The following is a 230686-nucleotide window of genomic DNA, read 5'->3' as shown; positions in this document are numbered from 1 at the left end:
TCTCTGGCTACATCAAAAATGAAAAAGCTGGATCATCAGACTTCCAAGATGTTAAGGACCACTGGGCAAAGGATGCAATTGACAAACTTTACGGCAACAAAAATGTTACTGGTTACCCAGATGGATCTTTCAAACCAAATGCTAAGATCACAAGAGCAGAAGCTGTTACAATCCTAAACTCTGTATTTAACAGAAACACAAACAAGAACTCACTTAACAATGTGAACACTTCATCACTTAACAAGTTCTCTGATGTTAATGAAAGCTTCTGGGCTTACTACAACATTCTTGACGCAGCAAACACTCACGATAGAGAAAGACTAAACTCAACTTCAGAAGTTGACATGTGGAAATAAAAATAAAAAATTTACGGGCTCCCTTAGGGGAGCCTTTTTTTATTGCCTTCAAAAGTTTCTTGGTAGGTAAGAATTATTGACTTGATAAAAAACTATAAAGTTCTAAAAAACTTTTAATTAATAAAATTTTAATAATTAAAGAATTTTTATGAAGTGCGAAAAAAATGTAAACTCATAAAAATTTATGAACTTACAAAAATCTGTAACTTAATAAAAAAATGTTACTTCAAAAAGATTTGTGACCTTATAAATTTTTATGATTTTACAAAAGATCTAAGGATTACAAGATTTTAAAAGTCACGAAAAATTAAAAAGAGATAAATTTTAAAGAAATTTGATGAAAAATTATAGAAATATTTACAAATTAATAAAACATGTCTAAAGATTCATTTATCAATCTTAGCTAGATTTTTCTTGTAATAAAAAAGCAAGACTTCATAATAATTTTTCAAGAAAATTAAAATTGTCCTTGACTTTTAAAAATCCCCCCTATATAATTGATGAAACAATTAAATAAATTGTATTGAAAAATACGATAGAGGCGCGGGACCTATCAGTAATCTCTCAGAGCAAGACCATGCGATGAAGGGAGATGAAAGGAGATTTCGCCGAAGTGTATTATTGGTAACAGATAATATGCTGGGCATGCAAACAACATTTGCATGACTGTCACGATTTAGTGGGGAGCTATCTAAGGTTAAATACTTTGTCTTACATAATTAGACATTTTAACAGTTTGGATTTCCCAAACTGTTTTTTTTATTACTTTTTGATAGTTACCGAAGATTTTTACGGAGGTATATCATGAATTTAAGAAGAAACGCAAGAAGATTACTACTAGTTGGAGCTATAGCAGGAACAATGCTTTTAACAGCTTGTAACCCAAAGGGTGATGGGGGATCAGCTGCTGCACCAGCTGACTCAGACACATTAAGAGTTGGAATGGAATGTGACTACGCTCCATTTAACTGGACACAAACTGGTGAAGAACACGGCTATGCAATTGCAGCAGGTGGATATGCTGGTGGATACGACGTTGAAATCGCAAAGAAAATTGCTGAGTCCATGGACAAAAATCTTGAAATTGTAAAAACTGAATGGAATGGTCTTACTCCAGCTATTACATCTGGAAAAATCGACCTTATTATAGCAGGCATGAGTCCAACTGAAGAAAGAAAGGAAACTCTTGACTTCTCTGACACTTACTACACATCAGACCTTGTAGTTGTTGTTAAAAAAGACTCTCCTCTTGTTAATGCAAAAAACATAAATGATTTTGCAGGAGCAAATATAACTGGTCAACTTAACACTTTCCACTACGATGTTATTGATCAAATGGAAGGCGTAAACAAATCAACTGCTCTTGAAACTTTCCCAGCAATGATAGTTGCTCTTAGAAGTGGAAAGATTGACGGTTACATTTCTGAAAGACCTGGAGCCCTATCAGCTGTAGCAGCAAATGACGACTTAACTTTTGTTGAATTTGATGAAGCTAATGGATTCCAAACTTCTGTTGAAGACACATCAATTGCAGTAGGAGTTAAAAAAGGAAACACAGAACTTCTTGACCAAGTAAACGAAGCTCTTTCAAAAATTTCTGAAGATGAAAGACAAAGCATAATGGAAGAAGCGGTTGTTAACCAACCCCTAGGTGAATAAGTATAGGAGATAAATATGCCAAGTAGTTTTTTTGGATGGATTGGATTTTTATTAAAAGAATATGGCCCCCTCTTTATTGAGGGGACTATTAATACAATTATAATTGCCGTTGTGGGTACTTTAATTGGTTTTTTAATAGGTCTTTTAATCGCAATAGTAAGAACGACAAAAGTAAATAAAAAGTCATCTGCATTTAAGAGGGTGGGCCTAAAGGTTTTAAATGTCATCATTAGTATTTATATCCAAGTAATCAGGGGAACTCCAATGATGGTTCAAGCCATGATGTTTTATTACGGATCCCTTCAATATTTTAATTTAAATATGGCAGCTATGCCTTCAGCCCTAATTATAGTTTCTGTAAACACAGGAGCTTACATGGCAGAGATAATAAGAGGTGGAATTATTTCTGTAGACAAGGGACAAACTGAAGGAGCCCTTTCCATTGGAATGACTCATTGGCAAACAATGACGGAAGTTGTCCTTCCTCAAGCTGTGAGAAATATTATCCCTTCAGTTGGAAATGAATTTATTGTAAACATCAAGGATTCCTCAGTTCTTAATGTAATTTCTGTTTCAGAACTATTCTTCATTTCAAAGTCAGCTGCAGGAACTTATCTTAGATACTTCGAAGTCTTCTTCATAACAGCCTTAATTTATTTAGTCTTAACAGTAAGTGTGAGTCAAATTATGAAGCTTGTTGAGAAGAAGTTAGACGGAGATGGATCTTATAAGATTTACGGATCACAATCAACAGCAGAAGTTATAGAAGTAAAGGAAGAGGTGTGAGATGGCCAATATTTTTGAAATAGAAAACTTGGAAAAAAGTTTTGGAGCAAATGAAGTTTTAAAGGGAATAAATTTTAAGGTCCAAAAGGGCGAAGTTGTTTCAATAATTGGTTCATCTGGATCAGGTAAATCGACTCTCTTAAGATGCATCAACCTCTTGGAAGAACCAGACTCTGGAAGGATTTTATACCACGGAGAAAACATCCTAGAAGAAAATTCTTCTATTAATAATTACAGGACAAAAGTTGGAATGGTTTTTCAATCCTTTAACCTCTTTAACAACATGTCTGTACTTGAAAATTGTGTAATAGGACAAGTCAAGGTCCTAAAGAGGTCTCGCGATGAGGCAGTTAAGATTGCAGACCAATTCCTTGAAAAAGTTGGCATGTATCCCTTTAGAGACGCAAGACCAACATCCCTATCTGGTGGACAAAAGCAAAGGGTGGCAATAGCAAGGTCCCTTTCCATGAATCCTGAAGTTCTACTTTTTGACGAGCCAACATCGGCTCTTGACCCAGAGATGGTAAAAGAAGTCCTAAATGTTATGAGGGACTTGGCAGAAGAGGGACTCACAATGCTTGTTGTGACTCATGAGATGGGTTTCGCAAGAGACGTGTCCAACAGGGTCCTCTTTATGGACAAGGGAGTCATAGCAGAAGACGAAGACTCAAAAGAATTTTTCACAAATCCAAAGACACAAAGGGCAAAGGAATTTTTGTCCATGGTTTTATAAAGAAAAGGCTCGAGAGGGCCTTTATTTTTTTGCTATTTTTATAAGACTATTTTAATCTTTATAAGCTTTAATTTATATAGAAAGAATTCCACAAAAAAAGCAGCCTCTTAAGGCTGCAAAATAAATTATAAAAATCTTACCAAATGTGTAATAAGTGTTGCATAAACAAGCTGACACAAATAATTCCTATCCAGCAAAGAGCACCTTCTATGATTGCCTTACCACCTTGAGAAATTAATTTTTTAAGGTCTGTGTTAAGACCAATAGCTGACATTGCCATAATTATAAAGAACTTTGACAAGAACTTCATAGCTGACAAGAAGGAGTCAGGTAATGGAAGGACAGTTGTGATAATTGATGCAAGAAGGAAGAAGAGGATAAAAGTTGGGAAAGTTTTAAGAACGCTAACTTTTTCTGTACTTTCCTTTGACTTTATAATGCCAAGACCAAGAGTGATTGGGATAATGGCAAGAGTCCTTGTTAATTTTACAATTGTCGCATAGTTAAGAGCTGTGTCGTCATTAAACATAGTTGACCAAGTTCCACTTGCTGCCACAACAGAAGATGTGTCGTTAATAGCAGTTCCTGCCCACATGCCAAAGCCTGTGTGAGTCATGCCAAGCTTAACCCCAAGAGTTGGGAAGATTAGAGCGGCGATGATGTTAAACAAAAATATTACAGAAATAGAAGTTGCAACATCCTCATCCTTTGCATTGATAACAGGTGCAGTTGCAGCAATGGCAGATCCACCACAAATTGATGAGCCAACACCAACAAGAGTTGCGATGTTGGAATCAATATTTAGAATTTTTGCAACGACAAAGGAAATAATTAAGGCAGTGGAAATTGTTGAGAGAATTATAAGAAGTGATGACTTACCAACAACAATAATTTCTCCAAGATTAAGTCCAAAACCCAAAAGGATTACGGCGTATTGCAAAACTTTTTTGGATGTAAACTTAATTCCAGCTTCAAAGGACTCTGGTCTTTTAAAATTATTTAAAATAATTCCAAGTAAGATACCAAAGACAGGTCCACCAACAAGTGGAAAGCTCTTGCCTAAGAAGTAGGCAACAAGACCAATAAGGCCAGAAAAAATTAGGCCCTTAAGTAAATTTTTATTCATAATAACCTCCTGATTAAAATTTATTTATAAAAATAATTTATGAAACAAGTATCTATTATACAACAAGATAAAAAATTTGGCATATAAAATTATTTTATGGACTAAGTAGAAGTTGATAAATTAGACCTTGAAATTGATTTTATAGTCTTATTCAGTTATAATTATTCTAATATATGTAGAAATTTATCGGAATATTGACAGTTTATGCCAAGACCTTATCCCAGTGGATTGGGTTTTTTTATGGAGGTTTTATGAGTAATAAAAAATTTTATGTCACAACGCCAATTTACTATCCAAGTGACAATCTTCACATTGGTCACACTTATTGTACTGTGGCAGTTGATTGCGTAAAGAGATTTAAGACAATGCAAGGTTACGATGTTTTCTTTACTACTGGTACTGATGAACACGGCCAAAAAATAGAAGATAAGGCTAAGGAATTTGGCATGGAGCCAAAGGCTTATGTTGATGGAATTGTTAAAAATATCAAAAAGCTTTGGGAAATTATGGATATTGACTACGATTACTTTGTTAGGTCAACTGATGAGAACCACCAAAGGGATGTCCAAGAGATCTTCCAAAAGCTCTATGACAAGGGAGACATCTACAAGGGCGAATACGAGGGATATTATTGTAAACCTTGTGAATCCTTCTGGACTGAAGCTCAACTAGGTGAAGGTCACACTTGTCCAGATTGTGGCAGACCAACTGAACTTACTAATGAAGAGTCCTACTTCTTTAGACTTTCTAAATACAAGGACAGACTTTTAAAATATTACGAAGACCACCCAGAGTTTATTGAGCCAGCTTTTAGAAAAAATGAAATGGTTAGAAACTTTTTTGAAGGAGAAAGTGGACTTGAAGACCTTTCTGTTTCAAGGTCAACTTTTGACTGGGGAGTTAAAGTTCCCTTTGATCCAAAACACGTTGTCTATGTTTGGATTGATGCCCTAACTTGCTACTTGACTGCAATTGGTTACGGAACTGACAAGGAAAAATTCAATGACTATTGGCCAGCTGGTGTCCACTTTGTTGGAAAGGAAATCATCAGATTCCACGTAATTATTTGGCCAGCAATTTTAATGGCTCTAGATTTACCTCTACCAGACAAGGTATTTGGTCACGGTTGGATTTTATTTGACAACGACAAGATGAGTAAGTCCAAGGGAAATGTTATTTACCCTGAACCAATTATCAAGCTTTACGGAGTTGACGCTCTTAAGTACTTCCTACTTCGTGAATTCTCCTTTGGTTCTGATGGATCCTTTAATATAGAAAAATTCATGCAAAGACTTAACTCTGACTTGGCCAATGACCTTGGTAACCTACTTTCAAGGACTGTCTCCATGGTTGGCAAGTACAACAACGGAGTAATCGAGGACATGGGTGTAAGGGAAGATGTTGATGACGATTTAGAGAATCTTGCAGTTTCCGTTGTAGATAATGTTGAAAAAGCAATGGAACACTATGAATTCTCTGTTGCCCTAGAATCAATTTGGAAGTTAATAAGAAGGACTAACAAGTATGTTGACGAAACAGAACCTTGGAAGCTTGCAAAGGATGAAGACAAGAAAGACAGGCTAAACACTGTTTTATATAACTTGGCCGAAAGTTTGAGAATTGTTTCTGTTCTAATTTATCCATTTATCAAGGAAACTTCACTTAAGATTAGGGAGCAACTTGGCCTTGATGAAAAAATTAACTGGGAAGATTCGAGAGTATTTGGTCTACTTCCTGATGGAACTAAGGTTAAGAAGGGAGAAGTTATCTTCCCAAGACTTGATATAGAAGCTGAAATTGAAAGATTTAATGAAGAAAACATAGCCCTATTAGAGTCAAGAATTATGAAAGAAAATAAGGAAGAAAAAGAAGATATAAAAGAAGAAGTTACTATAGATGATTTTGACAAACTTGATATAAGAGTGGCTGAAGTTGTTGATGTGGAAGACCATCCAAATGCTGACAAACTTTTTGTTTTAAAATTAAAAGTTGGTGACATGGATAGACAAGTTGTATCTGGCATCAAGGACTACTACAAAAAAGAAGATTTAATTGGCAAGAAGGTCCTAATGATTGTAAACTTAAAGCCAATTAAGTTAAGAGGAGTTGAATCCAAGGGAATGATTCTTGCAGCAGAAGATGATGAAAAGAACCTAAGCCTTGCATCAACTTTAGCTGACCTTAAATCAGGAGCAAAAATTAGTTAGGAGAAAAGATGATAGATTCACATGTCCACCTAGATGATCAGGCCTTTGATGAAGATAGAGATAGCCTAATCAAGAGCCTAGGCGATAATGGAATAGAACTTGTAATAAATAATTCTTCTGACCTCCCATCATCTGAGAGGTCGGTGGAACTTGCAAATAAGTATGAAAATATTTATGCAGCCATTGGAGTCCACCCTCATGAGGCAAAGACTTATGATGATGGGGTTGAAGAAAGGTTAATTGAACTTTCAAAAAATGAAAAAGTCATGGCAATTGGAGAAATTGGTTTAGATTATTACTACGACAACTCTCCAAGAGATGTGCAAAAGGAAGTCTTTAAAAGACAAATTGAACTTGCGGCAAGACTTGGCAAAAATATTGTCATCCACTCTCGTGATGCAGTTAAGGATACCTTTGACATCTTAAAAGAGGCTCACGAAAAATATGAATTTACAGCCTTAATCCACTGCTTCTCCCAATCAGTTGAGATGATGGAAGAGTATGTGAAGATGGGAGACTACATTGCCCTAGGTGGTGCTGTTACCTTTAAGAACGCCAAGACTCCAAAGGAAGTTGCAAAGAAGGTCCCACTTGATAGGCTCCTACTTGAGACAGACTGTCCTTACATGACACCTGTTCCACACAGGGGCAAGAGAAATGAGCCTAAGCTTGTTAAGTTTGTCTGCCAATACATTGCAGACCTAAGGAAAATTGACCCAGAAGAAGTGGAAAAGATAACGGCAGAAAATACAAAGAGGTTTTTTGGAATATGAAGATGACAATTAAAGAAGTAATTGTCGCAGAGGGTCGTGATGATGAAATTGCCATTAAAAAGGCAGTTGATGCAGAAATTATAACCACTCACGGCTTTGCTTTCGGAAGAAAATTAATAAATCTCTTAAAGGAAATGGACAATAAGAAGGGAATAATAATTTTCACAGACTCTGACTATGTTGGATCACAAATTAGGAAGAGAATCGCTGATGAAATTCCCACTGCCAAGCATGCCTACCTTTCCCAAAGGGTCTCTACAAAGCATGGGGACATTGGAGTTGAAAATGCATCTCCAGAAGAAATCCTAAAGGCCCTAAAGGCTGCAAGGGCAACAAAAGCAGAAAAATCAACAGAATTTACCATGGCTGACTTAATAAAGAACGACCTAATAAACTCTGATGATGCAAGCAGTAGACGTGAAATGCTTTCTGAAATCCTAAAAATAGGATATGGAAATGGAAAAAAGACTCTTAGCAAATTAAATTCCTTTGGCATAACAAGGGAAGAATTTGAAGAGGCTATGAAGGAAGTGAACTCCCATAGATAGATTATATAAACCCAGCAAACTTTCAGAAATTCTTTCCAAGTATGGCTTTAGATTTACAAAGTCTCTGGGACAAAACTTTTTAATAGATGGAAATATTGTAAGAAAAATTGCTGATGCAGCAGAAATCACTGAAGATGACAACATCCTAGAAATTGGTCCAGGAGTTGGAACAATGACAGAGGAGTTGGCCCTAAGGGCAAAAAAAGTCTTGGCAGTTGAGATTGACGAAAAGTTAAGAGAACTTCACAAGGAAACCTTAGACATAGACAATGTAAAGGTAATTTACGGAGACTTTTTAGACCTTGACCTCAAAAAAATAGCTGAAGAAGAATTTGGTGACGAGGGTTTTAAGGTCGTTGCCAACCTTCCCTATTATGTGACCACACCAATTATAGAAAAGTTGATTTTATCAAAGGTTAATTTAATTTCTATAACAGTAATGGTTCAAAAGGAAGTTGCAAAGAGGTTAGCAGCACAACCTGGTAACAAGGACTATGGATCACTTTCAGTTTTTATAAATTATTACACAGACTGCAAGTACAAGTTCCAAGTGCCTAGCTCAGTTTTTATGCCAAAGCCCAATGTTGACTCCGCAGTTGTCAACTTAAAGATGAAGGAAAGAGAAGACCTTGATACAGACTTCTTATTTAAAATAGTTAGGGCAGCTTTTACCACTAGGAGAAAGACTTTGATAAACTCTTTTTCCAATTCAGGACTTTCTTATAGCAAGGATGAAATAAAAAGAGCCCTTGAGCTCAGTGGAATTGATGGAGGAAGAAGGGCAGAGACCCTCAGCCTAGAAGAATTTATCGTATTAAGTGTTAACTTTAAAAGTGTGGGGTAAGAGAACTATGAAGGACAATTTTATAGATGATATTCCTGAAGAAGTTCAGACGGATATATCTAGTTTCAATGAGAAAGAAAAGTTAATAAGTAACTTATCCCAAATCTTTAAGGCCCTGTCAGACCCAACAAGGATAAAAATTATTTATGCCTTGATGAAGGGTCCCCTATGCGTATCCGATATTTCTGAACTACTTGGCATGAGCCAGTCATCAATATCCCATCAACTTGCCCTACTTAGGTCCCAAAACCTAATCAAGGTAAAGAGACGCGGGAGAAGGGCCTACTATTCCCTAGATGATGATCACGTCCTCTGCATTTTTAAGGATGGACTAGAACATGCTGAGCATAAGTTGTAGCTTTTAGATAAAAATTTATAAAACCTTATAAAAGTTATTTATTATAGAAGAAAGTCAAAAGGTTTGATTTTATAAAGGACCTTGGAGTATAATGAAATTGTAATGAGGAGGAATAAAAATGAGTAAAGTAACAGTATATACAAGTAACACTTGTCCTTATTGCACAATGGCAAAAGACTATCTTAAGGATAAGGAAGTTGCCTTTGAAGAAAAAAATGTGCAAACAGACAAGGAAGCAAGACAAGAATTAATGGCAATGGGATATACAGGAGTTCCTGTAATCTGCGTTGACGACGAACAAATCGTTGGATTCGACAAGGCTAGATTAGACGAATTGCTAAAATAATTTTAAAATAAGATAAAAATAGATGCTTTGCGGCATCTATTTTTTTGTGACAAGTGATGATTGGTGGGTGTAGATGAATTTTATTTCAGTATTATTAATAGGAGTGGGCCTTTCCATGGATGCCTTTGCAGCAGCCATTTGTAAGGGGCTTGCAATTAAGAAAAACTTTCTTGAGAAGTCCCTTGTGATAGCCCTCTTCTTTGGAGTCTTCCAAGGACTTATGCCTCTTATTGGATATCAACTAGGGTCTATCTTTGCAGAGAAACTTCAGGCAATGGATCACTGGATTGCCTTTGTCCTTCTTGGGCTAATTGGACTTAACATGATAAGAGAGGCGAGAGACAAGACTTGTCCTGTGGAAGAAGATAGGCTTGACATAAAAAATCTTTTTATGCTTGCTATTGCAACTTCCATTGACGCCTTGGCAGTTGGAGTCTCCTTTGCCTTTTTAAAAATAAGAATTTCTCTTGCAGTCCTAGTGATTGGGCTTACAACTTTTATAATTTCCTTTGCTGGGGTTCAAATAGGAAAGTTCTTTGGCATAGCCTTAAAGGACAAGGCCCAAGTTGCAGGTGGAGTAATCTTGATTTTATTGGGGACAAAAATTTTAGTGGAACACCTAGGCTTACTTACCTTATAAAAAGTATACATTAATAGAAAAATTTAAAATAATATTATGATGAGAACTTCCAAGATAATCTTGGGAGTTTTTTTTGTTGAGAATTTTTATTTTAAATCTTGCAGATTTTTGTAAGTTCAAAATTTTTTATAAAGTCATAAAGTTTTATAACTTTACAAATTTTTATGAAGTTACAAATTATTGAAACTTTATAGTTTACTGGTGACACATCAAAAAATTTGCCACTAGCAATCTTATTAAAATTCAAAATCATTTTGTGAAAAAAGTTTTATGAGAATTAAAGGCATAAAACAAACTCACGAGGAGTAAGTAAATTAAAATTAAAAAAAATTTATCAAAAATTCAAAGCTTAATCAATAAAAAGCAAAAATAATCTATAAATAATAGAAAGAAAAAAGAAAAAGATCAGAAGACAATTAAAATTTACAAAAAGATAAGATTTTCAGATTTCAATATGATAAAGGATAAAATAAATTTTTTGAATTTTCACTTAGTCAAAGATTTTGCCTATAAAATAAAAATTTAAGAGAAAATAAATTATAATTAAATCTTTTTTTAACAAATGTAATCAATAATTAAAAATATTTAAAATTTGTTCAACTTATGAATTTTCCTAAAAAGGCTTTCCTTTATTTTGATTAATATTTAATGTATAATTAATTTGCAAAAGATTTTGATTAATCGATGATACATAGAGTTTTTTAATTGAATTAATTAAAGGTCTTTGTTATAATATTCCTAAAAGCTGGAATGGATTCCGTAATATGAAACCACTTGGGGAGGTGTGATAATGTTAGGAGATGTTAGTCTTACCCTTGGGGAAGCCTTTGGAGTAGCGTTGACAGGTTTATGCGTAGTTTTCTTGGCTCTTATATCTTTATTAATAGCAATTGTTGTTATTACTAAGGTAGTGGGAGCTATACAAGGTAAGGAAGACGATAAAAAATCAAGTCAAGGAGCTAAAAAGGCTCAACCAAAAGCAGCAGCACCAGTTGATAACTCAATGGACCCTGCACTTTTAGCAGCAATAGTTGGAGCAATCAGCATGGAAGAAAGATCGAAAGTTGAAAGTTTTAGAATCGTATCTATAAACGAAAAGAAATAAATTATTTTAAATTATTCTATTATTTATGAAAAGGAGAAATTAATGAAATATCAAGTTAAAGTAGATGGAAAAGTTTTTGAAGTAGAAGTTGAAAAAGTTGGTGGAGGATATGCATCACTTACACCAGCATCACTAACAGCAGCACCTGCAGCTCCAGCAGCACCAGCTCCTCAAGCAGCAGCACCTGCACCAGCTCCAGCAGCACCAGCGGCTCCTGCAGCACCGGCACCAGCACCTGCAGCTCCAGCAGCAGCACCAGCAGGCGGAGCAGGAGATGTTGTAGCACCAATGCCAGGAACTGTTCTTAAAGTTAATGTTAACAATGGAGATACAGTGGCAGAAGGAGATGTAATTCTTATTCTTGAAGCTATGAAGATGGAAAACGAAATCGTAGCTCCATGTGCAGGTAAAGTAACACTTAATGTTAAAGCTGGAGAAACAGTAGATACTGACGCAGTACTAGCAAGTGTACAATAATAGGGAGGTCAAAAACTTATGTTAATTGAAACATTACAGGGAATACTGGCCGAATCAGGGTTCGCAGCCTTGCAATGGCAAAATGTCGTAATGTTTATCGTATCCTTCATATTAATTTATTTAGCAGTTAAAAAAGAATACGAACCACTATTACTTCTTCCTATTGCCTTTGGTATGCTTTTAAGAAACTTACCACTAGCAGGCCTAATGGATGTGGCAGACCCTTGGCAATCTTCAGGTGTTCTAGCTATTATGTATAACGGTGTTAAGTCCAACCTATTCCCATGTCTAATTTTTATGGGTGTTGGTACAATGACTGACTTCGGTCCACTTATTGCAAATCCTATTTCACTTATTCTAGGATCAGCAGCACAATTTGGTATTTATGTTGCCTTTATTATTGCTGTTAAACTTGGATTTACAGGTCCAGAAGCAGCATCAATTGCTATTATAGGTGGAGCAGACGGCCCAACAGCTATCTTTACTACATCACAACTAGCACCACACCTACTTGCACCAATAGCAGTAGCAGCTTATTCATACATGGCGCTTATCCCTATGATTCAACCGCCAATTATGAAGGCACTTACTACTGAAAAAGAAAGAAAAACAGTTATGACATCACTAAGAAAAGTAACTAAACTAGAAAAGGTAATTTTCCCAGTTGTAGTTGTACTTTTCACATCACTACTTCTTCCAGACGTAGCACCACTTCTTGGTATGCTAATGCTTGGAAACCTATTTAAGGAATCTGGAGTAGTTAATAGATTATCAGACACTGCACAAAATGCTCTTATGAACATTGTTACTATCATGCTTGGTGTAACAGTAGGAGCTACAGCAGACGGAACAACTTTCCTACAACCAGCAACAATTAAAATTATTGCTCTTGGACTTTTAGCGTTCTGTTTTGCAACAGCAGGCGGTGTTATATTTGGTAAAATTTTATATGTAGCAACAGGTGGAAAAATTAATCCACTAATTGGATCAGCTGGTGTATCAGCAGTACCAATGGCAGCGCGTGTTTCACAAGTTGAAGGTAGAAAATACAATCCTACTAACTTCTTACTAATGCACGCAATGGGACCTAACGTTGCGGGAGTTATTGGCTCAGCCGTAGCAGCAGGTACATTCTTAATTCTATTTAGTCATTAATTCATTCAGCTCCATCGTGAGCTGAATATTTATGCAATCAAGTTATATATGGAACAATAAGGAGGTTTTAACTTGAGTAAAGTAATGAATCTTAAAGACGCCATAGCAAAATATGTTGAAGATGGCGACGTAATCTCTTTTGGGGGATTCACAACAAACAGAAAGCCTTACGCAGCAGTAAACGAAATCCTACGTCAAGGACAAAAGGACTTTATCGTTGAAGCAGGACCTGCAGGAGGGGACTGGGACACACTAATTGGAGCTGGCAGAGTGAAAGCATACATAAATTGCTACACTGCTAACTCAGGATATACAAACGTATCAAGAAGATTTAGAGCAGCAGTTGAAAAGGGAGAACTTCTAATGGAAGACTACTCTCAAGACGTTGAAATGCAAAGAATTCACGCAGCTGCACTTGGACTTCCATACCTACCAGTTAGACTTATGATGGGTTCAAGTTTAGTAGACGAATGGGGTATTTCTAAAGAAGAAAGACAAAAAATCGACAAACTTCCAGATGACAAATTCATCTATGTTGAAAACCCATTCAAAAAAGGTGAAAAATTAGTTGCAGCACCAGTTCCAGAAATTGATACTGCAGTAATTCACGTACAAATGGCTTCTCCAGATGGAACTACAAGAATTCTTGGAAACACATTCCACGACGTTGACATTGCAATCGCAGCAAGAAAAGTTATTGTAACTTGCGAAGAACTTGTAAGTGACGAATACATTAAGAAATTCAATGCTGACGAAAACAAGATTCCAGGATTCTGTGTTGACGCAGTAGTTCACGCACCATTTGGAGCTCACCCTTCACAATGTTACAAATACTACGACTATGATGCTGATTTCTACAAGATGTACAATGTTAAATCAAAGACAGAAGAAGATTTCAATGCATTCTTAGACGAATGGGTGTACGGAGTTGAAGATCACGATGCATACCTTAACAAACTAGGCGCAACTAGAGTAATTGGACTTAAGGATGTTCCAGGATTTGGATACGCAACTGACGTACTAAAGAAGGGAGAAGAAAAATAATGGCTAGATACGACAACTATACTAATAAAGAAATGCAAGCAGTTACAATTGCAAGACAAATTAAAGATGGTCAAATCGCAATTGTAGGTACAGGACTACCACTAATTGGTGCTTCTCTTGCAAAGACAGTTTATGCTCCTAACTGCTACCTAATCGTAGAATCAGGACTAATGGACTGTGATCCAATCGAAGTTCCAAGATCAGTTGGTGACAACAGATTTATGGCACACTGTGGTGTTCACTGGACAAACGCAACATACGTTGGATTCCAAGCTAACGAATGGAAACACGACAAGAAGAGAATGATCGCATTTATCGGTGGAGCTCAAATCGACCCATACGGAAATGTTAACTCTACAGTAATCGGTGACTACCACCACCCTAAGACAAGATTCACAGGATCTGGTGGAGCTAACGGTATTGCAACTTATGTAAACACAATTATCATGATGCAACACGAAAAGAGAAGATTCATGGATAAAATCGACTACATCACTTCTCCAGGTTGGATCGACGGCCCTGGTGGAAGAACTAGAGTAGGTATTCCTGAAAATGTTGGACCACAAATGGTTGTAACTGATAAGGGTATCTTAAAATTCGATGAAGAAACTAAGAGAATGTATCTTGCAGGATATTATCCATCTTCATCTCCAGAAGATGTAATCGAAAACACTGGATTTGACATTGACGTATCTCGTGCAGTTGAACTTGAAGCACCAGACGAAGATGTAATTAAATTAATCAGAGAAGAAATAGACCCAGGCGAAGCTTTCATAAAGAAGCCTGTTGAAGAATAATATAGGAGGACAAATGGCACAATATTCACTTGCTTCATATTTCCAAAATATGAAGACAATTGGAAATCCTTTAAAAGCAGTAGATGAAGAAAACTTCAATCAACTAAGAGAAATTGAAGAAGAAATTAGAGAATACGCTGAAAAGGCTCTTTCCGCTGGTAAACCAGATGAAAAAGTAAATGAACGTGGCGAAATGACAGCACTTCAAAGAATTGCTGAACTTATTGACGAAGGTACATGGTGCCCACTAAACACAATTTACAATCCTGGTGAAAATGATCACGGTACTACTGGTATCGTAAAGGGACTTGCTAAAGTTGACGACAGATGGGTTTACATTGTTGCCAGCGATAACAAGAAACTTGCAGGTGCTTGGATTGCAGGACAAGCTGATGACCTTCTAAGAGCATCAGACACTGCTGAAAGACTTAGAATTCCACTAGTTTATATCCTAAACTGTTCTGGTGTTAAACTTGACGAACAAGAAAAAGTTTATCCAAACAGACGTGGTGGCGGTACTCCTTTCTACAGAAACTCAAGACTTAACCAATGTGGAGTTCCTGTAATTGTTGGTATCTATGGTACTAACCCAGCAGGTGGTGGATACCACTCAATTTCACCTACAATTATTGTTGCACACAAGGATGCAAACATGGCTGTTGGTGGAGCTGGAATCCTTGGCGGTATGAATCCTAAGGGATATATCGACGAAGAAGGAGCTAACCAAATTGCAGATCAAACTGCAAATGCTAAGAAAACAACTCCTCCAGGATCAGTTGGCGTTCACTTCGCACAAACTGGTTTCATGAGAGAATGTTACGTTGAAGAAGAAGGAGTACTTGAAGGTATTAGAAAATATCTTTCAATGCTTCCTAAATATGAAAGAGAATTCTTCAGAGTAGACGATCCAAAGAATCCACTATATGACCCTAACGATATGTACTCAATAATTCCACAAAATGGTAAAAAGGCATATGATGTTTATGACGTAATTTCAAGACTATTTGATGGTTCTGAATTTATGGAATACAAAAAGGGATACGGTAGAGAAATGGTAACTGGACTTGCAAAAGTTAACGGACTTTTAGTTGGTGTTGTAGCTAACGTTCAAGGTCTATTAATGGGCTATCCAGAATACTACAATGATCCAAAACACATCTCTATTGGTGGAAAGCTTTATAGACAAGGTCTAATAAAGATGAACGAATTCGTGACACTATGTGCTAGAGACAGACTTCCTATTATCTGGCTACAAGATACTACTGGTATCGACGTAGGTGATGATGCAGAAAAGGCTGAATTATTAGGACTTGGTCAATCACTTATTTATTCAATCCAAAACTCTAACCTTCCACAAATGGAAATTACAATGAGAAAGGGTACTGCGGCAGCTCACTATGTACTTGGTGGACCTCAAGGAAACGACACTAACGCATTCTCACTTGGTTCTGCAGCAACTGAAATCAACGTAATGAATGGAGAAACAGCAGCTACAGCAATGTACTCTAGAAGACTTGCTAAGGATAAAAAGGCTGGTAAAGACCTACAACCTACAATTGACAAGATGAACGATTTAATTCAAGACTACGCTGAAAAATCAAAACCATTCTCTTGTGCTAAGTACGGTCTAGTAGACGAAATAGTAAACATGAATCTATGGAGAAACTACATCATCGCTTTCACTGAAAGTGTGTACCAAGATCCAGAATCTATTTGTCCAGTTCACCAAATGCTTACTCCAAGAATAATTAGAGATTACGACAGACTAAATAATATTAAATAATATAAAAATATGACAATTTTATTGGATAATCTCAAAAGGATTATCCAATATTTTTGTACATGACAATTTACCTTACTATAAGTAAAGAATAGTATTCTAAAGATATAAATAGTAAAGTCTCAAGTCCATAGAAGCCCAGAAAACTCAACTTCTTGGCCCTGTGCCTTTTTGACAAAGATACATAAGTATAGTAGAATTAAGAAGAGTAAGATATTAGTTTTAATTAAAGAGGAGATTGTATGGCAGAAGCTATTTATACAATGGGAGTCGATATTGGTTCGACTGCTTCAAAGAGTATTATTTTAAAAGATGGTAAAGAAATTATTTCAAGCTCTTGTATAGATGTAGGAGCTGGAACAAGTGGACCGTCAAGAACAATAAAAGAAACTCTTGAGAGTGCTAACTTGACAAGAGAGGACATATCTTATGTTATGGCTACTGGATACGGCAGAACTTCATTAGAAGAGGCTGATTTTCAAATGTCTGAACTTTCCTGTCACGCTAAGGGAGCGTACTTCTTATTCCCAAATGTGCGTACAATCATTGATATCGGTGGACAAGATGCCAAGGCTCTAAAAATTGGAGACAATGGTATGCTTGAAAACTTTGTTATGAATGATAAGTGTGCAGCTGGAACTGGAAGATTCTTAGATGTTATCGCAAAGGTTCTTGAAGTGGATGTTTCCAAACTAGAAGAATTAGACGAACTGTCTACTAAAGACGTTAGTATTTCTTCTACTTGCACAGTTTTCGCTGAATCAGAAGTTATTTCACAACTTGCAAGTGGAACGAAGATTGAAGATATAGTTAAGGGGATTCACCAATCAATAGCAGCAAGAGTTGGTTCTATTGCAAAGAGGGTTGGTTTAAATGATGACATAGTATTTACAGGTGGTGTTGCTTTAAATAAGGGCATGCAAAGAGCTCTTGAAGAAAACACAGGACATAAGATCCACACTTCACCATTATGTCAACTAAATGGTGCTCTTGGAGCAGCACTATTTGGATATCAAAAGTGTAAATTGGAAAAATTAAAAGAAGAAAAGGCTAATGCATAATTTATTTTAGGAGGTAAACTATGGCTGAAAAAATTCAAAAAATACCTGGTAAAAAACCAAGACCAATCGAAGGAAACATTCCTGCAGCTCAAGCACTAAGAAATGTAGTAGATAGAGTTTACGGAGCAGCATGGGATGCTAAAAAAAGAGGAGAACTAGTTGGATGGTCATCATCTAAATTCCCTATTGAGCTTGCAAAGGCATTCGGACTACACGCTGTATATCCAGAAAACCACGCAGCTACAACTGCAGCTAAAAAAGACGGTTTAAGACTTTGTCAAACAGCTGAAGATATGGGATATGACAACGACATTTGTGGTTACGCAAGAATTTCACTTGCTTACGCAGCTGGAGAACCAACTGACTCAAGAAAAATGCCACAACCAGACTTCGTACTTTGCTGTAACAACATCTGTAACATGATGACTAAATGGTATGAAAACATTGCAAGAATGCACGACATTCCAATGATCATGATTGACATTCCATTCCAAAACACAGTTGATGTACCTGAAGAAAAAGTTGATTACTTAATGGGCCAATTCGAATATGCTATTCACCAACTTGAAAAACTTACTGGTAAGAAGTTTGATGAAAAGAAATTCGAAGAAGCTTGTCAAATTGCAAACAGAACTGCTGCTGCATGGTTAAAGGCTTGTTCATACATGGCTTACGAACCATCTCCACTTTCTGGATTTGACCTATTTAACCACATGGCAGACATTGTTGCTGCAAGATGTGAAATTGACGCAGCAGAAGGTTTTGAACTTCTAGCTGAAGAATATGAACAATCAGTTAAGGAAGGAACTTCTACTTGGGAATACCCAGAAGAACACAGAATCCTATTTGAAGGTATACCTTGCTGGCCAGGACTAAGAAACCTATTTGAACCATTAAAACAAAATGGAGTTAACGTAACTGCAGTAGTATATGCACCTGCTTTCGGTTTCCAATACACAACTGTTAGAGAAATGGCTGCAGCTTACTGTAAGGCACCTTGTTCAGTATGTATCGAAGACGGTGTTGAATGGAGAGAAACAATGGCTAAAGAAAACGGAGTTTCTGGAGCACTTGTTAACTACAATAGATCTTGTAAACCATGGTCAGGAGCAATGCCTGAAATCGAAAGAAGATGGAGAGAAGACCTTGACATTCCAGTAGTTCACTTTGACGGTGACCAAGCTGACGAAAGAAACTTCTCTCAAGAACAATACAAGACAAGAGTTCAAGGTTTAGTTGAAATCATGAACGAAAGAAAGGCAGATAGAATCGCTAAGGGCGAAGACATCTACACTAACTTCGAAAACACTAAAGAAACTGATTGGTCTAAGACTACAATTTAATAGGGGTGCAAAATGACTGATATAAAAGAATTATTAAAAGAATTTAAAAATATAGCAGAAAATGGAAGAGAACAAATCGACAAGTACCTTGATCAAGGTAAAAAAGTAGTTGGTGTATTCCCTTACTACGCACCTGAAGAAATTATCTATGCAGGTGGACTTGTTCCATTTGGAGTTTGGGGAGGACAAGGCCCAATTGATAAGGCAAAAGAATACTTCCCAACATTCTACTACTCACTAGCACTTAGATGTCTAGAAATGGGTCTTGACGGATCACTTGACGGACTTAGCGCATCAATGATTACAACTCTTGATGATACACTAAGACCATTCTCTCAAAACTACAAAGTTTCTGTTGGTAGAGAAATCCCTATGGTATTCTTAAACCACGCACAACACAGAAAAGAAGAATTTGGTAAGACATACAATGCTAAAATCTTCAAACAAGCTGCTGAAAGACTTGAAGAAATCTGTGACGTTAAGATAACTGACGAAAACCTTAAGAAGGCTTTCGAGGTTTACAACGAAAACAGAGCTCTTAAGAGAGAATTTGTTAAACTTTGTGGAGACTATTCACAAACTATTAAAGCATCTGACAGAAGTCACGTTCTTAAGGCATCACACCACATGCTAAAAGACGAGCACAACAAGATGTTAAAAGAACTTATTGAAGCTCTTAAGGCTATGCCAAAAGAAGAATGTAAGGGACCAAGAGTAGTAACTTCTGGTGTTATCACTGATAACCCTGCACTTCTAGAAGTTCTTGATAACTTTAACGTTTGTGTAGTTGCAGACGACGTTGCAGCTGAATCAAGAGGATTCAAGGTTGACGTTGATACTTCAATCGAAGATCCATACATGGCACTTGCTGACCAATTCGCAAGAATGGACGAAGATCCAATTCTTTACGACCCAGACATTTGGAAGAGACCAAAATATGTTGTTGACCTAGCAGTTGATAACGACGCTGATGGTTGTCTGTTATTCATGATGACATTCAACGATACAGAAGAAATGGAATATCCATCACTAAAACAAGCTTACGAAAAAGCTGGTATTCCACTAATCAAACTTGGTTATGACCAACAAATGACTGACTTTGGTCAAGCTAAGACTCAACTTGAAACATTTAACGAAATGGTTCAACTTAATAGAATGTAATAAAATAATATAAATTTTTAAGACGCTGAGTGATCGGCGTCTTTTTTTATTTAATTTTGAAATTAACTTACTAAAGCTTTTATAAAATTAGGGTAAATTACGAGATTACAGAAAATTATAAGATTGTAAATAATTGCGAGATTGCAAAAAATTATGACTTTGATAATAATTATAAGATTGTAAATAATTACGAGATTGCAGATAATTATTAGCTTATAAATAAGTATGAGGATATAAATAATTGATAAGAAGCAAGAATTTATTAGAGAAGAATTTATTTTTATTTATTATTTTAAAATTACCTATTACTAAACTTTAAAGAATAAAAAATTTATAAATTACTAATGTATGTTACTTGACAGATTAAGACAAAAACAAATTGAAATAAATAGACATAATTGTAAAAGATGGCCTATGTGATAAAATTAAAATTACTAGAAGAATTAGCCTATAGTATTAAAAGTTTTAGGATATAAATTTTATAAAATTTGATAAAAAATATAAAGAAAGAAGGTAACTATGGAAATTTTAATTTTAAGAGAAGAAGATATTTTAGAAGCAGTTGACATTAAAGATATAATTGAAGCAGACAAGGAAGCTCTAAAAAACTACAGTAATGGTGGATCAGATATACCACTAAGAACTGTAATTGACGTAGATAAAGACTCATCAAGTACTGCAATTTTTATGCCGGGATTTATCAAGGACAAGAATGCTCTTGGAATGAAAATAATCGACATCTATCCAGAAAATATTGACAAGGGTCTAGTTAGCGCTCCATCCACAATGATTTTAATTGACAAGGAAAATGGATTTGTTAAGGCAATTCTTGATGGAACGATCCTTACAAGATTAAGAACTGGTGCAGTTTCAGGTGCAGCCACAGAAGTCCTAGCCAATGAGGGTGCAAAAACCTTCCTATTAATAGGAACTGGTGGCCAAGCATCAACTCAGCTTGAGGCAGTCCTAGCAGTAAGAGACATAGAAAAAGCCTATGTATGTGATGTGAACTATGAAAGAGCAGAGAAGTTTGCAGAAGAAATGAATGAAAGATTAAAAAAATATGGAGCAGAAATTATCCCTATTGCAAATTCTGATGAAGTTATAGGAGAAGTAGACATAATAACCACTGTGACAACTGCTAAGAAGCCTGTCTTTGACGGCAACAAGGTGAAGAAGGGTGTACATGTCAATAGTGTTGGCTCTTATACACCAGACATGCAAGAGACTCCCCTAGAACTATTGGTAAGGGCTGACAAGATTTTCACTGACACCAATGAAGGTGTAATTGAAGAAGCAGGCGACGTCATAATCCCAATTAGTGAAGGGAAGATTTCTAAAGAAAAAGTTGAACATGAACTTGGTAATCTCCTTCTTGGAAAAGAAGTGGGAAGGGAGTCAAAGAATGAAATTACATGGTTTAAGACCGTTGGTTTTGCAGGTCTTGATCTTGTAGCAGGAGAAAAAATATATCAACTGGCAAAAGAAAAGGGAATAGGTACAAAAATAGAAATGTAAATAAATTTATAGACTGTTGCTTACAAGCAGCAGTTTTTTTTATGTAAGTATAAAATTAAAATGAGAAAAATTATTTTAAGAGTCTTAAAGCTTTATAAGATATGATTTATAAAAATGTGGTTGATAAAGGATTAGAAAAAGTCTTTATCCTCAATATTGTTTTTAATATTTTAAATAAAATAGATTTAAGATCTTACTATCTTTCATAAATTGTAAAAAAATGAGTTTGGTATTTTAAAGAAATATTAATTTGATTTAAGACAAGTGTGAAATACTAAACTGTATAAGTTAAATTAGAATACTTAAGTTAGGATAAGTTGGAATTTATTTTAAAGTAGGATAATAAGAAGGACTCCTTATAAAAAAGATTTCTAATAAGTATGACAAGTGCTTGGATAATAAAAAATGACAATAAAAAAACTGTTGCCCGAAAGCAACAGTTTATAATTAATTATTAGTCTTCTTTAACAACAGTGTTTTCTTCGAAAGCTCTGTGGTCAAGTTTTTCGATACCAGCTGGAATATGAACTTCATGGATGTTATTCTTTCTGAAAGCATACATGTCGATTTCCTTAATGTTCTTAGGTAATTCAATTTCTGTAAGGTTGTTCTTGTAGAAAGCACTTACGCCAATGAATTCAACTGTATCAGGAATTGCAATTTCACCGATTTCATTTAGTGAGAAAGCATTATCGCCGATAAATTCAACTTCTTCTGGTAACTTAACGTCAGTTAATTTGTTTCTGTAGAAAGCATAAGCGTCAATCTTCTTAACTGCATCAGGAATTTCTACTTCAGTAAGGTTGTTAACACCAAAAGCTTCGTATTGAATTTCTTCTACTGTTTCAGGAATTACAACAGAGTTAAGTTTTCTTCTGAAGAAGCATTGTTCTCCAATAACTCTGATCTTAGTTCCGTCTGGTCCTTCAGTAGGCACTACCATATCAAATAATTCTTCATTTTTGATTTTGTCTTTGCCCTTTCTTGTCATGCCCTTTAGAACATCACCGTCAAAAATAAAATCATCAAACTCCCAAGGTTTTTCCATAATATGTACGTCCTCCCCCTAATTAAAATTTTTTCTTATCTACATTATAACATAAGGACCAAAAATTATAAAGGAAGCTTGTTAATTAGGCGAAGTATGAACACTTTTTATGATAAAAAACTTCTTTTTTACTAAAAGTTTGAATTAGATAAAATTTGTTACGAAATATAAAATAATATTTTAAAGTGGGTAAGAATATAATGAAAAGAGATTTTAAGATAAGTAAATAATATGTAAAATTTAAAAAAATGCTTAGGAAAATGTAATCACAGCTTGACTATATCATGTTATTAATGTATCATGTTAAATTAAATATTGTAGAAGTGTAATGTTTATTCAAAAGGAGGGCAAAATGTATAATAAAAAATTTTTTGAAGATATGATGGAGATGCAAAAAAATATTTTTGAAAACCAAAAGGAAGCCTATGGCAAGTTTATGGATTCTTTTAACCTTGGAACTTTTAATCCCCTTTACTCAAATATGTATATGAATAATTTTAAAAATCCAATGGACTTTTTAAAGGATTATAATAAGTTTAACCAAAATTTTGAAAATAATTTTAAGGAATTCTTCTTAAGAGTGCCAGGATATGAGGATGCTATTGATGCTTACAAGAAGAATATGGAATTTTTGAACAAGCTTTACCTTGCTTATGGTGATTTTTACAAGGACCTTGATCTTGTGGCTGCACAAAACAAATTAATTGAATTATTCGAACTTTACAGTGACGAATTAGTAGAGATGTCTAAAAAATATTTCTACAAATTAATACCTGATTCTTATTACACTGTGCTAGAAAACTTTAATTTAGAAAAGTTTATAAGACCAGCTATTGAAAATTCAAAGAGATCAATTGATTTTTATGAAGATGCCATAAATAATAGGCCAGAAATTTTAGTTGAGGATGTAAAGAATTTCTACCAAGGAATTATTGACAAGATGTATGAAATGCCAACTATTGGCATAAGCGAAGAAGAAAAAGCAAAGTCTAAAGAGGATTTAGAAAATTATCTAGAACTACAAGTAAAATTATTAGACTTTAACCTCTTCCTTGAAAAGAAAAATCAAGAAACTGCCCTTAAGGCTCAAAGAGCTTATATTGAAGGACTTGAAACAGAAGGATCATTAGAGGACTTTGCAGATTTCTACAAATTCTATATTAATAACTTTGAAAAGGCCTACAAGGAACTTATAAATTCTAGTGATTACAAGGAAAAGGTTCAAGAAGTATTAGATCTTGTGGAAAAAAATAAAGATTTCTACAAGGACAGACTTTCAGAAAAATTAGCAGAATTTCCTATTGCAACAGCAAAGGATTTAGAAGAATTTATGCGTGATATTCAAGATCTTTCTAAGGATTTTTACGATGTAAAGAAATCTAAATCAAGCCTAGAGAGAAAGGTAACTAAGATAAAAAATGATTCTGAAAAAGAAATTAAGGCCCTAAAGGAAGAAGTTGCAAAATTAAAGGAAGAAAATCAAAAGGCAAAAGTTGAAGCCGATGAGGCACTTAAAAAAGAGCTTGAAGAATTAAAGAAGGAATTAACTGTCTTAAAAAATGAAATGAAGAAAAATAAATAAGTTTTATAATTTTTATTATTAAAAGTCTGTGGTTTTTGCCACAGATTTTTTTTGGGAATTTTTAATATCTTATTTTGTTAGTATTATTCGGCAATTATTTATCGATAAACAATAAATAATTATTGACATTCATAAAATGGATTTATATAATCTAGGAAAAGGAGGAAGTTATGAAATCTTTTAGAGTTAAATTTATTGGAGGACTTTTGATACTTGCTATTTTAATCTTAAGTGCTGGCCTCTATGGAGTTTATAAATTTTCTGGGATAGTGGCAGGAATCTACCCTATGTTTATGAATATGAAGTATCCCATGATGGTCTTGTGCCAAGCCATGATCTTGGGTCTTATCCTTGCCCTAGTCTTTGGACTCTTGGCCTTAAAAAATTATGGAGAGGACAGGGTTTTTGAAAGGATAAGAGAAGATGAGAGAGCTAAAGCCAATCTTAATTGACAAGTATATACTTGCTGCCCTAAGGGAAGACATGACTAGTGGTGACATAACAACAGATTCAATTTTAAAAGATGAGAAGGCTGAAGTAAATTTAATTGCAAAGGACAAGGGAATTCTTGCAGGCCTTGATGTATTTAAGAGGGTATTTGAACTTTTAGACGAAGATGTGACCTTGTTAAAGAGGGGATTGTCCTAAAAGAAGAAAATGATCTTACGATTTGAGGTGTTCTATGGGAAAAATAATTGTTGACTTAGATGTTGAACTTGCAAAAAATAAGATGACCTTGACAGAATTATCTGAAGAAGTTGGAATTAGTCTTTCTAATCTTTCTATTTTAAAGACAAATAAGGCAAGAGCCATAAGATTTTCCACACTTTCAGAAATTTGTAGGGTTTTAAATTGTCAGGTTGGAGATATTTTACGCTACGAGGGTGATGAAGATGAAGGATAAAAAATTTAAAAGAGTTTTAATTACAATGTTTATAATTTTTCTTGCTGCCATACCCCTCTTGTTTCTCTTGTCTGATCCAAGAGACCAGGCAGTAAAAGAAGTGGAAAATGAATTTGGCATAAAGTTTCCTAAGTCTGTGAAGAGGGAGAAAGAACTTTATAAGGAGCCAAGCTTTCATGGAGATGGAGAGGCTGCAATTTTATTTTCCTTTGATAAGAATGATAGTGAAGAGATAAAAAAGTCTTTAAAAGATTATTATGTTGCAAAGGATGATAACAAACTATCCCAAATAGAAACCTGTTACTTACAAGTTGAAAAGAGAGGATTTAATCCTTCTCTTGATTTAAACAATGAAATTTATTTCAAAGCAACTTCAGAATATGTCTTTGAAGGTATGTATGGAAATTTCGTAGCCCTAATACTTGATGAAGACAAGGGAGAAATTTTATATTTAGAATGGGACACTTAAAGTAAACTTGATAAGGGAAATCAATTAGAAAGTTATAAAAAGAGACTCATTAGAGTCTTTTTTTAGTGAATGAAACTTAATAATTTTCTCTAAGTAAAAAATTAAAAATCTACTTCAAGAAGTTTTAAATTAATTATGAGGGGTAATTCTTATATGAAAGCTTTATATGTTACATTAAAGTAAAATAAGGAGTGTAATATGACAAAACCAAACATTAATTTAGATAAAAAGTATGGCCTATTTATTGGCGGAGAATTTGTTGAAAGTGAAAATGGAGATAGCTTAGATGTATTTTGTCCAGCTGATGGCGAAAAACTAGCATCAATTGCTCAAGCATCTGAAGCTGATGTAGATAAGGCTGTTAAGGCAGCTTGGGAAGGCTACAATGAATACAAAAAGACAAATAGATACGAAAGAGCAAAAATATTAAACAAGATTGCTGATATAATTGATGAAAATGCCGACCATCTTGCTATGGTTGAAACCCTAGATAATGGTAAACCAATTAGGGAAACAAGAAATATTGATATTCCACTAGCATCTGAACACTTTAGATACTTTGCAGGAGCAATCCTAGCTGAAGAAGGAAGTGCCAATGCTATTGATGGCAACACTTTATCAATTGTTCTTCGTGAACCACTTGGAGTTGTTGGACAAATTATTCCATGGAACTTCCCATTCCTAATGGCAGCATGGAAATTATCTCCAGCCCTAGCAGCAGGTGATGCAGTTGTAATTAAACCATCTTCAACAACTTCACTTTCACTACTAGAACTTATGAAGTTGATAAAAGATGTAGTGCCAAAGGGAGTTATCAACGTTGTAACAGGATCTGGATCTAAGTCTGGTGAATACCTACAACACCATGAAGGACTTTCAAAACTTGCCTTCACAGGTTCAACTGAAGTTGGGTACAAGATTGCAGAAGCTGCAGCAGAAAAATTAATTCCAGCTACTCTAGAACTTGGTGGTAAATCAGCTAACATCTTCTTTGATGACTGTGACATGGACCTTGCAATAGACGGACTTGCTATGGGTATCCTATTTAACCAAGGTCAAGTATGCTGTGCAGGTTCAAGAGTTTTCGTTCACGAAGATATCTATGATGAATTTGTTGAAAAGGCAATCGAAAAATTCAAGAATATAAAAGTTGGACTACCTTGGGAAGAAGACACACAAGTTGGAGCTCAAGTAAATAAATCACAAACTGAAAAAGTTCTTGGCTATGTAGAAGTTGCTAGAAAAGAAGGAGCAACTATTGCAGTTGGTGGAGAAAAGGCTACAAAGAATGGCACAGAAAATGGGTACTTCACTATGCCAACTCTTATAACAAATGCTGACAACGACATGAAGGTTGCAAGAGAAGAAATCTTTGGACCAGTTGCAGTTGTAATCAAGTTCAAAGACGAAGATGAAGTTATTAAGATGGCAAATGACTCAGACTACGGTCTAGCAGGAGCTGTTTGGACAAGAGATATCAACAAGGCAATAAGAGTTGCAAGAGGAATCGAAACTGGTAGAGTTTGGGTTAACACTTATAACCAACTTCCAGCAGGAGCACCTTTTGGCGGCTACAAAAAATCTGGTATTGGTAGAGAAAACCACAAGATGATGCTTGACGCTTACTCTCAAGTTAAGAATATCTTTATTGATACTTCTGAAAAAACTTCAGGACTTTACTAAAAATTGTTTATAAATAAATAGAATAATAAAATAAGAAAAGGGCTAATAGTTTTTACTATAGCCCTTTTACATTTTCAAAAATAAATTTCAAATATTATTTAAGAATTATTAAATTTTAAATTACATACCCATGCCCATTTTTGTAGCAATGTCCAAGAATTTTGTAATAATTAGTGCATTTGTAAAGTTTGAAATAAATCCACCAATTACTGGAACAACGAAGAAGGCAAGTTTAGAAAATCTATATTTGTCACAAACTGTCTTCATTGTAGTCATAGAAACTGGAACAGCTCCTGTTGAGAAGCCAAGGTGACCTACTGCCATAACAGCTGCATCGTAATTCTTGCCAAGTAGTCTAAATGACAAGAAGTATGTGAACGCTAGAACAAGAACAATTTGTGCAAGAAGAAGTACAATTAGTTGAGGTCCTAGGTCTGCAAGTTGCCACAACTTCATACTTACAATTGACATAGATACGAATAGTGCAAGAGAGAAATCTCCTACAGTATCAATTGCTTCTAGAAGTGAATCTTCGGATCTTCCAGTCTTGTCAAGAAAGACTCTTACAAGGATACCACCAAGCATAGAGCAAACGTGAATTGGAATATTAGCTCCAGTCTTTTGTAGACCTAAGAAAAATAATTGACCAAGACCACAAGCAAAGACCAACATATTGACAGAAGAAACCATTGTCTTCTTGTTCATCATAACAGTCTTAGCAGTATCAACAATAGTTGTATCTTGATTGTCTAGTTCTGGATCTTCAAATCCAAATCTTTTAACTATGAAGTTACCATAAGGTCCCCCAATAAGTGAACCTGCAATTAGTCCAAAAGTTGCAGATGCAATAGCAACTTCCATAGCAGCAGATTGACCAGCTTTAACAGCTATTGGTGCGAAACTTGCTGCGTTACCGTGTCCACCAGTCATTGGGATTGAACCAGTCATCATTGAGATTAGTGGATGAACTCCCATAGCATTACCAACTCTAAGTGCAACTGCGTTTTGACAAGCAGCAAGTATGGCAGCTAAGGCTGCAAAGATAACTACTAGCTTTCCACCTTGTTTTAAAAGTGAGAGGCTGGCTGCAGCTCCACTAGCCGCAAAGAATAGACAATAGAATAAAGTGTTAACTGTCTTAAAGTCAAAGTTAGGTTCCATAATGCCTGCGTAGTATAAAATCATAGTTATAATAGATACAATAGTGCCACCAACTACGGCTGAAGGCAGACAGTACTTAACTAGGACAGGAAATTTCTTTCTCATGAAATCTCCCAGATAAATGGCTAATACGCCAAGTAGTAGAGTTTCGAACATGCCGAACTCGATTACCATTCTTTCCATCTTTTTCCTCCAAAAAAATATTTTTTAAATTAATACTATTAATTAGCATAGATTAATAATATTAATTCCATATAATTATAATTGATTGAAAATCTTAAATCAAGAAAACTTTCCTATATTATCATACAAAAGTACAAAAAGACTGATAAATGTGATAAAATAAAAATAATTAATAAGAAGAAATACTAAATTAATAAACAGGAGTGATATTATGACAATTGTAAAACCATCAACCCTTCCAGGTTTTATGGAACTACTACCAAAGGATCAAATTCTCTTTAATGAGATGAAAGACATTATAAGAAAAAATTTTGAAAAGCACGGCTTTTTGCCAATAGATACTCCAGTTATAGAAAAATCTGAAGTCCTACTTGCAAAGGGCGGTGGAGAAACTGAAAAACAAATCTATAGGTTCTCAAAGGGCGACACAGACATGAGCCTTAGGTTTGACTTAACAGTTCCCCTAGCAAGATACACTGTAGAACACATGAACGATCTATCCTTCCCTTTTAAGAGATATCAAATAGGAAAGGTCTACAGGGGAGAAAAGGCTCAAAAAGGAAGATTTAGAGAGTTTTACCAATGTGATATTGACACAATTGGCATGGGAGAACTTTCCCTTGTAAATGATGCAGAATTCCCAGTAGTAATCTTCCACACCTTTAAGGACCTGGGCTTTACAGATTTTACAATCCACCTAAACAATAGAAAAATCTTAAAGGGCTTCTTCTCATCACTTGGCATTGAAGACTCAATGAATGTCTTGAGGACAGTTGATAAGCTAGACAAGATTGGGGAAGAAAAAGTTCTTGAAGAATTGGGAGAAAATGGAATAGGAAGAGATTCTGGAGAAAAAATCCTAGAATTTATAAAGATTAAGGGTTCAGTTGATGAAATTCTTGAACAATTAAGAGACCTAAAAATTGAAGACGAAATCTTCCAAGAAGGCCTTGATGAACTTACACAAGTTATTGGCTACATGAGAGACTTTGGCATAGACGAAGACTGCTTCAACATAGACCTTAAGATTGCAAGAGGACTTGACTACTACACAGGCACAGTTTATGAAACTACTCTTGATAATTATCCAAAGATTGGATCAGTTTGCTCTGGTGGAAGGTATGAAGACCTTGCAAGTTATTACACAGACAAGACTCTTCCAGGAGTTGGAATTTCTATTGGACTTTCAAGACTTTTCTATCAATTAAATGAAGCAAAGATAATTTCTAGTGAAGAAAAGTCCTTAGTTGATTTATTAATCATCCCAATGGATGACTGCGTTCACGATGGAATAAAACTTCTAAGTGAACTTAGGGAAAAGGGAGTAAGAGTTTCTGTCTACACAGAATTTGCAAAATTAAAGAAGAAATTTAAGTATGCAGACCAAACAAAGGTTGACTATGTAATAGTTCTTGGCGAAGAAGAAATAAAATCAAGGAAGTATAGTTTGAAGGATATGAAGACAGGAGACCAAGAAGAAGTTACTTTTGATGAGTTGGTTGAAAGATTTAAAAAATAGGTGCGAGTCACAAGTCTGATACTCATTATAGAGTCGTATTAGGCTTGTTCCCTGCATAAGGTTCTTCATCAGCTCAGCCATCTCAATGTTCGGATAAATTGTGAAGATAATTAAAATTTTAGACAAAATGACTTATAAACTTTGAAATTATCGGTTTTTAAGTCATTTTTTGTTGCACTTTTTTTTATTTAAGCTTAAAATAGGATAGAAACATGAAGAAATGAGATGAGATTTTTTGAAAAGACAAGATATAAGAAATATAGCTATTATTGCCCACGTTGACCACGGTAAGACTACCCTCGTTGATGCCCTTTTAAGACAATCAGGTATCTTTAGGGAAAACCAAAAGGTTAATGACAGGGTCATGGACTCCAACGACATTGAAAAGGAAAGAGGAATCACTATCCTTTCCAAGAACACTGCAGTGAACCATAATGGAACAAAGATTAATATTATTGACACTCCAGGACACGCTGACTTCGGTGGCGAAGTTGAACGTGTTTTAAAAATGGTAAACGGCGTTGTCCTACTAGTAGATGCCTTTGAAGGTCCAATGCCACAAACTAAGTTTGTATTAAAAAAGTCCTTTGAACTTAACCTTCCAGTTATTGTCTGCATCAACAAGGTAGACAGACCAGAAGCAAGACCACTTGAAGTAGTGGACGAAGTTCTTGATTTATTCATCGAACTTGGTGCTGATGAATCAGTTCTTGAATGTCCTTTTGTATTTGCATCAGCAAAACAAGGGATTGCTGCACTTGATGTAGATGACAAGATGGAAAATATGGATCCACTTTTTGAAACTATTATCAAGTACATTCCAGGACCAGAACAAAGAGACGACGAACCTTTCAAACTTTTGATTTCAACAATTGACTACAACGAATATATTGGAAGAATTGGTATTGGAAAAATTGAACAAGGTATTATTAATGAAAATGACAAGCTTGTTAGGGTTAATAAACTAGATCCAGACTTTAAAGAAAACATAAAGATTGCACAAATTTATGAATTTGAAGGCCTAGATAGGGTTGAAGTTGACTCATCAAGGTCAGGTTCCATTGTTGCAGTAACTGGTATCGAAGACATCAACATTGGAGATACAATTGCTTCAACAGAAGACACAGAAGCTCTTGAGTTTGTAAAAATTTCTGAGCCAACAATTTCCATGAACTTCTCTGTAAATGACTCACCTTTCGCAGGAAGGGTAGGTAAGTTCTTGACTTCAAGACAAATCAAGGCAAGACTTGACAGAGAATTACAAACTGACGTAGGACTAAGAGTTGAAGAAACTGACACTACTGACTCCTTTAAGGTTTCTGGTAGGGGAGAACTCCACCTTTCTGTTTTAATTGAAAACATGAGACGTGAAGGCTATGAATTTCAAGTTTCTAAGCCACAAGTTCTTTATAAATCAGATGAAAATGGTAAAAAGTTAGAGCCAACTGAAAGAGTAACAATAGATGTTGACAATGTCTACGCAGGTTCTGTCATAGAAAAGCTTGGCAGGAGAAAGGGAGAACTTGTTAATATTGTTGAACCTAATGGCGGTTACCAAAGACTTGAATTTATTATTCCATCAAGGGGACTTATTGGTTACAGGACAGAATTTTTGACTGACACAAAGGGTTCTGGAATCCTAAATTCTATCTTTGAATCTTATGTACCATTTAAGGGAGATATCCCAAGAAGGGTCAATGCTTCTATAGTTTCCTTTGATACAGGTACTGCTTCAGCTTATGGACTTAACAATGCCCAAGAACGTGGTACCCTATTTGTTGAGCCAGGTGAAGATGTTTACGAAGGCCAAGTTGTTGGTGAATCACCAAAGGGTGTTGAAATCGAAGTTTCTGTTACTAAGTCAAAGAAGCAAACTAACGTAAGGGCATCAGGTTCTGACGAAGCCCTAAGACTTTCTCCAGTAAAAAAGATGAGTCTTGAAGAAGCCCTAGAATTTATTGAAGATGACGAACTAATAGAAATTACACCTAACGAGTTTAGGCTTAGAAAGAAAATTTTAAATTCACAAACTAGATATAAATCAAAGAAAAATAAATAATTTTATGAAAGGAGCAGAAGATGTTTAGTGCATATTTTGGGATGTTGAAAAACTTTGCCCAAGTTTATTCAATACTATTTATTATAAATTTATTAGTATCTACTTTTATAATTGTATTTGACAAAAAGAAGCCAACATCCACACTTTTATGGGTAATGGCTATTAACTTCTTGCCAGTTGTTGGATTTATCTTCTATCTTTTTATAGGACAAGATATATCAAAGTCCAAGATATTTAGCGGCAAAAGTAAGAAAGATGAAATCCTAAGCAAAGAGTCCCAGGCCCAATTAAGAGACATAAAGAATAAAAACTTTAGGTTTTCAAAAAAAAGAACGGCACAATATCTCGACATGATTGAGATGTTTAACAAGGCCGAGAACGAAATGCTCTACACTGACAACAAGGTGGAAATTTTTAACGACGGTGTAGAAAAATTTGATGCCCTCTTTGAAGACTTGAGAAAAGCTAAACATACAATTTACGTTCAATACTATATTTTTAAATCAGATGAACTTTCTACTGAATTTATGGATATACTAAAGTCAAAGGCCAAGGAAGGCCTTGACGTTTACTTATTAGTTGACGGCATGGGTGTCAGGAAGATGAAACTAAGGGACAGGAAGTCTCTTGAAGAGAGGGCGTTAAGTTTGCCATCTTCTTCCCAGGAATTATAGATAAGATCAACACCCACATCAACTACAGAAACCACAGGAAGATTGCTGTAATCGACAAGAGAATAGGTTATGTTGGCGGCTTCAACGTTGGAGACGAATATGTGTCCAAGGGTCCCATGGGCTATTGGAGAGATACCCACCTAAGGATTGAAGGACCGGCAGTCAATGGACTTGCTTGGAGATTTTTCCTAGACTTTAAGTTTGCATCAGATGCTCCAACAAAGGGCTTCACAACAGAAATTTTTCCAGAATTAGAAGATGGAGTAGACATAAATGTTGTCACAAGTGGACCTGACACCAAGGCTGACTCCATAAGAAATGGCTATGAGAAACTTATAACTTCTGCAAGGAAGGAACTTTACATCCAAACTCCTTACTTTGTTCCCGACGAAGGACTTCTAAAGGCAATAAAGGTTGCTGCCCTAAGTGGGGTTGATGTTCACTTAATGTTCCCAGCTAAGCGTGACCACCTCTTTGTTCACTGGGCATCACTATCTTTCTTGGGAGAACTTTTAAAGTGGGGAGCCCATGTCTACCAATACGAGGGTGGCTTTCTTCATACAAAGATAGTCATTGCAGATGATTATCTATCTACAGTTGGGACAGCTAACTTTGACATAAGATCTTTTGAACTAAACTTCGAAGTCAATGCCTTTCTTTATGATGAAAGATTAAATAAAAAGTTAAAGGAAGACTTTATGAAAGACCTCGAATCTTGCACAGAAATAACTAAAGAAATTTATGCCAAGAGATCTAGATTTACTAAAGTCCGTGAATCCTTCTCAAGACTTTTATCTCCGCTATTATAAGTTATAATGGATATAGAAATAAATAGAAAGAAGATGAAAAGTCTTAGGCTGAGAGTTGAAGATGGGATTATAAAGGTTTCGGCTCCAAGGAAGATGACGGATAAGTCTATAGAAAACTTTATCGAAAATAATAAAGAAGCAATTGAAAGACTAAAGAGGGAAGATGAGAGAAGAGGACGTTATAAAAACCACTTGTTTGGCGAAAAGGTAAACTTCACTTCAGAAGAAGAGCTTGAAAAAATTTATAGGCGAGAGCTAAAGAAAGTCTTGGATGAAATATTTCCAAGATACGAAGCCTTGACTGGACTCACAGCTAAGTCCTATGAAATAAGGAAGATGAAGGTGAGATGGGGAACCTGCTATCCTAAGCGTGGCGACATAAAAATAAATCTCTACCTGGCAGCAAGACCCATAGAACACATTGAGGCAGTTGTACTCCACGAGCTTGTCCACTTAAAATTCTTTAACCACGACAAGAATTTTATAAATGAGTGCAAGAAGTACATGCCAAACTATGAAGAAATTGAAAGAGAATTAAAGACCTAGGTGATAAAATGAAAAAAGCTTTGAAAATTTTGGGAATAATAGCAGGGATACTTATCCTAATGAAACTTTTTAACATTTCCATCTTTATTGGAAACCAAAGGGTTGATAAACACTTTATTATTAGTGGGATTAGAAACTTTAACCTAGGAGATCTCTTTGACAGGGTCTCAAGATTTTTGGATGAATTAGCTGGTGGAATAAAAAGAGCCTTTAACAGCTTATAATTTTTAAGAAATTTAAAATAAAATTTTATATTAATAATGAAGCACGGACATCGTGCTTTATTTTTTGCAATTTTTTCAAATATTAATTGTGATATAATGAATAAGTAAAATTTAGAATTAAGGTGATTAAATGAATTTAACTTTTATTATCCTGGGATGTGTAGTGCCAGGACTTATGACAGGGGTTGGTGCAATCCCTATATTTTTTGCAAAGGATGTGAGCCAGAAGGGTCTCGACATCCTCCTTGCAGCAGCAGCGGGAGTTATGCTTGCGGCAACTTGCTTCTCCCTTGTTATACCAAGTCTTGAAATTGCCAATGGAACAATGGGCGTTGTATCAACAGGACTTGGAATTTTTTGTGGGGCTCTAATGCTTGATTTAATCGACAAGTTTGCACCTCACGAACACTTAATTGACAAGAGACAAGAGGGGGCAAATGTAAAGAATCTTTCCAAGATGTGGCTTTTTGTAATTGCAATTGCCATCCACAACTTCCCAGAAGGACTTGCAACTGGTGTAAGCTTTGGTGGAGAAAATGTGGCCAATGGTCTTTCAGTTGCCCTTGGTATTTCCCTACAAAATATGCCAGAGGGACTGGCAGTTGCCCTTGCCCTTGTTCGCGAAGGCTATTCTCGCAAGAAGGCCTTCGCCATTGCAAGTTTGACAGGACTTGTTGAACCTATTGGAGCTTTCCTAGGAGTTGGACTTGTTTCAATTTTCTCTGCAACTCTTGGATTTATCCTTGCCCTTGCAGGAGGAGCAATGCTCTTTGTAATAAGTGATGAAATTATTCCAGAGACTCACTCCAATGGTTACGAGAGAGAGGCAACTTATGGAGTCATTCTTGGCTTCATCCTAATGATGTTTTTAGATACACTAATTTAAAAAAAACAGAGTCTATGAAAGGATTTAAATTCCAACTAAGAATTTTTCTTCATAAACTCTGGTTATTTTTTTATTTAAAATTAATTAAAAGACGACAACTTGATAGCCTTCTGATACATATTTTTCCATTCCAGCGTGACCCTTCATGTCATCTAAAAACCTAAGGCCAAGTCTTTCATTGTCCTCATAGACACCTAGGACTTTGGAGCAAGCCTTGCATACGCCCACAATAACTCCTGATTCCAAGAGTTTTTTATAAAGAGGATTTTTCTCGTCTTCTAAAACTTTTGGAAGTTTGACAGACTTGCCTTCAAGAATTATTTTTACTTCTTTGCCTGAATCTAAGAGGGCTTCTGCATTTAACATTGCATGGTTAAAGCACATCTTCTCGCCTTCCATTACATAAAAAAGTATTTTTTCCATTCATATTCTCCTTATAATTTTTCTAATGAATCGTAAAGAAGTTCTGCATCATTATTGTAATAAATTTCTATTGATCCATCTTGCCACTCACTTGTATCCTCAAAGCCTGTGACTATTCCAGAAAATCTCATGTAACCATAGCCAAAGGACTCATTAATCACTTCAAAATCAAGTTTTAAAAATTCTTCAAGAGAAATTCTCCTATAAGTCCCATCCTTATAAAGCTTTATCTCAAGACCACTATTCAAGTCGTCATCAAGATCATCAAGACTGTCCCCAAAATCAAAATCTGGATCAAAGGCCTTAATTATTCCTCCAATAATTTCTCCCATCTCTTCCTTTGAAAAAGAGGTGTCAGTCTTATGAAGAACAAGTCTTGGATTTTCTATCATATAGTCAACTGGACCTTCAGATGTATTTTCAAAATAAATACCCTTGTCAAAATATAAAAGAATCTTATCAGAAAGATTTTCTATATTCACGAGCCTAAAGTCGTGAAAGGAAAATACTTGATTTAATAAATTTAATTTCATAAAAAATCTCACTTGTGATAAGGGTGGTTGTTAATTATCCTAAAGGCCCTGTAGATTTGTTCCATCAAGATCACTCGCATAAGCTTGTGGGGGAAGGTCATCTTGGAGAAGCTGAGCTTGTAGTCAGCTCTTTTTAAAACTTCATCAGATAGTCCAAGACTTCCACCAATTACAAAAGTTATGTTGGAGTGGCCGTCAATCATGAGGTCGTTAATCTTATCTGCAAAGGCCACTGAATCCAAACTCTTCCCACCAATCTCAAGAGCAATTACATAGGCTCCGTCCTTTATCTTTGATAAAATCTTTTCGCCTTCAACTTTTTTCACCCTTTCCATGTCCTTTTCTGACAAGTTTTCGGGGCAGGGTTCGTCCATAATTTCAAAAATGCTTAAATCTGCGTAAGACTTAAGCATTTTTTTGTACTCATTTATGGCATCCTTAAAATAATTTTCCTTGATCTTGCCAAGTACAATTAAATTAATGTTAATCATTTTAATTTTTTAACTTCTTCAAGAGCCTTGTCAAAGTTAACATCATTAGTTACTTCAGGAACATATTCAACGTAAGCAACTTTGCCGTCTCTATCAACAATAACAACTCCACGAGCAAGTAGTTGTAATTCTTCCATCATGAAGCCAAATTTTTGACCGAATTCTTTGTATCTGTAGTCAGAAACAATGTCTGCATTGTCGATTCCCTTAACAGAACAGAATCTTTCTTGTGCGAAAGGTAAATCAACAGTTACAGTTACAATCTTTACGTCGTCAGATAATTTTGTAGCTTCTTCGTTAAAAGTTGTAGTTTGAAGAGCACAAACTGGTGTGTCAATTGATGGTGCAACTGAATAAACTACGATCTTGCCCTTAAGGTCTTCTGAGTTAAAGTCAGATAAATCTTTATTTACTGCCTTAAAAGAAGGGGCTACATCTCCAACTTTAATTTCTTTACCTTCAAGAGTTACTTTATCTCCGCCAAATGTTATATCCATTTTAATTCCTCCTAAAATTATTTTTGTTTTAATTTACACTATATTTATATCCAATTATATATAATCTTAACAAGTGATTGCAATAAAATGCCATCTTAATTAAAATATAAGTAAGAAAACTTTTGTTAATTAAAGGAATAAAAGAAGGAGGGAAATATGAAAAAGTATTTAAAAGCCTTGTTATTAATTTTTATGGCAGGAATAATTTTTACAGCCTGCACAGGTAAGGACCAAGGTCTTCCAGACAAGAATATTAGCGAAATCAATTGGACTCTAGATAGAATGATAAATACAGAAGATGGAAAGGACCTTAGTAATGACATTGCAATCAAATTTGATGATAAAAATTTTGTCATGACTGATAGAAATAACGCCATAGACTTTACTGGAACTTATAAATTAGAAAAGGCGGGAACTGGTTACCAAGTTATAATGGACTTTGATGACTTTGAAGAAACTGTGCTTGCTGGTTATGGTATGAAAACTGAGAAGAACAAGGAGCCTGTGCCAAACTTAGTTTTTGATTTTATGGGAAGGAATTATTCTTTTATAGGGGAAGAGAAAAAATAAGCAAAGAAAAACTGTTGGAAAAATAAATCCAACAGTTTTTTCATGTCTATTAATTTTTGTATTATACTATAATTAGATAAAAAATTAAGGTGTAATAAAATATCGAACTTATAGTAGGAAGGAGCTATTTTTTGAAAAAATATATAAATTTTATAATATCATTATTTTGTTTTCCAATTTTAAACCTAGCCTGCACGAAAGTTTTTGGATACATCAATGGGAGAATTCAAGCGACCTTTGACATAAAATATATGATAATCTTGGATATTGTAAAAATTTTAATGATTGTATTCTTAGGTTTTATGCTCGCCTATTATTTTAATTTTTCAAGTAAACAAGAAAAAAAGACCCTTGGAATATTTTTATTAATTGAAATTTTTATATTTGCAATTTATATAGTCATAAAAAAATATTATTTGCAAGAAAATTTTTTCTACCTTTATGATTTTAATGCCTTGTATTTTTTCTTGCTTATAGGAGGAAATATTTTTTTGCTTTTAAAAAGAAAGTCATAAGTTACATTTAAAATTTATAAAAATAAAAGGCTCTTCTCACAATGAAAAGAGCCTTAATTTTGTATTAAAATTTTAATTATTTTCATAAAATCTTTTTTACATTAACTTTGAAACATTTCTTGCGTAGGCAATTGGGTCTTCTATTTCTAGACCTGCAACAAGTCTTGCTCCGTCGTATAAGAGCTTTGTGTAAGTCTTGAAGTCTTCTGAAGCTTGGTCCATTTCCGTTAGTTTCTTAAGGGCAGGGTGGTTTGGATTTACTTCTAGGACCTTGTCTGCCTTGAAGCCTTGATTGTTTGGCATGTGGCTAAGTGTTTTTTCCATTTCAATGGAGATTTCACCCTTGCTTGATAGGTAGGCTGCGTCATCCTTTAGATTTGGATTTTCTCTAATTGATGAAACTTCTCCTTCTAAGATTTCCTTCATCTTCTTTACATAGTCTTGTAAAGATTTTTCATCTTCTTCCTTCACATCATCTGTTTCAGAAATTGACTTAAACTTCTTGTCATCATATTCCTCTAGCATCTTAATGACAAACTCGTCAATTGGGTCTGTTAGGGCAAGAACTTCTATGTCCTTGTCGATAAAGTGCTTGATTTGTGGTAGGTCCTTAATAGCTTCGATTGAAGAACCATTTGCATAGTAGATGAAGTCTTGGTCTGGCTTCATGTTTTTCCTGTACTCGTTAAATGTCACATGATCTCTCTTAGTAGTTGTGTAGATAAAAAGGTCCTTTAGCTTGTCTTTGTCTGCACCATAATTTTCATAGGCACCTGACTTTAGACTAACTCCAAAGTTTTCAAAGAATTCAGCGTATTTTTCCCTGTCATTCTTAAGGATTTTTGCAAGTTCATCAAGGATCTTCTTTTCTATATTTTTCTTAATTAATTGCAACTCACGAGTTTTTTGTAGCATTTCACGTGAGATGTTAAGAGAAATGTCCTCTGAGTCAACTACACCCTTTACGAAGCTCAAGTAATCTGGAAGAAGGTCTTCACATTTTTCCATAATTAAAACTCCGTTGGAGTAAAGTTCAAGTCCGCCCTTCTTGTCTGGGTTTAGGAAGTCAAAGGGTTTTCTTGATGGGATGTATAAAATTGACTTAAAGGAAATCATCCCTTCCACAGATATGTGGATGTGGGCAAGTGGGTCTTCAAAACCAAAGTGTCTTTGTCTAAAGAAGTTGTTGTAGTCCTCGTCCTTTAATTCATTTTTATTTTTCCTCCACATTGGGACAGAAGAGTTTAAGACGTCATCTTCTCTATAGGATTCAAATTTTGGATCATCATCAGTTGAATCAGCACTTGGTCTTTTCTTTTCTACTTCCATCTTAATTGGGTAGGAGATGTAGTTGGAGTAGTGGCTCACAAGTTCCCTAATCTTATATTCATCGAGGTATTGGTCATAATTTTCTTCTTCAGTATTTTCTCTTAGCTGAAGAGTGATAACTGTACCGTGGTTTTCTTTTTCTGCATCTTCAATGGAGTAGCCATCTGCTCCCTTGGACTTCCAAAGATGAGCTTTTTCTTCCTTGTAAGATCTTGTTAGGACAGAAATTTCATCTGCAACCATGAAGGCAGAGTAGAAACCTACACCAAACTGGCCAATTATTTCGTGGTCAGCATCTTTTTTGTTTAGATTTTTAAAGTCAAGGGAACCTGACTTGGCTATTGTTCCCAAGTTTTCTACAAGTTCTTCCTCAGTCATACCAAGGCCGCCGTCTTCTATTGTTATGGTTCTCTTTTCCTTGTCAGGAGTAATCCTGATGAAGTAGTCTTCGTGGTTAAACTTAACCTTGTCGTCGTTAAGGGCGATGTAGTACATCTTGTCCATGGCATCAGATGCATTGGAGATAAGTTCCCTTAAAAATATTTCTTTATTTGTGTAAATGGAATGAATCATCAAGTCCATTAATCTTTCTGTTTCAGCATTATATTTTTTATTTTGCATAAAATCACCTTCCTATTATTAGCACTCAATAGATGCTTCTGCCAATAATATATATCTTTTAATTTAAATAGTCAAACTTTTGGAGATTTATTTTAAAATATAACTTGAGAAAAATTTATAAAGTCTTAATAAATTTTAAATAGAGAAAATTATTTTTATAAAACCTAATTTAATAGCTTTGAAAATTTTTAAATCAAAATAAAATTAAAAAGAAAAATTTATCCTTGACAAAATAAAATTCAAGTACTATATTATATCTAATCGATAAACCGATAAAGGAGATTAGTAATTTTTATAGAGCTTTAAAGAGAGCAAGTCACATGGTGAGAGACTTGTAAGCGAAGTATAAATGAATGGACTCCTGAGGGCGGGGAGAAATAAATCTTTGATTTAAAGTAATACCCGACGGGACTTAGCCGTTAAAATAAGACCAATATGTTAGTATTGATGAGAGGGTGCTTTATGCAAATTTGGGTGGTACCGCAGAAGTTTAGACTTTTGTCCCATTAGGGATGGAAGTCTTTTTTTATTTCCATCCTTCTCTCATAGTTTGAGGAAAAGGAGAATGAAAATGAAAAAAATTTTAGGAGTATTGTCATTAGTTTTATTGTTAGTTGGATGTTCAAGTGGAAGTGGAGAAAAAACTTCTGATAGTGAAAGAGTTTATAAAATTGGAATTTTACAATTTGCCCAACACCCATCACTTGATAATTGTAGAGAAGGTTTCTTGCAAGGTCTTGAGGAAGAAGGCTTTGTTGAAGGAAAGAATTTAGAAGTTGACTACCAAAATGCCCAAGCAGACATGGGGATTGCTGCCCAAATAGCAGATGCCTTTGTGGGCAACAAGGTGGACATGGTGACAGCCATTGCCACACCAGCTGCCATGAGTGCCTATAATGCAACAATGAAGACAGACATACCAGTTGTCTACACAGCAATCACTGACCCAGTGGTGGCACAAGTTGCTGATGAAAACAAAAATCCTCTTGGCAATATAACAGGCACTAGCGATATCTTGCCAGTGGAAGCTCAATTAAAATTAATAAGAGAGCTTATGCCAGAGGCAAAGAATCTTGGTATCCTACACACATCTAGTGAAGCAAACTCAGATTCAATGCTAGAGATTTATAAAGACCTTGCAGTCAAGTACGACTTTAAAGTTATTGATGAAGCCATAAATACTACTGCAGACATACCTCTAGCAACAGACAACTTACTTTCAAAAGTTGACGTAATGACAAATCTTTTGGACAACACAGTTGTGAATTCTCTTCCAACAATTTTAGACAAGGCAAATGCAAAGAAAATTCCTGTTTTTGGTTCTGAAATTGAACAAGTGAAGATGGGCTGTCTTGGATCAGAAGGGATTGAATACATTTCTCTTGGAAAGCAAACTGGCAAGATGGCTGCAAAAATTTTAAGAGGAGAAGCCAAGGCAAGTGAGCTGGCTTATGAAATTATTGAAGAGCCAAATTTATATCTTAACTCAAAGGTTGCCGACGAACTTGGGATAGATATTCCAAAGGACTTACTTGATAGGGCTTCAGAAAATTTTACTGAGATAGGATCTCCTGAAGAAAAGTAGGTGGGTCATGGATATCTTATTAGGAATAATAAGCCAGGGGCTGACTTATAGTTTCTTAGCACTGGGTCTTTACATTGCCTATAGCATCTTGGACTTCCCAGACCTAACAGTTGACGGGTCTTTTCCTCTAGGTGCAGCAGTAACAGTCTTTGCCATCCTAAGGGGAATAAGTCCTGGCCTCGCTCTAGTCATTAGTTTTTTGGCTGGTGCTTTGGCAGGATCTTTGACAGGTCTTATCCACATCAAGCTAAAGGTAGAGGACTTACTTGCAGGACTTATAATGCAGACGGCCCTTTGGACAATTAATTTAAAAATTGCAGGCAAGGCCAATGTGCCTATCTTTAATAGTGAGACAATTTTTTCTACAGGTCTTGCAAGACTTGTGCCAGAAAATTTAAAATCTTATGACCTGCTCTTTGTAATGGTCCCTCTTGTCTTTATTATTAAAATACTTTTAGATTATTTTTTAGGAACCAAGGCTGGATTTATTTTAAAGGCCTGTGGCGACAACGAAAGTCTTGTGAGGACCATGGCAGTTGATCCTGGTAGGGTAAAAATTTGTGGTCTTGCCCTTTCCAACGGACTTGTTGCCCTAAGTGGGTCTATAGTTTGCCAAAATCAGAGATTTTTTGAAGTTTCCATGGGAACTGGGTCTATGGTAATGGGTCTTGCTTCTGTTGTGCTTGGGATGAAGCTTTTGCAGTCCTTCGACTTTATCAAGGACACCACAAAAGTTTTAATAGGTTCAATTCTTTATAAGGCTTCAATTGCCCTTGCCATTGCCCTTGGTTTTTCAGCCAACTCAATGAAACTTATAACTGCAGTGATTTTCCTTGTGATATTAATTGCAGGAAGGGGAAAGAGAAAGAAGGTCCAAAATGCTTGAACTAAGATCAATTGATAAAACTTTTAATATTGGAACAGCAAATGAGAATAAACTTTTTGAGAGTTTTGACCTTACTCTTCCCAAGGGACAATTTGTCAGCATTATTGGGTCTAATGGGTCAGGCAAGTCTACTCTTTTAAATATTATTTGTGGGTCCCTAAGAGAAGACTCAGGAGAAATTTTAATCGACGGAGAGAATCTTAAAAAAATTCCAGAGCACAAGAGATACGTCAAGATGGGGAGGGTCTTTCAAGATCCAAAGATGGGGACTTCACCAAAGATGACGATTTTAGAAAATATGTCCATGGCAGAAAATAAAAACAAGTCTTGGAACTTGCTGCCAGGAGTAAATAAAAAGAAAAGAGAAATTTATAGGGAGACCCTAAGGGGACTTGGCCTTGGACTCGAAGACAAGTTAGACGACAAGGTTGGGCTCTTATCAGGTGGCCAAAGGCAGGCTCTTGCCCTAATAATGGCTACACTTGTCCCCATAGATTTTTTAATCCTTGACGAACACACAGCGGCTCTTGATCCAAAGACAGCTGACACAGTTATGGACATCACCAATAAAATTGTGAGAGAAAAAAATTTGACAGCCCTTATGGTTACCCACAACTTAAATTATTCTCTTGACTATGGTGACAGGCTCATAATGATGCACAAGGGAGAAAAGATTATGGACTTTGCTGGAGAAGAAAAGAAAAATCTTAAGCTGGATTCGATTTTAGATAAGTTTTATGAAATATCTATTGAGTCTGGTAACTCTTTATAGATAATAGAAGAAAATAAGAAAAGAAAATTTTATGATTTTTGCAAAAGAAAAAGCCATGGAGAAATCCATGGCAATTTTTATACTTAAATTATTTTTATCTAGGAATATATTTTTTATTTGCTTTACCCAAGACGTGGTTGGCCATAGTTGACACAACTGTGTACACAAGGATTGATGCCAAGTTGGCAGTTACAGAGTCGTGGTCGAATCTTGGAGAAACTTCACATATGTCAAAGCTTGTTGGCTTGCCAGTTGAGAAGACGTGTTTTAAAAGTAGGATTACTTTTTCTGGATCAATGCCCAAGGCTTGTGGAGCAGAGACACCTGGTGCATAGGAAGATGTGAAGCAATCCATACAAATTGTAACGTATAGGTGGTCTTGTTCTCCAATGTACTCATCAAGTTCGTGAACAATTTCAAAGAAGTCTCCATTGATAAAGTTCTTACCAAGTACATACTTAACCCCAAGGTCTTCAGCAGTCCTAAAAAGTGAAAGTGTATTGGAGTGCTTTTGAATTCCCATTACATAGTAGGCATATTGAGTTCCCTTTTCACGAGTGTAGTCTGCAATTTGTCTAAACATTGTTCCACTTGTTCCATTTCCTTTTTCATAAGGCCTAAGGTCAAAGTGGGCATCGAAGTTTAAAATGCCAAGCTTGTTGTCTTCCTTGTCATCAAGGAAGGTGCTAATTCCCTTGTAGTGACCAAAGGCAGTTTCGTGACCTCCACCAAGGACAAGGGGAAATAGATTTAATTCAAGAACTCTTTTCACAGCCATAGCTAGTTGGTCTTGGCTGGTTTCAAGAGTTGTGTACTTACTTGTCACATTGCCGCAGTCAAAAATTTTAACTTCTTCAGAAAATTGACATGGTAGCTTTGCGAGTTCCTTTCTTATGGCAGCAGGACCAGCAGCAGCTCCAAACCTTCCTTTGTTAAGTTCAATACCTTGGTCAGATTCAAAGCCTATGATACCAAAGCCAAGTTTGCCATCAAAGGGACTTAAGCTTTCGTCGTTTAGGTCAAGGGGTTTAACCCATTGATGCCACCTAAAAGACTCGTAATCATTTTCGTCATCAATTCTTCCAGACCATATTGTCATATCTTGTGGACTATAATAATTTATCATTTTACACCTCAGTTTACTTTGTTCTTAGGACTCTTGCCTTCCTTGAAGGCAATTAAATTGTCCTTTGCATTTTCTCCCATCTCAAGTCTTGCTTCAAAAGTTGCATTACCAAGGTGAGGAGCAAGAATTACATTGTCTAGGACCATGAGTTTTTCATTTACCTTTGGTTCAAATTCATAAACATCAAGGGCTGCTCCTGCAATTACATTTTCTATTAGTGCATTGGTAAGGGCTTCTTCGTCAACAACTGGACCCCTAGACGCATTAATTAATATAGCAGATTTTTTCATCATTTCAAGTTCTTTTTTGGAAATCATGTGATGGAGTTCAGGCACAAAGGCTATGTGAAGACTTAAAAAGTCAGAAGACTTTATTACCTCATCTTTATCCATGTATTCTAGGCCAAATTCTTTTTCAAAATCTTCTTTTCTTGTGCGTGAATAATAGACAACCTTCATTTCAAAGGCTCTTGCTCTTTTGGCAAGATTTTTTCCAATGTTTCCTAGGCCAATGATGCCAAGAGTCTTTCCCTTAAGTTGGCTTCCAAGATAAAAAGTTGGTCTCCAGCCGTAAAACTCTCCAGCTCTTGTAACCTTGTCGCCAGATACAATTCTTCTTGCAGCAGCAAGCATAAGGCCAAAAGCAAGCTCAGCTGTGGACACAGCAGATGCAGGAGCAGGTGCGTTAGTAACAACAATTCCCTTTTCTCTTGCGTAATCAATATCTATATTGTCGAAGCCAGCTCCATAGTTGGCAATAATTTTTAAATTGTCGCCAGCATCAATTACTTCCTTATCGATTTTATCTGATAGGGGACATAAAAGAGCATCTTGTCCCTTTATCATTTCTATAATTTCTTCTTTTTTTAGTGGAACGTTGGAGTCGTGATAGCTTATTTCAAAATGTTTGTCTAGCTCATCGTAAATTTTTTCTGGAATATTACTCGTAATCAATAATTTCAAAAAATCACCTCGTTGCTTTTATTTTATCATTAAATGATTATTGTATAAAGTGCGCTGGAAATAATTAAAAAATAAATTGAAAAAAATTCAATATTATATTTATGGAATAAAGTTTATATAGTAATAATATTTAGTAATTTCCTTAATTGAGAAAATAAAATTTAGAAATGGACGAGGATTGTGATATTATTAAATTTAGCAGGTGATATTTTGAAGAAGAATAAAACGTTAATATTTTTAAATTTTATATTTTTAAATTTTACTCTTATATCATATTTTAAAAGAGGTCGTAGTATATTTTTGCTATTTACTTTTGGATTTTTTGTTCAGATTTGTTATTGCTTATACGATATTCATAAAAATAAATAGGATTGGTTTAATCTTATTTTTCTATACTATTACGAAAACATTATTACTGTTAAGAGAAAAAAATGATATTTAAGAAGTTGGGAATTTTCCTAACTTCTTTTTTATACTTCAAAAAACTTATATCTTCCTATATAATAGTTAGGATTACAATAAAAGAGTAAGAGGTGATTAAGTGCAAAATAATGAAAATAAATTGGGGACTATGTCAATCCCAAAACTTTTATTTCAAGTATCTTTTCCAATTGTGATCTCTATGTTTATCCAGTCCATGTACAACTTGGTAGACTCCTACTACATTGGAAAGATAAATGAAGAGGCCTTCACAGCCATTGCCATTGCCTTTCCTATTCAAAATATAATGATAGGAATTGGAGTAGGTACAGGAGTTGGTATGAACTCACTCATCTCAAGATACTTGGGAGAGAAAAACTTTGATCGGGCCAACAAGACAGCGGAAAATGGACTTACACTTGCCATACTATATGGAATACTTCTATTTATTTTGTCAAGGTTTTTGCCAATGCCCTTTGTGTCAGCTCAAACAACGAATGAAAATATAATTAACTATGGAGTGGACTATCTTCAAATTGTAATGGGCCTATCTGTAGGTGTATTTACACAAATATTTTTGGAAAGAACCCTTCAATCAACGGGTAGGACAATATTTACCATGTTGACCCAACTTATTGGGGCAGTACTAAATATTATCCTAGACCCAATATTTATCTTTGGTTATTTTGGACTTCCAGCCATGGGGGTAAAGGGTGCAGCAGTTGCAACTGTAACAGGACAAATTATTGGAGCAATATGTGGAGCCTTCTTCCAGCACAAGTTTAATCCAGATATAACTATTAAGAAGTTTTCTTTTAATCCAAAAATTATTAAGGGGATTTATATTGTTGGGATTCCATCAATGATTACAATAACAATCCAGTCCTTTACAATATATGTATTAAACAAAATGCTATCAGAGATTTCCACATCTGCCATAGCAGCCCTAGGCGCCTATTTCAAGGTTCAGTCCTTTGTCTTTATGCCAATCTTTGGAATAAACAACGGACTAGTTCCAATCATCGCCTACAACTATGGGGCAAAATATAAAGAGAGGATTATAAAATCGATAAAGCTTGCCTTTGCAACAGTAATAGTAATGACCCTAATAGTATCGGGACTTATTATGACCTTCCCAAGAGAAATCTTAGGAATATTCTCAGCATCGGACAAGATGTTGGAAATTGGAATACCAATGCTTAGGATTTGTGCCCTATCCTATGTATTTGCTGGCATATCAATAGTAGGGACATCAGTCTTCCAAGCCTTTGGCAACGGAATCTTGGCACTACTTGACTCAATCCTAAGACAAATCATAGTCCTATTACCAGTTGCCTATATAGCAGTGACCTTCTTTACAGTTAACGAAATTTGGTGGGGTTACGTAATTGCAGAGATTGCGTCAGTATTTTTCATAGCCTACTTTATGAACACCTTTGTAAGAAGAAAAATGGAAGCAATTTAAGGCTTAAATTGGCTTAAATGTTGAAAAAAATTTGAATTTGAGGTATTATGAACTTAATTTAAATATCCAGGAGGAATAGCATGGGAAAAGCAAAATTTGAAAGAAATAAACCACACGTAAACATTGGAACAATTGGTCACGTTGACCACGGTAAGACAACACTTACAGCTGCAATCACACTTGTAATGAACAAGAGATATGGCGGCGGAGAATTCGTTGACTACGCACACATTGACAAGGCTCCAGAAGAAAGAGAAAGAGGAATTACAATTTCAACTTCTCACGTAGAATACGAAACAGCAAACAGACACTACGCTCACGTAGACTGCCCAGGACACGCTGACTATGTTAAGAACATGATCACAGGAGCAGCACAAATGGACGGAGCAATCCTAGTAGTATCAGCTGCAGACGGTCCAATGCCACAAACAAGAGAACACATCCTACTTGCAAGACAAGTTGGTGTACCAAAGATTGTAGTATTCCTAAACAAAGAAGACCAAGTAGACGATCCAGAACTAATTGAATTAGTAGAAATGGAAGTAAGAGACCTACTATCAGAATACGACTTTGACGGAGACAACACACCAATCGTAGTAGGATCAGCTCTAAAAGCACTAGACGATCCAGACGGAGAATGGGGAGACAAAATTGACAACCTAATGAAAGAAGTTGACGAATACATCCCAACTCCAGTAAGAGATACAGAACACCCATTCCTAATGCCTATCGAAGACATCTTCTCAATCACAGGTAGAGGTACAGTAGCAACAGGAAGAGTAGAACAAGGTGTAGTAAAAGTAGGAGACACAGTAGAACTAGTTGGATTAACAGACGAAAGTAGACAAGTAGTAGTAACAGGTGTTGAAATGTTTAGAAAACAACTAGACCAAGCAGAAGCAGGAGACAACATTGGAGCCCTACTAAGAGGTGTACAAAGAGAAGAAATCCAAAGAGGACAAGTACTAGCAGCACCAGGAACAATTCACCCACACACAAAATTTGAAGCAGAAGTGTACGTACTAACAAAAGAAGAAGGTGGAAGACACACACCATTCTTTAACGGATACAGACCACAATTCTACTTCAGAACAACAGACGTAACAGGAGATATCCAATTAGCAGAAGGCGTAGAAATGGTAATGCCTGGAGATAACTCAACATTTACAGTAACACTAATCACACCAATCGCTATGGACGAAGGACTAAGATTCGCTATTCGTGAAGGTGGAAGAACTGTAGCATCAGGAGTAGTATCAAAGATTCTTGACTAATCCTTTGGGATTAACAGACAAATCTTAATAAATAAAATTAGAGGGAGTTTATGCTCTCTCTTTTTTCTTGCAAGTCTTTATTTAATACTTAAGTAGAATAAGAAAGCTTATAAGTAAAAAAATGAGAATAAAAAAAGGAATGTAGCCTTTAGATTAAAGGAGACATTCCTTTTTTTATTTATATTCTACTTATAACTTGCTACTAGTTGGATTTCTACTGGGGCGTTGCCAGGCAATGTCATCACCCCTATTGCGGCTCTTGGGGAGATTCCTTTTTCTCCAAGGACTTCAAAGAGATAGTTTGATCCAAGGTCTGCTATCTTTGAGTGGGCCGTAAAATCTTCTTCGGCGTTTACATAGACTGTCATGGAAATTATTTCTTTTAAGACTTCGCCATCTTCTAAGGTATTTTTTATTGCTGCCAAGGCATTTTTTGTTGCTTGGACTACTGCTTCCTTATAAAAAGAGATTTCCTTATCGCTTGAGACCTTTCCTTCTAATATTAGTTTGCCGTCAAGTCTTGGGGTCATACCTGCTGAGTAAATAAATCCCTGTGACTTTTTGGCTGGCAAGTATCTTCCTTGTGGCATTGGATTTTTTTCCATCTATATCACCTCTTCAACCATTATAGCAAGTCTTGCATCTATCTTCATGGAATTTTCTTTTAAATCCCTATATGTTAGAATGTTATGATGGAGGAATTATGAATATATACAAAGGATTAAATAAATACAAATTAAGAATTTTTGTGGTCATCCTCCTTACCTTTGGCAATGCTCTTGGGGAACTTTTCCTCCCTAAGCTAATGAGTCTTGTCATTGATAAGGGTGTGGCCTATGGAGACACCGACTATGTCTTAAAGATTGGCGGCATCATGATTATCGTGGTAATCTTCACTGTAATGTGTAGGGCATCTGCTGCCTACCATTCTTCTAAGACAACCATGGCCTTCTCACGAGACATTAGGTACAAACTATTTAAAAAGATAAATTATCTTAGCTTTGATGACGTGGAACATTTTTCCATTTCATCACTTATCACAAGGACAACTGATGACGTCAACCAAGTTGAGCAAATGGTCTTAATGGGACTTAGGCCTCTTATTAGGGGTCCACTTATGTTTATTGGTGGTCTCATCATGGCTCTTTCAACTAATGTTAAGTTGTCGGCAGTCTTTCCAATTACGATTCCTTTTATTGGGATTGGGATTTATTTTGTCTTCAAGAAGGGCCTTCCATATTTTCCAATTCTACAAAGAAGGCTGGATAAGTTAAATGAACTCTTCAGAAGAAGACTAACTGGACTTAGGGTTATAAGGGCCTTCTCAAAGGATGAATACGAAGAAGAAATTTTTGATGAAGCTAACATTTCTTATCAAGAAATGGCAACTAAGGTAAATAAACTTCTTGTAAATGTGAGACCAATGCTTGGAACAATTTTAAATTTTGGAATTATCTTTGTCCTCTATTTTGGTGCAAGGCTCATCGACATAAGAGAGATGGGGATTGGTGACCTAATGGCCTTTATCCAATACATCACCCAAGTCTTATCTGCCATGATAATGATGAGTTTTCTCTTGTCACTTCTTCCAAGGACCTTCGCTTCCATGGAGAGGATCAACGAAGTCTTGGAATATGAGTCTACAAAGACTGGTGGAGATAAAAAATTATCTGGTGACATTTATGAAATTGAAGCAAAAAATCTTTCCTTTGCCTATCCAGATGCCTCTCAAAAGGTTTTAAATGACATAAGTTTTGATGTCAAAAGTGGAGAGACCCTTGGTATTATTGGGGGAACTGGTTCAGGTAAGTCAAGTCTACTTAGGCTCCTATTACAATTTTATGAACCAGGAGACGGAGAACTTTTCTTAAATGGAATTGACATAAAAACTCTAAATAATTACCAAGTTAGGGACAAGATTTCCTATGTTCCACAAGAAAACTTCTTTTTCTCAAAAACTGTTGCAGAAAACTTATCCTATGCCAAGGAAGATGCTGAGGATGACAAAATGCTTGAGTCCTTAGAAAATGCCAGGGCCAAAGAATTTTTAGGTGACAAGCCTTTAGAAAAGAAAATTTCTAGGGGTGGAAGGAATCTTTCTGGTGGCCAAAGACAAAGACTTGCTATGGCAAGGGCTCTTACTCGTGATGCATCAGTCTACCTCTTCGACGACTCCTTCTCGGCTCTTGATTACAAGACAGATTACGAACTTAGACAGCTTTTGAAGAAGAGTCTCGAAGATAAAATTGTAATTGTTGTTGCCCAAAGGGTGGCGACAATACTAAATGCAGATAAGATTTTGGTTTTAGAAGATGGAAGTGTGGCAGGCTACGGCAACCACCAAGACCTAATGAAGACCAACGAAGTTTACAGGGAAATCGCAATTAGTCAGGGGCAAGCTTATGAAGAAGAATAATAACACAGTTTTAAGGATAATTTCATATTTAAAAGCCTATAAGTTCTTTCTATTTCTGGCAATTTTTCTCACAATTGGTTCATCAATTTTTGAAATTATTTCTCCAAAACTCATGGGGAATATTACTACAAGGATTTTTGAAAACCTGAAGATGAACACAAGGATTGACTTCGACTATGTAATAAAAATTTGCATAACTCTTGGTGTAGTTTATCTACTACAAGGAGCCTTTGAGTTCTTCCGGGGTAGGATCTTAGTTGATGTGACCCAAGACTTAATTGCAAAGTTTAGGAGAGAAATTTCTGAAAAGGTAAAATATATTCCAACATCTTATTACGATAAAAATAAGACTGGAGACCTCTTGTCGATGATGACAAACGACGTTGAGACCCTGGGCAAGAACTTGCAACAGACAATCTCTTCAATACTTTCTTCTATTGTATTGATAGTTGGGATCTTGACAGTCATGATAAAAATTTCGCCAATCTTGACTTTGGTCTTTTTATTCACATTGCCCATGACTTATTTTTCTACGAAATTTATTTCTAAGAAGTCTCAAGGATATTTTAGGAGAAAGTCACAGGGGCTTGGATCTATGGTTGGATTTGTCGAAGAAAACTTCTCTGGTTCAGAACTCATCAAGGCCTTTAACTACGAAGGAAGGGCCGAGAGAGAATTCTTGGACATAAACGAAAACCTCTATGAGGTCAGCTATCGTGCTTCCTTTATGACGGGGATTATGCTTCCAATTATGACCTTTATTTCCAACCTTGGTTATGTAATGCTTTCTATTGTTGGGGGACTTCTTGTCCTATCTGGCAAGTTGTTTGTTGGGGACATCCAGGCAGTTATCCAATATGTAAGAAGGCTGGCAAATCCAATAGAACAGTTGGCAGAAATGGCTTCTATATTTCAAGCATCTATTGCTGCAGCTGAAAGAATTTTTGAATTCCTTGACCAAGAGCCAGAAGAGGAAATTGTTACAGATGAAATCAAAAGACCAGTTGAAGACATCGAGTTTGATAAAGTTTATTTTTCCTACGACAAAAAAACTCCTGTCATCAACAACCTAAACCTTCATGTTGAGAAGAACAAGACTGTTGCCATTGTTGGTTCTACTGGAGCCGGCAAGACAACTATTGTAAATCTTTTAATGAGGTTTTATGATATTGATAGGGGTAGTATTAATATAAACGGAGTAAACATCAAAGACGTGTCGAGGAAAAACTTGAGGTCCCTCTTTGGTATGGTACTTCAAGATTCTTGGCTCTTTAGGGGGACAATTTACGACAACATTCTCTATGGAGGACAAGATGCCACAAGGGAAGAAGTTATTGACGCAGCCAAAAAGGCCTATTGTCACTCCTTTATCGAGAAGCTTCCAAAGGGCTATGACACAGTCTTAAATGAAGAAGCTTCCAAAGGGCTATGACACAGTCTTAAATGAAGAAGCTTCAAATATATCGCAAGGACAAAGACAGCTTCTTACAATTGCAAGGGCCCTTTTGTCAGATCCAGAAATTTTAATCTTAGACGAGGCAACTTCATCTGTTGATACCAGGACAGAGGCCCTTATACAAAAGGCCATGAAGAACCTCTTAAAGGAGAGGACAAACTTTGTCATCGCCCACAGACTTTCCACTATTGTTAACTCCGATGTGATTTTGGTCCTAGATAAGGGTGACATAGTGGAAAAGGGAAATCACAAGGAACTTCTTGCAAGAGATGGGATTTATGCAGAACTTTACAATTCACAGTTTAAAAACTAGGAGGAATTATGAAAGATTTTATTTTTAATGTAAGTACGAAAATTCTTTTTGGAAGGAACCAAATGGATAACTTGGCCTCTGAAATTAAAAAATATGGTTCAAGAGTTTTACTTGCCTATGGCGGGGGATCAATTAAGAGAAATGGTCTTTACGACGAAATTGTGAAAATTTTTGAAGAAAATGACATCTTCTACAAGGAACTTGCAGGCATAGAACCAAACCCAAGAGTTGATTCAGCAAGAGAAGGAGTTAAGATTGTGAGAGAAAACGACCTTGACTTCATCTTGGCAGTTGGTGGAGGATCTGTTATTGACCTTTCCAAGTTAGTTGCCGGAGCAGTTTTCCTCGATTGTGACCCATGGGATATTGTAATTAAGAAGGCAAAAATCGAGAAGGCTCTTCCTATTGGAACTATATTAACACTTGCAGCAACAGGTTCAGAAATGGATGCTGGGGGAGTTATAACAAACCCAGAGACAAATCAAAAATTAGGCTTTGGATCAGCTTATACACTTCCAAAGTTCTCAATCATGAATCCAGAAACAACTTATTCTGTAAATGTTAAACACACAGCAGCAGGTGTAGCTGACATCATGAGCCACACAATGGAAAATTATTTCACACTTGGTGACAATGCTTATATGCAAAATAGACTTGCGGAAGGAATTCTAAAAACTTGTATCCACTACGGACCAATCGCCATGGAAGAACCAGAAAATTATGAAGCAAGATCAAATATTATGTGGGCTTCATCTTGGGCCATCAACGGACTTCTTTCAACAGGCAAGTCAACAGGCTGGTCAGTCCACGCAATGGAACACGAACTTTCTGCCTTCTATGACATAACTCATGGAATTGGACTTGCAATCTTGACACCAAGATTCTTAAAGCACATCTTAAATGATGAGACCGTTGATATGATTAGAGACTTTGGCATAAATGTATTTAATATAAAACCATCAGATGACAAGATGAATGATGCCAAAAAGGCAATTGCTACTCTTCACATGTTTTTTGAAGATGACATGAATATACCAATGACACTTGGAGAAGTTGGAATAGATGATGAAAAGCTAGAAGAAATGGCTGAAGCAGCTGTAAGACACGCAGGTGGATCAATCAAGGGTGTAGTGGAACTTAATAAAGACGACGTATTAGAAATTTATAAGGCGTCACTATAAGTTTGCGACTTTGAATTTGAAAAGAAAATAAAATTAGATAAAAATGAGCAAGAAAAAAGAGCTATGATTAATTTCATAGCTCTTTAATATTATACTTAAGCTTCTACTGAGTTTTCCCAAAGTCCGTGGATGTTACAGTAGCTTAGTGCGTAAACTTCGCCGCCCTTGTCAGTCTTAACTGCTGTTTCAACACATGGAACTGTGAATAGGTCTGCTTCGCCGTGAGCAGCAAATTCATAAGAACCAACTTCAACTGGGAATTTTTCTCCTTCAGGTTTGAAGAATACTTTGATCCAAGCGATGTGGTGTTCTAATGTGTTAGGATGTTCAACTTCTTCTCCAACTAGAGCCTTGATCTTTAGAAGACCGTCAGCCTTTTCAACGTGGATTACAGGAACGTGTTTTTCAGTTTTCCAATCAGCAGTTTGTACTGTTTCAGTTAATTTCATTTTATTACCCCCAATAAATATTTTACAAATATATTATACCCCAATTAAATAAATTATCACATTGAATTTAATTTAAGGAAAAATATTTTCATATTTAGTATAATGGAAGCGAGGTGTAAAATGGAAAACATAAAATTAATCGCAACTACTAATATGGGTCTTGAAGCAGTTACAAAAAGAGAGTTACAAGACCTTGGCTACAAGGACTTAGAAGTTAGCGATGGAAAAATAAAAATTTCTTGCCAGCTAAAGGACATTGCCATTTTAAATTTAAGACTGAGAACGGCTGAGAGAGTCTTACTACTAATCGACTCCTTTAGGGCAGAGACCTTTGAAGAATTGTTTGACAAGGTCTTCGAGATAAGATGGTGGGACTACATCGCAGAAGAAGACCAATTCATCATCCAGGGAAGGAGTAGGAAATCAAAACTATTCTCTATCTCAGACTGCCAAAGAATTACAGAAAAGGCAATAATTGAAAAACTAAAGATGAAATACAAGGTCTCTTGGTTCGAAAAATCTGGCCCAAGAGTTAAAATTGAAGTGTCACTCTTAAATGACATTGCAGAAATTACCATGGACACATCAGGTGACGGACTCCACAAGAGAGGCTACAGAGAAGTCAACTACAAGGCACCACTTTCAGAAACAATTGCAGCCTCTCTTGTTAAATTAACTTTTTGGAATAAGGACAGGATTCTGGCAGACCCCTTCTGTGGATCAGGCACAATCCCTATAGAAGCAGCCATGATAGAAAAAAATATTGCCCCAGGGCTTATGAGGGACTTCGACTTTGTTAACTTCAAATTTTTTGACGAAGAAATATTTAAAGAAGAAAAGAAAAAGTGCTACTCAGAGATAAAGTATGACGAAGAATTAGAAATTCTTGCATCAGACGTCTCCCACAAGGCAATCCAAATTGCAAGATCCAATGCAGAAATATTGGGACTAGACGAAGATATTTCCTTCTTCCAAAAGGACATAAGGGACTTGGATCTTCCAGACGACTATGGGATTATAATAACCAACCCTCCTTATGGAGAGAGAATTGGAAAAGAAGACGTAGACGAACTTAACAAGGAACTTGGCGAACTTGCAAGGTCTCTAAAGACTTGGTCCTACTATATAATCACAGCTAATGAAAACTTTGAAAAGAACTTTGGCAAAAAAGCTGACAGAAATAGAAAATTATACAACGGTAGACTAAAGACTTACTACTACCAATATTATGGCCCAAAGCCAAGAAGATAATTGTTTAGTGGTTTGTCATCTGTTATACTGAAAGCATTGACAAAAGGTGGTGACTCATGGTAAACAAAATGGAAAGAGAAAAGATTGACGAGAATATTGACTTTCAGGTCCTAAATGCCATTGCAGACCTTGTTAGGGTCCTGGACTACAATGAAAAAGTAGTATTTGTAAACAAGGCCATGGAAGACCTCTTGGGTTACGACCCAGAAAAGAAAGTCTGCATATTGGGAGAAGACCTCTTTGACCCTGAGATCACCAAGAGGGCCCTAGTTAGTGGCGAAGTCATCCAAAGGGAAGAAAATATTGGGAGCATGGTCTTTTCTGTTAAGTGCTCTCCAATAATTAACAAGAAGGGAGAAATCCTTGGTGTTGTAGAAGTTTTTAGGAACGTGACTATGGCAAGGAAGCTTCAAAAGGAACTTATAGACAAGAATAGGTTCATGACCAACGAAACCAATGCAGCCTCCCTTATCCAAAGAAAGGTCCTTCCCGACAAGGGCTTCATAAAAAATCTAAAGGTCAACTACCTCTACAAGCCTTCAACAATTTTAAGTGGAGATATGTTCGATGTCTTTCAAATTGATGACGACCACATAGGAATGTACATAGCAGACTCAGTGGGCCATGGCTTTGCGGCCTCTATGGTGACTATGTTTATCAAGTCTATGGTGAGGACCCTGGACAAGACAAGTCAAAGATCGCCAAGAGAAACTTTGACGGAACTTTGTGAGAGGTTCACTGGCCTAAAGCTAGAGATAGAAAATTATTTCACCTGCTTTTATGGGGTCTATAATTTGAAAAAGAAGACCTTCACCTTTTCCAATGCAGGCCACCTTCCACTTCCCCTTATGGTAAGGAACAGGGAATCAATGAGTCTTGAGTCCAGAGGTTATCCAATCTCAAGATTTTTCGCCAAGCCAGACTATGAAGAGAAGGAGATAAAACTCCACACTGGCGACTACCTCCTCTTTATGACTGATGGGGTGGAAGAGGCGAGGAATGCTAAGAAAGAAGTTTTTGGCCATGAGAAAATCCTGGACATAATTTCAGAATATAACAGCGACATCCTGGAATATATAAATAAGGAATTAGAAGAATTTACAGACATACCACAAGTGGACGATATATCAATGCTTATTGTGAGTGTATGGTAAGTTCTTAAGAAGTAAATTTTATAAAATATTTAAGGCAATCTTAGGGTTGCCTTTTTTTATTGCTTAAAATTTTGAAAATAAAAATTCTTGATGAGTTCTAATTTATTTTTAGATTATTATAATTTTATTTAAAGTGAAAACTATTTTCTCCTTTATTTAAAATTATTTTTCACTCTATAAATAAGAGATAAAATTTATGTTAGCTTTAGAAATTTTAGAGAGATCTAAATTAGGAGTAGATAGGGAATAATTTTTAAAAAATTTTCTTCTTTCAACTTATTTTTCTTATTGAAAATTTATTTGAAAGAAAAAAAGAAAATTAACTTGAGAATTAATTATAAGTTTTGACAAAAGATTTACACAATAAATATACTTGTATAGGTTTACCCTTTCAATATTACAAAAGAATTAAATTTATTAAAAAATTGTAAATTATAATGTATTTTTTATTGTTTTGGGTATAATAGCCTTAAGGAAAATGTTTTAACAGAAAATATTTAGATAGGAGGAAACATATGAGAAACAAGAAAATATTAGGACTATTGCTCGCAGGAGTAATGGTAACCTCAATACCATTTAATGTATTTGCAGATGATGAAGGTGAAAAACTAGAATTATCTGATGTAACAGTTCCTGTTGCAGTAGCACAAGAAAACGAAGCTGATCCAACTGATCAATCAGGAGGAGAAACTGGTGGCCAAAAAGCTGGTCAAGAATTGACACCTCTAACTCCAGCTAAAGAGATAGTGAAAGTTACATTTAAAGCTGTACTAGTTGAAGAAGGAAAAGCTGAAAAAACAATCCAAGACTTAGGCACACCAATAGATGTAAATAAAGGAGAAGCAATTCCTGCCGAAAACTTAAAGGAACCAAAAAAAGAAGGTTATGTATTTGGTGGTTGGTATACTGATGAAGGGTTAACTACTGGATTTACAAAAACAGAAGAAATTAATACTGACAGAATAATTTATGCTAAATTCACTAAAAAAGCACCAGAAGTTAAAAAATTTGATGTTACATTTTATTCAAAGGGTGGAAGTACAGTAGCAACACAAACTATTGAAGAAGGAAAAACTGCTACAAAACCTACTGCTCCAACAAGAAAGGGATATACTTTTAAAGGTTGGTACACAGACGACGGAGTATTTGTAAATAGATTTAATTTCGACACAGAAATTACCGAAAATACAAATCTTTACGCTAAATGGGAAGAAGAAAAGCCAGCAGTTCCAACTAAGGAAGATCTTTATATTTCTGACATTGAATATGATGGAAATTATGTAACTGGTAAGGTTACTTCTAAAGGAGAAGCTGTTAAAGATGCTACAGTTACCCTAAAGATTGACGGATCAAAAACAGGCTATACTGATAAGACTGATGCTTATGGTAGATTTAAAGTTTATCTAGGCAAATACTACGATGACTACAGATACTATGATGACGACTACTATTACAGAAATGGAGACCGCTACTATGATGGCTACAGAGTTTATAAAGACTCTGACGGAGATTACTACTACATCAAGAACGGTAAGAGAAATTATATAAGATATTCAAACTATTATAGAAGATACAGAGATTACAAGGCTGACTTAGTTGCAGAAAAATCTGGCTTCTACTCAGCAGAAAAGAATCTTTGGAAAGATGGATACTACTACAACAATGGAAGATACTATGGACGTGACTGGTATTCCAACAAGTACGACCACAGAGTTTATCCAACAGATATTTCAAGGTCAAACTACTCAACATCTGGTTACCTAAAGGGATACAAGAACAGAACAGTTTATGTTTATGACGATGGAACATATCTAGGATCTGACACAATAGATTCTGATGGATACTTCAAGGTATCTTGGAACTCTCCAAGAGTTTCAACTTCAAGAAGTCTTGAATATTATGTAAATGGAACTTATGTAAGTGACTCTAGTTACTCAATGATTCCAGTTGTAAATAATGTTTCTGCTGGAGCAAAATTTGTAAGAGGTAACGCAGGTGCTTACGCAGATGTAACTGTTTATGATTCAAATGGAACAAGACTTGGTGGAGCAAGTGCAGGTTCAACTGGTATCTTTAACATCAGCTTAAATAGAGAACTAAGAGCTGGCGAAACTATTAAGGTTGAAGCTAAGGAATCTGGCAAGACTTCAAGATCTACTGAAGTTAAAATTGCAGGACAAGAAGCAAAAGTTGCTGCTAAGGTAAACTCACCTTCTTATATAGCAGGTTATCCTGATGGAACATTTAAACCAGGCAAGGAAGTTACAAGAGCAGAAGCTGTTAGGATGTTTGTAACACTTGTTAACGAAGGAAAAGAACTTCCTAAGAACCCAACAACTAAGTTTAAGGATGCTAATAATAAATGGTACTCTGACGAAATCAACTTCGCAGTATCTAAGGGCTTCATCAGTGGTTACTCTGATGGAACATTTAAACCTAACCAAGGAATCACTAGGGCAGAATTTGCACAAATGATTGCTGTATTTGTTAAGGATGGTTATCCAGGATCTTCAAACTTCAAGGATGTTAAGGGTCACTGGGCATCTAATGCAATAGACCAACTTTATGGTAACAAGAAAATCAAGGGATTCCCTGATGGAACATTTAAACCAGATCAAAAACTTACAAGAGCCGAAGCTGTTACAGTTCTTAACTCTGTATTTGGAAGAAACACTAAGTCAACTTCCTTTGCAAATGTGAACACAAATAGCTTGAAGAAATTCTCTGACGTGCCAATGAGCCACTGGGCATACTATGAAATCATAGACGCTTCTAATGGACACAACGCAGTCAAGGGAGACAAGGCTGAAGACGTAAGTGTTTGGCAATAAATTAAAGATATAAATAGGACGGCTTAGGCCGTCTTATTTTTTTGCTCTTCTTTGGTGATTTATGATAAAGATGAGAGTCATAAGTATTTATGAGATGATAAAAATTTCTGGGGTGATAAGAATTTATAAAGTCATGAGAATTTATTAAGTGATAAAAATTTGTGATCAAATAAATGTTTATAAAATGATGAGAATTTATGAAGTGATAATAATTTATAAAGTGACAGTGATTTATAAAGTCATAAGAATTTATTAGATGAAAAATAAATGGAAAGTCGAAAAAAATTGTAAGTTGAAAAATAAATTAAACGCTAGGGATTTTTATTATGAGATAAAAAAATTTACACTTGTAAGAAATTGTTAAATCAAAGATGAGTTGAAGATGAGGATAAAATTTCAAGTATTAATAAAATGAAGGCTCTATGAAATTATAAATTAAAAATAATCTGACAATAAAAACAAAAATTATAAAAAATCACCCGACAATAAAATATGACACAAAAAAATCTGTTGCTTTCCCAACAGATTTTTCTCTTTATTAAGCTGTCTTAATCTCCCTTGATCTCAAGGCATTTACACCCAGTAGGACAATGGAAATGGTAAGAAGAATGTGTCCCACCCCACTAATAGATATAAGTCCAATCTCTGTTAGTCGCATAGGGAGATGTGGGTCTACAAGACCGTGGATAATCATAGAAGTGAAGGCAAGGTAGATTCCAAAGTTGTAAATGTTAAATAATTTTTTTATTTTTTCATCAGAAAGGTCTGAGTTTTTGACCAAGAGATAAAAAATTCCTGGAAGGGCAAAGCCCAGAATAATTAGGTGAGTGTGGGCTAGAGACATATACTTTGTCACTTCAAAGACTTTTCCCAATTCCCTGTAAGATGCCCCAACTAAGATACCTGATAGGAGATAGGCAAAGGCATACTCCATGAGGTCCCTCTTTACAAAATCATCTTGCAAGTTCTTATAAAGCTTTAGGACAATTAGGACATACATGACAGTCTTTGGCATCATTAGCATTCCAATAGTGGGATAAATATTCTTAAATAAAACTACTGGTATGTAGAAGAGGAAGCTAAAGAAGACATAAATGTAAAGTCTCCTAAATTCTTCTCGGCTCCTATTTTTAAATAAAAGGAAGATGTCAACTAGACCCATAATGACAAAAGGAAGATTGGAAATAAGATCCATGCTTCCATCTCCTTTAAAGGAAATAAAGACTGTCACCACTCTTAAGGCAAATAGACCAAGCATTGTGAGGTCAAGACCCTTGTTTTTTAAGTCCTTGGTCTTCTTGATGTAAAAATAAAACAAGAGATAAAAAACTGACATTGTAATAGAAGAAACCCTAGTCCCAACAAAGAGTGAAGTCGAATTAATTGCAAAACCATTGTCCATGACATTGGCAATAATTCTTGGGACTAGGTGGAAGGAGTCGCCAAGTCCAAGTAGGAGAGTCATTGATCCAAGGGTTAAGCTGTCCTTGTGATTTATTAAAAGCATTCTTATGCCCAAAAAGATGACAAGGCTGAGATAGAGTCCGTCAAAAAATATTTCAAATTGATTCATTATTTATACCTCCTAACAACCATTTGATATAGGTGTCACATATTTCCAAAAATTCTTCTTTTGAATAGTCCCTTGTTATGGACTCCTTTAGAAGCTGGTGGAAGATGGCCATGGTGAAGACCATGCGGTGGTAGTTGTCTCTCGACAATTTTTCCAATAAAAAGTTTTTGCCATGACTGACAAAGGAATCTTCAAACAAGAAAAATTTAGGCACATATAATTTTTTTAAATTTTTGTCGTAGAGTTCTTCTGATAAATAATCCCTGTAGGCCCAGAGAGTTTTCTCAAGGTCGCCGCCATTTTCCTTGTAGAGAAAATAAAACTTGTGATGGACCTGGCCGGTTTCCTTTTGAAGGAGACTGTCGTAACAATCCTCAAGGCTCTCAAAGTATTGGTAAAAAGAACCTCTTGCTATATCAAGTTTTTTGACAATACCAGAGACACTGATTTTCTTAAGGTCCTCTTCTTCAAAATATTCCTTGAGGCTTCTATAAATTTCTTCTTTTCTCTCTTCATCTAAGTTATTAAAAGTATTCTTTGCCATATTACCTCCTAAAGTGACACCTTGTCACTTGACTTAATAGTAAATCTATTTAAAATATTTGTCAAACTTTTTTATAAAAGTTTTTAAGTCAAAAATTTTGTAAATTTAAAAATAATTTTATATTAAACGAAGACTCATCACTTTACTTTTATAAAGAAGTAATTTGATATGTTAAATCTTCCTCTTTTAGGGTATAATAAAATTAGAAAGAAATATATAAAATAAATAGGAGGCAAGAGATGAAAATATTAGTACCAATTGATGGATCAAAGAGTTCAAAAAAATCAGTTGACGTTGCAAGAGACATGGGAGAAAAGCTAGGCGCTGAACTACTTATCCTCACAGTGACACCAGAAACTTCTATTTTTGAGCAATACCCAGCTAACTTCAACTTCACACTTGAAATTGACAAGGCAAATGTTGAAAGAGCTGAAATGATACTTAAGGATGCTGAAAGTGATTTAAATGGTTATCCACACGGAGTAGAAACTTTTTACACTTCAGGCAATCCTGGTGAACAAATTTGTAAGTTTGCCGAAGAAAAAGATGTAGACTTTATTATCATGGGCAACAGGGGACTTGGTGCTTTTTCAAGAACACTCCTTGGCTCAGTTTCAAATAAGGTAATTAACCATTCAAAGAAATCTGTTCTTGTTGTTAAGGCAGATATTTAAAATTAAGGACGGGTTTTCCGTCCTTTTATTTTTGGGCAAATAAATAGAGTCAGGGCTTGTCCCTGATTTTTATTTGTAAAATCTTTGAGTCACTTGGACATAATTTTATAAAAACCTTATCACAAGAGACTTAAAATTTTTAAAGAAGTGAAGTTAAAAGACAAAGCTAGGCAAAAAAGATTTCCAAATTTATTAAAATTTACGAAATAGTCATAAAATATTTACTAATAGTTTATTTTTTATCAAATAGGAAATTGTTTTTAAATAAAAGTTTTTAAATAAAGAAAGTCTTGAAAAACTAAGACAGAATGTTATAATAGAAATAACGTATGTTAATTAAATAACATTCTTTAAATTATTGTTAGGGGGATTTTAAATGGATTTAAAATTGGATAAGGAACATCTATTATTACAACAAATGTATCGCGCTTTTGCTGAAAATGAAGTAGAACCAGTTGCTGCTGATGTAGATGCAACTGAAGAAGTTCCTATGGAAAATGTTAAAAAGATGGCCAGATATGGTTTCTTCGGAATACCATTTCCTAAAGAATACGGTGGACAAGGTGCTGACTACCTAGCTTATGCTATGGCAGTAGAAGAACTTTCTAAGAAATGTGCTACTACTGGTGTAATTGTTTCAGCTCACACTTCACTTTGCTGTGCTCCAATCTATGAAAACGGAACAGAAGAACAAAAGAAAAAATACTTACCAGACTTACTAGCAGGTAAAAAATTTGGTGCTTTCGGACTTACTGAACCAGGTGCTGGTACTGACGCAAGTGGTCAAAGAACAACTGCTGTACTTGATGGAGACGAATATGTACTTAACGGTTCAAAAATATTTATAACAAACGCTGGATTTGCTGATGTATTTATCGTTATTGCAATGACAGACAGATCTAAGGGTAACCACGGAATTTCAGCTTTCATAGTTGAAAGAGGAACTCCAGGCTTCACTGTTGGTGAACCAGAAGACAAGATGGGTATCAGAGGATCTTCTACTTGCGAACTTATTTTTGAAGACTGTAGAATACCAAAAGAAAATCTTCTTGGAAGAGAAGGTAAGGGATTCGCTATCGCTATGAAGACACTTGATGGTGGTAGAATTGGAATCGCATCTCAAGCACTAGGAATTGCTGAAGGTGCAATTGATGAAACTGTAAAATACACTACTGAAAGAAAACAATTCGGCAGAAGAATTTCTCAATTCCAAAACACTCAATTTGAACTTGCAGATATGAAGACAACTGCAGAAGCAGCTCAACTATTAGTTTATAGAGCAGCAGACGCTAAGGGAGCAGGCCTTCCTTACGGACACTTTGCAGCAATGGCTAAATTATTTGCAGCTGATGCAGCTAGTGATATTACTAGAAGATGTCTACAATTATTCGGTGGATACGGATACACTCGTGACTATCCAATAGAAAGAATGATGAGAGATGCTAAGATTACAGAAATTTACGAAGGTACATCTGAAGTAATGAAGATGGTTGTATCTGGCTGGATGGGCGTTAAATAATCGGAAGGAGTAATATAAATGAATATAGTAGTATGTATTAAACAAGTACCTGATACTAATGAAGTTAGACTTGACCCTGTTACTAATACACTTATTAGGGACGGAGTACCAAGTATTATAAACCCTGATGATAAGTCAGGTCTAGAAGTTGCACTTAGACTTAAAGATGAAAATCCAGATGATGTTCACGTAACAGTATTATCAATGGGACCTCCACAAGCAGAAGGTGCACTAAGAGAAGCACTTGCAATGGGCGCTGATGAAGGAATCCTAGTATCTGATAGAGCTTTTGGTGGAGCTGACACTTGGGCAACATCTTGTACAATCACTGCAGCACTTGAACACCTTGATTTTGACCTAATCATCTGTGGTAGACAAGCAATCGACGGTGATACTGCACAAGTTGGACCACAAATCGCAGAACACATTGGAGTTCCACAAGTTTCTTATGTAGAAGAACTTGACCTTGATGAAGACAAAAAGGGTATTACAGTTAAGAGACAATTCGAAGACAGATACCACACAATTAATATTAAATTCCCATGCCTAATTACTGCAATCGCAGAATTAGCTGAACCTAGATATATGACAATTGGTAAAGTATTTGAATCTTACCAAAAAGAAATCAAAGTTTGGGGTCTAGAAGATATTAAAGACAAACTTGATATGGCAAACATAGGACTTAAGGGTTCACCTACAAAAGTTAGAAAATCTTTCCCTAAACAAGGTAAAGGTAAGGGCGTACTTTTAACTGACTTAACTGCTGACGAAGCAGCTCAAGCTATCGTTGCTAAACTTCAAGAAAAGTATATTATCTAATTGGGGGTTTAAAAATGAGTAAAGATGTATTTGTATTTATAGAACAAAGAGACAATAAACTTGAAAAAGTTGGAATAGAACTTCTAGGAAAGGCAAGAGAACTTGCTGACGCTCTAGAACAAGATGTTGTTGGTGTTATCCTTGGTGACAAGGTTAAAGACCACGCACAAACTCTTATTAAACACGGCGCAGACAAGGTAATCGTAGTAGAAGACCCTATCCTAAAAGAATATGTTACTGAACCTTACGCAAAGGCAATAACAAAAATAATTAAAGATAAAGAACCAGAAATCGTGATTTACGGTGCATCATCAATAGGTCGTGACCTTGCTCCAAGACTTGCAGCAAGAATTCACACAGGACTTACTGCTGACTGTACAAAACTAGAAATAGATCCAGAATCTAAAAACCTAATGATGACAAGACCAGCATTTGGTGGTAACCTAATGGCTACTATCGTTTGTGAAGACTTTAGACCACAAATGGCTACAGTAAGACCAGGCGTTATGCAAGCACTTGATTCTGACGATTCAAGAAAAGGCGAAGTTGAAGAATTCAAAGTTGACTTCACAGATGCTGACATGAATGTTAAAATTCTTGATATTGCAAAAGAAGAATCACACAAGAAAGATATCACAGAAGCTAAGATCCTTGTATCTGGTGGACGTGGAATTGGTGGACCAGAAGGATTCAAACCACTTCAAGAACTTGCTGACAAGCTAGAAGCAGAAATCTCTGCATCAAGAGCATCAGTAGACTCTGGTTGGATCACAAAAGATCACCAAGTTGGACAAACTGGTAAGACAGTTAGACCAGAACTTTACTTCGCAATGGGTATCTCTGGAGCAATCCAACACGTTGCAGGTATGGAAGACTCTGACCTTATCATAGCTGTTAACAAGGACCCAGAAGCAGCGATCTTCGAAGTAGCTGACCTAGGAGTAGTTGGAGACATCAACGCAGTTGTTCCAAAACTAGTAGAAGCTATTGAAAGAGAACAAAAAATTAAAGCAGAAATTTAATCTAAATTAAATTTTAATTATAAGAAGAGGCTACAAATTTGTAGTCTCTTTTTTGCTGCAAAAATTATGAGTCTTGTAAAGTTTAAGAGATGATAAGTCTTTATAAACTTACAAATAAATCTAAAGTCCTAAGATGTGAAAATTAAAAAATCAGAAAGCTATATAAATTTATTAAGTAGAAATATATGGCAAAGTCATAAAGAAGTGTGACTTAATAAAAAACTATAGGGGAGTAAGACTTAGTGACTTAATAGAAAATTTTGAAATAGGAAAAATTTAATAAGTAAGAAAAAATTATGAAGGCGTGAAAGTTTAATAAGTGAGAAAAAAATTATGAAGGCGTGAAAGTTAATTAAGTAAGAAAAAATATTGACTTATAGATTTTTAGAAAGTGGGAGTAAATCACAGATTCACTAGAAATTACAAAGTGAAAGAAAAGCAAAGAGTTACAAAAAATTACAAAGTAACAAATAATTCTAAAGTTATGAATTAAAAAGACCTTAAATTACAAAATCAATTGAAAGATAAAAATAAACTCAGAATAAAAACCCAATTAAGTTTAATGTGAAAAAAAAGATAAAGTCCAAGGCAAAATTTATTAAAACTATAAATTTCCTGAATAAAAAATATTGAGGAAGACAAGTTCAAAGAAATAAAGTTTTGATAAAAATACTAGGATTTTGCAGGAGAAAGTGTTAAAATGTTCTTTAATATTTTTTAAGGCAAACAAATTATCAGACTAAATTGATTAATACTTGAAAAATATAAAAAATAAAATGGGGGGAAGAAAGATGAATAAGTCCTATGTATTTTATAATGGGGAAATAGTAGAAGAAGAAAAGGTGTCTATAAGCATTAGGTCCAAGGTTGTCAACTACGGTCTAGGAGTCTTCGAAGGTATTCGTGCCTACTGGAACGAAGAAGAAGAACAACTCTATGCTTTCAAACTTGTGGAACACTACGAGAGATTTTTACAATCGGCTAAAGTTGCCAACCTAGAAGTAGGCTATACAGCAGAAGAATTAGCAGACTACACAATCGAGCTCCTAAGAAAAAAATGGATTTAGAGAAACAACATACATCAGACCAATTGCCTACAAAGACGGAAAAACTGTTGGTATTAGCCTACACGGACACGAAGATGACTGCGTAGTAATCTACCTACAACCCATGGGCAAGTACATTGACAAAGAAGCCTTCAAGGTAAAGGTATCATCGTGGGTAAGGATAGCAGACAACATGTTGCCACCAAGAACAAAGGCCACAGCAGGCTACCTAAATTCAGCCCTAGCATCCTTTGAAGCTACAAAAAATGGCTACGACGAAGCAGTTTTATTAAATAGAAATGGCTTTGTATGTGAAGGACCTGGAGAAAATATCTTCCTATACAAGAAGGGCAAGCTAATGACTCCTCCAGCATCAGATGACATCTTAGAAGGAATCACAAGAGACCTTGTAATGAAACTTGCAGAAGAAGAACTAGGAATCCAATGTGTGGAAAAATCCATTGCAAGGACAGAACTTTATAACGCAGACGAAGTCTTCTTCTCAGGAACAGCAATGGAAGTTGCTCCAGTAGTTGAAGTTGACGACATCAAAGTTGCCGACGGCAAGCCAGGCAAGGTGTGCCTAGAACTCAAAAAACTTTTTGCAGACCTAACACATGGCAGAAATCCAAAATATATGGATGCCCTAAGGCCAGTTTACGAAAAATAAATATTATAAGATATGAGTCAGTGGATCAAGCCACTGACTTTTTTTATTGGCAAGAATTTTCTGATGAATAATCTATAGGAAAACAGATATAAATCAAGAAGAAAATTATGAAGAAACATATGTCTTAAAAACAATTTTTCCTTAATTTCTTACCAATAAGACAAAGAAGAAATATTACAAAAACATTAAGTATAGATGAGCAGGGATAATCGATAAAAAATTTTTCAAAAAGTAAATAAAAAAATAAAAAAACAATTTTACCTAAGAGAAAGTAAATTTAATATAAATCTATAAATAGATAAAGGAGAACAAAATGGTATAAAATAGCCAGAAAATCCAGTTGAATAAAAAATCAGAAGCCAAAGAAAGAAAACAATAATTTATTGGTGCAATTGAGTGAGCAAAATAAAATACAAAAATCATCTAATGAATGTGAAAAGAACTTAATTGAAGCTTGAAAAAAACTTGTAAAAAAGCTTAACTTTGCTATTTTAATGGTATAATGTAGTATACAGGACTATAGAAGTAAACTATAATCCGTAAATTTTAATAATTAAATCTACGGATTTTTACTTGCTTAAAATACTTATTATTTATAAGTTCTATAAATATAGTTAAAGAAGATATTTTGAATAAAATATTTAAATATTTTAAAAGGAGATAGTAAAGGATGAAAAACCCAATTAAGAATGGTAAAGAGGTCTTTGCCGTACTTTCTATGGCGACAGTGATGTCAATATCAATGTCTGTAAAAGTAGATGCAGCATCAGATACTGGAATAGCAGGAAGCGCAGCTAAAGCTACTATAGAAAGAACAGTTAAAGAATCAAAAGAAAGTAATAATACTGAAAGTCCTACTTCTAAGGAAGAAGTATCAAGTAGTCAAGATACTAAAAAAGAAGGCAAAAAAGATACTGAAGCTACAGAAGAAGGAAGTTCAGACGTAACTGAAGATACTTCTAGGACAAAAGATGAAAATACAACTTTTTCAAAGTATGGAGAAGAAAAAGATTCTACATTAGAGCTTGGAGAAGAAAATGTAAATGAGCCTCTAGGTTCAACAGGAGAATCTGAAAATGAAGCTAATGGTGATAAATTTTCTCCAATTTCTGAAAGAAATGTAGAAGGAAAAGATGGGCAAGTTGAAGCTACTGAAGTTAATGGTGATAAATTTTCTACAGCTTCTGAAGGAAATGCAGAAGGAAAAGATGGGGAAACTGAAGCTACTAAAAATAAAGATGCTAAAATTCCTGAAAAAAGCAATATAGAGGAAAAAACTCAAGGAGATAGCAATCTAGGTTTTTCTGATGAAAAGCCTGCAGAAGCTAAACAAGCGGAACCAGCTGAACCAAACTATTCCGGCGATGAAAAGAAGGTAGGAGACTACCGCGAAAGCCAAATGGAACCGGGCCAAGTAGATGAAAATGGCAACCTAGTTTCCGGTGGTCCAACCAATACTGAAGCAAATAATCCTGATATGGATTTTAAGGACGGAGCTCGCTACAAGACCCTAGAACCGGGTGCCGATAGTCCAGACAAGAAAAAGTTTGGTATTGAAATAGAAATCGACAAAGAAAAGGGCCAAAGGACCTATACGGAGATTGGCTTTACCAATTCTGGACTTCTTGGAGGAGTACTTGATAATGGCTCTAACCCATCAAATGATGAAGGAAAAAAGCTTGCTGATGGCTTCAAAGACCCTAACTACAAGGCTGAAGCTGATCTTGATATAACGTCTTCAGGAAAACAAAGGAATGTGAATATTTGGGCTAGTGAAGAAGACCTAAAGCATATCAATAACACAGCTAATGACAATACAACCATGGCTTGGCAAGGCAAATACAAAGCTGATAATCCTAATGGTCTGAAAGCTACTCAAGGGAATAATGCTAGCTTTATTTTTACAGTCAACCCATGGCCAAATGAAAATGACAAACTCCAATTAATTAAGCTAGAAGGAGAGTACAAGGACAAGGTCTTTGTCAAAGGCCAAGAAGTAGATACAAAGATTAAAGTAGAAAACCTAGATGACAATGCAAAGGAAAGACTAGTAGGCCAAGTTTATAATCCAAACACAGGCAAGGTCGTACCGGGCGCCAGTGCCTATATTGACGAAAATGGTATTGTTAAGGTAAAAATGCCTAAGGGCGCCCTAAAACAGGATGCAAGTGGCAAGTATGTAGTAGATGAAGAGTCTATTTTTAACACAGCTGACTATAAGGGCATCCAACATCTAGATGTCAGATTTTTTGCCCGTCCTAGAACTAAAGCTGAGTTTGAAAATGTAGCTACTAAAAACAATGAATTTACCAATGGTGATGCAAAGTATGTAGGAACAGATGCCGGTACAGGAACAATCAACCACAAAGGCATAGATATAGAAATCGACAAGCAAGGCATTGACCGCTACGACCACTACAATCTAATTGGTAAGTTCAACCTAAACCTTGACGACACAAGACACTACGAGCAAGAATTCAAAGACGATAAAGGAAATACACTTGATGAACACACTTCTACAAAAGTAATACCCGGTGAAGACTTTAGTGTCGAGATACAAGATCCGGCAGAAACCGGAGGTACTCAAAAAACCGGTGCAGAAATGGACGGCGCTTATAGTCGTGGAGAAGCTTCTGGCAAACTAAAAGCAGAATTCCTTGATATAGCCAATAAACAAATTGCTGATGATTTAGGAGTTGATTATAAGGAATTTATCACAAGCGACGAATATAAAGACAAACGCTGGACGGTTGTTGGTAAGTCTGACAATATTTCAAAGTTTACAATAAGAGCTCCAAAACAAGCCAAGGCCGGAGACTTCTTAGCCCTACCTGTTGAATACACTTACACAAATGGTTCTACAGACACTCACTGGTTCCATTTTGTTGTTCAAGAAACTAACAACAACAAACCAGAATACTTGGCAGAAGTAGGACCACAAGGCAACTCCTTAGTTAATAAACCAATTGTTACAACTAGTGAAGAAGACTTAAAGAAAAACCAACCGGAGTCCTACGAACTTATTGGTGATACCTTTAAAGACAATAAGGGCAATGTTTGGAATGTATCTATCGACCAAAAAACTGGTGCTGTAACAGCAACCCTTCCTACAAATCTTCCTGGTGGTAAGGAAATCAATGGTGGCGAAAAATTAACTGTTCCTGTCAAGGTAAAATACACTGACCAAACGACAGGTGAAGAAAAAACTGAAGAGATTAAGGCACAGTTTATTGCCACAAAGCAACACAAGACTTTAACCAATGAAACTACAACTTCGGAAATACCTTATGAAACAGAGGTCGTATACGACGAAAATCTTCAAGAAGGTCACTTCCAAGAAACACAAGCTGGTCAAAAGGGAGAACTAAAGATAACTTTCGTTCAAGATACCCTAAATGGCAAAAAAGGTATTTTCCAACAAGACGGAACTTTTAAAGAAGGGGAAAGTCAAATTGTTGTTGAAACGACAAAAGAGCCTACAAAAAGAATTATAAAAATCGGTACAAAGCCAGCTACAACAAAGGTAGAAATTCCATTTGATACAGAATATGAAGTTGACAACAACCTAGAAGCAGGAAAAACCGAACTTGTGAATGATGGTGAAAAGGGTGAAGTGACCATCACCACAACAAGAAATGAAGATGGAACAATTACTGTAAATCAAAATGTTACTAAAGAGGCTAAAAAGAAGAAAATTAAAATCGGTACAAAGACTCAAGGTCAACTTGTGGACACAGATAAGATTCCATTTGGATACAAGGTAGAATTTGATCCTGACTTCTACAAGAACTATCCGGATGCTACAGAAAACTACAAGATTGTAACTCCTGGTAAAGAAGGAGAAAATACAAAGACTTGGACTATTGTCAATTCAGAAAAAGTAGGAGATCCAGAAGTTAAAATAACAGATCCAGTAGACGCTGTAATTAAAGTAGGACAAAAAGACTACTCCGGCACTGTAAAAAACATTGTAACTAAAGAAATACCATACACTGTAAGAGTAGTAGAAAATCCAGAACTTGAAGCAGGCAAATCTAATGTTAAGCAAAAAGGGGTTGCAGGTTCTAAGACATTTGAATACTCTGGCGATATTATAAATGGTTCCTTAAAAGAAGGTACACAATTTACTGAAAAAGAACTTACTGATAAATATGTAGCTCCACAAGAAGAAATTATTGAAATTGGTACAAAAACAGCTAATAACGAAAAGACCTACGAACGCGAAGTTGGTGTTGAAGTAGAATATGTTTATGACAACACTAAAGAAAAAGGTTATCGTAATATTGAAGAGCTGGTACCAGGCAAGGTTATAACAAAAGTTGTCAATAAATATAATCCTGAAACAGGAGAAATTGAAACTACTGAAGAGATTGAAGTAATCCCAGGAAAGAGAAAGGTTACCTTTGGAACGAAAGACTTTACTGGAGCATATGAAGAAGTAGATAAGAACATCGTTCCTTATGAAACAGAAATCGTCTTTGATAGTAACCTTAAAGCTGGAGAAAAAGTAGTTGATCAAGCTGGAGTAAATGGAGAAACGACTACAACAACTAAGAAACATATAGAAAATGGTGAAGTTGTACGAAGCGAAGATCCAGTTACTGAAGAAACTAAAAAAGTACAAAACCAAATCATAAGAGTAGGTACTATGACTGATGGCAAACACTCTTATACAGAAAAACTTCCATATAAGTATGAAATTGAATATGATGAAAACTTAAAGGCTGGAGAATATGTCATTGATGTTGAAGGTAAAGAAGGATCTAAAACCACTGAATGGACTATCAAAAACTCTGAAGTAGTTGAAGACTCTACAAGTGTAACAGAACACACACCGGCAACCAATGCTAAGATAAGAGTTGGAAAGAAAGACTTTACAGGAAACGTAAGCCACGAAGTGACAGAAGAAATTCCTTATGATGTAAAAGTAATTGAAGATCCAAACATGATAGCTGGAACAAGCGAAGTAGTTACAGAAGGTAAAGCCGGATCCAAGACAACAAAATATACTCAAGGAATTAGAAATGGAGAGGCTGAGGGCGAACTTTCTTCTGAAGTAACATCAACAACAAATCCTACTCAAAAAGTAATCAAGGTAGGTACAAAGCCAGCTGAAAATAATAAGGATTACGCACAAGATGTAGATGTAAAAGTTGAATATGAATATAATCCAAATCTTGACAAAGGTGTAGTTCAAGTTGGCGAGTTGACTAAGGGCAAGGTTGAAACAAAGATTGTCAACAAATACGATCCTAAGACAGGGGAAGTGACAACTACTGAAGAAGAAATAGTTAAAGATGCAACTCAAAAGATTATTGTAGGTACTAAAGACTTTACAGGAACTTACAAGTATGAAAAGACTTGTCCACTTCCATTTGAAGTAGAAATTAAAGAAGATCCAAATCTTGCTAAAGGCGAAAAAATTGTAGACCAAAAAGGCGAAGCCGGATCTAAGACAACTTACTATGAACAAGATATTAAAAATGGTCAACCAAATGGAGATCCAAAGCAACTAAACGAAAAAATAAACTCTCAACCTAAAAACCATATTGTCCGTATAGGTACAAAAGTTGCAGAAGGCTCAACAGTAGAAACTGTGGAAAAAGATATTCCTTACGAAACTAAGATAACTTATGATGAAAATCTTGATGCTGGAAGCCAAGTTGTAGATAAAGAAGGTGTAATTGGTAAGGAAAAAGTAACAGTTACAACTAATATAACTGATGGTAATGGAGAAACTTCTAAAACAACTGAAACTATTAAAGATAAAGAAGATAGGATAGTTAGAGTTGGTGTAAAACCAGTTGTTAAAGAAACTGAACTTGGTAACAACACTGAGTACAAACACAATCCAGAACTAAAAGTTGGCGAAGAAAAAGTTATCGAAGAAGGCTCTAAGGGTTCTGTAAAATATACTACAACCTTCAACAAGAAAACTGGTAAGCTTGAAGTAAAAGAAGAAAGAGTTGAACCAAAGAACAAGGTTGTTGAATATGGTTCTAAGACAGATGGCGAATTCACTTATGAAAGCGAACAAGCTTACGATATTAAGGTCATAGAAGATCCTAATCTTGAAGCTGGAAAAACTGTAGTAGATAAAGAAGGCATAGTAGGAAAAACTAAGACCACTGTTAAGGTTGAAAACTCTAAAAAGTTTCTGAAAATACTGAAACTCTTATAGAAAAACAAGACAAGATAGTTAGAGTTGGAACTAAAAATGTTTGTGAAATTCCACCAGTAAAACCTGGAGAAGATCCAAAAGATCCAGACAAAGACCCAGGTAAAGAAGATCCAAAAGATCCAGACAAAGACCCAGGTGAAGAAGATTCAAAAAATCCAGACAAGGACCCAGGTAAAGAAGATCCAAAGGATCCAGATAAGGAACCAGGTGAAGAAGATTCAAAGGATCCAGACAAGGACCCAGATAAGGGAGATCCTAATAAACCAGGAAACAACACTCCTTCTAAACCAGGAAATAAAGATCCGTTTAGACCAGGAGAAGATAAACCAAACCAAACTTCTGAACCAGGTGATAAGACTCCTAACAAACCAGAAGATAAGACTCCTAACAAGATTGTAGAAAACCCAAGTGAAGATCCAAAGGATTCTCCACAAGAATCTCCAGAAAAACCAAAGACTGAAGATGTAAAGGATATTGAAAAGAATTCTACTCCTGAAGAAACTAGAGAAGTAGAAAAGAAAGAAAATCTTGAAGATGATAATCTTGTTAAGAACAAGGGCATCGAAAGACAAGTTACAAGCGATGACAAGGCACCTAAGACAGGCGACGCTGGCCTTGCAATGGAAACTGCATCCGCTGGATTTGCATCAGGTCTATTACTTCTATTAAAGAGATTTAAGAGAAGAAAAGAAGATGAAGAATAAAAATTAATTTTTAGAGACAGTCCTAAGGGCTGTCTTTTTTTATGGTTTTTATGGTTTTATAGATAGAAATTTTCAAATATTTAGAGAGGGCTTATAAAATATATTTTTAAAATTTCAGAGCTAAGATGAATTTTTGAAGGGATAATTTATTGTGAGTTTGTAATTATTTATGACTTTAAAATATTTTATGAAGTTGGAAAAATTTTTTATAACATTAATAATTTATTAACTAGAAATTTAATAGGACTTGGGATATTTTTATTGCCTAAAAGATTTTTACCAAGTCAAATCTTTTTGTTAAGTAGTAAGAAATTGTGAACTTAGAAAAAATTAAAAAACTTAAAAAGCAAATTAAAATAAAAATTTTAATAAGAAAAATAGGGCTGGCAAGTAAAGTTATTGTAAAAATGGCGACTTAAATGGTATTATAGAGAAAGGTGATATTATGAAAAAAACTTTAATGGCTCTTGGCCTTAGCGGTCTTTTAATTTTATCTGGCTGCAAGAACCAGGGAGCAAACAATATAAAAAATGAAAACACAAATTCAAATGAAAGTGTGGCATCTCTTGAAGTCAACAAGGATGGGGACAAGCAAGAGATTGAATTCTACGACACTTTTGACACTGTGATCCACATTGCAATTTACACTGACGACGATGACTTTGCCAAGGAAAATTTGACCTATGCCAAGGAAAGATACCAAGACCTCCACAAGCTTTTTGACAACTACAAGAACTATGATGGTCTTGTGAATTTAAAGACAGTTAACGATGAAGCTGGTGTAAAGCCAGTGGTGGTTGATGATGTTTTATTTGACCTAATAAAAACTTCTGTTGATGACTACAAAAATATATCTCACAACACAAATGTTGCCCTTGGACCTGTTACAAAACTTTGGAATGAATATAGGGACCTTTACGAAGGAGGAAAGACTAAGGAAGAAGTCATTGCCCTAAAGGGACAAGCCCTTCCAAGTGATGAAGAGCTGGAAAAACTACGTCCACTTACAAACATTGATAATGTAAAATTAGATGAAGGGGAAAAATCTGTCTACCTTGAAGAGGGAATGGAACTAGACCTTGGTGCCACTGCCAAGGGTTATGCTACAGAACTTGTGGCCCAAGAACTTCGTGAAAGGGGAGTTACTTCTTGCGTAATTTCTGCTGGTGGAAATGTGAGAATTATTGGCAAGCCAACAGATGGCAGAGAAAACTTTAGGATTGGAATCCAAAACCCAGATCTAGAAAGCCCTGAACAAGTTTTGACGACTTTAAATGTTGCCAACACTTCTATTGTCACAAGTGGTGACTACCAAAGGTACTTTGACCTTGACGGTGTGAGATACTGTCACATCATTGACCCAGACACTCTAAAGCCAGCTCATGAAATTAAATCTGTGACTGTAATCAAGGATGACTCTGGACTTTGTGACTTCTTGTCAACTGCTGCCTTTAATTCCACTGATGATGAAATAAGAGATTTGGCAGAGAAATCTGATGCAGGAATTGTTTGGGTGGACAAGGACATGAAGATGATGGCATCAGAAAATGCGGAAAAATATTTGGATAAATAGGAGTTATTATGAGGAATAATACTCGCGGCTTAATTTTTCACATCTTAATAGTCTTTATAGTCTTCGCCATAGCTAGCCTTATTAATTTGTCTAGCCAGGTAAGGGGACTTGTATATGGGAACCTTGCTTTCAAGGTTATTTTGGTGGGACTTATTCTTATCCTATATTTTAACTTTGGCAAGGGACTCTCCAAGAAGAATGCCAGGAGCTTGGACTTCTTTGCAGGTAATTTGATTTGGCTAATTGGCCTAATCTTATTTGCCTTTGCCTTTGTTGGCCTGGGCAAGGAAGTCTTCTCAAGGTCAGTAGGTGGATCCTATTGGAAGTTTCCACTAGAATTTTTCTTGATGCCCCAAGTTTACGCTATTAAGGTTTTGGGAATATCTTACAACCCCCTAAGCCTTTTTATTTCAACCCTTATACCTGGCTTTATCTATGGGATTTCAATTAAAATCTCAAGAGCCAAGATGATAAGAAGAAATAGGGCGAGAATGAGAAGAAGATAGGAGGATCTATGACAGGAAAATTTTATAAATACGACATGGAAGAACTCTATGAACTTACAGTAAAGAGATTAGAGGACTTTGGAATAGAATTAGTAGAAATTGCGAAACTCGTGCAAGAATTGCAGGGAGATTATATTGTGGACTTGAGTCTGGAAAGGTGCCTTGAAAGTGTGGAGAGTGTTGTTATGAAGAGGGAATCTATCCACGCAATCTTAACAGGACTTGCCCTTGACGACTTGGCCAATGAAGGCAAGCTACCTGAACCCCTCTTGTCAATTATAAGAGATGACGAAGGCCTTTATGGGATTGACGAAATCCTTACTCTTGGAATTGTGAATATGTATGGGACAATTGGTCTTACTAACTTTGGTTACCTAGATAAGAAAAAAATTGGCATAATCAAGGAATTAGACGAAAAGAAAAAAGTAGAAAGAGTGACTACTTTTGCCGACGACTTGGTGGCAGCTATTGCTGCGGCAGCCTGTGCAAGAGTAGCCCATCAAAATAAAGAATAAATTTATAGATTAGAATTAAATAATTATAAAATGCGGAAGGTCTTATTGTCATAATCAATGAGTCCTTCTTTTTTTAGTTTTGAAAGCTCACGAGAAAGTGACGAACGATTTAAATTTAAAAATTGTGCCAGCTCGCTAATATTAAAATCAATTTCAAAATATTTTGACTTCCTCTTGCGGGCTTCATTGGATAAAAAGTATAAAATCTTTGCACGAGTAGATGGAAGGCTAAGAAGGTTTAGCTTGTCACGCATGAATAAATTCTTACCTGCCAAGATCTTTATGAGATTGTCTTGGACCTTTACAAGTGAAGACGACCCAGATGACTTGTAGGCCTTGTAGTCAAATAAGATGACTTCTGAATCCTCTGTTGCTACAACAGATAGGGGAATCTCTTCCACATCTTTTATAAGTACAGACTCGGCAAAGAGGGCTGGGCCTCTTAACTTGGAAAGAAGAGTCTTGTTGCCAAAGACGTCTTCTATGGATAGGTCCACTTGACCCCTTAATAAAATCCCAAAATAATTTATGGGGTCTCCTGTATTAAAAATTATTTCCTTGGACTTGTAAGTCTTCGCGCTTGATAAAAATTTTTTTATTTCCATTAGTTCATTATCATCAAGACCCTTAAATAGGGCCAGATTTTTTAAAATTTCAATGTCTTTCATTTCCCACCTCTACTATATTTTAGCATTATTAACATAATTATCATAAATTAATTATAATGATTGAAGAAGTGATTGTTAAATGATAAACTATCTTTATAGAGTGATGAGGAGGATATATGAAAGTTACTATTTGCATGGGTGCGAGATGCACTCTTATGGGAGCTAATGCTATTTATGACGCAGTAGAGTACTTACAAGATCATTTGTGCGGACCAGAGTCCGAACTATGTTCTGCAGAAAATTTAGAAGTTGAATTTGCACATTGTCTAAACTATTGCAAGATTCACAATAACGAAGCATCACCAGTTGTCATAGTAGACGACGAGATAATGCTAAAGGCTACTGCACAAGAAGTTAGTGCTAAAATAATTGATAAACTAAGAATATAAGTAATAAGGGGAAGCGATGAAAGAAATTTATGGAACACTTGTCGACATCAGAAGAAAAGTTTTTGCTGAAGTTGCAAGAATTGCCTATAATGATTTAGATATTTCTGCCCTAGAAGAATCCAGCTACAAGATTGTACCTGGCGAAGTGGCAAAATACAGATCTGATATCTTTAGAGAAAGGGCAGTTGTCGACGAAAGACTTAGACTAGCAATGGGGCTAGATGTTAGAGAGATTGGCGTATTTAAAAATGTGACTGACGGTTTTGACAAGGTTGATATCGATACAAATGCCTACGAAAAACCACTAATAAATGTTATAAAGTTTGGTTGCGAAGCTTGTCCAACTAAGGCTTTTTATACAACAGATAATTGCAGAAAGTGTCTTGCACACCCTTGTATAAATGTTTGTCCTGTAAATGCCATTTCTATGGGTAAAGATAGAACTATTATTGATAAAGATAAATGTGTTAGGTGTGGAAGATGTAAAGAAGCATGTCCATATTCAGCAATTGTAAAATACGAAAGACCATGTGCTGCTGCTTGTGGGGTAGATGCCATTTCATCAGACGAATATGGCAGGGCAGAAATCGACCATGATAAGTGTGTTGCTTGTGGAAGATGTATAGCAGAATGTCCTTTTGGAGCAATATCTGACAAGACACAAATCTTCCAACTTATAAAGGCAATAAAATCAGGAAAGAAAGTTTACGGAGCCATAGCACCATCCTACATAGGACAATTTGGTGCCAACACAAGTGCCAAACAAATAATAGAAGCAATAAAACAACTTGGCTTTGAAGATGTATTAGAAGTTGCTCTTGGAGCAGACCTTACAACACTTCACGAAGCCAAAGAATATCTAGAAAGAGTGCCAGAAGACATTCCATTTATGGGTACAAGCTGCTGCTTCTCATGGACACTAATGATAAAAAATGAATTCCCAGAATTCTTTGAACAAGTATCAGACTCAGGTTCACCAATGAGATACACAGCCAACCACATAAAGGCTAAAGATCCAGATGCAGTAGTAGTATTCATTGGACCTTGTACATCAAAGAAACTTGAAGCCCTAGATACAAAGGTAAAATCAGACGTAGACTTTGTAATAACTTTTGAAGAACTAATGGGAATGTTCGTAGCTAAGAACATTGAACCATCTGAAATAGAAGTAGAAGAAAACGTAGATGATGGATCTGCCCTTGGTAGAGGTTACCCAATAGCAGGTGGCGTTGCCGAATCTGTAAAGGTAGTGGCAGAAAAGCTTTCACCAGACAAAGACATCCACATCCAAGGAGCTCATACCCTTGCAGAATGTAAGAAGATGTTAAAAATCGCCAAGGCAGGCAAGCTTGATGGCTACCTACTAGAAGGTATGGCATGCCCTGGTGGGTGTGTAGCAGGTGTGGGAACAATAGCTTCTGTAAATAGAGTTAAGAAGCAAATCGAAAAATTCAAGAAAGAGTCAGCTTATCCAACTCCACTTGAAAATATCCACATCGAAAAAGAAAGAGAAAGTATTTAATAAAAATCCCCATAAATATTGACAAATAAGACTCTATAGTCTAAAATATGTGTCATGTTTAAAAAGCCCCGGAATAATTTTTAAACAATTTAGGAGGAAAATTCATTGAAAAGCTACATGGCTAAAGCAAATGAAGTTGAAAGAAAATGGTATGTTATCGACGCTGAAGGAAAAGTCCTTGGTAGATTAGCATCAGAAATCGCAAGTGTATTAAGAGGAAAGAGAAAACCTATCTTTACACCACATGTGGACTGTGGAGACTTTGTTATTGTAATTAACGCTGACAAGGTTGTATTGACAGGCAATAAATTACATCAAAAAATTCACGCATATCATACTGGATACCCAGGTGGAAGAAAAGAAGTTTCATATGCTGAAATGATGGAAAAGAGACCAGAAAAAGTTATCGAACTAGCAGTTAAGGGAATGCTTCCTAAAAACAGACTAGGCAGAAAGATGATCAAAAAATTTAAAGTTTACACTGGTAACGAACATCCACACGCAGCACAAGCACCTGAAGTTTATGAATTTTAATTGGAGGTAAGAATGGAAACTATACAATACAGAGGTACTGGAAGAAGAAAAAAATCCATCGCCCAAGTTAGACTTCTACCTGGCAATGGAAAATTTATTATCAACGGTAAAGATATCGAAGAATATTTTAACTACGAAACACTAAGAATAGTTGCAAAAGAACCACTAGAACTTACAGAAACAGAAGCATCTTTCGATGTTATCGTAAAAGTTATCGGTGGTGGATACTCAGGACAAGCAGGAGCTGTTAGACACGGCGTTGCAAGAGCTCTACTAGAAGTAGACCCTGAATACAGATCAGTTCTTAAAAAAGCAGGATATCTAACAAGAGATCCAAGAATGAAGGAAAGAAAGAAATACGGTCTTAAAAAGGCTAGAAAATCTCCTCAATTCTCAAAAAGATAATATTATATCATTTTACAAGAGCCCTTGCGAAAGGGTTCTTATTTTTTTTAAAATTTCTTTATATGTTTTTAGACGGAAACCATCTTCAGAAAATCGAAATATAAGAACTTCGATTTGTAGCAAATGTCTGCTCTTACTTTAACATCATTTACAAAGTTATAAATTTTTATGAAGCTATAAGTTTTTAAAAAGTCGTGAAGTCCTATGAGTTTATAATTTTTTATAATGTCGTAAAATTTTATAAAGTTGTAAAAGCTTATGAAGTTGTAATAATTTATGAATTAGTAAATAATTATAAACTTGCAAAACTATATTAAGTAATAATAAATTATAAAAATTTTTAGGGACCCTTGGAAGTCCTTATTTTTATTGACTAATTCTTCATACATTACTTCTACACTTTAGTTTGTATTTGTTGTATAATATCTAAAACTAAAAGGGAGGAAGTTATGAAAAAGTTCAAAAGAATTTTAGTTGCTAATCGTGGAGAGATTGCCATTAGAATTTTCAGGGCAGCAAGAGAAATGGGGATTCGCTCAGTTGCCATCTATTCTGAAGAGGACAGGCTGGCTCTTTTTAGGACAAAGGCCGACGAGTCTTACGAGATTGGCAAGGGGAAGTCGCCTCTTGACGCCTATCTTGATATTGATGAAATAATTAGTCTTGCAAAGAAAAAGGGTGTTGATGCTATCCACCCTGGCTACGGATTTTTATCAGAAAATCCTGAATTCGCAAGAAAGTGCAGGGAAGAAGGAATTACTTTTATTGGACCTAGTCCAGAAGTTATGGAAAAGCTTGGGGACAAGATCACTTCAAAGATTGTTGCAAAGGAAGCAGGTGTTGCCACTATTCCTGGAATTGAGAAGCCAATTCGAAATGAAGATGAAGCTCTTCTCTTCGCCAAGTCTTGTGGATATCCTGTAATGATTAAGGCTGCTGCTGGCGGTGGCGGTAGGGGAATGAGAATTGCCCAGAGCCAAGAGGAACTTTTGGAAAAATTCCAATCTGCTAAGAATGAAGCGAAAAAGGCTTTTGGCGACGACTCCATGTTTATTGAAAAATACCTTCACAAGCCAAAGCACATTGAAGTGCAAATTTTGGGAGACGAACATGGGAATGTAGTCCACCTTTATGAAAGGGACTGCTCCATCCAAAGACGCCACCAAAAGGTAATTGAATACACTCCAGCCTTTTCTCTTCCAGTAGAGCTTAGGGAAGAAATTTGCCAAGATGCCCTAAAGATTGCAAGGTCTATTGGCTATTCCAACGCTGGTACTGTGGAATTTTTAGTTGACTCCAAGGGCGACCACTACTTTATTGAGGTAAACCCAAGGGTCCAAGTTGAACACACTGTAACAGAAATGTGCACTGATATAGATATTGTTCAGTCACAAATATTGGTTGCCATGGGCTACAGGCTTGACAGCGAAGAAATTGGAATCAGTGGCCAAGATGCCATTGACCACAGGGGATTTTCTATCCAATGTCGTGTGACAACAGAAGACCCTCTCAACAACTTTATGCCAGACACTGGGCAAATTAATTTGTACAGGTCATCTTCAGGCTTTGGAGTAAGGCTTGACGGGGGCAACGGCTTTACTGGTGCAGTTATTTCCCCTTATTATGACTCTCTTCTTGTCAAGGTAATTACTGAAGCAAGGACTTGGAAGGACACTATAAGAAAGGCCAAGAGATCTCTTTCTGAATTAAAGGTTGGTGGAGTTAAGACTAACATCGGATTCTTGTTAAATGTTTTAAATACAAGGGAATTTGAAGAGGGAACTTGCGACACAGGTTTTATTGAGGAACATCCAGAATTATTTGAAATTAAATCTTCAAAGGACAAGGAACTTAGGCTCATGAAGATTATTGGAGAGAGGGTTGTCAACGACACTAAGGCCCTTGAGAAAAACTTTGATGTCCCACAAGTTCCAGAATTTGAAAAGAAGGACTTCAAGGGTTACAAGCAAATTTTTGACGAACTTGGACCTGATGGAATTAAGGACCATATCTTAAAGGAAAAGAAGCTACTTTTAACTGATACCACTATGCGTGACGCCCATCAATCACTTATGGCCACAAGGATGAGGACTATTGACCTAGTGAAGATTGCTGAGGCTTTAAACTACAACATGGACAATTTATTTTCTGTGGAAATGTGGGGCGGGGCAACTTTTGATGTTGCTTATAGGTTCCTCCATGAAGATCCATGGGAAAGACTTAGGATTCTTCGTGAAAAAATGCCAAATATGCTCTTACAAATGCTAATTCGTGGCAACAACACAGTTGGTTATAAAAATTATCCAGACAATGTTGTTGTAAAATTTATAAAAGAATCTGCTAAAAATGGTGTTGACCTATTTAGGGTTTTCGATTCACTTAACTGGCTAGATGGAATGAAACTCTCCATAGATCAAGTCCTTGAAAATGGAAAAATTGCAGAAGCTACAATGTGCTACACAGGGGATATCCTTGACGAGTACAGGAACAAGTATTCTATTAAATACTATGTTGACTTTGCCAAGGAACTTGAAAGGACTGGGGCACAAATTCTTGGAATCAAGGATATGTCTGGACTTTTAAAACCTTATGCAGCCAAGAAGTTAATCAAAAACCTAAAGGAAGAAGTGGGACTTCCAATCCACCTTCACACTCACGACACAACTGGCAATGGTGTTGCAACAATCCTTCAGGCAACAGAAGCAGGAGTTGATATTGTGGATACAGCAGTTAACTCCATGAGTGGACTCACTTCACAACCTGCCCTAAATTCAGTTGTGGCTGCACTTAAAAATACAGAAAGGGACACAGAAATTGACCTAGACAAAGCAGAGGATATTTCAAAATATTGGACTGCAGTTAGGCCAGTTTATGCAAACTTTGAATCTGATTTGAAGTCAGGAACTACAGAAATTTATAAGTACGAAATTCCTGGTGGTCAATATTCAAACTTAAAGCCACAAGTTGAATCCTTTGGACTTGGTCACAAGTTTAAGGACGTAAAGGAAATGTACAAGCGTGTCAACGAAATGGTGGGAGACATTGTAAAGGTAACTCCTTCATCAAAAATGGTTGGGGACTTTGCCATATTTATGGTGCAAAATGAACTCACTCCAGAAAATATCTTGGATAAGGGCAAGAACCTAGACTATCCAGATTCTGTCATGACTTACTTTAAGGGAATGATGGGGCAACCTTATGGAGGCTTCCCTAAGGACCTACAAGAAATGATTCTAAAGGGAGAAAAGGCAATAACCAAAAGACCTGGAGAACTCCTTGAAGATGAAGACTTTGATGAAATTAAAAAGCACTTGGAAGAAAAGGGAATTAAGCCAAGTGAAGAAGATATAATTTCTTCTGCCCTATATCCAAAAGTTTTTGATGACTATATTGACTATATAAAGGAAAATGGTGAGGTCACAAGAATAGGCTCAGACGTCTTCTTCCACGGCCTAATGGAAGGTGAGTCCACAGAAATTTCTCTTGAAGAAGGTAAGACTTTGATCGTAACTTTAATTGAAGTTGGAAAGTTATTAGAAGACGGAACAAGAAACCTAACTTTTGAAATAAATGGCTCAAGAAGAACTATTAACATTAAGGACGAAACTGTTAAGTCAGGGGAAAACTTTGGGGAAGAAAAAATTTATGCAGATCCAAAAAATGAAAAAGAAGTTGGCTCTTCTATCCCAGGCAAGATTGTAAAAGTCCTTGTGGCTGAAGGCGACGAGGTTAAAAAGGGAGACAGCCTCTTTATTGCTGAGGCCATGAAGATGGAAACAAATATTGTCGCAAATATTGACGGAAAGGTAAAAGACATCACAGTAAGAGAAGGCGACATGGTGGAAAGTGGCCAGCTACTAATGTATTTTGAATAAAAACTTTATCCTGGGGTAATTTATTAATAAGATTTGAGATTTATAAAGGAAGTGTGAAATGAAAAAGTTATACAGGTCAAGAGACGACAGGGTTCTTGCAGGAGTTTGCGGCGGGATTGCAAAATATCTTGGCGTTGACTCAACTATTGTGAGGATTATAGCTTTTCTCTTAATTGTTCCAGGAGGTCTTAGCATTTGGGCTTACATCGCCCTTGCTATTATTATTCCCAACGAACCCTACGGAAGGATAGAAGGATCCTACGGAGAAAAGTATTCTGATCCCTTCAAGGATAGCTACGACAATTATAGGGAAGAGTACGAAAGACAAAATAATAAAGACGAAGATTTTTATTGAGAAGGAGGTCCTGAGGGGCCTCTTTTTTATTGGACATGAGTAAATAAATATTTCTGTATAAAGTCCCCATTACTTGATACAATATTGTCGAGGTGTTTTAATTGATTAGTCTTGAAGGTCTTGTGGAAAAAATAATTTTTAGAAATGATGAGAACGGCTACACTGTTGCAAAAATAAATTCAAGTGACGGCGACCTTGTAGTTGTTGGTTCAGCCACAATTTTCAAAGAAAACTTAAAATACAAATTTACTGGAGACTTCACCTACCACAACAAGTACGGAGAACAGTTTGCCTTCACAGACCTTGAAGAAGTCATGCCCGAAGGTGAAGCTGCCATTGTATCTTACCTTTCTTCTGCAATGATTCCCCATGTTGGAGAGAAAATGGCAGAGAGGATTGTAGATGAATTTAAGGAAGAGACTCTTGACGTAATTGAAAATCGTCCTGAAAAGCTCCTTTCTATTAAGGGGATTGGTCGAAAAAAATACGGGGACATCAAGGAAGCTCTCGACAAACAGTATGCCATGAGAAAGATTTTCCTTCACTTCTCAAAGTACAATCTTCCTGCCTCAGTGATTTTAAAAATTTACAAGGAATATGGGGACGAGTCCATAGACCTTGTAATGAAAAATCCCTACGACCTGATTGGAAGAGTGAGGGGACTTGGTTTTAAGAAGGCAGATGAAATTGCAGAGTCCATTGGTATTGAAAAAGATTCTGACTTTAGAAGGCTGGCAGGACTGAAGTACGCCCTTATGCTTGCCAATAGGGACGGCCACACTTACCTTCCACTTGACAAGTTGATCAAGGCTGGAGAAAGAATTCTTGGGACGAAGTTTGAAGATCCCGATGAAGTAGCCAGGACTCTTACCCTTGAGAAAAACTTTTTTGTTGAGAGGGATGGAGAAAACTACAACTGCTACATAGCCAGATACTTGGCTGCAGAAAATTATGTTGCAGGAAAGCTTAATGATTTAAATATTTCCTTTGATGAAAAATTTGATATTGATAAAAAAATCAGGAGGACGGAAAAGTTTAGGAAGATTGAACTTTCTAAAACTCAGAGAAGGGCTGTCAAGGACGCAATTAATAAGGGGGTCTTTGTCATAACTGGGGGACCGGGAACTGGTAAGACAACTACCCTTAAGGTCTTAATAGATATTTTTGAGTCCATGGATAAGGATATAAAGCTTGCTGCTCCCACAGGAAGGGCTGCCAAGAGGATGAAAGAGCAGACGGGAAGAGATGCCTTTACAATCCACAAGCTACTTGAAATTGGTTTTGGTGGCGACTTTGCCAACGTAGAAGAACTTGAGTGCGACGTATTAATCCTCGATGAAGTTTCCATGGTTGATATTCTTTTGATGGAAACCCTCTTAAAGTCCATTGAAAGTCCAACTCGTTTGATCTTAGTTGGGGACAAGGACCAACTTCCATCTGTTGGGGCAGGCAATGTCTTGGCAGATATTTTGGAGTCTGGTGTCATTGAGTCAGTTAACCTTGAAGAAATTTTTAGGCAGTCGGAAGAATCTATGATTGTAAAAAATGCTCACCTAATAAACAAGGGAGATATGCCAGTTTTAAATCTCGGTGACTTTTTTATGATTTCTGAAAGGGGAGAGGCCAAGGGGCTAGAAATTATCAAGGACCTTGTTAAGACTAGGCTGCCAAATTATTTTAACGTCAGCCAGTCAGATGTCCAAGTCTTAACGCCAACTAAGAAGGGGGTACATGGGACAGAAAATTTAAATCTCGCCCTCCAAGACCACCTAAATGATAGTGATGAATTTATAGAAGTCCTTGGGAAGAAATTTAAGTTGGGCGACAGGGTTTTACAGACAAAAAATAATTATGAATTGGAATCCAAGGTTGAAAATGAATTTTATGAAGACAAGCAAAAGGGAGTTTTCAATGGCGACCTTGGTTATATTTCAAAAATTGACAAGGAAAACAAGAAGGTCACAGTTGTCTTTGAAGACGTGAGAAGTGTTGAGTATAATTCTGATAATCTCGACGAGCTTGCACTTGCCTATGCAATGACCATCCACAAGTCCCAAGGAAGTGAGTTTCCCGTAGTTGTCATCCCCATTTATAGGGCTGCTCCAATGCTTTTGACGAGAAATTTGATTTACACAGCAATAACTAGGGCGTCAAAGGCCGTTGTCCTTGTGGGAATAAGCGACTATCTTGTGAAGATGATTGAAAACAACAAGACCCGCAAGAGGTATTCTAATCTTGCAAAGAAGTTGAGGGACCAAGATGAAATTAAAAGAGGATAAGTGCCCCTTGTGTGGGAGAAAAGTTGAAGAATATGGACTTTGCCATGAGTGCCTTGGCTTAATTAATAGGGAACCAGCCTACTATTATGACATTGAGGGCCTCGATGATCTAATAGTTTGTTCTACTTATTCTGGAATAATGAGAAGGCTCATAATAGATTTTAAATTCAAGGGGAAGGTCTCCTATGGGGAGATAATTGCTGAAATAATGACAGAGAAGATTTTGGATAAAAATTTAAATAAAGAAGTCATAACTTTTGTCCCTATGCACAAAAATAAGGAAGGGGAAAGGGGCTACAACCAATCTAAACTTTTGGCAGAAAAAATTGCAGGAAACTTAGACTTATCCTGCCAAGATATCTTTGAAAAGCTAAGAGACACCAAATTTCAGGTTGGTTTAAAGAAGTTAGACCGTGAAGAGAATCTACGAGATGCCTTTAAAGTAAAATCTTATGCAGAAGAGATAATTATTGTTGACGATGTAATAACTACTGGGGCAACTATTGCTGAACTTACGAAAATTGCAAAAGAAGCAGGCATAAAAAAAAGTGACTGCACTAATTGCAGCCACAGAAATAGCTTAGTCTTGTAAATTTTTTAGCATTGAGTCGTGCCTTGGCCAGTTGTTAAGACTCTTGAAGTTCTTCATAGAATAGAGAGTAGCATTTATCTCTGCCCCAACTAAAATAATTGTTGATAGGAGATAGAGCCAAACTAAAAACACTATAATACCTCCAAGAGATCCATAAGTTATGGAATATTTTCCAAAGTTTGACACATAAAAACTAAAGCCTGCCGATGCTATTATAAGACCAAAGGTTGAAAAAATAGAACCTGGCAAGACACTCTTAAAGCTAATCATATTTTCCCTGGACTTTGATGGAGAAAATTTGTACAAGAGGACAAAAGTTATTAACATATAAAGAAGTGGAATTGCATTTTTGGCAATTGACCAGACCTTGTCGAAAAATTCATTTTCTATTCCCAGATAGGACATGATATTTACATATATAATTTGTCCAAATATTTGTGTAAGGACAAGAAGAAAAATCATAAGAATTAGTGCCACTGTGAAGAAAAGGGCCATTAGCCTTTGGGCTACAAAACCCCTTGATTCTTCGAAGCCATAGGATTGATTTATTATTTTCATGAGCTTAAAGACTGCTGTTGATGCAGTGAAAAGACCTAGGACAAAGGAAATTGTGAAGAAAGACCCAGATGATGACATGTGGAGTTCGTTTAAAAAGTTTGTCACAATTTCTTGGATGTCACTGGGAAGGACATCTAGAAGTCCATAAATATATTCTGGATCAAGTATCCCCGAAAAGTTAATCGCGTTGATTAAAGAAATTAAAAAGGGGAATATTGATAAGACTAAAAAATAGGTAAGACTTCCTCCATAAGAGAGGGTGTCGTGGTCCAGGATCCTGTAAATTAGCTTGTCAAAAAAAGTAAAGACCTTATTGTCTTTGATCTTATCTATAAAATTATTCATATTTTTCAAACACCTCTTGAGTATTATATAGTAAAAGTCGTATGATAACAATTCGTTAAATGATAAAATAGGAATAGGTGATACTATGAACTACAATATACTAGTTTGCGACGATGAGAGAGATATCTTAGACGCAATAGAAATTTATTTAAAGGCCGAGGGCTACAAGGTCTTCACTGCAGAAGATGGGGCCGCCGCTCTTGAAATTATGAAGGAGAATGAAATTCACCTTGCCATAATTGACATAATGATGCCTGTCATGGATGGGATTACACTTATTATGAAGATGAGAGAAGAGACAAATATTCCTATTATTGTATTATCGGCCAAGAGCGAAGTCACAGATAAGATTGTGGGATTAAATGTTGGAGCCGATGATTATATAACTAAACCCTTTAATGCAGTGGAACTTACAGCAAGGGTCAATTCTCTTATAAGAAGATATTTTTCCCTTGGGGCATCTGATATAAAGACTGGGGACTTAAAAATTGGCAGAGTTTCCATTTTTGATGACTCTAAGGAAGTGCGTGTTGAAGATGATCTTGTGAACCTAACACCCTATGAATATAAGATTTTATATTTATTGGCAGAAAATCCTGGAAAAGTTTTTTCTTCAAATGAAATCTATGAGAGAGTCTGGGAGGAAGAGGCTGTTGATGTGAGAAAGATCATTTCTGTTCACATTTCCCACCTTCGCGACAAGATTGAAATCAATCCAAGAAAGCCTGATTTAATCAAGTCTGTCTACGGTATGGGCTACAAGATTGAGGGCAAGTGATGCTAGCTGATTTTAAAGATTTTTTGAAAAATGTCTTTATCGATTTAAGAGACAGGGTTTTTATTGAAAATATTTTTGTGTCTTCAGTAATTATTTTTGAACTCTTTAATATTAACAAGCACTTTATACTTTCCTGGCTTGTGACTCTTCTCTTTGTCCTCTTAAAGATAAGGAGAAAAAAACTTTTTGACACAATTTTTACTTATAACCTCTACAAGTACAGGAGGTTTAAAAATTTTAGGCTCTTTGGTACCTTGAATGTGACCCTAATAATAATGTACATACTTTTTTATAGCTTAATAAGTGGTGGCATAGTTCTCTTAAATGTCCTTCTCTTTATGATTTTAAGGGCAGTCATTATTGTTGAAGTTCAGTTTGCCCAAAACACACTTTCCATTGAACTAATTGAGTCCATCCTCTATGGCTATGAATTTGAAATCCCAGGGCCCTTTGAGAATGAGTACTTGGACAGGATTACTGTCTTAATGGAAGACTTTAAGAAGCGAGACAGGATTAGGCTAGAAGAAAACTTTAGGTCTGAGAGGTTTAAGGTTGATCTAATTACAAATATTTCCCACGACTTAAAGACTCCCCTTACCTCAATAATTAATTATGCAGACCTCTTGTCCAAGAAGGATTCCCTTGATGACGAGGCCAAGGATTTTATTAGCATCTTAAAGAGAAATTCCACTAGGCTAAAGGACTTAATTGTCGACTTGGTCTTTGCCTCAAAGACAAGTACAGGCAACCTATCTATTGAGAAGTCCTTAGTGGAATTAAACGAGATGATTTTGCAAATTTATGCCGATTACGATTCCCTCTTTGAGAAGAAGGACCTAGATTTTTCTTATAAGTCTCAAAGTGATGAGATTTTAATCTACACTGACGTCAACCTCTTTGTGAGAATTGTGGAAAACTTATTTTCCAATGCAGCCAAACACGCAAGGCCAGGGACAAGTGTCCTTGCTGGTGTGATTGAAAGAAAGTCTACAATAGAATTTTATGTCAAGAACATTGTAGACGAAAAAGTAAATATGAACTCTGATGAACTTTTTGAAGAACTTTTAAAGGCTGACAGGTCACGCCACTCTGAAGGGTCGGGACTTGGTCTTAATATAGTTAAGAACCTAGCAGAGCTTCTCGGTGGAGAGGTTAATGTGTCTATTCATGGGCAGTGGTTTGACGTTCATGTCCTCCTTTTAAGGGATTCTGAATGACTATATTTTATTGACAAAGTTTTTAAATTGAAATAAAATAAAAAGAAACCACAGGTTTTTCATAATGGCAATTTTAATTAATTGCCATTTTTTTGTTTTTATTTTTAATAGGGGGAAGCATGATAGAAGAATTTGGAATAAAAAGCTTTAACAAGAAGAAGATGAAGGAATCACTACCCTATCCAATTTACTTAAAGTGGAAGGACGCACTTAGAAACGAAAAGGACTTAGACAGAGAAACTGCCGATGCCATTGCCCATGCCATGAAGGACTGGGCCCTAAAGAATGGGGCAACGCACTTTGCCCACTGGTTCTTGCCCCTATCAGGTCACACTGCCAAGAAGCACGAGGCCTTTATATCCAGGACTTCTGATAACGAACCAATTAATAGGTTCTCTGGAAAGGAACTTGTAAAGGGTGAACCTGACGCTTCATCCTTCCCATCTGGAGGCATGAGGTCTACCTTTGAAGCAAGGGGTTATACTTATTGGGATCTTACGGCAAACTCCTTTGTAATAGGAAGTGTCTTATACATCCCAACTATTTTTATGTCCTATAAGGGAGAAAAACTTGATAAGAGGGGACCCCTTATTGACTCCACAAAGATCCTAAGTGATGAGGGAACAAAGATCGTCAACTTATTTGAAAAGGACGAGTATGCCTACAGGATGAGGGTCAAGGTTGGACTTGAACAAGAATTTTTCCTACTTGATAAGGAAATCTACAAGAAGAGAAGCGACCTAAAGAGTACTGGAAGAACCATTGTTGGAGCACCTTCTCCCAAGGGACAAGAGTTATCAGACCACTACTTTGGACAAATCCCCGCAAGAGTAGAAAAATTTTACAAGGAAGTGGACCAAAAGCTTTATGAACTTGGAATTTATTCTGAGGCTGAGCACAATGAAGTTGCCCCAAATCAATTTGAAATGGCAATTTTATTTGAAAATGTAAATGTGGCTATAGATGACAATCAACTTTTGATGAACATCTTAAAAGAAACTGCCCTAGAAAATAATTTGGTCTGCCTCTTCCATGAAAAACCCTTTGATGGCGTAAATGGTTCTGGCAAGCACAATAATTATTCCATTGTTACAAACTACGGTCTAAATGTTTTTGACCCAGGCGACGATCCCTACAATAACAATGTCTTTTTATTGTTTGTCGCTGCAATAATTGAGGCCACAGACAAGTACCAAAGTCTTTTGAGGGTAAGTGCATCATCAACTTCCAATGACTTTAGGTTGGGGGCAGATGAGGCTCCGCCAGCAATTATCTCCCTCTTCCTTGGATCAGACCTTGAAGAATTATTTAGGGATATAAAGGAAGATATTGAATATAAAAATAATTCTGACAAGGCCTTTAGAGGTTACAACCTCTTAAGTGTCCCAATGGATTCCAGCGACAGGAACAGGACTGCAGCCGTCGCCTTTACTGGCAACAAGTTTGAGTTTAGGATGTTGGGGTCTTCCAAGACTGGATCTGACTTAAACATTGCCCTAAACTGTGCCATGGCAGACTGTCTTGAAAAATTTTATGAAAAGTTAAAGGACTTCCAAGATGACCCTATTAATCTGAGAGAAAAAACTCTTGAACTTGTAAGAGGTGTTATGAAAAAACACGACAGGGTAATTTGTGACGGGGACAATTATTCTGATGATTGGAAGGAAGAAGCCAAGAGAAGGGGACTTGCCAATCACAAGACTTATTTTGATGCCCTAGTTTCTTTGAGAGACTTTGATTTCAATGATATTTTTATCAAGAGGGGAATTTATACTGAAAAGGAAATCAAGGCTTCTTATGAAGTAAACCTCGAAGAAGTGGTAATTTATCACAGTCTTGAGGCCAAGGCCATGGTCTCAATGATCCATAAGGACCTAATCCCTATGGGAATGGCTGAATTAAAAGACCTATCTCAAATTTTAAAATTTAAAAACAATGAAAAACTAAGGACTAAGTATGATAAAATAGACAAGATGATTACAGACTTACTTGAATGTGGAGATGAGATTGAACTTCTCCTTGATCATTCAAATAAAATAGATGAAATTTATAAAAAAGCAGAGTATGTTGAGAGAAATATTGCCACAAAATTACTTGCAACGCGAAAAATTGCAGACCAAATGGAAAAATTAATCTCAAGAAAAAATATGACTTTGCCATCTTACGAAGATATTTTTAATTCACTAAGCTAGGAGGAAGTATGACTAAATTTATATTTGTTACAGGTGGAGTTGTTTCAGGAATTGGAAAGGGAATTTCTGCAGCAAGTATTGGTAGACTTTTAAAGGACAGGGGACTTTCTGTATTTATGCAAAAGTTCGACCCCTACCTAAATGTTGACCCAGGAACTATGAGTCCCTACCAACATGGAGAAGTTTTTGTAACTAAGGACGGAGCAGAAACTGACCTAGACCTTGGCCACTATGAAAGATTTATTGATGAAGAATTAACTAAGGGTGCATCAATTACAACTGGTAAGGTCTACTCAAGAGTTATTGCAAAAGAAAGAAGGGGAGACTATGACGGTGCAACTGTCCAAGTTATCCCACACATTACAAATGAAATCAAAAATGCAGTTTATAAGGCTGCAAAGGAATCTAAGGCTGATGTTGTAATAACAGAAATTGGCGGTACAGTAGGTGACATTGAGTCCCTTCCATTCTTAGAAGCCATTAGACAAATTCACTCAGAAAATAAAAAGTCTGACGTCCTTTTTGTCCACACAGTTCTTGTTCCAAATATTCCTGGATCAGATGAATTAAAAACAAAGCCAACTCAACACTCGTTTAAGGAGCTTATGTCCAACGGAATCAAGACTGACGTAATAATTGTAAGGTCCAATGGAGTGGTTACAGATGACTTGAGAGAAAAAATTTCTCTATTCTGTGACGTTCCAGTGGAGGCAGTTATCCAATCTACAAATGTTGACCTTATATATGAAGTTCCCCTAGTATTCCACGACCAACATCTTGATGACTACATCCTTAAGGAACTTGACCTAGAAGACAGACCAGCTTCCAAGGGCAAGTGGAAGGAAATGGTAGAGAGATTTAAGGACGTAAAGGGCGAAGTGACTATTGGTCTTGTAGGAAAATATGTAAGCCTTCACGATGCTTATCTTTCTGTAACTCAAGCCTTAACTGATGCAGGTTGCGAAAATGGTTACAAGGTAAATATTGAGTGGATAAATTCAGAAGATATAGAAAAAGATGTAAGTGTACTTGATGGACTTGATGGAATAATTGTCCCAGGTGGCTTTGGTTCACGTGGAACAGAAGGTATGATTATGGCATCAAAGTACGCTCGTGACAACCACATCCCTTACTTTGGAATTTGTTACGGAATGCAAGTTGCCCTAATTGACATTGCAAGAAATAAACTTGGCCTAAAGGACGCTAACTCTACGGAAATAAATCCAGACACAAATTATCCAATTATTGACCTTTTAGAAAATCAAAAGGACATAAAAAATGTTGGTGGAACTTTAAGACTTGGTAACTATGACTGCACTCTTGAAAAAGATTCTTTAGTTTATTCTCTTTATGGAGAAGAAAAAATTAAGGAAAGACACAGACATAGATACGAGTTCAACAACCAATTCAGGGGACAAATAAGATCGGCTGGTGTGGCCTTCTCTGGCATCAATGAAGACAAGGACCTAGTTGAAATTATTGAACTAAAGGACGAAGGCTTCTTCGTAGCTTGCCAATTCCACCCAGAATTCAAGTCAAGGCCAACAAAAATTCACCCATTATTTAATGGCTTTGTGAGAGCAGCAATTGAAAAGAAAAATAAATAAAAATAAATAAAAATAAAATCTCATCCATTAAGTTTGTAAGCTTGGGTGAGATTTTTTTATGACTTTGTAAATAGATAAAGCTCTTGCGAGGATGTTTGATTTCAAAAGTTTCCTTGCATGAACTTTTTTAAAAAAATTTATTAGTCAGAAGCAAAAGATTTTGACAAATTAAAAAAATAAAAAAGTCCTGGGCTTTGACCTAGGACTAATCTTATAGGAACTTGTCTTTTAAATTATCCCAGTAGGAATTATTTGAGAAGACGAGTTTTTTTATTGTTTTGTTTGAGAGCCTGATGTTGACCCTGTGCAAGTTGTTGAAGAAATATTCTGACCCGTCAACTAAGAGTAAGTTGGAATCCTTGTATCTCTTCTCAACAACAAGTGAAATTGTGTGGGCTCCTGGAACTATGACAGATGAGCCAAGAGACCTGTAAGCAGCTGAGTTCACTGGAGAGATGGGAGTCATTTGCAAGACGTGAAGGCTTGGGTAGACTATGGCCCCGCCAGAAGAAAAGTTGTAGGCAGTGGACCCTGTTGGAGTGGAAACCAAGATTCCGTCACCAGAAAATTTTTCTACATGATTTCTATCTATGAAGACATTCATGTGGATTGTCTTTGAGTGTGCAGCCTTTAAGACAACTTCGTTCACTGAATAAAACTTGTAGACCTTGTTCTTTGTGTAGATGTCAGATCTTATTAGTTTGATGTCGTCAACTTGGTAGTTGCCATTTTTATAATCTTTGACAAATTCTTCCACTTCCTCAGGTTTTATCTCTTGATAAAAACCCAGGTGGCCAGTGTTTATTCCCACGAAGGGCATATCTGGGAAGTCGTTCTTGTGTATGGCCTTTATAAAGGAACCGTCGCCTCCAATACAAATAGAAAGCTCAGCATTTTTTTTGAAACCATTAAAGGGTTCATATCCATATTTTGTTAAAAGCTTGTGCAAATTATTTGCTGTTTTTTTAGATTCATAATTTGCATTAGTCAGTATATTTATAATTTTTGACAAGACTAAACCCCCTTGATTTTTTGTATCATTATTTATATTATAAACGAATAAAGTTCCCTTGACTAGAGGTGTAAAATGTATAGATTAAATTCCAAAGATTTTTTAAATTTCAAATTCAATGGAAGTTCAAAAGATAAAATTAAGGTAAATGATTTTCTTAAGGAGAGAGGTCTTTCTTCCCGACTTATAAGAAGGTCTGTTAAGAGTGGAAATATTTACTTAAACTCAAGATTAAATAAGAAAAATAAATTTTTAAAGAAGGGAGATATTATTTCCCTTAGGTTTGAAGATGAAGGTCCCAATGGGGCTGTAGAACACAAGGACCTTGATATAGTTTACGAGGACGAGGACCTTGTAATTGTAAATAAAGAGCCTTTTATGGTGACTCACACAGCAAAGGACGATGCAGATGGGACTCTCTTAAACTATCTCTTGGGATATTTTGAAGACCAGGGATTAAAGAGAAAGATTAGGTTTGTAAATAGACTTGACAGGGACACTTCAGGCCTTGTTGTTGCTGCTAAAAATTCTTTTGCTCAAGATAAAATTTCCAGCGACTTCAAAGATGGGGTTGAGAAAAAATATATTGCTATTGTAGAAGGAATTCTAGATGAAAAAGAAGGAATAATTGACGGGCCCATTGCCACAAGTGAAGATGGAATAAGGCGTGAAGTCAATTATGTCATTGGCAAAAAATCTTTAACTTCTTATAAGGTCCTTGGTGAGTACAGGGACATGAGTCTAGTCCTATTGACCCTTCATACAGGAAGGACTCATCAGATTAGGGTTCACATGGCCCACCTTGGCCATCCAGTTCTTGGCGATGGACTTTATGGATCTAAGTCAGACCTTATTAATAGGCAGGCTCTTCATTCATATTCTCTAAAGTTTAAGCTCCCAAGGACTAATAAGGACCTGGAAGTCTTTGCTAAACTGCCAGAGGATTTTTCCTTTTTTCCCGAAGTTTATTGAAAAAACATTTTCATTGAGTTATAATTTACTTAAGTAAATTCTGCGATGTTCGAAGAATGCCTACTTAATTCAACCGACAAATTTAACACGGGAAACTGTGTATCAGCGTCCTATGACAAGCCGTCTTTGAGCGGAAGTCAGAATGCGCTATCAAGTTTTTGACCCACCATGATAATTGGCGGGTGTGAATTAACTAGGTGTCGGCATTGCGGTTTTTACTATTATTTTTATTTTGATTTTATTATTTTTTTCTAATATTTATGGTTTAATGTGATTGAATTAAGCTTTAAAGGGTAAAATATTAATAAATAAATTATATTATAAGGAGAATTATTATGGGATTATTTGATTATTTAGAAGAAAAGAGAAACCAAGCAGTTAGAAGAAGAAGACTTAAAGAAATTTCTAAGGTTGGTACTGGTCTTGCACTAGGAGCTATTGGTGGAATTCTTTTTGCACCTCAAGAAGGTAGAAAAACTCGTGAAGATATTGCTAACAAATCTAAAGAAGCAGCTAACCAAGCTTTAAACGCAGCAAACGATGCTAAGGATACTATTGAATTCAAGGCTTATCAAGCTGGCGAACAAGCTAAAAAGACTTATGCTGACTTAAGAGACAAGGCTACACTTAAAAAATATGAATTTGACGAAGATGTAGAAGTGGCTAAGGCAAAAGCTAAAGCAATTGGAGAAGTTGTTAGAGCTGGTGCTGAAGACATCAAATACGATGTAAAAAACACAACAGAAGAAGTTAAAGATACTGCAGAAGACGTTAAAGACGAAGTAAAAGAAGGCGCAAAAGACGTTAAAAGAGAAGCAAAAAAATCTGCTGAAAATGTAAAAGAATCTGTTGAAGAAACAAAAGATAAGGTAGAAAAAGAAAAAAGAAAATAAGATAGGAGGTATAGAAGATGTTAGATCAAGCATTTACTATAGGTGGCCTACTTAGTTTCCTACTTTATGTAGCTGGTATAGCTGCACTTGTTGCACTATTTCTAGTTCTAATTAATGTATTTAAAATTTTAAAAAATGTTAATGAAATTGTTGAGAGAAACCAAGGTGAAATTGATCACACTATAAAGACTGTTCCTTCCATTATGGATAATGCCAAGGACATTTCTGACAATGTGAACGCAATTTCAACTGACGCTACACAACTTGTAAATGATGTAAAACCAGAAGTCGCAAGACTTGTATCAACTGTAGGTTCTGTTTCAGACACAGTTAATGGTATTACAAGACAAGTCGATGATACTTCTTTTAGAGTGTCAAATACAGTTATGAATATATCAGATGTTATTTCTGATACAGCAAAAACTATTTCACTTAGTTCAAATAACGCCATCGACTATTTTTATATTTTAAGAGAAGTTGCAAAGACTGTTAAAGAAGTCTTTCTAAGATAAGCTAGGGACGGAGTTATTCTTCGTCTCCTTTTATTTTTATAAGTAAGACGAGAGGAAAAGATGAAAAGAGTAAAGATCATTGCCAATCCCAATTCAGGTAGGGGAACAGCACTAAACAAAATTCTAGAACTTATAAAATTAATGAGCAAGGATAATTATGAGATTGAACTCCTATTTACCCACCAAGAAGGGGATGGAACTAGGTTTGCTTATGACTATTCTGGTGAAGATTTCATAATTTGTAGTGGTGGAGACGGGACAGTAAATGAAGTTGTAAATGGGATTTACCTATCAGGAAGGGATACACCTCTTGGAATTCTACAAAGTGGTACGGTAAATGACTTTGCCAATGCCCAAAGGCTTCCTACTTCTCCCAACGCCTTCTACAAGATGATAAAAAATTTCAAGACTAGGACAATTGATCTTGGACTTGCTGGCGAAAGAGCCTTTATAAATGTTGCTGCAGGAGGAATGCTCACAGAAATTGCCTATACTGTTCCAGCTGAGAAAAAGGCTACCCTAGGAGATATGGCTTATTATCTTGAAGGTGCAAGGGTCCTTTTAGAAGAAAGGATTTTAAGAAATCAAAAGAGTCTAAATTTTTATGTAGAAAGTGAAGAGTTCACTGGAAGGGTAGAAGGACTTTTATTCTTAATAACTAACTCCACTTCAGTTGGAGGTTTTAAAAAAATGGCCCCTCTGGCTGATATTTCAGATGGCTATCTAGACGTTTTGATTTTTAAGGGAATTAGGATTTCTGATGTGCCAGAACTATTTACTTCTCTAATGGGTGGCCGACATGTTGATCATAACAAGGTAATGTACTTAAAGACGAAAAATATAAAAATAGAAAGTGATGAGAAGCTCACAATTGATGTTGATGGAGAGAAAGCATCAACACTTCCTATGACTTTCAAGGTTTTGGAAAATAAATTAAAAATAATAGTACCATAAGGAGGAAGCTATGGCATCTACAATTAAAGACGTAGCAAAAATGGCAGATGTGTCCATTTCTACAGTATCAAGGGTAATAAATGACTCGAAACCTGTTAGCCCTGAGGCACGAAGAAGAGTCCTACACGCTATTGACGTATTGGATTACAAACCAAACGAAGTTGCGAGAAGTTTAGTTACAAAAAAATCTAATTTAATTGGTGTAATTGTAGAAGACATTGGATCCAATTTTATTTCACAAATCCTAAGAGGAGTTGAAGAAATTGGAAGAATGTATAAATACGACATACTCCTATCAAGCTCTTATGGTGACGTTGAATCAGAAATGAAGTTTGCCAACCTTCTAGCTCAAAAACAAGTTGAAGGTATTATTGTAATATCAAACTTACACAACCCTAAGCTAGAGTATAAGCTTGAAGAGAGCAAGATTCCCTATGTAATAATCTCAAACTTCTATGAAATCGAAAGATTCTCTACAGAAATAGACTATGAAAAGGCATCTTATGAAATGGTAAAACTTTTAATAGAAAAGGGCCACAAGAATATTGCATCTCTTGCTATTAGAAGAGACTATGACAGGACTTTTGAAAAGAAAAAAATTGAAGGTTACAACAGGGCCATGGAAGAGGCTGGCCTAAAGAAGGTGAACCTACTTGTTGAAGGATTAGAAGCAAGTGACATAGAAGATGAGAAAGAAAAGATTCTTGACACTGTAAAGAAAGAAAATATTACAGCCTTCTTTACATCCTATGACACAATTGCAATCCACCTAATGAATATGCTTTTAGATAATGGCTACAAGACACCAGATGATATATCAGTTACAGGTTTTGGTGGATCTTATATATCAGACATCTACAGACCAAAACTTACAACAGTAAAGGTTCCTTACTATGACATTGGAGCAGTTTCAATTAGGAAAATCCTAAAGAAAATTGACAAGAAAGAAAGCGACTTATCAGAAAATCTTGTGCTTCCATCACAAATTCTTGAGAGAGAAAGTGTAAAGGAAATAAAATGATAAGAGTTTCTATAGAGACAAAAAGTGAAATTATAAAGAGAGGACTTCAAGACATCCTAGAAGGATATGAAGTCCTTGATTTTTATAAAGACAAAGAAAAAGACTTTGATATCCTAATCTTTCAGGACAAGGAACTAGAGGAACTTGAAGTAGAAAAGATTAGATTAATCGACGAGAGGGACTTGCCATTAGTAGTGGAGTATTCTCTTTTAAGTCTTGGAGCTTCAGAAGAAGAAGTTATTGATGCAATAGATAAGACACTTAGGGGACACATATATATAGAAGAAAATTTAAAAAAATTAAGAAGTGATAGAAATAATAAGTTCGAAAAATTAAAGACTCTAAATAGGAGAGAGAAGAAACTCCTAGAAGAAATAATCTCTGGTAAAACTAATAAGGAAATCTCTAGGGAGATTTACATTAGTGAGAAGACAATAAAAAATAACTTAACCCTTGTCTATAAAAAACTTGGAGTAAGCGGAAGAAAAGAAATAATAAAAAATTACAGCCAAATTAAATATTAATAGGTTATAATATGTTAGTGAGACTAACATATTTTTTTTAAATAAAATTAGAAGGAGGAAGACATGAGAGACTACTTAATTTATTTTTTTATCTACGCCTTTGTGGGTTGGGTAATAGAAGTATCTTATCACACAGTAACTAAGGGAAGATTTATAAACCGAGGCTTCTTAGCTGGACCCTATTGTCCCATCTATGGTTTTGGTGCCATAGCAGTAATATACTTTTTAACAGACATAGCAGAGAAGAACAAGATGGTCTTGTTCCTGGGATCCATGTTCATAGCAACTATAATAGAGTACATTGCAGGTTTCTTGCTTGAGAAAATTTTTCACGAGAGATGGTGGGACTACTCTGATAGAAGACTTAACATAGGAGGTTACGTCTGCTTAGAGTTTTCTGTCATATGGGGCATGTTTTGCTTCCTATTATACGAAGCAGTCCATCCAATGATTAGAAAAATGGTAAGCCTAATACCAGAAAGAGTATCACTATATTTGGGAATTGGTCTAGTGATAATTATGACCATAGACCTAATTGCTACTATTAATACACTTATTGGATTAAATAAAGAATTCAGAGCAATAGATAGAATAAGCAAAGACATTAAGAAAGTATCAGATAGGATTGGAGTGAGAGTTTACGACAGGACAGTTCAAATAGAAAGTAGACAGGAAGAGTTAAAGAAGACGAGGGAGTATATTGAATTAGAAAATAGGGTTAAAGAGTTAAGAGAAAGAAGAGAACTAATAAAAGAGAAGAGAATTTTAAAATCCTTCCCCAACCTAACTAATAGATTAGAAGAAAGACAAAGGGACATAGAGGAGTTAAGAGATAGGATAAAAGATCAATACTCAAGAGATTAAAAAAATATAAAAAAGCTCTTGACAAGATAAAAATAAAAGAGTACTATATAACAGTTGTCGAAAAAGACAGCTGTTATATTTTTTTAAAAACAAAAAAGATTTAAAAAAAATATAAAAAACAGTTGACAGATGATTTTCTAGATGCTAATATATAGAAGTTGTCACTTAAGATAGCAAAAAATATTACCGAGTTTCAAGTAAAAACAATTTAAATAAATTGTAAAAAATACTTGACAAAGAAAAAACACGGTAGTATAATAAACAAGCTACTTCAAAAAGTAGCGATGAAACATGATAATTAAATAGTGTGAAGATAGATAAACAATTCGTGATTTAATCACAGATTCTTTTAAAGAATCACAAGCAAACCAGATATTCGTTTAGTTTTGAGAAAACTAATGAGTCATACAAATTTTTTAATTGAGAGTTTGATCCTGGCTCAGGACGAACGCTGGCGGCGCGCTTAACACATGCAAGTCGAGCGATGAAATCTTGACAGATCCCTTCGGGGTGAAGATAAGATGGATTAGCGGCGGACGGGTGAGTAACACGTGAGTAACCTGCCTTAGACATTGGGATAGCCTCGGGAAACCGGGATTAATACCAAATGAAATCATAGGTGCCCATGCACTAATGATCAAAACTCCGGTGGTCTAAGATGGACTCGCGTCCCATTAGCTAGTTGGTGAGGTAACGGCCCACCAAGGCGACGATGGGTAGCCGGCCTGAGAGGGTGAACGGCCACATTGGAACTGAGAAACGGTCCAAACTCCTACGGGAGGCAGCAGTGGGGAATATTGCACAATGGAGGGAACTCTGATGCAGCGACGCCGCGTGAACGATGAAGGCTTTCGAGTCGTAAAGTTCTTTTATATGGGAAGATAATGACGGTACCATAAGAAAAAGCCCCGGCTAACTACGTGCCAGCAGCCGCGGTAATACGTAGGGGGCTAGCGTTGTCCGGAATCACTGGGCGTAAAGGGTTCGCAGGCGGAAATGCAAGTCAGATGTAAAAGGCAGTAGCTTAACTACTGTAAGCATTTGAAACTGCATATCTTGAGAAGAGTAGAGGTAAGTGGAATTTTTAGTGTAGCGGTGAAATGCGTAGATATTAAAAAGAATACCGGTGGCGAAGGCGACTTACTGGGCTCATTCTGACGCTGAGGAACGAAAGCGTGGGTAGCAAACAGGATTAGATACCCTGGTAGTCCACGCTGTAAACGATGAGTGCTAGGTATCGGAATAATTCGGTGCCGCAGTTAACACATTAAGCACTCCGCCTGGGGAGTACGTGCGCAAGCATGAAACTCAAAGGAATTGACGGGGACCCGCACAAGCAGCGGAGCATGTGGTTTAATTCGAAGCAACGCGAAGAACCTTACCAGGGCTTGACATACTGAGGACCGGTATAGAGATATACCCTCTTCTTCGGAAGCCTCAATACAGGTGGTGCATGGTTGTCGTCAGCTCGTGTCGTGAGATGTTCAGTTAAGTCTGGCAACGAGCGCAACCCCTATCTTTAGTTACCAGCATTTCGGATGGGGACTCTAAAGAGACTGCCGATGATAAATCGGAGGAAGGTGGGGATGACGTCAAATCATCATGCCCTATATGCCCTGGGCTACACACGTGCTACAATGGAAGATACAAAGGGAAGCGAGATAGTGATATTAAGCCAACCTCAAAAAGTCTTTCTCAGTTCGGATTGTACTCTGCAACTCGAGTACATGAAGATGGAGTTGCTAGTAATCGCAGATCAGCATGCTGCGGTGAATGCGTTCCCGGGTCTTGTACACACCGCCCGTCACACCATGGAAGCTTGTAATACCCGAAGCCTGCGAGCGAACCTTAGGGAAGCAGCAGTCGAAGGTAGGATAGGTGACTGGGGTGAAGTCGTAACAAGGTAGCCGTATCGGAAGGTGCGGCTGGATCACCTCCTTTCTAAGGAAAATAAATCTTCACACTATTTTAATTATATATATGGGGGTATAGCTCAGTTGGGAGAGCGCCTGCCTTGCAAGCAGGAGGTCAGGAGTTCGAATCTCCTTATCTCCACCAAGAATAGCAATAAATGCTACTCTGAAACCTTCTTAAAAAAAAGAAGAGAACCATAACAACTTAAAAACTAATCAAAATTTCTTAAACAAACAATTAAACTGGAAATAAACAGAAATGTTTATTAACAAAGGTCAAGTTAAAAAGAGCACTAGGTGAATGCCTAGGCACCAAGAGGCGAAGAAGGACGCGACAAGCTGCGAAAAGCTACGGAAAGGAGCAAATATCTTATGACCCGTAGATCTCCGAATGGGGAAACCCACCTCATAAGAGGTATCCTATAGCCAATCCATAACTATAGGAAGCGAACCAGGTGAACTGAAACATCTAAGTAACCTGAGGAAAAGAAAGAAAACTCGATTCCCTAAGTAGCGGCGAGCGAACGGGGAAGAGCCCGATGTGTATAAAGAGACAATAGCCAGCCAAATAATCTGGGAAGATTAACCAAAGAAGGTAAGAGTCCTGTAGGCGAAAGCGAAGATATCCGACACAAAAGAGTACCACGGAACACGAGAAATTCAGTGGGAATATGGGGGGACCACCCCCTAAGGCTAAATACTACTTGGTGACCGATAGCGAACAAGTACCGTGAGGGAAAGGTGAAAAGAACCCCGTGAGGGGAGTGAAATAGAATCTGAAACCTAGTGTTTACAAGCAGCGAAAGTGGTTTTGCACCACGATCGTGTACTTTTTGTAGAACGGGCCAGCGAGTTACGATTACTAGCGAGGTTAAGCATTAAAGATGCGGAGCCGAAGCGAAAGCGAGTCTAAATAGGGCGGAAGTTAGTGGTTGTAGACCCGAAACCGTGTGATCTATCCATGAGCAGAGTGAAGTTGAAGTAAAATTCAATGGAGGCTCGAACCGGGTAACGTTTAAAAGTTATCGGATGACTTGTGGATAGGGGTGAAAAGCCAAACGAACACGGAGATAGCTGGTTCTCCTCGAAATAGCTTTAGGGCTAGCCTCTAGTAAGACATGAAAAGGGGGTAGAGCACTGATTGGTCAAGGGGCATGCATATGTTACCAAGACCTATCAAACTCCGAATACCATATCATGCACTAGGGAGTCAGACTATGTGGGATGAGCTTCATAGTCGAAAGGGAAAGAGCCCAGACCATCAGCTAAGGTCCCAAAATTATAGTTAAGTGGGAAAGGATGTGGAGTTACTGAGACAACTAGGATGTTGGCTTAGAAGCAGCCACTCATTTAAAGAGTGCGTAATAGCTCACTAGTCAAGTGACTCTGCGCCGAAGATAACCGGGGCTAAACTATATACCGAAGCTATGGAACGTATAACGTTGGTAGAGGAGCAATGTATGAAGGATGAAGCAGAAGTCGTAAGGCACTGTGGACATCATACAAGAGAGAATGCTGGCATGAGTAGCGAGAGGTGAGTGAGAATCTCACCCGTCGAAAACCCAAGGATTCCTGAGCAAGGCTCGTCCACTCAGGGTAAGTCGGGACCTAAGGCGAGGCTGAAAAGCGTAGTCGATGGACAACAGGTGGAAATTCCTGTACCGATACAATCGTTAAAGGAAGTGGGGACGCAGAAGGATAATAAGAGCGCCCAGTTGGTGAGGCGTGCAAGCGCAAAGGATGGAAAGTAGGCAAATCCGCTTTCCGAGAAGTCTGAAGCGTAATGCGGATCGAAAACAAGTAGAGAAGCTTATGACTCCACACTGCCAAGAAAAGCCACTACTAGAGAAGTATCGCCCGTACCGTAAACCGACACAGGTAGGTGAGGAGAGAATCCTAAGACGAGCGGAAAAACCTTTGTTAAGGAACTCGGCAAAATGACCCCGTAACTTCGGGAGAAGGGGAGCCCCTGTAAAAGGGGGCCGCAGTGAAAAGGCCCAAGCGACTGTTTACCAAAAACACAAGTTTCTGCTAAGTCGAAAGACGAAGTATAGGAGCTGACACCTGCCCGGTGCTGGAAGGTTAAGGGAAAAAGTTAGCGTAAGCGAAGCTTAGAACTGAAGCCCCAGTAAACGGCGGCCGTAACTATAACGGTCCTAAGGTAGCGAAATTCCTTGTCGGGTAAGTTCCGACCCGCACGAAAGGTGTAACGATTTGGGCACTGTCTCAACAAAGGATCCGGTGAAATTGTAGTAGCGGTAAAGATGCCGCTTACCCACGACAGGACGGAAAGACCCCGTGGAGCTTTACTGTAGGCTGAGATTGAATTTTGGGATTAAATGTACAGAATAGGTGGGAGACTAAGAACAAGGTACGCCAGTATCTTGGGAGTCACCGTTGGGATACCACTCTTTTAATGCTAGAATTCTAACCTAACCCCATGAATCTGGGGAAGGGACACTCTCAGTTGGACAGTTTGACTGGGGCGGTCGCCTCCGAAAGAGTAACGGAGGCGTTCAAAGGTTCCCTCAGCACGGATGGAAATCGTGCGCAGAGTATAAAGGCAGAAGGGAGCTTAACTGCGAGACCAACAAGTCGAGCAGATGCGAAAGCAGGACTTAGTGATCCGGTGGTACCGAGTGGAAGGGCCATCGCTCAACGGATAAAAGCTACCCCGGGGATAACAGGCTTATCTCCCCCAAGAGTCCACATCGACGGGGAGGTTTGGCACCTCGATGTCGGCTCGTCTCATCCTGGGGCTGAAGTAGGTCCCAAGGGTTGGGCTGTTCGCCCATTAAAGAGGCACGCGAGCTGGGTTCAGAACGTCGCGAGACAGTTCGGTCCCTATCCGTCGTGGGCGTAGGAAATTTGAGAGGAGCTGTCCTTAGTACGAGAGGACCGGGATGGACAAACCTCTGGTGCACCAGTTGTACTGCCAAGTGCATAGCTGGGAAGCTAAGTTTGGAAGGGATAAGAGCTGAAGGCATCTAAGCCCGAAGCCCCCCTCGAGATGAGATTTCCCTCGAAAGATAAGACCCCTTGAAGAAAATGAGGTAGATAGGCTCAAGGTGTAAGTGTAGCAATACATTCAGCTAGCGAGTACTAATAGGTCGAAGACTTGACCAAAGATTTAAGGTAAGATTAGTTTTTAAGTTAATCTGGTGAGAATAGGACAATGGACACACCTGTACCCATACCGAACACAGAAGTTAAGCATTAGTCCGCTGATGGTACTTGGTTGGCAACGACCTGGGAGAGTAAGTTATCGCCAGTTAAAAGGTCTATTGATGTAAGGTTACCTTTGTCAATAGACTTTTTATTTTAAATACTCCTTTTAAAATTAGTAAAATATTTTGCTTTAATTATTCCACAATGAGTAATCTCATTACATATTAAAGATAAGAAGATCTTCCAAGACCTCTTGGGAGATTTTTTTATTGGAGAAATTTATATAGTATGGGAGTCTTTGAAGTAATTATAAATGTTTTGCTTGTTTTAAAAGTTAATGATATTGAATTGTTTTTAGGGTAAACTATAGGTAGGTGATATTATGAAAAGTAAAGTCGCAAAAGTTTTTGCTATTGTAATAATTCTTGCAATAATTTTATTTGCAGCTATTCAAATTTATTTTTCTCCAACTCCAGATTTTAGGAGAAATAATGCTATACATGGAGATAAAGTAAATATAAAGGTGTCCAGTGATGAGAGAAAACCCATTGTAAGGACCTTTGAGAGAGAAAAATTTGAAAATCTTTCTGAAAAAGAAATAGTGAAATTAAGATATACAATTGATGGTAGGATAGAAGGAGACATTCCTTGTATTCATTTAAATGAAGATAATAAATTTTATGTAGAGTTCATAAATAGGGGAAAAGTTTATGAGCCAGAAAGTCCAAAAATTAAAATATTTGCCTCTGCTTCTCATTATGATGACAAGCAAAAGCAAAGAGTCATAGAGGGCGAATTAGATAGGCTTGACGACGGCAGGTATTATTTTGAGACTAAGAGATATAGCACTCAATTTGAAAAATATTTTATGGAATACTTAAGGATTGAAATTTATTATACTATTGGCCATGTGGACTATGTTTCCACCTTTGGGACCTTCCAAGATAACGCCGATGATGGGGCTAACTTCTTTGACAATGAAAAATTAGAAAAGCCAATCCCTCCAGAAGAATAAGACAAAAAGATCGTACCTTCGGGGAAGATTTTATTGTGAATTTTTATTATCAATTGTTAAAGGTGTAATAATAAATTAGGTGATATTATGGTAAAAAAATTTATAAATATTTTTTCTATTATTTTAATTCTTCTTGTGACTTTATTTGTAGGTCTACGCATTTATTATTACCCAAAGCCAGAGCTAAAAAGAAATAATTCTGTCCATGGGGTTAAGGTAAATATAAAGGTGTCTAATGATGAAAGGACACCAATTATTAGGACCTTTGAGAGAGCAAAGTTTGAAAGTTTACCTGAACAAAAAGTTATGAGGGTAAGGGATACAATTGCAGGAGCCATAGAAGGAGACATCCCTTGTATACACTTAAATGAAGATAATAAATTTTATGTAGAGTTCATAGATAGAGGAAAGGTTTATGAGCCAGAAATACCAAAGATAAAAATCTTTGCCGACTCTTATTATAATGATAAAACAAGGGAGACAGTAATAGAGGGCGAATTAGATAGGCTTGACGACGGCAGGTATTTTTATGAGACTAAAAGATATAATACTCAGTTTGAAAAATATTTTATGGAATACTTAAGGATTGAAATTTACTACACATTTGATGGGGTGGACTATGTTTCCACCTTTGGGACCTTCCAAAGTAATGCCGATGATGGTACTAACTTTTTTGATAATGAAAATTTAGAAAAGCCAATCCCACCAGAAGCATAAAAAAGGACAAAAAAATTCCTCAGCAGTTAAGCTGAGGTTTTTTTATCTTAATTTTTAATTTATATAAAAGGGTTTATTAAGTCTTATAAAGTAATTAATTAGATAAAATTCTAAGACAAAATTTACAAGTCAAACAAAACTACTTCATTGGACTCTAAAGATTTTTGTACGTCTATTATCCTTTGATTGGAAGATCCTCGAAACCTAAGATTTAAGTCTTTTAAAGCTTCGACAAATCTTCCATCAACTAGGACGTCGCACTCTTCTAGGAGTTTCTTTTTGTGCTCATCTTTTAAAATTTCTTCATAAGTATAGCCAGAGAAGATCCAAATGTCCTTTTGGACTTCTTTTTTTATGTCACGAAGAACTTTTAAGAGGTCCACTTCATTTTGGAAGGGCTCACCACCTAGGATGGTAAGGCCCTTAACTTCATCTAGCTTTAAATCTTCTATAACTTCGTCTGTTTCCTTTTGGGTCCAAGGATCACCAAAGTCAAAGTCTTGGTATTCTTCATTAAAACAATTGTGGCACTTGTGGGTGCAGCCTGTCACAAAGATTGTGGTCCTTATTCCAGGGCCATTGGCAACATCATACTTTCTTATTTGTGCAAAGTTCATTAGATGTGAAGAACCCTTGCGTTGATTTCCTTAGTACGACCTTCGTTCCAGAAGTTTTCACCAAGGTAACCACAAGTACGTCTTACCACTGTAAGGCTTGACCTGTCTGTGTTGTGGCATTGTGGACATTCCCAGTCGCCATGGTCGTTTAATTTGATTTCACCGTCAAAGCCACATTCTGCACAATAGTCTGACTTTGTGTTGAACTCTGCGTATTGGATGTTGTCGTAAATATATCTAACAATTGTCTCTAGGGCTTCTAGATTGTGGCCCATGTTTGGAATTTCTACATAGGATATGCAGCCGCCAGTTGACTTATCTTGGAATTTTGCTTCGAAGTTAAATTTTTCAAAGGCAGATATTTCTTCACGAACGTCAACGTGGAAGGAATTGATGTAGTAACCCTTGTCAGTTACATTTTCTATGATGCCAAATCTTTCCTTGTCAATGTTGGCAAATCTTTGTGTAAGTGACTCAGCTGGTGTTGCGTAAAGGGTAAACTTAATTCCATATTCTTCAGTCCACTTCTTGACAGCATCGTTAAGGGCGTCCATGATCCTCATGGCAAAGTCATAGCCCTTCTTGTCTGTGTGGCTCACGCCTTTAATAAGCATTGTGGCTTCATAGATTCCAATATAGCCAAGAGAAACTGTTGAGTAGCCATTTTCTAGAAGTGGAGCAATAGGCTCATGCTTGCCAAGTCTTGCAATAGCACCGTGTTGCCAGTGGATTGGTGATGAGTCGCTGTTGACCTTCTTTAGGTGTTCGTAACGCAATAGGCCAACCCTCTTAACTAGGTCTAGTCTTTTTTCAAGGATTTCAAAGAATTTTTCTTCGTTTCCTCCAGCAAGGATTCCTATTTGTGGAAGGTTGATGGAGCAAGCTCCCATGTTAAACCTACCTTCGAACTTGTAGTTGCCCTTTTCATCCTTGTAAGGTGGAAGGAAAGCCCTGCATCCCATTGGAGAAAATACGTTGCCTTCGTAGTTGGCACGCATCTTCTTGGCAGAAATGTAGTCAGGGTACATCCTTTTAGCTGTACATCTAATCGCAAGAGATGTTAAATAATAATATTTTGAGTCCTTGTTGATGTTATTTTCATCAAGAACGTAAATTAGCTTAGGAAAGGCTGGTGTAACATAAACACCTGCATCATTTTTTATCCCTTGGATTCTTTGCTTTAAGATTTCTTCGATTATCATTGCAACTTCATCAACATATTGGTCGTCATCTTCAAGCCACATGAATAAGGTAACGAAAGGTGCTTGACCGTTGGAAGTCATCAAGGTATTTATTTGATATTGGATTGTTTGGATTCCACTTTCAAGGTCCTTCTTAGTCATTTGATTTGCCATTTTCTCTGCAAGTTCAATATCTCCAAGAGTGTCAAGGGCAAGGGAAAGGTTCTTTTCGTAAGACCTTCTTAGGTACTTGCCAAGACAAGAGATATTAATACTTTGGCCACCATATTGGTTTGATGCAATTTGAGCAATGATTTGTGTCATAACATTGCAGGCAACTTGAAAGGACTTTGGAGTTTCAATCATCTTGCCATTAACAACAGTTCCATTGTCAAGCATGTCCTTCATGTTAACTAGGCAGCAGTTGAAAATTGGTTGGATAAAGTAGTCCATGTCGTGGATGTGGATTGCGCCAGATTCGTGTGCTTCTACTAAATCTCCTGGAATCATCTTTCTCTTGGCAATATCCTTTGAAACTTCTCCTGCTATTAAGTCTCTTTGAGTAGAGGCAATAACAGCATTTTTGTTGGAGTTCTCGTCCATTAGGTCTTCGTTTGTTTCGTTTAAGAGACCAAGAATATCATCATCAGTAGTGTTTTGTTCACGCTTAAATTGTTGAACAGACTTGTAAGACTCGTAGGCCCTAGCAGTAGCTGGGTTGTCGTTTTGAATCAAACGGTAATAAACTTCTCCTTCTATATCATAAATAGAAAGAGGAAGGTCTTTTTCTCCTGCCAACTTTTCGATTTCATTTGCAATTTCAAGAGCTTGACCCTCTATGTAGACACCAGAACTCGAGTGCATTGCCTTTTCAATGGCAATTACAATTTTAGCCTTGTCAAAGTCAACTTTTTTTCCGTTTCTCTTGATAACTTGTAACATTTTTTCCATCTCTCCTTTTATATAAATATATGAACGCTCCTTTTTTATTACGGATATAATTATACTACATATAGTGTATGAAAGCCATGAGGAAAACATATATTGTGTAAATAATTATTAAAACTCAAAAAGTCAAGTCTTTTTAAGAAGATTTTGCTGAAAAAATTTTTATCCTTTGATATAATCGACCTAGATTAGGAGGGACCATGTTAAAAATATTTACAGACCTATTAGATCCCTTTTTGTGGGGACTTTTTCCAATAATAAGAAAATTTGAAAGAAAATATAAAAATTTTGATTATGAATTTGTCATGGGAGGACTAATTGGCAACTACGAAGAATTTTTGCCAGAGAACTTTAGGGACAAAAACTCAGTAGATCTTGGCAACAAAATTCTCTTTGATATGTACAGGGCCACAGGAACTATAACTCACATGCCAGGCTTTCCATCATCGCCAGACCTATTCACAGAAGACTACAAGTCTTCTTATCCACTAGACAAGTATTTCATCTCGGTTAAAGAGTTGGATAGGGACCTAGCCAAGGACTACATGAGGAAGTCCTTAGAAGAAGCCATAATTTTTGGGAAAAATATATTTAAATTAGAAGTCCAAAAGGAAATCCTAGATGGCTTTGGTCTGGACTATGATGAATTTTTATTTAATTATGAAAACTCTCACGACTTGTTCCTACAGGATAGGATGGAGGCCTTTGACTACAGGGTAAAGAAGCTACCAGGATTTTTAATTACAAAAAACTCCAGAGTCCTACAAAACATCATGGACTTCTCAAGGGTTGAAGAATTTTTCTTAGAAAACCTAGACCTAGAAGAGAGGGAAGAAGGTCTTAGCGAAGAAGAAAAAATCTTGGACTACATAAGGTCCTATGATTTGGTCTTAAAAGATGAAATTAAAATTGCCTTTGGAGATGAAAATATCTTAGAAGACCTTATAAGAGATGGCAAGGTTGAAATTAAAAAAATTAATTCCTTTGAGATAGTGAAAATAATTTAAAATTTGTAGACAAGGCACTAAATTTGTGCCTTTTTTTCTGCAAAAAATTATTAAATTTGTTATAATATTTGCCGGAGACGGTATTATTCTTATAAACCGTACTTAAATATTTATAATTAAATATTTCTCCAAAATAAATTTTTAAGGAGAGAATGATGAAGGTACTAAGAAATGTACAAGAAGCTTTGGAATTTACTAAAGGAAATTACCAAAAGTCTGTGGGTTTGGTTCCTACTATGGGATTTTTGCACGCAGGTCACAAGTCACTTATGGATGAGGCGAGAAAGAACAACGACGTCGTAATCGTGTCTATTTTTGTAAATCCAACACAATTTGGACCTGGCGAAGACTACGAATCTTACCCAAGAGACGAAGAGAGAGATTTTAAACTCTGTGAAGAGGCTGGAGTTGACGCAGTGTTCACACCAGACCCAGAGGAGTTTTATCAAAACCACAAAACTTACGTAACTATCGAAGATTTAAAGGACAACTTATGTGGCAAGACTCGCCCAATTCACTTTAGGGGAGTTTTAACTGTTTTAACAAAGTTATTTAACATCTTTAGACCTACTAGAGCCTACTTTGGCAGGAAGGATGCCCAACAGTTTTTAATTGTTAAAAAGGCAGTCAAGGACTTAAATTTTGGGATCGAAATTGTTCCTTGCCCAATTAAAAGGGAAGATGACGGACTTGCAATCTCATCAAGAAATGTTTACTTGTCTGATGAAGAGAGAAAGGCCGCACCAGTTCTCAATAGGGCCCTAGAAAAGGGTAAGGCTGCCATGAAAAAGGGAATGAAGGCAGAAGATTTGATTAAAATCATTGAAGACGAAATAAAGACAGAAGACCTTGCTGATATTGAGTATGTTCAAGTTGTTGACACAGAAGAAATAAGGGACATGGATGTCATTGATAGAGACTGCCTTGTTGCCCTTGCTGTTAGGTTTGGCACAACTAGACTTATAGACAACTTTTTCTTCGAGGTTTGAAATGTTTAGAAAAATTTCAACCTATATAGAAAAATATCTGATCTTAATTATCCTACTTCTTTCTGCAACTGCCCTAAGGTACCCAGATGCCTTTAAAGGGATGACAAATTACACATCCCTCTTCTTGGCAGCGGCCATGTTTGGGATGGGAACTAGCATAGAAGTCAAGGACTTTAAAAATCTGTTAAAGGCACCAAAACTTATATTTTTGGGAGCCCTTTGCCAGTACACAATTATGCCCCTCTTGGCACTTTTCTTGTCAGTGATTTTTAAATTGCCAAAGGACATAAGCCTTGGGGTAATCCTTGTTGGAACTTGCCCTGGTGGTACAGCATCTAATGTTTTGAGTCATATTGCTGAAGGAGACTTGGCTTATTCTGTGCTACTTACAGTTGCCTCAACTTTACTTGCCCCAATCTTGACTCCACTTCTTGTCTATATGATGGCAGGATCTTTGGTTGAAGTTTCCTTTATGGCCATGTTTATGTCTATTGTTAAGGTAATTGTACTTCCAGTAGTACTGGGAATTATTGCCAATACACTTTTAAAGGAAAGAATTAAGAAGGTGGATTTTATTTTCCCACTTATTTCTTCTATAGCAATTGCCCTTATCATTGCGGCCATTGTGGGACTTAACGCAGAAAAAATTATGACTTCAGGACTTTTAGTCTTTGGAGTAGTTATTATCCACAATATTTTGGGCCTTGGTCTTGGACTTGGTCTTGGAAAATTAGTGGGACTTGACTACGACAAGCAGTCAGCCCTATCAATTGAAGTTGGCACACAAAACTCTGGTCTTGCAGTAGTTCTTGCAAACACAAACTTTGCAATGAACCCACTTGCAGCCCTACCAGGAGCAATTTTCTCTGTAGTTCAAAACCTAATTGGTTCAATATTTGCCCACTATAGGGAAAGTCAAAGAGAAAAGAAATTAGAAGAAGTCAAGTTAAATATATAAAAATAAAACCAAGGTTTTAGGTAAAACTAAGACCTTGGTTTTTTACTTGCGATTTTTTATTTTTCGTGAACTCTCTTGCAAGTCATGTGCTGGATGTTAAAGGAATAGACTAGGGCGTTTTTAAAACTTCTCTCCATAACTCCATTTATTTCTGACATTGAAGGATAATATCTCGATGCAAGTTCAATTAGTTTTTTGGCGGCTAAGTCTCTGTCCTCTATGATTTCAATTTCTCCAAAGGCCACTAGGCTATTTAGATAGTAGGACCAGCCATTGTCTGAAAGCTCTTGGTCCCCATAAGTAACAAAGCAGGCCTTATTATTCTTCCTGATGCAGTCAAGCTTGTAGCCACTTTTTGCTCCGTGAAAATAAATTTTATTTTCTTCATTGTCATATAAAAAATTTATGGGAATAGAATAGGGGTATCCATCTTCGCCATTTAAAGATAGGACGCCTCTCTTATTTTTCATAAGCAAGCTCTTAGCTTCTTCAAGGGGAAGCTCTTGCTTTATTCTTCTCATTTCTCTAAACATTTTCCACCTCTTTTTATAATTATAGCAAATTTATTGCTCTTATATATTGAGAATTAAAGTCGTGATATAATTAGCCTATGGATAAATTATACAATATTTTTAAAAATATAAGATTTTCTAGTGAAGATGAAATTGAAGAAAAAATTTACGAAGACGATGGGATAAAAGTTATTAGGACAATGTCCCTAGACCAAGTCACAGGCTTTTATGACCAAGATGAACTTGAAATAGTCTTCTTGTTAAAAGGGAAGGCCCAAATAGAATATGAAGATGGAAGGAGACTTGACTTAGGAGAAGGGGACAGCCTAGTAATAAGACCCCACGAGATCCACAGGGTTTCCTGGCAGGAGGAGGCAGTTTGGCTCTGTATTTTTAGGAAGTAGGACTTTATTAGAAGATGGCAAAAATTTATGACTTTATAAAAATTTATGAACTTGGAAATTATTGTTTTAACATAGAGAGATTTTATTTTTCTAATGTTACATTTTAAAATTAAGTCATAAAAAAGCACCTACTCTCGTAGATGCTAAAATTTATTTTTTTCTTTCTTCAATGAGTTTATTATACTCCTCTTCTAGTTTTTTTCTTTCCTCTTTAGGTAACTCCATTGCTAGTCTAGAACTTATGGAAGATATTCTAAAATCAAGTAATAAACTATCTCTATCCTTGCTACTCGTTGTTTTCTCTTTTTTATTTTTGTATTGTGATAAACTACCTTTAAAATTTTTGATTCTTTTATCTTCTATAATCAAAAGTGTATCTGCTAGGTTATTTATAAACTCCTCATCATGACTTACAAATATAAATGGTCTATCATAAGATTTCAATAGATTTTCTAAACTTTCTATTGCTCTTATATCTAAAAAGTTTGTCGGTTCATCAAAAATAAGATAGTTAAAATCAGAAGTTAATATTTTAGCCAACTTTACCTTGGCTTTTTCTCCATCACTTAAAATACTTACAATCTTGTGGACATCATTAGTCTTAAATCCTAATCTCGCAAGAACAATTCTTGTCATTGTTTCATCATATATAGATGTATTTAATACATTTGCTAGGATATCAGCATCTTCTTCTAAAATATCACTCATTTGACTAAAATAACCTATTTTAAGATTTGGATGCACCCATACATTTTCTTGATTTAGAATCATATTTACAAGGGTGGTTTTTCCACTTCCATTTTCTCCTATAAGAGCTGTTTTAGAATTATTTTTTATTTGAAAGTTGGATTTTTCAAATAAAATCTTATTTCCAAACTCTTTATTTAGCTTTTCTCCTCTTATCAAAACTTTAGAGTGGAGTTGTTTATTATCTGGAATGGATAGTTGTATTTCTGTTTCTTCTTTAGGTTTTTCTTTTACTTCTAGTTGATCTATTCTGGATTCTACAGATTTTACTTGTTTATCTAGTTTTTTCTTGTTTTCTTGACCGCCCATCTTATGGAGCCTTGCTTCTGAGTTTCCCATCCTTTTAGGCGTGGTTCTTACTTTTGATGATTGTTCTTTTATATTGCTAGCTAAATTTTCAAGTCTTCTTTTTTCTTTTATAAAATTTGAATACTCTTTTTCTTTAAACTTAAGTCTTTTCTCTCTTTCTTCAAGATAGAATTTGTAGTCCCCATTATATTCTTCAATTCTTCCGTTCTTTAATTCTAAAATCTTTTTACAAGTTTTATTTATGAAATCACGATCATGCGAAATTAGAAGATATCCAACTTTTCTTGAATTTAGCTTTCCTATGAGTTCTTCCTTTTGCTTTAAGTCTAAGTGAGATGTAGGCTCGTCGATTAATAGAAATTTAAAACTATCTGATAATAGGTCTGTTAGCTTTAATCTTTGCTCTTCGCCTGGACTATAGTTGTCATTAGCCCTTAACTGTGATTTAGAGTAGGTTTCATCAGAAAAGTACTTGGCTTTACTGTCATAATTTAATAAATAACCCAGTTCTCTATCCACTCTTACTTGACCAGTATAGTCTTTATCTAAGCCTAATATTATTCTTAAAAAAGTAGTTTTACCCTTACCATTTTCTCCTATTAAGGCTATCTTTTCATTTTTATTTATTGATAAACTATCAATTTCAAATAGCTTTCTATCTGGTAAAGTTTTTATTAAGTCTTGTATATATATCATAAATCCTCCTATGTTTTTGTGAGAGGATTTCTTTTCCTCTCTTAGTTATTTAGAAAATTATTTGTGTTAATCATTTATCTGTACCTCCTAATACTATTCCATAATAGATACCCAATTCAGAATACTATAAGCCCTTTGCCATAAGAAACCGATTCACTTGTATAATTACTACATCTTATATCCCTATCAAGAGCCAGAATTGTAGTAATAACTCCCTCTATCTTTTAGATCTTCATTTTATAATATTTTTTCAAAACTATATAAGAAGATTTAAAGATATAATTATGTTTTAAAAAACTTATCAAAACATCTTAACTTAAGTAATGAATACACAAAAATAGGGAAGAGTTAAGACTCTTCCCTTAATTTTTATCTTTATAAGTTTATTTATTTCTCAAAAATTCGTCGATTGACTTCGCGGCATTTTTACCAGCACCCATGGCGAGGATTACTGTTGCAGAACCTGTAACTGCATCTCCACCAGCAAAGATTTCTTGGCGAGATGTTTGGGACTCTTCATTTACAATGATGCCGCCCCAATTTTCTATGTCAAGATTTTTTGTAGTTGAAGAAATTAGTGGGTTTGGATTTGTTCCTAGAGCCATGATAACTGTTTGGAAGTTCTCTTCATAGTCACTTCCTTCAATGGCAACTGGCCTTCTCCTGCCAGATGCATCTGGTTCTCCAAGTTCGTTTCTCACGCACTTCATTCCCTTAACCCAGCCCTCGTCATCTCCAAGGATTTCAACAGGTGCAGTTAGCATTTCAAACTTAATGCCCTCTTCCTTGGCGTGGTGGACTTCTTCAGTCCTTGCAGGTAATTCCTTTTCTGTACGTCTGTAGACAATAGAAACGTCGGCCCCAAGTCTCTTTGCAACTCTTGCAGCATCCATGGCAACATTGCCGCCGCCAATAACTGCAACTTTTTCTCCAACGTTAACTGGAGTGTCGTACTCTTCGTCAAAGGACCTCATGAGGTTATTTCTTGTCAAGAATTCGTTGGCTGAATAAACACCATTTAGGTTTTCGCCAGGAATATTCATAAACTTAGGTAGGCCGGCACCTGATCCAATAAAGACTGCTTCGAAGCCTTCCTTGATGAGGTCGTCTATAGTTTCAGTCCTTCCTATTACAAAGTTGTTTTCAAACTTAACTCCAAGCTTTTTGATGTTTTCAACTTCGTATTCAACAACTTCGTCTGGAAGCCTAAATTCTGGAATACCGTATATTAAAACTCCACCAGATTGTTGGAGGGCTTCAAAAACCGTCACGTTGTAGCCCATTTTCGCAAGTTCACCTGCACAAGTAAGGCCTGCTGGACCTGCTCCAACTATTGCAACCTTCTTGTCAATCTTTCTGATGTCGGCACTTTCTTGGATTTGGTGACGTCTTGCATAGTCAGCTGCAAATCTTTCAAGCTTACCAATAGAAACTGCGTCGCCCCTATTTAAGAGGACACATCTTTCTTCACACTGAGATTCTTGTGGACAAACCCTGCCGCAAACTGCAGGAAGAGAGGTGTAAAGGGAAAGAACCTTGTAGGCTTGCTCAAAGTTGCCACTTGCAATTTCCTTTATAAAGCCAGGTATGTCAATGGAAACTGGGCAGCCTTCAACACAGCCAGGTTTCTTACAGTTTAGACATCTGGAAGCTTCTGTTGCTGCTTCTTCGGCAGTGTAGCCAAGGCAAACTTCCTTGAAGTTTTTGTTTCTTTCATCAGGTGCTTGTTCAGCAATTGGAACCTTTTTAAACCTGTCTTCAGCTTTCTTTATTTCAAAGTCTTGATTGTCCTTTAAAGAAGTCTCGGCCTTGTGGTCAGATACTGCAAGGTCCATTGTGCAGTGGTGGTCAGCAATTGTTTGAGTCTTCTTGTTGTCAATGTATTGTCTTTGTCTTTTCATGGCAGAATCGAAGTCAACTAGGTGACCGTCAAATTCTGGGCCATCGACGCAGGCAAACTTAGTTTTTCCATCAATGGAAACACGACAAGCACCACACATGCCAGTTCCATCAACCATAATTGGGTTTAGGGAAACTGTTGTTGGAAGGTCGTACTTCTTAGTAGTTAAGCAGACAAACTTCATCATTATCATAGGCCCAATGGAAACCACTTGGTCGTAGTGTTTCTTTTCATTTTCCACAAGGTCCACAATTTTGTCAGTAACAAGACCCTTGAAGCCATAGGATCCGTCATCAGTTGCTATGTATAAGTTGTCGCAAACGGATTTTAATTCATCTTCAAGGATTACAAATTCTTTGGACTTTGCTCCAATGATTATGTCGCAGTGAAGGCCCTTGTCCTTAAAAAATTTGGCTTGAGGATAAACTGGTGCAGTACCAACTCCACCTGCTACGAATAAGTATCTCTTGTCCTTTAGGTCTTCTAGGTCCATGTCATAAAAATCTGATGCGTGGCCAAGAGGTCCAACAAAGTCTTTGAAGCTTTCTCCTTCTTCATAGGCTGCAATCTTCTTTGTAGATTCACCAGAAGCTTGGACAACTATTTGGACAGACCCTCTATCTACGTCGTAATCAGAAATAGTTAGGGGAATTCTCTCAGAATACTTGTCAGCAATTAAAATAACAAATTGGCCTGGTTTTGCAGATGCTGCAATCTTTGGCGCATATATGTCAAATAAAAATATATTTGGCGCAAGTTCTTCTTTTCTTAAAATTTTTGGCAAAATAATCACACTCCAAGATTATTATAGCATAAGGGCAATTGTTCTTGATGGGAAATTTAATATAGTAAGATTATTTATTTAAGATTATAAGGAGACCACAAATGTGAAAAAATATTTACTAATGTGTAAATTTCAAGTATATTATAAATAAGGTGGTTGAAATGAGAAAATTTTCAAGAGAAATAAAGAAAGTCGTGATAAAGGTTGGGTCTTCATCCATAACCCACGACAATGGAAAAATAAATTTACAAAAAATCGACGAGCTCTGCTTTGAAATTGCAAACCTAAAGAACCAAGGCTATGATGTTGTCCTTGTTTCTTCAGGTGCCATTGCAGCAGGGCGTGCAAAATTAAATCTAGTGGAAAGGCCAAAGGAAACTTCTGACAAGCAGGCTGCTGCAGCAGTAGGTCAAGTTGCCTTGACAAATATTTACGACAGGTCTCTTGTATCCTATGGCTACAATTCTGCCCAAGTCCTACTCACAAGGACTATTGAAGTTGACGAGGAGATGAGGGTCAATGCAGAGAATACCTTTGAGAAACTCTTGGGCATGAATGTAATCCCAATAATAAATGAGAACGACACAATTTCTACTTATGAAATTAAGTTCGGGGACAACGACACCCTCTCGGCAGTTATTGCCAGGATGATTGATGCAGACTTACTTATTATGCTAACAGACATAGAGGGACTTTATACTGACGACCCGAGAAAAAATCCTGAAGCAAAAATTATCCATGAGGTTGCAAACATAAAAGACGTGGAAGGCATGGCCAAGGAAACTAATTCTAATGTTGGAACAGGTGGCATGTACACCAAGATTAAGGCGGCCAAGCTTGCCATAGAAAAGGACATAGAAGTTGTAATTGGATCTGGAGAAAACATGAAGATCATTAGGGATATAATAAAAGGAGAAGAAATTGGAACATATTTTAAGTGTTAAAGAACTGGGAAAGATTGCAAAGGAAGCATCCTACAAGTTAAAAAAATTAAAAACTAAGGAAAAAAATGCCATGCTTCTCGAAATCAAGAAGGCTCTTTTATCTGAAAAGGAAAATATTTTAAGGGCTAACGAAGAAGACATCAAGAAGGGTAGAGAAAATAAGATGCCTGAAGGCCTAATCGACAGACTTCTTTTAACTGATGAGAGAATCGAAGGCATGGCCAAGTCCATTGACGAAGTTATTGACTTTAAGGACCCAGTGGGCAAGGTCCTATCAATGGAAGAAAACTATGCAGGCCTTTTAATTGGTAAGAAGACTGTCCCAATGGGAGTTATTGCCATAATTTATGAATCAAGACCAAATGTAACTCTTGATGCAGCTATTCTTTCTCTCAAGGCTTCAAGTGCCATTATCCTTCGTGGGGGCAAGGAGTCCATCAAGTCCAACATAGCCATAGCTGATGCCATTAGACTTGGGATAAAAAATGCTGGCTACGATGAGAACTTTGTTCAAATTGTAAAGGACACGTCAAGAGAATCCTCAAAGGAATTGATGCAACTAAAGGGTTATGTTGATCTCCTACTTCCAAGAGGATCATCATCTCTTATTAACTCAGTAGTTGAAAATGCCAAGGTACCTGTGATTGAAACAGGAGTGGGCAACTGCCACATCTATGTTGACGATATGTGCGATATTGAAAATGCTGTCAAGATTATTGAAAATGCAAAGACTCAAAGAATTGGAGTTTGCAATGCAGTGGAATCTCTTGTCTTAAATAAAAATCTGCCAGATGAGTTTTTTGATTTATTTAACCAAGTTGTTGAAAAGTATGACATCAAGGTTCATGCAGATGAAGCCGCTCTTCCTAAGATTAAAAATGCTGTAAAGGCAGAAGAAGATGACTACGGCAGAGAATATTTGGATTACGAAGTTTCTGTTAAGACAGTTGATGATGTAGATGTTGCTATTGACCACATCACAAGATATTCAACAGGCCATTCAGAATCTATTTTGACAGAATCTTATGAAAGGGCCATGAAGTTCTTAGAAGAAGTTGACTCAGCCTGTGTCTATGTAAATGCCTCAACAAGATTTACTGATGGAGGAGAATTTGGCAAGGGAGCAGAACTTGGGATTTCAACACAAAAACTCCACGCAAGAGGACCAGTTGGTCTTGACGAACTTGTGAGTTATAAGTATATAATTTTTGGTCATGGAGAATACAGGAAGTAAGGATTTTTAGGATCTTGTAGTAGATTTTTTAAATTAATAATTTTATCTGTTTGTTGTAAGATCAAATTTTTTAAAAATTAGATTTAGAAAAGAATTTAGAATATAAGTAGAGAATTGATTTTAAAATTAAATTTTACAAAGAATTTTGAAAGAACTTAATAAGAAAATATTTTTTGAAGTCGGCAGGTCATCCTGTCGATTTTTTTGTAGAAATTTTTATGAAAAAAATTATTTTATTTTAATTACTTTATGATGTCCTTTTAAAATATTGCAGGGAAGGAAGATGTGAAAATAATTTGGAAAAGAGAGGGAGGTTAAAGGTAGTTAAAAGAGAGGGATAAAATAATTAATAAAAATTAATATAAAAGGAAGTGTAGAAGTAAAATAATAAGAAGATAAAAATGCTTAAAATTTTACATGTAGAAATAAATTTGTATTGGTAGAAGAAGATCTATTAAGTTTTATGATTCCAATATGTCGTAGGCTTAAATTCAAAATAAAAGACAAAAGATAAGTAGAAAAAATTACAAAAAAAGAAGAAGCTTTAAAGCCTCTTCTTAATTTATTAATTTAAAGAAAAATTTTAAGCGGGATTAGTAGCATCCTTATCCTTGTCTCCATCATTGTTCTTATTTAAAAGTTTTTGAGTGACAAATATAACTGCTAGGGCACCAAGACCAATGGCATCTGTAAGAAGCTTTGGATCAAGTAGTGCAAAGGCAGCTCCAAGAAGGATTACTCTTTGCCAAATTCTTAGATTTCCAAATAGGTAGGATTCAACTGTACCTGCCAAGCAGATTGTACCAATAAGAGCAGTTATTATTGTTGGGACAGCTGCTGTGATTGGTAACCAGTTAACTGTAGTTCCAGCTACTGAATCAACCATAATCAAGTGTGGGTTAATAACAAAGATGTAAGGTATGATAAAGGCACCTATTGCAAGTTTAAAGGCTTGGAAGCCAGTCTTCATTGAGTTGGCACCTGCTATACCTGCTCCTGCGTAAGCTGCTAGGGCAACTGGAGGAGTAACGTCAGCAACTACACCAAAGTATAGGATAAATAAGTGAGCTGACATTAGGTTTACACCAAGTTTTGTTATTGCTGGAACAGCCATTGTTGCAAGTACTATGTACTTAGCAGTAGTTGGAAGTCCCATACCAAGGATAATTGATGAAATCATTGTTAAGAATAGAGTTGGGATAAGTTTACCCTTAGCTATAAGTACAATAACTTCTGCAATCTTAAGACCGAAACCTGTAAGTGTAACAACACCTACGATCATACCAGCACAAGCACAGGCACAAGCTACACCAACGGCACCCTTAGCACCTGCTTCCATTGCTCCAAGTATGTCCTTAGGAGTAAAAGAATCGTCTTTTTTAATAAGTGAAGCTGCGAAAGCAACTACAACACCAATAACTATACCAGTTAAGGCAGCCATTGTTGGTGGATATTGTTTAACCAACATGAAGATGATGGCAATTAGAGGTAGAGTTAAGTAACCTTGTTTTCTTAAAATATTTGAAACCTTTGGAAGGGATTCTCTAGGCATTCCCTTAAGGCCAAGTTTACATGCTTCTAAGTGAACCATTGTACCAACAGCTATATAATAGAGAACTGCTGGGATAATAGCAGCCTTTACAATTGAAATGTAAGGGAATCCAGTGAAGTCAGCCATGATAAAGGCAGCAGCACCCATTACTGGAGGCATGATTTGTCCACCAGTAGATGCAGTAGCTTCAACGGCACCTGCGTAGTGAGGTTTGTATCCAACAGATTTCATTAGAGGAATTGTAAAAGCACCAGTAGTAACTGTGTTAGCTACAGATGATCCTGAGATGGAACCCATAAGTCCTGATGATAAAACTGATGTCATGGCTGGACCTGATCTTGTAGAACCAGTAAGAGCGTAAGCGAAGTCTATAAAGAATTCACCAACACCAGTCTTGTCTAGGAAGGATCCAAACAAGATAAACATAAAAACGAATGTAGAAGATACTCCAAGTGGTGTACCCATAATACCTTCAGTAGTCATGTACATGTGAGAAACAATTCTAGTTACGTTAAAACCTCTGTGGGCAAAAACACCTGGCAAGTGTCTACCAAAGTAGGCAAATAGTAGGAACACTATTGTTACTATTGGAAGCTCTGGACCAACAACTCTTCTTGTAACTTCTAGAGTAAGAAGAACTGCAAGAACACCAAGTACCATATCAGTAGTGGACATTTGACCACCCTTTAAGGCGATGGCTTCAACGTTAAAGAATATGTAGCCCCAAACACCAATTGATAGAATCATTAATACCCAATCCATAATATCTATTTTGTCTTTAGATGATTTTTTAAATCCAGGATAAAGGGCAAAGCCAAGTGTAAAGGCAAAGATTAAGTGAAGTGATCTTTGCTTCATAGCTAGTAATGTGCCGTGCCATGCTGTAAATAGATGGAAGGCAGACATTAAAATTGCAACGATTGTAATGAATAAGGCAACCTTACCAGTTAGCTTACGGAGCTTACTAGTTTCAAGGTCGTATTGTTCCATTAACTCATCTACGTCCATAGCACCAAGCTCTTCAGCAGATTTAATGGCGCTGGCTTCTTGTTCCGTAGTGTTATTTTCTAAATTTTCATTTAATTTTTTATCTTTATCGCTCAATTTGGCACCTCCTTAGTGCGTAATCCAAAAGTGAAATGTGTTCGGTAGAAAATTCTAGGGCCTCTCTTGGCTCAGAAAAATCCAAAAAGGGAGTAGTCTTTCCATTTATTACAAGCTTATGATTGGCTACGACGGCCCCAGTCCTATAAATAACAGTTTCAAAGGGAACATTCATATCATATAAACAAAAACTTCCATCTTCAGCATACTTAAACTTGTAAATTAAATTAACAGGAAGACCGGCGCCCTGGTCGCGGTATCTTTGTTCCATTAAGATGAGCTTGCCATCTCGAACTTCATACCACTCACTAGTCTCAGACCTTTCAACAGAATGAGTGTAGACTATGCCGAACCTCTCCTTATCCTTTAAGTGAAAAATCTTTAATACATCTCCATTAAAATATGATTTTATAATTATTGCATCAATTTTCACAAAGGATAAAATAAAAAAAACTAATATAATAAAGAGTATTGGAAAGATCAAAGTCTTTCCAATGCCCTCTTTATTCTTGCCACTCATTATTTTTTAACTTCATCAAAATATTTTTGTGCACCTGGGTGAAGTTCAATACTCATACCATCAAGAGCCTTATCAAGAGCGATGTCTCCACCTCTTGCGTGAGATTCTTTCATAGTATCAAGGTTTTCAAATAATAATTTTACGATATTGTAAGCATCTTCTTCAGCCATTCTTTCGTCAACAGCTAGCATAGATTGTACTGCTACTACAGAAATTTCTTCATCTTGTCCCTTGTATTCAGATGGAGTGATGTGTAGGTTAACATAGAAAGGATACTTAGCAATAAGAGCTTCAGCCTTGTCTTCTGCAATTGGAACTAGGTGAACATCATGTGTAGTTGCTAGTTCAGTTATAGCTGAAGATGGGATAGCTGCAGTTAAGAATGTAGCGTCGATTTGACCAGATTTAATTTGGTCAGCAGCTTCTGCGAAGGATAGGTAGTCAACTTTTCCTAAGTCATCGTAAGTAATTCCGTGAATATCAAGAATTTGTTTTACGTTAACTTCAACACCAGAACCTGGAGCACCAACAGCTACTCTCTTGCCCTTAAGATCGTCTATAGTTTTAATGCCAGAATCATCAGATGCAACGATTTGTACGATTTCAGGATATAGACAGCATAGTCCTCTAAGACTAGGTTTCTTTTCTCCTTCGAAGATATCAGTTCCATTTACAGCATAGTAAGCAACGTCGTTTTGGATAAATGCAATTTCTGCGTCTCCCCTAGTTACAAGTTCAACGTTTTCCTTAGAAGCACCAGTAGCTTGTGCAGTTGCTGTGTAGTTAACTCCTGCATTGTTAAGAATGTTAGATAGTGCTCCACCTAGTGGGTAATATGTACCACCAGTACCACCAGTTGCAACTGACATGAATCCACCCTTAGTTTCCATTAGGCCTTCAGCAGTGATATCGCCAGTAGCTTCTTCAGTCTTAGCTGTTTCTTCAGTCTTAGTAGCGTTTGCATTTTCTTTCTTTGCATTGTTTCCGCCACCACCACATGCTGTTAGTGTAAGTGTAACCACAGCAATTAGCATGATTAACGTCGTCAATTTTTTCTTAGTCATAATATAATACCTCCTTGACTTTATTCAAATAAACTAATCATGAAAATGTTTATCTGATGATTAAATAGTACAATACTTAAAAAGATTTGTCAATCTATTAATAAGCTTGAACAAGGGATACCTGAAGAATAAATTATAAAAAGTAAAAAAATTGAAAACGGTTTTATAATGTGGATTAAAATTATATGTTTAAGGAAAATAATTTTTTGCAAGAAATTTATCTTAATTTAGTGACTTAACAATACAAATTAAGGGGTTAGAAGAAAAAAATATTTTATATGCTTAGTATTTATAGTAAAATAATTGTACTTTGAAAAAATAAATTTAAAGTTTGATAAAAAATATTTGGACAACAAAAGGACGAAAAATGAACAAAAGATTTACTAATGAAAGATTAATGAAATTTCAAATTTTAAATGGAGCTCAGCTAAAGTACATCGCCTTTGGGTCCATGTTAATTGATCACATAAATAAGGCCCTTATTTGGCCCAACTTAGATGGAGGATACTTATCAATATTAAGTTTCATCTTTGACGTAATAGGACGTATTGCCTTTCCGCTTTTCTCTTTTTTTATAGTGGAAGGATTTTTTAGGACTGGCAACAAGAAAAAATATCTCTTTAACTTATTGTTTTTTGCAATAATTTCAGAAATTCCCTATGACATGTTTTCTTCTAAGGTTATATTAGAATTTAGATTGAATAATGTACTCTTTTCTCTTGCCTTATCCTTAATTACTATTTGGATTCTCGATGAATTTAGAAAAAGATACGAAGAAAAAATTGGAAGGTTGTGGATTTTATTTTCTATTCCACTCCTTATAATTATGTTTTTTGTTTCTACCTTTGTGTCAGGTGACTACGACTTCCACGCAATTATGACGGCCTTTGTATTTTATATTTTTTATGAAAGACCAGTGGCTGGAGCAATTTGTGCCTACCTCACAATAGTAAAAGAGGTTTGGTCAATTCTTGGATTTGGATTAACTGTGATGTATAATGGTGAGAAGGGAAAACAGAATAAAATTTTTAATTATTTGTTTTATCCAGTCCATCTTTTAATTCTTGGACTTTTGAGGATGTATTTTAATATTTAATTTTTAACTTAGGACGCTTTGGCGTCTTTTTATTTTTTAAATTAGTTTATAAATTAAAAAAATAAAAATTAGGAGGTAATAGATGAAAGGAGAAAATATTTTAGGAAGAGAAGATATAAAAAAGTTACTTATACAGTTTGCCTTGCCAAGTATTTTTGCCCTAATAATAAGTTCTCTCTATAACATTGTGGACCAAATTTTTATTGGGAACTCTGTGGGAATGTTAGGCAATGCAGCTACAAATGTAGCCTTTCCCCTTGTGACAATTTGTACGGCTCTTGCCCTCTTGTGTGGAATAGGTGGAGCTGCAAATTTTAATATTTCATTGGGAAGAGGAGAAGAAGAACTTGCAAGACACTATATTAGAAATGCCCTAAGTCTTGCCACTATAGCAGCACTTATCTTTACAATAATAACTCACATATTTATGGGAAGTTTTTTAAAGGTCTTTGGTGCAACAAAGGAAATTATGGACTATGCCATAGAATATGTTTCTATAACTTCCTATGGATTCATATTTTTAATTCTCGTAAATGTGGGTTCGACTTTAATAAGAGCTGACGGGTCACCAAAGTTTTCAATGTACTGCATGGTAGTTGGAGCCCTTATAAATTTAATTTTGGACCCAATTTTTATATTTGTCTTTGAAATGGGAATGGCAGGAGCTGCTTACGCAACAGTTCTTGGACAATTCTTTTCTTTTCTATTAATAATATTTTATTTTGCAAGACATTTTAAGTCTGTTAACTTAGAAGGAAAATATTTTGAATTACAATTTGATAAGATAATTAATATTGCAAGACTTGGAGCAGCGAGTGGATTTAACCAAGCAGCTATACTATTTGTTCAAATCCTAATGAATAATTTTTATAGATATTATGGATCCTTGTCAGAATATGGAGCCAACATACCCCTTGCTGCAGTGGGAATTGTCATGAAGGTAAACATGATATTTTTCTCTGTCAACATTGGGCTGTCCCAAGGACTTCAACCAATTTCTTCCTTTAATTATGGGGCAAAAAAATATGATAGGGTAGTTGAGGTTTATAAACTTGCAATTAAGTATGCCCTAATAATTTCAACAATTTCCTTTGTAATCTTTCAAGTCTTCCCAAGACAAATAATTATGCTCTTCGGTGGAGGAAGCGAATTGTATTTTGATTTTGCCATAAAATTATTTAGGATCATGCTTTTCTTTACTTTTTTAAATGGAGTCCAACCAGTTACCATGGGATTTTTGACATCAATTGGTCTTGCCAAGAGGGGGATTTTGATTTCTCTTTTAAGACAAGTCCTTCTCCTAGTTCCCTTTGCTTATCTCTACGCAAACTTGTTTGGAGTAAAGGGACTCTTGTACGCACCGCCAACAGCAGATATTATAACTGCCATAGTTACCTTTGTTCTAGCAAAGAAGGTTTTAGATGACTTAAGGGCAAAAACAATTAAATAAAAATTTGAGGCCTTTGGATAAATCATTAACTTAAAGTAAATATAGAATAGTTTTCCAAGGCCTTTTTTAAAGAAAAGTGTTAATTGGTCTAAGCTTATAAATGACCTTGAAAAAGATAAGGATTTCATCTAAAATAGAAATGTAACGAAGTACATAAAATTTTAAGGAGGATGTAAATGAAAGCGTTAATGGTAGATTACATGTCAGACGTAATTGACAAAGGACTTGAAGAAAGAGGTATTGAACTTGATAAGGTTATGCTTCCAACTTCAGAAAAATTAGCAGAAATTATTGAACCTTATGATTTCCTATTCATGAGAGTTGATCCATTCATCAACAAGGAAGTTCTTGATGCTGCTAAAAACTTAAAGGCAATTTTTGTTGGTTCAACAGGAACTAACCACATTGACCTTGAATATGCAAAGGAAAAAAATATTCCAGTTAAAAACTCACCAGGACAAAACGCAAACGCAGTTGCTGAACTTGTTTTTGCTAAAATGTTAGACCTTTACAGAAACTCTGTACAAGCTCAAAACGAAGTTAAAGGTGGAATCTGGAACAAATATAGATGGATTGGTAGAGAACTTAGAAACAAGACTCTAGGAATTTGTGGTTTTGGTGCAATCGGAAGAAGAGTTGCTGAAATCGCTAATGTATTCCACATGGACGTTCTTGCTTATGACCCATTCCTAAAACCAGAAGACATTAAAGTTGATTATGTTAAACTAGTTGATTTCGACGAAATCGTAGCTAACTCTGACATTATCACTCTTCACATGCCACTAACTCCAGACACTAAGGATCTTTTCTCAGCAAAAGAATTCGAAAAAATGAAAGACGGAGCTTGCATCATCAACGCTGCACGTGGTGGAATTGTTAACGAAGAAGACCTATACGACTACATCAAGAATGGCAAACTAGGCGGAGCAAACTTAGATACACTTTCTAACGAACTTGGCTCTGGCGGACTTGACACTCAAGATGTTCCAGTAGAAAACAAACTATTCGAACTTGACAGACTTTATGTTACTCCACACATTGGTGGTTCAACAATTGATGCTCAAGACGATATCGGAAATGTAATCCTAGGAAACTTTGACGAACTTTTCGGAAAATAAGAATAAATAAAATTTAAATTTTAAAGACTGCTTGCTTAGGTGAGCAGTCTTTTTTTCTTGTAGGAAAATATGACTTGTTGACAGGGAAAAAAATTATGATAAAGTTTACTTAATAGAATTGATAAGGAGGAAAAATTATAAAAAAGGAGACAGCATGAAGGACTACTATTCAATGATAATTTTATTTCTTGTCTTCACTGGGATTATCTTTATTTATAATCTCTATGTAAAAAAGAAAAATGAAAAAATTTTAAGACAGGAAATAAGGGAGAACTTTGGAAAAATTCATAGTAAAATCTTCAAGGGAAAAATTAATGGGATACATAAGAGACTTGGAGGAAATGTCAGCGAAATTACTGCCAATGACTTAAACCTTGATGAAGTCTTGACCAAGATGAACCACACTATGTCCAAGATGGGCCTGGAATTTTTTTATTATAGGCTTAGGGACCTCATCTTAGACAAGGATGAACTTACAAGACTTCAAGAGAAGAGAAGACTTTATGAAGGTAAGGAAGAAGAACTTGAAGATCTTCAGTTTCAATTTGGAAAGCTTGGATACTTCAAAGAAGATGTCCTTGAACTCATTGAAGAAGAAATTGAGATCCAAAAAGAACTTGAAGTTTTGGCGAAAGTTTTTTCCTTCACTGCACTTTACATCTTGATTTTATTTATAAGTTTAAGAGCCCAGGCCATTTTATTTATTTTTGCCCTCTTGGCAGTTAACACCTTTATCTACAAGAAGTTTAACGAGATGGCTATGGGAAGGCTTGAAGCTTTAGTTAGATTAAAGGGTCTTTTTTATGTGTCAGAAGGACTTATTAAAAATAAAAATCAAGTCTTCACAGAAGAAATTAATGAAATAGAAAGTATTTTAAGAGACCTTGCTCCCTTAAAGAAGAGTTTGAGGTCCTTTGGATTCTTGACAGGCAATATGGAATTGGACTTTGCAGAAACTTACAGGAATGTTTTATTTTTATCAGAAGCCAGGAGCTTTTCAAAGTCGCAAAGATATTTTAAGAAGTATAGGGAAGAAATCTTTAGACTATATTACCTCTTGGGAAAAATTGACTGCGAAATAGGAATCACTTCTCTATCAAAGGCCTACAAGACTGGAGAAGCAAGTTTTGGAGATAAAATTCTTGGAAAGGACCTCTACAATCCCTTGATAAAAAATCCTGTTCCCAATGACCTTGACTTAAAAAAGTCTATTATCTTGACTGGGTCAAATGCATCAGGCAAGTCGACTTATCTAAGGACTATTGGCATTAATTCAATTTTTGCCCTTAGCTTTGGAATATTTTTTGGAGAAGAATTTGAAATTAAGCCAATGAAAATTACTTCAGCCATAGATATTAGCGACTCTATAATGAAAAACCTCTCCTACTTTATGGCAGAGTCCAGGGCCATTGGTGACATGATAGACGACGAGAGTGAAAAAATAATTTTGCTAGACGAAATTTTTAGGGGAACTAATACCATTGATAGGATTGCATCGGCCACTGCAACTTTAAAATATTTGGCAAAAAATAATCATGTAGTTGCAGCAACTCACGACATAGAACTTACAATGCTTTTAAAAGATTTATTTTCAAACAAGCACTTTGAAGAAAAGATAGAAGCAGGAGACATAAAGTTCGATTACTTATTAAAGGATGGACCAGCCACAAGCAGGAACGCCATTGCCATCTTGGATAACTTAAATTATCCAAGAGAAATAATAGGGGAAGCAAAAAATCTTTCGAGAGAGTTAGAAGAAAAATAAATTTTAAGATCATACTTAGGTAGATTTATACCTAAGTATTTTTTATGCTTTAATACTTTATTTTTATCCTTTATACTAGTAATAAGCGAGAAAATGTTTTTATGGATTGTGAGGGAAAGATGAGAATTTATTTTACTAGACATGGGGAGACTGAGTGGAACAAGCTGGGGATTATCCAGGGACAATTAGACTCGGCACTAACTTCTGAAGGAATGGATATGGGAAGACGCTTGGGCGAGATGTCTAAAGACCTTAATTTTGATAAGGTTTATTCATCTGATCTTGGCCGTGCCTATGACACTGCAAGGTTAATTTGTCCTGATAGGGAAATTATTAAGACCCCTCTTCTTCGTGAAATTGATGTTGGGTCTTGGTCAGGTAAAAATATTAAAGATGTAAAAGTAGAGGATGAAGTCCTTTACAAAAAATATTTTGAAGATCCAAAAAATTATAAGAGACCTGATGGAGAAAGCATTCACGACCTAAGAGACAGGGTGGAAAAATTTTTTGAGAAAGCAGTTTATCCCAATGAAGATGAAAACATCCTTATAGTCACTCACGGTGTGACCATTGTTGCAATCTATTCTCTCATGGAGGGGATTCCTATTGAGGACTTTTGGTCCAATAGGGTGAGGCGAAATGGCGAATTTAATATAGCGGATTATGAAGATGGGACCTTTAAAATTATTAAGAAGGCGCCCAAGAATCCAGTGGACTCAATTTGAGGTGATAATATGACTACTTATGATTTAATTATAATTGGGGCAGGGGCAGCTGGCCTTAGCTCAGCGATTTATGCAGGTAGGGCCCTATTAAAGACTCTTGTCATAGAAAAATTTTCTTTTGGTGGAAGGGTCAACGACACTCCAAAGATAATAAATTATCCTGGCTTTAAAGAAATTGCAGGCAGGGACCTTATTAATGAATTTAGGAAGCAGGCAGAGAGTTTTCCAACTAATGAATTTGCCTATGGAACTGTCAAAAAAATTGAAAAAATAGAAGATGGCTTTAAGCTAACTACCATGAGGAGAAAAGAATTTATTGCCAAGGCAGTTATTATTGCAACAGGAACTTATGCCAAGATGTTAAACGTCCCTGGTGAGACTGAATTTGCAGGACGTGGAGTTTCTTATTGCTCCACTTGTGATGCAGATTATTTTAAGGACAAGAACATACATATACTAGGTTCAGGGGACTTGGCCCTTGAAGAGGCAGATTACCTCTCCAACTTTGCCAATTCCATTAACATGATAATTATCCACGAGGAAGGAAAATTTGATGGCAATCAGCTGGAAGCTGAGAGGATAATGAAGAACCCAAAAATTTCCTATACTTGGCACTCAAAGCTTGAGGGAATAAATGGTGGTGAAAGGGTAAATAGTCTTGACATCTTAGACTTAGATGATAAGACAAAAACCAGGGTCACTTCTGATGGGATTTTCATCTTTGCTGGGATGAGCCCAAATTCTAATTTTGTCAAAGATCTTGTTGAAGTCGATGATTTTGGCTTTATAAAAACTGATGATATGATGAGGACTTCTGTTGAGGGAATTTTTGCCGCAGGTGACATTAGGAACAAGGCCCTTAGGCAAATTGTAACTGCAGCCAATGATGGTGCAGTAGCAACAGTTTATGCAGAAAAGTACATTAGGAAGAGGGGTGTCAAATGAGAGTCTATCCAAGGGGAACAGTGTTATACAACAGAGAAAAGGCCTACAATGGAGTAAATTTAATTTCAACTGCCAAGGACGGGGCCCTAATAACAAAAATGGATGGGACAGAGTTAAAAAGATTTTCTGTTAACCCAATGCCAGCCAAGATGCTGCCAAACAAAAACATTATGAGTATCTCTTCCTTTAGGTCATCGGACTTTGGTGTCAGTGATGGTATCGACCTGCTTGAGTTTGATAAGGATGGGAAGATTGTCTTTGACTTTGACAAGTTCAAATTTACAGAAGACAGGGGCTACAGGCCTAAGTGGATGGCAAGGGCCCACTCAGATTTTCAAAGAGAGGGCAATTCTGTTGGCTACTATTATCCAGACCAAAAAATTGTGGAAAATGGGAAGACCCTCCTTCTTGTTCACGATGCCATTGTTGACACAAGGATATCTGACAAGGCCCTCCTAGATGATGTGATTTTGGAAGTAGATGAAGAGGGGAATATCCTCTGGAAGTTCTCCTTTAGTGAGCACTTCGACCAGTTGGGATTCTCTGAAGAGGCCAAGAACGTAATTTACAGGAATCCAAACCTCAGGATAACAGAAAGACCTCTTGGCAATTATCTCGACGTCACTTCTATTTCTACAATTGGGGAGAACAAGTGGTATGACCAAGGGGATCCACGCTTTCATCCTGATAATATTTTATTTACTGCCAGGGCAGCAAATATTATTGGGATAATCGATAAAAAGAGGTCACGAATTTGCTACAAGCTGGGACCAAACTTCTCTGACTTCATAAAAGTTGACCCAGTTGTTGGTTCTGCCTTTGCCAGTATTGTTCCAAGGGGCCTGCCAGGGGAAGGCAACCTCTTAATTTTTGACAATGGGGGAAGATGTGGTTATGGTTCGCCAACTCTCACATCACCATCTGGTTTACTACCTTTTGTGAGAAACTATTCTAGGATTCTTGAAATAAATCCAGTTACCCTTGCTGTCAATTGGTCGGTGGATCCAAGGGACTTTGGATTTTCAATACCAATGAATGGCTACAAGTTCTATTCCCCTTATGGTGGAAACCTTCAAAGACTGCCTAATGGCAACACCCTAATAACACTAGCAACAGAAGGTCTTGTAATAGAAGTCACACCATCGAAAGAAATTGTCTGGCAATGGACCTGTCCTTATAGGACAACGACAGAAAACCTCTTGAAGAACAACATGATTTATAGGGTTTACAGGTATCCTTATGATTACCTAGACATTGATGAAGAAGAAAATGAAATCCAAGAAATTGAAGATGCATCTTACTTTAAACTTCCTGGAGCAGGAGAATTTAAGTCTGTTGAAATCACTAATGTAAACAAGAGTGAGTTATCAATTGACATTGACCCACTTTCTCAAGAGTCAGAGTCTGTAAGAGACCTTGTGGAAAATAAAAAGGTAATTAAGAGAAATGAATCTGTAATCAAATATATTGCAGCAAGTCATTTTGAAGATACAATAAGAGAAAACAAGATGGCAATAATAATTTATGGAGCAGAGAGGTGCTCCCACTGCGAACCACTTATGGAAGTTATGGAAGTTCTCTTGGAAGAAGAGTTCAAAGAAGTTACATGCTTCTACATGGACCTTGACAAGAACAAGTCCTTTGCAGAAAAATATGAGATTTTCCAACTACCTAGGGTTTCCTTCTTTAAAGACGGAGAAAAAGTTTATGAGTTCATGGGAGAAAAATCCTATGACGAAATTGCCGGCTTAATAGAAGAATATCTTCTAGAATTATATTGAGATACAAAAAACTGGGACTAAGCTCCCAGTTTATTTTTATGCTTTATTAAGTTAAATTTTAAAATTATTTAGATTCTTCTCTGTGCCAAGACAAGTTTTCGTAGCCCTTCTTATTGACTTTGGAATTTATTAAAAACCTATTTTTTGCCATCCTAAGCATATACTTGTCATCCTTGTAGGAGTCCGAATATCCACAAGAATTTTCGTAGTCAATCTCAATTCCTTCTTGAGCCAAGAGGTCTTTAATATTTTTGACTTTCACGTCCTTCTTGTTGTTGCCTCTTGTGAGTTTATAATCATCTCCAAGGTCAGTCCCAAGAATGTAGTCAAAGGGATAGAGGTCCTTAACATACTTTAAGTAGGAAGTGGCAGAGGCAGAGCAGAGAATTTTAATTGTGTCCTCATCGTGGGAATAAAATTCATCTTCAAATTCCACAAAGAAAAATCTGGGGAAGAGATAGTCTGTTACAAAGTCCCTTAACTCATCTTCGGAAAAATATTTTATAATAGAAACCATTTGATTCTTCATAATATCAAAATCAGATGCCAACTTAGATCTTATGTAGGCAGATCCAAGGCCAGCCATGGTCCTAAAAAAATTTATTTTTTTATGTCTAAATCCATACTTATAAAGCTCTACTATTGATTCACAATCAACTACAGTTTTGTCAAAATCATAGAGCGCAAGCTTTCTTTTCAAAATCTCACCTCAATAGAATTATATCAAATTGCCTTCATTATAAAAAGATTTATGATATACTAAAATCGTGATATTTATGGGAATTATTATACACGTTGACATAGATGCCTTCTACGCATCAGTGGAAGAGCTTGACGACAAATCTATAATAGGCAAACCTCTAGTCGTAGGTGGCAGGTCCAACCATGGAGTTGTAACTACGGCTAATTATGTTGCAAGAAAGTACGGGATCCATTCTGCCATGCCCATGTATATGGCGAGAAACCTCTGCGACCACTTGATAATAAAACCCATGAGAAGGGAAAGATATCTTGAGAAGTCAAGAGAAGTCTTTGAGGTCCTAAGGACCTACACAGATAAAATCGAAAAAGTTTCCATTGATGAGTCCTATCTAGACATAAGCGGCCTGGGTTATGATGAAGACATTGTGTATGACTTACAGAAAAAAGTCTTTGAAAAGACTGGCCTAAGTGTGAGTTGCGGCTTGAGCTACAACAAATTCTTGGCTAAATTTGCCAGTGATTGGAATAAGCCAAAAGGAGTAAAAATTATTAGGCAGTCAGACATTCCTGAAATTTTATTTCCCCTAGATATAAGAAAGGTCCATGGAATTGGGAATAAGACAGAGAAGAGGCTGAGGAACATAGGAATAAATACTGTTGAAGACTTATATTCTCTCTCTTATGATTTTTTAACAACTATGTTTAAGAAGAGTGGGGAAGAAATCTATAAGAGGATCAGGGGAATTGACGAGAGGGAGGTAACTCCCAACACCGTGAGGAAGAGTCTTGGGACAGAGTCCACCTTTGAAGTGACATCCAAGAGGGAGGAACTTATATCTTACTTAAAAGATTTCTCCAAAGAAGTATCTGAAGACTTAATTGTAAAAGAAATCTCTGGCTACACCTTGACTCTCAAGATGAAGGACGAAAACTTCAAAGTCAAGACCAGGTCAAGAACCTATGAAAATGCCATCTATGAAGAAGATGATATCTTTAAGAAGTCTCTAGAGATTTTTGAAGAAGCCTATGAGGGCGACAAGCTTAGACTCATTGGCATAACAGTTTCAAACCTTGTGGATTTAAACATAAGACAACTTTCATTTTTTAATGGATAAAAATATCAATCTTTTTTCGAAATTTTATGCTAAAATATTGAAGAAATAAGATAAAGGAATTTAATTATGAGAAATTTTTGGGACTTAGAATACGGTGAAGTAGGCTTTAAGTTTTTTGGAATCTACCACTACGCTTGTCTTGCGATTATTTTTGTATTTGGAATAGTTTTATATAAACCCTGGAGAGAAAGAAAAAACTTCAGAAGCTTTCTTGCCTTAACACCAATTAGCTTGGAGATGATTAGACTTGTTGGGGTCTTAATGAGTGGTCATTACGACTCTTCCTACTTGCCCTTCCACCTCTGCCTAATTGGATCCCATTTCATGGCAGTAGACGCCTTTGTGGATAGGAAGTTTATAAAGGCTTGTCTCTATTATTTGTTTATGCCAGCAGCCATCTTGAGCCTATTTACACCAGGATGGAACACAGTGAATAAATATTCCTATGTGGCAATAATTTCTTGGATCATACATGGGATTAATGCCTTTTATCCAATCTACCTTGTACTTTCAAAGGAATACACTCCAAAGTTAAGAGATATAATCTATCCAATAATTTTTATACTTGTGACTCTTCCAATAATAAAAACTTTAAACAAGAAACTTGATGCAAATTATTATTTTATAGAAGAGCCCTATGAGGGATCAGCCCTTGCAACTATTAAGGATGTATTTCCAAATTATGTGGTGGGACTTTTTATAGTGACAGTCCTTGTAATGGTGATGACATTTTTTATCTACAAATTAATAATAAAAATTAGAAAAAAATAAGACGAGGTAAGAGAACCTCGTCTTATTTTAGTTTTCGCTACCTAAAAAATAATAAGTTATGGCAACTAGAGAGCCGCCGATAATATTTCCAATAGTAACTGGTATTAAGTTTTTAAAAATTAGTGCAAATCCAAATTCAGGATTTAACATTTTTGCTAGGGCAAAGCAAGTCATATTTGCCACGCTATGCTCAAAACCAAGGCTTACAAAAGCCAAGATACACCAGAAGATTAAAATCAACTTTGATGAATCAGATATGGGTCTAGAGCAAATTAAAACTGCAAGACACACTAGAATGTTACACATTATTCCCTTAAATAAAAGTGCAGTGAAGTCAAAACTTGACTTTGTTGTTGCTAGTTTTAAGAGGGCTTCGTTATAGTCAGGGGAAACTCCTGTCATTTTAAATAAGAAAGAAATTAAAATTGATCCCAAAAGATTTCCTATGTAGGAAAAAACTAAAATCTTTAAAAGTGTGGAAGTTTCAATTTTTTTGTTTAATCTTCCAATACTTGTCACAAGGACATTACCTGTGAAAAGTTCGCCACCAGCAAAGATTACAAAGGAAAGGGCGAGGGAAAAGACAAAGCCATTTATAAATTTAACAGCTGGAATTTCAAGTCCTGAAAAAACACTTGCAGATAGGGTCATGATTAACATTCCCATTCCAATAAAAAATCCTGCAAGAACTGAAGCGACCATGTACTTAAAAAGAGAATTTTCAAGTAAATTTTTCTTAGTGTTTGCAGAATTTGTAAGTCCACCAATTATATCCTTATACATATCACACCTCTTTTTTTATTCCATTAAACATTATATCAAAAAGAGGTGACTTTTCAATTGGTGAAAGACTCTTTATGTGAAAATATATAAAAGTTTTCTTTATAATTTATATTTTATTTTGAATTTGCATCTAACTTATATTTATTAGCTTCTATTGCCACAACAATTACTTGAACTATAGGCATGAGTAAATTGAAAAATAAAAATGGCAGATAGTGGACTGTTGAGACACCAAGGACTGTTGTCATATAAGTTCCACAAGTGTTCCAAGGGATCATGGCTGATGTAACAGTTCCACCTGATTCAAGAGTTGAAGAAAGAAGGGTTGGGTCCAAATTTCTTTCTTTGTACTCATTCTTAAACATTCTTCCAGGAACAACTATGGAGATGTATTGCTCGGGCATAGATGCGTTGGTAAAGACACAGGTTAAAATAGTAGAAATAACAAGTCCCACTACAGATTGAACCCTGTGGAGGAACTTCTTAACAATGGCTTCAAGGATTCCAGTTTCTTCTGCAATACCACCAAACATCATGGCAATAATAGTAAGAGAGATGGAAGACATCATGTTGTTTAGGCCGCCAGTTGTCAAGAGTTGGTCCACTGCTTCAAGGCCAGTGTTTGAAACATATCCATTAAGACCAGCTGATAAAATGTCACCAAAGTTAATGCCTTGGTAGATTGGTCCAAGGATAGCTGCAATAATAATTCCAAGAGCAATTCCAGGAACTGCTGGGAGTTTTTTTGCAATGGAAATAATTACTACAAGAGGTGCTAGCAAGAGGACAGGAGAAATTGTAAAAGTTTCCTTTAATCCATTGGCAATTATATTGACATTAGATAGGTCTGCAGATGCTCCTCTATATTTTGCAGATAAGAATCCAAAAATCAAAAGAGTTAAGCCATAGGCAATTAGAGTTGGCTTTGCCATAGACTTGATGTGAGTGAAGACATCTGTGCCAGCCATAGCTGGTGCAAGGTTTGTTGTATCTGATAGGGGACTCATCTTGTCGCCAAAGTAGGCACCAGATAAAACTGCGCCTGCAGTAACAGGGGCAGGAACCCCCAGTCCGCTTGCTATACCCATTAGGGCAATCCCCATGGTGCCAGCAGTTCCCCAACTTGTACCTGTTGCAAGGGAAGTGATTGAAGTAATAAGAACTGTGGCAACAAGAAAAATCGATGGCTTTAAAATCATAAGTCCATAATAAATCATTGTTGGGACGACTCCTGCCAAGATCCAAATTCCAATTAGGACTCCGATTATGGCGAGGATTATTATGGACTGCATGGCTTGTGAAATTCCCTTTATCATAGAATTCTCAATGAACTTCCAAGTGTAGCCAATCTTTAAGGCAACAAGTGAGGCAATTAGAACTCCAATTAGCATAGGAATGTGAGGACTTTCTTCGTATTTTATTATACTTATAAACATTATTATTGTAAGAGATGCGAAGGTAAAGAGGGCTTCAGCAAAGTTTGCCTTCCTAACTTCCTTTTCATATTTATTTATATTTTTCTGCTTCATAAGACACCCCATATATATATCAAAAATTTAACATATTATAACATTAAAAAGACCTCATTAAAAGTTTTTATTGGGTCTTAAAGATGGTATACTATAAGGGAATGGGGGAAATTATGGAATTAAAAGATACAATTCGTGCAATTGAAGATTATCCAAAAGAGGGAGTTATCTTTAGGGACATAACAACTCTTTTAAAGGATAAAGATGCCTTCAAAAAATCAGTTGATGAAATGGCAGAAAAAATAGATGATGACGTGGATAAAATTATAGGGATTGAAGCTAGGGGCTTTATCTTCGGAGCAGCTCTTGCCTATAAGTTAAACAAGGGCTTTATTCCTGTGAGAAAGCCAGGGAAACTTCCTTGGGATAAAATCAGCGAATCCTATGACCTTGAGTATGGAGAAGATTCTATTGAAATTCACAAGGACGCTCTTGAGCCGGGAGAAAAAGTTGTAATAGTAGATGACTTACTTGCAACTGGTGGTACATCAAAGGCCTGTCTAAAACTTGTCAGGAGCCTAGGGGGAGAAGTGTCTTCACTAGTATTTTTAGCAGAGCTTGAGGGACTCAAGGGAAGAGATGAACTAAAGGGCGAAAAAGTTCACTCAGTTATAAGATATTAAAAATTTGCAAAAAAATTTATAGGCTTACAAAAATTTTAATTAATAAAAATTTGAGATTTAATAAAAAATTATAAGCAAATAAAAATTTGTGAACTAATAAAAATCTCTAATTCATCAGAAAATTATGAACTAATAAAAACTTATAAGCAAATAAAAACTTATAAACTAACAAAATAATATAAGGCGTTAAAAAAACATCTGGGAGATAAATTCTTACAGATGTTTTTTCTTTGAAAAATATTTAATTTGAATTTCTTTTTGCAGCTGTGTCTTTAATATTATTTACGCAAAGGGTGAGGGCAAGAAGGGCTTCAGTGTATTTCTCATCATAGACTGTGAGCCTATAGGTATCAGTCAAGGCAAAGAAGGTCTTTTGGATTTCACCAATTAAGTCCTTGCCCCTATAAATTTCAAAATTTAAATCTGGGAACTGTCCTTCCAAACTCAGGGACTCTCCATTATAGTCAATCCCAATCCTTCTAACTAAAAAGCTGATTTTTGATTCTACCCTCATGAACTTACCGTCAGAAAAATTAACATTAAACTTTTGGAGGAGGGAGAAGACTTCCTTTTCAATTTTTAAAATCTCATTTCCATCTATATCAGAAATTTTCACATCATAGCCAATGAGTGTAAAATCTTGGTCTACATAATAAACTTCTCTTCCATCATCATCTAAGATGGGGTAGTGGTCTGTAATCTTAAAAAGATTTTCTTTAAAATAATAATTTTTCATGACTCCTCCTTGACTAAAGATATATCTTAATTTGATTTTATAAGTTTATGAAGTTAATTACAACAAAAAATAAAACCCCACAGAAACCTGCGGGGTTTAGAAATATTTAGATATTAGTCGATATTAAGTGAATCAACAGCATTATCAATTAATTCATCCTTAACAAAGTAAGGAAGAGTAATGTGTCCGAATTCATTATCTTCGTTAAATTCTTTTGAAACTTCAATAGCGTGTTCGTTTCTAGCCCAGTTACGTCTAGCAACACCACTCATAACGTCCCAAGTAAGTGAAAGATCGATAATTTCGTCAACCATTTCAGATCCGTCAAGAACTAGACCAAATCCACCGTTAATTGATTTACCAATACCAACTCCACCACCATTGTGAAGAGCAACTAGTGACATACCTCTAGCACAGTTTCCTGCGAAACATTGTGTAGCCATGTCAGCCATTACATTAGAACCATCTTTAATGTTAGATGTTTCTCTAAATGGTGAGTCTGTACCAGATACGTCGTGGTGGTCACGTCCCATCATAACAGGACCGATTTTTCCTTCTCTAACAAGTTCGTTAAATTTATGAGCTATTGCAACTCTACCCTTAGCGTCTTGGTAAAGGATTCTAGCTTGAGTACCAACAACTAATTGGTTCTTATCAGCATCTCTAATCCAGATATAGTTATCCATATCTTGGTATCTTCTGTCTTTATCAATACATTCCATTGCAGCGTGGTCAGTTGCAATTAAGTCTTCGTGTTTACCACTTAGGCAAACCCATCTAAATGGTCCATATCCATAGTCAAATAGAAGTGGTCCCATGATGTCTTCTACATAAGAAGGCCAAATGAATCCGTCTTTGTCGTCTTTACCGTTCTTAGAAACTTCTTTAACTCCAGCATCGTAGATAGCTTTTAAGAAAGAGTTACCATAGTCGAAGAAGTAAGTTCCCTTAGAAGTAAGGTTCTTAATAACGTCAAAGTGTTGTCTAAGAGTCTTGTCAGCAAGTTCGTGGAATTTCTTTTTATCAGTTCTTAATAATTCAGTTCTTTCTTCGAAAGTAATTCCTACTGGACAGTATCCACCATCGTAAACGTTGTGGCAAGATGTTTGGTCAGAAAGTAGGTCAATATGAACATTGTTTTCGTCCATATAGTGAAGAAGATCAACGATATTACCATGGAAGGCAATAGAAAGAGCTTCTTTCTTTTCAAGAGCGTCTTGAGCAAGTTTTACAGCTTCTTCAGGAGTTTCAGCAAGTTTCTTAATCCATCCTTGTTCAAGTCTAGTTTCAATTCTTGAAATATCAACTTCAGCAATAATAGAAACAGCACCTGCGATATCTCCAGCCTTACCTTGAGCACCAGACATTCCGCCAAGTCCAGATGAAACGAATAATTTTCCAGCTAAGTTATCTTTTTCGCTTAGACCTAATTTTAATCTACCAGCGTTAAGAATAGTGTTGTAAGTTCCGTGAACGATACCTTGTGGTCCAATGTACATCCAACCACCAGCAGTCATTTGTCCGTAGTTAGCAACTCCCATTTCTTCAGCAATTTCCCAATCGTCAAGATTGTCATAAAGACCAACCATTAGACCGTTAGTGATAATAACTCTTGGAGAATTTTTTCTTGATTTAAATAGTCCAAGTGGGTGACCAGATTCCATTACAAGAGTTTCGTCATCGTGCATGATTTCAAGATATTGTTTAATTAGGTTGTATTGCATCCAATCGTGACAAACTGAACCAGTTTCTCCATAAGTTACAAGTTCATATGGATATAAAGCAACATCAAAGTCTAAGTTGTTGTCAATCATTACTTGGAAAGCTTTACCAGCTAAACAATTTCCCTTGTATTCGTCAATTGGTTTACCGTAAATTCTTCCTTCTGGTCTGAATCTGTATCCGTAGATTCTTCCTCTAGTAGTAAGTTCTTCTAAAAATTCAGGAATTAATTCTTCATGATATTCTTCTGGGATATATCTTAGAGCATTTCTAAGAGCAATTTTAGTTTGATCTTTTGAAAGTCTAAATCCTCTATCAGGAGCTCTTCTAATTCCTTGTTCAAAAGATTTTTTTTCTGGAAGGTTCTTAATTTCTACCTTCATAATCTTTTGAACTTCTGCGTTATGATTATTTATCACTTTTATCAACCTCCATTTAATAGTCATTATAAATTAAAAATTTTAAAAAGTAAATACATAGGGAAATTAATTTCCTAAAATTTTAAAAATATCCTAAAAAAGTAATGAGTTTTCCTAAGTTGCCTTGAAAACACACGTATCAAGGACACCTTTCCTTTAAAAAGATGATTAATTTATCGTGATAAACCGAAGAAATGAATCGTTTGCAAAATTTATGTAAAACCATAGAAAGTGACTTGCTTAAAAGTTTCTTCTATAAAAATAATATAAAGTTTTAGATTATAAAAATATGAGTTTACAAATAATCTCTTTGTCAAAAATAAATATTATGTGAAAAATAATTATTAAGTCATAAGAATTTATAGACTGGTAAAAAAACTTAAGTCACAATTTATTGATAGCTTATAAAAATTTCTGAAGTAATAAATAATTATAAACTTGTAAAAAATTATAAACTTATAAAAATTCATTGAGTCGAAAAAATTTATAAACTTGTAAAAAAATTATAAATTGATAAAAAATTGGAATAACAAATTGAATAGTGAACTTAATTGGAATAACAAATTGAATAGTGAACTTAATAGTAGAAATAAAATTAAATTATTAAAATTTAATTAAAAAACTTAATAAAAATATTTTCATATTTATTGGGTATATAATATGTGTTAAGATATTGACAGAAAAAGGAGGAATTTATGAAAGCGGATAAAATATTAGTTAATCTTGAACAAGTCTTTTCACCAAAGGATATTGGTAGACCACTAAGAGGGGAAGAAATGAACCAAGCTGACATTCTAGAAAATGCTTACATTGCAATTAAGGATGGTAAAATATTAGAAGTTGGCGAAGGTAATGGATATGAAAACTTAAAAGACGAAAATACAGAAATAGTTGACCTTACTGGCAAAACTGCAACTCCAGGTCTAATTGATGCTCACACTCACCTTGTATATGGTGGAAGCCGTGAAAATGAATTTGCTATGAAGCTTAATGGAATGGAATACCTTGAAATTCTAGAAGCAGGTGGAGGAATTCTTTCTACACTAAAGGCAACTGATTCAGCAAGCTTTGATGAACTTTATGATAAGACAAGAGATCTTCTTGAACACATGCTAGTTCACGGTGTAACTTCTGTAGAAGCAAAAAGTGGTTACGGAATTACTCTTGAAACAGAATTAAAGGAACTTGAAGTTCTTGAAAAATTAAATAAGGACTTCCCAACAGAATTAATTACAACATTTATGGCAGCCCACGTTATCCACGAAAAATATAAGGATAATCCAGATGAATATGTTGACATTGTTATCGACATGATGCCAGAAGTTGCAAAGAGAAATCTTGCAGAATTCTGTGACGTATTCTGTGAAAAGGGAGTATTCACTGCAGAACAATCTGAAAGAATTCTTGAAGCTGCAAAGGAACATGGCTTTAAATTAAGAATCCACTCTGATGAAATAGAAAACATTGGTGGTGTAGATGTTGCTGCCAAAGTTGGAGCAGTTTCTGCAGAACACTTAATGGTAGTAGATGATGAGGAAATTGAAACTCTTGCTAAGGCAAATGTAATTGGAAACCTACTTCCTGGAACAACTTTCTCTCTAATGCTAGACACTTATGCTCCAGCAAGAAGAATGCTTGACAAGGGAATGGCTATTACACTTTGTACAGACTCTAACCCAGGATCATGTCCAACAGCAAACCTTCAATTTATTATGCAACTTGGTTGCTTAGAAATGAAGCTTACACCAATTGAAGTTTACAATGCAGTAACTATTAACGCTGCTTACTCAGTTGACAGGGCAGACACTATTGGATCCTTTGACAAGGGCAAGAGGGCAAACATTGCAATATTCGATGCTCATAACATTGACTACACACTTTACTTCTTCGCAACAAACCTATGTAAACAAGTTTATGTAGATGGTGAATTAGTTGTAGAAGATAGAAAGTTAGTAAAATAATTCTAGGAAAACAATATAGGAATTAAAATAAAGGGGCTTAGGCTCCTTTATTTTTTATGTTTAAAAATGTTTATTTAAAAAAATACAATAGTTTAGATTATAAAACATTATTTAAAATAATATAAGAATTTATTGAAATAGATAAATTAAAAGCTCACAAAAGCCTTGAAAGTACACAATCAATTAAAATAATACTTTAACAAATAATAGAGAAAACTGACTAAAGTATTGTATATTTTATCGTAATAGAGAATTAGATTGTTGACAAAAGTACAATAATATGAGAAAATAAAGAAAACATTTTCAAAGGAGGAAATAAATATGTTGTTATTTAACCCCGTAGTAGTGTCGGTACTATTACTCGTAATTTTATGTATGTTAAAACTTAACGTACTACTTTCACTATTAGTGGCAGGTATTGTGGCAGGTATAACTGCAGGCATGCCATTATATGTATTTGAACCAGATACTTGGCAAGCAAATACAGTTGGAAAGCTTCCAGGATTTGCAATCGAAGGCGATTCAATTATAGGTACAATTATTGGTGGTATGGGATCTATGGCAGAGACAGCTCTTGCTTATATCCTAATAGGTATGTTTGCTTATGCAATTGGTAAATCAGGACTTATAACTATTCTTGCTCAAAAGATTTCTAAATTAGTAGGAAATAATAAATTCTTCTTAATTTTCCTAATAGCATTTATATCAATCTTTTCACAAAACCTTTTACCAGTTCACATTTCCTTTATACCTATTCTAATTCCGCCTCTACTAGGACTTATGAATAAGTTAAAGATTGACAGACGTGCAGTAGCATCAGCTCTTTGCTTTGGATTAAAGGCACCATATGTTTCAATACCAGTAGGTTTTGGACTTATATTCCACAAAATTATTGCAACAAACATGACAGATGCTGGCATGCCAACAACTGTTAATGACACAGGAAAGGTAATGTGGATTGCAGGTTTATCAATGTTAATTGGTTTAATCTTTGTAGTATTTGTTCTTTATGGAAAAGACAGAGAATATGAAGATCGTGAAATCCCTGGAGTTATTTCTCTAGACGAAGAAGTTCACATGACTTCACAAGCTTGGGGAGCTCTAGTTGCAGCTATAGCAATGCTTATAGTTCAAATTATTACAACTAACCTTCCGTTCTCAGCATTAATTGGTATTATCTTCCTATTAATTACTCGTTCAATTAAATGGGATGAAATTGACGATATGGTTACTGGTGGACTTGACCTAATGGGATTCATCGCATTTGTAATGTTAATAGCAGGTGGATTTGCTAACGTTCTTAACACATCAGGTGCAGTAGTTCACCTAGTTAACGATACAGCAGCTATGATGGAAGGTGCTTCACTTGTAGTATCGGCTATTGTTCTACTAGCAATTGGTCTTGTTATTACAATGGGTATCGGTACATCTTTTGGTACAATCCCAGTAGTTGCAGCAATTTATGTTCCGCTAGCTCAACAATTAGGTTTCTCAAAATCAGCTATTATCCTATTAATTGGTATAGCAGCTGCTCTTGGAGATGCAGGATCACCAGCATCTGACTCAACAATGGGACCTACATCTGGTCTTAACGCTGACGGACAACACGACCACATCATGGACACTTGTGTACCGACATTTATCGCATTTGACGTGTTCCTAGTAATCGGTGGAGTTATCGGATCAGTATTACTATCTTAATAAAATTTAAGAAATTGACTTAGGTCATTAGCAGGTACTTAAAGGTACCTGCTTTTTATTTTCAGAATTTTAATAAAATATATAACTTTTAATTAATTCCTAAGTCAAATAAAAACATGTCATGAAAACTTTATCCTAAATAATCCTAATTAACATCATATGGGAAAACTTAATCTATAAATAAAAGATATCAATATTAAAAGTGTATATATTTAAAAATAAAATACTAAAAATTAATAAAAACAATGATTTAATGCTTTTAATCGGAAACCTATAGTTTATTGAAAATACCTTATTATATAGATGAATACCAAAATGAATTTATCTAATTATCATAAAATCTAGCTAAGACATTGTACAAAATTAAATGTAATATAAAAATCTTTATAAATTATAGTTGACTTATAATTACTACAGGAGTAAGATGAAGCTAGAAAACATTTTCAGTAATACAAAATTTTAGCAGATGTATTACAGACATGCCAAATATTTTATGACGTGCCTTAATGTTTTAAGGAGGTTTTATTTATGAAGAACGATGGTCAAAAAGCTGTTAGACTACCAAGTTTTTTTGAAGCAATTCTACCTATTTTAACAATGGTAGCGCTAATGGTATATGTTTTCAAATTTAGTGATGAGGCGTATGACGCTGCTCACATGCCACTAATCATAGCACTTATAGTTACTGTTACTATTGGTGTAATTTGCGGACATAGTTTTGATGAAATGTTGTCTGGTATTATAGACAGGATAACAGCAACATTGGACGCAATTTTAATTTTACTTACTGTAGGTCTATTGGTATCATCCTTTATGATTTCAGGTACAATTCCTGCTCTTATCTATTACGGACTAGATTTCTTATCACCACAAACATTCCTACCAGTTGGTTGTTTGCTTTGTGCTATAGTTGGTTTAGCTTGTGGATCTTCTTGGACAGCAACAGCTACAGTTGGTATTGCTTTCATGACAATTGGTGCTGGACTTGGAATTAATCCTGCACTTACAGCAGGTATGGTAATATCTGGAGCATATGTTGGAGATAAATTCTCTCCACTATCTGATACTACTAACCTTGCAGCAGGTGTTGCTGGAACTGGTCTATTTGATCACGTTGCAGCCATGGTATCTACAACAGGTCCTGTTTTCTTAATATCTCTTATTATTTATACAATCTTAGGTATGAATATTGCAGGAGCTGGATATGATCCAACAATTGCTGATGGAATTAGAGAAGCAATATCTAGTAACTTTAATGTTAATCCATTAGTACTACTTCCAATTGTAGTAATTGTAATTATAATGGTATTAAGAATCCCTGGTCTTCCAGGCGTACTTGGTTCAGTTGCAGTTGGTGTCATCTTTGCACTTATCTTCCAAGAAAGATATTCAGTAGCAGACTTATTCTCAATCCTTCACTATGGTCCATCAATTGAAACAGGAAATGAATTCCTTGATGGTGCTCTTGCAAAAGGTGGTATGGATAACCAAATGTGGACAATCAACCTTATTATTCTTGCAGTATCCTTTGGTGGTGCTCTTGAAAAATGTGGTATCGTTGAAAAATTATTTGGTGGAATTAAAAATAAAATCAACTCTGTTGGTGGAATAGTTTTTGCTACAATGCTTACATCAATCTTCTGTGACGCAGCAATGTGTGACCAATTCTTAGGAATCGGTGTTCCTGCTCCTCTATATGATACAAAATATGATGAACTTGGACTTGCAAGAAATATGTTATCAAGAACACTTGAAGATGCTGGTACACTTTGGGCATGTATGTTCCCATGGACAGCTTGTGGTGCTTACCAATTTAGAACACTTGGTGTTAACCCACTTGCATTCTTCCCATTTGCATTTGTTAACTTACTAAACCCAATCTATGCATGTGTAACAGCATTTGCTGGAAGAAACATATTCTGGGCTGACGGATCTTATACAAATCTATTTGGTAAGACTACAATGAAGAAACAAGCTAAGTCTCCAGAAAAAGCTAAAGAAGTAGCTATGGCAGCTCTTGAAAGAAGAAGAGCAGAAGGAAGAGCTCCAAAACTTAGCGCTTAATTCAAATTTCCTAACTAAATTTTAGAATATTAATTAGAATATTAAAATTTCCTAACTAAATTTTAGAATATTAATTAGAATATTAAAATTTCCTAACTAAATTTTAGAATATTAATTAGAATATTAAATAGAAAGAAGTGATTATGTGTCAGAGATAAAATTACCTTGGGATAATGACAGCGAAGCAATCAAATACGTATATGTGAATCCTAGAAAAAGATTTTCTGAAAAATATGCCTACGTAGTCACTTCTGTCTTGATTATTTTAGGTATTTTCACAAAGTATAAGCTGACTTTGATCTTGGCTATCCTTTTACTTATATCCCTACTTGCAAAAAAGTATGTTGCAGTTACAAGCAAGGGGCTTGAAATTTACAACGACATTAAAGTTTCAAAAATTCATGAAGTTTGGGATTGGTCAGATATTGATGCAATTACTTATGAGAAAAAAGCTGATGAGCCAGGCAAGACTCTTCTCTATTTTACTAAGGGAGATATTACAAGGAGATTCTTCTTTAAGGATGAGGACAAAGACAGAGTCTTTGATGTGGCTAAAAAGCATAATAAAAAAATAAAAATTTACGATGCCTATGAGTATAAAGAAAATCTCAAGTCTTTCAAAAAGGAATTAAAAAAGACAAAGAGAAGTTGGCAACGATAAAAAAAGTTTTTTAAGAGACTTCAATTAAGGAGTCTCTTTTTTATGTTCAATGAAATTATATTTTCTTCGAAGTATATAAATTAAAAGTAACAAATTATTATAAGTTTAAAAATTATTTTAAACTTGTAAAGTTGAATTATTCACCAATTAATTATAGAATTAACTTTGTTAGACAGAGGAAAAAAAGAAGTTATAAGAAGTCGAGAATAGAATATTATTCAAAAGAAGATAAGACAAAAGGACAATAGAATATTTTTAAAAGGATGATAAGACAAATCGACAATGAGAATATTCTTTAATAAGGATGATAAAATGAAATTTGATTACAACTCTTACCCTTATCCTTCAACTAGGAGGACAATTTTTGGGAAAAATGGAATGATGGCAACATCATCTCCCTATGCAACAAGTGCTGGGGCAAAAATTCTCCTTGAAGGTGGCAATGCCATAGACGCTGCTCTTGCTGCATCTATGACTCTTCCTGTTGTGGAACCAACAGGCAACGGGCTGGGGTCAGATATGTTTGCTTTAATTTATTATGAAGGCAAACTTTATGGAATAAATGCCAGCGGTAGAAGTCCCAAAAATATTTCTATTGCAAAGCTTAGGGAAAAGGGCTATGATAGAATGCCTTCTTGTGGGGTAAATGTAATAAATACGCCAGGGTTAATTGGTGGAGTCATGAAAGTCTATGAAGACTTTGCCAGCCTTAGTCTTGAGAAAATTTTTGAACCAGCAATCTCCTATGCAGAAGAAGGATATCCAGTGACTCCACAAATTGCAAAACTTTGGGGAGAAAGCTATGAAAAATATAAAAATTTAAATAGGGAAGAGTTCAATGAATTTTTTAAGTCCTTTACTCTTGATGGTAGAGCCCCAAGGGCTGGTGAAGTTTTCAAATCTCCTGACATGGCAAGGACCCTAAGAGAAATTCGTGACACTAAGGGCCAGTCCTTTTATAAGGGAGAACTTGCAGAAAAAATAGTAGGTGAAGTGGAAAGGCTTGGAGGCTTTTTAAGTCTAGATGACTTAAAGGCTTTTGAGCCAAGATATGTAGATCCAATTTCTACCAATTATAAAGGGATAGATATTTGGGAAATCCCTCCAAATGGACACGGAATTTCTGTCCTAATGGCCCTAAATATTTTAAGTGAAATGGAAATAAAAGATCGTGAAGACCCAAAGACCCTTCACAAGATTATTGAGGCCATAAAATTATCTCTTACTGATGCTAAGGCCTATGTTGCAGATCCTGAAAAGATGCAAATTGAAGTTGAAAGACTTTTATCATGTGACTATGCTAGGGACAGGAGAGCGAAAATAAGTGACAGGGCAAAGACTCCTGAAGCTTTTAAGATAAAATCTTCTGACACAGTTTATTTTGCCACAGCTGATAAGGATGGCAACATGGTCTCCATGATTCAGTCAAACTATGCTGGCTTTGGATCTGGAATTGTGGTTCCTGGAACTGGAATAACTTTAAACAATAGGGTTGAGAATTTTTATTTTGAAGAAGGACTTGCCAACTCTCTTGAAGGAGGAAAGCTGCCTTACCACACAATAATTCCTGGCTTTATGACAAAAAATAATGAGGCACTTGGAGCCTTTGGAATAATGGGTGCCTTTATGCAGCCACAAGCCCATGTCCAAGTCCTTATGAATATGATAGATTTTAATTTAAATCCACAGGCTGCCCTTGATGCTCCAAGGATAATGTGGATTGACGACAAAAAAATTCAGGTAGAAAATGACTTTAAGCCTGAAATTATTGATGAACTAAAAAAACTTGGCCACGAAGTTGAAGTCGTAAGTGACTTCAAGAGCATGGGTAGGGGCCAGATTATTTTGAAAGATAAAGATGTTTATATTGGTGGAACAGAAAAGAGGACGGACTCCAATATTTTTTCTTATTAGAAGGTGATTAAATGGAATTTAAAATTCATTCTGAGTACAAGCCCACAGGTGACCAACCCCAGGCTATTGATAAATTGGCTGAGGGTATAAAGAAGGGCTACACGCACCAAAACTTACTAGGGGTAACAGGTTCTGGTAAGACCTTTACCATGGCAAATGTAATTGAGAGGGTCCAAAAGCCAACTCTTGTAATTGCCCACAACAAGACCCTTGCCTACCAACTTTGTTCAGAATTAAAGGAATTTTTCCCGGAAAATGCTGTGGAATTCTTTGTTTCTTATTATGATTACTATCAACCAGAAGCCTATGTGCCAGGAACTGACACCTTTATTGAAAAGGACTCATCTATAAATGATGAAATAGATAAGCTTCGTCACTCTGCAACAATGTCTCTTTTCGAGAGAAAGGACGTAATTATTGTTGCATCAGTTTCCTGCATCTATGGTTTAGGGGACCCAATTGATTATGAGCAACTGGCAATTTCTCTAAGGCCTGGCATGATAAGGGACAGGAATGATGTCATGAGCAAGCTTGTGGACATCCAGTATGTGAGAAATGATTATGAATTTAAGCGTGGGACCTTTAGGGTTCGTGGAGATATTTTGGAAATTTTCCCAGCCTCTTCATCAGAAAATTCTATAAGAGTTGAATTTTTTGGGGATGAAATTGACAGAATAACTGAAGTCAATGCCTTGACAGGTCAAGTCCTTCATTATCTAAACCACGCCTACATTACTCCTGCTTCCCACTTTGCAACTTCAGAAGAAAAGGTAAAGCGTGCCATTGTTACAATAGAAGAAGAACTTGAGGAAAGACTTAAGGTTTTAAAGGACCAAGAAAAACTTTTAGAAGCTCAGAGATTGGAGCAAAGGACAAGGTACGACTTGGAGATGCTATCTGAAATGGGATTTTGCTCTGGTATAGAAAATTATTCAAGACACCTATCTGGTAGGGCTCCAGGCTCAAGACCCTATACATTAATAGATTATTTTCCAAAGGACTTTTTAACGATAATCGACGAGTCCCACCAAACTATTCCTCAAATTAGGGGTATGTATAATGGGGACAGGGCTCGTAAGGAAACCCTAGTTGATTACGGATTTAGACTTCCTTCAGCCCTAGACAACAGACCTTTGAGATTTAATGAGTTTGAAGAAATGATGAACCAATGTGTTTATGTTTCTGCAACCCCAGGACCTTATGAACTTGAACACACTGAACAAGAAGTTGAACAAATCATAAGGCCAACAGGTCTTCTTGATCCAATAATTGAAGTAAGACCAATTAAAAACCAAATTGATGATATTATAAATGAAGTAAATGGAGCTATTGAAAGAGGAGAAAGGGTCCTTATAACTACTCTTACCAAGAGGATGTCTGAGGACCTATCAAGGCACCTGAAGGAAATTGGATACAAGGTGACTTACATGCACTCTGATGTAGACACCCTAGAGAGGATGAAGATAATAAGGGACCTAAGGCTTGGAAAGGTTGACGTCCTTGTTGGAATCAACCTCCTAAGAGAGGGTCTTGACCTGCCAGAGGTTTCAAGAGTTTGTATACTTGATGCAGACAAGGAAGGCTTCCTTCGTTCTGTCACATCACTTATCCAAACTGCTGGTCGTGCAGCTAGAAATGCCGATGGAAAAGTTATTATGTATGCCGACACCATAACTCCTTCTATGAGGGTTACTATTGATGAGACTTCTAGGAGAAGAAAAATCCAAGAAGAATACAATGAAGAGCATGGGATCACTCCAAAAACAATAGTGAAAAGTATCCGTGAAGTTATAAATACTGCTATTGCTGCAGAAGAATCTGTGGACTTCAAAGATATTAAAGATGAAGAAAATGAATTTACTAAGGATGAAATTAACGAGATGATAGATGCCCTAAAACCTGAAATGTACAGGGCAGCAGAAGAACTTGATTTTGAGAAGGCTGCTGAAATTAGGGATAAAATAAAGGATTTAAGGGAGAAGAAAAAATCTGCCCTCCTTTAAAGAGGTGTTAAATTGAAAGACGAAATAATAGTAAAGGGAGCTAGGGTCAACAACTTAAAAAATGTTGACCTTAATATTCCTAGAAATAAATTTGTAGTTTTTACAGGACTTTCTGGATCAGGTAAGTCTTCCCTTGCCTTTGATACAATTTATGCAGAAGGTCAAAGAAGGTATGTGGAATCCCTATCTTCTTATGCAAGACAGTTCTTGGGACAAATGGACAAGCCAGAGGTTGACTATATTGAAGGTATGAGTCCATCTATTTCCATTGACCAAAAAACCACTTCAAAAAACCCAAGATCAACTGTTGGGACAGTTACAGAAATCTATGACTACCTAAGACTTTTGTATGCAAGAGTTGGTCATGCCTTTTGTCCGGAATGTGGGAGAGAAATTTCTTCCTATACTATAGACCAAATGGTGGATGAAATAATGAAGCTAGACGAGAGGACAAGGATTCAAATTCTTTCACCAGTTGTAAGGCATAGGAAGGGTCAGCACAAAAAAGTTTTTGAAAAAATTAAAAAAGAAGGCTTTTTAAGGGTTATTGTTGACGGAGAAATGCGTGATATTGGGGAAGAAATTGAGCTTGAAAAAAACAAGTATCACGATATAGACATTGTAATAGATAGGATTATTATAAAAGAAAAAATTGAATCAAGACTTGCAGACTCACTGGAAATTGCCACAAACCTAAGTGATGGGATAGCCAAGATAAATGTTATCGATGGAGACGACATGGTTTTCTCCACAAAATTTGCCTGCCCTCACTGCAACATTATAATAGAAGAAGTTACTCCAAGGTCCTTCTCCTTTAACTCTCCTCTGGGAGCTTGTGACGAATGTAAGGGACTTGGATTTTCTAAGGAAGTTTCAAGAGATTTGGTTATTCCCAACAAGGAACTTTCTATAGATGAGGGGGCTATTGCCTGCTACTCAAACTCCAAGGGAACATATTATTATGAAATAATTGCACAAATTGCCAAGAAGTTTGATTTTTCCACTAAAGAGCCAATAAAAAATGCTCCAAAAGAATTTATCAAAGCAATTTTTGAAGGTTATGATGGTAAGTTAAACTTCTCCTTTAATTCCTACTTCTCTGGGGAGAAAAAATATTCTGGAGGTTTTGAGGGAATCCTAAAAAACCTAAAGAGAAGGTACACTGAGTCAAGTTCTGACAGGATGCTTGATAAGATTGACGAATTTATGGAAGAAGTTCCATGTCCTAAGTGCCATGGAGCAAGGTTAAGGGATTCATCTCTTGCCATAAGAGTTGGAGGCCTAAATATTTTTGAATTGACGGAACTTTCTATAGACAAGTCCCTAGAGTTTTTTGAAAATCTAGAATTTACAAAAAATGAAATGATAATTGCTGAAGAACTCTTAAAGGAGATTAAATCAAGGCTAGAATTCTTGGTAAATGTTGGTCTTGAATATTTATCTTTATCGAGAATGGCTGGAACTCTTTCTGGTGGCGAAGCCCAAAGAATTAGGCTGGCAACCCAAATTGGTTCACAACTTGTCGGGGTAATTTACGTTCTCGATGAGCCAAGCATTGGACTCCACCAAAGGGACAACACAAAACTCCTTGAGTCACTTAGAAATCTAACAGACATTGGCAACACCCTAATTGTTGTTGAGCACGACGAGGATACAATGTTTGCTGCAGATGAAATTGTAGACATTGGACCTCTTGCAGGCGTCAATGGGGGAAGGATTGTTGCTCAAGGTACAGCTGAAGAAATTATGGAAGTTCAAGAGTCCATAACTGGTGCCTACCTAAGTGGCAGAAAGAAAATTAAAGTTCCCAAGGAAAGAAGAGAATACACAGGCAAGTCCATCAAGGTTAAAGGTGCAGAGGAAAATAACTTAAAAAATATTGATGTTGAATTCCCGCTGGGACAATTTGTCTGTGTTACAGGAGTTTCTGGATCAGGTAAGTCTTCACTTGTAAATGAAATCCTCTACAAGAGCCTCGCCCAAAAGATAAATAAGTCTAGGATAAAACCTGGCAAGCACAAGTCTATTGAAGGTCTTGACAACATTGACAAGATTGTTGACATTGACCAATCCCCAATTGGAAGAACACCGAGGTCAAATCCTGCCACTTATACAGGTGCTTTTGATATAATAAGAGATGTCTTTGCCAATACTAATGAGGCAAAAATGCGTGGCTACAAGAAGGGGAGATTTTCCTTTAACGTCAAGGGAGGAAGATGCGAGGCTTGCAAGGGCGATGGAATCTTAAAAGTTGAGATGCACTTCTTGTCTGACGTCTATGTTCCTTGTGAAGTTTGCCATGGCAAGAGATATAATCGTGAAACTCTTGAAGTAAAATACAAGGGCAAAAATATCTATGACGTTCTTGACATGACAGTTGAAGAGGCAATTGACTTCTTCCAAAATCATGAGAGGGTCTTGAGAAAGCTTGAAACCCTAAGAGATGTTGGACTTTCCTATATAAAATTGGGACAATCTTCTACACTTTTATCAGGTGGAGAAGCCCAAAGAATAAAACTTGCCACAGAATTATCCAAGAGGGCAACGGGAAGAACTCTCTACATCTTAGATGAGCCAACAACTGGACTTCACTCAGAAGACGTGAATAAATTAATAAAGGTTTTAGAAGAACTTGTGGATAGGGGCAATACAGTAATAACAATTGAGCACAACTTAGATGTTATTAAGTGTGCCGACCACATTATTGACCTTGGACCAGAAGGTGGAGAAGGCGGAGGTCAAGTTATATTTACTGGAAGGCCTGAAGAAATTATTAAGTGCAAAGATTCTTATACAGGAGAATTTTTGAAAGATAAATTGGAGGATTAATTTGAAAAAAATTAAAAGACTGGGAGCCTTTATTTTGGCCGCAAGTCTCTTGCCAAGTTTCGTATCGGCAAAGGGATTTGTTAGACAAAATGATTTTATGGATAAGTCTGGTCATGAGAGGACCCACGCCCTAAAAAAGTGGCAGGCGAGGATGAACCTTCCTGTTACTGGCGGGATGAATGACAAGACCAACCAAGCTCTTTACACACAAAATTACGAAGTTTATGACATGGTGACTAATCCACCAACAAGTGGCAACTGGATAGTAGTCAATAAGTCTAGGAGAACTCTTACCCTATATAAGGGTGGGCAATCTATTGGGAAGTTCCCTGTAACTCTTGGGACAAGTTCAACTCCAACACCATCAGCTAAGGCAAAAATTCAAAATATGCACAAGAATCCTGCTTGGGGTGGAATGGGAGGTAAGTACACTCCAGTTGCATCCAATGATCCAAAAAATCCTCTTGGAGAAAGGTGGATGGGTCTAAGCATACCTGGCATGAGTGGATACGGAATTCATGGAAACATAAAGCCTTTTCAAATTGGTGGTTACTATTCTAATGGTTGCATAAGAATGTTTAACTACGATATAGAAAATCTTGTTTTTCCAAAAATGAAAGTAGGAGCTCCAGTTTGGTTGGGGACAGATGCTGAATTGGAGTCTTGGGGAGTATATCAATACTCAAGGCCTAAGAAGGCTGAGCCAAAGCCAGTGGAAAAGAAAGAGCCTCCAAAGGAAGTTAATAAAAATCCTGTAGAAGAAGTTCCAGCAGGTGACTTATTAGAATTTTAATTTAATAAAGTGGCCTTAAAGCATTGAAAATCATAAGTCTTTGCGTTATAATGTTTTTTAAAATTATAGCGACAGCTTTAGGAAGACTATTTTAAATTAAAGTCGGAGGTTATTATGAAAAAGAAAATTTTTAATATTGCACTTATTGCAATGACAGCCCTGCTACTATTTGGCTGTGGAAAAAAAGAAGAAACGAAAGAAGAAGCTAAGGAAGCAGTTAAGTTTGAAGTGACAACTACTGGTCCAACAATTGATGCTATAAAGGAAAAGGGAAAAATAGTTCTTGGAACTTCAGCAGACTTCCCACCAATGGAATGGACATCTTTCCAATCTGGTAAAGAAGAATTCACAGGTGTTGATATTGCAATTGCACAGTCCATTGCTGATTCACTTGGAGTAGAACTTGAAGTTAAGAATATGGCTTTCGAAGGACTTCTTGCTTCTCTAAACTCAGGTGATGTTGACATGGTTATAGCAGGAATGGGTGCTGACGAAGAAAGAAAGAAACAAGTTGACTTCTCTGATGAATATTCACAAGGACAACAAGTTTTACTTGTAACTGAAGAAAATAAGGACAAGTACAAAACTTTTGATGACCTTGAAGGAGAAATTGTTGGTACACAACTTGGTACACTTCAACATAAGTTTGCAACAGAAAGATTTGGAGACAAATGTAAGGGATTTGATCTTAATAATGTTATTATTGAACAGTTAAAGAACAAGTCCATTGATGCAGCTTTCTTATCAGAACTACCTGCTAAACAATTTGCTTCAATCACTGATGGTCTTGTTATTATAAAAGACTTAGGAATTCCAGATGATAGCGGATTTGCAGTAGCAATTAAAAAAGGCAACGATGACTTAACAGGAGCTGTTAACGAAGTTGTTAAAGGATTAAAAGATTCAGGCCAAGTTGACAAATGGTTTGATGAGTATATTGAACTATCTAACAAAGAGGCAGTAAAATAAATTAAATATTCCCTACATTAAGTGTGGGGAATTTTTATTTTATAAATTTTTTTAAATAAGGGGAAATTATGGGAATTATGAATCAATTTGCTTTCATAGAGAGATACCTGCCAACTTACTTAAATGGTGCCATAACAACTATTGAGCTTTCAATAATTGGCGTCCTTCTAGGTTTTACTCTTGGCATAATTCTTGCTCTAATGAAAACATCAAAAATAAAAATTTTAAATATCTTGTCAAGCATCTACATCGAAATCGTAAGAGGAACACCAATGCTTGTACAAATAATGATAGTTTACTTTGGGCTTAAGAAAATTATTCCAGAGCAATTCACAATATTGACAGCGCCAATGTTCTTGTGTGCTCTTTCTATATCACTAAACTCTGCAGCCTATATTGCAGAAATTATTAGATCAGGAATTAGTTCAGTTGACTTTGGACAAATGGAAGCTGCCAGGTCCCTTGGACTTAACGAAAAGCAAGCAATGAGAAAGATTATTATGCCACAGGCAATAAAAAATATTCTTCCAGCCCTAGTAAATGAATTTATAACACTTATTAAGGAATCATCAATTACTTATACAGTAGGAGTTGGAGAATTAATGTACGCAGGTAAAAGTATTTCATCGGGAACTTTTGAATTAGTAAGACCCTTTATATTTACAGCCTGCATCTACTTCATCATGACCTTCAGTCTTTCAAAGGCCATGGGTAGACTAGAAAGGAGACTTTCAAATGATTAAGGTAGAAAATCTTACAAAATCCTTTGGAGAACTTGAAGTTCTAAAGGGAATAGATCAAGAAATAAAAGATGGTGAAGTTGTAGTTGTAATTGGACCATCAGGTTCAGGTAAGTCAACTTTTTTGAGATGCTTAAATCTTTTGGAAACTCCAACAAGTGGCAAGATCTTTGTAGATGATGAAGAAATAACTTCAAAGGAAGTGGACATAAATAAGGTTCGTGAAGAAATGGGAATGGTATTCCAATCCTTTAACCTCTTTAACAACCTAAACATCTTAGACAATATTACACTTGCACCAACACTTGTAAAGAAAATGGAAAAAAGTAAGGCAGAAGAAAAAGCAAGAGAACTTCTTGCAAGAGTTGGACTGCCAGACAAGGCTGAGTCTTTTCCGAAGTCCCTATCAGGAGGACAAAAACAAAGGATAGCAATAGCAAGAGCCCTTGCCATGAATCCAAAGGTAATGCTTTTTGACGAACCAACGTCAGCCCTTGACCCAGAAATGGTTGGGGAAGTCCTAGATATAATGAAGGACCTTGCAAAGGAAGGAATGACCATGGTAGTTGTTACTCACGAGATGGGTTTTGCAAGAGAAGTTGGTGACAGAATTTTATTTATGGACGGAGGCTACATTGTTGAAGAGGGAAGTCCAGAAGAAATTTTTGGAAACCCTCAAAACTATAGGACCAAAGACTTCTTAGGAAAGGTTCTTTAATAAATTAATAAATTTTAATCAAAATGACTTAGCTAAGACTAGGTCATTTTTTATTGGAATTTTTATCTTTGATGTGCTAATAATTTTTAAGTTATAGAAAATTTTTAATTTTAAATTGTTTTGTGATGATATAATTATTTTAAGGAGGGACTACAATGAAGTGCTTGATGAAAAACTTAATAATTCTCTTTGCACTTATATTTTTAAGCCTAGTCTTTCTTGGAAGGACTGCCTACAAGTCCTATACTGAAGGCTCAAAAGTTCATAAGCAAGAAGAACTAAATTTAAATGAAGACAAGGGCAATAAAAATTTTGAAATTTTAGAAGTGCCAAGTGATAAAAAGAAACAAATGGAAGAGAGTCTTGGCTATGAAATTGCAGATATAAAACACATAAGACTACTTGATAAGGATGATTATATCGAAGAAGGAGTTAAGAATAAAGAAGGCTATACAATTGAAAATATTTCAGAAGTTAGAGGCGCAATAGAATTTAGTGGGCCAGATGTTTATGAGTCAATATGTGACAATAGAAAGGAAGAAGAAACTGAAATTAAAATTGGAGAAAGGATTCTAAAAAATGATTATATGGCAGACATCCACCTTGATTCAAAAATAATTTCCAATGCCCTGGGCTTCGATGTGGAGAAAGAAAATAAAATTGACTTGGATCTTGATATAAAAGTAGAAAGAAAAACTTTTGCAAGCCTGAGTCTTTTCCCTGAGATAAATCACTATGACTTTGAAATACATAAAAATTGAAGAGAAATATCAGAGGGAAATGCTAAGAAAGTTGTGGGAGGATATTTAATAACAAAAAAGGAGAAAATAAATGAAAGCTAGGGATAAATACATAATTACAGGCGTAGTATTGACAGTTTTATTAATAATATTTTTACACTTTATGCCACTTTTTGATTTGAAGATGACATCGTCTTATCAAAACAATTTAATTAATTACCTTAAAGATGACTTCACACTAGTGATTGCCTTTATTCTTTCAGTGGGGCTAATAGTCTTTGGATTAATAAAAAAAGATTAAGGAATATTAATGACTTAGGAGACTAAGTCATTTTTTATTTTATAAACTTCTAGAAATTCATAGATTAAAACTAATAATTAATTTAATTTAAAGTTTTTTCACAAAAGTATTAAATAAATTAAGGAAAATTTAAAAAAGATAATAAATTACATAACATCGTGCAATCTAAGAAATAGATTATCAAGAAAACGTATTAAAATATTGTATTTTTTATGTCGATAGAGTTTTATTTTCTCCAAAATTATTGACAATGATTTATATTTAGAATAAAATCTAGTTAGAAAACATTTGCAAGGACTTTCCATGCAAGTGTAGAAATTTTGGCAACTACTTTTTCAAAAGATGATTTGATATTTCATCTTTAATATTTCTTTTGAATTAGTAAGTAAGATGCAATGTATTAAAAGAAAGGGAGTACAATTATGAACAAAGTAGTATTAACAGGTAACGATCTAGATCTTGAACAATTAGTAGCTGTATCTAGAGACCACGTAAAAGTAGAAATTGATGACAAAGCAATCGCTGATGTAAACAAATCAAGAGAATATGTAGAAGAAATCGTTGAAGAAGAAAGAGTTGTTTACGGAATCAATACAGGTTTTGGTTCTCTATCAAGAGTAAGTATCTCTAAAGAAGATTCAGCTCAACTTCAAGAAAATATTATTAGAACTCACGCTGCTGGATTTGGTAACCCACTTCCTGAAGATGAAGTAAGAGCAGTTATGCTTATTAGAATCAACTCTCTATTAAAGGGTGTTTCTGGTATTAGACTATCTACTATTGAATTACTTCTTGAAATGTTAAATAGAAATGTAGTTCCATTTATTCCTGAAAAAGGATCTCTTGGAGCTTCTGGTGACTTAGCACCACTTGCACACATGGTTCTTCCAATGCTTGGACTTGGAAAAGCTTACTACGAAGGCGAACTTCTTCAAGGTAAAGAAGCTATGGAAAAAGCTGGCTTAAAACCAATTGCACTTGCAGCTAAAGAAGGACTTGCACTTATTAACGGTACAACAGTTCTTACAGCAACTGGAGCACTTGCAACTTACGATGCACTTAAACTTTCTAAGATTGCTGATATCGCAGGAGCTATGGCTACAGAATCTGCTAGAGGAATCATCGACGCATTCTGGGAAGAACTTCACACAATTAGACCACACGCAGGATCACTTAAGACTGCTGAAAACTTAAGAAATATTCTTGAAGGTTCAACTTATGTAACTCACACAGCTGAACTTAGAGTACAAGATGCTTACACATTTAGATGTATGCCACAAATTCACGGTGCTTCTAAAGACACTCTTGAATATGTTAAAGAAAAAGTTGAAATCGAACTTAACTCTGCAACTGATAACCCAATCATCACTCACGATGGTAAGGTAATTTCTGGTGGTAACTTCCACGGAGAATTAATGGCACAACCATTTGATTTCTTAGCAATTGCAGTTTCTGAACTAGGTAACGTTTCTGAAAGAAGAATTGAAAGAATGGTTAACACTACACTTTCTGGAATGCCTTCATTCTTAGTTAAACACCCTGGTCTAAACTCTGGTTTCATGATCACTCAATATGCAGCAGCTGCTTTAGCATCAGAAAACAAAACTTTATCTCACCCAGCAAGTGTTGACTCAATAACATCTTGTGAAAACCAAGAAGACTTCGTTTCTATGGGTAACTGGGCATCAAGAAAAGCAAGAGAAGTTGTTAAGAACACAGCTAGAATCCTAACTACTGAACTTATGATAGCTGCTCAAGCACTTGACTTCAGAATGGAAATGGAAGACAACAAGTTTGAACTTGGTAAGGGAACAAAAGTTGCTCACGAAGTAATTAGAAAACAAGTTGCAGTAATAGAAGAAGATAAGACAATCGAAATCTACGAAGAACTTGAAAAAGCTCAAGAACTTATTAACACTGGAAAACTTCTTGAAGAAGTAGAAAAAGTTGTAGAACTTTAATAATAAGGAAAAATCATATATAATATAAAAGGAAAGAAAAAGCTATAAGTAATCTATATTTAGGAGGAAAATTAATTGAAAAGAGTAATGTGTATTCCAAACTATTCTGAAGGTAGAGACCTTGAGAAAGTTGAAAAAATCACTGAATGTTTTAGAGCAAAAGAAAATGTTAAATTAATCGACTACCAACCAGATGCTGACCACAACAGACTTGTTGTTGAAGTAATTGGTGAACCAGAAGCTGTTATCGATGCAGTACTTGAATCTGTAAAGGTTGCTTCTGAAATTATCGATATGTCTAAACACGAAGGAGCTCACCCAAGAATGGGAGCAGTTGACGTTATACCTTTTGTTCCAGTAACAGAAGTTACAACTGAAGATTGTGTTGGATACGCTAATAAAGTTGGTAAAGCTATAGGAGAAATGGGAATTCCTGTTTACCTATATGAAGATGCTGCAACTACTCCTGAAAGAAAGAACCTTGCTAAGGTTAGAAAGGGACAATACGAAGCATTCTTCGACAAAATTAAGGAAGAAGAATGGAAACCTGACTTTGGTCCACAAGAAATGAACGCTAAATCAGGTGTTACAGGTGTTGCTGCAAGATTCCACCTAATTGCATTTAACGTAAACTTAAATACTGACAGATTAGAAGTTGCTCAAGCAATTGCTAAAAAAGTTCGTCACATTGGTGGAGGACTAAGATTCGTTAAAGGTATTGGACTTGCTCTAGAAGAAAAAGGCCAAGTTCAAGTATCAATGAACCTTGTTAACTTCGAAAAAACTGCAATTTACCAAGCACTTGAAATGATTAGATCTGAAGCTAAGAGATACGGAGTAAGTGTTGTAAACACAGAACTTATTGGACTTCTTCCACTACAAGCTCTTGTTGATTCAGCAGCTTACTACATGCAAATTGAAGACTTTAAACCAGAACAAGTTCTAGAAACACTTTTAATTGAGGAGTAATAAAATAACATGGGATTTAAAACAGATATACAAATAGCTGACGAAGCTACAATGTTACCTATTGAAGAGGTAGCTGCAAAAATAGGATTTGAAAAAGACGATCTTGAACAATATGGTAAATATAAAACTAAGATTTCTTGGGATGCAATTAAGAGAATTGAAGAAAACAATGAAAATGGTAAATTAATTCTTGTTTCTGCTATTTCTCCAACACCAGCAGGTGAAGGTAAGTCAACAGTTTCTATTGGTCTTACTCAAGGTCTTAATAGAATTGGAAAGAAATCTGCCGTAGCACTTCGTGAACCATCTCTTGGACCAGTATTTGGTGTTAAGGGTGGAGCTGCAGGTGGTGGATACTCACAAGTAGTTCCTATGGAAGATATTAACCTTCACTTCACAGGAGACCTTCACGCAATGACAGCTGCAAATAATCTTATTTCAGCTTGTATTGATAACCACATCCACCAAGGAAATGCTTTAAGAATTGACTCTAGACAAATCACTTGGAAGAGAGTTATCGACATGAACGACAGATCTCTTAGAAATGTTGTTATTTCTCTTGGTAAAAAAGCTGATGGATTCCCAAGAGAAGACCACTTCATGATAACAGTAGCTTCTGAAATCATGGCAGTTCTTTGTCTAGCAGAAAGCATCGAAGACTTAAAGAACAGAATAGCTAAGATGGTTATAGGATATAATCTTGATGGTAATCCAGTAACAGTTGCTGATCTTGAAATCCAAGGTGCAGTAGCAATGCTTCTTAAAGATGCATTAAAACCAAATATGGTACAAACTCTTGAAAATACACCAGCATTTATTCACGGTGGACCTTTCGCTAACATTGCTCATGGATGTAACTCAATCCTAGCTACTAAACTTGCACTTGCTACAAGTGATTATGCAGTTACAGAAGCTGGATTCGGTGCTGACTTAGGTGCTGAAAAATTCATGGACATTAAATGTAGAAAAGCTGGTCTTGCTCCAGATGCAGTTGTAATTGTTGCTACAATTAGAGCTCTTAAGATGCACGGTGGAGTAGATAAAAAAGAATTAAAAGCTGAAAATATCGAAGCTCTTGAAAAAGGGTTTGCTAACTTAAGACGTCACGTTGAAAATGTTAGAAAATTTGGAGTTCCAGCAATTGTTGCAATTAACAGATTTGCAGACGATACTGAAGGAGAAATTGCAAAATTAGAAGAACTTTGTGCTGAATTAGGAGTTAAGATTTCACTTTGTGAATGTTTCGCTAAGGGTGGCGAAGGTGCTGAAGATCTTGCACATAAAGTTGTTGAACTTATTGATGAAGAAAAAACTAACTTCAAGCCACTTTATGATGAAAATGACAGCATTGTTGATAAAGTAAACACAATTGTTAAAGAAATCTACAGAGGTAGACAAGCTAACTTTACAACAGCTGCTAAAAAACAAGTTAAGAAACTTGAAGAAATGGGTCTTGACAAACTTCCTATCTGTATTGCTAAGACACAATTCTCATTCACTGATGATAAGAATATAGTTGGAGCACCTACAGACTTTGATATTGAAATTCAAGATGTAAGAGTTTCTGCAGGAGCAGGCTTCATAGTTGTTCAAACATCTAACATCATGGTTATGCCAGGACTTCCAAAAGTACCAGCTGCTAACAAGATGGATATTGATAACGACGGCGTTATCACAGGATTATTCTAATTCACAGGAGGAAAAATGCTTAAAGATTTAAATATAGTAGAATTCGCAGACGAAACTGCTTCAGATTCACCAGCACCTGGTGGTGGATCTATTGCTGCACTAAACGCATCAATGGCAGCTTCACTACTTGCAATGGTTGCAGGTTTAACTGTTGGCAAGAAAAAATATATGGACGTTTCTGACAGAATGGAAGAAATTCAAGCTGAACTTGTAAAATACAAGGACGAATTTGTTGATGGAATCGACAAAGACGCAAACTCTTTCAACGGAGTTATGGACGCTATGAAACTTCCAAAGGAAACTGAAGAAGAAAAGGCTGCAAGATCAGAAAAAATTCAAGAAGGATACAGAAATGCAATTGAAGTACCTCTTGGACTTGGAATGAAAGTTACTGAATTATATGACTATGCAAGAGAACTTGCTGAAAAAGGTAACTCTAATGCAATCACTGACGTAGCAGTAGCTCTATTAAACATTGAAGCTGCAGTTCACGGAGCATTCTTAAATGTAATCATCAACCTTAACTCACTTAAGGATCAAGATTACAGACACGAACTTGAAGAAAAAATGGATGCTACAAGAAAGATTGTTGAAAAGAATCACGCAGAAATTATGAAAGTGGTAGATGAAAAATTAGCATGATTTATCTTTTAGTCGATGTTGGATCAACTTATACAAAGTTGCATTTAGTGGATACAAGTAAAAATGTAATTTTGGCAGGTGCTTCAAGTTATACTACTGTGGAGACTGACGTTAGAGAGGGCTTTAACAAGGCTTACAAAAAGCTAAGGGAAATCTCTGATGTTAAATATGATAAAATTTTAGGTTGCTCTTCAGCATCAGGAGGACTAAAGGTTATAGCTATTGGTTTTTCAAAAAGCCTCACTACTGACGCTGCAAGACTTGCGTCATTATCAAGTGGTGCTAGGATTTTAGATGTTTATTCCTACGAACTCAAGGATGAGCAAGTGGAAGAAATAAAATCTGCTGGCGCCGATATCATAGTCTTATGTGGTGGAACTGACCACGGCAACAGGGACAACATAATCTACAATGCAAAGAAACTTGCAAAGGGTTCTGTTAAGACACCTGTAGTTGTGGCAGGAAACATTGATACTCATGAAGAAATAAGGGACATCTTTAACAAGGCTGATGTCCCTTGTGACTTCACTGAAAATGTAATGCCAACGACAAACACAATAAATTACAGGCCTCTTAGAAAGACAATTGGAGATCTTTTTATTAAGACAATTGCCCATGCCAAGGGGATTGATTTACTAAGCCAAGATTTTGAAATACTCTTGCCAACTCCAGCTGCAGTTCAAAAGGCCATGTCTGTCTATGCCAAACACTTGGATAAGGTTATATTATCTGTAGACATTGGCGGGGCAACTACGGACATCCATTCCATAGGGAAAACTTATTATGGAGAAGAAAATGTCATCTCACCTCCTATTGATGAGCCCTATGAAAAGAGAACTGTGGAAGGCGATATGGGTATGAGGTATTCTGCTACTGCTCTTTATGAGTCAGTTGGCGATGAACCCTTCCTAAAGTTTGGAATAAAAGATGCGAAGGAAAAAACTGAATTTCGCTTTAACCATACTAACTACATTCCAGACAATGAAGAGGACCTCTTCTTTGACAATGCCTTGTGTTATATAGCAACTCATACTACACTTATGAGACACGTTGGCCACATAAAAAAAATTAAGACACCTACTAGAACCATTTATGAACAGTATGGAAAAGATTTGAGACCGGCAGAGATGTTTATTGGAACTGGAGGATCACTCATCAACTCTGATGATCCAAAGAAGATCCTATCAGCCATTAGGGACTTAGATGAGAAATATCTAATTAACAGGGACGTAAAGTGTTATTTAGATAAGGATTATATCCTGTCATCAGCTGGACTAATTTCTACTGTTGATGAAGAAGCTTCATACAAATTATTAAAGAAATATCTTAAAGAATTATAAATTTTTAGAAGTTACCTCTTTGGTAGCTTCTTTTTTTTTTATGAAAATTATTATAAAATTGTTTACCAGTTATAAATAAAAAATTAAGAGAAGTTGAATGTAAAAGATTTTATAAATAAGATGGATATATTTAAAAGATTAAAATTTTCTTTAAAATCATATAAATAATTATTAAAAATTTTAAAAAACTTTTTAAAGAACTTAATGTATAAAAAATTAACATTTTAGGGTAAAGAAAGAATAAAGGTAAATAATTCTTAGAATTTAGTAACAGAGATTTTATTAAAGGCAAAATTGAAGTTTGCTAAGAAAAGTTATATCCTAAAGTTAGAAAAGATAAAGGAGCTGTGACATGAAAATAAAAAATTTATTTAAACTCACAATTTTATTTGTCCTCCTACCTGTACTTGTATTTGCAGAAGATTTTAAAACTATAAAAATTGATGCGGACATAGATAAAGATGGAGTTGCCAAGGTAAAGGAAGTTTGGCAAATAAATGAAGACAACAAAGATTACACAGAGAGATACAAGAGGATCGAAAACTTGCAAGGCATAAAGATTGAAAATTTTTCTGTCAATGCCCTTGGAAGAGACTTCACAGAAAAAAATCCTTGGGATATTGACCAGTCCTTTGAGGACAAGGCCTACCACTATGGAAGGATTGACAAGGAGGGCCAAGTTGAACTCACTTGGGGGATAAGTGAATTTAAGGATAACACCTACAACTTGTCCTACACAATAAATCCCCTTGTTGTGGGACTAAATGATGCTGACATGGTTTTCTTTAATTTCGTGGGTGGTAACTTTGACCCAAAGCCAGAGAATATCGAAATTAACATCAGGGGTTTTGAAGACTTTAAAGATGTAGAAATGTGGGGTTTTGGTCTTGAGGGCGAAATTCACAATGTAGATGGCGTAATCCAAATGAAATCAACAGATTATGTTGATTATGCAACAGTCATGCTAAAATTTCCAAAGGGCTACTTCAACACTGCTTACAAGATCGACAAAAATTTTAATGACTATGCCAACATAGCAGCCAAGGGTTCAGACTGGGAAAACAATGAAGGTCAGGCCTACCAAAAACCTATGTCTAGGGGAGAAAAAGCTGCACTTGGAGGAGTCTTTGCAGGAGTAGCGGCAGTAATTTATTTTGTAGCAAGAGCTGTAAGCCTATCCTTTAACAAGAGAAAAATCCAAAATAAAAAAGAACTTCCAACAATTAAGGACTTAAAGGGAGAGTACTACAAGGACCTACCCTATGATGGACCAATGGAAGACTTGTATTACTTCATAGGTCAAGCCTACCTTGTTACAAGTGACCTAGTTGGCAATTATATCAACGCCTTTATTTTGAAATGGAGCCTTGAAGGATCTATTGAATTTATAGAAGAGGGCAAGGGCTATGCCGACAACAAGATAAAAATTTTGAAAAGTCCTGAAAACATGGGACCAATGGAAGAAGAATTATTTGAAATGATTTTTGCAGCCAAAGAAGAAAATGATGAGGAATACATCACAGCAAAAGGCTTCAAAAAATATGTGAGAAAACATAGAAAAGAAATGGAAAATTATTACGAAGAATTTGAAACTTCTTCCATTAGAAATCTAAGAGAGGGAGGATACCTTGAAGACTACACTTATGAAAAGAAATTCCTAGGATCAAGAAGGACTGGCAAGGAATTAAGAGTTACTGAAAAGGGCAAGGTTCTCTACGAAAACCTAATTAAATTTAAAAATTATTTAAAAGACAATCTTGACCAAGTTACAGAAGAAGTTGACTTTGAAAAGTGGGAAGAATATCTAATTTATTCATCAATCTTCTTCTTGGACAAGGAGTTTGTAGAAGGAGCAAAGGCATATCCAGCTTATGTCAATAACTATGCACTTTACAATACACACATATTAGCAACGAGAAATTTCTCCAAAAAATTAAACCAATCTTATCAAAGTGGATCTGGTTTTGCCAACGCAGGAGTTGGAGGAGCGACTTCCGTAGGAGGCGGAGGAGGATCCTTCGGTGGAGGCGGCGGTGGCGGTCGTTAAAAAAAAGACATCTTCAATGAAATTAAGCTGCCTTTTTGATTCCAAATTTATTATTCACTTGAATAGGAAAAAATTAAAAAGACAAAAAAATGCTGTTTGTAAATAATAATTACAAGCAGCATTTTTTTTTATAAAATTTTTATTTTAAAGACTCAAAAATCAAAAAATAATTTTCGGCATAGAGAATTAAATTAAGTAAAAGAAAGCTAATGAAATATTTTTATTAACAGCTTCAAGCTTTGAAAACTTATATAGGTTTAAGAAGAAAACAAGTCCAGTAATTAGGAGTCCTAGATAAATATCAGTAGGTCTTGTTAAGTAAAATACAGAAGAAGGACCAAAGCTGCCTAAATCAAAAATAGTAAGTAGGGGCAAGATAATTACAATGATAAGTTCAAGAAAGATTGGTTTAAGACTTTTGACCTTACTATTGTAGGTGTTAATATGAAGCCCAAGAAGTAAAATTATGTAATAGATTATATTTTGATCTAAGAGCAAGGCAAACAACATACAGGTAAACTGAATATTTGTTGCAATTGTATCTAACTCATCTATTCTTTTATTAAATCTTGGCAGAATAAAATTTATAGAAATAAATCCCAATAAAAATACAATTAAAAATACTCTTTGAAAATCCAAATTACCACCTCTTGCTTTCATTATAGCAAAATAAAAGACATCTTCAATAAAAATGAAGGTGTCTTTTTGCTCTCATAATGTTATTTATTTAATTATTGAGAAATGAACTAAATAAATTATCAATCGTCATAGGATTTGAAGGGTTCTCCTTCTTCTGGCAATGTCTCTGGCCTTATCTTTAGTCCCATTTTCTTCTTCTCGTGGTTTAATTCCTTCAAGAGGGAAATCATAACAAAGATCATAACCACTGAGAAGGGAAGGGCAACAATTATAAGTGTATTTTCAAGGGCTGCAAGACCACCGGAAAATAATAAAACAATGGCTATTGCTGAAAGAAGTATTCCCCAAATAACCTTCTTCCTATTTGATGGAAGGAGGTTTCCATTTTCAGACAGCATTGCCAAGACGTAAGTGGCGGAGTCTGCTGAAGTTATAAAAAATGTTGAGACCAAAATTATTGCTATGAAGGATAGGATGTTTCCTCCAAGATAATTATTAAATGTCGCAAAGAGAACTTCTTCTGTGGCAAATTCTGAAAGATTTATTCCAGCATCCTGCAAGCTAGTTGATAGAGTTCCAAAAGTTGAGAACCAAAGGATACTAAGTAGAGTTGGAATTAGAAGGACAACTGTCAAGAATTCACGAATTGTTCTTCCTTTAGAAATTCTCGCAATGAAAACTCCAACAAAGGGTGACCAAGAGATCCACCAAGCCCAGTAGAAAATTGTCCAAGAATTTATCCAACCACGCTTAGTCCCATCAAAGGCAGCTGATCTAAAGCTCATCCTAAAGAAGTTTTGGAGATAGGCTCCAATTGAATCTGTCATGTTGTCAAAGATCCTTACTGTTGGTCCAACAACTATGGCAACTGCAAGAAGACCTATGGCCAAGATCAAGTTGACATTAGAAAGAATTTTCACTCCTTTGCCAAGGCCTGACATGGCAGACATTACGAAAAGGGCCGTAGTTATCACGATTATTATTGTTTGAGTCACAATGTTATTTGGAATTCCAAAAAGATAGGATAGACCGCCATTAATTTGCATGGCTCCAAAGCCAAGAGTTGTGGCAACACCTATCACAGTAGCTACGATTGTTATGGTGTCAATCACCTTACCTATCCATCCATTGGCACGGTCACCAAGAAGGGGTTTAAGTGTAACTGAGAGTAGATATTTTTCTTGCTTCCTAAAGCCAAAGTAGGCAAGAGCCAGTCCAATAATGGCATAGACTGCCCAGGCATGGATACCCCAATGGAAGAAGGTAAACCTAAAGGCATCGGCTAAGGCTTCTTGACTTCCCTTTGGTGCAAGAGGTGTCATCACTGCGAAGTGACTTAGGGGTTCGGCTGCTCCGTAGAAGACAAGTCCAATTCCCATTCCTGCAGAGAACATCATGGCAATCCAAGACATGGAGTCGTGCTCTGGTTCTGAGTTAGGACTTCCCAACCTAATTTGTCCTATGGGACTTAGGATTAAGAAGACACAGAAAATCAAAATTCCAGTCACCAATAAAAGATAAAACCAACCAAAATTTACTGTAATCTTATCTCTTAAAAATTCTGTAAGTCTTTGGAAGGGTTCTGGTATTATAATTCCAAGTAAAACAAGTACAGATAATAATCCTAAGGACAAAAAATATACAAAGTGTTCTTTTAAAATTTCTTTTTTCATATTAATTCTCCTTTTCTAAAAATTTTCATACCTTAATAGTCTATAGGAAAATCTTGTGCTTTGTCAAAAATGAGTTTTTTTAAAAATTTTAATATATAAATAAAATTTACTACTTACTTAATAGAATAGAGAAGATAAAATTGGGTAAGTGTTAACTGAATAAGTACTTAAACTTTTAACTTTTAAGGAGGTAAATAATGGCAGACGACAAGAAAAAAATGGACCCAACAGCAAAAAATAAATCAGGGGACCCAATACCTAGTAGGAATCAAAATGTTGATGATCCAGAATTAAGACGTGCAGGTGGACAACTAGTCGACAACGACGAAGACTCCATGACTGCAGGTATGGATGGTCACCTTTCAGTCCAAGACCTTTGGTTATTTGAAAAGCATGCTCACTTCAACAGGGAAGTTATTCCTGAAAGAAGGATGCACGCCAAGGGCTGGGGTGCCTGGGGTGAATTCACAGTAACTCATGACATCACAAAATACACTAAGGCCAAAATTTTTAGCAAGGTTGGAAACAAGTGCAAGGTCTTCTCAAGAATGTCAACTGTTGCTGGTGAACGTGGTGCAGCTGATGCAGAACGTGACATTCGTGGTTTTGCAGTTAGATTTTATACAGAAGATGGTAACTGGGACGTAGTTGGTAACAACACACCTGTCTTCTTCTTTAGAGACCCAATGAAGTTTATCGATTTAAACCACGCAGTTAAGAGAGACCCTAAGTCTCACCTTAGATCTCCTAATACAAACTTTGACTACTGGTCATCACTACCAGAATCACTACTACAAACGACTATAATAAATAGTGACAGGGGTATTCCTTCTTCCTTTAGGTATATGCACGGATTTGGTTCACACACTTACTCCATGTATAACGAAGAAGGCACAAGAGTTTGGGTTAAGTTCCACTTTAGAAGCCAACAAGGTATCCTAAACTACACTGACCAAGAAGCTGAAATGGTAAATGGTAAGGACAGGGAATCTTCTGGACGTGACCTATATGAAGCTATTGAAAATGGCAACTATCCAAAGTGGAAGATGTACATCCAAGTTATGACAGAAGAACAAGCTGAAAAGCACCCAACAAATCCTTTCGACCTAACAAAGATGTGGCTAAAGGAAGACTATCCACTAATTCCTGTAGGAGAATATGTTTTAAATAAATATCCAGACAACTTCTTCCAAGATGTTGAACAAGTTGCCTTTTCACCGGCAAATATTGTGCCAGGAATCGCACTTTCACCAGATAGGGTTCTTCAAGCTAGGGCCTTCTTCTATTCAGATGCCCAAAGATATAGACTTGGAGTTAACCACCACCAAATTCCTGTTAACTCACCACAAGGTGTGAAGAATCCTCATGACTACCACAGAGATGGACAAATGAGAGTAGACGGCAACAAGGGCGCAGAACTCCACTACAGACCAAACTCTTACGGTGGCTGGCAAGATCATCCAGATCTAGAAATACCACATGACAAGGGTGGAGAAACTAAGAGATATGACTACAGGGCAGACGATAGCGACTACTTCACTCAACCAGGTATGCTTTTCAACAGGATGACTGATGAGCAAAAATTAGTTTTATTTGAAAATACTGCAAGAAATATGGGCGACTCAACTATGCAAATCAAGCACAGATATATTAGAAACTGCTATGCAGCTGACCCAGAATATGGAAAGGGAGTTGCAAAGGCACTTGGAATTGATATAGATACAGTTGATTTAGAAATGAAGGCGCCAAAATCTCGTGAAGAATGGGAAAAATTAAATGCAAGAGATGCTGACCTAAATTATCCAACAGATCCTGCTGAACCAGAATCTGCAAAAGACCTTCCACCTGAAGGAAGAGATACAAATGCCGAAGACCCAACAACATTAATTGCTTGGGAAGATGACCCATATCTACTTTGATAAGAAAATAAATTAAATAATATTGGAATTGCCTCTTTTATGAGGCAATTTCTTTAGGAGGTTATAAGAAAAATGAAAATTGTATCTTATAATGTTACAAAAAAATGCAACCTCTACTGTGAACACTGCTATAGGAATTCTAAAGAAGATGTGGATTTGTCAGATGAGTTATCTACTGAAGAGGCAAAGGAAGTCTTTAGGGATATAAAAAAAGCTGGCTTTAATATGCTCAAATTAAGTGGTGGAGAACCACTAATGAGAGAGGATATTTTTGAACTTGCAGAATTTGCTTCTAGCCTAGGACTTTATACTTGCTTGGGCACTAATGGGACCCTTATAAATGAAGACAACATAGGACTTATAAAAAAATATATAAGATCAGTTGCTATTTCTATAGACTCAAGGGACAAAAATGTTCACGATTCCTTTAGGGGATACGAGGGGGCCTTTGATGAAACCATGAGAGGCATAGAGATTTTAAAGGAAAATGAGGTTAAGTTTCAGATTAACACCACTATCTCTAAAATTAATTTGAAGGAAATAGAGAGTCTTTTAGATTTTGCAAGTGAGCTGGGAGCATCTTCAGTCCATGTTCTATTCTTAGTTATGACAGGCAGGGGGAAAAACTTAGAAAATGTTTACCTAACAAAGGAAGAGTACACAGAAGCTATTAAAAAAGTTTTGGAGTATGAGTCAGACTTATTTATAAAGCCAACTTGTGCACCCCAATCAACTGTCTTGGCTAAAAAATTAAATTTAGACCCAAGAGTTAAAAAGTCTTGTATTGCAGGTACAAGTTATTGCAGCTTGGTCTACGATGGCAGGGTAAATATCTGTCCCTATGCAGAAGTAGAGGCCGGCAATGTAAAAGAAGATTCTTTTTATAATATTTGGAATAATAGCGAAGTCTTTAAAAAACTTAGGGATCCTTCATCCTATAAGGGAAGGTGTAGAACTTGTAATTTTAATAATATTTGTGGTGGATGTAGGGCCAGGGCTTTTGCAAACACTGGAGATTATTTAGAATTTGATAATTATTGTGTTTTAGGTGATTAGATGAAAAAATTTAGAGTGAAAGATTGGGTTTTAATGGGCCTTTCTCTGGCCATTATGATTGTTGTTGGTAAAATTCTTTATACAATATCCTTGAGTTTACCAATACCATCATCAAGAGTGCTTACGACAGCGCCAGCCTTTGCCTTTATATATACAGCAACAATTTTAAAAACTAGAAAAATTGGAACTGTGTCCTTAATTTCCTTGTGCTATGCCATTTATATGCTTAGGTTTTCTGTCTTTGGAGCCTTGGCTGGACTAGCGAGCGGAGTCTTAAGTGATATTTTAACCTTAATAGTCTTTAAAAATTATAATAAGGACAGAAATATATACTATTCAGTACCAACAAAAAGTGCTTTTGGCGTGTGGACTTCCTTTTTTATAGTAAAAATTTTTGTACCACAATCTAGATTTGTCCAAGCAGGAATTATTCCAACTCTTATAGTCACAATTGTAATATATTTTATTGGATACCTTGCTTCTAGATATACCTTAGAAATCTTTTCAAAAAGGATTGTTAGAGCATGAAAAATTTAAAAGTTATCGAAAAAGATTGTGTAAAAGATTTAGAATTAAAAAAAAGGAAATACATACTTTCTCATGATGATGAGACAGGAGAACTTTTCGTCGACATAGTTGATAGTCTAGATGATTTTACAATGAGCGAGGAAAAGGATGAGGTTTTTGGATATTGGGAAGATGAGTACTTTGTTTTTGAATGTTTTTTAGACAATGAAAACTCAAAATTTTCAACAAAGGCAAGATTTATAATTTTTAAAGAACATTTACAAAACTCTCTTCTTGCAATGGTAAAGGCTGAGAGAAAATTAAAATTTTCTGATACAGATATTTATGTAAAGGAAATTTATAATTCCAAAGATGAAAAATTTAATATAAGACTTGTAGAAAAAACCCTAAGAGATTATGTCTATAAAGAAGATGGGACTTTTGTAGAATATAGAAAAGGATTTGATTATAAGTCTTTAAAAAATATTTAAGATTAAGTGGATGAAAAATTCCACTTTTTTATTTTGCAAAAATATTCTTAATAAGAGAGCAGATTTTACTTAAATAAAGTCTTCATAATCTTTAAAAACAAGCCTAAATAGTGTAAAATAACTATGAGGAGTTTTGTCGTGGAATATTGGGATGTATATGATAAAAATGGAAAATGGAAGAGACGGGTCATAAGAAAAGGACAGCGTCTTAGAAATAGTGATTACCACCTTATAGTTGAGGGTTGGATTTTAAGAGATGATGGAAATTTTATTATCCAGAGAAGGTCTCTTAGCAAAAAATCCTTTGCTGGCATGTGGTATTGCTCTGCAGGTGGGTCTGTTATATCTAGAGAGACTCCCAAAGAGGGCATGGTACGTGAATTTAAGGAAGAGCTTGGCATCGATATAAGAGAAGATGAGCTCAAGCTCAAGAGGATAATCACTGAAAAAAACACAATATTTTATATTTTTCTAGTGCGTAAAAATGTTTCTCTTGATGAAATAGTCATGCAGGAGGAAGAGGTTATGGATGTTGACATAGCCAGCGTGGAAAAGATTCAAAAAATGGTTGAAGACAAAACTTTTATTGGACTTGATTACTACGAAAAATTTTTCAGAGGTATATAATCGTCTCAAATGAGGCGTTTTTTTATAGGAGGATTTATGAAATTATACAATACTCTAACGAGAAAAAAAGAAGACTTTGTGCCAATTAAGGAGGGCGAAGTTGGAATCTACAACTGTGGCCCAACTGTTTACAACTTTATTCACGTTGGTAACGCAAGACCTCTTGTTGTATTTGATACCTTGAGAAGGTACTTTGACTACAAGGGGATGAAGGTTAAGTTTGTAGTTAACTTCACAGATATTGACGACAAGATGATTAACAAGGCAAATGATGAAGGTGTTAAGGTTTCTGATATTGCCGAAAGATATATAAAAGAATTTAAAAAGGATGCAGGTGGCCTCCACCTTTATGACTATGAAACTATAAATCCAAGGGCGACTGAACACATTGATGAAATTATTGATTTTATTCAAACTCTTGTAGACAAGGGTGCAGCTTATGTGTCCAATGGTGATGTTTACTTTGACATTAGTCACGCCAAGGACTATGGAAAACTTTCAAGAAAAAATCTTGAAGACCTAATCTCTGGCCACAGGGTTGATGTAAATGATAATAAGAAAAATCCGCAAGACTTTGCCCTTTGGAAGAATAAAAAAGAAGGAGAACCCTTCTGGAAAGCACCTTGGGGAGAAGGGAGACCTGGCTGGCACATCGAGTGTTCTGTAATGGCCAAGACTATTATTGGCGACAACATAGACATCCACACAGGTGGCGAGGACCTACAATTCCCTCACCATGAAAATGAAATTGCTCAATCAGAAACTTGCAACGACGTTCCCTTCGCCAACTACTGGCTTCACAATGGAATGATAACTGTTGATAATGAAAAGATGTCAAAATCTAAGGGCAACTTCTTCACAGTTAGGGAAATCTCCCAAGAGTTTGACCTAGAAGTCTTGAGATTTTTCCTTTTGACAACTCAATACCGTTCACCAATTAATTTCTCAAGAGAAGTAATGGAACAGACAAAAAATTCAAGCAAGAGACTTTACAACGCAAAGTACAAGCTTGAAGATGCTATAGAAAAAACTTCTGTAGAAAAAATGACAGAAGATGAAGAAGCCTTATTAAAGGGTTATGACAAGCATATTGAAAAATTTGAATCAGCTATGGAAGACGACCTAAATACAGCTGATGCAATTACAGCAATCTTTGACTTAGTTAAGGACATTAACTTAAACTTAGACGAAAATTCTTCCAAAGAAATCCTAGAAAAATCCTTAGAGCTTTTAAAGAAACTAACTAAGGTTCTTGGAATTATGGAAGAAGAAAGAGAAGAAATATCAAATGATATAGAAGAACTTATCAAGGAAAGAAATGAGGCTAGGAAGAACAAGGACTTCGCTAGGGCTGATGAAATTCGTGATGAGTTGAAGAACATGGGCATTGAAATAGAAGATACGAGAAGTGGAACAACTTGGAAGAGAATTTAAATTTTTTAGAAGTTAAAAATTATAGTGAAGCTGAGGTAAGGGAACTAAGTCCCCTTGCCCTAGCTTACATAGGTGATGCTTGTTTTGAAATCTTAGTCAGGAGTGAAATCCTAGATTTGAGAAAGAACCCCAACAAGCTTCACAGGGAAAGCATAAAATATGTCAGGGCCAAGGGCCAAAGAGAGCTTTTTGAAAAAATAGAAGACCTCTTGACAGAAGATGAATATAGGATTTTTAAGAGGGGACGAAATGCCAAGTCTCACACAGTGCCAAAGAACGCAGATCCAATTGACTACAGGATTGCAACTGGAGTTGAGGCCCTTTATGGCTATCTCTACCTCTTAAAGAGATACGATAGGATTAGGGACTTATTTAAGGAGATGATAGGATGAAGGTAAAAATTATTTCGCACACAATGGATCCAGACAAGACCATTGCTGCAGCTGCAAAACTTTGCTATTCAAGAGTTGGTGTTGAAGAGATTACAGAAAATTTGACAGAGGAATCTACAGAAAAGTTTTTAGATAGACTTATGTCTTTTTCTCACTTATCTCCACTAGAACACGTTAGCTTTACCTTTGCAATAGAAGGAGTTTCAAGGACCCTTACTCATCAACTTGTAAGACACAGACTTGCCTCCTATTCACAACAATCCCAAAGGTATGTAAAGCTTGATTCCTTTGAATATATTATTCCACCTCAAATAGAAAAAAATGAGGAAGCAAAAAAAGTTTTTATAGAGGCAATGAAGAGGGATCAAGAGGACTACGACAAGTTAGTTGACATATTAGTAGAAGAAAATGCAAGACCTTTAATAGAGGAAGGAATGGATGAAGCCAAGGCAAGGAAGTCTGTGGAAAAAATGTCCATAGAAGATGCAAGGTATGTCTTCCCTAATGCTTGTGAGACAAAAATTGTTGTCACAATGAATGTTAGGACTCTAAGACACTTCTTCACAGTGAGATGTTGTGAAAGGGCCCAATGGGAAATAAGAGAACTTGCAACAGAAATGCTAAAAGAAGTAAAAGAAGTTGCCCCACTATTATTTAGGGACCAAGGACCGGCTTGTGTAAGTGGACCATGTCCTGAAGGAAAGATGACTTGCGGCAAGGCAAAGGAAATTAGAGAGAAGTTTAAGAATTTAAAATGAAATATATATACGGAAGAGGCCCAGTTATGGAGGCCATTAAAAATAAAGAAGTAGAAAAAATTTATGTAGGGAAAAATGCTAGTGGATCTATAAAGAAAATCCTTGGCATGGCTAGAGATGCAAGGATCCCTGCAGTTACAAGTGACAATGAAAAGCTAGAAGAACTTGCTGGCACAAAAAACCACCAAGCAGTAGTGGCCCTTGTAAGTGACTTTGAATATATTGAACTTGAGGACCTAATAAGAAAATTGGAAGACAAGGAAGATGCGAGAATTTTCATCTTAGATAAGATAGAAGATCCTCACAATTTTGGAGCCATTGCAAGAAGTTCCAACTTCTTTGGGGTTGATGCCATAATCTTCCCCAACAGGAGGGCCGCAACAGTAAATGACACTGTGGTAAAATCTTCTGCTGGAGCAATTTATGATATTGATGTCTGCAAGGTTTCAAATATTTCTCAATCCATTGACAAGTTAAAGGAAGCAGGTTTTTGGATATATGCAACAGACCTTGAGGGAGAAGACATAAGGGAATGCGACTTCTCTGGCAAGGCAGCTATAGTTATAGGCAACGAGGGCAAGGGAGTTTCAAAAAATATTTTGAAAAATTCCGACAAGATTATAACTATTCCAAATTTTTCTGACTTCGACTCACTTAACGCATCAGTAGCAGCAGCAATTGTCATGTATGAGATTAGAAGATAACAGAGTATAAAAATGAGAAGGCGAAAGAGTAGGTACAGAAGGGATGTAAATTATCTCTTTGTCGATGGATACAATATAATAAATTCTTGGCAATCCTTAATTGAATTAAAAAATGTATCTCTTGAAGATGCGAGAAATGAATTAATAGACACTATGATTGAATTTTCTCACACGACAAAGGAGCACATCATCCTAGTCTTTGATGCCTACTTGGTGAAAAAATCTGGCGGCAAGACCTACAAGAGAGATGGGATTGATGTAATCTTTACCAAGGAATTTGAAACGGCAGACCACTATATTGAGAGGCAACTTGATGAAATAGGCAAGCTCACCAATGTTCGGGTAGCTACAAGCGACAATGTAGAGCAGCAGATAATTTTATCTCGTGGTGGAACTAGGATTTCAGCAAGAGAGCTTGAAGCTGAAGTGAATAATTCTAAAAATAAGGTGAACTACGTGGCCAAGAAACTAAAGGAAGAAAGGGTTACAACCCTTGATGAAGATATAATTCATAAGCTCAAGAAATTAAAACATGATATGACGAAAAAGAATAGTTAGGAGGTTTAAGATGAAGTGCAAAAATTGTGGAAAAGAAAATAAGGAAGATGCTTTATTTTGTATGGAATGTGGTCACGATTTGAGAGAAGAAAGTGATTTTTCTAAAACAGAAATAATAAAAAATAAGCAGGATTATTATGAAGAAGACCATGATAAAATAGTAAATAATAATTCCTTCAAAGATGACTCCATGAGCCTTAAGCAAAAGGGATTAGTTTTTGGCTTAGTAGTTGTTGGACTATTGGCTTTTTCCCTAATATTTAATTTTGGATTTAGCAAATACAAATACTCAAAACTTGAGGCATCTGCAAGGGCTAATCTTGAGGCCAAAAATTATAAGGAAGCCAGAGAAAAATTTAGCCAACTTTATGAAAAGTCTTCTAAGAAAGAGTACTTAGATGAAATTAACAATATTGACAAAATCTTAGAAAATAAAGACCTTCTAAATAAGGCCAATAAAAAATATGAGGCTAGAGACTATGAAGCTTCACTTGCCAACCTAAAGGATATTCAAGTGGAAGAAGACGATGACTTAAGAGAAAAAGTTGATGCCCTTATTGAAAAGAACTACGCTGGAATGAAGGCAGAAATAAATCAGTTAAAATCCAGCAAAAATTATGACGGGGCCATCAATAGGTTAAACGAATATATAGCTCTTGATCCCGAAAACGCAGACTTTAAAAAAATGCTTGAAGATATAAATCTTGAAAAGACAAACAACGAAAAGAAGGCTCAAGAAGAAAGTGAAGCCACAAAGCAAAAGGCAAGAGCTGATGAGTTAGAAACTCAAATAAAAAAGCTTCAAAACCGTGAAGTATCAAGTCTTATTGGCACTTATCAATTTGTAACCTCAGGCAAGGCCAATGTGAGAAGTGGGCCAGGATTTGCCTACACTATCTCTTATGTTCTTCATAAGGGAGACCCAGTTTACGTTTACGACACAAGAAGAGCTGATGGAAGAACTTGGTGTAATGTAGGTAATGGATGGATAAGTTACAGAACCTTAAATGGAGAAGCAAAATAATAAAAATTTGACAGTCGAGAGGCTGTCTTTTTTTATTGGAATATTTTCTTTGATATAAAAATTATGAAGTCGTAAACAATTATGGACTTAGAAAAGACAAGTGACACAGTAAAAAAGTTTGAGCTTTAAATAATAGGTAAGTTATAAAAAATTATAGACCTATTAAGGCTTATAGAGTTAATAAAAAATACAAGGTCACAAATTTTTATAAACTTGTAAAAGTTTATGGCCCTGCAAGTATTAGTAAGGCTATTAGAATTAAAAATTCATTAGGCCATAGAGTTCAAATAAGCTATAAGAAATTATTAAGTAATAGAATTCAAATAGATTATAAAAATTTATCAGGCAATAAAAATTAAAGAAATTACTAAAATTTACTATCTAACAAAAAATAAACGAGCCTTTCTTATTAAAATTCTTCTATTATATTGGCCAATAAAAAAAAGAAAATTATAATATACAAGGCAACATAAGAAAGAGAAATCAAAAATATTCTCAATCTTAAAAATATTCAATTTTTTAAAAAAATTGGGGAATTGATTTAAATTTTCAATTACCTATGTTATAATAATTAAGCAAATGATAATCAAATTCAAATATTGATTTAAGTTTAATGAATTTATATAAATTAGAAACGAGTGATCAAATGCTTAGCTTATTAATGGCTCCCTTAAATGTAAATTTTAAAATTTTAAGGGTTAAGACTCTTAGGAACAGTGATGTAACAGAGTCTCACCTGGCAAATCTCGGTTTTGTTAAGGGCGCAGTTATAAAAGTTGTAAATGAAAATGACGGCAACTTAATTGTTTCCATTAAGGATGCAAGAGTTGCAATTGGTAAAGACATAGCGAAAAAAATTATGGTAGAGGAGATGTAAGCTTGCAAACTTTAAAAGATGCAGTAGTGGGAAAATACTATATAGTTAAAAAAATTAATGGTACAGGTCCTCTAAAGAGAAGGATTATGGACATGGGTATAACAAAAAATGCAGAAATTTACATAAGAAAGGTTGCACCCCTAGGTGACCCTATTCAAATTAATATAAGAAATTACGAGCTCAGCCTAAGACGAGCTGATGCTGAACTGATTTCTGTCGAAGAGATAGAAAAGGAGGATTAAGATGGCAATAACTATTGCACTTGCCGGTAATCCCAATAGTGGTAAGTCCACGCTTTTCAACAGTTTAACTGGTTCCAACCAATATGTTGGTAACTGGCCAGGGGTAACTGTTGAACAAAAGACTGGTAAGTATAAAAAAGATAAAGAAGTTCACTTTACAGATTTGCCGGGAATTTATTCCCTTTCTCCCTACACTTTGGAAGAAGTTGTATCAAGGGACTATCTTGTAAATGAAAGACCTGATGTAATTATAGATGTTGTTGACGCAACAAATATCGAAAGAAACTTATTTTTAGCAACTCAACTGCTTGAACTGGGAATCCCTGTTGTGATTGCCCTAAACATGATGGATGTTGTGAGAAAGAACAACGACTTCATTGACATTAAGAAGTTAGAAAAAGATCTTGGTTGTAAAATTGTTGAGATTTCTGCTCTTAAAAATGAAAACATTGATAAGTTAATTGAAACTGCCAAGTCTGTTGCAGGTCAAAAGAAGATGACTTATCAAGAGTTTGAAGAAGATGTAGAAAAATATATAAAAGAAATCGAAGAATTTTCTGTTATCAAGGACAATCCTGCTAAGAGATGGCTTGCAGTTAAGTTATTTGAGCAAGATGAAAAAATAATGAAAGAGTTTCCACTTTACGGCAAGGAAACTAGAAGGCTTGAAGAAATAATAGAAGAAGCTGAAGAAAAGTATGACGACGACGGAGAGGGAATTATCACAGACGGAAGGTACAACTTTGTTTCGAATGTTACAAAGGACACCGTGAAAAAGGGAAGAAAGGGAATGACAACTTCTGACAAAATCGACAGGATAGTCACAAACAGATTCCTTTCAATCCCAATTTTTGTTGGAGTTATAACTCTTGTTTATATAATTGCCATTAACTTCGTTGGAGGTCCAGTGACTGACTGGGTAAATGACGTTTTCTTCACAGAAATTATTGGCGAAAACTTTAGAGGATTTTTGGAAAATGCTGGCACATCAGAATTTTTAACATCACTATTAGTTGATGGTATTATTGCTGGTGTTGGGGCTGTACTTGGTTTCTTACCAGTAATTGCAGTTTTATTCCTATTTATTGCAATCCTTGAAGATATTGGTTATATGTCAAGAATTGCCTTTATCCTAGACAGGGTATTTAGAAAGTTTGGTCTATCAGGTAAGTCTTTCATTCCAATTCTTATGGGAACAGGTTGTTCAGTTCCTGCCATTATGGGAACAAGGACAATTGAGTCAGACAACGACAGAAGGATGACAATAATGACTGCCTCTTTCATGCCATGTGGTGCAAAGCTTGATGTTATTGCCATGTTTGCTGCCTTCTTAGGTGGCAGCTGGTGGTACGCACCTATTTGGTACTTCGGAGGGATAATGGCAGTAGTTGTTTCAGGTATAATCTTAAAGAAGACTAAGTACTTCTCAGGAGATCCTGCACCTTTTGTAATGGAACTTCCTGAATATCATATGCCAAGTGCAAGAAATATTTTCAAAGCAACTTGGTTTAGATGTAAGGCCTTTATTGTTAAGGCAGGTACAGTAATCCTTCTTGCAACAGTTGCAGTCTTCTTATTAAAATCTATCTCCCTTGATGGACACTTCGTGGATTTCAATGCAGATCCAGAAGATTCAATTTTAGCAGGATTTGGTAAAATTATTGCACCAATCTTTGCTCCACTTGGATTTGGAGATTGGATGGCAAGTGTTGCTACAATCCTTGGCCTAGTTGCCAAAGAAATTGTAGTAGGAACTTATGGAGTTCTTGCAGGTATAGGAGAAGTTGGAGCAGAGGATTCCAGCATGGTTGCTCTTGTAGCTTCTAAATTCTCTGTGGCATCAGCCTTTGCCTTTGTCTTCTTTAATCAACTTACAGTTCCTTGCTTTGCAGCAACGGGAGCAATAAAAGAAGAAATGGGTTCAAATAAGTGGTTTGGACTAGCAATTGGTTACCAATTACTTTTCTCTTACACAGTTGCCTTTATGATTTACCAATTTGGAAGAGTAATCGAAGGCGGATCCTTTAACCTGATGACAGGTCTTGCAGTAGTAGTATTATTTATCTACGGATATTTACTCTTTAGGAAGGATAGGTCAAAGCTTGAAAATAAAAATTTTTCAAACAAGGAAAATGACGAGGTGGTAAAGTATGAATCCAATTAATATTGTTATTGGTCTAGTAATTATTCTTGCACTTGCACTTGCATTAAAAAGAGTTTTTAGTAAAAAAGATGGATGCGGCTGTGGATGTGACTCTTGTCACACAGCTTGTCCAAGTCATGAAATAGAAAAATAATTTTTGAAGAATACTTCTTAGGGAGTATTCTTTTTGGCTCTATGTCAAATATTGGGGAGACTCGTTAACTCGAGTCTCTCTTTTCATTTAAAAATCAACACTTAGACGCTAATTAAACTATCAATCCTAAAACAACTAAAAAACTTTAAAAATGAGCATAGAAACAAAACTCCTAGGGGTTTTGCGGAATTTTCCTGTTTTCCCATCATTACTTACAAGCAAACATAATTCTTTTTCTAAACAAATTGAAGTTTTTCATACCAAAACAATTTCTCTTTAAAGTCTTTATCTTAGTATGAGTACCTTCAAGTGGACCATTAGACCAAGGATAGTCAAAAGAATTGCATATTTCATCAAACCACTTATTAAAAGCAGTGACACAAGATCTAAATTCTTTTAAATTTTATTAAATATATTTTAAGAAAATCTTATAAAAATTTAATAAAATTACATACTATAATTAAAAATGATTATTAAATGATATTAATTACCAAATTACATTTAATTAATGTAATTTTCAAAAAAATATAAACACGTTTTTATATTACAATGTCATCAATAAAGATAAGTAGAAAGGATAATTAAAATGAGTAGAAAAAAGATTTTAGGATATATTTCTGCTATTATAGGTCTCTTGTTAGTGCTTGCACCAAAATTTATAACACCAGTTTGTCCTCCTATGGAAAATGGGATGTTCATGAAATGCCATTGGATGGGAAATATGACTATGGGTATTGGCGCAGTCATTTTAGTATTAGCAATCATTCTTATTGTAGTTAAAGATTCAAAAATATCTTTAGGATTATCTATTTCAAATATAGCAATTGGTATTTTAGAGATACTAAACGCTCATGTACTTATTGGTGGATGCATGAAAGCTGATATGGCTTGCAGAGCAAAAACCATTCCATTTTGCACATTGTTGTCAGGCATATTGGTTTTAGCTAATATTTATTATTGTATGAAAGAAAGAAATTCATAATGGAATCAATAATTAAAACTGAAAATTTAAGCAAGAGTTTTAAGAGAGGTTCTAATACACTTTTTGCAGTTAAAAATGTAAACTTTACCTTGGAGGAGGGAGATTTTGTCAATATAATTGGCAGAAGTGGTTCTGGGAAGTCAACTTTTTTAAATCTTTTGTCTGGTTTATTAAAACCGACTGAAGGTAAAATTTTTGCTAAGGGCAAAGATATGAGTGATTTTTCTGATAGAGAAATTAGCAAATATAGGAATGAAGTCATAGGTTTTGTGCCACAAAGTCTAGGAACACTTCCAAATTTAAATGTTTTAGAGAATGTGTCTCTTCCTTATTATCTATTTAAAAGAGATGACTCTGCTTATGAAAAAGCAGCTATGCTTCTTGATGAGATGGGAATTTTGCATTTGAAAGATGATTTTCCTAAAAATTTATCTGGAGGAGAGCTAAAAAGAGTGCTGATAGCCAGATCTATGATTAATTCGCCGGAACTTTTGATTTTAGATGAGCCTACAAGTGATTTGGATAAAAATACTACTATGGAGATAATGGATTTATTAAAAAAAATAAATTCTAAAGGTACTGCACTTATTATAGTTACTCATGAGCTTGATATTTTAAAATATGGCAATACGCTTTGCCAAATGGAAGATGGAAGTTTAATAAAAAAAGAGGGATAGAGATGAATTTATTAAAGAAAAGGGCTAGCATTTTCGCAATGATAGTAATCATGATTAGCCTCACTTTCATGCCTGCTTTTGCAGCAGAAACAAATTATGCTAACTGGGTTGAAGTCGCTGATGCTATGTCAGAACATTTACAAAAAGCTGTGGAAGTTTACAAGCCTGGAGATAAGGATGCTAAAAAAGCAGCCACAGATGCAGTTAATGTTGCTTACTTTAAATTCTATGAAAAAATTGGATTTGAAAAAACAACTATGTCTGCAATTTCAGGCCAAAGGGGTTCAATGGTTGAACATCAATTTTACAGAGCAAAAAATTCTATCAAAGAAGATGCAGATCCAAAAGAAGTTAAAGATGAAATTGATGCACTTATAACTTATCTTCATGAAGATGCCCATACTCTTGATGGAACCTCTGGAGATTCTAAGTCCAGTGGTCAAAGTCAAGAAGATGCAAATAGCCTTTCAACAGGTCAATTGTTGGGAGAGCTGCTAAAAAGATATGGTACATTTTTTGCAGTTCTTGGACTTACACTTCGTGAAGGACTTGAAGCCATTTTAGTTGTAGCTGCCATTGCTGCATATTTATCAAAGACTAATAATAGAATTTATTTAAAAGGTGTATATATTGGAGCCTTGCTAGGCATTGTTTTTTCAGCAGTCCTAGCTGGAGTATTTAATATCATCGCCAATACAGTGGGAGAAGTTGAGTCTGGAATGGGGCAAGAAATATTCGAAGGAATTGCGATGTTTCTTGCTGTTATCGTACTATTTTATGTATCCAATTGGATGCTTTCTAAATCTGAAGTTGAAGTTTGGAATAGATACATTAAAAACAAAGTTGAACAATCTGTTTCCAAGGGTAATTATTTTGCCTTATCTTTCACTTCATTCTTAGCAGTAGCAAGAGAGGGTGCAGAACTTATTTTGTTTTTCCAAGGTATGAGAACAGGCATTTCTGATAATCCGATGCATATGTGGATTGGACTTTTAGTTGCCGCGATAATACTTGCAATTGTATATTATTTAATTGCTAAAGTTTCTGTAAGGCTACCATTAAAACCATTCTTTACATTTACTTCTTGGCTAATGTTTATACTTTGCTTGTCTTTCTTAGGAAAGGGCATAGGAGAATTACAAGAAGCAGATGTAATTGGCAGAACTGTAGTTCCTTGGATGAATGGATGGTCTGCTGAAGTTATAGGTATATACGATAGGTATGAAAATCTTATTCCACAAATTATTCTATTAGTAGTAACCATTGTTTCTGTTATCTATCAAAATAATAGAAACAAAAAAATTAGAGCTGAGCTTGAAGCCAGCCAAGAAAAAAATAGGAGGGTATTATGTTAAAAAAGAAAAGTTTATTTCTTGTTGTTATGACGCTTGTGTGTGCATTAATGTTTACAGCTTGTGGTAAAAAAGAAGATACAAAAGCTAATAATACAGCTAAAACTTCTACAGAAGAAAAAACACCAGCTGAAGAAAACAAAAAAGAAACAGGAGATGCAAAAGCTGCAGCTCCAGGAGAAGATGCAGGATTTGAAGAATTTCCAATTGGCGATGATCATACTGAAGGACCTCTAGTAATCTCAGGTGTATATTTCCAACCAGTAGATATGGAACCAGCAGGAAACTCAATTCCTAAAGAAGAAGCTGATTGCCATATTGAAGCTGACATTACAGCATCACAAGAAGGTGCGACATTAGGTTATGGTGTTGGTGATTTCGTTCCATGGTTACAAGTAAAAGCTTATTTACAAAAGGAAGGTTCAGACCATGTTCAAGAAGTAGCCTTCATGCCAATGAACGCATCTGATGGTCCACACTATGGTGCAAATGTTAAATTTGACGAAGGTGTTGGCGTTTATAATGTAAAATTTGAAGTTACTGCACCAGGTAATGACTACTTACTACACGTAGATAAAGAAACTGGTGTAACAGGTAGATTCTGGACAGAACCACTTGTTGCAGAATGGACTGACTTCGAATGGAACGGACCACAATGGTAAAGTTTTAAAAATTTATAATATTTATAAGGGGAATTCATGTTCCCCTTATATACATTTATCGGGGGTGAAATTATTTTAAAAATTTTTATTAAAGTTATGGAGGCGGGAATAGCCTTTTCTCTAATGATTTCTTTAATGCTTGCCTATTATATAACTAAAGAAAGTAAATATAAAAAGCATGTTATTATAATTTCTTTAATTTTAGGGATAATTGCAGCAATTGTTTCAATAATTATAAGAAATATACCTAATTTTATTAATAGGACAGAATTGAATTTCTGGTCTATGGTGCCCATAGTTATCTCGGTATTTTTAATATTAATTTTTATGATATTTGAAGATAAGATAAATGCTAAAATTTATGATAATTTCATTTCAGCATCGGTTGTTGTTTATCTTGTAGGAATGTGTTTTTATTATTTACCATATGTATTTAACCAATCAAACAAATTTGTATATTATGGCGAAAGTGCTGTTTCAACTATTGTACTTTTTAGGATTTTAGGCTTTGTTTTTGGGATAATCATGATGATTTTATCAGGACTTGCCATATATAAGTCCTCCGTTAAACTTGAAGGTAAAATCTTAAAGATTATTGTTTTTTTGAGCTTGATATGTTCAGGTATCAGCCAATTTAATATCATAATTCAAAGGTTTTATTCTAAAGGAATCATTCCTAGAAATGTTAACTTTTTTAGAGTTATTGCATTTATAGCTAATCACGAAAATGTGTTTTTATTTGCAACAATGTTAATTATGATAGCTATTCCAGTAATTTTATATAAGCAAAATATTAAAGTTAATGAAGAATATAGCAATAGGGCTCAGTTAAGAAAAATAAAGTATAGAATGAAGAATAAAAGACATTGGGCAATTTTTTTCCTTGCCGTTCTATTTATTAATACTTTTTCATTAACGGTTGGAAAGGCATATGCTAATAAGGAACAGGTCCTTTCACCACCTGAAGATTATCAAACTGAAAATGGAATGATTGTTATTCCTTTAAGTAGCTTAGAGGATATGCATTTGCACAGATATTTGTATAAGGCAAAGGATGGTGCACAAATGAGATTTTTCTGCATTAAAAAATCAGAAGGTTCCTATGGAGTTGTACTTGATGCCTGCGAGATATGTGGTCCATCTGGATATTTTGAAAGAGGCGATGATGTTATTTGTAAGTTGTGCGACGTTGTAATGAATAGGGGTACAATAGGTTTTAAGGGTGGATGTAACCCGATACCTTTCCCATACATTGTCCATGATAAAAAGATAAAGATTGCGCCAAAGGATCTTGACGCATTGTCTTATGTATTTAAGTAGGAGGGCTTATGTTTTGGAGAATAGTTAAAGGAGCACTTTTTAGACAAAAGGGAAAGATGGCTCTTATTGCATTTACAGTTGCCCTCGGAGCTTCTCTTGCCACTTCAATGTTAAATACCATGCTCGGTGTTGGAGATAAAGTTAATCAAGAATTAAAGACCTATGGAGCCAATATTAATGTATTGCCTAAGGAAGCTTCCCTTCTTGATGATTTGTATGGCATGCAAGAAAAAGAGGGGCAGGTTCAAAAATATTTAAAGGAATCAGAACTTCCTAACATTAAAACTATTTTTTGGGCTTACAATATTGTAGACTATACGCCATATCTTAACACTTGGGTTTCTTATAATAATGATTCTAAACATACTAAGATGGTAGGAACATGGTTTAATAATCATATGGATTTGCCTACTGGAGAATCAGTTGATACTGGTATGATTAGACTTAAAAACTGGTGGGAAGTTCAAGGCGAGTGGTTATCAGAAAATGATAGCGATTCAGTTATGCTTGGAAAGATTTTTGCAGACAGAAATGGATTTAAAGTTGGTGATGAAATCCAACTAAAAAGCAATAATTTAAACAAAAAATTAAAAGTTAAGGGTATTTTCTCATCAGGTTCTGATGAAGATGCATTTATATATGCTACTTTAAAAACAGCACAAGAATTTGCTGGAGTTACTGGAGTTGTAAATAAAGTTGAAGTATCAGCTCTTACTACACCAGACAATGACTTAGCAAGAAAGGCTGCCAAAAACCCACTATCTTTAACTATTAAGGAATGGGAAGTATGGTATTGTACAGCTTATGTTTCTGCTATTTGTTATCAAATAACAGAAGTAATGACTGATTCTGTAGCTAAGCCAATTCGCCAAGTTGCAGAAAGTGAAGGAGATATTTTAAATAAGACTACTCTTCTTATGGTTTTAATTACAGTATTAACTTTGATTGGTTCAGGCTTTGGTATTTCTAATCTTATTACAGCATCTGTAATGGAAAGATCTAATGAAATTGGACTTCAAAAAGCTATAGGGGCGTCAAATGGAAGAATAATTGGTATAATTCTTGTGGAAATAATTTTGACAGCGATATTTGGAACAGTTATAGGTTACGGTGTTGGTCTGCTACTTACTCAGATTATTGGTCTAACAGTTTTTGGCTCAGCAATAGCTCCAACAGCTATGGTAGTTCCTATTGTAGCAATACTTATTATTCTTGTTACAATATTGGGTTCAATACCAGCTATAAGATACCTTTTGAATTTAAATCCAACGGAGGTACTACATGGCAGATAAACAAAGTAAAAATAAATTTTACTTAAAAATGATAATGACTTCCTTGGCAAGGAGACGTGCAAGAATGTTAACAGCACTACTTGCTATAGCTATGGGAGCAACAATTATTTCAGGACTTGTTACTATTTACTATGATATTCCTAGACAAATGGGTAAGGAGTTTAGGTCTTATGGTGCAAATATGTTGGTAATTCCCACTAACCCTGATAAAAAAATTACCAATGAACAGTTAGATGAAATTAAATCGTTAATTCCATCGGGAAAGCTTGTCGGTCAGGCACCCTATATTTATACAAATGCAAAAATTAATGAACAACCTTATATGCTTGCAGGTACAGATTTAAAGGGAGCGAAAGAAAATTCTCCATACTGGCTTATTGATGGGTCATGGCCTGAAAAACCAAGAGAAGTTTTAATAGGTAATGAAGTTTCAAAGGCTTTGGAATTAAAAGAAGGAGATAAAATTATTATAAATACTCCCAAAGTTAATGGAGAAGGTTCTATAGATACTAATTTTGTTGTTTCAGGAGTTGTAACAACAGGCGGTAAAGAAGAAGAACTTATTTTTATGGGTATTGATGATATTTCACAGCTTGTTAAAGACAAAAATTATGATGTCGTAGAATATTCAGTAGAAGCTGAACAAAATGAACTTTCAAAAATAGTATCAAATATTTCACAAAAGGATGGATCTCTAACTCCACAAATGGTAAAAAGAGTTACCGCCTCACAAGATATAGTTTTGAATAAATTACAAGCTCTTGTCTTCATTGTAACGATAATAGTATTATTCATAATGATGATATGTGTATCCACAACAATGATGGCTGTTGTAACTGAAAGGCGTAAAGAAATAGGTCTTAAGAAAGCTTTGGGCGCCACAAATTCGTCAGTAATTGTTGATTTTTTAGGTGAAGGAGCATTTTTGGGGGTTTTTGGTGGACTTTTAGGCGTTGCATTAGGATATATATTTGCCAATAGAGTAAGTATTTCGGTATTTGCTAGAAAGGTAAGTTTCTTGCCTCTTTTAGTACCTATGACAATTATTGTCTGTATAGTAATAACTATAGTTGCATCTTTAATACCAGTATCTAAAACTGTTGATATTGATCCAGCTTTAGTGCTTCGTGGAGAATAGAAAGGAATTTTATGGATATATTAAAACTCGTAGATGTTTCAAAAATTTATGGTGAACTTAAAGCCCTTGACAAAATCAATTTAAGTGTAGAAAAGGGCGAATGGATTTCTATAATGGGTCCATCAGGTTCTGGTAAAACAACAATGATGAATATTATTGGTGCCATGGATAAACCTTCACTTGGCGAAGTTATTTTGGATGGTGAAGATATAGCAAAAAAATCACCTAAGGAACTAACAGTTATTAGAAGGGATAAGATAGGACTTATTTTCCAACAATTTCATTTAGTTAATTATTTAAGTGCTTTGGAAAATGTAATGATGTCACAATATTATCATTCTATGCCAGATGCACAAGAAGCAATGGAAGCTTTGGCTGCAGTAGGTCTTGCTGATAGAGCCAAGCACTTACCCAACCAATTATCAGGTGGGGAACAACAAAGAGTATGTATAGCTAGAGCTCTTATCAATCATCCTGCTATACTTTTGGCTGATGAACCTACGGGAAATTTGGATGAAAAGAATGAATATATAGTTCTTGACATATTTGAAAAACTTCACAATGCAGGTTCAACAATTATTGTTGTAACTCACGACCCTGAAGTCGGTGAAGAATCTGAAAGAATGATAACTCTTGAACATGGTAAGATTACAAAAGAAGAAAAAATGAAAAGAAAAAGACCTGTTCTTGATTCTACAATAAAAGACGAAAAACTTAAGGAGTTTATATGAGAAAAATTTTAAATGCATTAATAATTTTATCTTTGGGGCTTGTCCTAGTTGCTTGTGGAGGAGATAAAAAAGAAGAAGCTCCAAGCGTAAGCTATAAGGACGGCACATATCATGGAGAATCTGCCAAAGATGAAAGAGGCGGACTTGTAAAAGTGGATATAAGTGTTAAAGACAATAAGATTGAATCTTGCACAATGCAAAACATTGATGGAGATGGAAAAGAAAAGGATGAATCTTATGGTCAAAGCCAAAATGAAGGACTATATAAGATTGCCCAACAAGCTATAAATCTTGCAAAGTCATACCCAGATAGATTAGTGGAAAAAGGAAGCCCTGAAGGAGTGGACGTTATTTCGGGGGCAACAGAAACCTACAAGCAATTTATTGAAGCTTGCAACAATGCTCTTGCTGATGCAAAATAATGAAAGATTTATACACAGTTAATTTAGCAAAAAAGAATATAGAAAATAAAAAGGCAAGGTCAATTACCTTGATTTTACTTGTAGGAATTTTAACTTTTATATTATTCATGTCATCATTTATAATTTTTTCTCTTAAAAACGGCATGAAATCTCTATCAGATAGGATGGGAGCAGACATTATAGTAGTCCCAGAAGGTTATGATTCCAAAATTACAGGTGCAATATTAAGGGGAGAACCTAATACATTCTTTTTTGACAAGGATATATTAAATAGAGTAAAAAAAATACCAGGAGTTGAAAAAGCCTGTGGTCAAGTTTATCTAGCTACACTTTCTGCTGGATGCTGTTCTTTTCCCATTCAAGTTATAGGAATTGACTTTTCTGATGACTTTAGCGTTAAACCTTGGCTTGAAAAACAGATTAAAACTCCAATTAAAGCTGGGCAAGTTGTTGTAGGTGCTAACATTGTGGGGGATATTAATCATAAGGTTAAATTTTTTAATCAAGAATTTGATATAAGAGGTAGGCTTGCAAAAACTGGCATGGGTTTTGATAATTCAGTTTTTATGACAATAGAAGAAACTCATAGATTAGCCAAGGAATATGAAAAGATAATTAATCATCCGGTGGCAAGAAAAGATGATATATCTTCTATTTTAGTAAAAGTTGAAAAAAACAAAGATCCAAAAACAATTCAAAAACTTATTAAAGAAGAATTTAAAAAAGAAAAAGTGTATCCTTTATTGCCAAGAAAAATAATGACACAAGTTTCAGATTCAGCAAAAAACATGCTTGTGTATGTGTATATATTGATAGCTTTGATTTGGATACTAGCTTTTTTTATTTTAAGTCTTGTAAATACCTTATCAGTTAAGGAAAGGAAAAGAGAATTTGCAACCATAAGGATATTAGGAGCAACAAAGAAAAAACTCAGTGAAGTAGTTCTTATTGAATCTATGCTAATTAATGGTACAGGTGCAGTCATAGGTTCTGTGCTTTCCTTTGTTTTAAGTATAACTTTCAATAATGTATTTTCATCACTTTTGAATATGCCTTTTTTAAGACCGAATATATTCCTTATGATTTTAATGTTAATAATAGTAATAATTTTAGGAACCTTGTTAGGACCAATATCTTCAATTATTGCTATTAATAAAATAAATAAAGTAGAATTATTATTGATGCAAAGAGATAATGATTAAAATAGGCTCTATGTCAAATATTGGGGAGACTCGTTAATTCGAGTCTCTCTTTTCATTTAAAAATCAATACTTAGACGCTAATTAAACTATCAATTCTAAAACAATAAAAAACTACTAAAAATAAACATAGCAAATAAAACTACTAGGGGTTTTACGGAATTTTTCTGTTTTCCTATCACTACTTACAAGCAAACATAATTCTTTTTCTAAACAAATTGAAATTTTTCATACCAAAACAATTTCTCTTTAAAGTCTTTATCTTAGTGTGAGTAACTTCAAGTGGACCATTAGACCAAGGATAATCAAAAGAGTTACATATTTCATCAAACCATTTCTTAAAAGCAGTGGTACAAGATTTAAATTCTTTTAAATTAGATTCCTCAGCTCTTTTTATCCATTCTCTTAAAGATTTAGTGGCTCTAACTCTATTGGGTTGAGTAAGAACATATTGGTACCAACAGGGCACACAGTAAAATAATTCTTTTAACCTATATGCTAATTTTAAATCTTCACAAAACCAAGCATTAAAGAAACATCTTTAGCTTGGTCAGTTGTTAGCTTAGAAGCAGGTTTTATAAATAGGCTCCTACTTTTCTTAAAATACTTTCTTAGCTTAGAAGAAATATCCTTTTGAATTCTCTTTCTAACATTCTCTAAAGCCCATGAAACTTGTCTAATGAAATGATACCTATCAACTATATGAATAGAATTCTTAAAGAATCTATTCTTGACAGACTTAAAGGTATTGGACATATCACTTACAAAAAACTTAACACCTTGTCTCTCCTTGTTAGGTACTTTTTTAAATCTAATACTTATGAGAATAAACTTAAAAAATCTATTAGCTTTTCACTTATTATTAACGAGTAGTCCTTAGTATAAGAATTAGAGTTTTGTAAACAAAATTTTTGAATTTTAAAAATTCAATTTTACAGGCCAAGAAATGGGATATTATGAGAATCCCAAAGAAGATAAATAAGAAGAAAATTATTTATTATTAAAAACTAATGAAAGAGATTTTCACAAAGGAGAATAAATTTTCAATATATGGAATGTGATAGAAATGTGAAATATTTCAAACTCCTATAAAGCCCTTGAATTAGAAACTGAAAGTAATATAATGAGAATTGCACAAGGAAATAAAAAGAGTGGTGATATTTTTGAAAGAAAGTATAGATAGTATTTTGGCAATAGATAAAAAAACCAGAGAACTTGTCGAAAATACTGATAAAGAAATAGAAGAAATAAAAAAAGACCTGCGAGAAAAGTTAACAGATCTTGAAAATGAATCAATAGAAAAGTCAAAACTCCTTGGCAAGGAGAAAAGCGATGAGATTTTAAGAGACTTTGAAAATAAGGCCGATGATCTTAGGAAAGAAAATCAAAAAAATCTAGAAGAAATAGAAGCTTTTTATGAAAAAAATTCTGACGACCTAATAAGAGTTGCCTTTGATAAATTGATTGGAAGGGACTCCAATGTTTGAAGGTCTAAAGGCTTTAAATGCTAAGATTTTAAAAATGTATTCGGACTTTTTGGTCTACGAAGACTTTGTAAATATGGCAGAGGGCGACAATGTCAGATTTTGTCTCTCTTACTTAAAGGAAAAGAAATTTCCAAATATAGATTCCTTTTCAGATATTTATGAAATTGAAGAGTTTTTGCAAGATTACAGAAGAAGACAAGTAAAAAAACTTCAAGGATTTTTGCCCGGTAAGTACTCAGACTTTATCAAGGCCTACATGGAAAGAGAAAAGGTAGAAAAAATTGTAAAAATCTTGAGGGCCCTAAGGATGAATAAGGAGCCTAGGGTTGAAAAATTAGTAATAAATGGAAGAAATATTCCCTTTAAGGAAGAAAGCTTTGAATCTTTTATAGATAATTTAAAGGACACGCCTTATTACGACTACATGAAGAACTACAAGTCATCAAGAGATGAGGATTCCCTTTTTTCCATTGAGATGAATCTTGACAAGTACTATTACAGGAACTTGACTGAGTCAATAAAGTCTTTGTCAAAGGCTGATAGGGACGAGTTCAAAAAGATCTTTGGAGTCAAGATAGATTTATTAAATATTATCTGGATATACAGGGCCAAGAAGTATTATGATATTTCACCAGAAGAAATTTTCAACTTTACCATTTTTGGTGGTAACTACAATTCTGAAAAGCTCCTCCACCTATCTTATATTGATGAAGAAGAATTTGAAGAAGAGATTAAAAAGTCTAAGTACTCTATTCTTTTTGCCGATGGTAGGGTTATAAGAACTGGAAGGACTTCTAAAAGGCTAATGTATTCTATTGCAAACAAGAATTTTAGAAGGACAGATGGGATTGGAAAATTTATGAGCTTCTTAATTCTTTTGGATTCTGAAATTGAAAACATTGAAAGAATTTTGGAAGCTACTAGGTTTGGCCTAAGTAAAGAAGAAAAATTAAAATATATGATCGTCGATAGAAAGGAAAGTGAAGAAGTTGGCCGTTGAAAGAATGAAGGTCGCCAATATAATGGGCGATATTCAAGATATGGATTCCATCATTTTGGATATTTTAAATTTGAAATGTATGCAATTTATGTCTGCTGAGACAAATATTGAAGAGAACAAGTTTGTCTTCAGTCTAGATGATGAAAAGAATCTAGAAAAGAACCTAGAGAGAAATCTTGAGCTTAATTATATTGAACCTATTGAAGAAGATGAGTCCCACAAGGTCAGTGCAAAAAAAGCAGAAGAAATCATGGAATTTCTTGGCATTGACAAAATTGAGGACAAGTATTTTGAAAAAATTGATGTAAATGAAGATGTGGATTCCTTTGTCAAAAATATAAGTAAAAAAATGGACGAGTATGAAAATACAAAGGAAAGCCTAAAGATTTTAGACACCCTAAAGGAAAACTATGAACTTTTTAAAAATGTTGATATAGATCTTAAGGATATTGCTGACTTAAAATATTTTAACACTAGGTTTGGCTTCCTAGACAAGGATGCCAGGGCTAGACTAAAGAAAAATTATGGAAATATCCTCGCTATGATTTATCACACAGGAACAGTTGACAATAGGGAACTTTTCCTTGTTATATATCCAAAGGAAACTGAAAAGGATATTAACAGGGTCCTAAATAGTCTAAACTTCACAGAAGTTGACCTTCTTGGCGAAAATGTTGAAGGTACTGCTAGCTTAATTTTCAAGAATCTTGAAGAAGAGGAAGAAAATGTAAAGAGAAAGATTTTTGAAATTGAGGAATATAAGAAAAATCTTTTAGAATCCATGAATGAAGAGCTAAGGACAAGCCTTGCCCACATGCTCTCTTATGAAGAAATTGAAAAAGCAAAGAAATATATGCTTAGGTCAAATAAGTATTTTTATCTTTCAGGTTGGATTGGAGTTAGCGATACAAAAAAATTAGAAGAAAAGCTATCTAAGTACGAGGATATTGATATTGAATACTTTGATCCTAAGGAAGGAAGTAAGAAGACACCTACAAAGCTTAAAAATGCAAATTTTTTCAAGCCCTTTGAGCTATTAATTAACATGTATGGCACTCCAGCATATGGGGAGTTTGACCCAACAGTGATTTTTGGAATTACCTACATGATTCTTTTTGGTGCAATGTTTGGCGACTTAGGTCAAGGGGCAGTATTTGCAGTTGCTGGACTAATCTTAGCTAAGAAGAACAAGGACTTTGGTGGACTTCTACTTAGAATGGGAGCCTCTTCAATGTTCTTTGGTTTAATGTATGGGTCAGTCTTTGGCTTGGAAGAGATTATTCCTGCTATTTGGTTTAGACCCTTTGAAGACATCAATGGCACACTTGTAACGGCCATTTACTTCGGCATTATTTTACTTGCCATAGCCTATGGTATTGGTATTTACAATAGATTAAAAAGTGGTAGACCTGATGAAGCCTTCTTTGCAAAGGAAGGATTCTTGGGAGTCCTAATTTTTATAGCCATGATCAATATAGGTATTTCCGTAATGGGAGGATCTGCTCCTCTTCCTAAGAATATTTCTATAGGAATTTTACTTGGATCTCTTGTGATCATGCTATTAAAGAGGCCTATTCTTAAGCTTTTATTTAAGAAAGAGCCAGAAGAATCTGCTTCAGACTATTATATTGAGTCCTCCTTTGGACTCTTGGAAGCCCTTCTCTCTACCATGTCTTCAATTATTTCTTTTATAAGGGTTGGTGCCTTTGCAATAAACCACGTTGGTTTGTTCCTGGCCTTTAAAACTCTTGGGGAAATGCTTGGTTCAAGGGGAGGAAATATTGCAGTCTTAATTTTCGGCAATATCCTAATCCTTGGTCTAGAAGGTCTTATTGTATTTATTCAATCTCTTAGACTTGAGTATTATGAAATGTTTAGTAAGTATTATAGTGGTGACGGCGAATTATTTAAAGCCGACAAAGTTTATTGATAAGGAGTTTAATAATGGAAAAAATAATTATTTTAGGAGTTTTAACAGTATTTTCAATGGTAGTTTCAGGTTTTTATTTTATTTATAAGGGAACAGACAAAAACAGAAAATTTGCCCGTGCCTTTATGAAATTAAACCTATTTGTTTTTGCACCAGTTTTTGTATTTGGTCTTATTTCTCTAGTTCCACAAATGGCATCAGCTGCAGCTGCTCCAACAGGTGGAAACGGACTAGGCTTCTTAGCAGCAGGTCTTTCAACAGGTCTTGCTTCACTAGGTGCTGGGGTTGCCGTTTCTAATGTAGGTTCTGCAGCAATTGGAGCTGTATCAGAAGATCCTAACATTCTTGGTAAATCAATGATTTATCTAGGACTTGCAGAAGGTATTGCTATTTATGGTCTTATCATTTCAATTATGATTCTTGGAAGACTATAATGAGATCAATTCTTTTAACATCAAATGACGATATTATTAACGGCCTTCGCCTAGCTGGCGTAAGGTCTGTTAAATGTAATAACAGATCTGAACTTTTAAAAAATTTTAAGTCTTACACCAAGGAAGAGGACATTGGAATAATTATCCTAACTTATTCTTCTTTTAAGGAAATAAAAGAGGAGGTCCTAGACTTTAAATTATCTGGCGACCTTCCCCTAGTGGTAACTATCCCAGACCTCGACGGCAAGATGGAAGATGACTTTATTTTAAAATACGTCAGAGAATCTGTTGGTGTGAAAGCTGTAGGTGATTAAATGATTTTACTTGAAAACAAAATTGCCATATTCAACAAAATTGTTTTTCTAAAGCAAAAAGAAGAGTGTGAAAGAAGAATAAAGGAAGAAGGAGAAAAGGCAGCAAAGATCCTTGAAGAAAAGCTAAAGTCTCTTGAAGAAGACGAAAAGGCCTTTGTTGATAGGAGGGTCAATCTTGCCAAGAGAAGGGGATATGAACTTATTGCCTCTGTTGAAGAACAAAAGAGGGTCCTATTTCTTGAAGAAGATGAAAAGCTACTAAATGAACTTCTTGAAACCCTTTCAGAAAAACTCTTAGAATTTACAAAGACAGATGAATATGTAGAAAAAGAAGTTGAAAGCTTTAGAGATATTTTAGATGAAATAGATGAAGAGGCTATCTACCTTTATGTAAAAGATGATGAGAAAAAAGAATTAGTGGACAAGTTTAAGGAAATTGCAGAGGAAAAAGGAGTTGAACTTAAGATTGACCAGCTATATGAATACCACCTTGGTGGTTTCATTGTGTCTGATATCAACAAAACTTACAACATCAACCTTTCTCTAAAGAATAAACTTGACGACATGAAATATGAAATTGGATCAATGCTACATGAAAGACTAAAGGAAAGGGGTGAAGTCATTGGAAAGAGCGAAGATTAAATCAGTTGACGGACCTGTTGTAATTGGCAAAAACATGGCTGACTACAAGATTAGAGAGATGGTCCTAGTTGGTGAGAAAAAATTAATTGGAGAAGTTATTTCTATTGACGGAGACCTAGGCACTGTTCAAGTTTATGAAGAAACCGAAGGCCTAAGACGTGACGAAGATATTATCTCAACAGGAGCACCACTTTCTGTAAAGCTTGGACCTGGGATGATAAGAGGTATCTTCGATGGTATAGAGAGACCACTTGAATCTATAAAAAAGGAACACGGGTCTTTTATGCCAGAAGGTATTGGACTTATTTCTCTTGATGAAGAAAAATTATGGGATGTAAGTTTCAAGGTAAAACTTCACGACAAAGTTCATGGAGGACAAATTTTTGCTGAAGTTCCTGAAACAGATATCATCACTCACAAGGTTATGATTCCTCCAGATGTGTCTGGTGAAGTTGTAAAAATTCTTGATGATGGCAAATACAATATAGAGACAGTCCTCTTAAAGGTTAAGGACGAATTTGGAAAGATAAATGAAGTTAAGATGTACCAAAACTGGCCAGTAAGAATTCCAAGACCAGTTAAGGAAAGACTTCCCATTGACAAGTTACTTGTAACTGGTCAAAGAGTCTTCGATGTTTTCTTTCCAATTGCCAAGGGTGGAACTACTGCTGTTCCAGGAGGATTTGGTACTGGAAAGACAATGACTCAGCACCAAATTGCCAAGTATTGTGACGCCGACATCATTATCTACATTGGTTGTGGTGAACGTGGTAACGAAATGACAGAAGTTTTGGAAGACTTCCCACAACTAATTGACCCTAACACTGGCAAGGCACTAATGGATAGGACAATCCTTATTGCCAACACTTCTAACATGCCAGTAGCTGCCCGTGAAGCATCAATTTACACTGGTGTAACTATGGCAGAATACTTTAGGGACATGGGCTATCACGTTGCCCTAATGGGTGACTCAACTTCTCGTTGGGCAGAAGCTCTTCGTGAAATTTCTGGTCGTCTAGAAGAAATGCCAGCCGAAGAAGGTTACCCTGCTTATCTTCCATCAAGAATTGCAGGTTTCTATGAAAGGGCAGGTTATGTAAATACCCTTTCAGGAGCTGAAGGATCTGTAACTCTTATTGGTGCAGTCTCTCCAGCAGGTGGTGACTTCTCTGAACCAGTTACAGAAAACACAAAGAGGTTTGTCAATGTATTCTTGGCACTTGACAAGGAACTAGCCTACTCAAGGCACTATCCAGCTATAAACTGGATGAACTCTTACTCAGGTTACATCCCACTTCTTAAAAACTATTACGACATGAGACTTGATGGGGACTTGCCAGACCTAAGAATTAAATATCTTGACCTTCTTCACAAGGAAGCCAAGTTAAATGAAATAGTTATGCTTGTTGGTGAAGACGTCCTTCCCGACGAAGAAAGACTTGTCCTTGAAATTTGTCGTGTCGTAAAAGTTGGATTCTTACAACAAAATGCCTTTAACCCAATTGACACCTTTGTGCCACTTGAAAAGCAATTTGAAATGTTAAAGACTATAGACAATTTATACGAAAGAGGAAAGGAAGCATTAAAGCTAAAGATTCCTATTTCTGTAATTAAGAACAACAAACTTTATGGAAAAGTAATCAACATGAAGTACGATATAGAAAACGAAAACTTAAAGAAATTTGTGAGCTTGAACAATGAAATTAACGACTTTTATGTAGAGCTTGCCTCAACTTATGGTGATGTAGAATGAAAAAAGAATATTTAACACTTGATAGAATTGAAGGATCCCTACTAGAACTTTCAAATCTTCACAGAGTTAGCTATGGTGAAGTTGTAAAAATTATCTCAAAAGACGGCAAGAGATCTGAAATTGGTCAAGTTATAAAAATCGATGAAGACAGGGCAATTGTCCAAGTATTTGGCAACAACCTTGGCGTATCAACAAAAAATACAAAGGTAGAATTCTCTGCCCACCCTTTTGAAATACCACTTTCATCAGATATCTTGGGAAGGGTATTTAATGGTACAGCAGTCCCAATTGACAAGGGAGGTGCCATTTATTCAAAGGATGTTTACAACATAAATGGTAGACCAATTAACCCATCAGCAAGAGAATACCCAAGGAACTTTATCCAAACAGGTATCTCTTCTATAGATGGACTAATGACCCTTATCAGGGGACAAAAACTTCCAATTTTTTCAGGATCAGGACTTCCTCACAACGAAGTTGCTGCCCAAATTGTAAGACAAGCTAAGATTGCAGACGAGGGCGGAGAAAATAACTTTGCCATTGTCTTTGCTGCAATTGGCGTAAAGCACGATGAAGCTGACTTCTTTAGGGAAAGTTTTAAAAATTCTGGTGTAATCGACAAGGTTGTTATGTATATCAACTATGCTGATGACCCAATTATGGAAAGACTTATTGCACCTAAGTGTGCCCTTACTGCAGCAGAGTACCTTGCCTTTGAAAAGAACATGCAAGTTCTTGTAATTATGACAGATATAACATCCTATGCAGAAGCCCTAAGAGAAGTTTCATCTTCAAGAGAAGAAGTTCCATCAAGAAAGGGCTATCCAGGTCACCTTTATTCAGACCTTGCAGCTCTTTATGAAAGGGCAGGTATGATTAAGGATAGCGACGGATCTGTAACTCTTATCCCAATTTTGACAATGCCTAATGATGATATCACCCACCCGATCCCTGACCTTACAGGTTACATCACTGAAGGTCAAATTGTAGTAAGTCGTGACTTATTCTCCAAGGGAGTTTATCCACCAATTGATGTCCTTCCTTCACTGTCAAGACTTATGAAGGACGGCATTGGAGAAGGTTATACAAGAGAAGATCATCCAGACCTATCATCACAACTTTTTGCATCCTACTCAAAGGTACAGGAAACTAGGGCCCTCGCCCAAATTATTGGTGAAGATGATATATCAGATGACGAAAAATTAATTTTAAAATTTGGCGAAGAGTTTGAAAAGAGATTCTTAACTCAAGACCAAAATGAAAATAGAGACATTGAAGAAACCCTAGATTTAGGTTGGGAACTGCTAAAGATTCTTCCAAGTCAAATGATTGATAGAATTGATCCTAAGTTAAAAGAAAAACATCTAGGTGATAAGAATGGCGATTAAGGTAACACCTACTAAGGCAAATTTAATTGCATCAAAAAATGCCCTCGTCCTTGCTGAGAAGGGTTATGACCTTCTTGACAAGAAGAGGACAGTCCTTATAAAGGAAATGATGGACTTAAATAAAAATGCCAAGGCCTTACAGGATGAAATAGAAGAAAAGTTTGATAAGTCTTACTCTGAACTTGTAATGGCAACTATATCTATGGGAGCCTTGTCCCTAAAAGATATGGGAGAGTCAGCTCCACTAGAAAAGGACTACGAAATTATTTCACGTTCAGTTATGGGGCTAGAGCTTCCAAAAATAAAATATGAAAAGCCCAGTGCTAGGGCAGACTATTCCCTCCACCAATCTAATGCAGCCTTTGACAGGGCAAAGATAAATATTTCAGAAATTCTTCCTGTCATCTATGAGCTTGCCGAGATAGAAACTTCTGTCTTTAGGCTTGCCAATGAAATAAAAAAGACTGCCAAGAGAGCCAATGCCCTTGACAAGATTCAAATACCTAAGTACAAAAGTATTATTAGAGAGATCGAAGAAATTTTGGCGGAAAAAGAAAGAGAAGACTTCTTTAGACTTAAGAAGGTAAAAAATAAAAAGAATAGAAAAGTAGAATAAAATAAATAAGATAATAAAAAAATCCCAAGTTGAAAATAAATTCAGCTTGGGATTTTTTTGTGTCTTTATAATTTTTTAATATTAACTCACTGGGAAGAAGATGTTAATTATCTGTGGCAAGAATACCATCATAACTGTTGCAGTTGGTTGTGTGGCTGCATAGAACGATGAAACCTTGTCGTCCCCATTAGTAACTTGGAGTAAAGCTCCAAGAGATGGGGCAGAAGTCATTGATCCAGTTGTGGCACCAAGGGCTGCAAAAAGTGGTAGCTTGAAGACCTTGTAAGAAACAAAAAGTGAAATAAGTGCAGGCACAAGTGTTAAGATAACTCCTGCAAAAAATAATTTTATTCCATATTGACTTACAACTTCAACAAAACCTGTTCCTGCACTAACGCCTGACTCTAATAAGAAGAAGGCAAGACCAAGGTCACGAACAAGAGAAAGTCTCTCGTTAGAAACAACTAAGTTAATCCTGCCAAGTATTCCATAGTGACCAAGTACAAGACCAGCGATTAAAGCGCCACCACCTGCTCCAAGTGAAAGGCTTACGCTTCCTATAGGAATCTTAATTGAACCAAGTAGGATGCCAAGAGTTGAAGCAAGAGCTACTGGAAAGAGTCCATTTTTTTCAAAATTAATTAAATTTCCAACATCCTTTTTATTTAGATTTGGATTGTCTTTTGGTAAAACTAATTTATTAATTTCTTCATCAACATCGACCTTTAAAATTTTTGGCATAAGTTGAACAATAAGTACAACGCCAACAACACCGAAGGCATAAGCAATTCCATAGCCAACACCAGGTAAGCTTGATGTAGTAAGACTCTTTACTGTACCAAGCATTGATGTTGAAGTCATGGCTCCAGTTGCAAGTCCCATTGATAGGGCTAGATCAATGTCAAAGAACTTAGATACTAATACAATTAAAATCCCTCCAATAGCAACTGTGATAAAAGAAATTGCCAAAAAGGAAAGTCCATTCTTCTTGATGTTTGCCATAAAACTTGGACCTGCCATTAGACCAATAGGTGCAAGGAAAAGCACAAGGCCAATCTTAGCCAAGAACTTTGGAACAGTAAAGCCAAAGTGACCAAAGAAGAGGGCCACAATTAAAATTGCCGATGCACCAAATTTTATTCCAAAAAAGTTAACATGACCAAGGGCGTAACCCAAGACCATTATCAAAAATATGATTAATAATTCATTCATATAATACCTCCTTATAATTCTTCCCTAGGTTTTTTATGATAGCACTATAAAAATTCGAAGTAAAGGAAGTTGGTAGAATTAAAAAGCCTCTATGAACCTATGAAAAATGAAAAGATTTTCACAAAAATTTTAAAATCTCTAGGTTTACAAGTTTAGCTTAAGAAAAACAATATACTTTATAAATTTAAAAATTTTTAATAAAAAGTCTTGCAAAAATAAAAAAGCTTGTATATAATAACTATTGTACTAAGGAGTTGATACAACAATACAAAAAGTATCTTGCACTTTATTAAAAATTTTTAAAGAAATAAGAAATTGAGATTGAATATGAAATTAAAAATTTACTTAATATAAAAGAGATGAGGACTTTTAAATAAAAAATTATTCAAAAGTGGATCTAAAAAGGAGGTAAATATGGAATTTGATAACAACAGACCCATCTACATCCAGCTCCTTGAAGATTTTAAATTAAAGATTTCAAGCGGAGAGTGGAAAAGTGGAGAGAAGATGGAAACTGTTAGAAACCTTGCCCAAGCCTATGGGGTCAACCCCAACACAGTCCAAAGGGCCTTGCAGGAACTTGAGAGAGAGGGCCTTGCCAAGTCAAATAGGACTAGCGGCAGATTTATAACAGATGACGAAGAACTAATAGAAGAAATTGCAAAGGGTGCCTTTTATAGGTCCTGCGACGATTTAATATTAGTTGCAGAAGAACTCAAGATGACAAAGGAAAAATCACTGGAACTTTTAGATAAATATTGGAGGGAAGTATGAGCAAGCTAGAGATAAAAAATTTAAATATGGGCTACAAGAATAAGGTCCTTGACGACCTAAACCTAGAACTTGATAAGGGACAAATTGTGGGCCTAGTTGGCCCCAACGGGGCAGGTAAGTCAACCCTACTTAGGATCCTTGCAGGTCTAGAAAAAACCTACAAGGGAAGTGTAATCATAGATGGAGAAGAAATTTCTTACAAGACAGCAGAAATTTTATCCTACCAACCAGATAAGTTTTCTCTTAGCGACAAACTTTCAGTAAAGGAAGTTGTGAGAACTTACAAGAAATTCTTCAAGGACTTTGACGAAGATAAATTTTATAGGATTTACGAAGAATTTAAACTTCCTCAAGGAGCCAAGGTCAAGGAAATGAGTAAAGGTATGAGGGAAAAAATGCAAATTGCCCTAAGTCTTTCAAGAAGGGCAGAGATCTTCCTCTTAGACGAACCCATTTCTGGAGTTGATCCTTCAGCGAGAAAGGCCATAATCCAAACTATTTTAGATAATTTTGAAGAAGACTCTCTAATTATTTTATCCACTCATTTAATAAATCAAATTGAGCCACTCCTTGATAGGGTCCTCTTCCTTTCAGAAGGCAAGATTACCCTCAACAAGACAGTAGATGAAATAAGAAGTGAAGAAAATATGAGTATAGAAGACTACTTTACGGAGGTATTTTAATGGGAAAATTACTTGGACATCAAATAAGAAATCACTTTAAAAATAATTGGTTTATTCCAGTCTTGCCAGTAGCCCTAATTATTTTTGGATTATTATTTTCAAATGTTAATCATTCAATTGGAGACAGTGCATTTGTTTTAGGCATGATGGCGCTAATGTTTGGTTACATGGCAGCAGCTATAACAGTTATAGTTGGCGACTACAATATGTTCTTTGGCGACAGTGCCTTATTTTATGAATCAACACCAATAAGTCCTTCAGCAAAAACTTTTTCAAGATTTTTATATTATCTTATAATGTTTATTATCTATTCAATTTATGTAGGATTAATTTGTTTCCTATTTATGTTTGTTCCATCTGTTGATGGTGGAGTAATATATATAACTTGGGCAGATATAAATGAGCTAATAAATGAAGTTGGAATAAGAAACATATTAGTGCTTGTTGCTTGGGTTCTAATGTTTTTATTTAACAACATCATTGGAATAATCTTCGCAGTGACATTTGGCGGTGGAAAAAAATTTAGAAGATTTGGATTTGGTGGACCAGTCCTTGTTTATATAGGACTAGGAATGATAGAAGGAGCAGTTCTATATGGCTTAGATAAATTAGACTTATTTACTAATATTGAACTCTTCCTAAATAATGGAGATGTGTTTATGAGGGGGATGGGAATAGGAATACTAATTCCAATGCTTTTAGAAACAATAGCCTTGTTTATTGGGGTTTATTATATGCATAAGAGTAGGATTTCAGTAAGCTGAGGGAGTAAAAGCTTCGCTTTTAGAATCAATATTTAAGATTTGATCTTTAATTAATCTTTTGTAAAGCTGAGCTTTACGAATCAATATTGGAGGGGCTTAGGGGCATCGTGAGGCCCCTTGCCCCTCCAAGCCACCCCCTTCACCCCACGTACGTTGAGTCCAAAAAAATCGGTCATGCTAAATTTTCAAAACTCATTCGCTTCGCGAATTCAAACAGTTGAAAATTTTTAACGCATAACCAATTTTTTTGCTCATTATATGCACTTTATCAGCTCACGGTTTAAACCTAAAGTTGATTTTAGTTATAAAGTTATAAAAATTTGTAACTTTACAACTAATTATTAAGTCATAGTTTCTTTATGAATCATGAAAAGCTGTAAAGTTATAATTAAATAGAAAGTTGTAAAAATATAAAGCTTAATCGATACTGATTAAGCTTTTTTTGATGCAAAACTTAATTTGGATAGTTAGGTTGGTTAAAGTAACTTAAGATAAATTCTAATCTGTGTAATGGTAAAACTGTGAACTAAAGGTGAAAAACCCCGTAAGGCAAGTCAGCCGTAAAAAATTCAATGTGCTTGAGCAATTTATTGCTCAGCCGATGAACCTTACAGCGAAAAGGAGCGAAGCGAACTTTGAGTTGATTAGGTTCACGCGAAGCTCGCAAATAAAAAATAGAGTCAGATATTCTCTGACTCTATTGATAAATTTTTTTAAGTTTGTAAAAGTTTGTAGCGAGCAAGTTTTGAATTTTTAGGATGGCTGCCGCTCGGGGTTGCTGGCAAAGGCCCCTGCCAGGTCGTTGGGGGTGTTAAGGGGAGGTTTGGAGGGGACAAGGGCGAATCGAAACGCCCTAAGTCCCCTCCAATAGATAAATAGTAAAGCTTAGCTTTACAAAAAATTCTTAAAGAAAACTCTTTATAAGATTTATAAAAGCGAAGCTTTTAAAATACTTTTCCCCTAAATCTTTTCTCTAGCTTGATATTTTGTATGAAGCAAGTTATGGGCTCTTTCTCCATAAGGTCTTCCCAAGTAGTCTTTATATATTTTCTTAATCATTGGGTTTTCGTGAGCCTTTCTTATTTCTTTATTTTTATCTATTTCATAAAGGGCTCTTTGTCTCTTAAGTAAGACTTCTTCCTTGCCGTGGTGGTAAGGTTGGCCGCCTCCGCCAATACATCCACCTGGACAAGCCATTATTTCTATGGCATCAAAATTATAAGTTCCATCTTTTATACCATCAAGAAGTCTTCTTGCGTTGCCAAGTCCATGGGCGATTCCAACTCTTAGGTGCATATCGCCAATAGCAACTTCTGCTGACCTTATGCCCTTTAGGCCTCTTAGTTCTTGGAATTCAATTTTTTCTAACTCTTCTCCAGTTAGCCATTCTGATGCAGTTCTTATTGCTGCTTCGATTACGCCACCTGTTGTTCCAAATATTGTTCCTGCTCCAGAGGATTCTCCCATGATTTGGTCAAATTCTCCCTCTTCAAGTCCTTCAAAGTCAATTCCATATAAGTTTATCATCCTGCCAAGTTCTCTTGTTGAAAGGACATAGTCTACGTCCTTCATATCATTAGACCCAAGTTCAGCCCTGTCTGCTTCTGCCTTCTTGGCAGTACAAGGCATAACTGAAACCATAACAATGTCCTTGGCAGGTATGCCAGTTTTTTCTGCGTAATAGGTCTTTACCATTGACCCCATCATCATTTGTGGTGACTTACATGATGATGGAATATCTAACATGTCTGGATAATTCATTTCTATAAACCTAACCCAGGCTGGACAGCAAGATGTTAAGATTGGCATAGTCTTATCATTTTGAATCCTATCAACTAGCTCACTGGCTTCTTCCATAACTGTTAAATCTGCTGAAAAGTCTGTGTCGAAAACTGTATCGAAGCCGAGTTTTCTCAAGGCTGTAACTAGTTTACCTGTCGTAACCTGACCTGGTTCCATGCCAAAGAGTTCTCCTATGGCAACTCTTATTGATGGGGCAACTTGGACTACAAGGTGCTTTCTTGGATTTTTAATTTCTTTAAAGACTCTTGCAGTTGCATCAACTTCTACAATTGCTCCAGTTGGGCAAACTGCCACACATTGGCCACAGAAGGTACAAGACGAATCAGCCAGTGGAAGATTAAAGGCAGGGGAGACTATGGCGTCAAAGCCACGGTTTAGTCCACCAAGAGTTCCCACAGTTTGAACTTCGTTACACATAGTTTCACATCTTCTGCACATAATACATTTGTTGGGATTCCTGTAAATTGAATCTGATGATGAGTCCACCTTGTGACCTGCCTTGTCACCCTTGTAGGCGATTTCTCTTATGCCCATTTTTTCTGCTAGTGCTTGAAGCTCACAATTTAAATTTTTAGGACAGACCAAGCAGTCCTTTGGGTGGTTGGAAAGAAGAAGTTCCAAATTTATTCTTCTTGCTTCAACTGCCTTTACAGTGTCAGTTTTTATTACCATGCCCTCAGTTATTTCTTCGGAACAGGCAGTACAAAGTTTTGGCCTGCCAATAACTTCTACCATACAAATCCTGCATGATGAAGGCATATTTTCATAATTAAAGTTGGGAAGCTTCATATGACAAAGAGTAGGGATTTCAATACCCACTTCCTTTGCCGCTTCTAGGATGGTGCTTCCTTCCTTAACTTGTAATTTTTTATCATTTATCACACAATTAATCATTATTCATCCCTACCTTCCCATGGCTATAGCATTAACTGGACAAGCCTTGGCACAAGTTCCACAAGCTATACATTTTTCCTTGTCAATCTCGTGTTTTTCTTTTACTTCGCCACTTATGCACTTAACTGGACAAAGTCCTGCACACTTGTGACAGCCAACGCACTTATCCTTATCAATTTTATAAAATTTTTTCATTTCACGTCTTGCATATTTTAAGTATTCGTCTGGGAAGTACCTCATTGTAGATAGGATTGGGTTTGGTGCAGTTTGACCAAGTCCACAAGCTGCTGAGTTAATTATGTTGTGGCAGAGGTCTTCGATTTTTTGGAGGTCTTCTTCTGAACCTTTGTTGTCCAAAAGTTTTTCCAACATTTCTAATAGCCTCTTAGTTCCAATCCTACAAGGAGTACACTTGCCACAAGACTCGTCTTGGGTAAATTCTAGGTAGAATTTGGCTATGTCCACCATGTCATTGTCTTCGTCCATGACTATAAGTCCACCAGAACCCATCATGGCACCAATTTCCTTTAGGTTTTCGTAGTCAATTGGAGTGTCGATATTTTCCTTGGTAATCATACCACCAGAAGGTCCACCAATTTGAACGGCCTTAAATTTTTTGCCATTTGGTATTCCTCCGCCAATGTCGTAGACAATTTCTCTTATAGTAATTCCCATAGGTACTTCAACAAGTCCAACATTGTTGACCTTGCCTGCTAGGGCAAAGACCTTTGTTCCCTTGGACTTTTCTGTACCCATGGAGGCAAACCACTCTGGTCCTCTTAAGATAATTTGTGGAATATTGGCATAGGTTTCTACGTTATTAACTGTAGTTGGTTTTCCCATATAACCCTTAACTGAAGGGAAGGGTGGCTTTCTTGTTGGTTCTCCTCTTTTTCCTTCAACTGAGTGGATAAGAGCAGTTTCTTCGCCACATACAAAGGCGCCAGCCCCGTATCTTATTTCTATATCAAAATCAAAGCCAGAATTAAAAATATTTCTTCCTAAAAAGCCATACTTTCTTGCCTGACCAATAGCTGTCTTTAGCCTGTGGATGGCAAGAGGATATTCTGCTCTTATATAAATAACACCGTGGTTTGCACCAGTTGCATAACCACCAATAGTCATGGCTTCGATAATGGAATTTGGGTCACCTTCAAGTATGGACCTATCCATAAAGGCTCCCGGGTCACCCTCGTCGGCGTTACAGAAAATATATTTTTCGTCGCCAGGACTCATGTAGGTATTTTGCCACTTGATGCCAGTAGGGAATCCGCCGCCACCACGGCCACGAAGGCCTGATGCCTTAATGACGTCAATTACATCTTGGGGGCTCATTTCTGTTAAAACTTTGAAAAGAGCTTGGTAACCGTCATAGGATATGTAGTCGTAAATATTTTCTGGATCAATCTTGCCGCAATTTTTTAAAGCAAGACGAGTTTGCTTGCCGTAGAAGTTCATGTCACGTTGGTTGTAGATAACTTCATTATTCTTTGGATTCCTGTATAAAAGTCTCTTAACAGGTCTTCCGTGAATAATGTGATCAGCCACAATTTCGTTTACGTCCTCTGGGCTGACGTGAGTGTAGAAGACATTGTCAGGTTCCACCTTGACAATAGGTCCCTCTCCACAAAAGCCAAAGCAACCAGTTATTATTGCTTCAACGTCATTAATCTTATAGTCTTCTAAGGCCTTGTCAAAATTTTCTTTTATAAGGTCACTTCTTGCAGACACGCAACCAGTTCCCTTGCAAATTAGTATTTGTAATCTCAAGTTATTCATGGTCCACCTCTTTATCATAGTTGTGGGCTTGATCTTTTATTGATGCAATGTGGTCGATAAAGTCCTTAATATCAGCGAGGTCTAAAGTATTAGACTTTATATTAGTCCTAACCCTAAAGGAAATTTCTATATTAAAATTCTCCTTTTGGTCTGGGTCATCTTGAAATAAAAATTTACAATTTCTCATTCCCTTGTCCCTCACAAAGGACTTGAGCTCGTCAAAAAGATTTTCTATCTCCGCATATTTTTCTTTTTCATTTCCCCTAATAAAGATTTCTATAACATCATCGTCAGACATGTTTCCTATGTCACGGAGAATGGTCTTGTGATGCCTAGATTCTTTTATTTCCAGAAGTTTTTCTAAGGAATCTATTTTTGCCATAATAATCTCCTCTTTCCTATTTTTTTGCTTCTTCTAACTCTTGCCTGTGGACCTTTATAATTTCCTTTACGTCTTGGGGCTTAACATGGCCGTAAATTTTGTCGTTTACTCTTACAACAGGACCAATCCCGCAGGCACCAAGACACCTAATGGAGTTGACATTGAAGAGGCCATCTTGACTTAGTCCATCTTCATCAACCTTTAGTTGGTCCTTAAAGGCATCTAAGAGAGTCTTGCTGTCATCAACAAAGCAAGCAGTACCTAGGCAGACGTCCACCTTAAAGGCTCCAACTTTCTTTTCACTAAAGAAGGAGTAAAAAGTTACAATGCCGTTGATCCTAGATGCTGGCAGGTCAGTTAGCCTAGCAATATAAATTTGGAGTTCCTTTGGAAGGTAGCCAAAAATATCTTGGGCGTAGTGGAGTATACTTATAATATTGTTTTCCTTGTCGTCAAAAGTATCTATGTAGTCCTTTAAACTTTTTAAAAGGGCTTCATCTAAACCTAAGGTCTTAAGATCCATAAATATCACCTCTTACTTTATTGTAATACAAGGAAAATGTTTTAGCAAAGAAATGGAAGAGATTTTTAAAAAATTTATCATAACTTTATGAAAATATTTTTATTTTATAATATTAAAGTCCTTATTTAATTTTTAGAAGGAATAATAAATTTCTATATAGATGAAAAAATATTCTCAATGAATTATAATTATTTAGAGGTGTTTTATGATTACGAAGAAAGCCCATGCAAAGTTAAACTTATCTCTCGACGTGACAGGCAAGAGAGAAAATGCTTACCATGACATAAAAACTTTAATGGTGATGACAGACCTTTATGATGAGATGAAATTTTCTAAAAGCGATAAAGTTGAAATTCTTGGTGATTTTGATTTTGATATGAAAGAAAATTTTATTTACAAGGCCTACCTTGTCCTAAGAGATTTTGTAGGAAAAGATCTTCCCTTTAAGGTTGAAATAGAAAAAAATATCCCCCTGGCAGCTGGACTTGCAGGAGGGACATCTAATGGAGCTGGGACTTTTTACGCCTTAAATGAATTGTACGATTTAAAAATTCCAAAAAAAGATTTGATAAAATTATCCTCAAACCTTGGAGCAGACTTCACCTATATGATGACGGGAGGGACCAAGCTTGCTTCTGGTATTGGAGAAATTCTCGAAAAAGTGAAGCCAATAGAACTTGACAATGTCCTAATAGTTAATCCTGGCTATGGAGTGTCTACCAAGGATGTCTATGAAAAAATCAAAATAGATGATAGGAGAATAGATTTTGATGAAGTCCTTCAAGGTCTTTATGATTTAGATATAAAAAGACTAAATGAAGTCTTAGAAAATAAAATGGAAGAAGTGGTTTTTGAAAGTCACAAGGACCTTTTAGACATAAAAAATAAGATGAGGGACTTTAATTCTGCTCCTCTTATGAGTGGGAGTGGGGCAACAATTTTTGGAATTTTTGAAAATAAAAATGACTTAGAAGATGCCTACAGGCACTTCAAAAAAACTTATGACAAGACCTATAAGTTGAGAGTGGGTGAGGAAGATGGCAGTTTTTGATACAGGTCCAGGAATTGTTGGACTTTACGAAGTCCACAGGGACTACTTAAACTATTATGTTGATGATAAATTTGAATATTATGGCCTCTATAGGCGAGAAGTGGTCGACGATAGGATAAAATTTTTGGAGAAGTCCTTTAAGAAGGCAAAAAAAATAATAGTTATGGACTTCGATGCCATTAACTATTTTAAAAATTCATCAAGAGCCTTTTATGGTCAAGATGCCCTAAAGAAAAAGCTAAAGAATAAAAAAATCCTCTGCCTTGGGTCAAAATTAACTTGTAAAGAAGGAGCTTTAAAAAACTTTACAGACTCTCCAGTAGATTATCTAGATGTTCCACTTTTGATAAATGGAGCCAATGATGGAATAGCTGATGACATAATGAAGATGATCTCTGACGAATACTTCAAGGATTTTGATTTTTCAAAGTATAATATGATTTTTCTTGCCTCAAGTGGTCTTCATTTGAAGAAGGACTTTTTCATAAATTATTTTGCAAAAAAAGTTTTGGAAATAGAAATTTATTCCAATGTTGATGGGATTTTAGAAGACTATACCTATAAGAAGGAAAATTATATAAGGGATTATTTTTATGTAACTGAGTCCAAGAGGGCCTTTTACTCTAGGGCTGAAAAGTATTTAAGGGAAAAAGGAATTCTAAAAGAGAGAGAACTCTTAAATGTTTCTAGACTTTTTAAAAAAGGGCAATAAAAAAAGTCCCATTACTGGGACTAAATATGTAGCCATGCACCCAAAGTCGAAAGTTAATCTCACACGTTACCCTTACAGTTAGCTCAGATTAGGCGACCCATGCGGCACACAAAAGGTCTTGCTTAGTGCTGCTTCGATCAAAATCTGACACGGTTCACAAGTTTCTGTTGCGCAGGACCCAATCATCAACACCACTTATAAGGGGCAGACTGCAAAATTAAAATCCTCTAATGGGAATTCAGCCCTGCTGTAGCGAATCGCAGGTACAGGACATCGCTAATTTCCCGCTTAGCATGGCGATGGCGGAGAGAGGGGGATTCGAACCCCCGATACACTTTCGTGTATACTCGCTTTCCAGGCGGGCTCCTTCAACCTCTCGGACATCTCTCCACGGCCTAGAAACTTATTGTACAGTAGAAAATAAATAATGTCAAGAATAAGGTGATAAATTGAAAACTAAGGATATAGTATTAAAAGAATTAGAAAGAAATAGGGCTTCCTATATTTCTGGTCAAGAATTGGCAGAAAAATTAAATATTTCAAGAACTGCCATTTGGAAGGCGATTAACAATTTAAAAGAAGAAGGCTTTCAAATAGAATCTCAAACAAAACTTGGATATAAGCTCATAGAAAGCGACGACAAACTTTCTGATGAGGGAATAAGAAAGGGACTAAGAGAAGAGTTAAAGGACATAGATATTATAGTCTTTGATGAAATTGACTCAACAAATACAGAGGCCAAGAGAAAGCTTTACTCTCAAGATGTCAAAGATTTTACAGTAATAGTTTCTGACATGCAAAAGGGTGGCAGGGGAAGAACGGGCAAGTCCTTCGCATCTCCTAAGGGAAGTGGAGTTTACTTTAGCATAGTTCTTCATCCAAAGGACTTCTTTGACTTTTCATACTTTGATTTGATTACAGTTAAGGCTGCCGTTTCTGTTGCCCAGGGAATTAAAGAAGCAACGGGCGAGCAAGCAGAAATAAAGTGGGTCAATGATTTATTTATTAATGGTAAGAAAATTTGTGGAATCCTATCAGAGCTTGATGCAGACTTTGAGTCAAGAAGTGTAAAATCAGTTATTGTTGGAATTGGAATAAATGTAAATGAGCCAAAAGACGACAGCTTCAAGGACTTAAAAGATATTGCTGGTTATATTGGAACAGATGTAATTAGAAATGAAATTCTATCATCCATCTTAAATGCCTTTTATGAAAATAATTATAATAGGTCCGACGAAGAAATTATAGATTACTACAAGACTCATTCACTTGTTATCGGCAAGGACTTGACCTTTGAATTAAACGGCAAGAAGTACTCTGCTGTGGGCTACGATATTAATGAAAAGGGCAACCTAATCGTCGACACAGGAGAAGAGAAAATCACCCTTTCCAGTGGAGAAGTTTCCATAAAGGGGAACTTTTATAAATAGGTCCCAACTTTTAAAGTCCTCCAAATTATAGTATAATTAAGAGAAGTTAGGAGAAGAGATGAAGAGGCCTTTAAGTGAAAAGATAAATGAAGTAAAAAATAAAATATCCTTTGGGATGCCAGGTCACAAGGGAAAAGACTTTTTTGACTTGGACATAAAAAGAGATTTGACAGAAATTTATGGAACAGACAACTTGTTAAATCCATCTTGGGTAATAGATGACCTCCATAAGGAAATTAGCAAGGTCTTTGGCTCAAGGGAATCCTTTATGACAACAAATGGGTCCACAGGAGCCCTTCACATTGCCATTGCCATGGCTACTAGACCAGGGGATAAGGTTTTGATACAGAGAAACACCCACAAGTCTATTTACAATGGCCTTTTACTTAATGACCTGGACCCAGTTTATCTAAATACAATTTATGACAAGGACCGTGCCATGTATTTTGGCATTGATTTAGATGAACTTAGAGAAAAAATAGAGAAAAATAAAATCACAGCCTGCGTTTTGGTTTCTCCAAATTATTTTGGTGGAATCTTAAAGCTAAAAGAAATTATTGAAATCTTACATGAAAAAGATATTCCAGTAATTGTTGACGAGGCTCACGGAGCCCATCTTTATTTTTCGGACTTGAAGAAATATTCGGCCTTAGATGCAGGTGCTGACCTTGTTATAAATTCAACCCACAAGATGATCCCATCTCTTACTCAAGCTGCCCTTATTCACAGGGGTACAGATAGGTTTTCTCATGAAGATCTTTTAAAGTATATAAATATTTATAACACAACTTCCCCATCTTACTTAGTCATGCTCTCAATTGAAGCAGGTCTTGCTTACATGGATAGGGAAGGAAGAAGTGAATTAAAAAAAAGAACTGAGGAAATAAAAAATCTTAAAGATGCAATAAATTATGACCTAGATTTGAGCCACCAGTCTATAATTGCCAATGACCCCATGAAGTTTTTATTTAGGATAGCTGGCATGACTGGAGAAGAAGTGGTTGAAGATTTTATTTTAAATAAGGACATAAGGCTTGAAATGGGAGACCTTTACTATGCCCTGGGGATTGTTTCTCCTATCAACACAAGTGAAGACCTAGAGACTTTAAGAGATGCAATTTTATCCTACGGAGATGGTCCTTATAAAAAAATTATTCCCCAAGACTTTCCCCTTCCAGAAAAGAGGCTCTTGCCAAAGGAGGCCTTCTTAAGTGAGGGAGAGAGAATATCTTATAAAGATGCAAAAGGCAGGATTTCAAAGGAAATTATTGGGGCCTACCCACCAGGAGTTCCCTTGGTGGCCTTTGGGGAAGTAATAACAGAAGAAATAATTGAGACAATAGATAAATTTTTAGATGAAGGAATAGAAGTCATTGGACTTTTAGGAGATATGATTGAGGTAGTTAGATGAGCGCTTTTATAACATTTGAAGGTCCAGATGGGTCTGGTAAGTCTACAATTTGCAACTTAGTATATGAAGAACTTTTAAAAAATAATATAAGGACTATAAAGACTAGGGAGCCAGGAGGAACTAGGATTTCAGAAAAAATTAGGGAAATTATCCTGGATAAGGACTTAAAAGAAATGGATATGAGGACAGAAGCCCTACTTTACTCTGCTTCAAGAGCTCAGCATACTTATGAAAAAATTATTCCTGCCTTAGAGGATGGGACCACAGTTCTCTGTGAGAGATATGTCCTATCGTCTCTAGCCTACCAAGGACATGCTAGGGGACAAAAACTAGAGGACATTAGGGCGATAAATGATTTTGCAACTGGTGGCAAGAAGCCAGACATAGTTTTTATATTTAGGACAAATAACTCTACCTTAACGAGGAAGGACCAAGCCTGCTACGACAGGTTAGAATGCGAAGGAGATGACTTCCACAAGAAGATAAGGGACTACTATAATAATTTAGAAAAAGAAGAAAATTATTATTTTATAGATGTGAATCAGACTATAGAAGAGGTCTTCGGCGACTGCATGAAGATTCTTAAAGAAAGGAAGATTTTGTGAAACTTGTAATCGCAATTGTCCAAGATGAGGACAGCGAAAATCTAATAAAAAATCTTAATGACAATAATTTTAAGGTTACTAAGATTAGTTCCACTGGTGGGTTTTTAAAGGCGGGAAATGTGACAATCCTTTCAGGTATAGAAGATGAAGAACTTGACAAGTTTATGCAAATACTTGAAGAAAACTCCAAGACTAGGGAGGTAAAGAGGACAATCCAACCAGTTAACATTCCTGGTCAAGCCATGATCCCAGTGCCTATAACAGTAAAGGTTGGGGGAGCCACAATTTTTGTAACTAATGTTGTAGATTTCAAGAGGTTTTAGGTGATATTATGAAAATGATGATTGCAATAGTCCAAGAAAAATATACTGATGGACTTATAGATAGATTTTTAGATGAAGACATTTATGTAACTAGACTTTCCTCAACTGGTGGTTTTTTCAAATCAGGAAATACTACCCTTCTCTTAGGTTGTAAGGAAGATGAAATTGATAGGATTTATGAAATCTTTAAAGAAGAAACAGAATCTGAAGATGTCCACATGGAAGAAGGGGACTTTAAGGTTTCTGGGGCTACAATTTTTGTAGTTGATTTGGAAGAGTCAAAGAGAATTTAATGTTTTTAGAGAATAGGTCCGTAATAAATAGCTTAGAGGGAGATCTTTTAAACAAGTCATATAGCCATGCCTATCTTTTTTCAGGCAGCAAGGGCATAGGTAAATTTTCCCATGCAAAAAACTTTGCCAGGTCCATCTTAAATGAAGATCCTGAAGGCATAAGATTTTTTAGTGGGATTGACGACTTTGAAGATGCAGACCTCTATGTGGTACAAAAGAAGGACACGATAAAAAAACAAGATATAGAAGAGATAATCGAAAATTCTTTTGCAAAACCCTTTTCTGGGAGTCACAAGATCGTTATTATTGATGACTTCGATAGGGTAACAGCTGAGGGACAAAATGCCCTCTTAAAGACCTTGGAAGAACCCATGGATTATTTGATCCTAATTTTAATTTCAAGCAACATGAGAAATATTCTTCCAACAATTATTTCAAGGTGTAGGATTTTAAAATTTCAAGACTTAACTCAAGATAGGATTGAAGAATTTTTGCTTTCTAGGAAGGTATCTCCTAGGAATGCCAAACTTTTTTCTAGACTATCCAATGGAGATGTGAGTCTTGCCATAAAATATTCTGAAGATCCTGAGCTCCTATCAAAAAGAGAAGATATAATAAATATGACTGATAGGGTAATAAGGCAGACAGAGTTTATTTTTGATGAAATGAAATTTTTTAAAGACAATAAAGATGATTTTAAGGAAATCTTAAATTTTATGATAGTCTGGTATCTGGACTTAGTTTATGTTAAGAGTGGGAGAGAGGACCTTGTTGTAAATATTGACAAGCTAGACATCTTGAAGCTCCAAGACTTGTCCATTGATAGGGCAGTTGAGTCCTACGATGCCCTTATTAATGCCCTGGGTCGCAAGGAAAAAAATGTGAATTTTGATTTAAATATAGAGAAGCTTTTAATAGATTTAGGGGGAATTAGATGATAGAAATAGCAGGAGTAAGGTTCAAGAGAACTGGAAAAATCTATTATTTTGATCCCATTGATATAGATTTAAATGTTGGAGATTATGTTATTGTTGAAACTGTGAGGGGCCTTGAGTTTGGAGCAGTTGAGCTTTTAAAAGAAGTGGACGAGGAGACAATCAAGGGAGAACTAAAACCTGTGATCCGCCTTGCAACTGACGAGGATAAAAATATCAATGTGGAAAATAGGAATAAGGCCAAGGAAGCAATAATAATTTGTGAGCAAAAGGTGGAAGAGCATGGACTTGATATGAAGTTAATTTCCTGTGAATATACCTTTGACAGGTCAAAATTATTGTTTTACTTCACAGCTGATGGAAGAGTAGACTTTAGGGAACTTGTAAGAGACCTGGCTTCAATCTTTAGGACTAGGATAGAGCTTAGACAAATTGGAGTACGTGATGAGGCCAAATATGTTGGTGGACTTGGATGTTGTGGCAGACCAACTTGCTGCTCAACTTTCTTAAGTGAGTTTTCGCCAGTTTCAATAAAGATGGCTAAGGACCAAAACCTAAGTCTTAACCCAACAAAAATTTCTGGAATTTGCGGCAGGCTTATGTGCTGTCTAAAATATGAGCAGGACGGCTACGAATGTATTAACAAGAGGATGCCAAGACCTGGTGAGATCGTAAGGACTGAAAGAGGAAAGGGAACAGTTGTATCGACTTATACAATACAAGAACTTGTAAAGGTTATGTTTGAAGTTGATGATGAAAAAGAAACTGTCTATATGGAACTTTCTGAAATCAAGAGGACTCGAGAGTTTAACAAGTCCTTTATAGATGGATCAAGAAACTTAAATGTAGAAGAGTACGATGAAAAAGAACTAGTGGAGTTAGAGAGGGATTAGGGATAGGATGAGGTCTTATCCCCTTTGTTATGAAGATAAATAATTTTTTAGTTAAAATTTCCAATAAGATTAATAATTTTTTTAAGAGACATTTTGGCAGGGCCAATGGCTTTGCCCTTATAATGGTGGCAATAATATCTTTATTTTCTGCCACCTTTTTTTATTACTATATTTCGGATTTTAATATTCCAAAGAGCCTGGCCTTCTTAGGTCTTGCAGTCTTATTTTATCTTGCCTACTTTCTTATTTGGCAAGTTTTAAAAATAGGATTTTTGCTTTTAAAAAGAGTTAGGGCAAAAAATCTTGCCATCTATGGAATGCTAATATGTGGTTTAAAATATTTTTATGATGAATGCCTTTATTATGTAGACATAGACTATTTTGAAATTATTTTTATTGCTGCAGCCTTTATAGTCCTTGTGACTTTTTCAAAATCTTTAATTTCTTTTGGGAGAAATAAGAAAAAGTTGGCACTTTTATTTTTATTGCCAAGTGGAATAATCTTGGGCGCTTCAGTATATTTTATGGTTTTCCCAGGTTTTGATTCTGGAGAAATTTATAAAATTGAGGGAGAAAAAAATAAAATTGCCGGCAAGGCAGAGAGATATAAGGTAGAAGTCATTGACTATGAAGCCGACCCAGTAAACTTAAGAGACTTTGTTTATTATTCTGGCAGGACAAAAAAAATAAGGGACAAGTTCTTTGGCAAGGGTCTTAACAAGACAGAAGTCAAGGGAAGGATATACGCTCCAAAAGACTTGGAGAATGCCCCAGTCTTATTTGTAGCCCATGGCAACCACAGGTTCACAACAAAAAATTATCTTGGCTATGATTATCTTGGCCGCTATCTCGCTAAAAGAGGAATTGCAATGGTTTCTGTGGACATGAACATGTTAAATGGATTTATGTCTTATGGTCTTGGAAATGAAAATGATGCAAGGGCAGTTCTTCTTCTTGAAAATATGGAAAATATCTTTAAGAGAAATAGGAATAAAGACAGTGTTCTTTACAAGAGATTTGACAAGAATAATATTGCCCTAATGGGTCATTCAAGAGGTGGAGAGGCAGCAGCTATTGCCTATAACTTTAATGAGCTTAAGTTTCATCCAGATGATGGAAAAATTTCTCACAAGTATGACTTTGACATCAAAGGAATAATTACAGTTGCTCCGACTTATAATCAATATAAACCAGGAGGCAAAAATTTAATTTTAAGAGATGTAAATTACTTGACTATTGCTGGGACAAATGACGCAGATGTTGATGGATTCGAGGGCATGCTCCTATATGACAATGTAATTTTCTCTGGTGAAAAAGATAATTTTAAGGCTGGAGTCTATCTTGGATATGCCAACCACGGCAACTTCAACAAACTTTGGGGAGACTTTGACGCAGATCCAGGGGAGGGACTTTTCTTAAATAGAAAAGAACTCCTTGATGGTAATAAGCAAAGAGAGATCCTTTCGATCTACACCCTAAACTTTTTGGAAAATGTCTTTGGCAAAACTTATAACAGAGAAATCTTTAAAGAAGGTCCTTACAAGTACGGCGACCTTCCAGAGACAAATTACTACACAAGGTATATGGATTCGGATTTTATAAAACTTGCAGACTTTGAAGAGGACTATGACATAACTACGACATCAATCCCCGGAGGAATAATAAATTTCTCCAACTTGGCAAAAATTTATGAAGACAGCCACGATTATGGAGAGAAGAATTCTAAGACAACAGGGGTTTTTATTGATGCAAATAAAAATTCAAATTATGCCTTTAGGTTTACAGAAAAAATTCCTAGTGGAAAGTTTTTACAATTTGATATAGAAAATTTAAACTTTGAAGAGATAGAAGGAGATATTGATTTAGAAATCCAAGATACTTGGGGCAATGCTTCGACTTTAAGTCTAAGTGATTATAAAAAACTTATACCTATGACAAGGTCCTATCTCTACAAAGCAGACTATCTTGATGACGATTATTATGAAAGGTTTGGACCTCAAACCCTTATAATCCCACTAGAAGACTTTAAAAAACAAACATCCAATTTAAATACAGATGAGATAAATAAGCTGGAATTCAAATTCAAAAATAATATTAAAATCTCTATAGATAACCTAGGAATTTTAAAATAAATTGTTTAGAAATAATCTTCCTGGGTAACTTAAGAATAGAAGCGATGAGCTTAAAATGAAAATATAAAACTTGGAGGTTTTTAATAATGGAAAGTAAACTAATTAAAGGACTTATTGAACAATACAATTTCGAAGTTGAATCAGGATATATTTATTATTCAATGGCAAACTATGTTGAAGACAAGGGCATGAGCGGATTTGCTCACTTCTTTAACAAACAAGCAGAAGAAGAATTTGAACACGCTGAAAAATTAAGAAGATTCTTATTTGAAATTGATGTAAGACCAGACCTTGAAGGAATTGATAAACCTGAAACTGAATTTGGTACTTTCACAGAAACATTTAAGACTGCATTAGAACACGAAAAAGAAGTTACAAGAAGAATACACGATCTTGTAGACCTTTCTGTAGAAGAAAACGACCACAGAGTTACTTCACTTCTACAATGGTATGTTGACGAACAAGTTGAAGAAGAAGATAACTTTAGAGACATCGTTGAAAGACTTGAAAGAATTAACGAAAGCTGGTCTGGACTTTATATCTACGATGCAGAACTTGGAAGAAGATAATTTAAAATTAATTTTAAGAGATACCCTTAGGGGTATCTTTTTTTATGTAATTAAAAGCTATTGACTTGGCCCCATGGGGCAGGCTTATCCTATGCTTGGAGGTGGATTATGAAGCGAAGTGAAGTGGAAAAAATTACTGGCCTAACTAGGAAGGCAATTTTATATTATGAAGACAAGGGACTAATAAGACCTCATAAGGGAGAGAATAATTATAGGGCTTACTCACAAGATGACGTGAAGAAGCTTTTAAAAATTTCTATATATAGGAAGTTGGGTCTCAGTATTTCTGAAATAAAAAATATTTTAGATTCAAGGGAAGAAGACCTTGGAAGCATTTTAAGAGATCGACAGTATCGACTTGAACTTGAAGAGGCTAAGAAGAACTTATTAGAAAGGCTAATTAAATCACAGAACTTTGAAGAAGTATCTAAAGAGCTTGAAGATTTAAAAAAGAAAGAGACCATATATGAAAGACTCACAAGAGTTTTCCCTGGATACTTTGGCCAGATTTTCTTTATTTCCTACAAGCCCTTCCTAGGGGACAAGCTAGGAGAAGACCAAGAACCTGCCTTTAATGAACTTATAAAAATTTTGGATTTCCTACCAGAATTTAATTTTACAGAAGAAGAGAAGGCCTATATTGAAAGGATGACTAGGGACTTTGACTTAGAAGATTTAGAAGCTATTAACCAGGGAAAGATTCAAGCTGTCTATAATTACGAGGAATGGATGGAAGATAATAGGGACAAGGTCAAGGCCTATGAAGACTTTAAAGAAAGTGAAGACTATAAGTCTAGCCAGGTCAAAAAAATTTCTGACAAGATACGAACTTATATGGTGGAAAATAATTATTATGATCTAGTTATCCCTTTGATTAGAAAAATATCACCTTCTTATGATGAATATTACAAAAAACTATTAGAAGCCAATGAAAAATTTTTAAGTGAAAGAAATAAATAATTTGATAGAGTGAGAAAATTTTATAAAGTAAGAATTTGAAATCCTATTTCATATTAATGAGATGGGATTTTTTATTCTTATCTTAATTCAAATTCTGATTAAGTAAATTTTTTATTTTTTAAAAATGATTTTTAAGAAATAGAATAATCTTAAGTAAGAAAAGCGAGGTTAACTATGAAAATTTATAAGTTGACAAACAAAGAGGAAAATGTTAACTTATTTAAAGTAATTGTTTACTAATAAAAATTTGGAGGTTAGTGTGAAAAATTTAAAAGCGAGAGACTTGGTGATGTGTTCACTATTTGTTGCCCTTATTATTGTGGGAACTTTTATAAGAGTACCTATACCAGTCTTGCCCTTTACCCTGCAACTTTTATTTACCATGCTTGCAGGTCTTTTGTTGGGACCAGAGCTTGGTGCCACAGCAGTCCTTGTCTACATAATCTTGGGTCTAATAGGCCTCCCAGTCTTTACTGAAGGCGGGGGTTTTGCCTATGTCCTTAAGCCATCTTTTGGTTACATAATTGGTTTTGCCTTTGGTGCTTATGCTACGGGTAAGATTGCAAACAAGGACAAGAGACCTGATATGAAGAGACTTCTCAAGGCAAATTTTGTGGGACTCGCCATAGTTTATATCATGGGCATGGTTTATTACTACTTTATTAGCAATTTTTATTTGGGATCGCCTATTGGAGTTAAGGCAATTATTATTTATTGCTTCTTACTTGCAGTGCCAGGAGACATTGTTTTGTGCTTTTTAGGCGCCTTTCTTGGCAAGAGATTAATTCCAGTTATTAACAAGGCTTATAATTAAAGGAGAAAAAATGAGTAAAAATATTTTTGTAACAGGAACAGGAACAGAAATTGGAAAGACCTATGTAGCTGGTCTTCTAGTGAAGAAACTTCACGAAGCAGGAGAAAAGTCTGCCTACTATAAGGCTGCTATGAGTGGAAATGACAAGGATGATGATGGAAAGCTCATACCTGGTGATGCGAAGTTTGTAAAAGAGTTTGGAGGAATTGATCAGCCTCTTGAAGAAATGTGTCACTACGTTTATGAGCATGCCTACTCTCCTCACTTAGCTGCACAAATAGAAGGCAATCCAATAGACCTTGATTATACAATAGAAAAATTTGAAGACCTAAAGGACAAGTACGACTACATAACTCTTGAAGGGTCTGGTGGCATTCTTTGTCCCTTAAGATTTGATGATCAAGAGATTTATTTAGAAGACTTCATAAAGAAAGCAAATCTTTCTACTATTATTGTTGCTGATGCAGGACTTGGAACTATAAATAATGTGGTCTTGACAGCCTTTTACATGAAGGAAAAGGGAATGAAGATCAAGGGAATAATTTTCAACAACTTTATACCAGGAGATGTCATGCAAGAAGATAATATAAAAATGTGCGAGCATATGTCAGGTCTTGAAGTCCTAGCTTGTGTAAAGAAGGGCGACAAGGACCTAGATATTGATGTTGAAAAGCTGAAAGAGATTTACGAATAGGAGTTAAGATATAAAATGATTTGGTATCCATATGAACAACTAAAAACTATGAAGCCACCTTACAAGGTCATAGATGCTAAGGGAGTCCACCTTTATACAGAAGATAATGACATGATTGACTCAGTTTCATCTTGGTGGTCAACAATTTACGGCTATAAAAATGAAAAAATAAATGAAGCCCTAATAGATCAAGTTAAGAAATTTTCTCACGTTATGCTTGGTGGCCTAACTCACGAGCCAGTGGAAAGACTTTCCAACCAGTTAAAGGAATTTTTGCCAGGAGACCTAGACTATCCCTTCTTCTCTGACTCAGGTTCTGTGGCAGTAGAAGTTGCCCTAAAGATGGCCCTTCAATACTACATGAACAAGGGAGAAAGTGACAGGACCATGATCCTTGCTCTATCCAATGCCTATCATGGAGATACCTTTAAGACTATGGAGGTGGGTGACGACGAAGACTATCATTTTGTCCTAGAAGCCTATGGCAAGAGCAAGTATGTTGTAAACATTCCAACAGAAATTGATGCCCTTGAAGAAGCCTTTGAAAAATACGGGGACAAGCTAAATTCCTTTATAGTTGAACCACTCTTACAAGGAGCTGGTGGCATGAGGATGTATGACATTTCCTTTTTGGAAAGAGCAAGGGAACTTTGTGATGAGCACAATGTATTGCTAATATTTGACGAAGTAGCAACAGGATTTGGAAGAACTGGTCATAGATTTGTGGCAGACCTAGTCTTACCTGACATAATCTGCCTTGGCAAGGCCTTAACAGGAGGTTACCTTGGCCATGCAGCTACAGTTGCCAACAAGAAGGTCTTCGATGCCTTTTATGATGACGACCCAAGACATGCCCTTATGCATGGACCAACTTTTATGGGAAATCCACTAGCTTGTGCCGTTGGTTCTAAGTGTCTTGAAATTTTCCAAGAAGAAGACTTTATGAGCAAGATCAAGAGGATTGAAGAAATCGAAAGAGAAGAGATGGAAGGCTTCACTCATGAAAAAATTGAAGAAGTGAGAATTATGGGAGCCTGCGTTTGCATTGAAGTTAAAGATGGCAAGGACATAGAAGGCTTCCAAGAATTTGCCTATGAAAGAGGAGTCTTCTCAAGGCCTTTTGTGAAATATATTTATTCTATGGTTCCCTATGTAATAAGTGAAGAAGAACTTAGAAAAGTAATGAGAACTATGAAGGAATGGTTTAAAAATAAATAAAAAAATATTTTTTTAGAGTTCACTTAATTTAGAGTGAGCTCTTTTTAATTGCAAATTTTTTTTAAAGATATGAATTTTATCTAATTTACAAATAATTTACCTTCCATATATTTTTTATATTTAAATTAAACGTAGAATAAACTAGGTGAAAGGAGGAGAGGATTTGTCCAAAATCAGCTTAAAAAATATATGCAAAAAATATGAAGAAAATGAGGAATATGCAGTTAAAGATTTTTCCATTGACATAAAAGAAAATGAATTTATTGTATTTGTTGGTCCTTCTGGTTGCGGAAAGTCAACAAGTCTTAGGATGATTGCTGGTCTTGAAGACATAACTAGTGGAGAACTTTACATCGATGGGAAATTATCTAACGATGTTTTGCCAAAGGATAGAAATATTGCCATGGTATTTCAGTCCTATGCACTTTATCCTCATTTAAGCGTCTATGAAAATATAGCTTTTGGATTAAAAATTAGAAAACTAGACAAAAAATTAATTGACGAAAAAGTGAGAAGTACTGCAGAAATTTTAAACTTGACTAATTACTTAAATAGGAAGCCCAAGGATTTATCTGGTGGTCAAATGCAAAGAGTGGCATTGGGCAGGGCAATAGTAAAAGAATCTGACATATTTTTAATGGATGAGCCACTTTCAAATTTAGATGCAAAACTAAGAGTTGAAATGCGTGAAGAAATTGTTAATTTAAAAAACAAGCTGGGGTCAACTGTCATTTATGTCACTCACGATCAAACTGAGGCTATGACTATGGCAACTAGAATTGTCTGTTTAAACAATGGAGTAATTCAGCAAATTGGAAGCCCAAGAGAGCTTTACACCAATCCTATTAATGCCTTTGTTGCAGGATTTTTAGGTTCTCCAGCTATGAATTTTATTAATGGTGAAGTTAAAGCTGGTGACTTCTATGATGATGAAGGTAATAAAATTTTAAGCGGTATAAGTTTAGCTGACGGGAAAATTACTTTAGGAGTAAGGCCAGAATCTCTTGAATTTTCAAAGAGCGTCGGATTGCCTTTTAGTGTCAATTTAATTGAGCTTTTGGGATCTGATTACAATATCTCAGGAAATTTATTTTCCAACAAAATAATTTTGAAATGCGATTTAGATAAAAAACTAAAGGATAATGGTGGATTTTTTGTAAAAATACCAAAAGATAAGGCTTACTTCTTTGACAGGCTTTCTGGAGATAGAATTTTTATAGGTGAAAACTATGAAGACTAGCATAAGAAAATCTTATGAGAGAAAGCTTGGACTTAAAGAGTTTTTGACTTACTTCTTAATTCCCATGTTGCCACTTTTAATTTTTTGGTTTTTGCCAATGCTTGCATCACTTATTATTTCTTTTACAAATTGGAATTATGTGAGTCCAAACTTCGATATTGTTGGACTGGGTAATTACAAGTACATCTTGCAAGACGGTTTTTTTTGGCAAGCTGTTAAAAATACTTTGGTATTTGGAATTGGAACAGTGGTGCCTGTCTTACTTTTGGGATTTATATTTGCCCTATTTTTGCAAGGAAATTTCAGAGGTAAATTGATTTATCAAGGCTTTTTATTTTCTCCTTGGGTAACCCCAATGGTTGCCATGTCAATTGTCTGGTCATGGATGCTAAGAGGGGATGTTGGTCTAATAAATAGGATTCTTGCCACAGTTGGAATAGATGGTCCCAACTGGTTAAGTAATGAAAATACAGCCATGCTTGCAGTAATTATAGTTACAATTTGGAAGAATGCTGGCTGGGCAATGTTATTTTATACAGATGCCATGAGTAAAATTCCAAACAGCTTGTTTGAAGTAGGAAAACTTGAAGGGATAAATATTTTTGAAAAAATAAAATATATTTATTTTCCAATGACAAAGAGCACCACATTTTTCCTACTAATTATGAATCTTATAACCTCAATTCAAGCTTATGATCAGTTTTCAGTTTTGACAAGAGGTGGTCCAGCAGGTTCAACTAGAACTCTACTATATCTGTTCTATCAAATGGCATTTGAAGAGTTTAATATGGGTAAGGCAAGTGCAATATCACTTATCATTGTAATAATAACAGCAATTTTGTCATTATTAATGATATTTATGAGAAAGAAGTTGGAGGCATGATGAAAAAAATAGCGAGACACCTTGTGCTTATATTTTTATCAATAATAACATTTTTTCCACTTATGTGGATGATTTCAAATTCCTTTAAAACTACTGAATCAATTATGCGAAAGCCCCTTAGCTTTATACCAGATTTTTTAGACTTTAGGAATTTTCTTGGAGCATTAAATTTAGCACCTTTTGATTTATATATTATAAATTCAATTGTCACATCAATTATAATAGTAATTCTTCAAATTATCACAGGGGTTTTACTTGCATATGGCATGTACAGATTTTCCTTTAAACTAAGAGGCATGATGTTTAAAGGGATTCTTTTGACTTATATGCTTCCTGCTGCAACAACATATGTGCCAAGCTATGTAATAATTGCAAAATTAAATTTAATAGACACTTTGACTGGAATTATTATTTCAAATTCAGTGGCAGTCTTTACAATTTATATGCTCTACAACACTTTTAAGGAGGTGCCAAAGGAGCTAATAGAAGCTGCTGAAATGGATGGAGCAAGTGACATGGATATACTTTTAAAAGTTGTACTTCCTATTTCTAAATCAACTATACTTACTAATGCACTTATCCAATTTGTAACAATGTATAACAATTATATGTGGCCATCACTTATTACAAATTCAAAATCAAAGTATTTGATAAGCGTTGGACTAAATAAATTTTTCACATCACAGGGAAATTTTGGAGAAAACTTACCTCTTTTAATGGCGGGAAATACTATATCAGTTCTTCCACTTTTAATACTATTTATTGTCTTACAAAAATGGTTTATAAAAGGAATATCTGATAGTGGAATAAAAGGATAAAATTTAATTAAAAAGGAGAAAACATGAAAAAAATTTTTAAGACAGCATTACTTATGCTATGTGCACTTATGATTTTTACAGGATGTTCAAGTTCTGCAAAAAATGCAATGAAGACGGAAGAAAAGACAGCAGATTCAAAAGGCAAAACTGAAATCCAATTTTGGTATGGACTTGGATCAGTTGCTGGAGAAACAATGAAAGAGATTATAAAAGAATTTAACGAGTCACAAGATAAGGTAAAGGTTGTTGGTGTTCAACAAGCTGACTACAATGAAACTTTCCAAAAAGTTCAGGCAGCTATTGCAGCAAATGAGCCACCAGCAGTTTACATTGGATCAAATATTGAACTAAGAGTAAAGGACGGAATGCTTGCAGATTTAACAAAATATATGGATGATAGAACTCATATTGACGACTATCTTGAAGTTTTTATGAAACCGGCAATGGTTGATGACAAAGTTTACGGGTTCCCAGCATATGGCACAACTCAAGTAATTTATTACAGAAAAGACTTACTTGAAAAGGCAGGACTTGATCCAAAAGAAGTATTTAACACTTGGGAAAATACTTTTAAATATTCAAAGGAAATCCAAGACAAGGGCATAGCAAAATGGGGTCACCTTGTAATGTATAATCATGAAAACTTAATAGATATAGCTCTATCTAATGGTGGTAAAATTTTATCTGATGATGGAAAAAAAGTTTTAATTAATAGCAAAGAATGGGTTGACTCATGGAACTTTGTAAGACAACAAATTTTTGAAAACAAAACTACAAAAATTGAATCTGGTGGACAAGGCTGGGAATATTGGTATAGAACAATTGATGATGTAATGAATGGTGAAGCAATGTCCTACACTGGTTCATCAGGAGACAAGGGAGATCTTGACTTTACAAAAATTTCATCACTTCCACAACCGGGACTTAATGGAAACCCAGGAAAGCCAGTGGCTGGTGCACACTCACTACTTGTTCCTGCAGCAGCAAGTGAAGAACAACAAAAGGCAGCCTATGAATGGATAGCTTATTTCACAAGTCCAGAAGTTTCTGCTAAGTGGTCAGAAAAAATTGGATACATTCCAGTAAGAAAATCTGCGGCAGATGTAGCTGAATACAAAAAATTTATCGAAGAAAACCCTTATGCAGGGGTTCCTTATGAACAAGCAATGCATGCTTCACCAGCTTTCATTGATCCAACTGATGGAAAAATAACAGACGCACTTTCCATTGCTGCTGATAAGGTTGAGCTTC

At 35.7% G+C, this 230686-nt stretch carries 207 protein-coding genes, 2 tRNA genes, 3 rRNA genes, 2 other RNA genes, 2 pseudogenes, 1 riboswitch and 1 other annotated feature (2 of these 218 only partly in view); of the genes and pseudogenes, 173 read left to right on the top strand and 43 right to left on the bottom strand.

All coding sequences use genetic code 11. The features are described from left to right. From DRZ96_RS03060 to DRZ96_RS03045, 4 genes are all read left to right on the top strand, one after another. On the top strand, positions 1-356 hold the final stretch of the coding sequence (locus DRZ96_RS03060) for an S-layer homology domain-containing protein (protein ID WP_112889535.1). The gene continues 1432 nt to the left of window position 1, outside the view; 356 of the gene's 1788 nt are visible here — the last part of the coding sequence; its start codon lies beyond the left edge, outside the window; it ends in the stop codon at positions 354-356. Between the two features lie 528 nt (positions 357-884). After that, positions 885-1054: riboswitch (Lysine riboswitch) on the top strand. A 106-nt stretch (positions 1055-1160) separates the two neighbouring features. Beyond that, positions 1161-2015: a transporter substrate-binding domain-containing protein gene (locus tag DRZ96_RS03055; protein WP_112889534.1), complete on the top strand. Its 855-nt coding sequence runs from the start codon at positions 1161-1163 to the stop codon at positions 2013-2015. Positions 2016-2030: 15 nt separating this feature from the next. Then, entirely contained in the window at positions 2031-2801 is a 771-nt protein-coding gene (locus DRZ96_RS03050; RefSeq protein WP_112889533.1) for an amino acid ABC transporter permease, read from the top strand. Position 2802: 1 nt separating this feature from the next. Then, the gene (locus DRZ96_RS03045) at positions 2803-3534 is read left to right on the top strand and encodes an amino acid ABC transporter ATP-binding protein (protein WP_112889532.1); all 732 of its coding nucleotides are present in this window, start codon (positions 2803-2805) and stop codon (positions 3532-3534) included. A gap of 136 nt (positions 3535-3670) precedes the next feature. Here the strand turns inward: DRZ96_RS03045 and DRZ96_RS03040 are convergent, their stop codons facing one another. Then, on the bottom strand, positions 3671-4660 hold the full coding sequence (locus DRZ96_RS03040) for a YeiH family protein (protein WP_070699945.1): 990 nt from the start codon (positions 4658-4660) through the stop codon (positions 3671-3673). 251 nt (positions 4661-4911) lie between these two features. Here DRZ96_RS03040 and metG point away from each other — a divergent pair, with 251 nt between their 5' ends. From metG to DRZ96_RS02955, 17 genes are all read left to right on the top strand, one after another. Continuing rightward, positions 4912-6867: a methionine--tRNA ligase gene (gene metG, locus DRZ96_RS03035; protein WP_112889531.1), complete on the top strand. Its 1956-nt coding sequence runs from the start codon at positions 4912-4914 to the stop codon at positions 6865-6867. 8 nt (positions 6868-6875) lie between these two features. Further along, positions 6876-7640, top strand: a complete 765-nt coding sequence (locus tag DRZ96_RS03030; protein WP_112889530.1) for a TatD family hydrolase — start codon at positions 6876-6878, stop codon at positions 7638-7640. Continuing rightward, positions 7637-8188, top strand: a complete 552-nt coding sequence (rnmV, locus tag DRZ96_RS03025; RefSeq protein WP_112889529.1) for a ribonuclease M5 — start codon at positions 7637-7639, stop codon at positions 8186-8188. Before DRZ96_RS03030 ends, rnmV begins: the two co-directional genes overlap by 4 nt. Continuing rightward, the gene (rsmA, locus tag DRZ96_RS03020; RefSeq protein ID WP_112889528.1) at positions 8181-9032 is read left to right on the top strand and encodes a 16S rRNA (adenine(1518)-N(6)/adenine(1519)-N(6))-dimethyltransferase RsmA; all 852 of its coding nucleotides are present in this window, start codon (positions 8181-8183) and stop codon (positions 9030-9032) included. Before rnmV ends, rsmA begins: the two co-directional genes overlap by 8 nt. Before the next feature lie 7 nt (positions 9033-9039). Further along, positions 9040-9390, top strand: a complete 351-nt coding sequence (locus tag DRZ96_RS03015; RefSeq protein ID WP_112889527.1) for an ArsR/SmtB family transcription factor — start codon at positions 9040-9042, stop codon at positions 9388-9390. A gap of 118 nt (positions 9391-9508) precedes the next feature. After that, entirely contained in the window at positions 9509-9736 is a 228-nt protein-coding gene (locus DRZ96_RS03010) for a glutaredoxin family protein (protein ID WP_070699939.1), read from the top strand. Between the two features lie 73 nt (positions 9737-9809). After that, positions 9810-10376, top strand: coding sequence for a manganese efflux pump MntP (locus DRZ96_RS03005; protein WP_112889526.1), 567 nt, complete (start codon positions 9810-9812; stop codon positions 10374-10376). Positions 10377-11166: 790 nt separating this feature from the next. Continuing rightward, positions 11167-11481 carry an OadG family protein gene (locus DRZ96_RS03000; RefSeq protein WP_112889525.1) on the top strand — a complete coding sequence of 105 codons (315 nt, stop codon included), beginning with the start codon at positions 11167-11169 and terminating at the stop codon, positions 11479-11481. A 42-nt stretch (positions 11482-11523) separates the two neighbouring features. Beyond that, positions 11524-11958 carry a biotin/lipoyl-containing protein gene (locus DRZ96_RS02995; protein WP_112889524.1) on the top strand — a complete coding sequence of 145 codons (435 nt, stop codon included), beginning with the start codon at positions 11524-11526 and terminating at the stop codon, positions 11956-11958. Positions 11959-11976: 18 nt separating this feature from the next. Continuing rightward, on the top strand, positions 11977-13113 hold the full coding sequence (locus tag DRZ96_RS02990) for a sodium ion-translocating decarboxylase subunit beta (protein WP_112889523.1): 1137 nt from the start codon (positions 11977-11979) through the stop codon (positions 13111-13113). Positions 13114-13185: 72 nt separating this feature from the next. Beyond that, on the top strand, positions 13186-14157 hold the full coding sequence (gctA, locus tag DRZ96_RS02985) for a glutaconate CoA-transferase subunit A (protein ID WP_112889522.1): 972 nt from the start codon (positions 13186-13188) through the stop codon (positions 14155-14157). Further along, positions 14157-14954: a glutaconate CoA-transferase subunit B gene (gene gctB / locus DRZ96_RS02980; RefSeq protein ID WP_112889521.1), complete on the top strand. Its 798-nt coding sequence runs from the start codon at positions 14157-14159 to the stop codon at positions 14952-14954. The genes gctA and gctB overlap by 1 nt, the downstream gene beginning before the upstream one ends. Before the next feature lie 13 nt (positions 14955-14967). Then, positions 14968-16737, top strand: coding sequence for an acyl-CoA carboxylase subunit beta (locus DRZ96_RS02975; RefSeq protein WP_070699933.1), 1770 nt, complete (start codon positions 14968-14970; stop codon positions 16735-16737). A 239-nt stretch (positions 16738-16976) separates the two neighbouring features. After that, complete coding sequence (locus tag DRZ96_RS02970; protein WP_112889520.1) at positions 16977-17795, top strand: acyl-CoA dehydratase activase; 819 nt, start codon at positions 16977-16979, stop codon at positions 17793-17795. A 20-nt stretch (positions 17796-17815) separates the two neighbouring features. Then, positions 17816-19138 (top strand): 2-hydroxyacyl-CoA dehydratase subunit D, encoded by a 1323-nt coding sequence (locus DRZ96_RS02965; protein ID WP_070699931.1) that lies wholly within the window; start codon positions 17816-17818, stop codon positions 19136-19138. Between the two features lie 12 nt (positions 19139-19150). Next, positions 19151-20299 carry a 2-hydroxyacyl-CoA dehydratase subunit D gene (locus tag DRZ96_RS02960; protein ID WP_112889268.1) on the top strand — a complete coding sequence of 383 codons (1149 nt, stop codon included), beginning with the start codon at positions 19151-19153 and terminating at the stop codon, positions 20297-20299. Between the two features lie 519 nt (positions 20300-20818). Beyond that, positions 20819-21817, top strand: a complete 999-nt coding sequence (locus DRZ96_RS02955; protein WP_112889519.1) for an ornithine cyclodeaminase family protein — start codon at positions 20819-20821, stop codon at positions 21815-21817. A 454-nt stretch (positions 21818-22271) separates the two neighbouring features. On the opposite strand, the gene DRZ96_RS02950 is transcribed toward DRZ96_RS02955, so the two are convergent. Continuing rightward, a complete protein-coding gene (locus tag DRZ96_RS02950; protein ID WP_070699928.1) occupies positions 22272-22865 on the bottom strand; it encodes a leucine-rich repeat domain-containing protein in 594 nt (197 codons plus the stop codon). A 352-nt stretch (positions 22866-23217) separates the two neighbouring features. Between DRZ96_RS02950 and DRZ96_RS02945 the strand changes: the two genes are divergently transcribed. From DRZ96_RS02945 to DRZ96_RS02920, 6 genes are all read left to right on the top strand, one after another. After that, the gene (locus tag DRZ96_RS02945; protein WP_112889518.1) at positions 23218-24447 is read left to right on the top strand and encodes a poly(R)-hydroxyalkanoic acid synthase subunit PhaE; all 1230 of its coding nucleotides are present in this window, start codon (positions 23218-23220) and stop codon (positions 24445-24447) included. A 170-nt stretch (positions 24448-24617) separates the two neighbouring features. After that, a complete protein-coding gene (locus DRZ96_RS02940; RefSeq protein WP_174886803.1) occupies positions 24618-24899 on the top strand; it encodes a hypothetical protein in 282 nt (93 codons plus the stop codon). Next, positions 24871-25095 (top strand): beta/alpha barrel domain-containing protein, encoded by a 225-nt coding sequence (locus DRZ96_RS02935; RefSeq protein ID WP_236587219.1) that lies wholly within the window; start codon positions 24871-24873, stop codon positions 25093-25095. The genes DRZ96_RS02940 and DRZ96_RS02935 overlap by 29 nt, the downstream gene beginning before the upstream one ends. A gap of 34 nt (positions 25096-25129) precedes the next feature. Further along, positions 25130-25351, top strand: a complete 222-nt coding sequence (locus DRZ96_RS02930; RefSeq protein ID WP_112889517.1) for a helix-turn-helix domain-containing protein — start codon at positions 25130-25132, stop codon at positions 25349-25351. Further along, positions 25341-25820 carry a hypothetical protein gene (locus DRZ96_RS02925; protein WP_112890567.1) on the top strand — a complete coding sequence of 160 codons (480 nt, stop codon included), beginning with the start codon at positions 25341-25343 and terminating at the stop codon, positions 25818-25820. Before DRZ96_RS02930 ends, DRZ96_RS02925 begins: the two co-directional genes overlap by 11 nt. Positions 25821-26018: 198 nt before the next feature. Beyond that, positions 26019-27503 (top strand): aldehyde dehydrogenase family protein, encoded by a 1485-nt coding sequence (locus DRZ96_RS02920; protein ID WP_112889516.1) that lies wholly within the window; start codon positions 26019-26021, stop codon positions 27501-27503. 120 nt (positions 27504-27623) lie between these two features. Here DRZ96_RS02920 and DRZ96_RS02915 read toward each other — a convergent pair whose 3' ends face one another. Further along, on the bottom strand, positions 27624-28847 hold the full coding sequence (locus DRZ96_RS02915) for a sodium/glutamate symporter (RefSeq protein WP_112889515.1): 1224 nt from the start codon (positions 28845-28847) through the stop codon (positions 27624-27626). A 211-nt stretch (positions 28848-29058) separates the two neighbouring features. Between DRZ96_RS02915 and hisS the strand changes: the two genes are divergently transcribed. The 7 genes from hisS to DRZ96_RS02885 all read left to right on the top strand — a co-directional run bounded on the left by hisS (position 29059) and on the right by DRZ96_RS02885 (position 35564). Beyond that, entirely contained in the window at positions 29059-30366 is a 1308-nt protein-coding gene (gene hisS, locus DRZ96_RS02910) for a histidine--tRNA ligase (protein WP_112889514.1), read from the top strand. A 235-nt stretch (positions 30367-30601) separates the two neighbouring features. Then, positions 30602-32425 (top strand): translational GTPase TypA, encoded by a 1824-nt coding sequence (gene typA, locus DRZ96_RS02905; RefSeq protein WP_112889513.1) that lies wholly within the window; start codon positions 30602-30604, stop codon positions 32423-32425. Positions 32426-32445: 20 nt separating this feature from the next. Further along, positions 32446-33099, top strand: a complete 654-nt coding sequence (locus DRZ96_RS11610) for a PLDc N-terminal domain-containing protein (protein ID WP_236587218.1) — start codon at positions 32446-32448, stop codon at positions 33097-33099. Further along, positions 33078-33908: a cardiolipin synthase gene (gene cls, locus DRZ96_RS11605; protein WP_306344732.1), complete on the top strand. Its 831-nt coding sequence runs from the start codon at positions 33078-33080 to the stop codon at positions 33906-33908. The genes DRZ96_RS11610 and cls overlap by 22 nt, the downstream gene beginning before the upstream one ends. A gap of 6 nt (positions 33909-33914) precedes the next feature. Beyond that, positions 33915-34454, top strand: a complete 540-nt coding sequence (locus DRZ96_RS02895) for a M48 family metallopeptidase (protein WP_112889512.1) — start codon at positions 33915-33917, stop codon at positions 34452-34454. A gap of 8 nt (positions 34455-34462) precedes the next feature. Beyond that, the gene (locus DRZ96_RS02890) at positions 34463-34678 is read left to right on the top strand and encodes a hypothetical protein (RefSeq protein WP_112889511.1); all 216 of its coding nucleotides are present in this window, start codon (positions 34463-34465) and stop codon (positions 34676-34678) included. A gap of 130 nt (positions 34679-34808) precedes the next feature. Then, a complete protein-coding gene (locus DRZ96_RS02885; RefSeq protein WP_070699916.1) occupies positions 34809-35564 on the top strand; it encodes a ZIP family metal transporter in 756 nt (251 codons plus the stop codon). Positions 35565-35648: 84 nt separating this feature from the next. Here DRZ96_RS02885 and DRZ96_RS02880 read toward each other — a convergent pair whose 3' ends face one another. The 4 genes from DRZ96_RS02880 to tpx are packed head-to-tail and all read right to left on the bottom strand — an operon-like array spanning position 35649 to position 37508. Then, positions 35649-35987: a DsrE family protein gene (locus tag DRZ96_RS02880; protein WP_112889510.1), complete on the bottom strand. Its 339-nt coding sequence runs from the start codon at positions 35985-35987 to the stop codon at positions 35649-35651. A gap of 11 nt (positions 35988-35998) precedes the next feature. Then, positions 35999-36520, bottom strand: coding sequence for a hypothetical protein (locus tag DRZ96_RS02875; RefSeq protein ID WP_112889509.1), 522 nt, complete (start codon positions 36518-36520; stop codon positions 35999-36001). A gap of 8 nt (positions 36521-36528) precedes the next feature. Beyond that, positions 36529-37008 carry a 23S rRNA (pseudouridine(1915)-N(3))-methyltransferase RlmH gene (gene rlmH, locus DRZ96_RS02870; RefSeq protein ID WP_172605483.1) on the bottom strand — a complete coding sequence of 160 codons (480 nt, stop codon included), beginning with the start codon at positions 37006-37008 and terminating at the stop codon, positions 36529-36531. Beyond that, a complete protein-coding gene (gene tpx / locus DRZ96_RS02865; RefSeq protein WP_112889507.1) occupies positions 37008-37508 on the bottom strand; it encodes a thiol peroxidase in 501 nt (166 codons plus the stop codon). The genes rlmH and tpx overlap by 1 nt, the downstream gene beginning before the upstream one ends. Positions 37509-37664: 156 nt before the next feature. Here tpx and DRZ96_RS02860 point away from each other — a divergent pair, with 156 nt between their 5' ends. Next, positions 37665-38078, top strand: coding sequence for a hypothetical protein (locus DRZ96_RS02860; protein ID WP_112889506.1), 414 nt, complete (start codon positions 37665-37667; stop codon positions 38076-38078). A 611-nt stretch (positions 38079-38689) separates the two neighbouring features. Here the strand turns inward: DRZ96_RS02860 and htpG are convergent. Then, complete coding sequence (htpG, locus tag DRZ96_RS02850; protein ID WP_112889504.1) at positions 38690-40543, bottom strand: molecular chaperone HtpG; 1854 nt, start codon at positions 40541-40543, stop codon at positions 38690-38692. A 263-nt stretch (positions 40544-40806) separates the two neighbouring features. Further along, positions 40807-41052: a binding site (T-box leader), on the top strand. 62 nt (positions 41053-41114) lie between these two features. Between htpG and DRZ96_RS02845 the strand changes: the two genes are divergently transcribed. The 3 genes from DRZ96_RS02845 to DRZ96_RS02835 are packed head-to-tail and all read left to right on the top strand — an operon-like array spanning position 41115 to position 43786. Then, positions 41115-42128, top strand: coding sequence for an ABC transporter substrate-binding protein (locus tag DRZ96_RS02845; RefSeq protein ID WP_112889503.1), 1014 nt, complete (start codon positions 41115-41117; stop codon positions 42126-42128). 7 nt (positions 42129-42135) lie between these two features. Further along, positions 42136-43014: an ABC transporter permease gene (locus DRZ96_RS02840; RefSeq protein WP_112889502.1), complete on the top strand. Its 879-nt coding sequence runs from the start codon at positions 42136-42138 to the stop codon at positions 43012-43014. Continuing rightward, complete coding sequence (locus DRZ96_RS02835; RefSeq protein WP_112889501.1) at positions 43007-43786, top strand: ABC transporter ATP-binding protein; 780 nt, start codon at positions 43007-43009, stop codon at positions 43784-43786. Before DRZ96_RS02840 ends, DRZ96_RS02835 begins: the two co-directional genes overlap by 8 nt. A 94-nt stretch (positions 43787-43880) precedes the next feature. On the opposite strand, the gene hutG is transcribed toward DRZ96_RS02835, so the two are convergent. Then, positions 43881-44912: a formimidoylglutamase gene (hutG, locus tag DRZ96_RS02830; protein WP_112889500.1), complete on the bottom strand. Its 1032-nt coding sequence runs from the start codon at positions 44910-44912 to the stop codon at positions 43881-43883. Between the two features lie 8 nt (positions 44913-44920). Continuing rightward, positions 44921-45874, bottom strand: a complete 954-nt coding sequence (locus tag DRZ96_RS02825; RefSeq protein ID WP_112889276.1) for a 2-hydroxyacid dehydrogenase family protein — start codon at positions 45872-45874, stop codon at positions 44921-44923. 541 nt (positions 45875-46415) lie between these two features. Here DRZ96_RS02825 and DRZ96_RS02820 point away from each other — a divergent pair. Both DRZ96_RS02820 and tuf read left to right on the top strand, forming a co-directional pair. Next, positions 46416-47759: an MATE family efflux transporter gene (locus DRZ96_RS02820; protein ID WP_172605451.1), complete on the top strand. Its 1344-nt coding sequence runs from the start codon at positions 46416-46418 to the stop codon at positions 47757-47759. 80 nt (positions 47760-47839) lie between these two features. Continuing rightward, complete coding sequence (gene tuf / locus DRZ96_RS02815) at positions 47840-49033, top strand: elongation factor Tu (protein ID WP_112889499.1); 1194 nt, start codon at positions 47840-47842, stop codon at positions 49031-49033. 185 nt (positions 49034-49218) lie between these two features. On the opposite strand, the gene DRZ96_RS02810 is transcribed toward tuf, so the two are convergent. Then, complete coding sequence (locus tag DRZ96_RS02810; RefSeq protein ID WP_112889498.1) at positions 49219-49638, bottom strand: RidA family protein; 420 nt, start codon at positions 49636-49638, stop codon at positions 49219-49221. A gap of 98 nt (positions 49639-49736) precedes the next feature. Here DRZ96_RS02810 and DRZ96_RS02805 point away from each other — a divergent pair, with 98 nt between their 5' ends. The 3 genes and pseudogenes from DRZ96_RS02805 to DRZ96_RS02795 all read left to right on the top strand — a co-directional run bounded on the left by DRZ96_RS02805 (position 49737) and on the right by DRZ96_RS02795 (position 54399). Then, a complete protein-coding gene (locus tag DRZ96_RS02805; protein WP_112889497.1) occupies positions 49737-51449 on the top strand; it encodes an ABC transporter ATP-binding protein in 1713 nt (570 codons plus the stop codon). Continuing rightward, positions 51436-53218, top strand: a pseudogene (locus DRZ96_RS02800) (ABC transporter ATP-binding protein). The gene DRZ96_RS02805 and the pseudogene DRZ96_RS02800 overlap by 14 nt, the downstream one beginning before the upstream one ends. 8 nt (positions 53219-53226) lie before the next feature. Continuing rightward, positions 53227-54399, top strand: coding sequence for an iron-containing alcohol dehydrogenase (locus DRZ96_RS02795; protein ID WP_112889496.1), 1173 nt, complete (start codon positions 53227-53229; stop codon positions 54397-54399). A gap of 95 nt (positions 54400-54494) precedes the next feature. Here the strand turns inward: DRZ96_RS02795 and DRZ96_RS02790 are convergent, their stop codons facing one another. Next, positions 54495-54848 carry a class II SORL domain-containing protein gene (locus DRZ96_RS02790; protein WP_070701359.1) on the bottom strand — a complete coding sequence of 118 codons (354 nt, stop codon included), beginning with the start codon at positions 54846-54848 and terminating at the stop codon, positions 54495-54497. Positions 54849-54968: 120 nt separating this feature from the next. Here DRZ96_RS02790 and DRZ96_RS02785 point away from each other — a divergent pair, with 120 nt between their 5' ends. From DRZ96_RS02785 to DRZ96_RS02775, 3 genes are all read left to right on the top strand, one after another. Continuing rightward, a complete protein-coding gene (locus DRZ96_RS02785) occupies positions 54969-56099 on the top strand; it encodes a THUMP domain-containing class I SAM-dependent RNA methyltransferase (protein WP_112889495.1) in 1131 nt (376 codons plus the stop codon). A gap of 56 nt (positions 56100-56155) precedes the next feature. Further along, on the top strand, positions 56156-57253 hold the full coding sequence (locus DRZ96_RS02780; protein ID WP_172605450.1) for a SpoIIE family protein phosphatase: 1098 nt from the start codon (positions 56156-56158) through the stop codon (positions 57251-57253). Between the two features lie 515 nt (positions 57254-57768). After that, positions 57769-60084 carry an S-layer homology domain-containing protein gene (locus DRZ96_RS02775; protein ID WP_112889494.1) on the top strand — a complete coding sequence of 772 codons (2316 nt, stop codon included), beginning with the start codon at positions 57769-57771 and terminating at the stop codon, positions 60082-60084. A 538-nt stretch (positions 60085-60622) separates the two neighbouring features. Here the strand turns inward: DRZ96_RS02775 and DRZ96_RS02770 are convergent. Then, positions 60623-61657 carry a DUF2871 family protein gene (locus DRZ96_RS02770; RefSeq protein ID WP_112889493.1) on the bottom strand — a complete coding sequence of 345 codons (1035 nt, stop codon included), beginning with the start codon at positions 61655-61657 and terminating at the stop codon, positions 60623-60625. After that, the gene (locus tag DRZ96_RS02765) at positions 61644-62201 is read right to left on the bottom strand and encodes a TetR/AcrR family transcriptional regulator (RefSeq protein WP_112889492.1); all 558 of its coding nucleotides are present in this window, start codon (positions 62199-62201) and stop codon (positions 61644-61646) included. Before DRZ96_RS02765 ends, DRZ96_RS02770 begins: the two co-directional genes overlap by 14 nt. Before the next feature lie 239 nt (positions 62202-62440). Between DRZ96_RS02765 and DRZ96_RS02760 the strand changes: the two genes are divergently transcribed. The 7 genes from DRZ96_RS02760 to DRZ96_RS02735 all read left to right on the top strand — a co-directional run bounded on the left by DRZ96_RS02760 (position 62441) and on the right by DRZ96_RS02735 (position 74132). Further along, on the top strand, positions 62441-62875 hold the full coding sequence (locus DRZ96_RS02760) for a universal stress protein (RefSeq protein WP_070701366.1): 435 nt from the start codon (positions 62441-62443) through the stop codon (positions 62873-62875). A gap of 376 nt (positions 62876-63251) precedes the next feature. Beyond that, on the top strand, positions 63252-64394 hold the full coding sequence (locus DRZ96_RS02755) for an acyl-CoA dehydrogenase (RefSeq protein WP_112889491.1): 1143 nt from the start codon (positions 63252-63254) through the stop codon (positions 64392-64394). 18 nt (positions 64395-64412) lie between these two features. Then, on the top strand, positions 64413-65213 hold the full coding sequence (locus DRZ96_RS02750) for an electron transfer flavoprotein subunit beta/FixA family protein (protein ID WP_112889490.1): 801 nt from the start codon (positions 64413-64415) through the stop codon (positions 65211-65213). Between the two features lie 14 nt (positions 65214-65227). Next, a complete protein-coding gene (locus tag DRZ96_RS02745; protein WP_112889489.1) occupies positions 65228-66235 on the top strand; it encodes an electron transfer flavoprotein subunit alpha/FixB family protein in 1008 nt (335 codons plus the stop codon). A gap of 791 nt (positions 66236-67026) precedes the next feature. Then, entirely contained in the window at positions 67027-67302 is a 276-nt protein-coding gene (locus DRZ96_RS10695) for an aminotransferase class IV (RefSeq protein WP_201621262.1), read from the top strand. 13 nt (positions 67303-67315) lie between these two features. Continuing rightward, entirely contained in the window at positions 67316-67951 is a 636-nt protein-coding gene (locus tag DRZ96_RS02740) for an aminotransferase class IV (RefSeq protein WP_201621269.1), read from the top strand. Positions 67952-68621: 670 nt separating this feature from the next. Next, positions 68622-74132, top strand: coding sequence for a G5 domain-containing protein (locus DRZ96_RS02735; protein ID WP_236587217.1), 5511 nt, complete (start codon positions 68622-68624; stop codon positions 74130-74132). On the opposite strand, the gene DRZ96_RS11595 is transcribed toward DRZ96_RS02735, so the two are convergent. Next, positions 74098-74688, bottom strand: coding sequence for a hypothetical protein (locus tag DRZ96_RS11595; protein WP_236587216.1), 591 nt, complete (start codon positions 74686-74688; stop codon positions 74098-74100). The two genes, DRZ96_RS02735 and DRZ96_RS11595, sit on opposite strands and share 35 nt — an antisense overlap. Before the next feature lie 593 nt (positions 74689-75281). Here DRZ96_RS11595 and DRZ96_RS02730 point away from each other — a divergent pair. From DRZ96_RS02730 to DRZ96_RS02720, 3 genes are read left to right on the top strand one after another with little or no spacing between them, the layout of a single operon-like run. Then, entirely contained in the window at positions 75282-76409 is a 1128-nt protein-coding gene (locus tag DRZ96_RS02730) for an FAD:protein FMN transferase (protein WP_112889488.1), read from the top strand. Between the two features lie 8 nt (positions 76410-76417). Then, on the top strand, positions 76418-76915 hold the full coding sequence (locus tag DRZ96_RS02725; protein WP_070700572.1) for a hypothetical protein: 498 nt from the start codon (positions 76418-76420) through the stop codon (positions 76913-76915). A gap of 8 nt (positions 76916-76923) precedes the next feature. Continuing rightward, a complete protein-coding gene (locus DRZ96_RS02720; RefSeq protein WP_112889487.1) occupies positions 76924-77430 on the top strand; it encodes a phosphatidylglycerophosphatase A family protein in 507 nt (168 codons plus the stop codon). Positions 77431-77453: 23 nt separating this feature from the next. Here the strand turns inward: DRZ96_RS02720 and DRZ96_RS02715 are convergent, their stop codons facing one another. After that, the gene (locus DRZ96_RS02715; protein WP_112889486.1) at positions 77454-78098 is read right to left on the bottom strand and encodes a Crp/Fnr family transcriptional regulator; all 645 of its coding nucleotides are present in this window, start codon (positions 78096-78098) and stop codon (positions 77454-77456) included. 116 nt (positions 78099-78214) lie between these two features. On the opposite strand from DRZ96_RS02715, the gene DRZ96_RS02710 reads away from it, so the two are divergent. The 8 genes from DRZ96_RS02710 (at position 78215) to DRZ96_RS02675 (ending at position 88049) form a co-directional block, all read left to right on the top strand. Continuing rightward, positions 78215-78487, top strand: coding sequence for an NAD(P)H-dependent oxidoreductase subunit E (locus DRZ96_RS02710; RefSeq protein ID WP_005957852.1), 273 nt, complete (start codon positions 78215-78217; stop codon positions 78485-78487). 16 nt (positions 78488-78503) lie between these two features. Then, complete coding sequence (locus tag DRZ96_RS02705) at positions 78504-80009, top strand: 4Fe-4S dicluster domain-containing protein (RefSeq protein ID WP_070700563.1); 1506 nt, start codon at positions 78504-78506, stop codon at positions 80007-80009. Positions 80010-80114: 105 nt separating this feature from the next. Continuing rightward, positions 80115-80543, top strand: coding sequence for a 50S ribosomal protein L13 (gene rplM / locus DRZ96_RS02700; protein WP_112889485.1), 429 nt, complete (start codon positions 80115-80117; stop codon positions 80541-80543). Positions 80544-80555: 12 nt separating this feature from the next. Further along, a complete protein-coding gene (gene rpsI, locus DRZ96_RS02695; protein ID WP_112889484.1) occupies positions 80556-80948 on the top strand; it encodes a 30S ribosomal protein S9 in 393 nt (130 codons plus the stop codon). Between the two features lie 449 nt (positions 80949-81397). Next, positions 81398-84823, top strand: coding sequence for a pyruvate carboxylase (locus DRZ96_RS02690; RefSeq protein ID WP_112889483.1), 3426 nt, complete (start codon positions 81398-81400; stop codon positions 84821-84823). 58 nt (positions 84824-84881) lie between these two features. Beyond that, positions 84882-85178 (top strand): PspC domain-containing protein, encoded by a 297-nt coding sequence (locus DRZ96_RS02685; protein WP_112889482.1) that lies wholly within the window; start codon positions 84882-84884, stop codon positions 85176-85178. Positions 85179-85279: 101 nt separating this feature from the next. Continuing rightward, on the top strand, positions 85280-87457 hold the full coding sequence (gene recD2 / locus DRZ96_RS02680; RefSeq protein ID WP_112889481.1) for an SF1B family DNA helicase RecD2: 2178 nt from the start codon (positions 85280-85282) through the stop codon (positions 87455-87457). Beyond that, positions 87438-88049: a ComF family protein gene (locus DRZ96_RS02675; RefSeq protein ID WP_236587215.1), complete on the top strand. Its 612-nt coding sequence runs from the start codon at positions 87438-87440 to the stop codon at positions 88047-88049. Before recD2 ends, DRZ96_RS02675 begins: the two co-directional genes overlap by 20 nt. On the opposite strand, the gene DRZ96_RS02670 is transcribed toward DRZ96_RS02675, so the two are convergent. Continuing rightward, positions 88038-88952, bottom strand: coding sequence for a YihY/virulence factor BrkB family protein (locus DRZ96_RS02670; protein ID WP_112890564.1), 915 nt, complete (start codon positions 88950-88952; stop codon positions 88038-88040). The two genes, DRZ96_RS02675 and DRZ96_RS02670, sit on opposite strands and share 12 nt — an antisense overlap. Positions 88953-89037: 85 nt before the next feature. On the opposite strand from DRZ96_RS02670, the gene DRZ96_RS02665 reads away from it, so the two are divergent. The 4 genes from DRZ96_RS02665 to DRZ96_RS02650 all read left to right on the top strand — a co-directional run bounded on the left by DRZ96_RS02665 (position 89038) and on the right by DRZ96_RS02650 (position 94746). Next, positions 89038-89730 carry a response regulator transcription factor gene (locus DRZ96_RS02665; RefSeq protein WP_112889480.1) on the top strand — a complete coding sequence of 231 codons (693 nt, stop codon included), beginning with the start codon at positions 89038-89040 and terminating at the stop codon, positions 89728-89730. After that, positions 89730-90947 carry a sensor histidine kinase gene (locus DRZ96_RS02660; protein ID WP_112889479.1) on the top strand — a complete coding sequence of 406 codons (1218 nt, stop codon included), beginning with the start codon at positions 89730-89732 and terminating at the stop codon, positions 90945-90947. The genes DRZ96_RS02665 and DRZ96_RS02660 overlap by 1 nt, the downstream gene beginning before the upstream one ends. A 119-nt stretch (positions 90948-91066) precedes the next feature. Further along, positions 91067-93139, top strand: coding sequence for a glutamine synthetase III (locus DRZ96_RS02655; protein ID WP_112889478.1), 2073 nt, complete (start codon positions 91067-91069; stop codon positions 93137-93139). An 8-nt stretch (positions 93140-93147) separates the two neighbouring features. Next, the gene (locus tag DRZ96_RS02650) at positions 93148-94746 is read left to right on the top strand and encodes a CTP synthase (RefSeq protein WP_112889477.1); all 1599 of its coding nucleotides are present in this window, start codon (positions 93148-93150) and stop codon (positions 94744-94746) included. 211 nt (positions 94747-94957) lie between these two features. Here DRZ96_RS02650 and DRZ96_RS02645 read toward each other — a convergent pair whose 3' ends face one another. Beyond that, positions 94958-95758: an NAD(+)/NADH kinase gene (locus tag DRZ96_RS02645; protein WP_070700532.1), complete on the bottom strand. Its 801-nt coding sequence runs from the start codon at positions 95756-95758 to the stop codon at positions 94958-94960. A gap of 75 nt (positions 95759-95833) precedes the next feature. Between DRZ96_RS02645 and DRZ96_RS02640 the strand changes: the two genes are divergently transcribed. From DRZ96_RS02640 to DRZ96_RS02575, 14 genes are all read left to right on the top strand, one after another. Continuing rightward, entirely contained in the window at positions 95834-96730 is an 897-nt protein-coding gene (locus DRZ96_RS02640; protein ID WP_112889476.1) for an RluA family pseudouridine synthase, read from the top strand. 34 nt (positions 96731-96764) lie between these two features. After that, positions 96765-96949: non-coding RNA, 6S RNA (gene ssrS / locus DRZ96_RS02635), on the top strand. A 116-nt stretch (positions 96950-97065) separates the two neighbouring features. Beyond that, positions 97066-97623, top strand: a complete 558-nt coding sequence (locus DRZ96_RS02630; RefSeq protein ID WP_070700526.1) for a YtxH domain-containing protein — start codon at positions 97066-97068, stop codon at positions 97621-97623. A 17-nt stretch (positions 97624-97640) separates the two neighbouring features. Beyond that, the gene (locus tag DRZ96_RS02625) at positions 97641-98135 is read left to right on the top strand and encodes a hypothetical protein (protein ID WP_112889475.1); all 495 of its coding nucleotides are present in this window, start codon (positions 97641-97643) and stop codon (positions 98133-98135) included. A 60-nt stretch (positions 98136-98195) separates the two neighbouring features. Continuing rightward, positions 98196-99089 (top strand): diacylglycerol/lipid kinase family protein, encoded by an 894-nt coding sequence (locus DRZ96_RS02620; RefSeq protein ID WP_112889474.1) that lies wholly within the window; start codon positions 98196-98198, stop codon positions 99087-99089. Between the two features lie 10 nt (positions 99090-99099). After that, positions 99100-100110, top strand: a complete 1011-nt coding sequence (locus DRZ96_RS02615) for a LacI family DNA-binding transcriptional regulator (protein ID WP_112889473.1) — start codon at positions 99100-99102, stop codon at positions 100108-100110. Then, a complete protein-coding gene (locus tag DRZ96_RS02610; RefSeq protein WP_112889472.1) occupies positions 100107-100634 on the top strand; it encodes a helix-turn-helix transcriptional regulator in 528 nt (175 codons plus the stop codon). The genes DRZ96_RS02615 and DRZ96_RS02610 overlap by 4 nt, the downstream gene beginning before the upstream one ends. Before the next feature lie 63 nt (positions 100635-100697). Then, positions 100698-101498 (top strand): putative ABC transporter permease, encoded by an 801-nt coding sequence (locus DRZ96_RS02605; RefSeq protein ID WP_112889471.1) that lies wholly within the window; start codon positions 100698-100700, stop codon positions 101496-101498. Between the two features lie 416 nt (positions 101499-101914). Continuing rightward, positions 101915-103439: ribosomal RNA gene (locus tag DRZ96_RS02600) — 16S ribosomal RNA — on the top strand. A gap of 41 nt (positions 103440-103480) precedes the next feature. Further along, positions 103481-103556 (top strand) — tRNA-Ala (locus DRZ96_RS02595). Between the two features lie 129 nt (positions 103557-103685). Then, positions 103686-106537: ribosomal RNA gene (locus tag DRZ96_RS02590) — 23S ribosomal RNA — on the top strand. A 31-nt stretch (positions 106538-106568) separates the two neighbouring features. Beyond that, positions 106569-106685 (top strand): 5S ribosomal RNA (rrf, locus tag DRZ96_RS02585). Together the 16S, 23S and 5S rRNA genes with 1 tRNA gene alongside form the textbook arrangement of a ribosomal RNA operon. A 276-nt stretch (positions 106686-106961) precedes the next feature. Then, the gene (locus tag DRZ96_RS02580; protein WP_112889470.1) at positions 106962-107594 is read left to right on the top strand and encodes a hypothetical protein; all 633 of its coding nucleotides are present in this window, start codon (positions 106962-106964) and stop codon (positions 107592-107594) included. 87 nt (positions 107595-107681) lie between these two features. Further along, the gene (locus DRZ96_RS02575; protein WP_112889469.1) at positions 107682-108311 is read left to right on the top strand and encodes a hypothetical protein; all 630 of its coding nucleotides are present in this window, start codon (positions 107682-107684) and stop codon (positions 108309-108311) included. A gap of 122 nt (positions 108312-108433) precedes the next feature. On the opposite strand, the gene nrdG is transcribed toward DRZ96_RS02575, so the two are convergent. Beyond that, positions 108434-108928, bottom strand: a complete 495-nt coding sequence (gene nrdG, locus DRZ96_RS02570) for an anaerobic ribonucleoside-triphosphate reductase activating protein (protein WP_112889468.1) — start codon at positions 108926-108928, stop codon at positions 108434-108436. Next, positions 108928-111051 carry an anaerobic ribonucleoside-triphosphate reductase gene (nrdD, locus tag DRZ96_RS02565; RefSeq protein ID WP_112889467.1) on the bottom strand — a complete coding sequence of 708 codons (2124 nt, stop codon included), beginning with the start codon at positions 111049-111051 and terminating at the stop codon, positions 108928-108930. Before nrdD ends, nrdG begins: the two co-directional genes overlap by 1 nt. Positions 111052-111257: 206 nt before the next feature. On the opposite strand from nrdD, the gene DRZ96_RS02560 reads away from it, so the two are divergent. The 3 genes from DRZ96_RS02560 to DRZ96_RS02550 all read left to right on the top strand — a co-directional run bounded on the left by DRZ96_RS02560 (position 111258) and on the right by DRZ96_RS02550 (position 114011). Beyond that, the gene (locus tag DRZ96_RS02560; RefSeq protein WP_112889466.1) at positions 111258-112064 is read left to right on the top strand and encodes a thioredoxin domain-containing protein; all 807 of its coding nucleotides are present in this window, start codon (positions 111258-111260) and stop codon (positions 112062-112064) included. Between the two features lie 155 nt (positions 112065-112219). Further along, the gene (panC, locus tag DRZ96_RS02555) at positions 112220-113053 is read left to right on the top strand and encodes a pantoate--beta-alanine ligase (RefSeq protein WP_112889465.1); all 834 of its coding nucleotides are present in this window, start codon (positions 112220-112222) and stop codon (positions 113051-113053) included. Position 113054: 1 nt separating this feature from the next. After that, a complete protein-coding gene (locus DRZ96_RS02550) occupies positions 113055-114011 on the top strand; it encodes a bile acid:sodium symporter family protein (protein WP_112889464.1) in 957 nt (318 codons plus the stop codon). Between the two features lie 56 nt (positions 114012-114067). Here the strand turns inward: DRZ96_RS02550 and DRZ96_RS02545 are convergent, their stop codons facing one another. After that, positions 114068-114544 (bottom strand): pyridoxamine 5'-phosphate oxidase family protein, encoded by a 477-nt coding sequence (locus DRZ96_RS02545; RefSeq protein WP_112889463.1) that lies wholly within the window; start codon positions 114542-114544, stop codon positions 114068-114070. 77 nt (positions 114545-114621) lie between these two features. On the opposite strand from DRZ96_RS02545, the gene DRZ96_RS02540 reads away from it, so the two are divergent. Continuing rightward, positions 114622-114927: a cupin domain-containing protein gene (locus DRZ96_RS02540; RefSeq protein WP_112889462.1), complete on the top strand. Its 306-nt coding sequence runs from the start codon at positions 114622-114624 to the stop codon at positions 114925-114927. Positions 114928-115077: 150 nt separating this feature from the next. On the opposite strand, the gene abc-f is transcribed toward DRZ96_RS02540, so the two are convergent. Beyond that, on the bottom strand, positions 115078-116679 hold the full coding sequence (gene abc-f, locus DRZ96_RS02535; RefSeq protein WP_112889461.1) for a ribosomal protection-like ABC-F family protein: 1602 nt from the start codon (positions 116677-116679) through the stop codon (positions 115078-115080). A gap of 383 nt (positions 116680-117062) precedes the next feature. Continuing rightward, positions 117063-119363: a bifunctional dihydroorotate dehydrogenase B NAD binding subunit/NADPH-dependent glutamate synthase gene (locus DRZ96_RS02530; protein WP_112889460.1), complete on the bottom strand. Its 2301-nt coding sequence runs from the start codon at positions 119361-119363 to the stop codon at positions 117063-117065. Between the two features lie 161 nt (positions 119364-119524). Between DRZ96_RS02530 and proB the strand changes: the two genes are divergently transcribed. Further along, on the top strand, positions 119525-120307 hold the full coding sequence (gene proB, locus DRZ96_RS02525) for a glutamate 5-kinase (RefSeq protein ID WP_112889459.1): 783 nt from the start codon (positions 119525-119527) through the stop codon (positions 120305-120307). Next, positions 120285-121541 carry a glutamate-5-semialdehyde dehydrogenase gene (locus DRZ96_RS02520; RefSeq protein WP_112889458.1) on the top strand — a complete coding sequence of 419 codons (1257 nt, stop codon included), beginning with the start codon at positions 120285-120287 and terminating at the stop codon, positions 121539-121541. The genes proB and DRZ96_RS02520 overlap by 23 nt, the downstream gene beginning before the upstream one ends. 583 nt (positions 121542-122124) lie before the next feature. Here the strand turns inward: DRZ96_RS02520 and DRZ96_RS02515 are convergent. Genes DRZ96_RS02515 through DRZ96_RS02505 form a run of 3 tightly spaced genes read right to left on the bottom strand, consistent with a single transcriptional unit; the run spans position 122125 to position 125781 of the window. Then, complete coding sequence (locus DRZ96_RS02515; protein WP_236587214.1) at positions 122125-124197, bottom strand: TRAP transporter permease; 2073 nt, start codon at positions 124195-124197, stop codon at positions 122125-122127. After that, the gene (locus DRZ96_RS02510; protein WP_112889457.1) at positions 124187-124717 is read right to left on the bottom strand and encodes a DUF1850 domain-containing protein; all 531 of its coding nucleotides are present in this window, start codon (positions 124715-124717) and stop codon (positions 124187-124189) included. The genes DRZ96_RS02515 and DRZ96_RS02510 overlap by 11 nt, the downstream gene beginning before the upstream one ends. Then, a complete protein-coding gene (locus DRZ96_RS02505; protein ID WP_112889456.1) occupies positions 124717-125781 on the bottom strand; it encodes a TAXI family TRAP transporter solute-binding subunit in 1065 nt (354 codons plus the stop codon). Before DRZ96_RS02505 ends, DRZ96_RS02510 begins: the two co-directional genes overlap by 1 nt. A 367-nt stretch (positions 125782-126148) precedes the next feature. Between DRZ96_RS02505 and DRZ96_RS02500 the strand changes: the two genes are divergently transcribed. From DRZ96_RS02500 to DRZ96_RS02470, 7 genes are all read left to right on the top strand, one after another. Continuing rightward, entirely contained in the window at positions 126149-126877 is a 729-nt protein-coding gene (locus DRZ96_RS02500) for a TraX family protein (protein ID WP_112889455.1), read from the top strand. 82 nt (positions 126878-126959) lie between these two features. After that, positions 126960-128327, top strand: coding sequence for an MATE family efflux transporter (locus tag DRZ96_RS02495; protein WP_112889454.1), 1368 nt, complete (start codon positions 126960-126962; stop codon positions 128325-128327). A gap of 176 nt (positions 128328-128503) precedes the next feature. Further along, on the top strand, positions 128504-129445 hold the full coding sequence (locus DRZ96_RS02490) for a D-2-hydroxyacid dehydrogenase (RefSeq protein ID WP_070700626.1): 942 nt from the start codon (positions 128504-128506) through the stop codon (positions 129443-129445). Between the two features lie 154 nt (positions 129446-129599). Beyond that, on the top strand, positions 129600-131210 hold the full coding sequence (locus DRZ96_RS02485) for a MutS-related protein (protein WP_112889453.1): 1611 nt from the start codon (positions 129600-129602) through the stop codon (positions 131208-131210). Between the two features lie 119 nt (positions 131211-131329). Further along, entirely contained in the window at positions 131330-131935 is a 606-nt protein-coding gene (locus DRZ96_RS02480; protein ID WP_112889452.1) for a histidine phosphatase family protein, read from the top strand. Between the two features lie 9 nt (positions 131936-131944). Further along, positions 131945-132880 carry an NAD(P)/FAD-dependent oxidoreductase gene (locus tag DRZ96_RS02475; protein WP_112889451.1) on the top strand — a complete coding sequence of 312 codons (936 nt, stop codon included), beginning with the start codon at positions 131945-131947 and terminating at the stop codon, positions 132878-132880. After that, positions 132877-134661: a thioredoxin domain-containing protein gene (locus DRZ96_RS02470; protein ID WP_112889450.1), complete on the top strand. Its 1785-nt coding sequence runs from the start codon at positions 132877-132879 to the stop codon at positions 134659-134661. The genes DRZ96_RS02475 and DRZ96_RS02470 overlap by 4 nt, the downstream gene beginning before the upstream one ends. 64 nt (positions 134662-134725) lie before the next feature. Here the strand turns inward: DRZ96_RS02470 and DRZ96_RS02465 are convergent, their stop codons facing one another. Next, a complete protein-coding gene (locus tag DRZ96_RS02465; protein WP_112889449.1) occupies positions 134726-135361 on the bottom strand; it encodes an HAD family hydrolase in 636 nt (211 codons plus the stop codon). A gap of 76 nt (positions 135362-135437) precedes the next feature. Here DRZ96_RS02465 and DRZ96_RS02460 point away from each other — a divergent pair, with 76 nt between their 5' ends. Next, positions 135438-136478: a DNA polymerase IV gene (locus tag DRZ96_RS02460; RefSeq protein ID WP_112889448.1), complete on the top strand. Its 1041-nt coding sequence runs from the start codon at positions 135438-135440 to the stop codon at positions 136476-136478. Positions 136479-136544: 66 nt separating this feature from the next. Next, complete coding sequence (locus DRZ96_RS02455; protein ID WP_112889447.1) at positions 136545-137249, top strand: YwaF family protein; 705 nt, start codon at positions 136545-136547, stop codon at positions 137247-137249. A gap of 27 nt (positions 137250-137276) precedes the next feature. Here DRZ96_RS02455 and DRZ96_RS02450 read toward each other — a convergent pair whose 3' ends face one another. Further along, entirely contained in the window at positions 137277-138032 is a 756-nt protein-coding gene (locus tag DRZ96_RS02450) for a formate/nitrite transporter family protein (protein ID WP_112889446.1), read from the bottom strand. A gap of 113 nt (positions 138033-138145) precedes the next feature. After that, positions 138146-139561 (bottom strand): Na+/H+ antiporter NhaC, encoded by a 1416-nt coding sequence (nhaC, locus tag DRZ96_RS02445; RefSeq protein ID WP_112889445.1) that lies wholly within the window; start codon positions 139559-139561, stop codon positions 138146-138148. 113 nt (positions 139562-139674) lie between these two features. On the opposite strand from nhaC (DRZ96_RS02445), the gene DRZ96_RS02440 reads away from it, so the two are divergent. Beyond that, positions 139675-140184 (top strand): adenine phosphoribosyltransferase, encoded by a 510-nt coding sequence (locus DRZ96_RS02440; protein ID WP_112889444.1) that lies wholly within the window; start codon positions 139675-139677, stop codon positions 140182-140184. A 241-nt stretch (positions 140185-140425) separates the two neighbouring features. Here DRZ96_RS02440 and DRZ96_RS02435 read toward each other — a convergent pair whose 3' ends face one another. Both DRZ96_RS02435 and DRZ96_RS02430 read right to left on the bottom strand, forming a co-directional pair. Then, a complete protein-coding gene (locus tag DRZ96_RS02435; RefSeq protein ID WP_112889443.1) occupies positions 140426-140920 on the bottom strand; it encodes an LURP-one-related/scramblase family protein in 495 nt (164 codons plus the stop codon). A gap of 113 nt (positions 140921-141033) precedes the next feature. Beyond that, on the bottom strand, positions 141034-143025 hold the full coding sequence (locus DRZ96_RS02430) for a urocanate hydratase (RefSeq protein WP_172605481.1): 1992 nt from the start codon (positions 143023-143025) through the stop codon (positions 141034-141036). Between the two features lie 731 nt (positions 143026-143756). On the opposite strand from DRZ96_RS02430, the gene hutI reads away from it, so the two are divergent. The 19 genes from hutI (at position 143757) to DRZ96_RS02335 (ending at position 169103) form a co-directional block, all read left to right on the top strand. Continuing rightward, positions 143757-145022, top strand: coding sequence for an imidazolonepropionase (gene hutI / locus DRZ96_RS02425; RefSeq protein ID WP_112889441.1), 1266 nt, complete (start codon positions 143757-143759; stop codon positions 145020-145022). Between the two features lie 321 nt (positions 145023-145343). Beyond that, positions 145344-146723: a Na+/H+ antiporter NhaC family protein gene (locus DRZ96_RS02420; protein WP_112889440.1), complete on the top strand. Its 1380-nt coding sequence runs from the start codon at positions 145344-145346 to the stop codon at positions 146721-146723. Between the two features lie 528 nt (positions 146724-147251). Then, positions 147252-148787, top strand: coding sequence for a Na+/H+ antiporter NhaC (gene nhaC, locus DRZ96_RS02415; protein WP_112889439.1), 1536 nt, complete (start codon positions 147252-147254; stop codon positions 148785-148787). A gap of 145 nt (positions 148788-148932) precedes the next feature. Next, the gene (locus tag DRZ96_RS02410) at positions 148933-149448 is read left to right on the top strand and encodes a hypothetical protein (protein WP_112889438.1); all 516 of its coding nucleotides are present in this window, start codon (positions 148933-148935) and stop codon (positions 149446-149448) included. A gap of 312 nt (positions 149449-149760) precedes the next feature. Next, positions 149761-151362 (top strand): gamma-glutamyltransferase family protein, encoded by a 1602-nt coding sequence (locus DRZ96_RS02405; RefSeq protein WP_112889437.1) that lies wholly within the window; start codon positions 149761-149763, stop codon positions 151360-151362. Positions 151363-151373: 11 nt separating this feature from the next. Beyond that, the gene (gene uvrB / locus DRZ96_RS02400) at positions 151374-153365 is read left to right on the top strand and encodes an excinuclease ABC subunit UvrB (protein ID WP_112889436.1); all 1992 of its coding nucleotides are present in this window, start codon (positions 151374-151376) and stop codon (positions 153363-153365) included. Between the two features lie 12 nt (positions 153366-153377). Beyond that, positions 153378-156194, top strand: coding sequence for an excinuclease ABC subunit UvrA (gene uvrA / locus DRZ96_RS02395; protein ID WP_112889435.1), 2817 nt, complete (start codon positions 153378-153380; stop codon positions 156192-156194). A 1-nt stretch (position 156195) separates the two neighbouring features. Further along, positions 156196-156987 (top strand): L,D-transpeptidase, encoded by a 792-nt coding sequence (locus tag DRZ96_RS02390; protein WP_112889434.1) that lies wholly within the window; start codon positions 156196-156198, stop codon positions 156985-156987. Positions 156988-157101: 114 nt separating this feature from the next. After that, on the top strand, positions 157102-157956 hold the full coding sequence (locus DRZ96_RS02385; protein ID WP_112889433.1) for a transporter substrate-binding domain-containing protein: 855 nt from the start codon (positions 157102-157104) through the stop codon (positions 157954-157956). Positions 157957-158024: 68 nt separating this feature from the next. Next, positions 158025-158699 carry an amino acid ABC transporter permease gene (locus DRZ96_RS02380; RefSeq protein WP_070700689.1) on the top strand — a complete coding sequence of 225 codons (675 nt, stop codon included), beginning with the start codon at positions 158025-158027 and terminating at the stop codon, positions 158697-158699. Then, positions 158692-159414 carry an amino acid ABC transporter ATP-binding protein gene (locus DRZ96_RS02375; RefSeq protein WP_112889432.1) on the top strand — a complete coding sequence of 241 codons (723 nt, stop codon included), beginning with the start codon at positions 158692-158694 and terminating at the stop codon, positions 159412-159414. The genes DRZ96_RS02380 and DRZ96_RS02375 overlap by 8 nt, the downstream gene beginning before the upstream one ends. 155 nt (positions 159415-159569) lie before the next feature. Next, complete coding sequence (locus tag DRZ96_RS02370; RefSeq protein ID WP_236587213.1) at positions 159570-160175, top strand: hypothetical protein; 606 nt, start codon at positions 159570-159572, stop codon at positions 160173-160175. A gap of 70 nt (positions 160176-160245) precedes the next feature. After that, positions 160246-160455, top strand: coding sequence for a hypothetical protein (locus tag DRZ96_RS02365; RefSeq protein WP_112889431.1), 210 nt, complete (start codon positions 160246-160248; stop codon positions 160453-160455). 422 nt (positions 160456-160877) lie between these two features. Next, positions 160878-162416, top strand: coding sequence for a histidine ammonia-lyase (hutH, locus tag DRZ96_RS02360; RefSeq protein WP_112889430.1), 1539 nt, complete (start codon positions 160878-160880; stop codon positions 162414-162416). 75 nt (positions 162417-162491) lie between these two features. Next, the gene (ftcD, locus tag DRZ96_RS02355) at positions 162492-163385 is read left to right on the top strand and encodes a glutamate formimidoyltransferase (RefSeq protein ID WP_112889429.1); all 894 of its coding nucleotides are present in this window, start codon (positions 162492-162494) and stop codon (positions 163383-163385) included. A gap of 9 nt (positions 163386-163394) precedes the next feature. Further along, positions 163395-165074, top strand: a complete 1680-nt coding sequence (locus DRZ96_RS02350) for a formate--tetrahydrofolate ligase (protein ID WP_112889428.1) — start codon at positions 163395-163397, stop codon at positions 165072-165074. Positions 165075-165089: 15 nt separating this feature from the next. Beyond that, positions 165090-165716, top strand: coding sequence for a cyclodeaminase/cyclohydrolase family protein (locus DRZ96_RS02345; RefSeq protein ID WP_112889427.1), 627 nt, complete (start codon positions 165090-165092; stop codon positions 165714-165716). Then, positions 165713-167056 (top strand): methylaspartate mutase accessory protein GlmL, encoded by a 1344-nt coding sequence (gene glmL, locus DRZ96_RS02340; protein WP_112889426.1) that lies wholly within the window; start codon positions 165713-165715, stop codon positions 167054-167056. The genes DRZ96_RS02345 and glmL overlap by 4 nt, the downstream gene beginning before the upstream one ends. A 352-nt stretch (positions 167057-167408) precedes the next feature. Beyond that, positions 167409-169103, top strand: coding sequence for a DUF2207 domain-containing protein (locus DRZ96_RS02335; protein WP_112889425.1), 1695 nt, complete (start codon positions 167409-167411; stop codon positions 169101-169103). A gap of 186 nt (positions 169104-169289) precedes the next feature. Here DRZ96_RS02335 and DRZ96_RS02330 read toward each other — a convergent pair whose 3' ends face one another. Together DRZ96_RS02330 and DRZ96_RS02325 are read right to left on the bottom strand one after the other, a co-directional pair. Continuing rightward, entirely contained in the window at positions 169290-169742 is a 453-nt protein-coding gene (locus DRZ96_RS02330) for a hypothetical protein (protein WP_112889424.1), read from the bottom strand. A 119-nt stretch (positions 169743-169861) separates the two neighbouring features. Beyond that, positions 169862-171415 carry a BCCT family transporter gene (locus DRZ96_RS02325; protein ID WP_112889423.1) on the bottom strand — a complete coding sequence of 518 codons (1554 nt, stop codon included), beginning with the start codon at positions 171413-171415 and terminating at the stop codon, positions 169862-169864. A gap of 197 nt (positions 171416-171612) precedes the next feature. Here DRZ96_RS02325 and DRZ96_RS02320 point away from each other — a divergent pair, with 197 nt between their 5' ends. The 15 genes from DRZ96_RS02320 (at position 171613) to DRZ96_RS02250 (ending at position 184301) form a co-directional block, all read left to right on the top strand. Continuing rightward, positions 171613-173334 (top strand): catalase, encoded by a 1722-nt coding sequence (locus DRZ96_RS02320; protein WP_112889422.1) that lies wholly within the window; start codon positions 171613-171615, stop codon positions 173332-173334. A gap of 72 nt (positions 173335-173406) precedes the next feature. Beyond that, a complete protein-coding gene (locus DRZ96_RS02315; RefSeq protein ID WP_112889421.1) occupies positions 173407-174390 on the top strand; it encodes a radical SAM/SPASM domain-containing protein in 984 nt (327 codons plus the stop codon). Continuing rightward, positions 174391-174918 carry a hypothetical protein gene (locus DRZ96_RS02310; RefSeq protein WP_112889420.1) on the top strand — a complete coding sequence of 176 codons (528 nt, stop codon included), beginning with the start codon at positions 174391-174393 and terminating at the stop codon, positions 174916-174918. Further along, positions 174915-175388, top strand: coding sequence for a staygreen family protein (locus tag DRZ96_RS02305; RefSeq protein ID WP_112889419.1), 474 nt, complete (start codon positions 174915-174917; stop codon positions 175386-175388). Before DRZ96_RS02310 ends, DRZ96_RS02305 begins: the two co-directional genes overlap by 4 nt. Positions 175389-175526: 138 nt before the next feature. After that, positions 175527-176015 carry an NUDIX hydrolase gene (locus DRZ96_RS02300; protein WP_112889418.1) on the top strand — a complete coding sequence of 163 codons (489 nt, stop codon included), beginning with the start codon at positions 175527-175529 and terminating at the stop codon, positions 176013-176015. Positions 176016-176051: 36 nt separating this feature from the next. After that, a complete protein-coding gene (gene cysS / locus DRZ96_RS02295; RefSeq protein ID WP_112889417.1) occupies positions 176052-177449 on the top strand; it encodes a cysteine--tRNA ligase in 1398 nt (465 codons plus the stop codon). Next, complete coding sequence (locus DRZ96_RS02290) at positions 177434-177841, top strand: Mini-ribonuclease 3 (protein WP_112889416.1); 408 nt, start codon at positions 177434-177436, stop codon at positions 177839-177841. The genes cysS and DRZ96_RS02290 overlap by 16 nt, the downstream gene beginning before the upstream one ends. Next, positions 177838-178599 (top strand): FAD-dependent thymidylate synthase, encoded by a 762-nt coding sequence (gene thyX, locus DRZ96_RS02285; RefSeq protein ID WP_112889415.1) that lies wholly within the window; start codon positions 177838-177840, stop codon positions 178597-178599. Before DRZ96_RS02290 ends, thyX begins: the two co-directional genes overlap by 4 nt. Further along, positions 178596-179303 carry a 23S rRNA (guanosine(2251)-2'-O)-methyltransferase RlmB gene (gene rlmB, locus DRZ96_RS02280; protein ID WP_112889414.1) on the top strand — a complete coding sequence of 236 codons (708 nt, stop codon included), beginning with the start codon at positions 178596-178598 and terminating at the stop codon, positions 179301-179303. The genes thyX and rlmB overlap by 4 nt, the downstream gene beginning before the upstream one ends. Before the next feature lie 12 nt (positions 179304-179315). Then, a complete protein-coding gene (locus DRZ96_RS02275) occupies positions 179316-179861 on the top strand; it encodes an NYN domain-containing protein (protein ID WP_112889413.1) in 546 nt (181 codons plus the stop codon). 10 nt (positions 179862-179871) lie between these two features. Further along, positions 179872-180885, top strand: a complete 1014-nt coding sequence (locus tag DRZ96_RS02270) for a zinc-ribbon domain-containing protein (RefSeq protein WP_112889412.1) — start codon at positions 179872-179874, stop codon at positions 180883-180885. A gap of 646 nt (positions 180886-181531) precedes the next feature. Beyond that, entirely contained in the window at positions 181532-181762 is a 231-nt protein-coding gene (locus tag DRZ96_RS02265) for a FeoA family protein (RefSeq protein ID WP_112889411.1), read from the top strand. 2 nt (positions 181763-181764) lie between these two features. Next, positions 181765-182004, top strand: a complete 240-nt coding sequence (locus DRZ96_RS02260; RefSeq protein WP_112889410.1) for a FeoA family protein — start codon at positions 181765-181767, stop codon at positions 182002-182004. A gap of 1 nt (position 182005) precedes the next feature. Beyond that, positions 182006-184168: a ferrous iron transport protein B gene (gene feoB, locus DRZ96_RS02255; protein ID WP_112889409.1), complete on the top strand. Its 2163-nt coding sequence runs from the start codon at positions 182006-182008 to the stop codon at positions 184166-184168. After that, positions 184155-184301: a FeoB-associated Cys-rich membrane protein gene (locus DRZ96_RS02250; protein WP_112889408.1), complete on the top strand. Its 147-nt coding sequence runs from the start codon at positions 184155-184157 to the stop codon at positions 184299-184301. The genes feoB and DRZ96_RS02250 overlap by 14 nt, the downstream gene beginning before the upstream one ends. Before the next feature lie 208 nt (positions 184302-184509). Here DRZ96_RS02250 and DRZ96_RS11960 read toward each other — a convergent pair. Further along, positions 184510-184692 (bottom strand): annotated as a pseudogene (locus DRZ96_RS11960) (transposase); the annotation flags it as partial. A gap of 195 nt (positions 184693-184887) precedes the next feature. On the opposite strand from DRZ96_RS11960, the gene DRZ96_RS02240 reads away from it, so the two are divergent. Genes DRZ96_RS02240 through DRZ96_RS02195 form a run of 10 tightly spaced genes read left to right on the top strand, consistent with a single transcriptional unit; the run spans position 184888 to position 194079 of the window. Then, entirely contained in the window at positions 184888-185283 is a 396-nt protein-coding gene (locus DRZ96_RS02240; RefSeq protein WP_070700756.1) for a DUF4418 family protein, read from the top strand. Next, positions 185283-185960, top strand: coding sequence for an ABC transporter ATP-binding protein (locus DRZ96_RS02235; protein ID WP_005953819.1), 678 nt, complete (start codon positions 185283-185285; stop codon positions 185958-185960). The genes DRZ96_RS02240 and DRZ96_RS02235 overlap by 1 nt, the downstream gene beginning before the upstream one ends. A gap of 2 nt (positions 185961-185962) precedes the next feature. Next, a complete protein-coding gene (locus DRZ96_RS02230) occupies positions 185963-187315 on the top strand; it encodes an FTR1 family iron permease (RefSeq protein WP_112889407.1) in 1353 nt (450 codons plus the stop codon). Next, positions 187309-187974 carry an iron transporter gene (locus tag DRZ96_RS02225; protein ID WP_070700760.1) on the top strand — a complete coding sequence of 222 codons (666 nt, stop codon included), beginning with the start codon at positions 187309-187311 and terminating at the stop codon, positions 187972-187974. Before DRZ96_RS02230 ends, DRZ96_RS02225 begins: the two co-directional genes overlap by 7 nt. A gap of 36 nt (positions 187975-188010) precedes the next feature. Next, positions 188011-189294, top strand: coding sequence for a DUF2318 domain-containing protein (locus tag DRZ96_RS02220; RefSeq protein ID WP_112889406.1), 1284 nt, complete (start codon positions 188011-188013; stop codon positions 189292-189294). An 8-nt stretch (positions 189295-189302) separates the two neighbouring features. Next, the gene (locus tag DRZ96_RS02215; protein ID WP_112889405.1) at positions 189303-190586 is read left to right on the top strand and encodes an ABC transporter permease; all 1284 of its coding nucleotides are present in this window, start codon (positions 189303-189305) and stop codon (positions 190584-190586) included. Continuing rightward, a complete protein-coding gene (locus DRZ96_RS02210) occupies positions 190576-191724 on the top strand; it encodes an ABC transporter permease (protein WP_070700769.1) in 1149 nt (382 codons plus the stop codon). Before DRZ96_RS02215 ends, DRZ96_RS02210 begins: the two co-directional genes overlap by 11 nt. 11 nt (positions 191725-191735) lie before the next feature. Continuing rightward, complete coding sequence (locus DRZ96_RS02205) at positions 191736-192455, top strand: ABC transporter ATP-binding protein (protein ID WP_005953892.1); 720 nt, start codon at positions 191736-191738, stop codon at positions 192453-192455. Continuing rightward, complete coding sequence (locus DRZ96_RS02200; protein ID WP_019108511.1) at positions 192452-192877, top strand: FMN-binding protein; 426 nt, start codon at positions 192452-192454, stop codon at positions 192875-192877. The genes DRZ96_RS02205 and DRZ96_RS02200 overlap by 4 nt, the downstream gene beginning before the upstream one ends. Beyond that, entirely contained in the window at positions 192877-194079 is a 1203-nt protein-coding gene (locus DRZ96_RS02195; protein WP_112889404.1) for an ABC transporter permease, read from the top strand. The genes DRZ96_RS02200 and DRZ96_RS02195 overlap by 1 nt, the downstream gene beginning before the upstream one ends. Positions 194080-194257: 178 nt before the next feature. Here DRZ96_RS02195 and DRZ96_RS12300 read toward each other — a convergent pair whose 3' ends face one another. Together DRZ96_RS12300 and DRZ96_RS02185 are read right to left on the bottom strand one after the other, a co-directional pair. Then, positions 194258-194545 carry a transposase gene (locus DRZ96_RS12300; protein WP_112889403.1) on the bottom strand — a complete coding sequence of 96 codons (288 nt, stop codon included), beginning with the start codon at positions 194543-194545 and terminating at the stop codon, positions 194258-194260. Between the two features lie 35 nt (positions 194546-194580). Next, entirely contained in the window at positions 194581-194892 is a 312-nt protein-coding gene (locus tag DRZ96_RS02185; protein ID WP_256584868.1) for a transposase, read from the bottom strand. A gap of 347 nt (positions 194893-195239) precedes the next feature. Here DRZ96_RS02185 and DRZ96_RS02180 point away from each other — a divergent pair, with 347 nt between their 5' ends. Genes DRZ96_RS02180 through DRZ96_RS02140 form a run of 9 tightly spaced genes read left to right on the top strand, consistent with a single transcriptional unit; the run spans position 195240 to position 203640 of the window. Beyond that, complete coding sequence (locus DRZ96_RS02180) at positions 195240-195563, top strand: hypothetical protein (RefSeq protein ID WP_070700775.1); 324 nt, start codon at positions 195240-195242, stop codon at positions 195561-195563. After that, the gene (locus DRZ96_RS02175; RefSeq protein ID WP_112889401.1) at positions 195556-196563 is read left to right on the top strand and encodes a V-type ATPase subunit; all 1008 of its coding nucleotides are present in this window, start codon (positions 195556-195558) and stop codon (positions 196561-196563) included. The genes DRZ96_RS02180 and DRZ96_RS02175 overlap by 8 nt, the downstream gene beginning before the upstream one ends. A gap of 22 nt (positions 196564-196585) precedes the next feature. Continuing rightward, positions 196586-198493: a V-type ATP synthase subunit I gene (locus DRZ96_RS02170; protein WP_112890562.1), complete on the top strand. Its 1908-nt coding sequence runs from the start codon at positions 196586-196588 to the stop codon at positions 198491-198493. A gap of 14 nt (positions 198494-198507) precedes the next feature. Beyond that, positions 198508-198927, top strand: a complete 420-nt coding sequence (locus DRZ96_RS02165; protein WP_005953789.1) for an ATP synthase subunit C — start codon at positions 198508-198510, stop codon at positions 198925-198927. Then, positions 198927-199241, top strand: a complete 315-nt coding sequence (locus DRZ96_RS02160; protein ID WP_070700784.1) for a V-type ATP synthase subunit F — start codon at positions 198927-198929, stop codon at positions 199239-199241. Before DRZ96_RS02165 ends, DRZ96_RS02160 begins: the two co-directional genes overlap by 1 nt. Beyond that, positions 199242-199883: a nucleoporin Nup88 family protein gene (locus DRZ96_RS02155; protein ID WP_112889400.1), complete on the top strand. Its 642-nt coding sequence runs from the start codon at positions 199242-199244 to the stop codon at positions 199881-199883. Continuing rightward, positions 199864-201636 (top strand): V-type ATP synthase subunit A, encoded by a 1773-nt coding sequence (locus DRZ96_RS02150; RefSeq protein ID WP_112889399.1) that lies wholly within the window; start codon positions 199864-199866, stop codon positions 201634-201636. Before DRZ96_RS02155 ends, DRZ96_RS02150 begins: the two co-directional genes overlap by 20 nt. Then, positions 201633-203024: a V-type ATP synthase subunit B gene (locus DRZ96_RS02145; RefSeq protein ID WP_112889398.1), complete on the top strand. Its 1392-nt coding sequence runs from the start codon at positions 201633-201635 to the stop codon at positions 203022-203024. Before DRZ96_RS02150 ends, DRZ96_RS02145 begins: the two co-directional genes overlap by 4 nt. Next, positions 203014-203640, top strand: a complete 627-nt coding sequence (locus tag DRZ96_RS02140) for a V-type ATP synthase subunit D (RefSeq protein ID WP_112889397.1) — start codon at positions 203014-203016, stop codon at positions 203638-203640. The genes DRZ96_RS02145 and DRZ96_RS02140 overlap by 11 nt, the downstream gene beginning before the upstream one ends. Positions 203641-203721: 81 nt before the next feature. Here the strand turns inward: DRZ96_RS02140 and DRZ96_RS02135 are convergent, their stop codons facing one another. Further along, positions 203722-204852, bottom strand: a complete 1131-nt coding sequence (locus tag DRZ96_RS02135) for an aspartate-alanine antiporter-like transporter (RefSeq protein ID WP_112889396.1) — start codon at positions 204850-204852, stop codon at positions 203722-203724. A gap of 414 nt (positions 204853-205266) precedes the next feature. Here DRZ96_RS02135 and DRZ96_RS02130 point away from each other — a divergent pair, with 414 nt between their 5' ends. From DRZ96_RS02130 to DRZ96_RS02120, 3 genes are read left to right on the top strand one after another with little or no spacing between them, the layout of a single operon-like run. Next, positions 205267-205626 (top strand): GntR family transcriptional regulator, encoded by a 360-nt coding sequence (locus DRZ96_RS02130; protein WP_112889395.1) that lies wholly within the window; start codon positions 205267-205269, stop codon positions 205624-205626. Then, positions 205623-206309, top strand: coding sequence for an ABC transporter ATP-binding protein (locus DRZ96_RS02125; protein ID WP_112889394.1), 687 nt, complete (start codon positions 205623-205625; stop codon positions 206307-206309). Before DRZ96_RS02130 ends, DRZ96_RS02125 begins: the two co-directional genes overlap by 4 nt. Then, on the top strand, positions 206309-207073 hold the full coding sequence (locus tag DRZ96_RS02120) for a hypothetical protein (protein WP_112889393.1): 765 nt from the start codon (positions 206309-206311) through the stop codon (positions 207071-207073). Before DRZ96_RS02125 ends, DRZ96_RS02120 begins: the two co-directional genes overlap by 1 nt. 960 nt (positions 207074-208033) lie before the next feature. On the opposite strand, the gene DRZ96_RS02115 is transcribed toward DRZ96_RS02120, so the two are convergent. The 4 genes from DRZ96_RS02115 to DRZ96_RS02100 are packed head-to-tail and all read right to left on the bottom strand — an operon-like array spanning position 208034 to position 212454. Further along, positions 208034-209770, bottom strand: coding sequence for an NADH-dependent [FeFe] hydrogenase, group A6 (locus DRZ96_RS02115; protein ID WP_112889392.1), 1737 nt, complete (start codon positions 209768-209770; stop codon positions 208034-208036). A gap of 9 nt (positions 209771-209779) precedes the next feature. Next, positions 209780-211549 (bottom strand): NADH-ubiquinone oxidoreductase-F iron-sulfur binding region domain-containing protein, encoded by a 1770-nt coding sequence (locus DRZ96_RS02110; protein WP_112889391.1) that lies wholly within the window; start codon positions 211547-211549, stop codon positions 209780-209782. Further along, complete coding sequence (locus tag DRZ96_RS02105; protein ID WP_070701777.1) at positions 211542-211931, bottom strand: hypothetical protein; 390 nt, start codon at positions 211929-211931, stop codon at positions 211542-211544. The genes DRZ96_RS02110 and DRZ96_RS02105 overlap by 8 nt, the downstream gene beginning before the upstream one ends. Before the next feature lie 16 nt (positions 211932-211947). Next, positions 211948-212454, bottom strand: coding sequence for an NADH-quinone oxidoreductase subunit NuoE family protein (locus DRZ96_RS02100; RefSeq protein WP_112889390.1), 507 nt, complete (start codon positions 212452-212454; stop codon positions 211948-211950). A 205-nt stretch (positions 212455-212659) separates the two neighbouring features. Between DRZ96_RS02100 and ispE the strand changes: the two genes are divergently transcribed. Together ispE and DRZ96_RS02090 are read left to right on the top strand one after the other, a co-directional pair. After that, positions 212660-213505: a 4-(cytidine 5'-diphospho)-2-C-methyl-D-erythritol kinase gene (gene ispE / locus DRZ96_RS02095; RefSeq protein ID WP_112889389.1), complete on the top strand. Its 846-nt coding sequence runs from the start codon at positions 212660-212662 to the stop codon at positions 213503-213505. Continuing rightward, positions 213492-214217 carry a hypothetical protein gene (locus DRZ96_RS02090; RefSeq protein ID WP_112889388.1) on the top strand — a complete coding sequence of 242 codons (726 nt, stop codon included), beginning with the start codon at positions 213492-213494 and terminating at the stop codon, positions 214215-214217. Before ispE ends, DRZ96_RS02090 begins: the two co-directional genes overlap by 14 nt. A gap of 32 nt (positions 214218-214249) precedes the next feature. Here the strand turns inward: DRZ96_RS02090 and ffs are convergent. Further along, positions 214250-214514, bottom strand: an RNA gene (gene ffs, locus DRZ96_RS02085) — signal recognition particle sRNA large type. A 3-nt stretch (positions 214515-214517) separates the two neighbouring features. Continuing rightward, a tRNA-Ser gene (locus DRZ96_RS02080) sits at positions 214518-214607 on the bottom strand. Between the two features lie 59 nt (positions 214608-214666). Here DRZ96_RS02080 and DRZ96_RS02075 point away from each other — a divergent pair. The 17 genes from DRZ96_RS02075 to DRZ96_RS01995 form a co-directional block, all read left to right on the top strand. Next, the gene (locus tag DRZ96_RS02075; RefSeq protein WP_112889387.1) at positions 214667-215647 is read left to right on the top strand and encodes a biotin--[acetyl-CoA-carboxylase] ligase; all 981 of its coding nucleotides are present in this window, start codon (positions 214667-214669) and stop codon (positions 215645-215647) included. 58 nt (positions 215648-215705) lie between these two features. After that, the gene (locus DRZ96_RS02070) at positions 215706-217058 is read left to right on the top strand and encodes an aminotransferase class I/II-fold pyridoxal phosphate-dependent enzyme (protein ID WP_112889386.1); all 1353 of its coding nucleotides are present in this window, start codon (positions 215706-215708) and stop codon (positions 217056-217058) included. Further along, a complete protein-coding gene (gene tmk / locus DRZ96_RS02065) occupies positions 217055-217663 on the top strand; it encodes a dTMP kinase (RefSeq protein ID WP_112889385.1) in 609 nt (202 codons plus the stop codon). The genes DRZ96_RS02070 and tmk overlap by 4 nt, the downstream gene beginning before the upstream one ends. After that, positions 217660-217986 (top strand): cyclic-di-AMP receptor, encoded by a 327-nt coding sequence (locus tag DRZ96_RS02060; protein ID WP_112889384.1) that lies wholly within the window; start codon positions 217660-217662, stop codon positions 217984-217986. The genes tmk and DRZ96_RS02060 overlap by 4 nt, the downstream gene beginning before the upstream one ends. An 8-nt stretch (positions 217987-217994) precedes the next feature. Next, positions 217995-218279, top strand: a complete 285-nt coding sequence (locus tag DRZ96_RS02055; RefSeq protein ID WP_070701793.1) for a cyclic-di-AMP receptor — start codon at positions 217995-217997, stop codon at positions 218277-218279. Continuing rightward, entirely contained in the window at positions 218279-219217 is a 939-nt protein-coding gene (locus DRZ96_RS02050; protein WP_112889383.1) for a DNA polymerase III subunit, read from the top strand. The genes DRZ96_RS02055 and DRZ96_RS02050 overlap by 1 nt, the downstream gene beginning before the upstream one ends. Next, positions 219214-220107, top strand: a complete 894-nt coding sequence (locus tag DRZ96_RS02045; RefSeq protein WP_112889382.1) for a PSP1 domain-containing protein — start codon at positions 219214-219216, stop codon at positions 220105-220107. The genes DRZ96_RS02050 and DRZ96_RS02045 overlap by 4 nt, the downstream gene beginning before the upstream one ends. A gap of 29 nt (positions 220108-220136) precedes the next feature. Then, the gene (locus tag DRZ96_RS02040) at positions 220137-222239 is read left to right on the top strand and encodes an alpha/beta hydrolase family protein (RefSeq protein ID WP_112889381.1); all 2103 of its coding nucleotides are present in this window, start codon (positions 220137-220139) and stop codon (positions 222237-222239) included. A gap of 86 nt (positions 222240-222325) precedes the next feature. Beyond that, positions 222326-222808, top strand: coding sequence for a ferritin (locus tag DRZ96_RS02035; protein ID WP_070701801.1), 483 nt, complete (start codon positions 222326-222328; stop codon positions 222806-222808). A gap of 108 nt (positions 222809-222916) precedes the next feature. Further along, on the top strand, positions 222917-223768 hold the full coding sequence (locus DRZ96_RS02030; RefSeq protein WP_112889380.1) for a MerR family transcriptional regulator: 852 nt from the start codon (positions 222917-222919) through the stop codon (positions 223766-223768). Positions 223769-224027: 259 nt separating this feature from the next. Then, positions 224028-224582, top strand: coding sequence for a biotin transporter BioY (locus DRZ96_RS02025; protein ID WP_112889379.1), 555 nt, complete (start codon positions 224028-224030; stop codon positions 224580-224582). 10 nt (positions 224583-224592) lie between these two features. Then, entirely contained in the window at positions 224593-225276 is a 684-nt protein-coding gene (gene bioD / locus DRZ96_RS02020) for a dethiobiotin synthase (RefSeq protein WP_112889378.1), read from the top strand. Positions 225277-225291: 15 nt separating this feature from the next. After that, positions 225292-226494 (top strand): adenosylmethionine--8-amino-7-oxononanoate transaminase, encoded by a 1203-nt coding sequence (gene bioA, locus DRZ96_RS02015; protein WP_112889377.1) that lies wholly within the window; start codon positions 225292-225294, stop codon positions 226492-226494. A gap of 163 nt (positions 226495-226657) precedes the next feature. Further along, positions 226658-227734: an ABC transporter ATP-binding protein gene (locus DRZ96_RS02010; RefSeq protein WP_112889376.1), complete on the top strand. Its 1077-nt coding sequence runs from the start codon at positions 226658-226660 to the stop codon at positions 227732-227734. Beyond that, positions 227724-228617 carry a carbohydrate ABC transporter permease gene (locus DRZ96_RS02005; protein WP_112889375.1) on the top strand — a complete coding sequence of 298 codons (894 nt, stop codon included), beginning with the start codon at positions 227724-227726 and terminating at the stop codon, positions 228615-228617. Before DRZ96_RS02010 ends, DRZ96_RS02005 begins: the two co-directional genes overlap by 11 nt. Beyond that, entirely contained in the window at positions 228617-229435 is an 819-nt protein-coding gene (locus DRZ96_RS02000) for a carbohydrate ABC transporter permease (RefSeq protein WP_236587211.1), read from the top strand. Before DRZ96_RS02005 ends, DRZ96_RS02000 begins: the two co-directional genes overlap by 1 nt. Positions 229436-229458: 23 nt before the next feature. Continuing rightward, positions 229459-230686 carry the 5' portion of an ABC transporter substrate-binding protein gene (locus tag DRZ96_RS01995; protein WP_112889235.1) on the top strand. 77 nt of this gene lie beyond the right edge of the window, so only the first 1228 of its 1305 coding nucleotides appear in the window; the start codon lies at positions 229459-229461; its stop codon lies beyond the right edge, outside the window.

This window comes from Peptoniphilus harei (genome assembly GCF_900454685.1).
GTDB lineage: Bacteria > Bacillota > Clostridia > Tissierellales > Peptoniphilaceae > Peptoniphilus_A > Peptoniphilus_A harei.
The sequence above is the reverse complement of the archived record's forward strand: the minus strand, read 5'-3'. Positions and strand labels throughout refer to the sequence as shown.

What these genes read in the sequence shown, in the direction of transcription:
- DRZ96_RS03055 (WP_112889534.1), top strand. Translation starts at nt 1,161, where the DNA reads ATGAATTTAAGAAGAAACGCAAGAAGATTACTACTAGTTGGAGCTATA.
- DRZ96_RS03050 (WP_112889533.1), top strand. Translation starts at nt 2,031, where the DNA reads ATGCCAAGTAGTTTTTTTGGATGGATTGGATTTTTATTAAAAGAATAT.
- DRZ96_RS03045 (WP_112889532.1), top strand. Translation starts at nt 2,803, where the DNA reads ATGGCCAATATTTTTGAAATAGAAAACTTGGAAAAAAGTTTTGGAGCA.
- DRZ96_RS03040 (WP_070699945.1), bottom strand. Translation starts at nt 4,660, where the DNA reads ATGAATAAAAATTTACTTAAGGGCCTAATTTTTTCTGGCCTTATTGGT.
- metG (WP_112889531.1), top strand. Translation starts at nt 4,912, where the DNA reads ATGAGTAATAAAAAATTTTATGTCACAACGCCAATTTACTATCCAAGT.
- DRZ96_RS03030 (WP_112889530.1), top strand. Translation starts at nt 6,876, where the DNA reads ATGATAGATTCACATGTCCACCTAGATGATCAGGCCTTTGATGAAGAT.
- rnmV (WP_112889529.1), top strand. Translation starts at nt 7,637, where the DNA reads ATGAAGATGACAATTAAAGAAGTAATTGTCGCAGAGGGTCGTGATGAT.
- DRZ96_RS03015 (WP_112889527.1), top strand. Translation starts at nt 9,040, where the DNA reads ATGAAGGACAATTTTATAGATGATATTCCTGAAGAAGTTCAGACGGAT.
- DRZ96_RS03010 (WP_070699939.1), top strand. Translation starts at nt 9,509, where the DNA reads ATGAGTAAAGTAACAGTATATACAAGTAACACTTGTCCTTATTGCACA.
- DRZ96_RS03005 (WP_112889526.1), top strand. Translation starts at nt 9,810, where the DNA reads ATGAATTTTATTTCAGTATTATTAATAGGAGTGGGCCTTTCCATGGAT.
- DRZ96_RS03000 (WP_112889525.1), top strand. Translation starts at nt 11,167, where the DNA reads ATGTTAGGAGATGTTAGTCTTACCCTTGGGGAAGCCTTTGGAGTAGCG.
- DRZ96_RS02995 (WP_112889524.1), top strand. Translation starts at nt 11,524, where the DNA reads ATGAAATATCAAGTTAAAGTAGATGGAAAAGTTTTTGAAGTAGAAGTT.
- DRZ96_RS02990 (WP_112889523.1), top strand. Translation starts at nt 11,977, where the DNA reads ATGTTAATTGAAACATTACAGGGAATACTGGCCGAATCAGGGTTCGCA.
- gctB (WP_112889521.1), top strand. Translation starts at nt 14,157, where the DNA reads ATGGCTAGATACGACAACTATACTAATAAAGAAATGCAAGCAGTTACA.
- DRZ96_RS02975 (WP_070699933.1), top strand. Translation starts at nt 14,968, where the DNA reads ATGGCACAATATTCACTTGCTTCATATTTCCAAAATATGAAGACAATT.
- DRZ96_RS02970 (WP_112889520.1), top strand. Translation starts at nt 16,977, where the DNA reads ATGGCAGAAGCTATTTATACAATGGGAGTCGATATTGGTTCGACTGCT.
- DRZ96_RS02965 (WP_070699931.1), top strand. Translation starts at nt 17,816, where the DNA reads ATGGCTGAAAAAATTCAAAAAATACCTGGTAAAAAACCAAGACCAATC.
- DRZ96_RS02960 (WP_112889268.1), top strand. Translation starts at nt 19,151, where the DNA reads ATGACTGATATAAAAGAATTATTAAAAGAATTTAAAAATATAGCAGAA.
- DRZ96_RS02955 (WP_112889519.1), top strand. Translation starts at nt 20,819, where the DNA reads ATGGAAATTTTAATTTTAAGAGAAGAAGATATTTTAGAAGCAGTTGAC.
- DRZ96_RS02950 (WP_070699928.1), bottom strand. Translation starts at nt 22,865, where the DNA reads ATGGAAAAACCTTGGGAGTTTGATGATTTTATTTTTGACGGTGATGTT.
- DRZ96_RS02945 (WP_112889518.1), top strand. Translation starts at nt 23,218, where the DNA reads ATGTATAATAAAAAATTTTTTGAAGATATGATGGAGATGCAAAAAAAT.
- DRZ96_RS02940 (WP_174886803.1), top strand. Translation starts at nt 24,618, where the DNA reads ATGAAATCTTTTAGAGTTAAATTTATTGGAGGACTTTTGATACTTGCT.
- DRZ96_RS02935 (WP_236587219.1), top strand. Translation starts at nt 24,871, where the DNA reads ATGAGAGAGCTAAAGCCAATCTTAATTGACAAGTATATACTTGCTGCC.
- DRZ96_RS02930 (WP_112889517.1), top strand. Translation starts at nt 25,130, where the DNA reads ATGGGAAAAATAATTGTTGACTTAGATGTTGAACTTGCAAAAAATAAG.
- DRZ96_RS02925 (WP_112890567.1), top strand. Translation starts at nt 25,341, where the DNA reads ATGAAGGATAAAAAATTTAAAAGAGTTTTAATTACAATGTTTATAATT.
- DRZ96_RS02920 (WP_112889516.1), top strand. Translation starts at nt 26,019, where the DNA reads ATGACAAAACCAAACATTAATTTAGATAAAAAGTATGGCCTATTTATT.
- DRZ96_RS02915 (WP_112889515.1), bottom strand. Translation starts at nt 28,847, where the DNA reads ATGGAAAGAATGGTAATCGAGTTCGGCATGTTCGAAACTCTACTACTT.
- hisS (WP_112889514.1), top strand. Translation starts at nt 29,059, where the DNA reads ATGACAATTGTAAAACCATCAACCCTTCCAGGTTTTATGGAACTACTA.
- DRZ96_RS11610 (WP_236587218.1), top strand. Translation starts at nt 32,446, where the DNA reads ATGTTTAGTGCATATTTTGGGATGTTGAAAAACTTTGCCCAAGTTTAT.
- DRZ96_RS02895 (WP_112889512.1), top strand. Translation starts at nt 33,915, where the DNA reads ATGGATATAGAAATAAATAGAAAGAAGATGAAAAGTCTTAGGCTGAGA.
- DRZ96_RS02890 (WP_112889511.1), top strand. Translation starts at nt 34,463, where the DNA reads ATGAAAAAAGCTTTGAAAATTTTGGGAATAATAGCAGGGATACTTATC.
- DRZ96_RS02885 (WP_070699916.1), top strand. Translation starts at nt 34,809, where the DNA reads ATGAATTTAACTTTTATTATCCTGGGATGTGTAGTGCCAGGACTTATG.
- DRZ96_RS02880 (WP_112889510.1), bottom strand. Translation starts at nt 35,987, where the DNA reads ATGGAAAAAATACTTTTTTATGTAATGGAAGGCGAGAAGATGTGCTTT.
- DRZ96_RS02875 (WP_112889509.1), bottom strand. Translation starts at nt 36,520, where the DNA reads ATGAAATTAAATTTATTAAATCAAGTATTTTCCTTTCACGACTTTAGG.
- tpx (WP_112889507.1), bottom strand. Translation starts at nt 37,508, where the DNA reads ATGGATATAACATTTGGCGGAGATAAAGTAACTCTTGAAGGTAAAGAA.
- DRZ96_RS02860 (WP_112889506.1), top strand. Translation starts at nt 37,665, where the DNA reads ATGAAAAAGTATTTAAAAGCCTTGTTATTAATTTTTATGGCAGGAATA.
- htpG (WP_112889504.1), bottom strand. Translation starts at nt 40,543, where the DNA reads ATGCAAAATAAAAAATATAATGCTGAAACAGAAAGATTAATGGACTTG.
- DRZ96_RS02845 (WP_112889503.1), top strand. Translation starts at nt 41,115, where the DNA reads ATGAAAAAAATTTTAGGAGTATTGTCATTAGTTTTATTGTTAGTTGGA.
- DRZ96_RS02840 (WP_112889502.1), top strand. Translation starts at nt 42,136, where the DNA reads ATGGATATCTTATTAGGAATAATAAGCCAGGGGCTGACTTATAGTTTC.
- DRZ96_RS02835 (WP_112889501.1), top strand. Translation starts at nt 43,007, where the DNA reads ATGCTTGAACTAAGATCAATTGATAAAACTTTTAATATTGGAACAGCA.
- hutG (WP_112889500.1), bottom strand. Translation starts at nt 44,912, where the DNA reads ATGATAAATTATTATAGTCCACAAGATATGACAATATGGTCTGGAAGA.
- tuf (WP_112889499.1), top strand. Translation starts at nt 47,840, where the DNA reads ATGGGAAAAGCAAAATTTGAAAGAAATAAACCACACGTAAACATTGGA.
- DRZ96_RS02810 (WP_112889498.1), bottom strand. Translation starts at nt 49,638, where the DNA reads ATGGAAAAAAATCCAATGCCACAAGGAAGATACTTGCCAGCCAAAAAG.
- DRZ96_RS02805 (WP_112889497.1), top strand. Translation starts at nt 49,737, where the DNA reads ATGAATATATACAAAGGATTAAATAAATACAAATTAAGAATTTTTGTG.
- DRZ96_RS02795 (WP_112889496.1), top strand. Translation starts at nt 53,227, where the DNA reads ATGAAAGATTTTATTTTTAATGTAAGTACGAAAATTCTTTTTGGAAGG.
- DRZ96_RS02790 (WP_070701359.1), bottom strand. Translation starts at nt 54,848, where the DNA reads ATGAAATTAACTGAAACAGTACAAACTGCTGATTGGAAAACTGAAAAA.
- DRZ96_RS02785 (WP_112889495.1), top strand. Translation starts at nt 54,969, where the DNA reads ATGGAAAACATAAAATTAATCGCAACTACTAATATGGGTCTTGAAGCA.
- DRZ96_RS02780 (WP_172605450.1), top strand. Translation starts at nt 56,156, where the DNA reads ATGGTAAACAAAATGGAAAGAGAAAAGATTGACGAGAATATTGACTTT.
- DRZ96_RS02775 (WP_112889494.1), top strand. Translation starts at nt 57,769, where the DNA reads ATGAGAAACAAGAAAATATTAGGACTATTGCTCGCAGGAGTAATGGTA.
- DRZ96_RS02770 (WP_112889493.1), bottom strand. Translation starts at nt 61,657, where the DNA reads ATGAATCAATTTGAAATATTTTTTGACGGACTCTATCTCAGCCTTGTC.
- DRZ96_RS02765 (WP_112889492.1), bottom strand. Translation starts at nt 62,201, where the DNA reads ATGGCAAAGAATACTTTTAATAACTTAGATGAAGAGAGAAAAGAAGAA.
- DRZ96_RS02760 (WP_070701366.1), top strand. Translation starts at nt 62,441, where the DNA reads ATGAAAATATTAGTACCAATTGATGGATCAAAGAGTTCAAAAAAATCA.
- DRZ96_RS02755 (WP_112889491.1), top strand. Translation starts at nt 63,252, where the DNA reads ATGGATTTAAAATTGGATAAGGAACATCTATTATTACAACAAATGTAT.
- DRZ96_RS02750 (WP_112889490.1), top strand. Translation starts at nt 64,413, where the DNA reads ATGAATATAGTAGTATGTATTAAACAAGTACCTGATACTAATGAAGTT.
- DRZ96_RS02745 (WP_112889489.1), top strand. Translation starts at nt 65,228, where the DNA reads ATGAGTAAAGATGTATTTGTATTTATAGAACAAAGAGACAATAAACTT.
- DRZ96_RS10695 (WP_201621262.1), top strand. Translation starts at nt 67,027, where the DNA reads ATGAATAAGTCCTATGTATTTTATAATGGGGAAATAGTAGAAGAAGAA.
- DRZ96_RS02735 (WP_236587217.1), top strand. Translation starts at nt 68,622, where the DNA reads ATGAAAAACCCAATTAAGAATGGTAAAGAGGTCTTTGCCGTACTTTCT.
- DRZ96_RS02730 (WP_112889488.1), top strand. Translation starts at nt 75,282, where the DNA reads ATGAAAAAAACTTTAATGGCTCTTGGCCTTAGCGGTCTTTTAATTTTA.
- DRZ96_RS02725 (WP_070700572.1), top strand. Translation starts at nt 76,418, where the DNA reads ATGAGGAATAATACTCGCGGCTTAATTTTTCACATCTTAATAGTCTTT.
- DRZ96_RS02720 (WP_112889487.1), top strand. Translation starts at nt 76,924, where the DNA reads ATGACAGGAAAATTTTATAAATACGACATGGAAGAACTCTATGAACTT.
- DRZ96_RS02715 (WP_112889486.1), bottom strand. Translation starts at nt 78,098, where the DNA reads ATGAAAGACATTGAAATTTTAAAAAATCTGGCCCTATTTAAGGGTCTT.
- DRZ96_RS02710 (WP_005957852.1), top strand. Translation starts at nt 78,215, where the DNA reads ATGAAAGTTACTATTTGCATGGGTGCGAGATGCACTCTTATGGGAGCT.
- DRZ96_RS02705 (WP_070700563.1), top strand. Translation starts at nt 78,504, where the DNA reads ATGAAAGAAATTTATGGAACACTTGTCGACATCAGAAGAAAAGTTTTT.
- rpsI (WP_112889484.1), top strand. Translation starts at nt 80,556, where the DNA reads ATGGAAACTATACAATACAGAGGTACTGGAAGAAGAAAAAAATCCATC.
- DRZ96_RS02690 (WP_112889483.1), top strand. Translation starts at nt 81,398, where the DNA reads ATGAAAAAGTTCAAAAGAATTTTAGTTGCTAATCGTGGAGAGATTGCC.
- DRZ96_RS02685 (WP_112889482.1), top strand. Translation starts at nt 84,882, where the DNA reads ATGAAAAAGTTATACAGGTCAAGAGACGACAGGGTTCTTGCAGGAGTT.
- DRZ96_RS02675 (WP_236587215.1), top strand. Translation starts at nt 87,438, where the DNA reads ATGAAATTAAAAGAGGATAAGTGCCCCTTGTGTGGGAGAAAAGTTGAA.
- DRZ96_RS02670 (WP_112890564.1), bottom strand. Translation starts at nt 88,952, where the DNA reads ATGAATAATTTTATAGATAAGATCAAAGACAATAAGGTCTTTACTTTT.
- DRZ96_RS02665 (WP_112889480.1), top strand. Translation starts at nt 89,038, where the DNA reads ATGAACTACAATATACTAGTTTGCGACGATGAGAGAGATATCTTAGAC.
- DRZ96_RS02660 (WP_112889479.1), top strand. Translation starts at nt 89,730, where the DNA reads ATGCTAGCTGATTTTAAAGATTTTTTGAAAAATGTCTTTATCGATTTA.
- DRZ96_RS02655 (WP_112889478.1), top strand. Translation starts at nt 91,067, where the DNA reads ATGATAGAAGAATTTGGAATAAAAAGCTTTAACAAGAAGAAGATGAAG.
- DRZ96_RS02650 (WP_112889477.1), top strand. Translation starts at nt 93,148, where the DNA reads ATGACTAAATTTATATTTGTTACAGGTGGAGTTGTTTCAGGAATTGGA.
- DRZ96_RS02640 (WP_112889476.1), top strand. Translation starts at nt 95,834, where the DNA reads ATGTATAGATTAAATTCCAAAGATTTTTTAAATTTCAAATTCAATGGA.
- DRZ96_RS02630 (WP_070700526.1), top strand. Translation starts at nt 97,066, where the DNA reads ATGGGATTATTTGATTATTTAGAAGAAAAGAGAAACCAAGCAGTTAGA.
- DRZ96_RS02625 (WP_112889475.1), top strand. Translation starts at nt 97,641, where the DNA reads ATGTTAGATCAAGCATTTACTATAGGTGGCCTACTTAGTTTCCTACTT.
- DRZ96_RS02620 (WP_112889474.1), top strand. Translation starts at nt 98,196, where the DNA reads ATGAAAAGAGTAAAGATCATTGCCAATCCCAATTCAGGTAGGGGAACA.
- DRZ96_RS02615 (WP_112889473.1), top strand. Translation starts at nt 99,100, where the DNA reads ATGGCATCTACAATTAAAGACGTAGCAAAAATGGCAGATGTGTCCATT.
- DRZ96_RS02610 (WP_112889472.1), top strand. Translation starts at nt 100,107, where the DNA reads ATGATAAGAGTTTCTATAGAGACAAAAAGTGAAATTATAAAGAGAGGA.
- DRZ96_RS02605 (WP_112889471.1), top strand. Translation starts at nt 100,698, where the DNA reads ATGAGAGACTACTTAATTTATTTTTTTATCTACGCCTTTGTGGGTTGG.
- DRZ96_RS02580 (WP_112889470.1), top strand. Translation starts at nt 106,962, where the DNA reads ATGAAAAGTAAAGTCGCAAAAGTTTTTGCTATTGTAATAATTCTTGCA.
- DRZ96_RS02575 (WP_112889469.1), top strand. Translation starts at nt 107,682, where the DNA reads ATGGTAAAAAAATTTATAAATATTTTTTCTATTATTTTAATTCTTCTT.
- nrdG (WP_112889468.1), bottom strand. Translation starts at nt 108,928, where the DNA reads ATGAACTTTGCACAAATAAGAAAGTATGATGTTGCCAATGGCCCTGGA.
- nrdD (WP_112889467.1), bottom strand. Translation starts at nt 111,051, where the DNA reads ATGTTACAAGTTATCAAGAGAAACGGAAAAAAAGTTGACTTTGACAAG.
- DRZ96_RS02560 (WP_112889466.1), top strand. Translation starts at nt 111,258, where the DNA reads ATGTTAAAAATATTTACAGACCTATTAGATCCCTTTTTGTGGGGACTT.
- panC (WP_112889465.1), top strand. Translation starts at nt 112,220, where the DNA reads ATGAAGGTACTAAGAAATGTACAAGAAGCTTTGGAATTTACTAAAGGA.
- DRZ96_RS02550 (WP_112889464.1), top strand. Translation starts at nt 113,055, where the DNA reads ATGTTTAGAAAAATTTCAACCTATATAGAAAAATATCTGATCTTAATT.
- DRZ96_RS02545 (WP_112889463.1), bottom strand. Translation starts at nt 114,544, where the DNA reads ATGTTTAGAGAAATGAGAAGAATAAAGCAAGAGCTTCCCCTTGAAGAA.
- DRZ96_RS02540 (WP_112889462.1), top strand. Translation starts at nt 114,622, where the DNA reads ATGGATAAATTATACAATATTTTTAAAAATATAAGATTTTCTAGTGAA.
- abc-f (WP_112889461.1), bottom strand. Translation starts at nt 116,679, where the DNA reads ATGATATATATACAAGACTTAATAAAAACTTTACCAGATAGAAAGCTA.
- proB (WP_112889459.1), top strand. Translation starts at nt 119,525, where the DNA reads ATGAGAAAATTTTCAAGAGAAATAAAGAAAGTCGTGATAAAGGTTGGG.
- DRZ96_RS02510 (WP_112889457.1), bottom strand. Translation starts at nt 124,717, where the DNA reads ATGAGTGGCAAGAATAAAGAGGGCATTGGAAAGACTTTGATCTTTCCA.
- DRZ96_RS02505 (WP_112889456.1), bottom strand. Translation starts at nt 125,781, where the DNA reads ATGACTAAGAAAAAATTGACGACGTTAATCATGCTAATTGCTGTGGTT.
- DRZ96_RS02500 (WP_112889455.1), top strand. Translation starts at nt 126,149, where the DNA reads ATGAACAAAAGATTTACTAATGAAAGATTAATGAAATTTCAAATTTTA.
- DRZ96_RS02495 (WP_112889454.1), top strand. Translation starts at nt 126,960, where the DNA reads ATGAAAGGAGAAAATATTTTAGGAAGAGAAGATATAAAAAAGTTACTT.
- DRZ96_RS02490 (WP_070700626.1), top strand. Translation starts at nt 128,504, where the DNA reads ATGAAAGCGTTAATGGTAGATTACATGTCAGACGTAATTGACAAAGGA.
- DRZ96_RS02485 (WP_112889453.1), top strand. Translation starts at nt 129,600, where the DNA reads ATGAAGGACTACTATTCAATGATAATTTTATTTCTTGTCTTCACTGGG.
- DRZ96_RS02480 (WP_112889452.1), top strand. Translation starts at nt 131,330, where the DNA reads ATGAGAATTTATTTTACTAGACATGGGGAGACTGAGTGGAACAAGCTG.
- DRZ96_RS02475 (WP_112889451.1), top strand. Translation starts at nt 131,945, where the DNA reads ATGACTACTTATGATTTAATTATAATTGGGGCAGGGGCAGCTGGCCTT.
- DRZ96_RS02470 (WP_112889450.1), top strand. Translation starts at nt 132,877, where the DNA reads ATGAGAGTCTATCCAAGGGGAACAGTGTTATACAACAGAGAAAAGGCC.
- DRZ96_RS02460 (WP_112889448.1), top strand. Translation starts at nt 135,438, where the DNA reads ATGGGAATTATTATACACGTTGACATAGATGCCTTCTACGCATCAGTG.
- DRZ96_RS02455 (WP_112889447.1), top strand. Translation starts at nt 136,545, where the DNA reads ATGAGAAATTTTTGGGACTTAGAATACGGTGAAGTAGGCTTTAAGTTT.
- DRZ96_RS02450 (WP_112889446.1), bottom strand. Translation starts at nt 138,032, where the DNA reads ATGTATAAGGATATAATTGGTGGACTTACAAATTCTGCAAACACTAAG.
- nhaC (WP_112889445.1), bottom strand. Translation starts at nt 139,561, where the DNA reads ATGAAGCAGAAAAATATAAATAAATATGAAAAGGAAGTTAGGAAGGCA.
- DRZ96_RS02440 (WP_112889444.1), top strand. Translation starts at nt 139,675, where the DNA reads ATGGAATTAAAAGATACAATTCGTGCAATTGAAGATTATCCAAAAGAG.
- DRZ96_RS02435 (WP_112889443.1), bottom strand. Translation starts at nt 140,920, where the DNA reads ATGAAAAATTATTATTTTAAAGAAAATCTTTTTAAGATTACAGACCAC.
- DRZ96_RS02430 (WP_172605481.1), bottom strand. Translation starts at nt 143,025, where the DNA reads ATGAAGGTAGAAATTAAGAACCTTCCAGAAAAAAAATCTTTTGAACAA.
- hutI (WP_112889441.1), top strand. Translation starts at nt 143,757, where the DNA reads ATGAAAGCGGATAAAATATTAGTTAATCTTGAACAAGTCTTTTCACCA.
- DRZ96_RS02420 (WP_112889440.1), top strand. Translation starts at nt 145,344, where the DNA reads ATGTTGTTATTTAACCCCGTAGTAGTGTCGGTACTATTACTCGTAATT.
- nhaC (WP_112889439.1), top strand. Translation starts at nt 147,252, where the DNA reads ATGAAGAACGATGGTCAAAAAGCTGTTAGACTACCAAGTTTTTTTGAA.
- DRZ96_RS02405 (WP_112889437.1), top strand. Translation starts at nt 149,761, where the DNA reads ATGAAATTTGATTACAACTCTTACCCTTATCCTTCAACTAGGAGGACA.
- uvrB (WP_112889436.1), top strand. Translation starts at nt 151,374, where the DNA reads ATGGAATTTAAAATTCATTCTGAGTACAAGCCCACAGGTGACCAACCC.
- DRZ96_RS02385 (WP_112889433.1), top strand. Translation starts at nt 157,102, where the DNA reads ATGAAAAAGAAAATTTTTAATATTGCACTTATTGCAATGACAGCCCTG.
- DRZ96_RS02380 (WP_070700689.1), top strand. Translation starts at nt 158,025, where the DNA reads ATGGGAATTATGAATCAATTTGCTTTCATAGAGAGATACCTGCCAACT.
- DRZ96_RS02375 (WP_112889432.1), top strand. Translation starts at nt 158,692, where the DNA reads ATGATTAAGGTAGAAAATCTTACAAAATCCTTTGGAGAACTTGAAGTT.
- DRZ96_RS02370 (WP_236587213.1), top strand. Translation starts at nt 159,570, where the DNA reads ATGAAGTGCTTGATGAAAAACTTAATAATTCTCTTTGCACTTATATTT.
- DRZ96_RS02365 (WP_112889431.1), top strand. Translation starts at nt 160,246, where the DNA reads ATGAAAGCTAGGGATAAATACATAATTACAGGCGTAGTATTGACAGTT.
- hutH (WP_112889430.1), top strand. Translation starts at nt 160,878, where the DNA reads ATGAACAAAGTAGTATTAACAGGTAACGATCTAGATCTTGAACAATTA.
- DRZ96_RS02350 (WP_112889428.1), top strand. Translation starts at nt 163,395, where the DNA reads ATGGGATTTAAAACAGATATACAAATAGCTGACGAAGCTACAATGTTA.
- DRZ96_RS02345 (WP_112889427.1), top strand. Translation starts at nt 165,090, where the DNA reads ATGCTTAAAGATTTAAATATAGTAGAATTCGCAGACGAAACTGCTTCA.
- glmL (WP_112889426.1), top strand. Translation starts at nt 165,713, where the DNA reads ATGATTTATCTTTTAGTCGATGTTGGATCAACTTATACAAAGTTGCAT.
- DRZ96_RS02335 (WP_112889425.1), top strand. Translation starts at nt 167,409, where the DNA reads ATGAAAATAAAAAATTTATTTAAACTCACAATTTTATTTGTCCTCCTA.
- DRZ96_RS02325 (WP_112889423.1), bottom strand. Translation starts at nt 171,415, where the DNA reads ATGAAAAAAGAAATTTTAAAAGAACACTTTGTATATTTTTTGTCCTTA.
- DRZ96_RS02320 (WP_112889422.1), top strand. Translation starts at nt 171,613, where the DNA reads ATGGCAGACGACAAGAAAAAAATGGACCCAACAGCAAAAAATAAATCA.
- DRZ96_RS02315 (WP_112889421.1), top strand. Translation starts at nt 173,407, where the DNA reads ATGAAAATTGTATCTTATAATGTTACAAAAAAATGCAACCTCTACTGT.
- DRZ96_RS02310 (WP_112889420.1), top strand. Translation starts at nt 174,391, where the DNA reads ATGAAAAAATTTAGAGTGAAAGATTGGGTTTTAATGGGCCTTTCTCTG.
- DRZ96_RS02305 (WP_112889419.1), top strand. Translation starts at nt 174,915, where the DNA reads ATGAAAAATTTAAAAGTTATCGAAAAAGATTGTGTAAAAGATTTAGAA.
- cysS (WP_112889417.1), top strand. Translation starts at nt 176,052, where the DNA reads ATGAAATTATACAATACTCTAACGAGAAAAAAAGAAGACTTTGTGCCA.
- thyX (WP_112889415.1), top strand. Translation starts at nt 177,838, where the DNA reads ATGAAGGTAAAAATTATTTCGCACACAATGGATCCAGACAAGACCATT.
- rlmB (WP_112889414.1), top strand. Translation starts at nt 178,596, where the DNA reads ATGAAATATATATACGGAAGAGGCCCAGTTATGGAGGCCATTAAAAAT.
- DRZ96_RS02275 (WP_112889413.1), top strand. Translation starts at nt 179,316, where the DNA reads ATGAGAAGGCGAAAGAGTAGGTACAGAAGGGATGTAAATTATCTCTTT.
- DRZ96_RS02270 (WP_112889412.1), top strand. Translation starts at nt 179,872, where the DNA reads ATGAAGTGCAAAAATTGTGGAAAAGAAAATAAGGAAGATGCTTTATTT.
- DRZ96_RS02265 (WP_112889411.1), top strand. Translation starts at nt 181,532, where the DNA reads ATGCTTAGCTTATTAATGGCTCCCTTAAATGTAAATTTTAAAATTTTA.
- feoB (WP_112889409.1), top strand. Translation starts at nt 182,006, where the DNA reads ATGGCAATAACTATTGCACTTGCCGGTAATCCCAATAGTGGTAAGTCC.
- DRZ96_RS02250 (WP_112889408.1), top strand. Translation starts at nt 184,155, where the DNA reads ATGAATCCAATTAATATTGTTATTGGTCTAGTAATTATTCTTGCACTT.
- DRZ96_RS02240 (WP_070700756.1), top strand. Translation starts at nt 184,888, where the DNA reads ATGAGTAGAAAAAAGATTTTAGGATATATTTCTGCTATTATAGGTCTC.
- DRZ96_RS02235 (WP_005953819.1), top strand. Translation starts at nt 185,283, where the DNA reads ATGGAATCAATAATTAAAACTGAAAATTTAAGCAAGAGTTTTAAGAGA.
- DRZ96_RS02230 (WP_112889407.1), top strand. Translation starts at nt 185,963, where the DNA reads ATGAATTTATTAAAGAAAAGGGCTAGCATTTTCGCAATGATAGTAATC.
- DRZ96_RS02225 (WP_070700760.1), top strand. Translation starts at nt 187,309, where the DNA reads ATGTTAAAAAAGAAAAGTTTATTTCTTGTTGTTATGACGCTTGTGTGT.
- DRZ96_RS02220 (WP_112889406.1), top strand. Translation starts at nt 188,011, where the DNA reads ATGTTCCCCTTATATACATTTATCGGGGGTGAAATTATTTTAAAAATT.
- DRZ96_RS02215 (WP_112889405.1), top strand. Translation starts at nt 189,303, where the DNA reads ATGTTTTGGAGAATAGTTAAAGGAGCACTTTTTAGACAAAAGGGAAAG.
- DRZ96_RS02210 (WP_070700769.1), top strand. Translation starts at nt 190,576, where the DNA reads ATGGCAGATAAACAAAGTAAAAATAAATTTTACTTAAAAATGATAATG.
- DRZ96_RS02205 (WP_005953892.1), top strand. Translation starts at nt 191,736, where the DNA reads ATGGATATATTAAAACTCGTAGATGTTTCAAAAATTTATGGTGAACTT.
- DRZ96_RS02200 (WP_019108511.1), top strand. Translation starts at nt 192,452, where the DNA reads ATGAGAAAAATTTTAAATGCATTAATAATTTTATCTTTGGGGCTTGTC.
- DRZ96_RS02195 (WP_112889404.1), top strand. Translation starts at nt 192,877, where the DNA reads ATGAAAGATTTATACACAGTTAATTTAGCAAAAAAGAATATAGAAAAT.
- DRZ96_RS02175 (WP_112889401.1), top strand. Translation starts at nt 195,556, where the DNA reads ATGTTTGAAGGTCTAAAGGCTTTAAATGCTAAGATTTTAAAAATGTAT.
- DRZ96_RS02170 (WP_112890562.1), top strand. Translation starts at nt 196,586, where the DNA reads ATGGGCGATATTCAAGATATGGATTCCATCATTTTGGATATTTTAAAT.
- DRZ96_RS02165 (WP_005953789.1), top strand. Translation starts at nt 198,508, where the DNA reads ATGGAAAAAATAATTATTTTAGGAGTTTTAACAGTATTTTCAATGGTA.
- DRZ96_RS02160 (WP_070700784.1), top strand. Translation starts at nt 198,927, where the DNA reads ATGAGATCAATTCTTTTAACATCAAATGACGATATTATTAACGGCCTT.
- DRZ96_RS02155 (WP_112889400.1), top strand. Translation starts at nt 199,242, where the DNA reads ATGATTTTACTTGAAAACAAAATTGCCATATTCAACAAAATTGTTTTT.
- DRZ96_RS02145 (WP_112889398.1), top strand. Translation starts at nt 201,633, where the DNA reads ATGAAAAAAGAATATTTAACACTTGATAGAATTGAAGGATCCCTACTA.
- DRZ96_RS02140 (WP_112889397.1), top strand. Translation starts at nt 203,014, where the DNA reads ATGGCGATTAAGGTAACACCTACTAAGGCAAATTTAATTGCATCAAAA.
- DRZ96_RS02135 (WP_112889396.1), bottom strand. Translation starts at nt 204,852, where the DNA reads ATGAATGAATTATTAATCATATTTTTGATAATGGTCTTGGGTTACGCC.
- DRZ96_RS02130 (WP_112889395.1), top strand. Translation starts at nt 205,267, where the DNA reads ATGGAATTTGATAACAACAGACCCATCTACATCCAGCTCCTTGAAGAT.
- DRZ96_RS02125 (WP_112889394.1), top strand. Translation starts at nt 205,623, where the DNA reads ATGAGCAAGCTAGAGATAAAAAATTTAAATATGGGCTACAAGAATAAG.
- DRZ96_RS02120 (WP_112889393.1), top strand. Translation starts at nt 206,309, where the DNA reads ATGGGAAAATTACTTGGACATCAAATAAGAAATCACTTTAAAAATAAT.
- DRZ96_RS02115 (WP_112889392.1), bottom strand. Translation starts at nt 209,770, where the DNA reads ATGATTAATTGTGTGATAAATGATAAAAAATTACAAGTTAAGGAAGGA.
- DRZ96_RS02110 (WP_112889391.1), bottom strand. Translation starts at nt 211,549, where the DNA reads ATGAATAACTTGAGATTACAAATACTAATTTGCAAGGGAACTGGTTGC.
- DRZ96_RS02105 (WP_070701777.1), bottom strand. Translation starts at nt 211,931, where the DNA reads ATGGCAAAAATAGATTCCTTAGAAAAACTTCTGGAAATAAAAGAATCT.
- DRZ96_RS02100 (WP_112889390.1), bottom strand. Translation starts at nt 212,454, where the DNA reads ATGGATCTTAAGACCTTAGGTTTAGATGAAGCCCTTTTAAAAAGTTTA.
- ispE (WP_112889389.1), top strand. Translation starts at nt 212,660, where the DNA reads ATGATTACGAAGAAAGCCCATGCAAAGTTAAACTTATCTCTCGACGTG.
- DRZ96_RS02090 (WP_112889388.1), top strand. Translation starts at nt 213,492, where the DNA reads ATGGCAGTTTTTGATACAGGTCCAGGAATTGTTGGACTTTACGAAGTC.
- DRZ96_RS02070 (WP_112889386.1), top strand. Translation starts at nt 215,706, where the DNA reads ATGAAGAGGCCTTTAAGTGAAAAGATAAATGAAGTAAAAAATAAAATA.
- tmk (WP_112889385.1), top strand. Translation starts at nt 217,055, where the DNA reads ATGAGCGCTTTTATAACATTTGAAGGTCCAGATGGGTCTGGTAAGTCT.
- DRZ96_RS02055 (WP_070701793.1), top strand. Translation starts at nt 217,995, where the DNA reads ATGAAAATGATGATTGCAATAGTCCAAGAAAAATATACTGATGGACTT.
- DRZ96_RS02050 (WP_112889383.1), top strand. Translation starts at nt 218,279, where the DNA reads ATGTTTTTAGAGAATAGGTCCGTAATAAATAGCTTAGAGGGAGATCTT.
- DRZ96_RS02045 (WP_112889382.1), top strand. Translation starts at nt 219,214, where the DNA reads ATGATAGAAATAGCAGGAGTAAGGTTCAAGAGAACTGGAAAAATCTAT.
- DRZ96_RS02040 (WP_112889381.1), top strand. Translation starts at nt 220,137, where the DNA reads ATGAAGATAAATAATTTTTTAGTTAAAATTTCCAATAAGATTAATAAT.
- DRZ96_RS02035 (WP_070701801.1), top strand. Translation starts at nt 222,326, where the DNA reads ATGGAAAGTAAACTAATTAAAGGACTTATTGAACAATACAATTTCGAA.
- DRZ96_RS02030 (WP_112889380.1), top strand. Translation starts at nt 222,917, where the DNA reads ATGAAGCGAAGTGAAGTGGAAAAAATTACTGGCCTAACTAGGAAGGCA.
- bioD (WP_112889378.1), top strand. Translation starts at nt 224,593, where the DNA reads ATGAGTAAAAATATTTTTGTAACAGGAACAGGAACAGAAATTGGAAAG.
- bioA (WP_112889377.1), top strand. Translation starts at nt 225,292, where the DNA reads ATGATTTGGTATCCATATGAACAACTAAAAACTATGAAGCCACCTTAC.
- DRZ96_RS02005 (WP_112889375.1), top strand. Translation starts at nt 227,724, where the DNA reads ATGAAGACTAGCATAAGAAAATCTTATGAGAGAAAGCTTGGACTTAAA.
- DRZ96_RS02000 (WP_236587211.1), top strand. Translation starts at nt 228,617, where the DNA reads ATGAAAAAAATAGCGAGACACCTTGTGCTTATATTTTTATCAATAATA.